The organism is Nonomuraea rosea (assembly GCF_039539705.1).
GTDB lineage: Bacteria > Actinomycetota > Actinomycetes > Streptosporangiales > Streptosporangiaceae > Nonomuraea > Nonomuraea rosea.
In genome coordinates, this window is record NZ_BAABDQ010000004.1 from 111,935 (window position 1) to 338,207 (window position 226,273).

Annotated in this window: 212 protein-coding genes, 2 tRNA genes, 3 pseudogenes and 2 riboswitches (2 of these 219 cut by a window edge); of the genes and pseudogenes, 128 read left to right on the plus strand and 89 right to left on the minus strand. The window is 69.5% G+C overall.

From position 1 onward, the window contains the following. Together ABEA43_RS11520 and ABEA43_RS11525 are read left to right on the plus strand one after the other, a co-directional pair. Nucleotides 1-52, plus strand: the final stretch of a protein-coding gene (locus ABEA43_RS11520; RefSeq protein ID WP_345560995.1) for an amidase. 1,367 nt of this gene lie to the left of the window's left edge; 52 of the gene's 1,419 nt are visible here — the last part of the coding sequence; its start codon lies off the left edge, out of view; the stop codon is at nt 50-52. A 65-nt stretch (nt 53-117) separates the two neighbouring features. After that, entirely contained in the window at nt 118-474 is a 357-nt protein-coding gene (locus tag ABEA43_RS11525) for a YkvA family protein (RefSeq protein WP_345560996.1), read from the plus strand. A 31-nt stretch (nt 475-505) separates the two neighbouring features. Here ABEA43_RS11525 and ABEA43_RS11530 read toward each other — a convergent pair whose 3' ends face one another. The 4 genes from ABEA43_RS11530 to ABEA43_RS11545 form a co-directional block, all read right to left on the minus strand. Beyond that, entirely contained in the window at nt 506-1,702 is a 1,197-nt protein-coding gene (locus tag ABEA43_RS11530) for an amidohydrolase family protein (protein WP_345560997.1), read from the minus strand. Nucleotides 1,703-1,868: 166 nt separating this feature from the next. Further along, complete coding sequence (locus ABEA43_RS11535) at nt 1,869-2,621, minus strand: tyrosine-protein phosphatase (RefSeq protein ID WP_345560998.1); 753 nt, start codon at nt 2,619-2,621, stop codon at nt 1,869-1,871. Between the two features lies 1 nt (nt 2,622). Further along, nucleotides 2,623-3,453: an SURF1 family cytochrome oxidase biogenesis protein gene (locus ABEA43_RS11540; protein ID WP_345560999.1), complete on the minus strand. Its 831-nt coding sequence runs from the start codon at nt 3,451-3,453 to the stop codon at nt 2,623-2,625. Nucleotides 3,454-3,495: 42 nt separating this feature from the next. Then, nucleotides 3,496-3,963 (minus strand): winged helix-turn-helix transcriptional regulator, encoded by a 468-nt coding sequence (locus ABEA43_RS11545; RefSeq protein ID WP_345561001.1) that lies wholly within the window; start codon nt 3,961-3,963, stop codon nt 3,496-3,498. Nucleotides 3,964-4,021: 58 nt separating this feature from the next. Between ABEA43_RS11545 and ABEA43_RS11550 the strand changes: the two genes are divergently transcribed. The 3 genes from ABEA43_RS11550 (at nt 4,022) to ABEA43_RS11560 (ending at nt 6,235) form a co-directional block, all read left to right on the plus strand. Then, nucleotides 4,022-4,537 (plus strand): GNAT family N-acetyltransferase, encoded by a 516-nt coding sequence (locus ABEA43_RS11550; RefSeq protein ID WP_345561003.1) that lies wholly within the window; start codon nt 4,022-4,024, stop codon nt 4,535-4,537. Continuing rightward, nucleotides 4,534-5,130, plus strand: a complete 597-nt coding sequence (locus ABEA43_RS11555; protein WP_345561004.1) for a TetR/AcrR family transcriptional regulator — start codon at nt 4,534-4,536, stop codon at nt 5,128-5,130. Before ABEA43_RS11550 ends, ABEA43_RS11555 begins: the two co-directional genes overlap by 4 nt. A 130-nt stretch (nt 5,131-5,260) precedes the next feature. Further along, nucleotides 5,261-6,235: an NAD(P)-dependent oxidoreductase gene (locus ABEA43_RS11560; protein ID WP_345561005.1), complete on the plus strand. Its 975-nt coding sequence runs from the start codon at nt 5,261-5,263 to the stop codon at nt 6,233-6,235. 12 nt (nt 6,236-6,247) lie between these two features. On the opposite strand, the gene ABEA43_RS11565 is transcribed toward ABEA43_RS11560, so the two are convergent. Next, the gene (locus ABEA43_RS11565) at nt 6,248-6,550 is read right to left on the minus strand and encodes a hypothetical protein (RefSeq protein ID WP_345561006.1); all 303 of its coding nucleotides are present in this window, start codon (nt 6,548-6,550) and stop codon (nt 6,248-6,250) included. A 151-nt stretch (nt 6,551-6,701) separates the two neighbouring features. Here ABEA43_RS11565 and ABEA43_RS11570 point away from each other — a divergent pair, with 151 nt between their 5' ends. Then, a complete protein-coding gene (locus ABEA43_RS11570; protein WP_345561008.1) occupies nt 6,702-8,105 on the plus strand; it encodes a DUF7059 domain-containing protein in 1,404 nt (467 codons plus the stop codon). A gap of 274 nt (nt 8,106-8,379) precedes the next feature. Here ABEA43_RS11570 and ABEA43_RS11575 read toward each other — a convergent pair whose 3' ends face one another. From ABEA43_RS11575 to ABEA43_RS11585, 3 genes are all read right to left on the minus strand, one after another. Further along, nucleotides 8,380-11,427 carry an AfsR/SARP family transcriptional regulator gene (locus ABEA43_RS11575; protein WP_345561009.1) on the minus strand — a complete coding sequence of 1,016 codons (3,048 nt, stop codon included), beginning with the start codon at nt 11,425-11,427 and terminating at the stop codon, nt 8,380-8,382. A 257-nt stretch (nt 11,428-11,684) separates the two neighbouring features. Further along, on the minus strand, nt 11,685-12,329 hold the full coding sequence (locus ABEA43_RS11580; protein WP_345561010.1) for a GNAT family N-acetyltransferase: 645 nt from the start codon (nt 12,327-12,329) through the stop codon (nt 11,685-11,687). A gap of 142 nt (nt 12,330-12,471) precedes the next feature. Continuing rightward, the gene (locus tag ABEA43_RS11585) at nt 12,472-13,758 is read right to left on the minus strand and encodes a pyridoxal phosphate-dependent aminotransferase (RefSeq protein WP_345561011.1); all 1,287 of its coding nucleotides are present in this window, start codon (nt 13,756-13,758) and stop codon (nt 12,472-12,474) included. A gap of 79 nt (nt 13,759-13,837) precedes the next feature. Here ABEA43_RS11585 and ABEA43_RS11590 point away from each other — a divergent pair, with 79 nt between their 5' ends. The 3 genes from ABEA43_RS11590 to ABEA43_RS11600 are packed head-to-tail and all read left to right on the plus strand — an operon-like array spanning nt 13,838 to nt 16,493. Further along, entirely contained in the window at nt 13,838-14,773 is a 936-nt protein-coding gene (locus ABEA43_RS11590) for a LysR family transcriptional regulator (RefSeq protein ID WP_345561012.1), read from the plus strand. A gap of 11 nt (nt 14,774-14,784) precedes the next feature. Beyond that, complete coding sequence (locus tag ABEA43_RS11595) at nt 14,785-15,456, plus strand: ribonuclease HII (protein ID WP_345561014.1); 672 nt, start codon at nt 14,785-14,787, stop codon at nt 15,454-15,456. 41 nt (nt 15,457-15,497) lie between these two features. Then, a complete protein-coding gene (locus ABEA43_RS11600) occupies nt 15,498-16,493 on the plus strand; it encodes an LLM class flavin-dependent oxidoreductase (protein ID WP_345561016.1) in 996 nt (331 codons plus the stop codon). Nucleotides 16,494-16,534: 41 nt separating this feature from the next. On the opposite strand, the gene ABEA43_RS11605 is transcribed toward ABEA43_RS11600, so the two are convergent. The 3 genes from ABEA43_RS11605 to ABEA43_RS11615 all read right to left on the minus strand — a co-directional run bounded on the left by ABEA43_RS11605 (nt 16,535) and on the right by ABEA43_RS11615 (nt 19,381). Then, a complete protein-coding gene (locus tag ABEA43_RS11605; protein WP_345561017.1) occupies nt 16,535-16,921 on the minus strand; it encodes an SCO5389 family protein in 387 nt (128 codons plus the stop codon). Nucleotides 16,922-17,005: 84 nt separating this feature from the next. Next, nucleotides 17,006-17,935, minus strand: coding sequence for an ATP-binding protein (locus tag ABEA43_RS11610; RefSeq protein ID WP_345561018.1), 930 nt, complete (start codon nt 17,933-17,935; stop codon nt 17,006-17,008). 129 nt (nt 17,936-18,064) lie between these two features. Then, the gene (locus ABEA43_RS11615) at nt 18,065-19,381 is read right to left on the minus strand and encodes an LCP family protein (RefSeq protein WP_345561019.1); all 1,317 of its coding nucleotides are present in this window, start codon (nt 19,379-19,381) and stop codon (nt 18,065-18,067) included. 190 nt (nt 19,382-19,571) lie between these two features. Here ABEA43_RS11615 and ABEA43_RS11620 point away from each other — a divergent pair, with 190 nt between their 5' ends. Both ABEA43_RS11620 and ABEA43_RS11625 read left to right on the plus strand, forming a co-directional pair. Next, complete coding sequence (locus ABEA43_RS11620) at nt 19,572-20,300, plus strand: class I SAM-dependent methyltransferase (protein ID WP_345561021.1); 729 nt, start codon at nt 19,572-19,574, stop codon at nt 20,298-20,300. 41 nt (nt 20,301-20,341) lie between these two features. Beyond that, nucleotides 20,342-21,781: an MFS transporter gene (locus ABEA43_RS11625; RefSeq protein WP_345561022.1), complete on the plus strand. Its 1,440-nt coding sequence runs from the start codon at nt 20,342-20,344 to the stop codon at nt 21,779-21,781. On the opposite strand, the gene ABEA43_RS11630 is transcribed toward ABEA43_RS11625, so the two are convergent. The 3 genes from ABEA43_RS11630 to ABEA43_RS11640 form a co-directional block, all read right to left on the minus strand. Further along, on the minus strand, nt 21,750-22,316 hold the full coding sequence (locus tag ABEA43_RS11630; RefSeq protein WP_345561024.1) for a thymidylate synthase family protein: 567 nt from the start codon (nt 22,314-22,316) through the stop codon (nt 21,750-21,752). The genes ABEA43_RS11625 and ABEA43_RS11630 overlap by 32 nt on opposite strands. Before the next feature lie 51 nt (nt 22,317-22,367). Beyond that, complete coding sequence (locus ABEA43_RS11635; protein ID WP_345561025.1) at nt 22,368-23,039, minus strand: hypothetical protein; 672 nt, start codon at nt 23,037-23,039, stop codon at nt 22,368-22,370. Between the two features lie 85 nt (nt 23,040-23,124). Then, the gene (locus ABEA43_RS11640; protein WP_345561027.1) at nt 23,125-24,105 is read right to left on the minus strand and encodes a polyprenyl synthetase family protein; all 981 of its coding nucleotides are present in this window, start codon (nt 24,103-24,105) and stop codon (nt 23,125-23,127) included. A gap of 205 nt (nt 24,106-24,310) precedes the next feature. Here ABEA43_RS11640 and ABEA43_RS11645 point away from each other — a divergent pair, with 205 nt between their 5' ends. Further along, complete coding sequence (locus ABEA43_RS11645; protein WP_345561028.1) at nt 24,311-24,850, plus strand: flavoprotein; 540 nt, start codon at nt 24,311-24,313, stop codon at nt 24,848-24,850. Between the two features lie 5 nt (nt 24,851-24,855). Here ABEA43_RS11645 and ABEA43_RS11650 read toward each other — a convergent pair whose 3' ends face one another. Then, nucleotides 24,856-26,295 (minus strand): ATP-binding protein, encoded by a 1,440-nt coding sequence (locus ABEA43_RS11650; protein ID WP_345561029.1) that lies wholly within the window; start codon nt 26,293-26,295, stop codon nt 24,856-24,858. A gap of 128 nt (nt 26,296-26,423) precedes the next feature. Here ABEA43_RS11650 and ABEA43_RS11655 point away from each other — a divergent pair, with 128 nt between their 5' ends. Further along, complete coding sequence (locus ABEA43_RS11655; RefSeq protein ID WP_345561731.1) at nt 26,424-27,368, plus strand: serine hydrolase domain-containing protein; 945 nt, start codon at nt 26,424-26,426, stop codon at nt 27,366-27,368. Nucleotides 27,369-27,471: 103 nt separating this feature from the next. Here ABEA43_RS11655 and ABEA43_RS11660 read toward each other — a convergent pair whose 3' ends face one another. Beyond that, nucleotides 27,472-28,428: a quinone oxidoreductase family protein gene (locus ABEA43_RS11660; RefSeq protein WP_345561030.1), complete on the minus strand. Its 957-nt coding sequence runs from the start codon at nt 28,426-28,428 to the stop codon at nt 27,472-27,474. Nucleotides 28,429-28,508: 80 nt separating this feature from the next. Here ABEA43_RS11660 and ABEA43_RS11665 point away from each other — a divergent pair, with 80 nt between their 5' ends. Continuing rightward, entirely contained in the window at nt 28,509-29,099 is a 591-nt protein-coding gene (locus ABEA43_RS11665) for a TetR/AcrR family transcriptional regulator (RefSeq protein WP_345561031.1), read from the plus strand. A 73-nt stretch (nt 29,100-29,172) separates the two neighbouring features. Here ABEA43_RS11665 and ABEA43_RS11670 read toward each other — a convergent pair whose 3' ends face one another. Continuing rightward, nucleotides 29,173-30,042, minus strand: a complete 870-nt coding sequence (locus ABEA43_RS11670) for a LysR family transcriptional regulator (protein WP_345561032.1) — start codon at nt 30,040-30,042, stop codon at nt 29,173-29,175. Nucleotides 30,043-30,113: 71 nt separating this feature from the next. On the opposite strand from ABEA43_RS11670, the gene ABEA43_RS11675 reads away from it, so the two are divergent. Continuing rightward, on the plus strand, nt 30,114-30,980 hold the full coding sequence (locus tag ABEA43_RS11675) for a 4-hydroxy-tetrahydrodipicolinate synthase family protein (RefSeq protein ID WP_345561034.1): 867 nt from the start codon (nt 30,114-30,116) through the stop codon (nt 30,978-30,980). Between the two features lie 10 nt (nt 30,981-30,990). Here the strand turns inward: ABEA43_RS11675 and ABEA43_RS11680 are convergent, their stop codons facing one another. Continuing rightward, nucleotides 30,991-32,136 (minus strand): FAD-dependent oxidoreductase, encoded by a 1,146-nt coding sequence (locus ABEA43_RS11680; protein WP_345561035.1) that lies wholly within the window; start codon nt 32,134-32,136, stop codon nt 30,991-30,993. 51 nt (nt 32,137-32,187) lie between these two features. Here ABEA43_RS11680 and ABEA43_RS11685 point away from each other — a divergent pair, with 51 nt between their 5' ends. Then, nucleotides 32,188-32,667 (plus strand): MarR family winged helix-turn-helix transcriptional regulator, encoded by a 480-nt coding sequence (locus tag ABEA43_RS11685; RefSeq protein WP_345561037.1) that lies wholly within the window; start codon nt 32,188-32,190, stop codon nt 32,665-32,667. A gap of 63 nt (nt 32,668-32,730) precedes the next feature. Here the strand turns inward: ABEA43_RS11685 and ABEA43_RS11690 are convergent, their stop codons facing one another. Genes ABEA43_RS11690 through ABEA43_RS11700 form a run of 3 tightly spaced genes read right to left on the minus strand, consistent with a single transcriptional unit; the run spans nt 32,731 to nt 40,220 of the window. Beyond that, nucleotides 32,731-37,551 (minus strand): DNA repair ATPase, encoded by a 4,821-nt coding sequence (locus tag ABEA43_RS11690; RefSeq protein WP_345561039.1) that lies wholly within the window; start codon nt 37,549-37,551, stop codon nt 32,731-32,733. A 6-nt stretch (nt 37,552-37,557) separates the two neighbouring features. After that, the gene (locus ABEA43_RS11695; RefSeq protein WP_345561041.1) at nt 37,558-39,669 is read right to left on the minus strand and encodes a flotillin family protein; all 2,112 of its coding nucleotides are present in this window, start codon (nt 39,667-39,669) and stop codon (nt 37,558-37,560) included. Beyond that, a complete protein-coding gene (locus ABEA43_RS11700) occupies nt 39,669-40,220 on the minus strand; it encodes a hypothetical protein (RefSeq protein ID WP_345561042.1) in 552 nt (183 codons plus the stop codon). Before ABEA43_RS11700 ends, ABEA43_RS11695 begins: the two co-directional genes overlap by 1 nt. Nucleotides 40,221-40,361: 141 nt before the next feature. On the opposite strand from ABEA43_RS11700, the gene ABEA43_RS11705 reads away from it, so the two are divergent. Next, complete coding sequence (locus ABEA43_RS11705) at nt 40,362-41,285, plus strand: NADP-dependent oxidoreductase (protein WP_345561044.1); 924 nt, start codon at nt 40,362-40,364, stop codon at nt 41,283-41,285. A gap of 3 nt (nt 41,286-41,288) precedes the next feature. On the opposite strand, the gene ABEA43_RS11710 is transcribed toward ABEA43_RS11705, so the two are convergent. The 3 genes from ABEA43_RS11710 to ABEA43_RS11720 are packed head-to-tail and all read right to left on the minus strand — an operon-like array spanning nt 41,289 to nt 43,665. Then, the gene (locus ABEA43_RS11710) at nt 41,289-42,212 is read right to left on the minus strand and encodes an aminoglycoside phosphotransferase family protein (RefSeq protein WP_345561046.1); all 924 of its coding nucleotides are present in this window, start codon (nt 42,210-42,212) and stop codon (nt 41,289-41,291) included. Nucleotides 42,213-42,263: 51 nt separating this feature from the next. After that, nucleotides 42,264-43,142, minus strand: a complete 879-nt coding sequence (locus tag ABEA43_RS11715) for a 1,4-dihydroxy-2-naphthoyl-CoA synthase (protein WP_345561047.1) — start codon at nt 43,140-43,142, stop codon at nt 42,264-42,266. Between the two features lie 10 nt (nt 43,143-43,152). Continuing rightward, nucleotides 43,153-43,665 (minus strand): PadR family transcriptional regulator, encoded by a 513-nt coding sequence (locus tag ABEA43_RS11720; RefSeq protein WP_345561050.1) that lies wholly within the window; start codon nt 43,663-43,665, stop codon nt 43,153-43,155. A gap of 76 nt (nt 43,666-43,741) precedes the next feature. On the opposite strand from ABEA43_RS11720, the gene ABEA43_RS11725 reads away from it, so the two are divergent. Further along, nucleotides 43,742-44,308: a DUF3159 domain-containing protein gene (locus ABEA43_RS11725; RefSeq protein WP_345561052.1), complete on the plus strand. Its 567-nt coding sequence runs from the start codon at nt 43,742-43,744 to the stop codon at nt 44,306-44,308. On the opposite strand, the gene ABEA43_RS11730 is transcribed toward ABEA43_RS11725, so the two are convergent. Next, nucleotides 44,301-44,633, minus strand: coding sequence for an ArsR/SmtB family transcription factor (locus ABEA43_RS11730; protein ID WP_345561054.1), 333 nt, complete (start codon nt 44,631-44,633; stop codon nt 44,301-44,303). The genes ABEA43_RS11725 and ABEA43_RS11730 overlap by 8 nt on opposite strands. An 86-nt stretch (nt 44,634-44,719) precedes the next feature. Between ABEA43_RS11730 and ABEA43_RS11735 the strand changes: the two genes are divergently transcribed. Together ABEA43_RS11735 and ABEA43_RS11740 are read left to right on the plus strand one after the other, a co-directional pair. Beyond that, the gene (locus tag ABEA43_RS11735; protein ID WP_345561056.1) at nt 44,720-44,890 is read left to right on the plus strand and encodes a DUF3073 domain-containing protein; all 171 of its coding nucleotides are present in this window, start codon (nt 44,720-44,722) and stop codon (nt 44,888-44,890) included. 276 nt (nt 44,891-45,166) lie between these two features. After that, nucleotides 45,167-45,733, plus strand: a complete 567-nt coding sequence (locus tag ABEA43_RS11740) for an NADPH-dependent F420 reductase (RefSeq protein ID WP_345561058.1) — start codon at nt 45,167-45,169, stop codon at nt 45,731-45,733. A 19-nt stretch (nt 45,734-45,752) separates the two neighbouring features. On the opposite strand, the gene ABEA43_RS11745 is transcribed toward ABEA43_RS11740, so the two are convergent. The 6 genes from ABEA43_RS11745 to ABEA43_RS11770 form a co-directional block, all read right to left on the minus strand. Next, nucleotides 45,753-47,114, minus strand: a complete 1,362-nt coding sequence (locus ABEA43_RS11745; RefSeq protein WP_345561060.1) for an LCP family protein — start codon at nt 47,112-47,114, stop codon at nt 45,753-45,755. A gap of 222 nt (nt 47,115-47,336) precedes the next feature. Further along, the gene (locus ABEA43_RS11750) at nt 47,337-47,603 is read right to left on the minus strand and encodes a DUF6510 family protein (protein WP_345561062.1); all 267 of its coding nucleotides are present in this window, start codon (nt 47,601-47,603) and stop codon (nt 47,337-47,339) included. Nucleotide 47,604: 1 nt separating this feature from the next. Continuing rightward, a complete protein-coding gene (locus ABEA43_RS11755; RefSeq protein ID WP_345561064.1) occupies nt 47,605-48,330 on the minus strand; it encodes a ferredoxin reductase in 726 nt (241 codons plus the stop codon). Beyond that, complete coding sequence (locus ABEA43_RS11760) at nt 48,331-48,930, minus strand: sulfite oxidase-like oxidoreductase (RefSeq protein ID WP_345561066.1); 600 nt, start codon at nt 48,928-48,930, stop codon at nt 48,331-48,333. Nucleotides 48,931-48,983: 53 nt separating this feature from the next. Beyond that, nucleotides 48,984-49,646, minus strand: coding sequence for a response regulator (locus tag ABEA43_RS11765; RefSeq protein WP_345561067.1), 663 nt, complete (start codon nt 49,644-49,646; stop codon nt 48,984-48,986). Further along, complete coding sequence (locus tag ABEA43_RS11770; protein ID WP_345561068.1) at nt 49,643-51,148, minus strand: sensor histidine kinase; 1,506 nt, start codon at nt 51,146-51,148, stop codon at nt 49,643-49,645. The genes ABEA43_RS11765 and ABEA43_RS11770 overlap by 4 nt, the downstream gene beginning before the upstream one ends. Nucleotides 51,149-51,305: 157 nt before the next feature. On the opposite strand from ABEA43_RS11770, the gene ABEA43_RS11775 reads away from it, so the two are divergent. From ABEA43_RS11775 to ABEA43_RS11785, 3 genes are read left to right on the plus strand one after another with little or no spacing between them, the layout of a single operon-like run. Further along, nucleotides 51,306-52,613, plus strand: a complete 1,308-nt coding sequence (locus ABEA43_RS11775; protein ID WP_345561070.1) for a carboxymuconolactone decarboxylase family protein — start codon at nt 51,306-51,308, stop codon at nt 52,611-52,613. Next, nucleotides 52,610-53,014, plus strand: a complete 405-nt coding sequence (locus tag ABEA43_RS11780) for a hypothetical protein (protein ID WP_345561072.1) — start codon at nt 52,610-52,612, stop codon at nt 53,012-53,014. Before ABEA43_RS11775 ends, ABEA43_RS11780 begins: the two co-directional genes overlap by 4 nt. Further along, nucleotides 53,011-54,471, plus strand: coding sequence for a multicopper oxidase family protein (locus tag ABEA43_RS11785; RefSeq protein ID WP_345561074.1), 1,461 nt, complete (start codon nt 53,011-53,013; stop codon nt 54,469-54,471). Before ABEA43_RS11780 ends, ABEA43_RS11785 begins: the two co-directional genes overlap by 4 nt. Nucleotides 54,472-54,483: 12 nt before the next feature. Here the strand turns inward: ABEA43_RS11785 and ABEA43_RS11790 are convergent, their stop codons facing one another. After that, nucleotides 54,484-54,963 carry an MSMEG_6728 family protein gene (locus ABEA43_RS11790; RefSeq protein WP_345561075.1) on the minus strand — a complete coding sequence of 160 codons (480 nt, stop codon included), beginning with the start codon at nt 54,961-54,963 and terminating at the stop codon, nt 54,484-54,486. A 73-nt stretch (nt 54,964-55,036) separates the two neighbouring features. Between ABEA43_RS11790 and ABEA43_RS11795 the strand changes: the two genes are divergently transcribed. Beyond that, nucleotides 55,037-57,331, plus strand: coding sequence for a xanthine dehydrogenase family protein molybdopterin-binding subunit (locus ABEA43_RS11795; RefSeq protein ID WP_345561076.1), 2,295 nt, complete (start codon nt 55,037-55,039; stop codon nt 57,329-57,331). A gap of 6 nt (nt 57,332-57,337) precedes the next feature. Here the strand turns inward: ABEA43_RS11795 and ABEA43_RS11800 are convergent, their stop codons facing one another. After that, complete coding sequence (locus tag ABEA43_RS11800) at nt 57,338-57,508, minus strand: hypothetical protein (RefSeq protein ID WP_345561077.1); 171 nt, start codon at nt 57,506-57,508, stop codon at nt 57,338-57,340. Nucleotides 57,509-57,703: 195 nt separating this feature from the next. On the opposite strand from ABEA43_RS11800, the gene ABEA43_RS11805 reads away from it, so the two are divergent. From ABEA43_RS11805 to ABEA43_RS11820, 4 genes are all read left to right on the plus strand, one after another. Continuing rightward, entirely contained in the window at nt 57,704-58,174 is a 471-nt protein-coding gene (locus ABEA43_RS11805) for an ATP-binding protein (protein ID WP_345561078.1), read from the plus strand. A gap of 106 nt (nt 58,175-58,280) precedes the next feature. Continuing rightward, on the plus strand, nt 58,281-59,630 hold the full coding sequence (locus ABEA43_RS11810) for a right-handed parallel beta-helix repeat-containing protein (RefSeq protein WP_345561080.1): 1,350 nt from the start codon (nt 58,281-58,283) through the stop codon (nt 59,628-59,630). A 78-nt stretch (nt 59,631-59,708) separates the two neighbouring features. Continuing rightward, the gene (locus ABEA43_RS11815; RefSeq protein WP_345561082.1) at nt 59,709-61,130 is read left to right on the plus strand and encodes a WGR domain-containing protein; all 1,422 of its coding nucleotides are present in this window, start codon (nt 59,709-59,711) and stop codon (nt 61,128-61,130) included. A gap of 41 nt (nt 61,131-61,171) precedes the next feature. Continuing rightward, complete coding sequence (locus ABEA43_RS11820) at nt 61,172-62,248, plus strand: alpha/beta hydrolase (RefSeq protein WP_345561083.1); 1,077 nt, start codon at nt 61,172-61,174, stop codon at nt 62,246-62,248. On the opposite strand, the gene ABEA43_RS11825 is transcribed toward ABEA43_RS11820, so the two are convergent. Next, nucleotides 62,223-63,638 carry a DHA2 family efflux MFS transporter permease subunit gene (locus ABEA43_RS11825; RefSeq protein WP_345561084.1) on the minus strand — a complete coding sequence of 472 codons (1,416 nt, stop codon included), beginning with the start codon at nt 63,636-63,638 and terminating at the stop codon, nt 62,223-62,225. The two genes, ABEA43_RS11820 and ABEA43_RS11825, sit on opposite strands and share 26 nt — an antisense overlap. A gap of 82 nt (nt 63,639-63,720) precedes the next feature. Here ABEA43_RS11825 and ABEA43_RS11830 point away from each other — a divergent pair, with 82 nt between their 5' ends. The 4 genes from ABEA43_RS11830 to ABEA43_RS11845 all read left to right on the plus strand — a co-directional run bounded on the left by ABEA43_RS11830 (nt 63,721) and on the right by ABEA43_RS11845 (nt 69,128). Beyond that, nucleotides 63,721-64,704 (plus strand): AsnC family transcriptional regulator, encoded by a 984-nt coding sequence (locus ABEA43_RS11830; protein ID WP_345561085.1) that lies wholly within the window; start codon nt 63,721-63,723, stop codon nt 64,702-64,704. A 77-nt stretch (nt 64,705-64,781) separates the two neighbouring features. Next, nucleotides 64,782-66,002: a hypothetical protein gene (locus ABEA43_RS11835; RefSeq protein WP_345561086.1), complete on the plus strand. Its 1,221-nt coding sequence runs from the start codon at nt 64,782-64,784 to the stop codon at nt 66,000-66,002. Between the two features lie 33 nt (nt 66,003-66,035). Next, entirely contained in the window at nt 66,036-68,219 is a 2,184-nt protein-coding gene (locus ABEA43_RS11840) for a polysaccharide lyase 8 family protein (RefSeq protein ID WP_345561088.1), read from the plus strand. 75 nt (nt 68,220-68,294) lie between these two features. Then, nucleotides 68,295-69,128 carry a patatin-like phospholipase family protein gene (locus ABEA43_RS11845; RefSeq protein WP_345561090.1) on the plus strand — a complete coding sequence of 278 codons (834 nt, stop codon included), beginning with the start codon at nt 68,295-68,297 and terminating at the stop codon, nt 69,126-69,128. Between the two features lie 28 nt (nt 69,129-69,156). On the opposite strand, the gene ABEA43_RS11850 is transcribed toward ABEA43_RS11845, so the two are convergent. Continuing rightward, nucleotides 69,157-69,981 (minus strand): alpha/beta fold hydrolase, encoded by an 825-nt coding sequence (locus ABEA43_RS11850; RefSeq protein ID WP_345561092.1) that lies wholly within the window; start codon nt 69,979-69,981, stop codon nt 69,157-69,159. A 138-nt stretch (nt 69,982-70,119) separates the two neighbouring features. On the opposite strand from ABEA43_RS11850, the gene ABEA43_RS11855 reads away from it, so the two are divergent. Continuing rightward, nucleotides 70,120-71,355, plus strand: coding sequence for an MFS transporter (locus ABEA43_RS11855; protein WP_345561093.1), 1,236 nt, complete (start codon nt 70,120-70,122; stop codon nt 71,353-71,355). On the opposite strand, the gene ABEA43_RS11860 is transcribed toward ABEA43_RS11855, so the two are convergent. From ABEA43_RS11860 to ABEA43_RS11870, 3 genes are read right to left on the minus strand one after another with little or no spacing between them, the layout of a single operon-like run. Then, entirely contained in the window at nt 71,336-72,964 is a 1,629-nt protein-coding gene (locus ABEA43_RS11860; RefSeq protein WP_345561094.1) for a GMC oxidoreductase, read from the minus strand. The two genes, ABEA43_RS11855 and ABEA43_RS11860, sit on opposite strands and share 20 nt — an antisense overlap. Before the next feature lie 25 nt (nt 72,965-72,989). Beyond that, nucleotides 72,990-73,490, minus strand: a complete 501-nt coding sequence (locus tag ABEA43_RS11865; RefSeq protein ID WP_345561097.1) for a carboxymuconolactone decarboxylase family protein — start codon at nt 73,488-73,490, stop codon at nt 72,990-72,992. Then, complete coding sequence (locus ABEA43_RS11870) at nt 73,487-74,566, minus strand: NAD(P)H-dependent amine dehydrogenase family protein (protein WP_345561099.1); 1,080 nt, start codon at nt 74,564-74,566, stop codon at nt 73,487-73,489. The genes ABEA43_RS11865 and ABEA43_RS11870 overlap by 4 nt, the downstream gene beginning before the upstream one ends. Before the next feature lie 443 nt (nt 74,567-75,009). Here ABEA43_RS11870 and ABEA43_RS11875 point away from each other — a divergent pair, with 443 nt between their 5' ends. The 3 genes from ABEA43_RS11875 to ABEA43_RS11885 all read left to right on the plus strand — a co-directional run bounded on the left by ABEA43_RS11875 (nt 75,010) and on the right by ABEA43_RS11885 (nt 76,781). Continuing rightward, on the plus strand, nt 75,010-75,156 hold the full coding sequence (locus tag ABEA43_RS11875) for a hypothetical protein (RefSeq protein WP_345561100.1): 147 nt from the start codon (nt 75,010-75,012) through the stop codon (nt 75,154-75,156). A gap of 5 nt (nt 75,157-75,161) precedes the next feature. Beyond that, nucleotides 75,162-76,043 carry a Crp/Fnr family transcriptional regulator gene (locus tag ABEA43_RS11880; protein WP_345561101.1) on the plus strand — a complete coding sequence of 294 codons (882 nt, stop codon included), beginning with the start codon at nt 75,162-75,164 and terminating at the stop codon, nt 76,041-76,043. Nucleotides 76,044-76,115: 72 nt separating this feature from the next. Then, nucleotides 76,116-76,781: a sensor domain-containing protein gene (locus tag ABEA43_RS11885; protein ID WP_345561103.1), complete on the plus strand. Its 666-nt coding sequence runs from the start codon at nt 76,116-76,118 to the stop codon at nt 76,779-76,781. 213 nt (nt 76,782-76,994) lie between these two features. Here the strand turns inward: ABEA43_RS11885 and ABEA43_RS11890 are convergent, their stop codons facing one another. Beyond that, nucleotides 76,995-77,924, minus strand: coding sequence for a CPBP family intramembrane glutamic endopeptidase (locus ABEA43_RS11890; RefSeq protein WP_345561104.1), 930 nt, complete (start codon nt 77,922-77,924; stop codon nt 76,995-76,997). Between the two features lie 111 nt (nt 77,925-78,035). Next, nucleotides 78,036-79,238 carry a multidrug effflux MFS transporter gene (locus tag ABEA43_RS11895; RefSeq protein WP_345561106.1) on the minus strand — a complete coding sequence of 401 codons (1,203 nt, stop codon included), beginning with the start codon at nt 79,236-79,238 and terminating at the stop codon, nt 78,036-78,038. 216 nt (nt 79,239-79,454) lie between these two features. Here ABEA43_RS11895 and ABEA43_RS11900 point away from each other — a divergent pair, with 216 nt between their 5' ends. Then, nucleotides 79,455-80,486, plus strand: coding sequence for a ketoacyl-ACP synthase III family protein (locus ABEA43_RS11900; protein ID WP_345561108.1), 1,032 nt, complete (start codon nt 79,455-79,457; stop codon nt 80,484-80,486). An 89-nt stretch (nt 80,487-80,575) separates the two neighbouring features. Here ABEA43_RS11900 and ABEA43_RS11905 read toward each other — a convergent pair whose 3' ends face one another. Further along, nucleotides 80,576-80,995, minus strand: a complete 420-nt coding sequence (locus ABEA43_RS11905) for a MarR family winged helix-turn-helix transcriptional regulator (protein WP_345561110.1) — start codon at nt 80,993-80,995, stop codon at nt 80,576-80,578. A gap of 69 nt (nt 80,996-81,064) precedes the next feature. Here ABEA43_RS11905 and ABEA43_RS11910 point away from each other — a divergent pair, with 69 nt between their 5' ends. Then, nucleotides 81,065-81,892 carry an SDR family NAD(P)-dependent oxidoreductase gene (locus ABEA43_RS11910; protein WP_345561111.1) on the plus strand — a complete coding sequence of 276 codons (828 nt, stop codon included), beginning with the start codon at nt 81,065-81,067 and terminating at the stop codon, nt 81,890-81,892. A gap of 498 nt (nt 81,893-82,390) precedes the next feature. Here ABEA43_RS11910 and ABEA43_RS68160 read toward each other — a convergent pair. The 5 genes and pseudogenes from ABEA43_RS68160 to ABEA43_RS11930 all read right to left on the minus strand — a co-directional run. Beyond that, a pseudogene (locus ABEA43_RS68160) lies at nt 82,391-82,990 on the minus strand (2OG-Fe(II) oxygenase); the annotation flags it as partial. 122 nt (nt 82,991-83,112) lie between these two features. Further along, nucleotides 83,113-84,360 (minus strand): hypothetical protein, encoded by a 1,248-nt coding sequence (locus ABEA43_RS11915; RefSeq protein ID WP_345561114.1) that lies wholly within the window; start codon nt 84,358-84,360, stop codon nt 83,113-83,115. Beyond that, nucleotides 84,266-85,099, minus strand: coding sequence for a hypothetical protein (locus ABEA43_RS11920; RefSeq protein ID WP_345561115.1), 834 nt, complete (start codon nt 85,097-85,099; stop codon nt 84,266-84,268). Before ABEA43_RS11920 ends, ABEA43_RS11915 begins: the two co-directional genes overlap by 95 nt. Nucleotides 85,100-85,181: 82 nt before the next feature. Beyond that, the gene (locus tag ABEA43_RS11925; RefSeq protein WP_345561117.1) at nt 85,182-85,430 is read right to left on the minus strand and encodes a hypothetical protein; all 249 of its coding nucleotides are present in this window, start codon (nt 85,428-85,430) and stop codon (nt 85,182-85,184) included. A 95-nt stretch (nt 85,431-85,525) separates the two neighbouring features. Then, nucleotides 85,526-85,975 carry a hypothetical protein gene (locus ABEA43_RS11930; protein ID WP_345561119.1) on the minus strand — a complete coding sequence of 150 codons (450 nt, stop codon included), beginning with the start codon at nt 85,973-85,975 and terminating at the stop codon, nt 85,526-85,528. A gap of 984 nt (nt 85,976-86,959) precedes the next feature. On the opposite strand from ABEA43_RS11930, the gene ABEA43_RS11935 reads away from it, so the two are divergent. Then, a complete protein-coding gene (locus ABEA43_RS11935) occupies nt 86,960-89,071 on the plus strand; it encodes a restriction endonuclease (RefSeq protein WP_345561121.1) in 2,112 nt (703 codons plus the stop codon). A gap of 229 nt (nt 89,072-89,300) precedes the next feature. Continuing rightward, entirely contained in the window at nt 89,301-90,710 is a 1,410-nt protein-coding gene (locus ABEA43_RS11940; protein WP_345561123.1) for an IS701 family transposase, read from the plus strand. A 151-nt stretch (nt 90,711-90,861) separates the two neighbouring features. Here ABEA43_RS11940 and ABEA43_RS11945 read toward each other — a convergent pair whose 3' ends face one another. Next, nucleotides 90,862-91,647, minus strand: coding sequence for an IclR family transcriptional regulator (locus ABEA43_RS11945; RefSeq protein WP_345561125.1), 786 nt, complete (start codon nt 91,645-91,647; stop codon nt 90,862-90,864). A gap of 450 nt (nt 91,648-92,097) precedes the next feature. Here ABEA43_RS11945 and ABEA43_RS11950 point away from each other — a divergent pair, with 450 nt between their 5' ends. The 5 genes from ABEA43_RS11950 (at nt 92,098) to ABEA43_RS11970 (ending at nt 98,634) form a co-directional block, all read left to right on the plus strand. Beyond that, nucleotides 92,098-92,736 (plus strand): hypothetical protein, encoded by a 639-nt coding sequence (locus ABEA43_RS11950; RefSeq protein ID WP_345561127.1) that lies wholly within the window; start codon nt 92,098-92,100, stop codon nt 92,734-92,736. A gap of 25 nt (nt 92,737-92,761) precedes the next feature. Next, complete coding sequence (locus ABEA43_RS11955) at nt 92,762-93,967, plus strand: hypothetical protein (RefSeq protein WP_345561129.1); 1,206 nt, start codon at nt 92,762-92,764, stop codon at nt 93,965-93,967. Nucleotides 93,968-94,081: 114 nt separating this feature from the next. Further along, complete coding sequence (locus ABEA43_RS11960) at nt 94,082-95,218, plus strand: OmpA family protein (protein ID WP_345561131.1); 1,137 nt, start codon at nt 94,082-94,084, stop codon at nt 95,216-95,218. A gap of 29 nt (nt 95,219-95,247) precedes the next feature. After that, complete coding sequence (locus ABEA43_RS11965; RefSeq protein ID WP_345561133.1) at nt 95,248-97,920, plus strand: ATP-binding cassette domain-containing protein; 2,673 nt, start codon at nt 95,248-95,250, stop codon at nt 97,918-97,920. A 21-nt stretch (nt 97,921-97,941) separates the two neighbouring features. Then, nucleotides 97,942-98,634 carry a hypothetical protein gene (locus ABEA43_RS11970; protein ID WP_345561135.1) on the plus strand — a complete coding sequence of 231 codons (693 nt, stop codon included), beginning with the start codon at nt 97,942-97,944 and terminating at the stop codon, nt 98,632-98,634. A 40-nt stretch (nt 98,635-98,674) separates the two neighbouring features. Here ABEA43_RS11970 and ABEA43_RS11975 read toward each other — a convergent pair. Next, a pseudogene (locus ABEA43_RS11975) lies at nt 98,675-99,512 on the minus strand (transposase family protein). Between the two features lie 1,566 nt (nt 99,513-101,078). Between ABEA43_RS11975 and ABEA43_RS11980 the strand changes: the two are divergent. Next, entirely contained in the window at nt 101,079-101,747 is a 669-nt protein-coding gene (locus tag ABEA43_RS11980; protein WP_345561137.1) for a DUF2637 domain-containing protein, read from the plus strand. Between the two features lie 730 nt (nt 101,748-102,477). Here the strand turns inward: ABEA43_RS11980 and ABEA43_RS11985 are convergent. The 4 genes from ABEA43_RS11985 to ABEA43_RS12000 all read right to left on the minus strand — a co-directional run bounded on the left by ABEA43_RS11985 (nt 102,478) and on the right by ABEA43_RS12000 (nt 106,118). After that, complete coding sequence (locus ABEA43_RS11985; RefSeq protein WP_345561138.1) at nt 102,478-103,767, minus strand: hypothetical protein; 1,290 nt, start codon at nt 103,765-103,767, stop codon at nt 102,478-102,480. Nucleotides 103,768-103,866: 99 nt separating this feature from the next. Continuing rightward, complete coding sequence (locus tag ABEA43_RS11990; protein WP_345561139.1) at nt 103,867-104,928, minus strand: ISL3 family transposase; 1,062 nt, start codon at nt 104,926-104,928, stop codon at nt 103,867-103,869. Further along, nucleotides 104,850-105,440: a transposase family protein gene (locus tag ABEA43_RS11995; protein ID WP_345561733.1), complete on the minus strand. Its 591-nt coding sequence runs from the start codon at nt 105,438-105,440 to the stop codon at nt 104,850-104,852. The genes ABEA43_RS11990 and ABEA43_RS11995 overlap by 79 nt, the downstream gene beginning before the upstream one ends. Before the next feature lie 306 nt (nt 105,441-105,746). Further along, nucleotides 105,747-106,118, minus strand: coding sequence for a hypothetical protein (locus ABEA43_RS12000; RefSeq protein WP_345561141.1), 372 nt, complete (start codon nt 106,116-106,118; stop codon nt 105,747-105,749). Between ABEA43_RS12000 and ABEA43_RS68165 the strand changes: the two are divergent. Next, nucleotides 106,062-106,391 (plus strand): annotated as a pseudogene (locus tag ABEA43_RS68165) (recombinase zinc ribbon domain-containing protein); the annotation flags it as partial. The gene ABEA43_RS12000 and the pseudogene ABEA43_RS68165 sit on opposite strands and share 57 nt — an antisense overlap. A 468-nt stretch (nt 106,392-106,859) precedes the next feature. Here the strand turns inward: ABEA43_RS68165 and ABEA43_RS12005 are convergent. Then, nucleotides 106,860-106,945 (minus strand) — tRNA-Leu (locus ABEA43_RS12005). Between the two features lie 339 nt (nt 106,946-107,284). Between ABEA43_RS12005 and ABEA43_RS12010 the strand changes: the two genes are divergently transcribed. Together ABEA43_RS12010 and ABEA43_RS12015 are read left to right on the plus strand one after the other, a co-directional pair. Then, complete coding sequence (locus ABEA43_RS12010) at nt 107,285-107,965, plus strand: hypothetical protein (protein WP_345561142.1); 681 nt, start codon at nt 107,285-107,287, stop codon at nt 107,963-107,965. Nucleotides 107,966-108,188: 223 nt separating this feature from the next. Continuing rightward, a complete protein-coding gene (locus ABEA43_RS12015; protein ID WP_345561144.1) occupies nt 108,189-110,327 on the plus strand; it encodes a chaplin family protein in 2,139 nt (712 codons plus the stop codon). A 219-nt stretch (nt 110,328-110,546) separates the two neighbouring features. Here the strand turns inward: ABEA43_RS12015 and ABEA43_RS12020 are convergent, their stop codons facing one another. Further along, entirely contained in the window at nt 110,547-110,732 is a 186-nt protein-coding gene (locus ABEA43_RS12020; RefSeq protein WP_090772450.1) for a DUF5703 family protein, read from the minus strand. A 189-nt stretch (nt 110,733-110,921) separates the two neighbouring features. On the opposite strand from ABEA43_RS12020, the gene topA reads away from it, so the two are divergent. From topA to ABEA43_RS12075, 11 genes are all read left to right on the plus strand, one after another. Then, entirely contained in the window at nt 110,922-113,603 is a 2,682-nt protein-coding gene (topA, locus tag ABEA43_RS12025) for a type I DNA topoisomerase (protein ID WP_345561148.1), read from the plus strand. Nucleotides 113,604-113,617: 14 nt separating this feature from the next. Then, on the plus strand, nt 113,618-114,865 hold the full coding sequence (locus tag ABEA43_RS12030; RefSeq protein WP_345561150.1) for a metallophosphoesterase: 1,248 nt from the start codon (nt 113,618-113,620) through the stop codon (nt 114,863-114,865). A gap of 73 nt (nt 114,866-114,938) precedes the next feature. Further along, nucleotides 114,939-115,496 carry a helix-turn-helix transcriptional regulator gene (locus ABEA43_RS12035; RefSeq protein WP_345561152.1) on the plus strand — a complete coding sequence of 186 codons (558 nt, stop codon included), beginning with the start codon at nt 114,939-114,941 and terminating at the stop codon, nt 115,494-115,496. A 141-nt stretch (nt 115,497-115,637) separates the two neighbouring features. After that, on the plus strand, nt 115,638-117,680 hold the full coding sequence (tmk, locus tag ABEA43_RS12040) for a dTMP kinase (RefSeq protein WP_345561153.1): 2,043 nt from the start codon (nt 115,638-115,640) through the stop codon (nt 117,678-117,680). Nucleotides 117,681-117,784: 104 nt separating this feature from the next. Continuing rightward, on the plus strand, nt 117,785-118,957 hold the full coding sequence (locus ABEA43_RS12045; RefSeq protein WP_345561155.1) for a DNA polymerase III subunit delta': 1,173 nt from the start codon (nt 117,785-117,787) through the stop codon (nt 118,955-118,957). 80 nt (nt 118,958-119,037) lie between these two features. Next, complete coding sequence (locus ABEA43_RS12050) at nt 119,038-119,913, plus strand: permease-like cell division protein FtsX (RefSeq protein WP_345561157.1); 876 nt, start codon at nt 119,038-119,040, stop codon at nt 119,911-119,913. 120 nt (nt 119,914-120,033) lie between these two features. Then, a complete protein-coding gene (locus ABEA43_RS12055) occupies nt 120,034-120,561 on the plus strand; it encodes a sigma-70 family RNA polymerase sigma factor (RefSeq protein WP_345561159.1) in 528 nt (175 codons plus the stop codon). After that, a complete protein-coding gene (locus tag ABEA43_RS12060) occupies nt 120,558-121,610 on the plus strand; it encodes a permease-like cell division protein FtsX (RefSeq protein ID WP_345561161.1) in 1,053 nt (350 codons plus the stop codon). Before ABEA43_RS12055 ends, ABEA43_RS12060 begins: the two co-directional genes overlap by 4 nt. A gap of 133 nt (nt 121,611-121,743) precedes the next feature. Further along, complete coding sequence (locus ABEA43_RS12065) at nt 121,744-122,568, plus strand: PSP1 domain-containing protein (RefSeq protein WP_425570249.1); 825 nt, start codon at nt 121,744-121,746, stop codon at nt 122,566-122,568. After that, entirely contained in the window at nt 122,490-124,040 is a 1,551-nt protein-coding gene (locus ABEA43_RS12070) for an alpha/beta hydrolase (protein WP_345561162.1), read from the plus strand. The genes ABEA43_RS12065 and ABEA43_RS12070 overlap by 79 nt, the downstream gene beginning before the upstream one ends. A gap of 56 nt (nt 124,041-124,096) precedes the next feature. Then, nucleotides 124,097-124,170 (plus strand) — tRNA-Thr (locus tag ABEA43_RS12075). A 191-nt stretch (nt 124,171-124,361) separates the two neighbouring features. Here the strand turns inward: ABEA43_RS12075 and ABEA43_RS12080 are convergent. After that, nucleotides 124,362-124,526, minus strand: coding sequence for a hypothetical protein (locus tag ABEA43_RS12080; RefSeq protein ID WP_345561164.1), 165 nt, complete (start codon nt 124,524-124,526; stop codon nt 124,362-124,364). A 145-nt stretch (nt 124,527-124,671) separates the two neighbouring features. Here ABEA43_RS12080 and ABEA43_RS12085 point away from each other — a divergent pair, with 145 nt between their 5' ends. Further along, nucleotides 124,672-124,824: a hypothetical protein gene (locus ABEA43_RS12085; protein ID WP_345561166.1), complete on the plus strand. Its 153-nt coding sequence runs from the start codon at nt 124,672-124,674 to the stop codon at nt 124,822-124,824. 62 nt (nt 124,825-124,886) lie between these two features. Here the strand turns inward: ABEA43_RS12085 and ABEA43_RS12090 are convergent, their stop codons facing one another. Further along, nucleotides 124,887-125,147 carry a hypothetical protein gene (locus tag ABEA43_RS12090; RefSeq protein ID WP_345561167.1) on the minus strand — a complete coding sequence of 87 codons (261 nt, stop codon included), beginning with the start codon at nt 125,145-125,147 and terminating at the stop codon, nt 124,887-124,889. Between the two features lie 369 nt (nt 125,148-125,516). On the opposite strand from ABEA43_RS12090, the gene ABEA43_RS12095 reads away from it, so the two are divergent. Then, the gene (locus ABEA43_RS12095; protein ID WP_345561169.1) at nt 125,517-126,971 is read left to right on the plus strand and encodes a hypothetical protein; all 1,455 of its coding nucleotides are present in this window, start codon (nt 125,517-125,519) and stop codon (nt 126,969-126,971) included. A gap of 150 nt (nt 126,972-127,121) precedes the next feature. On the opposite strand, the gene ABEA43_RS12100 is transcribed toward ABEA43_RS12095, so the two are convergent. Next, the gene (locus tag ABEA43_RS12100) at nt 127,122-127,754 is read right to left on the minus strand and encodes a DsbA family oxidoreductase (protein ID WP_345561171.1); all 633 of its coding nucleotides are present in this window, start codon (nt 127,752-127,754) and stop codon (nt 127,122-127,124) included. Nucleotides 127,755-127,785: 31 nt separating this feature from the next. Next, the gene (locus tag ABEA43_RS12105) at nt 127,786-128,397 is read right to left on the minus strand and encodes an NADPH-dependent FMN reductase (RefSeq protein WP_345561173.1); all 612 of its coding nucleotides are present in this window, start codon (nt 128,395-128,397) and stop codon (nt 127,786-127,788) included. A gap of 250 nt (nt 128,398-128,647) precedes the next feature. On the opposite strand from ABEA43_RS12105, the gene ABEA43_RS12110 reads away from it, so the two are divergent. The 4 genes from ABEA43_RS12110 to ABEA43_RS12125 all read left to right on the plus strand — a co-directional run bounded on the left by ABEA43_RS12110 (nt 128,648) and on the right by ABEA43_RS12125 (nt 132,586). Beyond that, entirely contained in the window at nt 128,648-129,487 is an 840-nt protein-coding gene (locus ABEA43_RS12110; protein WP_345561175.1) for a helix-turn-helix domain-containing protein, read from the plus strand. Between the two features lie 292 nt (nt 129,488-129,779). Next, nucleotides 129,780-130,652: an NmrA/HSCARG family protein gene (locus ABEA43_RS12115; protein WP_345561176.1), complete on the plus strand. Its 873-nt coding sequence runs from the start codon at nt 129,780-129,782 to the stop codon at nt 130,650-130,652. Nucleotides 130,653-130,735: 83 nt separating this feature from the next. Next, nucleotides 130,736-131,362: a class I SAM-dependent methyltransferase gene (locus ABEA43_RS12120; protein ID WP_345561177.1), complete on the plus strand. Its 627-nt coding sequence runs from the start codon at nt 130,736-130,738 to the stop codon at nt 131,360-131,362. 69 nt (nt 131,363-131,431) lie between these two features. Further along, the gene (locus ABEA43_RS12125; protein WP_345561178.1) at nt 131,432-132,586 is read left to right on the plus strand and encodes a hypothetical protein; all 1,155 of its coding nucleotides are present in this window, start codon (nt 131,432-131,434) and stop codon (nt 132,584-132,586) included. Nucleotides 132,587-132,960: 374 nt separating this feature from the next. Here ABEA43_RS12125 and ABEA43_RS12130 read toward each other — a convergent pair whose 3' ends face one another. Continuing rightward, nucleotides 132,961-133,926: a GlxA family transcriptional regulator gene (locus ABEA43_RS12130; protein WP_425570250.1), complete on the minus strand. Its 966-nt coding sequence runs from the start codon at nt 133,924-133,926 to the stop codon at nt 132,961-132,963. A gap of 147 nt (nt 133,927-134,073) precedes the next feature. Here ABEA43_RS12130 and ABEA43_RS12135 point away from each other — a divergent pair, with 147 nt between their 5' ends. The 11 genes from ABEA43_RS12135 to ABEA43_RS12185 all read left to right on the plus strand — a co-directional run bounded on the left by ABEA43_RS12135 (nt 134,074) and on the right by ABEA43_RS12185 (nt 147,761). Then, complete coding sequence (locus ABEA43_RS12135; RefSeq protein ID WP_345561180.1) at nt 134,074-134,952, plus strand: NAD(P)-dependent oxidoreductase; 879 nt, start codon at nt 134,074-134,076, stop codon at nt 134,950-134,952. Nucleotides 134,953-135,095: 143 nt separating this feature from the next. After that, a complete protein-coding gene (locus ABEA43_RS12140; RefSeq protein ID WP_345561182.1) occupies nt 135,096-136,691 on the plus strand; it encodes a sulfatase family protein in 1,596 nt (531 codons plus the stop codon). 105 nt (nt 136,692-136,796) lie between these two features. After that, entirely contained in the window at nt 136,797-137,366 is a 570-nt protein-coding gene (locus ABEA43_RS12145; RefSeq protein ID WP_345561184.1) for a dihydrofolate reductase family protein, read from the plus strand. Nucleotides 137,367-137,441: 75 nt separating this feature from the next. After that, nucleotides 137,442-137,972: a DUF305 domain-containing protein gene (locus tag ABEA43_RS12150; protein WP_345561186.1), complete on the plus strand. Its 531-nt coding sequence runs from the start codon at nt 137,442-137,444 to the stop codon at nt 137,970-137,972. A gap of 451 nt (nt 137,973-138,423) precedes the next feature. Continuing rightward, the gene (locus ABEA43_RS12155) at nt 138,424-139,122 is read left to right on the plus strand and encodes a FadR/GntR family transcriptional regulator (RefSeq protein WP_345561188.1); all 699 of its coding nucleotides are present in this window, start codon (nt 138,424-138,426) and stop codon (nt 139,120-139,122) included. 19 nt (nt 139,123-139,141) lie between these two features. After that, a complete protein-coding gene (locus ABEA43_RS12160; protein WP_345561190.1) occupies nt 139,142-140,392 on the plus strand; it encodes an ABC transporter substrate-binding protein in 1,251 nt (416 codons plus the stop codon). 31 nt (nt 140,393-140,423) lie between these two features. Beyond that, the gene (locus tag ABEA43_RS12165; protein WP_345561192.1) at nt 140,424-141,275 is read left to right on the plus strand and encodes a carbohydrate ABC transporter permease; all 852 of its coding nucleotides are present in this window, start codon (nt 140,424-140,426) and stop codon (nt 141,273-141,275) included. Next, on the plus strand, nt 141,272-142,081 hold the full coding sequence (locus ABEA43_RS12170) for a carbohydrate ABC transporter permease (RefSeq protein ID WP_345561194.1): 810 nt from the start codon (nt 141,272-141,274) through the stop codon (nt 142,079-142,081). The genes ABEA43_RS12165 and ABEA43_RS12170 overlap by 4 nt, the downstream gene beginning before the upstream one ends. Beyond that, nucleotides 142,081-145,086, plus strand: coding sequence for a glycoside hydrolase family 38 N-terminal domain-containing protein (locus ABEA43_RS12175; RefSeq protein ID WP_345561196.1), 3,006 nt, complete (start codon nt 142,081-142,083; stop codon nt 145,084-145,086). The genes ABEA43_RS12170 and ABEA43_RS12175 overlap by 1 nt, the downstream gene beginning before the upstream one ends. Next, nucleotides 145,083-146,315: an enolase C-terminal domain-like protein gene (locus ABEA43_RS12180; RefSeq protein ID WP_345561198.1), complete on the plus strand. Its 1,233-nt coding sequence runs from the start codon at nt 145,083-145,085 to the stop codon at nt 146,313-146,315. Before ABEA43_RS12175 ends, ABEA43_RS12180 begins: the two co-directional genes overlap by 4 nt. A 9-nt stretch (nt 146,316-146,324) precedes the next feature. Beyond that, a complete protein-coding gene (locus tag ABEA43_RS12185) occupies nt 146,325-147,761 on the plus strand; it encodes a S10 family peptidase (protein ID WP_345561200.1) in 1,437 nt (478 codons plus the stop codon). On the opposite strand, the gene ABEA43_RS12190 is transcribed toward ABEA43_RS12185, so the two are convergent. The 5 genes from ABEA43_RS12190 to ABEA43_RS12210 form a co-directional block, all read right to left on the minus strand. Continuing rightward, nucleotides 147,720-148,589: a hypothetical protein gene (locus tag ABEA43_RS12190; RefSeq protein ID WP_345561201.1), complete on the minus strand. Its 870-nt coding sequence runs from the start codon at nt 148,587-148,589 to the stop codon at nt 147,720-147,722. The genes ABEA43_RS12185 and ABEA43_RS12190 overlap by 42 nt on opposite strands. 119 nt (nt 148,590-148,708) lie before the next feature. Then, the gene (locus ABEA43_RS12195) at nt 148,709-149,128 is read right to left on the minus strand and encodes a peptidase inhibitor family I36 protein (protein ID WP_345561202.1); all 420 of its coding nucleotides are present in this window, start codon (nt 149,126-149,128) and stop codon (nt 148,709-148,711) included. A 232-nt stretch (nt 149,129-149,360) separates the two neighbouring features. Continuing rightward, nucleotides 149,361-150,134: an SDR family NAD(P)-dependent oxidoreductase gene (locus ABEA43_RS12200; RefSeq protein ID WP_345561203.1), complete on the minus strand. Its 774-nt coding sequence runs from the start codon at nt 150,132-150,134 to the stop codon at nt 149,361-149,363. Beyond that, on the minus strand, nt 150,131-151,141 hold the full coding sequence (locus ABEA43_RS12205) for a DUF4432 family protein (protein WP_345561204.1): 1,011 nt from the start codon (nt 151,139-151,141) through the stop codon (nt 150,131-150,133). The genes ABEA43_RS12200 and ABEA43_RS12205 overlap by 4 nt, the downstream gene beginning before the upstream one ends. Continuing rightward, entirely contained in the window at nt 151,138-152,307 is a 1,170-nt protein-coding gene (locus ABEA43_RS12210) for a glycoside hydrolase family 183 protein (protein WP_345561206.1), read from the minus strand. Before ABEA43_RS12210 ends, ABEA43_RS12205 begins: the two co-directional genes overlap by 4 nt. A gap of 130 nt (nt 152,308-152,437) precedes the next feature. Between ABEA43_RS12210 and ABEA43_RS12215 the strand changes: the two genes are divergently transcribed. The 5 genes from ABEA43_RS12215 to ABEA43_RS12235 all read left to right on the plus strand — a co-directional run bounded on the left by ABEA43_RS12215 (nt 152,438) and on the right by ABEA43_RS12235 (nt 158,709). Beyond that, the gene (locus ABEA43_RS12215; RefSeq protein WP_345561207.1) at nt 152,438-153,403 is read left to right on the plus strand and encodes a phage baseplate protein; all 966 of its coding nucleotides are present in this window, start codon (nt 152,438-152,440) and stop codon (nt 153,401-153,403) included. Between the two features lie 73 nt (nt 153,404-153,476). Then, on the plus strand, nt 153,477-155,087 hold the full coding sequence (locus ABEA43_RS12220) for an ABC-F family ATP-binding cassette domain-containing protein (protein WP_345561209.1): 1,611 nt from the start codon (nt 153,477-153,479) through the stop codon (nt 155,085-155,087). Nucleotides 155,088-155,252: 165 nt separating this feature from the next. Then, a complete protein-coding gene (locus ABEA43_RS12225) occupies nt 155,253-155,966 on the plus strand; it encodes a hypothetical protein (protein ID WP_345561211.1) in 714 nt (237 codons plus the stop codon). 135 nt (nt 155,967-156,101) lie between these two features. Further along, a complete protein-coding gene (locus tag ABEA43_RS12230) occupies nt 156,102-157,517 on the plus strand; it encodes an RNA polymerase sigma factor (RefSeq protein ID WP_345561213.1) in 1,416 nt (471 codons plus the stop codon). An 85-nt stretch (nt 157,518-157,602) separates the two neighbouring features. Continuing rightward, nucleotides 157,603-158,709 (plus strand): C40 family peptidase, encoded by a 1,107-nt coding sequence (locus ABEA43_RS12235; protein WP_345561215.1) that lies wholly within the window; start codon nt 157,603-157,605, stop codon nt 158,707-158,709. 7 nt (nt 158,710-158,716) lie between these two features. Here ABEA43_RS12235 and ABEA43_RS12240 read toward each other — a convergent pair whose 3' ends face one another. Further along, nucleotides 158,717-159,208: an inorganic diphosphatase gene (locus ABEA43_RS12240; protein WP_103957278.1), complete on the minus strand. Its 492-nt coding sequence runs from the start codon at nt 159,206-159,208 to the stop codon at nt 158,717-158,719. A gap of 84 nt (nt 159,209-159,292) precedes the next feature. Between ABEA43_RS12240 and dacB the strand changes: the two genes are divergently transcribed. The 11 genes from dacB to ABEA43_RS12295 all read left to right on the plus strand — a co-directional run bounded on the left by dacB (nt 159,293) and on the right by ABEA43_RS12295 (nt 169,378). Then, nucleotides 159,293-160,714: a D-alanyl-D-alanine carboxypeptidase/D-alanyl-D-alanine endopeptidase gene (gene dacB / locus ABEA43_RS12245; protein ID WP_345561218.1), complete on the plus strand. Its 1,422-nt coding sequence runs from the start codon at nt 159,293-159,295 to the stop codon at nt 160,712-160,714. Nucleotides 160,715-160,852: 138 nt separating this feature from the next. Further along, a complete protein-coding gene (locus tag ABEA43_RS12250; protein WP_345561219.1) occupies nt 160,853-161,929 on the plus strand; it encodes a zinc-dependent metalloprotease in 1,077 nt (358 codons plus the stop codon). A 401-nt stretch (nt 161,930-162,330) separates the two neighbouring features. After that, nucleotides 162,331-163,332, plus strand: coding sequence for a tRNA lysidine(34) synthetase TilS (gene tilS, locus ABEA43_RS12255; protein ID WP_345561221.1), 1,002 nt, complete (start codon nt 162,331-162,333; stop codon nt 163,330-163,332). A gap of 10 nt (nt 163,333-163,342) precedes the next feature. After that, nucleotides 163,343-163,894 carry a hypoxanthine phosphoribosyltransferase gene (hpt, locus tag ABEA43_RS12260; protein WP_345561223.1) on the plus strand — a complete coding sequence of 184 codons (552 nt, stop codon included), beginning with the start codon at nt 163,343-163,345 and terminating at the stop codon, nt 163,892-163,894. A 240-nt stretch (nt 163,895-164,134) separates the two neighbouring features. Then, entirely contained in the window at nt 164,135-166,129 is a 1,995-nt protein-coding gene (gene ftsH / locus ABEA43_RS12265; protein ID WP_345561225.1) for an ATP-dependent zinc metalloprotease FtsH, read from the plus strand. Beyond that, a complete protein-coding gene (gene folE, locus ABEA43_RS12270; RefSeq protein ID WP_345561227.1) occupies nt 166,126-166,704 on the plus strand; it encodes a GTP cyclohydrolase I FolE in 579 nt (192 codons plus the stop codon). Before ftsH ends, folE begins: the two co-directional genes overlap by 4 nt. 66 nt (nt 166,705-166,770) lie before the next feature. Continuing rightward, nucleotides 166,771-167,628, plus strand: coding sequence for a dihydropteroate synthase (gene folP, locus ABEA43_RS12275; RefSeq protein WP_486348721.1), 858 nt, complete (start codon nt 166,771-166,773; stop codon nt 167,626-167,628). Further along, nucleotides 167,625-168,071: a nuclear transport factor 2 family protein gene (locus tag ABEA43_RS12280; protein ID WP_345561228.1), complete on the plus strand. Its 447-nt coding sequence runs from the start codon at nt 167,625-167,627 to the stop codon at nt 168,069-168,071. The genes folP and ABEA43_RS12280 overlap by 4 nt, the downstream gene beginning before the upstream one ends. After that, nucleotides 168,061-168,426 (plus strand): dihydroneopterin aldolase, encoded by a 366-nt coding sequence (gene folB, locus ABEA43_RS12285; RefSeq protein ID WP_345561230.1) that lies wholly within the window; start codon nt 168,061-168,063, stop codon nt 168,424-168,426. The genes ABEA43_RS12280 and folB overlap by 11 nt, the downstream gene beginning before the upstream one ends. Beyond that, nucleotides 168,423-168,926, plus strand: coding sequence for a 2-amino-4-hydroxy-6-hydroxymethyldihydropteridine diphosphokinase (gene folK / locus ABEA43_RS12290; RefSeq protein WP_345561232.1), 504 nt, complete (start codon nt 168,423-168,425; stop codon nt 168,924-168,926). Before folB ends, folK begins: the two co-directional genes overlap by 4 nt. Beyond that, nucleotides 168,923-169,378, plus strand: coding sequence for a DUF3180 domain-containing protein (locus tag ABEA43_RS12295; RefSeq protein ID WP_345561233.1), 456 nt, complete (start codon nt 168,923-168,925; stop codon nt 169,376-169,378). Before folK ends, ABEA43_RS12295 begins: the two co-directional genes overlap by 4 nt. Here the strand turns inward: ABEA43_RS12295 and ABEA43_RS12300 are convergent. From ABEA43_RS12300 to ABEA43_RS12310, 3 genes are read right to left on the minus strand one after another with little or no spacing between them, the layout of a single operon-like run. Next, entirely contained in the window at nt 169,375-169,548 is a 174-nt protein-coding gene (locus ABEA43_RS12300; protein WP_345561234.1) for a hypothetical protein, read from the minus strand. The two genes, ABEA43_RS12295 and ABEA43_RS12300, sit on opposite strands and share 4 nt — an antisense overlap. Then, entirely contained in the window at nt 169,541-170,671 is a 1,131-nt protein-coding gene (locus ABEA43_RS12305; protein WP_345561235.1) for an acyltransferase family protein, read from the minus strand. Before ABEA43_RS12305 ends, ABEA43_RS12300 begins: the two co-directional genes overlap by 8 nt. After that, on the minus strand, nt 170,668-171,813 hold the full coding sequence (locus ABEA43_RS12310) for an NADH-quinone oxidoreductase subunit D (RefSeq protein ID WP_345561236.1): 1,146 nt from the start codon (nt 171,811-171,813) through the stop codon (nt 170,668-170,670). The genes ABEA43_RS12305 and ABEA43_RS12310 overlap by 4 nt, the downstream gene beginning before the upstream one ends. A 122-nt stretch (nt 171,814-171,935) precedes the next feature. Here ABEA43_RS12310 and ABEA43_RS12315 point away from each other — a divergent pair, with 122 nt between their 5' ends. Then, nucleotides 171,936-172,604 (plus strand): DoxX family protein, encoded by a 669-nt coding sequence (locus tag ABEA43_RS12315; RefSeq protein ID WP_345561238.1) that lies wholly within the window; start codon nt 171,936-171,938, stop codon nt 172,602-172,604. Between the two features lie 31 nt (nt 172,605-172,635). Here the strand turns inward: ABEA43_RS12315 and ABEA43_RS12320 are convergent, their stop codons facing one another. Then, the gene (locus tag ABEA43_RS12320) at nt 172,636-173,931 is read right to left on the minus strand and encodes an aminotransferase class V-fold PLP-dependent enzyme (protein ID WP_345561239.1); all 1,296 of its coding nucleotides are present in this window, start codon (nt 173,929-173,931) and stop codon (nt 172,636-172,638) included. A 43-nt stretch (nt 173,932-173,974) separates the two neighbouring features. Next, nucleotides 173,975-174,090, minus strand: a riboswitch (SAM riboswitch). 136 nt (nt 174,091-174,226) lie between these two features. Between ABEA43_RS12320 and ABEA43_RS12325 the strand changes: the two genes are divergently transcribed. Then, nucleotides 174,227-175,039 carry a TerC family protein gene (locus tag ABEA43_RS12325; protein ID WP_345561240.1) on the plus strand — a complete coding sequence of 271 codons (813 nt, stop codon included), beginning with the start codon at nt 174,227-174,229 and terminating at the stop codon, nt 175,037-175,039. Next, nucleotides 175,039-176,232, plus strand: a complete 1,194-nt coding sequence (locus ABEA43_RS12330; protein WP_345561242.1) for a cytochrome P450 — start codon at nt 175,039-175,041, stop codon at nt 176,230-176,232. Before ABEA43_RS12325 ends, ABEA43_RS12330 begins: the two co-directional genes overlap by 1 nt. A 12-nt stretch (nt 176,233-176,244) precedes the next feature. Here the strand turns inward: ABEA43_RS12330 and ABEA43_RS12335 are convergent, their stop codons facing one another. Then, on the minus strand, nt 176,245-177,207 hold the full coding sequence (locus ABEA43_RS12335) for an SAM-dependent methyltransferase (RefSeq protein WP_345561243.1): 963 nt from the start codon (nt 177,205-177,207) through the stop codon (nt 176,245-176,247). A 194-nt stretch (nt 177,208-177,401) separates the two neighbouring features. Here ABEA43_RS12335 and ABEA43_RS12340 point away from each other — a divergent pair, with 194 nt between their 5' ends. The 6 genes from ABEA43_RS12340 to ABEA43_RS12365 all read left to right on the plus strand — a co-directional run bounded on the left by ABEA43_RS12340 (nt 177,402) and on the right by ABEA43_RS12365 (nt 183,675). Continuing rightward, nucleotides 177,402-177,626, plus strand: coding sequence for a chaplin family protein (locus tag ABEA43_RS12340; RefSeq protein ID WP_345561244.1), 225 nt, complete (start codon nt 177,402-177,404; stop codon nt 177,624-177,626). 385 nt (nt 177,627-178,011) lie between these two features. Continuing rightward, complete coding sequence (locus tag ABEA43_RS12345; RefSeq protein WP_345561245.1) at nt 178,012-178,902, plus strand: Rossmann-like and DUF2520 domain-containing protein; 891 nt, start codon at nt 178,012-178,014, stop codon at nt 178,900-178,902. A gap of 22 nt (nt 178,903-178,924) precedes the next feature. Continuing rightward, entirely contained in the window at nt 178,925-179,761 is an 837-nt protein-coding gene (panC, locus tag ABEA43_RS12350) for a pantoate--beta-alanine ligase (protein ID WP_345561246.1), read from the plus strand. A gap of 19 nt (nt 179,762-179,780) precedes the next feature. Beyond that, nucleotides 179,781-180,287, plus strand: coding sequence for a DUF6624 domain-containing protein (locus ABEA43_RS12355; RefSeq protein WP_345561248.1), 507 nt, complete (start codon nt 179,781-179,783; stop codon nt 180,285-180,287). Between the two features lie 76 nt (nt 180,288-180,363). Further along, nucleotides 180,364-182,889, plus strand: coding sequence for an L-aspartate oxidase (locus ABEA43_RS12360; protein ID WP_345561249.1), 2,526 nt, complete (start codon nt 180,364-180,366; stop codon nt 182,887-182,889). A 3-nt stretch (nt 182,890-182,892) separates the two neighbouring features. After that, the gene (locus tag ABEA43_RS12365) at nt 182,893-183,675 is read left to right on the plus strand and encodes a type III pantothenate kinase (RefSeq protein ID WP_345561251.1); all 783 of its coding nucleotides are present in this window, start codon (nt 182,893-182,895) and stop codon (nt 183,673-183,675) included. Nucleotides 183,676-183,725: 50 nt separating this feature from the next. On the opposite strand, the gene ABEA43_RS12370 is transcribed toward ABEA43_RS12365, so the two are convergent. Further along, nucleotides 183,726-184,205 (minus strand): hypothetical protein, encoded by a 480-nt coding sequence (locus ABEA43_RS12370; RefSeq protein ID WP_345561253.1) that lies wholly within the window; start codon nt 184,203-184,205, stop codon nt 183,726-183,728. A 145-nt stretch (nt 184,206-184,350) separates the two neighbouring features. Here ABEA43_RS12370 and lysX point away from each other — a divergent pair, with 145 nt between their 5' ends. Next, entirely contained in the window at nt 184,351-185,832 is a 1,482-nt protein-coding gene (lysX, locus tag ABEA43_RS12375) for a bifunctional lysylphosphatidylglycerol synthetase/lysine--tRNA ligase LysX (RefSeq protein WP_345561255.1), read from the plus strand. Nucleotides 185,833-185,933: 101 nt separating this feature from the next. Here lysX and ABEA43_RS12380 read toward each other — a convergent pair whose 3' ends face one another. After that, nucleotides 185,934-187,007, minus strand: coding sequence for a cytochrome P450 (locus tag ABEA43_RS12380; RefSeq protein ID WP_345561257.1), 1,074 nt, complete (start codon nt 187,005-187,007; stop codon nt 185,934-185,936). Between the two features lie 307 nt (nt 187,008-187,314). Between ABEA43_RS12380 and ABEA43_RS12385 the strand changes: the two genes are divergently transcribed. Then, nucleotides 187,315-187,527: a LuxR C-terminal-related transcriptional regulator gene (locus ABEA43_RS12385; protein ID WP_345561259.1), complete on the plus strand. Its 213-nt coding sequence runs from the start codon at nt 187,315-187,317 to the stop codon at nt 187,525-187,527. 21 nt (nt 187,528-187,548) lie between these two features. Here the strand turns inward: ABEA43_RS12385 and ABEA43_RS12390 are convergent, their stop codons facing one another. Beyond that, on the minus strand, nt 187,549-188,505 hold the full coding sequence (locus ABEA43_RS12390) for a C40 family peptidase (RefSeq protein ID WP_345561261.1): 957 nt from the start codon (nt 188,503-188,505) through the stop codon (nt 187,549-187,551). A gap of 92 nt (nt 188,506-188,597) precedes the next feature. Continuing rightward, nucleotides 188,598-188,749: riboswitch (cyclic di-AMP (ydaO/yuaA leader) on the minus strand. 273 nt (nt 188,750-189,022) lie between these two features. On the opposite strand from ABEA43_RS12390, the gene ABEA43_RS12395 reads away from it, so the two are divergent. From ABEA43_RS12395 to ABEA43_RS12425, 7 genes are all read left to right on the plus strand, one after another. Then, entirely contained in the window at nt 189,023-189,604 is a 582-nt protein-coding gene (locus ABEA43_RS12395) for an amino-acid N-acetyltransferase (RefSeq protein ID WP_345561263.1), read from the plus strand. 85 nt (nt 189,605-189,689) lie between these two features. Continuing rightward, nucleotides 189,690-191,156 carry an RDD family protein gene (locus tag ABEA43_RS12400; protein WP_345561264.1) on the plus strand — a complete coding sequence of 489 codons (1,467 nt, stop codon included), beginning with the start codon at nt 189,690-189,692 and terminating at the stop codon, nt 191,154-191,156. Between the two features lie 126 nt (nt 191,157-191,282). Beyond that, nucleotides 191,283-191,768, plus strand: coding sequence for an RDD family protein (locus tag ABEA43_RS12405; RefSeq protein WP_345561265.1), 486 nt, complete (start codon nt 191,283-191,285; stop codon nt 191,766-191,768). Between the two features lie 516 nt (nt 191,769-192,284). Beyond that, the gene (locus ABEA43_RS12410; protein ID WP_345561267.1) at nt 192,285-192,617 is read left to right on the plus strand and encodes a histone-like nucleoid-structuring protein Lsr2; all 333 of its coding nucleotides are present in this window, start codon (nt 192,285-192,287) and stop codon (nt 192,615-192,617) included. A 1,789-nt stretch (nt 192,618-194,406) separates the two neighbouring features. Next, nucleotides 194,407-196,908: an ATP-dependent Clp protease ATP-binding subunit gene (locus ABEA43_RS12415; RefSeq protein ID WP_345561269.1), complete on the plus strand. Its 2,502-nt coding sequence runs from the start codon at nt 194,407-194,409 to the stop codon at nt 196,906-196,908. A gap of 394 nt (nt 196,909-197,302) precedes the next feature. Further along, on the plus strand, nt 197,303-198,526 hold the full coding sequence (locus ABEA43_RS12420) for a sialidase family protein (protein ID WP_345561271.1): 1,224 nt from the start codon (nt 197,303-197,305) through the stop codon (nt 198,524-198,526). A gap of 629 nt (nt 198,527-199,155) precedes the next feature. After that, nucleotides 199,156-200,022 carry a TIM barrel protein gene (locus ABEA43_RS12425; RefSeq protein ID WP_345561273.1) on the plus strand — a complete coding sequence of 289 codons (867 nt, stop codon included), beginning with the start codon at nt 199,156-199,158 and terminating at the stop codon, nt 200,020-200,022. A gap of 78 nt (nt 200,023-200,100) precedes the next feature. Here ABEA43_RS12425 and ABEA43_RS12430 read toward each other — a convergent pair whose 3' ends face one another. Beyond that, nucleotides 200,101-200,571, minus strand: a complete 471-nt coding sequence (locus ABEA43_RS12430; RefSeq protein WP_345561275.1) for a MarR family winged helix-turn-helix transcriptional regulator — start codon at nt 200,569-200,571, stop codon at nt 200,101-200,103. Nucleotides 200,572-200,631: 60 nt separating this feature from the next. Here ABEA43_RS12430 and ABEA43_RS12435 point away from each other — a divergent pair, with 60 nt between their 5' ends. Both ABEA43_RS12435 and ABEA43_RS12440 read left to right on the plus strand, forming a co-directional pair. Beyond that, on the plus strand, nt 200,632-201,009 hold the full coding sequence (locus ABEA43_RS12435) for a cupin domain-containing protein (protein WP_345561277.1): 378 nt from the start codon (nt 200,632-200,634) through the stop codon (nt 201,007-201,009). A 173-nt stretch (nt 201,010-201,182) separates the two neighbouring features. Continuing rightward, nucleotides 201,183-201,602: a cupin domain-containing protein gene (locus ABEA43_RS12440; RefSeq protein WP_345561279.1), complete on the plus strand. Its 420-nt coding sequence runs from the start codon at nt 201,183-201,185 to the stop codon at nt 201,600-201,602. Between the two features lie 24 nt (nt 201,603-201,626). Here ABEA43_RS12440 and ABEA43_RS12445 read toward each other — a convergent pair whose 3' ends face one another. Then, nucleotides 201,627-202,502 (minus strand): HhH-GPD family protein, encoded by an 876-nt coding sequence (locus tag ABEA43_RS12445; protein ID WP_345561281.1) that lies wholly within the window; start codon nt 202,500-202,502, stop codon nt 201,627-201,629. A gap of 78 nt (nt 202,503-202,580) precedes the next feature. On the opposite strand from ABEA43_RS12445, the gene ABEA43_RS12450 reads away from it, so the two are divergent. Beyond that, a complete protein-coding gene (locus ABEA43_RS12450) occupies nt 202,581-203,255 on the plus strand; it encodes a hypothetical protein (RefSeq protein WP_345561283.1) in 675 nt (224 codons plus the stop codon). A 9-nt stretch (nt 203,256-203,264) separates the two neighbouring features. On the opposite strand, the gene ABEA43_RS12455 is transcribed toward ABEA43_RS12450, so the two are convergent. The 7 genes from ABEA43_RS12455 to ABEA43_RS12485 all read right to left on the minus strand — a co-directional run bounded on the left by ABEA43_RS12455 (nt 203,265) and on the right by ABEA43_RS12485 (nt 208,055). Further along, entirely contained in the window at nt 203,265-203,825 is a 561-nt protein-coding gene (locus ABEA43_RS12455; RefSeq protein WP_345561285.1) for a dihydrofolate reductase family protein, read from the minus strand. 91 nt (nt 203,826-203,916) lie between these two features. Then, nucleotides 203,917-204,993, minus strand: coding sequence for a DNA integrity scanning diadenylate cyclase DisA (gene disA / locus ABEA43_RS12460; RefSeq protein WP_345561287.1), 1,077 nt, complete (start codon nt 204,991-204,993; stop codon nt 203,917-203,919). Nucleotides 204,994-205,033: 40 nt separating this feature from the next. Then, nucleotides 205,034-206,440 carry a DNA repair protein RadA gene (gene radA, locus ABEA43_RS12465; RefSeq protein WP_345561289.1) on the minus strand — a complete coding sequence of 469 codons (1,407 nt, stop codon included), beginning with the start codon at nt 206,438-206,440 and terminating at the stop codon, nt 205,034-205,036. A 10-nt stretch (nt 206,441-206,450) separates the two neighbouring features. Then, entirely contained in the window at nt 206,451-206,585 is a 135-nt protein-coding gene (locus ABEA43_RS12470) for a hypothetical protein (protein ID WP_345561291.1), read from the minus strand. Nucleotides 206,586-206,638: 53 nt separating this feature from the next. Then, nucleotides 206,639-206,944 (minus strand): thioredoxin, encoded by a 306-nt coding sequence (trxA, locus tag ABEA43_RS12475; protein ID WP_345561292.1) that lies wholly within the window; start codon nt 206,942-206,944, stop codon nt 206,639-206,641. A 2-nt stretch (nt 206,945-206,946) separates the two neighbouring features. Beyond that, nucleotides 206,947-207,315 (minus strand): MerR family transcriptional regulator, encoded by a 369-nt coding sequence (locus tag ABEA43_RS12480; RefSeq protein WP_345561294.1) that lies wholly within the window; start codon nt 207,313-207,315, stop codon nt 206,947-206,949. A gap of 41 nt (nt 207,316-207,356) precedes the next feature. Then, nucleotides 207,357-208,055 carry a class I SAM-dependent methyltransferase gene (locus ABEA43_RS12485; RefSeq protein WP_345561296.1) on the minus strand — a complete coding sequence of 233 codons (699 nt, stop codon included), beginning with the start codon at nt 208,053-208,055 and terminating at the stop codon, nt 207,357-207,359. A 101-nt stretch (nt 208,056-208,156) separates the two neighbouring features. On the opposite strand from ABEA43_RS12485, the gene ABEA43_RS12490 reads away from it, so the two are divergent. From ABEA43_RS12490 to ABEA43_RS12520, 7 genes are all read left to right on the plus strand, one after another. Beyond that, a complete protein-coding gene (locus ABEA43_RS12490) occupies nt 208,157-208,966 on the plus strand; it encodes a sugar phosphate isomerase/epimerase family protein (RefSeq protein ID WP_345561297.1) in 810 nt (269 codons plus the stop codon). Then, nucleotides 208,963-209,784 (plus strand): class I SAM-dependent methyltransferase, encoded by an 822-nt coding sequence (locus ABEA43_RS12495; RefSeq protein WP_345561299.1) that lies wholly within the window; start codon nt 208,963-208,965, stop codon nt 209,782-209,784. The genes ABEA43_RS12490 and ABEA43_RS12495 overlap by 4 nt, the downstream gene beginning before the upstream one ends. A gap of 43 nt (nt 209,785-209,827) precedes the next feature. Then, complete coding sequence (locus tag ABEA43_RS12500) at nt 209,828-210,436, plus strand: TetR/AcrR family transcriptional regulator (RefSeq protein ID WP_345561302.1); 609 nt, start codon at nt 209,828-209,830, stop codon at nt 210,434-210,436. 137 nt (nt 210,437-210,573) lie between these two features. Further along, nucleotides 210,574-212,679: a (Fe-S)-binding protein gene (locus ABEA43_RS12505; RefSeq protein ID WP_345561304.1), complete on the plus strand. Its 2,106-nt coding sequence runs from the start codon at nt 210,574-210,576 to the stop codon at nt 212,677-212,679. Between the two features lie 148 nt (nt 212,680-212,827). Continuing rightward, nucleotides 212,828-213,622 carry a hypothetical protein gene (locus tag ABEA43_RS12510; protein ID WP_345561306.1) on the plus strand — a complete coding sequence of 265 codons (795 nt, stop codon included), beginning with the start codon at nt 212,828-212,830 and terminating at the stop codon, nt 213,620-213,622. Then, complete coding sequence (locus ABEA43_RS12515; protein ID WP_345561308.1) at nt 213,619-214,686, plus strand: glycosyltransferase; 1,068 nt, start codon at nt 213,619-213,621, stop codon at nt 214,684-214,686. Before ABEA43_RS12510 ends, ABEA43_RS12515 begins: the two co-directional genes overlap by 4 nt. A 45-nt stretch (nt 214,687-214,731) precedes the next feature. Next, nucleotides 214,732-215,013 (plus strand): metal-sensitive transcriptional regulator, encoded by a 282-nt coding sequence (locus ABEA43_RS12520; protein WP_043615428.1) that lies wholly within the window; start codon nt 214,732-214,734, stop codon nt 215,011-215,013. A gap of 113 nt (nt 215,014-215,126) precedes the next feature. Here the strand turns inward: ABEA43_RS12520 and ABEA43_RS12525 are convergent, their stop codons facing one another. Both ABEA43_RS12525 and ABEA43_RS12530 read right to left on the minus strand, forming a co-directional pair. Further along, complete coding sequence (locus tag ABEA43_RS12525; protein ID WP_020540796.1) at nt 215,127-215,288, minus strand: hypothetical protein; 162 nt, start codon at nt 215,286-215,288, stop codon at nt 215,127-215,129. Nucleotides 215,289-215,503: 215 nt separating this feature from the next. Continuing rightward, nucleotides 215,504-216,829: a hypothetical protein gene (locus tag ABEA43_RS12530; RefSeq protein WP_345561313.1), complete on the minus strand. Its 1,326-nt coding sequence runs from the start codon at nt 216,827-216,829 to the stop codon at nt 215,504-215,506. A gap of 74 nt (nt 216,830-216,903) precedes the next feature. Between ABEA43_RS12530 and ABEA43_RS12535 the strand changes: the two genes are divergently transcribed. Further along, nucleotides 216,904-217,785, plus strand: coding sequence for a DUF1349 domain-containing protein (locus ABEA43_RS12535; protein ID WP_345561315.1), 882 nt, complete (start codon nt 216,904-216,906; stop codon nt 217,783-217,785). Here the strand turns inward: ABEA43_RS12535 and ABEA43_RS12540 are convergent. Further along, a complete protein-coding gene (locus tag ABEA43_RS12540; RefSeq protein ID WP_345561316.1) occupies nt 217,757-218,278 on the minus strand; it encodes a gamma carbonic anhydrase family protein in 522 nt (173 codons plus the stop codon). The genes ABEA43_RS12535 and ABEA43_RS12540 overlap by 29 nt on opposite strands. A 159-nt stretch (nt 218,279-218,437) precedes the next feature. Here ABEA43_RS12540 and ABEA43_RS12545 point away from each other — a divergent pair, with 159 nt between their 5' ends. Further along, nucleotides 218,438-219,454, plus strand: a complete 1,017-nt coding sequence (locus ABEA43_RS12545) for a hypothetical protein (RefSeq protein WP_345561318.1) — start codon at nt 218,438-218,440, stop codon at nt 219,452-219,454. Nucleotides 219,455-219,494: 40 nt separating this feature from the next. Here ABEA43_RS12545 and ABEA43_RS12550 read toward each other — a convergent pair whose 3' ends face one another. The 4 genes from ABEA43_RS12550 to ABEA43_RS12565 all read right to left on the minus strand — a co-directional run bounded on the left by ABEA43_RS12550 (nt 219,495) and on the right by ABEA43_RS12565 (nt 222,823). Beyond that, nucleotides 219,495-220,055 (minus strand): ASCH domain-containing protein, encoded by a 561-nt coding sequence (locus ABEA43_RS12550; protein WP_345561319.1) that lies wholly within the window; start codon nt 220,053-220,055, stop codon nt 219,495-219,497. Between the two features lie 527 nt (nt 220,056-220,582). Further along, the gene (locus ABEA43_RS12555; protein ID WP_345561321.1) at nt 220,583-221,335 is read right to left on the minus strand and encodes a GntR family transcriptional regulator; all 753 of its coding nucleotides are present in this window, start codon (nt 221,333-221,335) and stop codon (nt 220,583-220,585) included. A gap of 153 nt (nt 221,336-221,488) precedes the next feature. Beyond that, nucleotides 221,489-222,031: a VanZ family protein gene (locus tag ABEA43_RS12560; RefSeq protein WP_345561323.1), complete on the minus strand. Its 543-nt coding sequence runs from the start codon at nt 222,029-222,031 to the stop codon at nt 221,489-221,491. Nucleotides 222,032-222,115: 84 nt separating this feature from the next. Further along, a complete protein-coding gene (locus tag ABEA43_RS12565; protein ID WP_345561325.1) occupies nt 222,116-222,823 on the minus strand; it encodes a dienelactone hydrolase family protein in 708 nt (235 codons plus the stop codon). 139 nt (nt 222,824-222,962) lie between these two features. Between ABEA43_RS12565 and ABEA43_RS12570 the strand changes: the two genes are divergently transcribed. The 5 genes in view from ABEA43_RS12570 to ABEA43_RS12590 are tightly spaced (each overlapping or abutting the next) and all read left to right on the plus strand, a layout consistent with a single transcriptional unit that may run on beyond the window. Beyond that, nucleotides 222,963-224,372: an aldehyde dehydrogenase family protein gene (locus ABEA43_RS12570; protein WP_345561326.1), complete on the plus strand. Its 1,410-nt coding sequence runs from the start codon at nt 222,963-222,965 to the stop codon at nt 224,370-224,372. Further along, nucleotides 224,365-225,162, plus strand: coding sequence for a 2-keto-4-pentenoate hydratase (locus ABEA43_RS12575; protein WP_345561327.1), 798 nt, complete (start codon nt 224,365-224,367; stop codon nt 225,160-225,162). Before ABEA43_RS12570 ends, ABEA43_RS12575 begins: the two co-directional genes overlap by 8 nt. Continuing rightward, nucleotides 225,159-225,590 (plus strand): RidA family protein, encoded by a 432-nt coding sequence (locus ABEA43_RS12580; protein WP_345561329.1) that lies wholly within the window; start codon nt 225,159-225,161, stop codon nt 225,588-225,590. Before ABEA43_RS12575 ends, ABEA43_RS12580 begins: the two co-directional genes overlap by 4 nt. Continuing rightward, nucleotides 225,587-226,102: a 3-hydroxyanthranilate 3,4-dioxygenase gene (locus tag ABEA43_RS12585; protein WP_345561330.1), complete on the plus strand. Its 516-nt coding sequence runs from the start codon at nt 225,587-225,589 to the stop codon at nt 226,100-226,102. Before ABEA43_RS12580 ends, ABEA43_RS12585 begins: the two co-directional genes overlap by 4 nt. Next, nucleotides 226,103-226,273, plus strand: the 5' end (the start) of a protein-coding gene (locus ABEA43_RS12590) for an amidohydrolase family protein (protein ID WP_345561331.1). 798 nt of this gene lie beyond the right edge of the window; 171 of the gene's 969 nt are visible here — the first part of the coding sequence; it begins with the start codon at nt 226,103-226,105; its stop codon lies beyond the right edge, outside the window.

Consider the following 226,273-nt stretch of genomic DNA (forward strand, 5'->3'; position numbering starts at 1 on the left):
GGCGGCGCAGATCGAGCAGGCCAGGCCGTTCGAGCACCCGGCGATGGGCTGATCGCCAGGAACTCGTGGCCGTGGTGACGCGTTATGTCGTGAGAAGTCGGGGGTAGGGGGTTTCTCATGATGGCGAAGTCAGCACGGGCAGCGGCGGCGTGGCGTACGTACCGCGAAGTGACCAAGCCTGGCACGCCTGGCTTGATGACCAGGGTGCGGGCGATCCCGCGGATGGTCGGCGCGGTCATGCGCGGACAGTACGCGGGCATGGGCAAGAGCAAGCTGGCCCTGCTCGGGCTCGGCGTGGTCTACATCCTGTCGCCGATCGACGTCGTGCCCGATTTCCTGGTGCTGATCGGCGTGGCCGACGACTTCGGGGTGTTCCTGTGGCTGGCGGCCGCGCTGCTCGGCGAGAGCGGGCGCTACGTCCAGCATGAGCGCAGCATCATCCAGGGCAGGACCGAAGGGCTGGAGCAGGCCTAGATCCTTCCCGGGGTCTCCCCGGGAAGGCGGCTCAGATCTCCTCCATCCGCAGCCAGGCGCGCGACGGCAGCGGGTGCCCGAACAGGCGGGCGGCGTTGCCGTACGCGACCCTGGCGATGTCGGCGGGCGGGAGCGTGCCGAGGTTGCGCGCCACGGACTTCTGGGTGTCCGGCCAGGTCGAGTCGGAGTGCGGGTAGCCGCTCTCCTGCAGCACGTGGTCGAGGCCGACCGCGAGCCGCACCCCCGACAGCGCGTGGTCGTCGAGCGTGCCGAAGAAGAAGTTGCGGCGCAGCACCTCGCTGGGCTTGAGCCCGCCCTCCCAGGCCGCCTCGCCGGCGACCGGGTGGTCGAGGGCGTAGTCGGCGCGCTCGGCCAGCATGGGCAGCCAGCCCACGCTGCCCTCCACGATAAGGATGCGCAGCGCCGGGAAGCGCAGCGGCAGCCCCGACCAGAGCCAGTCGGCGCAGGCGAACATGGCGCTGGTCGGCATCAGCGTGGTGATGGCCTCGATGGGCGTGTCGGGCGAGGGCACAGGGGACCAGGACGAGTCGCCGGTGTGCAGCGCGACGACCGTGCCGGTCTCCTCGCAGGCGGCGAAGAACGGGTCCCAGTGGCCCGAGTGGATCGACGGCAGCCGGAGCCGGGTCGGGAACTCGGGGAACACGACGGCCTTGAAGCCCCTGGCGGCGTTGGCGCGGATCTCCTTGGCGGCGACGTCGGGATCGGGCAGCCACGGGAGCTGCAGGCCGATGATCCGCTCCGGGTAGGTGCCCGCCCAGACGTCGATGTGCCAGTCGTTCCATGCCTTGACCAGGGCCAGGCCGAGCTCTTGGTCGCGGGTCCTGGCGAACGGCATGCCCGACTGCCCGGCCAGCATGCCGGGGAAGCAGAGCGCGGCCCAGATGCCGGCGACGTCCATGTCCTCGATGCGGGCCTCGATGTCGTGGCAGCCCGGGCGCATCTGCTCGAACCTGACCGGCTCCAGCGTCCATTGCTCGCGCGGCAGCCCCGCGCCCACGTCGATGCCGGCGCACGGGTAGGTGGCCCCGCCGTAGCGCCAGACCTGGTGACCCGCCTCCGTCTCCACGACCTTGGGCGCGACCTCGGCATATTTCTCCGGCAAGCGGCCCTCGAAAAGGTCGGGCGGCTCGATCAGGTGATCGTCGGCGGAGATGATCACGTAGTCGCGCCGCCTCGGATCCGGGTCGGGGAGCAGCGGCGTAGTCACGCGTGTAACCGTACGACGGCGGGATAACGTCGAACAAGCTGCGACGTATCCGTTGGGTATCCGAGATTTTCAGACCCGGGATCGCCGGGAGGGGGATGTGGCGATCCCGGGTATGGAACGGGCCCGCTTGTCGAGGGGTGGTACCCAACACGGGCCCGGCGACCCACTACCCCTCCGGAAGCGGTTCAGTCAGCAGATGGCGGCGAAGTTCGGCGATCGCCTCCTGCGGGAGCCTGAGCACGTGGGTGACGTACTTCTCGATGGAGCCGTGCCGCGCGGTCAGGTCGGTGAGGAAGTACCGCATGGCCTCGGCGGGGGCCAGGCCGAAGCCCGGCCACAGCGGCGCGTCGGGGTGTCTCCTGCGCCAGTCGCGGATGAAGCGGTCGGTGGCCAGCCCGGTGAGCGCGTAGTCGGCCACGATGTCGTCCTCGCCCACGCCCGTCAGCGACAGGATCAGCGCGGCGAGCACCCCGGTGCGGTCTTTGCCGGCCGCGCAGTGGATGACGACCGGCGCGTTGTCGGCCAGCGCGATGGTCTCCAGGGCGGTCCTGAGGTTCGCGACGCCGTCCTCGGTCACCTCCAGATAGCGGTCGGCCAGGTATCGGCCGATGCCCGCCTCCTCGCTGAAGGCGGCGACCTCCCAGCGGCGGCCCTCGATGGGCAGGTTCTGGTAGAGCTGTCCTTCGCTCTCGGGGACCCGTCCGCCCCTCTCCACCTCGTACGGGTGGCGCAGATCGATGACCGTGCGCACGCGCAGCGCGCGGAAGGCCGGCAGGTCGTCACCGGCCAGCCAGCCCAAGGAGTCGGCCCGATAGAGCCGCTGCCACTGGACGGTCCGCCCGTCCCTGGTGGCATATCCACCTACGTCGCGAAAATTACACAGGTTCGTGAACTCAATGTGGCGGAGCACGCTCCACACCTTAATTGGCGACGGTCCCGGCCTCCTCGGACACGACGTCGCCGGAGGAGGCATGAGGGGACTCCTGAGCCTTCCGCTCGGCCACCTCGCGCCGGATCAGCAGGATCCAGCCGCCGATCGCGATCCCGATGAACAGCCACCACTGGACCCCGTAGGCCAGGTTGAGCCCGCCCCCGGAGCCGACGTCCGGCGCGGGCACCGGCTCGGGCGCCGCAACGGGCTTGGGCTGCTGCTCGGTCAGCTCGACGTAGCCGCCCACGAGCTGGTACGGGAGCCCTTCGCCGATCGTGGCGGGGTTGATGAGGAGCACCTGGCCGGCCGGCAGCCCGGACCGCTCGCGGATGCCGCTGGACGCCTCGGTCTCGCTGGGGCGTAGCCGACCGGTGACAGTTATCTGCCCGGTGGGCGGAGGGGGCACCTCGGGCGCGGTGTCGGCCGTGGCGCCCGCCTTGACCCAGCCCCTGTTCACGATCACGGCCGTGCCGGGACCGGTGACCAAGGGGGTCAGCACGTAGTAGCCGGGCATCCCGGCCTGGGGGCGGCGGCGTACGAGGAGGGCGTGGGACGGGTCGTACGTGCCGGCCACCGTCACGGTCCTGAACCGGTCGTCCTGCCGGACCTGCCGCCCCGGGCCCGCCAGCCGCTCCAGCGGCACCGGCCCGGCCTCGATGTTGGCGGTGACCCGGTCACTGTTGGCGGAGCGCTCTTCGAACCGCCCGAACTGCCACCGCCCGAGGAACACGAAAGCGGGGATGACCAGCAGCACCACCACGTGGAGCGACAGCCATCGGGGCGTCAGCAGGAACCGGTACACGCCTTCAAGGGTAGGCACCGACCCCCGTGCTCCTTCACGCGCCTCACCCGACTTATCTACTCAGGCGCTCCTGAGCTCGGCGCCGTCGCCCGGCACCGGGGTGACCTCGCGCGGACCCGGCACGTCGTGGCCGGCCGCGCAGCGGAAGTGCTGCTCGATGGGGGCGCCGCAGTCGCGGTGGGTGAGCAGCACGGGCGCCCCCTCCTCGCCCGTCAGGTGCTTGTCGCCCCAGTGCATGAGCGCGACCAGCAGCGGATAGAGGTCACGGCCCTTCTCCGTGAGCCGGTATTCGTCGCGCTGGCGCTGCCCCGGCTCGCGATAGGGCTCCTTGCGCAGCAGCCCCTCGTCGACCAGCCGGGCCAGGCGCGCGCTGAGCACCTGGCGGGGGGCGCCGGTGATCGCCTGCATGTCCGCGAACCGCCGCACGCCGCTGAACGCCTCGCGCAGCACGAGGAAAGTCCACTTCTCCCCGACGATGTCCAGGGTGCGCTCGATCGAGCAGTTGTTCACCCGGAAGGGAAAGCTCATCCCCTCAGTATACCTGAGTTCAATTGACAGACTCAGATGTGAGGTGCACGCTGAGTCTATGCACGGAACTCAGATCCGCCCGGTCCGTCCGGAGGACGAGGAACGGATCAGACGATTCCTGACCGGGCTCTCGCTGCACACACAGACGCTGCGCTTCTTCACCGGCATCACCACCCCGGCCGCCGGCCTGGTCCGCACGCTGCTCGCGGTGGACGAGCGCCGTGACGGGCTCGTCGCGACCGCCGAGGGCGGCGAGATCGTCGGTCACGCCATGAGCTTCAAGGGCGGGTGCACGGACGTGGAGATCGCGGTGGTGGTGGCCGACCAGTGGCAGGGGTTCGGGCTCGGGCCGCGGCTGATCGACACGCTGCTGCTGCGGGCCGTCGTACGGGGTGCGAAGACCGTGGGGATGGACGTGCTGGGGGAGAACCGGCGGGTGCTCAGGCTCATCCGCAGGATCTGGCCGGACGCCGAGATGAAGGTCTCATCCGGGTCGGTGGAGGTGACCGCTATGATCGATCAGGCCGGGTTATTTGCGGAACAACGTTCTGGTGGCACACCATTGACATTGTGAAGAGTGTCAAGAACGGACGCGACGGCCGTACGCGCATCATCGAGGGCGCACTCCGCCGGTTCAGCCAGGACGGGGTGTCGGCCACCACGCTGGCCAGTCTCCGCGAGGAGAGCGGCGTCAGCGTCGGCAGCTTCTACCACCACTTCGCCAGCAAAGAGCACGTCTTCGGCGTGCTGTACGCCGAGATATTGATCGCGTACCAGAACGCGTTCCTCGCCGAGCTGGTAGGCCATGAGGAGGCGCGCGACGGGATCGAGGCGGTCGTCGCCTTCCACATGCGGTGGGCGGGCGAGCATCCGGAGCGGGCCAGACTGCTGATCAGCGAACGGCCGCCGCGCAAGCAGGAGCCGGGCGGCGCGGAGGTGGCCGAGCAGCGCCGTACCTTCTTCCGCCAGGTTTCCGACTGGTGGCGGCCGCACATGAAGAACGGCCAGCTTCAGCCGGTGCACGCGACCATGTGCTACGTGCTGTGGCTGGGGCCCGCGCAGGAGATGTGCCGGCTGTGGTTCGCGGGGGCGCACACGCCGACGGAGGAGGAGATCAAGGGGCTCGGCGAGGCGGCCTGGCAGAGCCTGCGCCAGGGCACCGAGTAGGCGGCCGGGTAGGCAACTGAGTTGGTGCCGGAGTAGGTGGCTGACCTGCCTTCCCGCAGGTCAGGGGGCGTTGCCGCACCTGTGCGGGGAGCAATGATCTGGCCACCGTCTGTGGTGTTATTGTCCACATGTGAGACGACCTCGGGCGCTGGTGCTGCCCGCCTTGCCGGAGAGCGCGCTCGCCCGTCTGGGCGAGATCGCCGAGCTGGCCGAGGTTCCCGCACGTCCAAGCCTCGGCTTCACCGACGAGCAGCTCGCCGACCTGATCATCGGGACCGGCGCGACCGTGCTCATCACCGACGGCGACCAGGTGCGCACGTCGGTGCTCGGCCTGCACCTGGACATCGTGGCCGTCATGGGGCCGCCGACGAGCGTCGACCTGGCGCTGGCCGCCGAGCGCGGGGTGACCGTCCTGCACGCCCCCGACCGTGACGCCGAGGCGGTCGCCGAGCTGACGCTGGCGCTGATGTTCGCGGTCAGCAGGAACATCGTCACCGCCGACAGGGAAGTACGCGGAGGGCGCGCCTACCACGACAGGATGCCGCCCGCGCAGCGGCATCGCGGCAGGCGGCTGACCGGCAGGACGTTCGGCATCGTGGGCCTCGGCCGCGTCGGCAGGGCCATGCGCTGGCGGTGCGAGGGGCTGGGCATGCAGGTGATCGCCTGCGACCCGTTCGTGCCCGAGGCCACGCACACCCTGCCCGCGCTGCTGGCGGAGTCGGACGTGGTGTCGTTGCACGTGCCGCTGACCGCGGAGACGCGGGGCTTCTTCGGCTACGTCGAGTTCGGGGCGATGCGGCCCGGCTCGATCTACCTCAACACCTCACGCGGGGCGCTGCACGACCTGACGGCGCTGGTCGACGCGCTGCGCTGGGGGCAGGTGGGCGGCGCGGGGCTCGACCACTTCGAGGGCGAATGGCTCGATCCGGCCCATCCCCTGACCAGCCTGCCGAACGTGGTGCTGACTCCCCGTCTGGGCGAGGCCACAGGGGAGAGCCAGGAGGAGCTGGCCGAGACGCTGGTGGCGGACATCGGGCGGCTGCTGCGCGGCGAGGAGCCGGCCCATGCGTACGTGCCGGTGATGCCGCTCGCCGGATCGGCGTAGGAGCCGAGCCGGTCAGGCCGGCTGGCGGAGGCGGGTGTGGACGTGCCAGCTCGCCCTGTCGAGGGAGATGTCCAGCCGCAGGTCGCCGCGCTGCCTGCGCAGCCCGGGCACGCGTACCCGGTCGTGCACGTCGAACCGGCCACGATGCGGATAGCCGAACCCCAGCTCGCCCGGCAGAACGCGCAGATCATCGCGGTTGCCGCAGCGCGGGCAGGTCCATGACACCAGGTCCATGCCGCGGTTGTAGTCGGAGCAGGCGCTGAAGTATTCGTCGGGCCTGAACCGGGACTCGCAGGCCAAGCAGGGGATCAGCATGGGTCCGCTCCTCGGAAGGACGTGGTGACACCCCTAGAGATACCGCTCGCCACTTGTCCACCGCTTGCAGAATGCTTGGGTACCTAAGTAACAGTATGGGCACTGTCGGTATCAGATCATGCGTGGGAGTCCGCGGTGAAAGGATGGGCTCGTGGAACGACTGCGCCAGCACCTCCTCGAAACCGGCTACACGATCGACGGCGTCAGAGAGCGCCTGGGCAGCATGGCGGCCTCCGCCCTGGCCCGCGAGGAGCTGGTGCCGGCTCTGCGCGCCACCGCCGACGGCGATCCGCTGGCACTGCTGATCAGGCTGTGGTGGCTGGGCGTGCCCGTGCCGGCCAAGACACTCCCCGCGGAGATCCTCGGCTCGGGCCTGGTCACGGCGGACGGCGACGAGGTGCGCGCGACGGTGCACCTGCAGCCCTGGGAGACCGGCGGCTACCTGGTCTCCGACCGCAAGGTGCGGCCCGGTGACCCCGCGCTGCGGCCGGATCACGTCGTCGGGGCCGGCGGCGCCTCGGCCAACCTGGCCCAGCTCGTCACCCGCCGCCCCGTCGCGCGCGCGCTCGACCTCGGCACCGGCTGCGGCGTGCAGGTGCTGCACCTGGCCGGCCGGGCGGCGGCGATCGTGGCCACCGACCTCAACCCGCGGGCCCTGGAGCTGGCCAGGCTGAGCTGGGAGCTGTCCGGCGTCTCGGGCGTCGAGGCGCGTACGGGGTCCATGTTCGAGCCGGTCGAGGACGAGCTGTTCGACCTGATCGTGAGCAATCCGCCGTTCGTGATCGCGCCCGCCCGCGACCAGAAGCTGACATATCGCGAATCGGGCGGCGACGGCGACAGCTTCTGCCGCGACCTCGTCCGCCGGACGCCCCGCCACCTCAACGCGGGCGGCCAGGCCCACTTCCTGGCCAACTGGCTGCACGTCGAGGGCGAGGACTGGCACGACCGCGTCGGCGGCTGGCTGAGCGAGACCGGCTGCGACGCCTGGGTGGTGCAGCGCGACGTGCAGGATCCGGCCGAATACGTCGAGCTCTGGCTCAAGGACGCGGCCGAGCAGGGCACCAGGAGCTACACCGAGCACTACGACCGCTGGCTGGCCTGGTTCGACGAGCGCAAGGTCGAGGGCGTCGGGTTCGGCTGGATCACGATGCACAACTCGGGCACGCTCGACCCGGTCGTCCGCGTGGAGCACCTCGCCCACCAGGTGGCGCTCCCGGTCGGCGACTACGTCGACTCCGTGATCGAGGCCATCGCCTCCGCGCACCGGGCCGGCGGGCTCGACGGAGCGCTCTTGCGTACCGCGGAAGGGTTGCTGGACGAGCGGATCGGCCTGCCGGGAGGGGAAGACCCCATCCGCATCGTCCTGCGGCAGACGCAGGGGCTGCGCCGCAGCAGGGAGGTCGGCACGGTGGAGGCCGCGCTGGCGGGCGTCTGCGACGGCGAACTGGCGCTCGGACCGCTCCTCAACGTGATCGCGGAGCTGGTCGGCGGCGGCGAGATTCCCAACTCTGACGCGGTCAGGCCCTTGATCGCCGAGGGCTACTTCCTCCTTTAATCAGCCGTTGATTGGACGTTGACACCTTGGGTGGAGTCTCTTAACACGACACGGACCTGGGGGGTTCGAGGGCCGTGTCAGGTCTGGCCGGTCGTCTTTATGTGAGGCGGCTAGCCGCTACGCGGAGCATCCGGATAACCGGGCCCCCTAGCGAAGCGTGGCGGCAAAGGACGACCGGCCGGGCTGAACCGAATCGATCACGAGGAATCGTGACTCCCTAAGGACAGCCTTGATCAACCATGTGTGGATGACACGTCTGGACGACGAGCTGTACTCAGGACTCGACGACGGACCCAGCGACAGTGCCGCCGCCGGTGAGATCGCCAGTGATGGCGTCGCCCACGGCGGCGGGGATGCCGTCGAGCAGGACCTTGAGGTCACCGGCCTCCGGCGCGCCCAGCGTGGAGAAGATGTCGAAGGCCTGCCGTAGACAGTCCGCGCTCCTCCCCGCGCTGCCGAGCCCGCGCAGCGCCTTGCCCAGCACGGTGAGCGAGAGCGCCTCGCCGTACGGGTGGCCGATCTCCCTGGAGACCACCAGCGCCTGCTCGGCGTGGCGGACGGCCTCGGGATAGCGTTCGGCGGCGATGAACGTCTCGGCCAGCCTGGAGCACACCCGCTGCTCCCAGACCCGCTGCTTGCTGGACCGGAAGAAGGCCAGGCACTCGGCGTGGTGGTGCACGGCCTCGTTGAGCCGGCCGACCCGGGACAGGACGATCCCGAGGTGATAGCGGGCACGGGCGGTGCCGGCGCCGCTGCCGATCTCGGTGAAGATGGCCAGCCCCTTCTCCGCCGCCGCGATCGCGTCCTCCGGACGGCCGAGACCCAGGTGGTCGCGGGCCGAGTAGCTGAGGACCAGCGCCTCGCCGGCCGGCACGCCGTTCTTGCGGTAGAACCGCATCCCCGCGTCGAACCAGGCCAGCGCCTCGGTGTGGCGGCGCTGGCGGCCGACGACCACGGCCAGCGCGTTGAGCACCTCACCGGTGACGACCATCTCCGAGCGGGCCTCCGACAGCTCGTGGACGATCCTGAACTGGTGCTCGGCCTCGGTCAGCCGGTTGCCGGCGAACAGCACCCGGCCGAGCACGTACCGGGCGCGCAGCTCGCCGCCCTCGTCGCCGATGTCCTGCGCGGCGGCCAGCGCGGCCCGCGTGCTCTGGTCGAACTCGCGCGTGTGCGTGCCCGACTCCAGCAGCGGCTCCATCGCCACCAGCAGGTCGGCCGCGGGCAGCAACTGCTCACCGGTACGGGCGGAGGCGGCGGCCTGGTTGATGGCCGCGAACAGCGAGTCGCCCTCGGCGATCAGCCACGCCACGGCCTCGTCGGCGGAGCCGAACGTGCGCCCGCTGCCGACCGTCACGAGGTTGTCGGAGATCATGCTGCCTTCGTAGGCCAGCCGGTGCGCCGACTGGGCCGAGGCCAGGTAGAAGCCGAGCAGCCGGCGCAGCGCCATCGTCCTGGCCTGGGGCCGCTCGGTCTTCTCCAGCGTCCGCCTGGCGAACAGCTTGAGCAGGTCATGGAAGCGGTAGCGGCCGGGACCGGGCGCTTCGAGCAGGCTCGCGTCCACGAGGGACTCCAGCATGGAGTCGGCCTCCAGCGCGCTCATCGACAGCACGGCGGCCGCGGCGCCCGAGGAGATGTCGGGCCCGTTCGGGAGCGAGAGCAGCCGGAACGCGCGGGCCTGGCCGGCTTCGAGCTGCCCGTAGCCGAGCGCGAACGTGGCCTCGACGGCCAGGTTGCCCACGCGCAGCTCGTCGAGGCGGCGCTGCTCGTCGGCCAGCTTGGGCACGAGCGAGGCGACGGTCCACGAGGGCCGCGCGGCGAGCCTGGCGGCCACGATACGTACGGCCAGCGGCAGGAACCCGCAGGCGGCCACCACGTCCATGGCCGCGCCGTGCTCGGCCGACACACGCTCGGCCCCGGCCACGGCGGCGAACAGCGACAGCGCCTCGCCCGGCTCCATCACGTCGAGGTCGATCAGCCGCGCGGAGGGGAGGTCGGCCAGCTTGACCCGGCTGGTGACGATGGCCGCGCAGCCGGCCGAGCCGGGGAGCAGCGGGATGACCTGCTCGGCGTCGCGGGCGTTGTCGAGCAGCACGAGGATGCGGCGGTCGGCGAGGATCGAGCGGAAGAGCGCGGAGCGTTCCGGCAACCCGTCGGGAATCACGTCGGGCGGGATGCCGAGCGCCCGCAGGAACGCGCCGAGCGCCGACTCCGGCGCGGTCGCCTCGCCGGTGTAGCCGCGCAGGTCCGCGTAGAGCTGGCCGTCGGGGAAGACGTCGTCGGACAGGTGGGCCACGTGCACGGCCAGCGCGGTCTTGCCCACGCCGCCGATGCCGGAGATCGCCGCCACCGGCACGCCCTCGTGCGAGGACTGCGGGGACGAATGGGCCGACAGCAGCGTGCGGAGCCGGCCGGCGATCTCCTTGCGGCCGGTGAAGTCGCTGGCCGCGGCGGGAAGCTGCGCGGGGCGCGGCAGCTCCATGGCCGGCGCCGGCTCCTCGGCCTCGACCGGCTCCTCCGCGGGCTGCTCGGCGGCGGCCAGCGTGGGGTCGGCGGCCAGGATGCGCTGGTGCAGCGCGGCCAGCTCGGCGCCGGGCTCGATGCCCAGCTCGTCGATCAGCGCCTCGCGCGTCTCGGTGAACACGTTGAGTGCGTCGCCCTGCCGCCCGCACCGGTAGAGGGCGAGCATGAGCTGGGCCCGCAGCCGCTCGCGCAGCGGGTGGTCGGCGGTGAGCGCGATCAGCTCGGACACGATCGCCGCGTGGTTGCCCAGCTCCAGGTCGAGGTCCATGAGCGTCTCGATGACGCCGATGCGGTGCTCGATCAGCCGGTCGCGCTGGTGCTCGGAGTAGGGGCCGACGGTGCCGGCCAGCGGCTCGCCCTCGAACAGCGCGAGCGCGGCCCGCAGAGCGCGCGCGGCGTCGGTCAGCCGGCCCGCCTTGCGCGCCGCCTCGGCCTGCTGGCGGCCGCGTTCGAAGCGGGCCAGGTCGAGCGCGTCGTCGGGCAGGCGCAGCGCGTAGCCCCTGCCGATGGAGGTGAGCAGCTCGGGGCGCGAGCGGGCGGGCCTGTCGGGTTCGAGCACCGTACGGAGCCTGGAGACGTACGTGCGCAGCGCGCCGAGCGCGCGTGGCGGCGCTTCCTCGCCCCAGACGGCGTCGATCATCTCGTTGGGGGTGACCGCGTGGCCCTCACGCAGCAGCAGCATGCCGAGGATGGAACGCTGCAGGGGGGTGCCCAGGTCGAGTTCGCGGCCATCGCGCCACGCGCGGACAGGACCGAGCACGGCGAACCGCAGCCCGCCTTCAACGCTCTGACCAGCCATGCCGTCTGTCTCCAAGCCAATGGAACGATTTGTTACCAAATGATAGATCCATCGTTGCTCGTCACCTAGATGTGGGCTGATCGTTAACCGAAGCGTTGATCCGCCGTCAATCAGGTGTCGAGCGCGCCCCTGGATGCTGTTGGTCGGCTGGGTCATGACACTCACCGCGGGGGCGTGTGTCATGTAGAGCGGAGACAGAGCCGGAAAAATACGGGCCCCGCCCGGAAAAGTTGGGCGGGGCCATCAGCGGACGGTGGTCAGGCGGCCTCGACCAGGCCCAGTCTCATGAGCAGCCGATCTCGTACGAGCGGCCATTCAGAGTTGAGGATCGAGTAGAACGCGGTATCTCGGACCGTGTTGTCGGCGCCTCGGCTGTCCGCTCGCCGCACCCCGTCGAAGTGTGCGCCGAGGGCCTCGATGGCGGCCCGGGATCTGGTGTTGCGTACATCTGCCTTCAGGGTGATGCGATGGACGTTCCACGTCTCGAAGGCGTGCGAGAGCAGCAGATATTTGCTCTCCCGGTTGACTCCCGTGCCCTGGGCGCCGGCGCCCAGCCAGGTGTAACCGATGTCGGCCACGGACGGAATGTCGCCCACCGCGCCACGTGTACCCGGCGGCCAGGGCATGGGGCCCTGCCAGTACTCCAGGTGCATGAGACGGGTGGCACCGACCACGCGGTCGGTGTTCAGCCACCGGATGGCGAAGGGCATCGAACGGCCCTCCGCCTGCTCAGCCAGGGCGGCCTCCACATAGGAGGCCATCTCGTCCCGAGTGCTCGGGACACGAGTGAAGGTGTAGGTGGAGCGGTCTTCACTCGCCGCGGCGACGAGGTCGTCAAGTGCCACGAGGCTGAGAGGTTCCAGGCGCACGGAGCGCCCGGCCAGGGTGACAAGAGCGGGCATGTGCACATGATGGAGCCAACGGTTGCGTGCACGTAACCAGGCAGTCAGGCTCATGTTTTGCCGGTTTTTGCAAACAGAGCATTTCAGCAGGTCAGAGGCCCCTTTTGGGGGATGGTAAACCCGCTCTTGGGGAAAGATTCGCCTAACCGTGACACGGCGTCGGAACGAGCGCCGGACGTCGTTCACGCACCGTATGGCTTCGCACCGGCGCCAGCCGGCTCAGGCCCTCGGACAGGTAGTCGAGATTGGCCGCGATCCAGGGCAGGCCGAGGGGGTCGGGGCTGGTCAGAGCGGTCAGCCGCTCCTCGGTGGTCTCTCCGTAGAGCAGGCTCACCGCGACCCGGACCCTGGCCGCCGAGGGATCGTCGCCGAAGGCGTGTCCCGGCAGGACGCCGATGCCGTGTTCCTCCAGAAGGATCTTGGTGATCTCGGCGGAGCCGCCGAGACGCAGATGGCTCAGGTCGGGATAGAGGTAGAAACCGCCTTGCGGGACGGGCACGGAGGCCCCGATCTCGGCGAACCGCTCGTGTACGGCCCGCGCGACCGTCCCGTGCAACCGCCGGCTGCGCTCGATGCGGTCGGTCAGCTCGTGCGGATCGCCGAAGGCGTACACGGCGGCCTCCTGGATGGGCGCCGCGGGCGCCGACCAGATCTCGCTGGCCACCGCGAGCAGTTGCCGGCGCAGCGCATGGGCGCCTTCGGGCAGCCTGGCCACGCCGATCCGCCAGCCGCCCAGTGCCAGGCTCTTGCTCAGCCCGGTGGTGATCACCGTGCGCTCGGGCGCGACGTCGGCAGGCGAGGTGTACGGAACCGCCGGGTCGTGCATCAGATCGCGGTAGATCTCGTCAGAGATGATCGTCAGGTCGAGCTCTCTGGCGACCTCCGCGAGCCGGCGTACGGTCTCGGGTCTGGCGAGCCGTCCCGTCGGATTGTCGGGCAGCGTCACCAGGACCGAGCTCACGGTCCTGCCGTCGGCCCTGGCATGCCGCACGGCGGCGGCGACCAGGTCCGGGTCGGGCACTCCACCCTCTCCTGGCGGTGCGGGCACCAGGATGGGACGCGAGCCCACGAGATCGGCCTGCGCGGCATAGCTGACCCAGCTGGGCATGGGCAAGACGATGTCTCCGCCGATCGCCAGGATCAGGCCGTACAGCAGCGGCTTGCTGCCAGGCCCGCAGACGACCAGCTCGGGGTCGGTGACGAGCCCCCGTCGTGTCCAGTAGCCCGCTGCCGCATCCCGGAGTCCGGACGCCCCCGCGACCGGCCCGTAGCCGTTGCGCTCTGATGCGGCTGCCAGCTTGTCGCGCAGCGCCGGGTGGACGGGCAGACCGGCCTCACCGAAGGCCAGGTGCAGCACGCGCTCCCCGGCGCGTCGTCTTCGTTCGATGTCCTCGTTGGCCGCCAAGGTGGCGGACAGGGTCACACTCATGGTTGTCACGTTCCCAGCGTGGTTGGATGAAGGCATCACGACAAGCGAGGCTTAGTGTGGGTAGGCATAAGGAAGTCTGATGCTCGAATTGCGGCGTTTGGTGCTGATCTGCGAATTTGCCCGCCGGGGCAGCATCGCGGCGGCGGCCGAGTCGCTCGGCTACAGCCCGTCGGCCGTTTCCCAGCAGCTCGTGGCGCTCGAACGCGAGACCGGCACCGCCCTGATCGACAGGACGGCGCGCAGCGCCGAATTGACCGACGCGGGGCGCCGCCTGGTCGCCCATGCGGAGCGCATCCTGTCAATGGTCGAGGAGGCCGAATCCGACCTCTCGGCCCATGCGGGGACCCCCGCGGGGCGGGTCGTGGTCACCGCCTTCCCGACGGCGGCCGTGGCGTTCGCGCCCGCGCTGGCGCGCTCGCTGCGCCGCCACACGGAGCTGACGCTGCGGCTGGGGCAGAGCCGCTCCGGGCGCGGCATGCGGGAGGTGCAGTCGGGCGAGGTGGACATCGCGCTCGTCGACGACTGGTACGGCAGGGTGCGCGACAGCGAGAGCCTGCGGGTGTTCCGGCTGCTGAAGGACCCGCTGGTGCTGGTCGTGCCGCGCAAGCACCGCCTGGCCGATCCCGAGGTGCCGCTGGACCTGCGGGAGCTGCGTGACGAGCCGTGGATGGCGACGCCCGACGGCGAGCCCTCGCGGCTCGCGGTGGACCGGCTCTTCGTGGACGTGGGCGGGACGCGGCCGACGCCGTGGGAGTTCGAGGGGCTGGGGACCATTCTGTCGCTGGTCGCCAAGGGCATCGGCATCGCCGCCGTGCCCGCGCTCGCGCTCGCGGCCGGCGTGCGCGGCCTGGCCGTGCGCCAGTTCCCCGGCGAGCCGGTCGGGCGCGAGGTGCACGCCGTCGCCCGCGGCTCCAGCGTGCACCGGCCCTCGGTCTCGGTGACGCTGCGCGCCATCCACGTGGCCGCCCGCTACATCGCCGCCGACCTGGAGCCGGTGACTCCGGCAGACCGCTAACGTGTGCGCCTATGGCGCCGACGTACGACATCGAGCACCTCCTGCTCTCCCAGCCGAGCACCAGGACGGTGGCGGGCATCGACGAGGTGGGCCGCGGCGCATGGGCGGGCCCCGTCACGGTCTGCGCCGTCGTCACCGACCTGTCGGCGCCGCCGGCCGGACTGACCGACTCCAAGCAGGTCTCCGCCGCCCGGCGCGGGCCTCTCGCCGAGGAGCTGGCCTCCTGGGTGGCGGGCGCGGGCTTCGGCGAGGCGACGCACGCGGAGATCGACGCGCTCGGCATGACCGAGGCCCTGCGCAGGGCCGCCAGGCGGGCGCTGGAGGCGCTGCCGGTACGGCCCGACGCGCTGATCCTGGACGGCAAGCACGACTACATCGGCCCCCCGTGGCCGGTCCGGCTGGAGGTCAAGGGGGACTCGGCGAGCATCTCGGTCGCGGCCGCGTCCGTCCTGGCCAAGGTGCGGCGCGACGCCTACATGGGGACGATCGGCTGCGACGACTACGGCTTCGCGGAGAACGCCGGCTATCCCTCGCCCCTGCACCAGGAGGCCCTCGCCCGGCTGGGCCCCACGCCGCATCACCGGCTCTCCTGGTCCTATCTGGACGACCTGCCGCGGTGGCGGCACCTGAAGCTGCACCGCGACCCGCTGGCGGGCGAAGGCCAGGCCAGCCTTTTCGGATGAACGGGCTCGGCGGGCGACTCCGCTCGGCCATCATCGGTTGAATGCGGATCGGCGTCTTTGTCATCGCGGCGCGTTTTCCCGGCCGGGAATCGGGACGGGTGCTCAGCGAAGCTGTTGACCTCGTCGTGGCGGCGGAGAAGGCGGGATTCGATGACGCCTGGATAGCCGAGCACCATTTCATGTCTTATGGCGTGTGCCCGTCGGCCACGACGCTGGCGGCCGTGGCCGCCGGCCGGACCACGCGCATCGGGCTGGGCACGGCGGTGAGCGTGTTGTCCACCCAGCATCCCGTGGCGCTGGCCGAGCAGGCGGCGATGCTGCACCACCTGTCCGGCGGGCGGTTCACGCTCGGGGTCGGGAGGGGCGGGCCGTGGCTGGACCTGGAGGTGTTCGGGACGGGGCTGGAGCGGTTCGAGCGGGGGTTCGGGGAGTCGCTCGACGTCCTGCTCGATGCGCTGTCCGGCGGCGGCGGGGTGGCGGCTGCGGGGGAGTTCTTCCGGTTCAGGGAGGTCCGGCTGGTGCCGGAGGCGCGGCTGCGGCCCGTGGTCGCGTGCACGTCCGGGCCGACCGTGCGGCTGGCGGCGGCGCGGGGGTTGCCGATGCTGCTCGGCATGCACGTCGGCGACGTGGAGAAGGCGGCGATGGTGGCGGCGTACCGGGGAGCGGTGTACGAGGGGTCCGGGGGACCCACCGGGCATGTGGCCGCGGGGGTTGCCTATGTGGCCGATTCGACGGCTCAGGCGGTGCGGGAGCTCAGGGAATCGATGCCCGCGTGGCTCGGGCCGGGGCTGGCCGGATATGTGCCGGTGGACGATCGGGCCCGGCCTACACGAAATATCCAGGAATATGTGGATATGTTGACCCAGATTCACCCGGTCGGGTCAGCCGAGCATTGTGCGGAAACGCTGCTGCGTACGGCGGAAATCACCGGAATTGAGCATTTTATTGTGATGGTTGAGGGGATCGGGGAGCACCAGCGCGTTTTGGAGAACATACGGCGATTTGGTGCTGAGGTGCTGCCGTTGCTGGCCAGGTGAGAGGTCCGGCGAGCCGGGCGGGCCGGCTCGCCGGACGCGGTTCAGCAGTCCACCAGCTCCGGTTTCTGGTTGAGGATCTGCGCTCTCGGCGTGACGAAGTCGCGCAGCGCTTCGGTGGCCGCCGGATCGAAGACCGCGACCCGGTGGCAGTTCTGGAAGGCCAGCCGTACCTGGTAGTGGCGCTCCAGCGCGCCGCGCATCGAGTCGCTCGCCAGGCAGCGCAGGAGCTGGCCGCGGGCCTCCTCGGAAGGCGGCGGCACGTGGTTGTCGGCGAACTCGGCTCCGCTGTGCTCGCGCTGCTTGACCAGCTCGCTGATCAGCGACCACGCGTAGGGCAGTGAGTCGCGGACGCACGCGAGGAACGCCGCGTCGTCCACGTCACCCACCCTGGCCTGGTCGAGCAGATCGTTCGGAACGGTCAGCGACATGCTGTCTCCTCTCGAAAGGGATCATTTTTGACGCTAAGTCGAGACAAAGGGACGTTCCATGGCCGAAGGGGGACAGTCATGTGGTCATGGTCCGAAGACGAACTCCGGGTCGATCTGCTCGGAGAGGTCGGAACCGGTCCGGTCGTTGCCCCACGCATGGGCGTTGCGCAGGTGGAACTCGACCGCCTGGCGGCCGAAGCGCGCCCAGTCCTTCTCCTGCTCATCGAGGGTTTTGCGGAGAACGGACAGCGCGTCGGCGTTGGCCGGCTCCAGGTCGTCGAGGGTGAAGTGGCGGCCCTGCTCCATGGCGCGCACGGCCGTCGAGTGCTCCATCCAGGTGAGCAGGTCGTCACCTACGTGCTCGCGCAGGAAGTCGACGTCCGACGGGCCGTGGACCTTGTTGCCGACCACGGCGAGCGCGACGCCGTACTTGGCGGCGTAGTCGCGGTACTGCCGGTAGACGCTGACGCCCTGCCTGGTCGGCTCGGCGACGAGGAAGGTCAGATCGAAGCGGGTGAACAGGCCGGAGGCGAAGGAGTCGGCCCCGGCGGTCATGTCCACCACGACGTATTCGGCGGGGCCGTCGATCAGGTGGTTGAGCAGCAGCTCCACCGCGCCGACCTTGGAGTGGTAGCAGGCCACGCCGAGGTCGTCCTCGCTGAACGGGCCCGTGGCCAGCAGGCGCAGGCCGTCGGGCGTGGTGAGCGCCCACGGGTCGGCGGCCAGGTCGTCGAAGCTCAGCAGGGTGGAGCCGCGGCCGGGCGGGGTGGTCTTGACCATGGACTCGGCGGAGGGGATGCGCGGATTGGACCCGCGCAGCCGGTCCTTGATCTCGGTGAGGTGCGCCCCGAGCGGCTCGGGCTGGCGGTCGAGGCCGAGCACGAGGGCCAGGTGCTGGTTGATGTCGGCGTCCATGGCGACCACCGGCCCGCCCTGGTTCGCCACGTGCCTGGCGAACAGCGCCGACATCGTCGTCTTGCCGCTGCCGCCCTTGCCGACGAATGCCACTCTCACGTGCACTCCCAGTGAGTATGAAAATCGTTTCCGTTTGGGTGGCACCATCATGCCACACTCCGTGCACAGGTGATGGCGATTCGGCGCGCGCCGGGAGCGGCCGCCGGCGCGGCCTGGTGGTGAGAGTGCTCAGCCGCAGGTGGCGTCGAGGTTGACCGGGTCGTCCGGGCTCTGCGTCTCCGCCGGGGTGTGGGCGGCGGTGGCAGGCTTGGCCGCGGACTGCTCGTCCAGGGCCTGCGAGACCTTGCGCCGGATGAGGTACCAGTCGGGGTCGGCGGTGGTGATCAGCGGCGGTACGAAGCTGAGGCTGCGGATCTTCGCGCTCTTCACCTTCTGCGACAGGTCCACGACGGCGGGCAGGAGGTTCTGCGGAAGGTCGGTGGAGATGGCGCGCTTCGTGGCGGCGGCCAGCCGTTCGAAGCTGTTGAGCACGGTCATCGGGTCGGCCTGCTTGGCGACGGCGTTGAGCAGGCACTTCTGGCGGCCCATGCGGACGTAGTCGTCGCTGTCGGTGCGGGAGCGGCCGTACCAGAGCGCTTCCTGGCCGGACAGCTTGCGGGTGCCGGCGGCGAGCAGGCCCTCGCGGTGGCGGCCGTACACGATGGGCTCCTTGATGGTGACCTTCACGCCGCCCATGGCGTCGATGATCTCCGCGAAGCCCTTCATGTCCACCATGGCGTAGTGGTCCACGGTGATGCCGAGTATGTCGCTGATGGTCTGCTTGAGCAGGGCCGGGCCGCGCTTGCCGCGTTCGACGCCGGGCACCATGTCCGGGTTGTCCTCGGCGTACTGGAAGACCTCGTTGAGCAGTCCGGGGGTGCCGGGGCCGCTGCCGGTGAACCCGTAGGGGAAGCGGGCCTTGGCGGGCCCCTCGGGGAGCTGGACCTGCTGCAGGTTGCGCGGAAGGCCGAACAGGACGGTCGCGCCGGTCTCGGTGTCCACGCTGGCCACGGTCATGCTGTCGGTACGCACCCCGGGCCGGCCCGGGGCCGCGTCCGCGCCGAGGAGCAGGAAGTTGACCCGGTCGGCGCCGTTGAACGGGTCCTGGGCCACGACGGGGCTGCTGCCGGTGGTGGCGGGGAACAGGCTGTTGACGACGTCGCGCGACAGGTAGGCGAGCCTGGTGGCGTAGGCCGTGGGGGCCAGGACGAGCGCGCAGAGCGCCACGGCCAGGGTCGTGGTCAGGAAGCGGCCGACGGTGTCGGAGCGGTCGGGGCGTACGAGGAGGAAGGACCAGACGATCACGCCGGTCCAGGCGAGCGCGATCACCACCAGCGCGACGGTCAGCACGGTGAGCCAGCGCGGCTGGACCGCGAGCGACAGGAGATTGGCGCTGAACGCGGTGAACACGGTGAGCACGCCCGCCAGCATCAGGACGTACGCGGCCATCAGCGCCAGACCGGTCTTACGGCGCTCGGCGGCCAGGTGCGCGACTCCCCACAGCATGGCCGAACACAGTGTCAGTGCGATGCTGGCGCCCAGGCCGAATCCGCGTACTTTCCCTGTCATGCCTGGTCGAACCCCCATTGCGTGCCCATCCAAGCCACCTTAGTAATGGGTGATGCGTGATTGACGGTGCGAAGGGGAAGGGTTTGGTCAATTCCCAGTCAATACCACCTTGAGATATAACGTGAGTGTGCGCAAGCGACACGGCAGCTACGGATTCGACGCACCGTGGGCCCTGACCGGTTTGCTCTTCGGAGCGCTCGTCCTGCTGGCCCTGGCGGCGGCCGCTTTCAACCTGGACATTCAGCCCGCCGGCATCGCCTTCCTGGGCGGCGCTCTCTACACGCTGGCCAGCGCGGCCAGCTACGTCTACACCACCAGACGCGGCAAGTTCGTGGTCTGGGCGGAGGAGCTCGACCGGCTGGCGGGCGACGAACGGCTGCTCGACCTCGGCTGCGGCAGGGGCGCGGTGCTGCTGCTCGCCGCCCAGAAGCTGGAGGAGGGCCGGGCGACCGGCGTGGACCTGTGGCGCTCGAAGGACCAGTCGGGCAACGGCGAGCCGGTGACCAGGGCGAACGCCGAGGCGGAAGGCGTCTCCGAGCGGGTCGAGCTGGTGACGGGCGACATGCGCGACCTGCCGCTCGACGACGACGCGTTCGACGTGGTGGTGTCCAGCCTGGCCATCCACAACATCTCCGACGACGAAGGGCGCGCGCGGGCCGTCCGTGAGGCGCACCGGGTGCTGCGGCCCGGCGGGCTGATGCTGGTCGCCGACTTCCAGCACACACCGGCGTACGAGTCGGTGTTGCGGGAGCTCGGTGTGATCGACATCAGGCGGCGCGACCTGGGCTGGCGGTTCTGGTACGGCGGCCCGTGGTTCGGCACGACGCTCCTGGAAGTCAGGAAGCCTGCCGGGTAGGCAACGTTTGCCACACGCTCGGCGGGTATCGAGATGACCTTATGAGCGACGTGGAAACCGGCACGATCACCACGAAAGTGCCGGCCCGGCTGGATCGGCTGCCGTGGTCCCGGTGGCACTGGATGATCGTCGTCGGGCTCGGCACGGTCTGGATCCTCGACGGGCTCGAGGTCACCATCGTCGGCAACCTGTCCGCGCAGCTGGCCAAGCCGGGCAGTGGCCTGGACATCACCCAGGCGCAGGTCGCGGGTGTGGCGGCGGCGCTCTACGTGGCGGGCGCGTGCACGGGGGCGCTGTTCTTCGGCTGGCTGACCGACAAGTTCGGCAGGAAGAAGCTGTTCCTCATCACGCTGGTCGTCTATCTGGCGGCGACGCTGATGACGGCCTTCTCGTTCAGCGCGTGGTGGTTCCTGCTGTTCAGGTTCATCACGGGGTTCGGGATCGGCGGCGAGTACGCGGCCATCAACTCGGCCATCGACGAGCTCATCCCGAGCCGGCACCGGGGCCGCATCGACATCATCATCAACGGCAGCTACTGGCTCGGCGCGGCCGGCGGTGCGCTGCTGACCGTGCCCCTGCTGAACGACCTGCCGGTGAACATCGGCTGGCGCGTCGCGTTCGGCCTCGGCGTGGTGCTGGGCCTGGCCATCCTGCTCGTACGCAGGCACGTGCCGGAGAGCCCGCGCTGGCTGTTCATCCACGGCAGGGAGCGGGAGGCCGAGGAGATCGTCGGCGACATCGAGCGGCAGATCGGCCAGGACCTGCCGGAGCCGTCGGGGTCGACGACCGTCCACCAGCGCAAGTCGATCGGGTTCGTCCGGATCGCGCACACGATGGTCGCGCTCTATCCCAAGCGGACGGTGCTCGGGCTGTCGCTCTTCATCGGGCAGGCGTTCCTCTACAACGCCATCACCTTCGGGTACGCGCAGATCCTGTCCACCTTCTACAACATCGACACGCACACGGGCTACTACTTCGCGGTGATCGCGGTCGGCAACTTCCTCGGCCCGCTGCTGCTCGGCCACCTCTTCGACACCGTGGGCCGGGTGCCGATGATCTCGGCCACCTACATCGGCTCGGGAGCGCTGTTGCTGGGCACGGCCTGGCTGTTCAACCAGGGCGTGCTCACCGCGGTCACGCTGACCGCCTGCTGGTGCGCGGTGCTGTTCGTGGCCTCGGCCGGGGCCAGCTCCGCCTACCTGACCGTCAGCGAGATCTTCCCGATGGAGACCAGGGCGATGGCCATCGCGTTCTTCTTCGCGATCGGCACGGGCGCGGGCGGCATCGCCGGGCCGCTCATCTTCGCCTCGCTGGTCGAGACCGGGGTGCCGGGGGACACGGCGCTGGCGTTCACCATCGGTGCGCTCGTGATGATCGCCGGTGGCCTGGTCGAGCTGTTCTTCGGGGTCAAGGCCGAGCGCAAGGGGCTGGAGGAGATCGCGGCGCCGCTCACGTCGGCCGAGGCGCCGAAGACCGCATGAGCGCGAGCGCACGGGTGCTGTCGGCCAGGTAGAGGTGCGGCACGTCCACGAACACCCGCATCGGGCCGCGGTGCAGCCGCAGGCTCCGCGCCATCCCCGCGTGCACGTCCGCGAGCGGCACGTAGTTGAGGTAGCTGGTGTAGGCGTTCTGGGAGCGGAACGTCGCCGTCATGACGAGAGCGTCCTCCCTGATCCGGAACGCCACGCCGATCAGGCAGGGCACCGCGTCGTGCGGCTCGCCCGGCGTGGTCAGCGAGATCCACGCGCTCTTGCTGTACGGCTTCGCGCGCAGCAGGTCGGCCACCCAGGCGAGCTGGCCCTTGATCCGGGCCCCGTAGCTGTACTTGAACGGCGGCACGATCACGTCCTCGCTGAACTTCCTGCCGTACAGCTCCAGCAGGGCCGCGTCGCCGTACCGCTCGATGATCGGGTCGTCCCTGCTGACCCGCGCGATCTCGAACAGCACGGACGGGCCCTCGATCACGGGACCGCGGTCGTCGAGGGCGATCACGCCCGCCGACCAGACATGACGCATCAACCAGATCCACGCCTCCCCACACGACGCCCATCGAGGTGGGCCGGGCATTCAGGTCTCCAGATCAGGGAACTCGTAGGGGTGCTGCGGGAGCCGGCGCCGTCTGGTCACGTTGCAGCGCACGTAGTAGACGGCGTAGTGGATCAGCGCGACGAGCAGGATGCCGGTCATGAGCAGAAGCAGGCTCGGCTCCCGGCTGCCGAGGCCGGTCACCCCGACGGTCAGGTACGTGGAGTTGACCAGCGAGAGCATCATGACGTTGACGCCCGGCCAGGCCAGCGGCGCGTACGTCTCGGGGAACCGCGGGTCGATCGGCAGGTTCGGGCTCCAGTCGAGCACCGTCCTGAGCCTGGTCGCGTAGAGCAGGCGGAAGTTGTTGATCGCCCGCGCGGTCCTGGCATGCGCGTTGACCGCTTCGATCAGCCGCAGGAACGGCAGGACGCTGAGCAGGCCGAACGCTGTGACCAGGGCGAACAGGTACCACGGCACCCGGTCCCACTCCGTCAGGCTCTGCGGGTCGACGACCTTGGCACTGGCCAGCGCGATCGCCGCCAGGAACGGGCCGGCGAGCAGGCTGAGCGCGAGCCTGGTCATCTTCATGCGCTCTTCCTTGGCGGCGAGGTGGACGGCGTAGATGCCGGTGAAGTCCACCGCGGCGAGCTGGAGGAACTGGCTCGACGCCAGCTCGTCCTCCCGGATCAGGCGAAGGGGCGTCTTCCGCATGAGCGTGCTCCTGGGGCGAGTAACTCCAGTATGAGCACCTTTTTCGGGAAATGAAGATGATTCCTACCAATTGTTCCAACAAATCTCAACCGACGGTGGTCAGGCGGGCCATGCCGGCTACGCGATCGATGTACGCGGCCGGGAGACCGTACAGGATGCTCGCGATCTCCTGATCGTGGATCACCGGCAGGGCGGCCAGCGCGTCGGAGGCGAGGCCGCGGCAGTACGCGATCGTGTCGTCCACCATGCTGCTCGTCCGCAGCCTGCGCAGGACCTCCGCCACCTGCTCGTCGCTCATGCCCCTGCCCAGCAGGTCGCGGACGCCGTCGCCGGCCAGCAGCAGGGGCAGGCTGTAGACGCCCTGCCGCAGGTCGTTCGCGGCCGGCTTGCCGAGCTGCGCGCTGGAGGCGGTCAGGTCGAGCAGGTCGTCGAGCACCTGGAAGATCAGCCCGAACTTCTCCCCGTACGCCGCCATCCGCGCCCGCTCCTCGGCCGAGGCCCGTGCGCAGACCGCCGCCACCAGGCAGCCGGCCCTGAACAGCGCGGCCGTCTTGCCGGTGATGGAGCGCACCGCGCTCTCCTGGGTGCGCGCGGCGTTGAACAGGTCCGTCGTCTCCAGGTACTGGCCCTCCGCCAGCTCGACCACGGTGGCCGCGAGCACCTCGGCGACCGGCCTGGACACGGCGGTGATGGCCGCCAGCCCGGCCCTGGCCAGCATGAAGTCCCCGATCACCAGCGCCTTGCCGTCGCCCAGCTCGGCGTTGAGCGTCCTGGTGCCGCGGCGCTCGGTGGCCTGGTCCATGAGGTCGTCGTGCACCAGCGAGCCGGCATGGATGAGCTCGACGCACGCGGCGGCGGTGATCACCCGGCGGTCGGGCGTCTTGCCGAGCGCGAGTGCGGTGGCCAGCGTCAGGGCGGGCCGCAGCCGTTTGCCTCCGGCCGAGACGATGCGCTCGGCCCCGGCGTTGATCCCCGGCAGCGCGGACGACCCGCTCAGGCGGCGGATCCTGGCCTCGACCCGGATCAGTCCTTGTTCGACGGCCGGGTTGCGCAGTAGTTGATCCATGTCCCCAGCCTGCTTCCGAATCGCTGTGCCACGCCTGAGAAACCCTGTGCCGCACCTGAGAAACCCTGAGGGCCTTCTCAGCCCGCGGGTCTCCCCGCTGCCGGCCCTCGCTCGGGCCTCAGCCCGCTGCCGTCCTTTGCTCAGGCGCCTGGCATGCTGGCGATCAGTGCGGGCCGCCGCCTGGCCCGCGGACGGGAGCCGTCGCGTGACCGCATCGCCGGGCAGGGTCCTCTATCTCGTCGTGTGCGCGGCCGGGCCCGCCGCGCAGGCCGGCCGCCTCGTCGCCATGGCGCAGGAGGAGGGCTGGGTCGTCCAGATAGTCGCCACGCCGTCCGCGCTCGCCTTCATCGACGTGCCGGCGCTGGAGAATCAGACCGGCAGGCCCGTACGCAGCCAGTACCGCAAGCCGTCCGAGCCCCGGCCGCCCCGGGCCGATGCGATCATCGTGGCGCCGGCGACGTACAACACGATCAACAAGTTCGCCGCGGGCATCGCCGACACCTACGCGCTCGGCGTCCTGGCCGAAGCCCCCGGGCTCGGCATCCCCGTCGTCGTGCTGCCCTTCGTCAACAGCGCCCTGGCCTTTCGCGCCCCCTTCCTGCGCAGCGTCGAGGGGCTGCGGGCGGACGGGGTACGGGTGCTGCTCGGACCGGGGGAGTTCGAGCCGCACCCGCCGAGCGACGGCCCCGACCACTACGACGACTACCCCTGGAAGCGCGCACTGGCGGAGCTCCCCGCAACGTAAGAGCGTCAGGAGCGCCAGACGTCGAGGAGGTCCTGTGGGCGCCACACCTGGTCGAGGGGCAGCCCAGGCTCGGTGCCCGCTCGGGACACGGCCACTTTCGGGGTGTCGCCGGTGACTCCGGGGACGTGGGCCGCGCCGCGGGTGAGCGCGTCGTAGTCGTGACGATCGAACGGCCGGTGGTCGAGCCACTTGATCGACCCGGCGAAGTGGACGCGGCCGGCGACCGGCCCCCTGTCCGCGCCGACCAGGTCGATCTCCGGGTTGTTCTGGCGGTTCCACCAGCCGCCGATCTCCTCGGTGTCCGGCCAGGTGCCGTCCGGCAGCGCCCTGGCGAGCGTCTGGCGGACGACGGGCTCGACCGCCCGGCCGCGCCACGCCGTCCAGGAGCGTTCGATGCGCCGCAGGGCGAGATCGGGACGGCCACGCTCGCTGTCGGCGATCGCGCGCTGGAGGAACGCCAGCCAGAAGCGCAGGTAGGGGTCGGCGACGCGATACCGCTTGTTCTTGGTGTCCTGCCTGGTGGACAGCGGCAGGTCGGTGGCGATGACCTGCTTCGCCGCCAGGGCGTTGAGTATCGGGGCGAGCGTTCCCGACGGCAGCGGAGCCGCGCCGCCCGTCCTGGCGGCGATGTTGGCGAAGGTGCGCTCGCCCGTGCCGATGGCCTCCAGCACCGTCCGGGTGTGGCCGCTGGAGGGGAATTCGGCCAGAAGAGTGAGCGCGCCGGCGGCGAGAAGCGGTGACAGCGGAGAGGCGATGCTGCGGTTCAGGAAGTCGGTGCGGGAAAGCCCTGGCTCCCAGGAATGGACGATCTCCGGGAAGCCGCCGGTGATGAGGAGCGCGTCGATGGCGTCGGCCGCGTGCAGGCCGGTCATCGCCGCGACGTCGCCGAGATGCAGTGGCTTGACGGTCATGTGCGCGGCTCGCCCGAAGAACGGCCGGCCGTACTCCTGGAGGGCCTCCATCATGGCGAGGTCGCTGCCCACGAGGATCAGCAGGATCGGTCGTGCCGACAGGAACTTGTCCCAGACCGTCTGGAGTGCTCCTTCGAACTCGTGGTCCTGCTCGACGAGCCAGGGCACCTCGTCGAGGACGATGACACAGGGGGTGTCGCCGGCCGCTATGGCCAGGGCTCTCAACGCTTCGTTCCAGTCCTGCGGCCGGGCGCCCTGGATCAGCGCGGCGTCCGGGAACCCGGCACAGGCGGCGCTCTGGACGAGGTCCTGCCGTTCGGCGGCGGGCGTCCGGCTGCGCGACGCCTGAAAGACGATGTACGGGAGCCCCGAACGGTCACAGAACTCCTGCACCAGGCGTGATTTCCCGACCCGTCGCCGGCCGGTCATGATCAGGGCTCGCCCTCTGGTCGTCAGCTTCTGCTTCAGCACCAGGTCGAGTTGCTCGTCGAGCAGCCGGAGATCGTGTGCCCGGCCGGAGAAGCCTGTCCCCATCAAGGTCACCCATCGTCTAAGTAAGATCGTATCTTACTTAGATTCTATCTTAGTTGTGTTCTTGCGCCTGACACGGTGTGAGGCGGTATGCCAGGATGTGCCGACTTTCTGGAGGAGACATCGTGGCAATGGCTGACCGCGTGGACGACGTGCTGCGCAGTGGCAAGGCCCCCAACCTGCACGGGCTCGTGGTGCTGCGGGGCGGGGACGTCGTGCTCGAACGGTATGGGGCGGGCCAGGACCATCGGCTCAACGTGCCGCTGGGGCACGTCGAGTTCGGGCGGGACACGCTGCACGATCTCCGCTCCGTCACCAAGAGCGTCGTGGGGCTGCTGTACGGCATCGCGCTGAGGGACGGGCTGGTGCCGGAGCCGGGCGAGAGGTTGATGGGGCAGTTCCCGGAATATCCGGACCTGGGGGAGGATCCGGCGCGGGCGCGGCTGACGATCGAGCATGTGCTGACCATGACGCTCGGGCTCGACTGGGACGAGAGTCTGCCGTACACGGATCCGGCCAACAGCGAGATCGCGATGGAGCTGGCGGCCGACCGCTACCGGTACGTGCTGGGGCGTCCCTTCGTTGAAGAGGCGGGCACGCGGTGGCACTACAGCGGCGGGGCCACGGCGCTGCTCGGCGGGATCATCGCGCGCGGGGCCGGGCGGCCGCTGGCGGAGTACGCCGCCGCCATGCTCTTCGAGCCTCTGGGGATCCGCGCGTTCGATTGGTTCAAGGGGAACGACGGGGTGGAGGCGGCCGCCTCTGGGCTGCGGCTGCGGCCGATCGACCTGGCCGCCGTCGGCCGGCTGGTGCTCGACGGCGGCCGGGACGTCGTGCCCGGTGGGTGGATCGAGGAGATGCTGCGGCCGCGCGTGGTGATCGACGGTGACTTCCACTACGGCTACCAGTGGTACGTGAACACCGGAGAGCACCGCTGGGCCGAATGCATCGGGAACGGCGGGCAACGGCTGCTCGTGGCGCCCGGCGAGGACCTGGTCGTGGCGGTCACGGCCGGCGAGTACGACAGCGGCCAGGACAGCGCCACCGCCGTGCTCGACGCGGTCCTCGACAGGTAGGCGGGCCTTCTTCCTGAGCGTCTCGCCCTGGTCCTCGGCAAGCCGCTTCGACTCGGCAGGCAGTCCTGCCGGGTCGGGGGTGGAGCGGGGTGCGGCCCGTGGTTCAGGGCTGGAGCAGGATGCGGCCCGTGGTCGCGCCGCTCTCCACCAGGCGGTGGGCCTCGGCGGCCTCCTCCAGGGGCAGCGTCCTGTCGATGTGCGCGGCGCTCCGGCCCGAGGCGAGCCTGGCCAGCATCTCCGGATAGTGCGTGCCGAAGACCTGCCCCGCCCAGCCGGGACCGCTGCACCCGACCAGCGTCACCCCGCGGTCCATGACATCGGCGGCGGTGATGGCGGCCGGCTCGCCGCTCAGCAGCCCGTAGTAGAGCAGCCGGCCAGAGCCCGGCGTGAGGTGGTCGAGCACACGCCTGGCCGACATCCCGCCGATGGACTCGAAGGCGACGTCCACGTCGTCGGGCAGCTCGTCCTGCCAGCCGGGCGCGCCGTGGTCGAGCACGACGTCCGCGCCCAGGGCGGCGGCGCGCTCGCGCTTGGCGGGCGAGCCCGCCGTGGCGATCACCCGCGCCGCGCCGAACTCCTTGGCGTGCCGCACCAGATAGGTCGCGACCGAGCTGGTGCCCGCTTCCACCAGGACGGTCTCGCCGCCGTCGAGGCGCGCCCGATGGAGCAGGCCGAGGGCGATCGCGCCGGGCGCCGCCACGGCCAGCGCCGCCGTCGGGGTCACCCCGTCCGGCACGGGACAGGTCATGGCGGCGGGCATGATCACATACTCGGCGTACGCCCCGAGGCCACCGGTCACGCCTACCCGCGTGCTGCCCAGCAGTTTCTCATCGACTCCTTCGCCCACCTCCACGACCTCGCCGGCCGCCTCCGCGCCGAGCACGGCGGGCAGCGGCAGCGGGAACGGCAGCTTTCCGGCCCTGATCTGCGTCTCGGCGAAGCTGACGCCGACGACCTCGGCGCGGATGAGGATCTGGCCCGCGGCCGGGCTGGGCCGCGGGAGGTCCGCCGGCTCCAGCCGCTCGGGGCCGCCCATCTCGGTCAGGACGATCGCACGCATGGTCACTCCTTAAACTGAACCAGTGGTCCAGATAATATATGGACCACTGGTCAAGTTTGTCCATGGGAAAGAATGTCCGGATGGAACGTCGAGAGCGGGCCGACGCCGCGCGCAACAGGCAGGCGATCCTGCGGGCGGCCGAAGAACTGCTGCGGCGGCATCCGCCCGAGCAGGTCTCCGTCGAGCGCGTCGCCAGCGCGGCGGGGGTGGGGAAGGGGACGGTCTTCCATCGGTTCGGCAGCCGTACGGGGCTCATGCTGGAGCTCATGTCCGAGCGGGCGCGAGGGCTGGAGCAGGCGGTGACCGACGGACCGCCGCCGCTCGGCCCGGGAGCGGATCCGGCCGAGCGGCTGGTGGCGTTCTTCGCGGCGGTGGCGGAGCTGGCCGCGCGCAACGGGAACCTCATGGCGGCGCACGAGCACGCCATGGTCACCAGGAAGTCCGCCGCCGAGCAGCCGAGAGAGGCCAATCCGATCTACCTGTTCTGGCATCGGCACGTGTCGGTGCTGATCGCCGAACGGCGGCCCGACGTGGATGCCGGGCAGATCGCGCACATGCTGCTCGGCACGCTGCACATGGAGCCGGTCGCGAGCCAGCTGCGGGCCGGCCAGTACGAAGGGCTGGCGGCCAGCTTCGCGGCACTGGTCAGGGGGCTGATGGGGGAGGAGTGACCCCGCCCGCCGGCCCGCCGGAGGTGCCCGCCCGCCGGCTCCCCCTGCCCGTCGGCTGTCCTTCGGGTGCGGGTCAGAGGGGGAGGTGGGCGACGGCGGTGTGGAAGGCGGCGACGGCCGCTCTGATCGCCGGGTGCGCGCCGTTCCCCCTCCTGAACGCCGCCAGCGTGCGGCGGCTCAGCGGCAGCCGGGTGAGCGCCACCCCCCTCGGCGGGTCGATCGCCGCCAGGCGGGGCACGATCGCGATCCCCTGACCGGCCGCGACGAAGGCCAGCACCGTGTCGAAGTCGTCGATGTGGTGCCGCACGATCGGCTCGAACCCGGCCGCCTGGCAGGCCCTGATCGCCATGGTGTGGCAGAGGGTGCCGGGCTTGTTGGTGATCCACGAGTCCCCGCGGGCGGCGGCGATGGACGGCCGGTCGGTCAGGTACATCGCCTCGCTGAACAACGCCTCCGCCTCGATGGACGCGTCCGTGACCGGCGGCACGAAGTCGTACTCGTGGACGAGCGCCACGTCCAGCTCTCCCGCGCGCAGAGCGGCCGAGACATCGGCGGGGTCGATCTCGGAGACCATCGGCTCCAGCCCGGGGTGCGCGCCGGTCAGTCCGGCGAGGGCGGGCGGCAGCAGCACGCGGGCCGCCGTCGGGAACGCGCCGATCCGCAGCGGCCCAGAAGGCCCGCCCTTGGCGGCGGCCAGCGCGGCCGAGGCGCGTTCGAGCTGCTCCAGCACAGCCTGCGCGTGCTCGACCAGCAGCTGCCCGGCGGACGTCAAGGCCACCGTCCGGCCGGTACGCTCAAGCAACGGCACGCCCGCCTCCCGCTCCAGGGCGCTGAGCTGCTGGGAGACCGCGGACGGCGTGAACGTCACCGCCTCGGCCACCGCGGCGATCGTGCCCCGCCTGGCCAGTTCGCGGAGAAGGAGAAGCTTGCGCGGATCGAGCATAAGCTCACCTTAAGCTCAAGCGTAGAAATCCGCGCTGGACCTAACGGGTTCCCCCAGGCCACGCTCTAAGCATGCTGAGAGGAATCCACGTACCGCTGATCACGCCCTTCGCCCCGTCGGGCGAGGTGGCCGCGGACGCCATAGAGAAGCTCGCCGCCCATGTGCTCGACCAGGGCGCCGCGGGCCTGGTCGCGCTGGGCACGACGGGTGAGGTGGCCGCGCTCGACCCCGGAGAGCGGGCGCGGGTGATCGAGGTGTGCGCGCGGATCTGCGCGCAGCGGCAGGCGTTGCTGACGGTGGGCGTGACGGGGAACGACACGCGTTCGACGGCCAGGGCGCTGCGGGACCTGCCTGAAGGTGTGGGGGCCGCGCTGGTGACCGTGCCCTATTTCCTGCGGCCGGGCGAGCGCGGCGTGATCGCGCACTTCGAGGCGCTGGCGGAGGAGTCGCCGGTGCCGCTGGTGGTCTACCACATCCCGTACCGGACGGGTCAGGCGGTGAGCGCCGCGACGCTGCGGCGCGTGGGGGCGCATCCGAAGATCGCCGGTGTGAAGTACGCGGCCGGCGGCATCGACCAGGACGCGATCGACCTGCTCGGGGACCTGCCGGTCGGGTTCGAGGTGGTGGCCGGCGACGACGCGTTCGTGTCGCCGCTGCTGGCGCTCGGGGCGGCCGGTGGGATCCTGGCCTCGGCGCACCTGCAGACCGCGAGCTTCGTCGAGCTGGCGGACGCCTGGCACGCGGGGGACGTGGCGCGGGCCAGGGCGCTCGGGCACCGGCTGAACAAGCTGTCCACGGCACTCTTCGCCGAGCCCAACCCCACCGTGCTGAAGGGGGTGCTGCACGCCCAGGGCCTGATCCCGACCCCGGACGTGCGCCTGCCGCTGGTGCCCGCCGGCGACGAGTCGGTGTCGCGCGCCGTGGCCCTGGCAGGGTGATCCGGCGGCTTCACAGACTCGCCTGGTAGCGGTACATCCAGGCGAGCGACTCCTGGCTCGCGCTCTTCTTGAGGAAGATCGGCAGCATCAGGTCGCGGAAGACCCGGGCCACCGGGCCCGCGGCCTTGCTGTTGCTGATGGTCCGCGAGTACGCCACCACCCGCTCCACCCGCGGCCGCCGCTCGGCCTCGAACCGCTCGAACGCCTGCCGGTGGTCCCCGCTGTCGCGCAGGCACCTGGCCAGCACGATCGCGTCCTCGATGGCCAGCGAGGCGCCCTGGCCTGAGCTGGGCGAGGTGGCGTGCGCGGCGTCGCCGGTGAGCAGGACCCGGCCGCGGTGCCACACGGGGACCGGCGGCAGGTCGTGCACGGGCAGCGCCAGCTCGACGTCGCCGTTGGCGATGAGCTCGGCGGAGAAGTTCGCGTCGTTCTCGAACGCCTTGACCAGCACCGGCTTCCAGTCCGCCGGCACGTCTCCGAGCCGCCTGGGCAGGTTCGCGAACCACCAGGTCTCGCCCGACTCGGCCACGCTGTAGCCGAAGAACGCGCGCTTGCCGAAGACCATGTTGTACACGCCGGGCTCACCGGTGACGCCGGCGTCCTTGACGATCCCGCCGAAGCTGTAGAGGCCGCTGTAGCGGGGCGCGGGCGCCTGCGGGTCGAGGAGCTGCCGGGTGCGCGAGTGCACGCCGTCGCACGCGATCAGCAGGTCGCCGGTCGCCTCCGTGCCGTCCTCGAACCTGGCCACCACGTCCGTGCCCCTGTCGTCGTACGAGATCAGGCGCTTGCCGTACGAGATCGGGATCCCGCGCTGGGCGGCCTCGTCGCGGATGGTCCGATAGAGGTCGGAGCGCAGGACGGTGTGGCTCACGGTGCCGTCGTCCAGGCGCAGGCCGTTGGCCACCTCGCCGAGCCGCTTGCCGGAGCCGCTCCACATGACCATCCGCGGGGTGGGGATGGCCGTGGCGAGCACCTTCCTGTGCGCGCCGAGCACGCGCAGGGCGGCCAGGCCGTTCGAGGCGATGTTCAGGAACGAGCCGACGTCCTCCGCGCCCTGGCCGTACGCCTCGAAGATCTCGGCGTCGATGCCCACTTCGCGCAGGGCCATCGCGGTGACGGGGCCGCCGATGCCGCACCCTATGATCAGAGCCTTCATGGTGATAACCTTTCGTTCGGTCGAACGAAATATATGGCGGCGGGAGCGGCGATGTCCAGAGATATTTCGGAGCACCGAAAGAATTTGCTGGAGGCGCTCGGCATGGCGGGCCGGGAGAACAGCAACGCCGCCGTGATGTACCACAGCGCCATGGGGGAGCGGCTGGGCCTGGGCATGACCGAGGAGAAGACCCTCGACCTGCTGCAACGCCTCGGGCCGCTGACGGCGGGGGAGATCGGGCAGCACGCGGGGCTGGCGCCCGCGACGGTCAGCGGGCTGATCGACCGGCTGGAGGCCAAGTGGCTGGTACGCCGGGTACGCGACACCAAGGACCGGCGCCGGGTCATCGTCGAGATCAACCACGAGCGGCTGGCCGGGTTCGCCGAGCTGTTCGAGCCGTTCGTGGCGGCGCTGTCGGAGCTGTACGGGCGCTACACCGATGCGGAGCTGGAGCTGATCCTCGACTTCGTCAACCGGTCGACCGCCCTGCAGCGACGGGCCACCGAGGAGCTGGTGCGGGAGACGTCCTGAGCCGGCCCAGGAGCCTCAGCCTTCCGGCCCCCTGAGCCGGCCACCCCGGCCGGCCCAGGAATCTCAGCCTTCCGACCCCCTGATCGCCGTGCCCACCTCGCGGACCCGGTCGGCCAGCAGGCCGATCGCGCCGACCGCCCTGGTCATCGGGTCGTCCTCGGCCCCGCCGAGCGCCTTGCCCCTGAGGTAGGCGGCCTTGACCACCGCCCACCGCTCGGCCTGCTCCGGGGTCAGCCGCCCGCGCAGCTCCGCGAGCTTGAGCAGGTTGGCCTCGGCGTCCGAGGTGAGGGTCTGGGCCTCGCCCGCGTAGTGGTCGTCGATCACCGCTTCGAGCTCGTCGTCGTTCATGGCCGGGACGATGCGCTCGGCCAGCTTGTTCATGTTCCGGTACGAGCCCTGCAGCCGGTACGGGGGCTCGGTGCGCGCGGCGTCGGACTGGGCGGCCGAGGCGATGTAGGCCCGGTTGTTGGCCAGCACGACCTCCTGAACCCGGACCAGCTTGCCCAGCACGCTGAGGATCTGATCCAGCTCGGGCCGGCTGAAGGGATGCTGGAGCTGGTCGGCCCTGACCGTGGTGTCGCCGCGGGCCAGCCGTACGAGCAGCTCCACGTCCGTGCGGTCGCGGCCGGACAGCGGCGCGAGCACGGGGTTGGAGGTGAGCGCGTTATCCACGTAGCTCAGGGCGAACAGGTCGTCCTTGCCCGACAGGACGTCCCCCAGGTTCCACACGTCGGCCCGGTTGGCGAGCATGTCGGGGATGCGGAACCGCCGGCCCGATTCGGTGTACGGGTTGCCCGCCATGCACACCGCGAACCGCTTGCCGCGCAGGTCGTACGTGCGGGTGCGGCCGTTCCAGACCCCCTCGATGCGGCGCTGGGCGTCGCACAGGGAGATGAACTTCTGCAGCAGCTCAGGCGAGGTGTGCTGGATGTCGTCCAGGTAGAGCAGCGTGTTGTTGCCCGTCTCCAGCGCGAACGAGATCTTCTCCACCTCCTGCCTGGCCGTCGCGTCGGGCGCGTCCGCCGGGTCCAGCGAGGTCACCTCGTGGCCCAGCGCGGGCCCGTTCACCTTGACGAACACCAGGCCGAGCCGGCTGGCCACGTACTCCATCAGGGTGGTCTTGCCGTAGCCGGGCGGCGAGATGAGCAGCAGCAGGCCCATCTGGTCGGTCCGCTTGCCCGCGCCCGCCGCGCCGAGCTGCTTGGCCAGGTTGTCGCCGATCAGCGGCAGGTACACCTCGTCGAGCAGGCGGTTGCGCACGAACGCGCTCATGACCTTGGGCTTGTACTCCTCCAGGCGCAGCCGGCGGCGCTCGGCCTCGACCAGCTCGCTCCGCCGCCGCTGGTAGGCGCGGAAGGCCGGGACCCGCTCGGCCCCGAACGCGCGCGTCCTGGTCAGCAGCTCGTCGAGCCTGATCTCCAGCCTGCGGTCGGTGATGCGCGGGTGCGCGCCGAGCAGGCCCTCCACGGTCTCCGTGGTCGCGGCGCTGGAGTCGTGCCTGGGCAGGTGGTCGCACAGCTGCAGGGCGATGACCTCGGCCACCTCGGGACCCTGGTGGTAGGCGGTGATCCAGGCCTGGGCGAGCTGCAGGCGCTCGGCCAGCGGCACGGCCTTCAGATCCTCCTCGAACTCCCGTGCCTTCACCGGCCCCAGCGCCTGGCGGAAGCCGTCGAGGACGTCACGGGCCGCCTTGCTGGTCACGAACCCCGGCCGGGCGCCGCCGAGCTCCTCGACCAGGTACTCCCCGGCGAGGCCCGCCGCCTGCGCCGGGCTCATCCGCAGGCCCGTCACGAACTCCGCGACCGCGCCGCCCAGCTCCGCGGCCAGCGCGTCGAGGGCGGGCGTACGGCCGAACACCGCCCGCGCCCGCACCAGCGACACGGCCCGGGTGGCGAATGTTTTACGTGAAACCTCGTCCGCGCCGAAAGCCCAGTACAGCTGTGCCATCGCCCGCGCCTCGGCCGGGTAACGCAGCAGCCCCGCCCCTTCGCGCAACCGCACCAGCGTGTCCAGGATGGCGGCGGCGTCGTGGTCGTGGACCCCGCGTTCGTAGCCCTCGTCGTAGCGGGACTCGGCGGCCTGACGTACCAGGTCGGCGAGGGGCGCGCCGGTCGAGACCGAGTCCAGCAGCGAGGCGGCCAGGTGCTCGGACCGATAGACCTCCGGCGTCTCCGAGACCAGGAGCTGGTCCCAGAAGGGCCGGGTGTCGGCGAACGCGTCGGGCACGGGAGCGCGGTAGTCCGTTCCCGTGATCGCGAAATGCATGGCCCCGTCGTGCGGCACCAGCGTCAGATCGATGGGCTGGGTGTTGACGGCGAAGCGGTGGTGGCCGAGCCGCAGCGTCTCGCCACCGTCGGAGAACAGGTCGAGCCGGTCCCGCAGCGCGCGCCCGGCCTCCTGCTGGGCCGACTTGACCCGCCCGTCCAGCTCCTCGGCGCGTACGGCGTCACCGAGCCCGCGCAGCTCGGCGGTGGCCGAGCGGACCTTGGCCACCATCGGGTCGGTGGCGAAGTAGGTGTTGACCTCGTCCAGCGAGCTCAGCGTGCCGAGCCGCCTGGTGATCCCGCCCAGCACGCGCTCGGCGGAGGCGAAGAGGCGGTCGGCGCGCCTGGCCAGCGCGTCGAGCTGGGTCTGCTTGCGCGACGAGAACGCCTCGTACACGTCGTCGCGCTTGGCGGCGAGCTGCGTCGCGAAGTCGTCGAACTCGCCGAACCGCGACTCCAGGCCCTCCACCTGCAGCAGCAGCCGGCCGAGCTGGTCGTCGCACTTGTCCGGCGTGTCGGCCATCGCCAGCGCACCCGTGATCGCCTGGCCCAGCAGCGCGAACTCGGCCGCGAACGCCGCCCGGCCCTCCGTGCCCAGCAGCTCGCGGCGGCGGCCGTCGAGGAGCGCCCTGGCCCGGTTCACGCCGCCGAGCACCTCGGCGATCCGGCCCAGGATGGAGGTGCGGACGGTGGCGTCGGCGATGTCCAGCGAGCCGACCACCTCCGTCACCACCTCCAGCCCTTCCGCCTGGTCGGCCAGCCGGTCCGCGACGGGGACCGCCTCGGCGACCGTGCCGATCGCGGCCGCGTCGGCGGCCAGCCGCTCGACGGCCGCGTGGTAGCCGGTGAACGCGTCGGCGCCCTCCAGGAAGGCGACCGCGCGCTTGCCGGCCGAGCCCAGCTCCTCCGTCAGGGAGGCGGCCAGCCCGTCGAGCGCGGCCAGGTCGATGTAGCGGACCTCGCGCAGCGTCACCAGGTGCCCCTGGGCCCTGCGCAGCGTGGCCAGCGTGGTGACCCAGGCGTCGGCGGTGACCGGGGTGCCGGCCCTGGCCTCGCGTACCAGGTGGGTGGTCTCTTCCGTGGCCTTCGTGAGCGTCTGCGCGGCGAGGCGGGTGAGCTGCTCGACGTTCTCGTACTCGTCGAGCACCTGCTCGGCCGTGGCGCGCACGTCGGCGAGCGGCCCGCGCAGGCCGTGCTCGCCGAGCCAGTGGTAGGAGTCGAACGCCCGCGTGCAGGCGGCGATCAGCCCTTCGAACGTCCCGGCCGACGGCGCCATCTCCTCGACCATGCGGGAGACGGACAGGCAGTCGGAGACGCCGCGCACCAGCTCCGCGTTGCCGATGCGCTCCAGCGGGCCCGTCCCGGCAGGCTGGGCGGCGGCGTAGGTGTCGGACACGTACGGGGTCTGCCACACCTGCATCGGGTGGACCCTGGTCGGCTCCTCGGAAGTGGCGCGGAAGACCACCATCGTGCCGTCGTCGAACAGCGAGTAGCCGTGACAGACGATGGGGTTGGCCACCTCCTTCCTGATCACGTTGTACGGCAGCAGCAGCGAGCGGCCGTCGCCCCTGGCGTGGAAGACGTACAGGACGTCCTCGCCGTTGGGGGAGCGGACCACCCGCTCGAACTCCAGATCCGTCACGTCCGTGTCGAACGTCTTGCTGAGCCCCGTCGTCAGGTAGAAGCCGCCGGGGAAGATCAGCCCCTGGTCCTCGGGCAGCCGCTGGCAGGCCTGCCCGATGCCGTCGAGCCGGGCCACGGTCTTCGTCCGCGTGTTGAAGACCAGGTGCCGCCAGACGGTCTCCTTGTACGGCCTGATCCGCATGAGGATGAGCGGGCCCACGCGGGTGTACTCGACGTCGGCGTCCGCCAGGCTCTGCAGCGGCTCGGCGACCGGCTCGGCGTAGATGCCCGCGCCGCTCTCCGTGTTGTCCTCGACCTTGATGGTCAGGTCGCCGCCGACGGTCTCGACGAAGACCTCGCCGCCGATGGAGATGTGCGGGTGTCGGCCGAGCACGTGGTCGTCGCGGGTGGTCGGCGTCCACTCGAAGTCGTGGGACGGGGGGAAGGTGTGGTCACGCTCCCCCCTGTTATCCAGATATTTCGGGACTCCGCCGTTGCTGATCGTCCAGCGCAGCACCCGCAGGTCCGCCTGACCCGTCTGGAACACCGCCAGCAGCTTGCCGTCCACCCGCCTGAGCTGCTGGAGCCGCGTCTCCTTGTAGTAGCGGTACAGCTCGGCGAAGTCCTTCTTGAAGGTCGCGTCGTCCAGCGTCTCCAGCTTGTCGGCGTCGAACCTGAAGGCGTCGCCGTCCCTGGAGAAGCGGTGCACCGCGAACACGTCCGCCACCGTCGTCTCCGGCTTGAGCCCGATGAAGACGTTGTAGCCGAACAACATCACGTCGCCCAGGGAGACGATGTCCCTGGGGACGCAGTTGTTCTCGGTCCGGATCCGCTCGGTGCCCAGCAGGCGCAGCTCCGCGCCGCCGAACACGCTCAGCCGCTGCCCGTTGAGCGTCCCGGCCGCCGCCGCGAGCGCCTTGGCCTGGGCCCGGAGCCGGTTCCTGAGGACCTCGTACGTCCCCGCCTCCAGCTCCGTGCCGGCTTCCAGAATGCCCACAGATCGTCAGCCCTTCGCTCCGGCCAGGCTCACCGGGCTCAGCGCGGCCACCGGGGAGTCGGCCACGCCCAGCCGGCGGGCCGTCTCCAGCAGCTCGCCGAGCGCGGACGACTGCGGGCCGCCGCTCTGGATGAGCTTCATGAGCAGGGCGGAGACGGTGAGGTTCTTCAGGTCCTCACTACGCACCCCGCCGACCACGTTCGCGAGGTCGGCGGCCAGGCTGGCGGTCCCGTTGACGTACGGACCCACCAGGGCCCCCGCGACCTGCGAGTGGTCCACGAAGCCGTCCACCACCTTGCCCGCGGTGATCGAGCCGACCACCTTGTCGAAGAACATCGTGTCGCCGCCGACGATGTCGATGTTGGCCTTGGCCAGCCCGGCGGCCAGCACACTCGCCTGGGACTCCGCCACCTGGCGGGACACGTCGATGTGCTTGAGCCGGATCTCCTTGTCGGCCTCCAGGCGCAGGCGGTACTCCTCGTGGCCCCTGCTGGCGTCGTCCAGCGCGGCCATCGCGGCCGCCTTCAGGGTCAGGCCCTCGGCCTCGGCCTTCAGCTTCTCGCCGACCGCGGTCGCGCCCGCCAGCGCCATCGCCTGCTCGCCCTCGGCCTGCGCCTTGAGCCGGTCGCCCTCGACCGTCGCCATGGCCCTGGCGCCGTCGGCCTCGGCCGCGAGCCGCTCCTTCAGCACCGCGGCCTCGGCGCGGCCCACCTTCTCGATGGCGTCGGCGTCGCGCTCCTTGACCTGGACCTGCGCCAGGCCGCTCGCGGCGGTCTCGGCCTGGATGCCCTCGGCCAGCCGGATCTTGGCGCGCGCGTCGAGCTCGGCGGCCTGCTGCCTGGCCTCGGCGAGCACGAGCTCCTCGCGGGCCCTGAACTTGGAGGCCGCCTCCGAGGCCTCGGCCGCCTTGATGTCCTTGACCAGGCTCTCCTGCGCCTCGGCCTCGGCGGCGATGATCACGCTCTGGCGGGTGCGCTCGGCCTCCTCGACCACGCGCAGCCGCTTGATGCTCTCCTCCTGCTCGGCCACCGTCTTGTCGACGGCGATGCGCTCGCGGATGACCTCGGCGATCGACCGCTTCTCGGTCTCGACCTCCTTGTCCTTCGCGATGCGCGACAGCTCGGTCTCCCGCTCGCGGGCGATGACCTCCAGCATGCGGTCCTTCTCGATGCGCTCGCTCTCGATCGCGATCACGCGCTCGCGGTTCTTCTCGGCGACCGCGATCTCGCGGGCCTGGTTCTCCTGCTGCACGCCGAGCTGCTCGTCGGTCTTGATGCTGGCGGTCACCGCGCGCAGCCGCTCCTCGGCCTGCACGCGGGCGACCTCGGCCTCCTCGCGCGCCCTGACGGTCTCGATCTCGCGGCGCTGCTTGAGCTCGGCGTCGGCCTCGCGGCGCTTGAGCTCCAGGATGGCCTCGCGGGCGTCCACGTTCTGGCGGGTGATCTCCTTCTCCTCGTTGCGCTGGAACTCGTTCGTGCGGATGTGCTCGATCGCCGTGAGCTCGGTGATCTTCCTGATGCCCTGCGCGTCGAGGATGTTGCTCTTGTCGAGCTGGTGCAGCGCGGTCTGCTCCAGGTAGTCGATGGCGGCGTCTTCGAGGCTGTAGCCGTTCAGGTCCGTGCCGATGAGCCGGACGATCTCGTCGCGGAACTCGTCGCGCTTGGTGTAGAGGTCGACGAAGTCCAGGTGTTTGCCGGCCGTCTTCAGCGCTTCGGAGAACTTCGCGCTGAACAGCTCCTGCAGCGTCGTCTCGTCGCTGGCCCTGGCGGTGCCGATGGCCTGGGCGACCTTGATGACGTCCTCGGCGGTCTTGTTCACGCGGACGAAGAACGTGATCTTGATGTCGGCCCTGATGTTGTCCCGGCAGATGAGGCCCTCGCGGCCGGTCCGCTCGATCTCGATGGTCTTGACCGAGATGTCCATGATCTCGGCCTTATGGACGACGGGGAGGACCACGGCGCCGGTGAACGTCACATCGACTCTGTTGACCTTCGACACGATCAGCGCCTTGCCTTGTTCCACCTTGCGGAAAAGGCGGCCGACGACGACCAGCAGGCCAATCACGACGATCAGGATGACGGCGAGGAATATGCCGAAGCCGGTAGAGATGACGTCCATCAGTGCTCGCTTTCGTAGGGCATGACCCAGAAAAATTCGCCGTCTTTGTGGTATTCGAAGATGAGTGCGTTGTCTCCGCGCGCGAGGCGGTCCTGTCCGGTCGTACGGACCTGCACGACCGCGGACGAGCCGTCGGTGGCGGTGACTTCGGCCTGGCCGAAGTCGGGGGTGGCCGTGCCGGTGCGGATGACGCACATCTGGCCGACGAAGTCGCCGCGCGAGTGCCGGTCCCCTTCGGGGAACAGCCTGCGCAGCGGAACCAGCAGGCCACGGATGGCAAGCCAGCTCAGGGCCGCGGCGGCGAAGGGGACGGCGATCAACGGGCCGCCACTCGCCACCTGACTGCCGATCAGGCAGAGCAGCCACGCCACCGCGATCAGCAGCGAGAGCGTGATTCCGGCGGGCACTCCCCCGAGGCCCAGCCACGTCGCGTCGTCCTCCAGCTCGAACAGGCCGGTGATGACGGTCAGCCAATAACCGACGACCACGACGAGAAGGAAGCTGAAAATGACAGTGGGAAAGCTCAATGCAGTGAGTATGAAGTTGGTCATACCGCCTCGGTGTACCCATCCCCCGGTGTTGTCCTGACGGACTCTATCTAGATAAAGCGCAACTAAAGACGAAAGTTCCCGAAACAGTCTGATAAAGCGGACAGTTGACCTCAGCCTAGGTTGAGGTACCAGGCTGGGGGCATGAGCGACGTGATGAGAGCGGCGGCCTTCGCCGAGCCAGGCGGCCCCGACGTGCTGAAGGTGATGGAGTTGCCCGCCCCGCAGGCGGGTCCCGGAGAGGTGCGGGTGCGGGTCCGGGCGGCCGGCGTGCAGCCGTTCGACGCGGCCGTACGAGCCGGGTGGCTGCCTCCCTACATGGGGGAGATCGGCTACCCGCGCATCCCCGGCAACGAGTTCGCGGGCGTGGTCGATCAGGTGGGCGCGGGCGTGACCGGGGTGGCGGCGGGGGACGAGGTGCTCGGGTTCTCCCGGCTGTTCGCCTACGCCGAGTACATCGTGGTCGCGGCGGCCGACGTGGCGGCCAAGCCCGCCGGGGTGCCCTGGGAGGTGGCCGGCGGGCTGACCGCGGGCGTGCAGACCGCCGAGCTGGCCATCGACGGCATCGGCGTGGCGGACGGCGAGACGCTGCTGGTGCACGCCGCGGCCGGGTCGGTGGGCACGGCGGCCGTGCAGATCGCCAGGAGGCGCGGCGCCACCGTGATCGGCACCGCCCGCGAGGCCAACCACGACTACCTGCGCGCCCTCGGCGCCATCCCGGTCGCGTACGGGGACGGGCTGGCGGACCGGGTACGGGCGCTCGCCCCCGGCGGTGTGGCCGCGGCGCTGGACGGCGCGGGCGGGCACGCCCTGGAGGTCTCGATCGAGCTGGTGAAGGACCGTGGGCGCATCGTCACCCTGGTCGAGCACGCCAAGGCGGCCGATCTGGGCGTCAGGCTGGTGCAGGGGGAGCGCACCGCGGAGCGGCTCGGGCGTTACGCCGCACTGTACGCCGAGGGGCAGTTCGCGTTCCCGGTGCGCAGGGCGTACGCGCTGGCGCAGGCCGCGGAGGCGCACAGGGAGATCGAGACCGGCCACGGCCAGGGCAAGATCGTCCTGTCGATCTGACCCCTACTGGCGTTGCCGCACGGCCTCGGCGACGGCGAGCTGGATCTCGATCCACTCGTCCGTGCCGTCGCCGCCGTCCGCGACGTCCCAGAGGCAGTTCTGCAGCGCCCGGCCGAGCGTCCAGCCGGCCGCCCGCCGCGGGTCGAGCCCGAGGCGCTCCACCATCAGGTCGAAGCGCTTGAGCACCGTCCGCGCCACGTCGCCCGACGCGACCACGTCGTCCCACCGGTTGTCGAGCGCGGGCATCAGGTCGAACCCCGGGTCGCCGGCCAGCGGCTTGGGGTCGATGCTCAGCCACGGCTCCCGTTCGGCGGCCAGCACGTTGTCGTAGTGCAGGTCCCAGTGCAGCAGCCGGTCGCCGGGCTCGGGGACGAGCTCGGCGACCGCCGCCGCGCACCAGCGCATCCAGTGGCGGTTGCGCTCGTGCGGCAGCTTCGCCACCGCCTGGTCCACGTCGTCGAGCATGGCCTGGGCGATGTCGCCCAGCCGGCGCATCCCCTCGGGCGCGGGATAGGCGGTCAGGCGGGCCAGCAGGTCCGCCAGGATGCCCATCGCCTCCATGTCGTCCGGCAGGCTGGACAGCGATCTGTCGGCTTCGAGCCGTTCGAGCAGCAGGGTGCCGGTCGCCGGGTCCGAGTCGAGCAGCAGCACCGACGCGTCACCCGCCCACGTGGCGAGGCCGGGGGCCTCGGTGTCGTTCTCGTCGGTGACGGGTTGCAGCTTGAGCGCGGCCTTCGTGCCGTCCTCGCGGAGCACGGGCAGGACCAGGGACACCACGCCGTGCCTGGGCTCGCCGTCGAGCCGGAGCGCCCACTCCTCCAGATAGCGCTCGGCCAGCGCGGGCAGGCCGGCCGACCAGGCGCGCCCGGCCTCCCCGTCGTACTTCACATGTGATGCGGTCAACGCCGCGGGCACCTTGATCCTCATGCCCTCAGTCTGCCCCTGGCACCAGGCCAGAGGCCTCCGGTTATCCGGCCGTCAGTAGTGCCAGGGGAACGGCGACCAGTCGGGCTCGCGCTTCTCCAGGAACGAGTCGCGCCCCTCGGCCGCCTCGTCCGTCATGTACGCCAGCCGCGTCGCCTCGCCCGCGAACACCTGCTGCCCGACCATCCCGTCGTCGATCGCGTTGAAGGCGAACTTCAGCATCCGCTGCGCCGTGGGCGACTTGCCGTTGATCTTGCGGGCCCAGTCGAGCGCGGTGGCCTCCAGCTCGGCGTGCGGGATCACGGCGTTGACCATGCCCATGCGGTGGGCGTCGGCCGCGGTGTAGGTGTCGCCGAGGAAGAAGATCTCCCTGGCGAACTTCTGCCCGACCTGCCGCGCCAGGTAGGCCGAGCCGAAGCCGCCGTCGAAGCTGGCCACGTCGGCGTCGGTCTGCTTGAAGCGGGCGTGCTCCGCGCTGGCGAGGGTGAGATCGGCCACGACGTGCAGGCTGTGGCCGCCGCCCGCGGCCCAACCGGGCACCACGCAGATCACGATCTTCGGCATGAACCGGATCAGGCGCTGCACCTCAAGGATGTGCAGCCGGCCGGTGGCCGCCGTGCCGTCGGCGTACTGGTAGCCGTCCTTGCCCCTGATGCGCTGGTCGCCGCCGGAGCAGAAGGCCCAGCCGCCGTCCTTGGGCGACGGGCCGTTGCCGGTGAGCAGCACGCAGCCCACGTCGGGGCTCTGCCGGGCGTGGTCGAGCGCGCGGTAGAGCTCGTCGACGGTCTGCGGGCGGAACGCGTTGCGCACCTCGGGCCGGTCGAACGCGATCCGCACGGCGCCCTGGTCGACCGCCCGGTGGTAGGTGATGTCGGTGAAGTCGAATCCCTCGACCGCCTGCCACGCCTTGGGATCGAACAGCTCGGAGACCATGGGCGAGAGCCTAACGGATCTGCCCTTCGGCCCATTCGGCCCACTCCTGCTGGACCTGCCCGAGGCGCAGGCCGTATTCGAGGGCGATCCTGCCGTACACCGACAGGTCGTCGGTGCCCTCCTCGACGAAGCCGCGGATGCCCTCCATGTATTCGAGCTGCTTGGCGGTCAGCTCGGCCTGGCGGCGGAAGTATGCTCTGGCCTGCTCCGGCGCGAGCTGGGCGAGGAAGAACACCCGCAGGAGCATGTCGCTGCGGGCCGGCCGGACCGGCTCCACGTCGCTGATCCAGTGACGCAGCTCGGCCAGGCCCGCCTCGGTGACCGCGTACTCCTTGCGGCCCCGCGGTCCTTCGGCCGCGACGTCCACGAGCCCGGCGTCGGCCAGCTTGCCGAGCTCGGCGTAGAGCTGGCTCTGCGTGGCCGGCCAGACGTTGGCCAGCGAGACGTCGAACAGCTTCATCAGGTCATATCCGCTGGCGGGTCCCTCGGTGAGCAGTCCCAGCACGGCGTGTCGAAGACTCATATTCCTATATTGACATATCTCCACAGGAGGTTCTAGCTTCGACATGTCACTGTAGGAACGTGAAGGGAAACACGACATGCGCGGCCTGCTGGGCTTCCTGCCCTGGATCGTCTACGCCGTCATCGCCACCGGCGACGAGTGGCGCTGGGGCGCCATCTCCGGGCTGGTCATCGCCCTGGCCCTGGTCGTCGTCGACCGCAGGGCGGGCAAGCAGTGGGACCAGATGGTGATCGAGGCGAGCGCCGCGGTGTTCTTCGCCTGTCTCACGGTGCTCTCGCTCGTGGCCCCGCACTCACCGCTCACTCCGTACGGGCCCGCGCTGGTCAACGTCTGGCTGGCGGGCACGGCCTGGGGCTCGCTGGCCATCCGCAAGCCGTTCACGCTGGGCATCGCGCGCACGATGGCGCCGGAGGAGGTCTGGCGGACCCCGCAGTTCTACCGGGTCAACGCGATCATCACCGCGGTCTGGGCGGTGGCCTTCACCGTCGCCGCCGTCTCGCTGACGCTCGTGCTCCAGGTCTCGCCCCACGCGACGACGCTGGTCATCGCCGTCAAGGTGCTCACGTTCGCCGTGCCCGCCGTCTTCACGGCCTGGTATCCCTCGTACGTTCGCCGCCGCCTCGCGGCCCGTCCCGCTAAGTGATCTCGGCTCGGAGCTCCGCCAGGAGCTCTCCCTGGTCGGCGAGCATGTCGGTGAGGATGCGGCGGGCGGCCCCGAGCAGGTCGGCCAGCTCGGGAGTGGCCAGCGTGTAGACGACGGTGCTGCCCTCGCGGAGCGCGCTCACGATCCCCGCCCTGCGCAGAACCGCGAGCTGCTGGGAGAGGCTCGACGGCTCGATGTCGATCTGGGCCAGAAGATCCCTGACGGGCAGCGGCCCTTCCTGAAGTAGCTCCAGCACTCTGATGCGAGCGGGGTGGCCGAGAGTTCGGAAGAAGTCGGCCTTGGCCTGATAGACCTCCACGTGCATATTGCAAGACTAATCCAGTGCAGTTGCATAATTCTTCAAGTCGTAACGTTGTTGGATAGCATGACAGCGGGGACTAGGGAGTAGCCATGGGCCGAGGAAGAGCCAAGGCGAAGCAGACGAAGGTCGCTCGCCAGCTGAAGTACACCAACCACAACATCGACTACGACCGGCTCCGTGAGGAGCTGGGCGCGGACGGGAGGCCAAAGGAGATCTACCCGCCTACGCCGTCCGAGCAGGAGTCCGAGCGCGGGCAATGACGCGGGCCGGCTACGCGGACGTGAGGGTGACGTTCTCCAGCCGCCTGGCCTCCGGCGCCTGATCCGGCGCCGTGAGCTCCAGGCGGTGCAGCACCCCCTTGACCAGCTTGTCGAGGCGGGTCTCGCCGTCGCGGGGACGCCGGGCAGGCGGACGACGTCCAGCCCGGTCTCCAGCACATGGCCGCCCTGTCCGGGCTCATCGCCTGGCAAAGGTCTCTCCAGCGAGGAATGTCACCGGCGGTGCTGGGCAGATCCCCGTGACGAGGTGATCAGGACATGCGCGTAGCAATCGTGGGTTCAGGAAGGCTCGGTGCGCCACTCGGACGCCTGCTCGCGGTGGCCGGACACGACGTGCTCTTCAGCGACGCCGACCTCGGACGCGCCGAGGCCGCGGCGAAGGCGGCCGACGGGCAGGCCCGCGGCGGGTCGCCGATCGAGGCCGCGCGGTTCGGCGAGGTCGTCGTCCTGGCGGTGGGGTGGGAGGCGTTCCCCCTGGTGGTGGCGGAGCTCGGCGAATCGCTCACGGGCAGGATCGTCGTCGATCCGAGCAACCCGATCGGCGAACGGGACGGCGCCGCCGTGGTGGTGGCCGTGCCCGGCGGGCTGACCAGCCCGCAGTACCAGCAGCGGGTGCTGGGCGCGGACGTCCGGCTGGTGCGCACGTTCAACACCAAGTACCCCAACGAGCTGCTGGAGCTCGGCACCGCGGGACAGCGCGGCGGGCCGCGGGCCGACATGCCCTACTGGGGCGACGACGACGAGGCCAAGAAGGCCGTGGTGCCGCTCATCGAGGACGCCGGGTTCACCGCCATCGACGGCGGCGGCCTCTCAGAATCCCTCTGACCTTCTGCGAACGGCCGGCTCAGGCGGCGCAGGAGTCGTGGGTGGCGTCGAAGCCCTTGATCGCCTCGGTGTCGTCCGCGCGCAGCGGCTTCAGCCCCGTCCAGTCGTCGCCGATCACGAGCACCAGCCGGTTCGTCCGCGCGGCGGGAACGCTCTTGGGCGCCGCCTTGAGCAGGTCGGCGGAGAGCGTGGGCACGCGGGTCTCGCCGTTGGGGCCGTACATGATCGTGGTCTGCGCCAGTGGCTTGCGCGCCGAGTCCCCGATCTTCGTGATGTGGTAGCCGCGCTGCTCCAGGAAGGCGGCCACCTGGGTGCCCAGCCCGCTGCGCCAGGTGCCGTTGCGCAGCTCGATCTGGATCTTCGACCGGCCCACCTTGGCCTGGCCGCCCTTGACGCCCTGGACGCTCTGGTCCCTGGCCACGATCTGGAACAGCTTGCCCGCCTGCGGCTGCACCCACTCGACCCGGCCCGGCTGGGTCAGCGAATAGTGCCACGGGGTGGTGATGAAGCGGATCTGCCCGGCGTTCAGGCCCTGCAGGCCGGTCGCCAGGTCCTTCATGACGCCCACCGACAGGTCCGGGTCGGTGGTCACCGCCTTGGTGCCGGCGTCGAGCAGGGCGAACATCTTGGCCGGGTTGGTGAGCGTCTCGCCACTCATGGCCTTCTTGACCATGGAGGCGATGAACATCTGCTGCCGCTGGATGCGCCCGATGTCCGAGCCGTCGCCCAGGCTGTAGCGGGCGCGCACGTAGCCGAGCGCCTGCTCGCCGTCGAGCGTCTGCCGCCCCGCGGGCAGGTGCAGCAGCGCCTTCTTGTCGTCCACCCGCTCGGGCAGGCAGACCTCCACGCCGCCGACGGCGTCCACCATGCTCTTGAAGCCGGTGAAGTCGACCTTCACGAAGTGGTCGATATGGATGCGGGTGAGCCCCTCGACGGTCTTCCAGGTGCAGGCGATGCCACCGGAGTTGAACGACTCGTTGATCATGCCGAGGTGTGGCCGCTGCCCGGGGAAGGCGCCGGTGGCGCGGCAGGCCGGGAGCTGCACCAGGGAGTCGCGCGGGAAGCTGACGACCATCGCGTTGTCGCGCTTGGACGACACGTGGACCAGCATGATCGTGTCGGTGCGCTCGCCCGCGACGCGGCCGTACTTGGCGTTCTTGCCGTTGCGCTGGTCGGAGCCGACGACCAGGATGTTCATGGCCGTGCCCGCGACCTTGGGCGGCCGGGTGGCGCCGAGGTCCTCCGCGGTGACGTCCTCGTGCTCGACGTTGCCGGTCAGCTTGGCGTAGACGCCCACGGCGACGCCGGCGACCAGGAGGACGACGGTTACCGTGACCGCCACGACCCAGCGCAGCCAGGGACGACGACGTCGTGCTGGCACGCTCGGCCCGGATGACGGCGCGTCGACAAGCCCGCTGCTCACGTGACTCCAGATGGACGGGGCCGAGGGTCGCCGTCCATGGCAAAGAGCCTCGCCGTACAGATCTCGGCCGGTTGAACGTGCCCGAGTGTACTCAGTCGGGCACGCTCATGCGGAGCGAACCCGTCCCACGGAGGCTCAGCCGGGCGCGCCCACCCGGGGCGAAACCATTGCCGGACAGGATCAGTCGGGCAGGTCCACGCGGAGTGAGACCGTGCCGCGGAGGTCGAGCCAGGCGGCGCCCGGGCCGCGTACGAGCCTGAGCACCACCTCGTCGCACCCCGGGCAGCGGGCCACCAGGCCGGGCTCCGGGCCGTAGACGCGCAGCGCGCCGACGGGGCCTGTCAGCCCGCAGCTCGCGCAGCGGCCGGTGGCGGCGGTGACGTCCACGGCGAAGATCTCGCCGAGCGGCCCGGCCAGGGCGTTGCCGTCCAGGTGTTCTGCGGTCATGTCAGCCTCCGGTCGGGCCGAAACGTTCGGTTCTGATGCGCTCGGGAGCGTGGCCGAGCGCGAGCAGCAGGTCGGCCGCCGCCTCCACGAACCCCGTCGGCCCGCACACGTAGCAGTCGGGCTCGAAGTCCGCGGGCCAGCCGCCCTCCGCCAGGTCGCCGAGCGTGATGCGGCCCAGGGGACGGCGCACGCCGGGCGGCGCGGACCTGGTGTAGAGGTAGCTGATGTCCAGCCCGGGGTCGGGCCGCCGCAGCTCCTCCGCGTAATAGCGGGAGTCCTGGTCGCGCAGCGAGTAGACCAGCCGGAACGGCACCCGGCTGCCCGCCTGCCTGCGCTCCCTGATCATGGCCATCAGCGGCACGATCCCCGACCCGCCGGCGACCAGCAGCACCGGCGCCTTGCTCGCCGGCCGCCAGACGAACCAGCCGCCGACCGGCCCGCGCACCTCGATCTGGTCGCCGACCCGCAGCTCATCGATCAGGTACGGAGAGACCTCACCGTCGGGCACGAGCTCCACGGTCAGCTCGACGTAGTCGCCGTCGGCGGGCGCGGCCATCGAGTAGCTGCGCTGCGCGCTGTAGCCGTCCTCGGCCGTCAGCCGCACGTCGAGATGCTGCCCCGCCAGGTGGCCGGGCCAGCCGGGCACCTGGAAGCCCAGCGTGCGCGCCGTGGCGGTCTCCCCTTCGATCTGGACGACCTCGGCCACCCGCCAGGTCAGCCGGCGCACCTAGTCGCCCTCATAGCGCTGCTCGCGCCACGGGTCGCCGTAGTTGTGGTAACCGGCGGTCTCCCAGAAGCCCGGCCAGTCGTCGTTCAGCAGCCGGATGCCGCGCACCCACTTCGCGGACTTCCAGAAGTACAGGTGCGGCACGATCAGCCGCGCGGGGCCGCCGTGCTGAGGCCGCAGCTCCTCGCCGTCGAAGCGGTGCACGATCCACGCCTTGCCGTCGAGCAGGTCCTCCAGCGGCAGGTTCGTGGTGTAGCCGCCGTAGGAGTGGACCAGCGCGTAGTCGGCGGAGGTCTCGACGTCGTCGAAGAACACGTCCAGCGAGACGCCCTCCCACGTGGTGTCCAGCTTCGACCACTTGGTGACGCAGTGGATGTCCACCGTGGGCGTCGTCCGGGGCAGCGCCATGAAGTCCGCCCACGACCAGCGATGCGTCTGCTCCGCCTCGGTGTCGATGGCGAACTCCCACCGGTCCTGCGGCACCCGCGGCGTCGGCCCCGCCGACAGCACCGGGAAGTCCTCGACCAGGTACTGGCCGGGTGGCAGCCGGTCGCCGTCCGCTCTCCGCCTGCCGCGGAAGCCGCGCGAAATGATGCTCACGAGCCCTCCCAGTGATTCACGTGTCATTCCACCATGAACCGCCTCCTGGCCGGTCAGCGACGCGCCCGTGGCGAGACCAGCCCCGACTCGTAGGCGAAGACCACGAGCTGGGCGCGGTCGCGGGCGTGCAGCTTGGTCATGGCCCTGCTGACGTGCGTCTTGGCGGTGGTCGGGCTGATCACCATGTGCGCGGCGATCTCGTCGTTGGACAGGCCGCGGGCGACCAGGGCGGTCACCTCGCGTTCGCGGTTGGTGAGCACGTCCAGCCTGGCGGGCTCGGACTCGGGGCGGCGGGCGACGTACTCGCCGATCAGGCGGCGGGTGATGGCGGGGGACAGCAGCGCGTCGCCGCGGGCCGCCACCCTGACGCCCTGCAGCAGGTCGGCGGGCTCGGTGTCCTTGACCAGGAAGCCGCCGGCGCCCGACCTGAGCGCGTTGAAGACGTACTCGTCGAGGCCGTAGTTGGTGAGGATCACCACGTGGACCCCGCTCAGCCGCTCGTCGGCGGCGATCCGCCTGGTCGCCTCGATGCCGTCCATCACGGGCATCTGGACGTCCATGAGCACCACGTCCGGCAGGTGCTCCAGCGCGAGGGCGACGGCCCGCTCACCGTCGGGGGCCTCGGCCACCACCTCGATGTCGTCCTCGGCCTCCAGCAGCGCGCGGAACCCGCCGCGGATGAGTGCCTGGTCGTCCACGAGCAGGACACGGATCACGATCGTTCCTCCAATGACCGGCCGAGCGGAAGCTCCGCGCGTACGGTGAAGCCTCCCTCGGGACGGGGCTCCGCGCGCAGCCGGCCGCCGAGCGCCGTGACGCGCTCCCGCATGCCGACCAGGCCCACGCCGGGCACCGGTGGCGCGTCCGCGCTGGCCAGGCCGTCGTCGTCCACCTGTATGACCAGCTCGGCGCCACCGTACTCGATGCGCACCGCGGCGGCGGCCCCGCCCGCGTGCCTGGAGACGTTGGTGAGCGCCTCCTGCACGATCCGGTACGCGGCCCGGTCCACTTCGGCGGGCAGCGCCTGCCGTACACCGGAGATGGTCACGGTGGCCGGCAGGCCGGTCGAGCGCGCCCGCCGTACCAGCTCGTCGAGCCGATCCAGCCGGCTGTCCTGCGACCCACCGCCGGCCCGGCCCCCGGAGCCTGAGCCGGAGCCGGGCGTCAGTCCGGCGCCGGGCCCGAGCCCTGGGCCGGACGACAGGGTGGCGTCTGCCCCAGAGCCTTCGCCGCCGCTGGAGCCGTTGCTGGGACCTGAGCGGGTGCCTGAGCGGGTGCTTGAACGGCCGACGGAGCGAGAGCCGGGCTCCGATCCGCCGCCTGCTCCTGGTCCGGGGCCGTCGCCTGATCCGGAGCCGTCGCCTGATCCGGAGCCGTCGCCTGATCCGGAGCCGTCGCCTGATCCGGAGCCGTCGGCGGATCCGGAGCCGTCGGCGGATCCGGGACCTGAGCCAGACTCTGTGTCGGATTCGGGGTCCGTCTCCGGGTTGCGCAGCACCTCCAGCGTGGCACGCAGCTCGCGCATGGCGTCCCCGCTGGCCTCCTGGATGGCCAGCAGCGCCGCGGGCACGTCCTCACCCCGCTTGCGCGCCAGGTGGACGGCCACCCCCGCCTGGACCTTGATGATCGAGATGCTGTGTGTGAGCGAGTCGTGCAGCTCCCTGGCGATCCGCAGCCGCTCCTCGCCCGCCCGGCGGAGCGCGGCCTCCTCACGGGTGCGCTCGGCCTCGGTGGCACGCTGCTCCGCCTGCTCCAGGTACGCCTGCCGATGCCGGGTCACCGTCGCCGTCACCCCGGCGGCCAAGAACCAGCCGAGCAGCAGCGACGTGCTCTGGACGATGTCCTGGGGGTTGTGCCCGCCGGGGGTGGCGAGGTCGGCGGCCAGGCTGACGCTCAGGAACACCGCGCTCACCAGCGCCGTCACCAGCCGGTGCCCGGCACGGACCGCGCTGAACACGGTCACCAGCACGGGGAAGGCCGCCGGCGGTCCCGGATGGGCGTGCACGGAGTAGAAGAGCATGCAGGCCGCCGTGACCAGCAGGGCTGCCAAGGGAGCCCGGCGCCACGCGACGAGCGCCAGCGAGCCGACCAGCACGGCCGCCAGATCCAGGGGGCCCGCGCCCGGGGTGACCAGCACGGTGGCCACGAGCATGGCGGCCAGCACCGCGGCGAGCGCACCGTCCATGGCGAGCGGTCGCCATCCGTGCATAATGCTCATTCCTGCACACTAAAGCCTGGTCAGGACATACTCCTCAGCGCCAGGGCGTATCTTCTCGCTACTTCCGGCGAAGTAGTCCGGTCTGTGCCGCCCGCCGGGGTGGTAGGCGCAACAGTCTCCCCGGGGCCGATGACCTGGGGCCGGGTCGGATACCACGATGTCCGGCTATGGAGACGATCCTGAACGGGGGCCGGTGATGGCCGGTCCCTTCCGTTACGTCACGCCGGTGGAGCCGCAGAACGCGACCGGGCGGACCGCCCGGGTCTACGGGCAGCTCGCCGAGGACTTCGGAATGGCGCGCATGGCGGTCTTCCTGACACTGTCGCCGTCGCCCGAGGTGCAGGCCGCGACCTGGGCCATGCTCAGGGAGTCGCTGCTGGCCGGGAGCGCGCCGCGGACGGACAAGGAGGTCGTGGCGCTCGGGGTGTCGATGGCGAACCAGTGCCCGTTCTGCGTGGCCGCGCACACGACGCTGCTGCACGCGACCGGCGACCACCGGCTCGCGGAGACCGTCGCCCGCGGCGACACTCCCGCAGACCCCACCCATGCCGCCCTCCTGACCTGGGCAAAGGCCCCCAGCGAGGGCACATGGCACCCGGTCAGCCAGGACGCCTGGGATGTGGGCGGTCAGGACGCGCGGCACGCAGGTGCTCAGGATGCTCGCCAAGCGGGCGGCCAGGATGCGGGGCCGGTCGGTGGTGCTCCTGCGGGGCCGTATCCGGTGGAGCACGCGCACGAGTACATCGGCACCGCGCTGGCCTTCCACTTCATCAACCGGATGGCCTCCGCGCTGCTCACCGACAACCTGATGCCCGCCGGCCTGCAGCGGTCGCGGCTGGTCAGGAGCGTGGGCGGGCGGGTGATGTCGCGAGCGGTGCGCAGGCGGCTGCGGGTGGGGACAAGCCTGGCGCTGGTGGCGGACCTGCCCGCGGGGCCGGAGCCGGACTGGGCGGCGGGCACCCCGGTGGGCGCCGCCTACGCCGCCTTGGAGGTGGCGGCCACGGCCGGCGGCGAACTGCTCGCTGGTGGTGCCCGTGACGGTGGCGGTGACGCTCGCGCGGTCGTGGTCGGTGTGGTCGAGGCATGGGACGGCTCGCCGCTGCCGATGGACACCGCCTGGCTGGACGGCCCGCTGGCCGCGCTGCCCGCCGATGAGCGGCCAGGCGCCAGGCTCGCGCTGCTGACCGCGCTCGCGCCGTACCGCGTGACGGACGCCGACGTGGCCGCTTGGCGCGGCTCCAAAACCGACGAGGACCTGGTACGGCTCTGCGCGTTCGGCGCCATCACGGCCACGAAGCGCGTCGAAGCCCTCATCACGGCCCAGGAACGTGCCGATGCCCCGACCACGGCGGCACGGCGTGGCGAAGCTCCGACCGCGGTCCCCGAACGTGCCGATGCCCCGACCAGGGCGGCGCGGCGCGGTGAAGACCCGAGTGTTGAAACGATCACAGGAGAGCGATCATGACCGCACAGCACACCCTGACCGCCCCGCCCGTGCAGACCGCCTGGCCCCTGCGGCTGCTCAAGGCCGTGGTGGTGCTGCATGTGGCCGCGCTGCTGTTCCAGGCGGTGACGGCGGGCCTGCTGCTCTCCTCGTCCGGCGGCCGGGCCCTGCACACGACCTCCGGCATCGCGCTGGCGATCATCGGGCTCGTCCATCTCGTCGCCGCCATCCTGGTCTGGCGGCCCGGCGGCGGGCGGGCCTCGTTCATCGCCCCGGCCGCCTCCATCCTGGTGCTCACGGTGGTGGCGGCGGTCCTGGGGGTCGCGGGGCTCAAGGTCCTGCACCTGCCGCTCGGCGTCCTGCTGTTCGGCGGCGGGGTCATGCAGCTCGGCAGGGTCATGGCCCGCCCGGCGACGGCATGATGCCGACCAGGCGCGACGCGCTGCGGCTGCTGGGCCTGGGGGCGGTGGCGGCGGCCGGTGCCCAGGGCTGCTCGCTGCTCGCCGGCACCCCGCAGCCGCAGCTCCTGACCAGCGCGGCCCCGCTGCCCCGGCAGTTCGCGGTGCCGTTGCCGGTCCCCGAAGTGGCGAAACCCGTCCGCAGCGCAGGCGGCGTCGACTTCTACGAGCTGACCGAGCGGGCGGCGGAGGCGGAGGTGCTGCCCGGACTGCGTACCCCGATCTGGGGGTACGGGGGCACGTTCCCGGGGCCGACGATCCAGGCCGAGCGCGGGCGGCGTACCGTGGTGAAGCTGATCAACCAGCTCGGCGAGCCGACGGTGCTGCACCTGCACGGCGGGCACACGCCGCCCGAGTCCGACGGCTACCCCACCGACCTGGTTGCGCCCGGGGCGGCGCGTGAATACGTGTTCCCGATGGAGCAGCGGGCCGCCACGCTCTGGTACCACGATCACCGCATGGACTACACGGGGCCGCAGGTGTGGCGCGGGCTGGCCGGGATGTTCCTGGTGCGCGACGAGCCGGAGCGGGCGCTGCCGCTGCCGGACGGGGAGCGCGACGTGCCGCTGCTGATCTGCGACCGCTCGTTCGCGGCCGACGGCACGATGCTCTATCCGGGACTCGAGAACCGGCCGGGGGTGCGGGAGGCCTACATGGGAGGCGTGCTCGGCGACGTGATCCTGGTGAACGGGGCGCCGTGGCCGGAGCTGCGGGTGGCCAGGGCCCGCTACCGGCTGCGGCTGTGCAACGCCTCCAACGCCCGCGTGTACGAGCTGACGACCGGCGGCCCGATGGTGCGGATCGGCTCCGACGGCGGGCTGCTGGCCGCGCCGCGCACGGTCAAGCAGGTCAGGCTGGCTCCAGGCGAGCGGGCCGAGGTGATCGTCGACTTCGCCGCGTACAAGCTGGGCCAGCACGTCGAGCTGCGGAACCTGGCGGGGGAGGGCGCGCAGGGCAAGGTGCTGCGTTTCGTGGTGGATCGGGACGAGGCCGACGACTCGGCGGTGCCGCCCCGGCTGGCCGTCGTCGAGGCGCTCGACCCCGCCAAGGCGACGGTGACGCGAGACTTCGACTTCAGCAGCGGCAGCATGCACGGAGGCGTCGGCTGGCTGATCAACGGCAGGCCGTTCGACCCCAAGCGGATGGAGGCCAGGCCGAAGCTCGGTGACATCGAGGTCTGGCGGCTGACCAGCGACGTCGCCCACCCGGTCCACCTGCACCTCGACGCCTTCCAGGTGCTCTCGGTGAACGGCGAGCGCCCGGACGGGCCGCCCGAGTGGAAGGACACGGTCGAGCTGCGTGACGCGCAGACCGTCGAGATCGTCACGCGGTTCACCGACTACCGGGGCCGTTACGTCCTGCACTGCCACAACCTCGAACACGAGGACATGGCGATGATGGCCGGCTTCGAGGTCGTGTGAAATCCCAGAGCCTCACGGCATACAGGCGGGAGGGCGGCCCGACCCCGGCCAGACGTAGTCCAGGTCGTCGGGCTCGTCGCCGAACACGGGCCGGTAGAAGCCGGGGTCCTTGCGCAGCAGCGCCGAGCGGTGGCTGAGGTGCAGCGCCTCGTCGCCGAGCCAGGGCGGCAGCTCCCCGGCCACGGCCAGCTCGACCTGGGGGCGTACCTTCTCCGTCCCGCAGTGAGTGGCCAGCTCGCCGGTCATCGTGGCCGCGCAGGTGTCCGGGCGGCCCGCCGCGCACCAGTGCCCGCACACCTCCAGGCCGTAGCGGACGAGCGCCTCCTCGTATCCGGCCCACATCTTCACGACGGGGTGGTGGCGCCAGCCGTACCCCGGGACGGTCAGGGCGCGCAGGATCTGCAGGGCCTCCACCCGCTGCTTGCCCAGCCGCAGCGGATCGAGGACCGCGGCCGTGGCGGCGAAGTCCGGATATGGCAGGAACGTTTGCATCAGTACCCCCGCTGACGTGCTCTTCCTCGCGGATCGTATAGACCGGCCGGTCGCCGACGCGCACAATCGGGCCATGGGAGACGCGTATGTCGGCAAGAGCACGCCCCGAAGGGAAGACGCCAGGCTGCTGACCGGCCGGAGCAGGTACGCCGCCGGCGTCCGGCTGCCGGGCATGGCGCACGCGTACGTGGTGCGCAGCCCCATCGCGCACGGCCGGCTGCTCGGCTGCGACGCCAAGGCGGCCTGGGCGGTCGAAGGCGTGCTGGACGTGATCACTCCGGCAGACGCCGCCGACCTGTTCCTGCCCTGCGTCAGCGTGGCGCCAGGCCAGCAAATCACGTCCTACCGGGTGCTGGACGACGCGATCAGGTATGCGGGCCAGCCGCTGGCCGTCGTCGTCGCCCGCACGCCAGAGGCCGCCAGGGACGCCGCCGACCTCGTCGACCTGGAGCTGGACGAGCTGCCCGCGGTGATCGGCGCGGAGCGGGCGATGCGTGACGATGCCCCGCTGCTCTACCCGGACTGGGGCACGAACGTGGTCACCGACTTCACCCTCGGCGACGCCGACTGCGCGGCCGCGATCGAGGGGGCGGAGCACGTCGTCGAGATGACGTTCAGGATGGCCAGGATCTCGCCGTACCCGTTGGAGCCGCGCGCCGTGGTGGCCTCGTACGCCGACGACGAGCTGACCGTGCACATCTCCTCCCAGGCTCCCCACCACGTGCGCGAGCACCTGGCGGACGCGTTCGGCTTCGTCCACGACCGCGTCCGCGTCGTCACCCGCGACGTGGGCGGCGGGTTCGGCGGCAAGGAGCACGTCTATCCGGACGAGGCGCTGGCCTGCCTGGCCTCGATCCGCCTGGGCCGCCCGGTGAGCTGGACGGAGTCGCCGGGCGACCGGCTGATCGCCACGCTGCCCGCGCGGGCCGCCACGCATCGGGCCCGGCTGGCACTCGACGGCGACGGGCGGTTCGTGGCGATATATGCGGACCTGATCGGCGACCTCGGCGCCCACCCGGGGAACACCGGCGCGTCCACGCTCGCGGTGACGGCCACGCTCGTGCCAGGTCCCTACCGGTTCGACCGGGTCGCGGTCCGCGTGCGCGGGGTCGCCACCACCACCACGCCGATCGGCTCCTACCGCGGCTTCGGCCAGCCCGAGGGCACGCTGACCAGGGAACGGCTGATCGACGAGGCGGCGCGCAGGCTCGGGATCGACCGGATCGAGCTGCGGCTGCGCAACCTGCTGCGGCCGGAGGAGCTGCCGTACACGACGCGGGTCTACCAGGCGTACGACTCCGGCGACTACCCGCTCGCCCTGCGCACCCTGTGCGACCTGGTCACGCCCGTCGAGCGGGACGACGGGCGCAGGCGCGGCGTCGGCTACTCCTGCCACGTGGAGACCACGGGGCTGGGGCCGTCGATGGAGATGAAGGACGCGGGCATGCTGGCGGGCGGCTACGAGACGGCGATCCTGCGCATGGAGCAGGACGCCTCGGTGGTCGTGTCGTCGGGGGTGACGGGGATCGGGCAGGGCATCGAGACGGCGCTGGCGCAGCTCGCGGCCGACCGGGTGGGGGTGCCCATCGAGCGGGTGCGGGTGGTGCTGGGCGACACGGCGGCGACGCCGTACTCGTCGCTGGGGTCGATCGCGAGCCGCTCGATGACGATCGCCGGCGGTGCGCTCACCGAGGCCGCCGCCCGGCTGCGCGCCAAGCTGCTGGCCATCGCGGCGCACCGGCTGGAGGCCGCGCCCGCCGACCTGGAGCTGGCCGAGGGCGTGGTGCGGGTGAAGGGCGACCCGCGGGCGTCGGTGCCGCTGCGTGAGCTGGCCACCTCGGCGTGGCGTGGCTGGGATCTGCCGGAGGGCGTCACGCCCGGCCTGGAGGAGCGGGTCAGCTATGATCCGGCCGGCTACACCTTCGCGTACGGGGCGCACGCCGCCGCCGTGGCCGTCGATCCCGAGACGGGGGCGGTCGAGGTGGAGGGCTACTGGGTGGTCAACGACGCCGGCGTGCTGGTCAACCCGGCCGTGGTGACCGGACAGATCCAGGGCGGCGTCGCCCAGAGCATCGGCATGGCGCTCACCGAGGAGATCGTCTACAGCGACGACGGCCAGCCGATCACCGACTACTTCCTGCCGACCACGCGGGAGGTGCCGGACATCCAGGTCGTGATGCTGCAGACGCCCTCGCCGCACACTCCTGGCGGGATGAAGGGGGTTGGGGAGGCCGGTACGATCGGCCCGCCTGCGGCCATCACCAACGCGGTCGCCGCCGCTCTGCCGGAGATCTCGGAGCGGATCACGGACGTTCCGCTGACCCCGTCCGCTCTGTGGTCCCTGCTTCAGACGAGACCCTCCGGATGAAACCGGTCACATGAGGTCTTTCAACTCCTTGCCGGATTCGAAGAGCGCCCGCTCCAGGGCCTGCCGGCCGGCGGGTTTGGGCTCGTCCGGAATCGGCACGCGCTGAGCCGGAGTCCTCACGGTTTCGGCGGGCGGCGTGGTGTCGGTCTTCTGTGCGTTCTCATCAGTACTGCTCATGGCTGTGTCCGTACCCTGACGGTTCCGGTCGTTTCGCGGCGCGCTGAAAAGAATGGCAATTTCTCGCTGAAAATTCGACCCGAATGGCTCTCTCGTACGTACACGTTTGGACAGCCGTGTACGTCAGCCCATAGGGAGTCCCTCTTGTTGAGCGAAACGCGCATCCGCTGCCCCTCCGTCCAGGAAAGAGAAGCCATGACCAGGCTGCGATCAGCTCGCCGGAGCAGGATGCAGTACGTGTGGCCCCTGCGCGAGGACGTACGGACGGTCGGTCACGCCCGCGCGATCATTCGAGATGAATTGTCGGCACTCGCCCTTTCCGAGGAGGTCGTTGACGACGCCGTGCTCATGGTGAGCGAATTGATCACCAATGCCCTCATGTACGGCGACGGCCCTTACGAACTCGTTCTCCACATAGACGCCAAAGAGATCATGTGCGTCGTCGTGGACAGCAGCCCGCTCCTGCCCGAACCCTCGCCCGACGACGTCCGCTCCGAGCACGGCCGGGGGCTGCGGATCATCGCCAGGCTCTCCGACGGCTTCTACGGCTGCCATCCCCAGCGTTACGTCACCCACCCGGACCTCGTCGGAAAGGCCACCTGGTTCGCGATCCCGCGCGGTATCGCCGCCGGTGGGAACGTGGTCCCGATCAGGGCCGGAAGTTGAGTCGTGAAAAGTCATGATTTCCGACTAAAAGGCAGTTAATGTATCAGCCGCAAGCCGGGGATGATCTTCGTCGTGTGACGAGGACCCCGGCCGTTCTGGAGGCTGAATGTCTGGCTGGAACCTGCGAATCGGCACGGCGGCGTCGGCGCTAGCCCTCACCGCCATCCCCCTCGCCACCCTTCTCACCGCGGGCCCCGCGTACGCGGCCGCCACCGTCCGCTACGTGGACTCCGTCAACGGCAACGACGCGGCGAACGGCCTCACCGAGGCCACCGCGTGGAAGACCCTCACCAAGGCCTCGGCGGCGGCCCTCGACCCCGGCTCGAAGCTGCTGCTGCGCCGCGGCAGCGCCTGGCAGGGGCAGCAGCTCGCGATCGCCGAGTCGGGCACCCCCGCGGCGCCGATCGTGGTGGACTCCTACGGCACGAGCACCGCCAGGCCGATCGTCGCGGGAGACACCGAGGCGTGCGTGAGCCTGGAGGGGTCGCACATCGAGGTGTACAACCTCCAGGTCGGCCGGGCTCAGGACGTCGGGCGCTGCACATGGGCCGGCATCAAAGTGACCGGCGACCACAACGTGATCGAACGGAATTACATCACCGGCGCCGCGGCCGGGGTCTACATCGAGCCAGAGGCGGCCTACACCGCGGTGACGGCCAACGATTTCGTCGACAACAACCACATGAGCAAGCTCACTGACGACAACGACAATGACGACTCGGGCGCGTTCGCGATGCTCGTGCAGGGTGACGACTCCAACATCAGCTGGAACGAGATCCGCGGCTCGATCGCGTTCAGCTACGACTACGGCATGGACGGCGCGGCCGTGGAGATCTTCCTCGGCTCCAGGAACCACGTCCACCACAACATCGCGGTGGACAACGACACCTTCACCGAGCTCGGCACCAGCAAGGAGACCAAGCCGGACGGCTCGCCCGCCGACCCCGACGGCACCTCGGGCAACGTCTTCGAGTACAACGTGATCGACGGGCCTGAGACGCGCACGGCCTTGATCACCCGCGGCCCGCAGGAGCCCGGCGAGGACCCCGACCCCAACGGCCCGGTGCTGGGCACCGTCTTCCGCAACAACAGCGTGCACCTGACCAACGCCGAGTCCCAGGGCGTCGTCTGCGACGCGGGCTGCACCAACGCCCACCTGTCGATGTCGCAGAACATCGTCCAGGCCGTGGTCAAGACCGCCTACGGCCCGAACGTCACCGACAGCCACCACAACGTGTTCTTCACCGACGGGCAGCACCAGATGGGCGGCTCGAACAACGTCGAGGCCGACCCGCGGTTCAACCTCACGAACACGGCGAACCCGCTGAGCCTGCGCGCCGGCAGCCCGGCCATCGACCTCGGGATCGCGAAGTTCAGCGACGACGACGTGACCGGGCGGGCGATCGACGGCAGTGACGGCGCGGTCGACGCGGGGGCGTACGAGTACGACAAGTAAAGCCCCGTCTTTTGTCGCCGCCGTGCTCTAGTCTCCCGAGCAATTGATCACGCCCGGAAAACCAGGAGATATGCGGACATGACCTACCTCGAGTTGTCTGAGGACGGCGGCGGATCGCACAAGTTCTACGAGGTGACCGTGGTGGGGACGCAGGTCACGATCACCTACGGGCGCATCGGGGAGGCCGGCCAGACGAAGGTCTCCGGCTTCCCCACCGCGGCCAAGGCCCAGGCCGCGGCCGCGAAGAAGGTCGGCGAGAAGGCGCGCAAGGGCTACGCCCCGGCCGTACGCGGGGTGCGGCAGGCCAGGGCCATCACCCGCAGGGCCATCGCCAGCACCCGCTCGACCGCCAAGCAGGCGCCGGTCCTGTGGCGCTTCGACAGCGGCGCCGCCGCGTTCGGCATCTTCGTGGACGAGGAGCGCTGCTGGGTCGGCAACCAGCGCGGCGACGTCTACACCGTCGCCCACTCCGGCACCGTGACCGGGCGCTTCCGGCTGCCCGACGGCGTCAAGTGCATCGTGGCCGACGACTTCTGGATCTACGCGGGCTGCGACGACGGCCGCGTGTACGACCTGAGCGGGAAGGTGCCGCGGGCCGCGTACGAGATCGCCGCCGACGTGGACATCTACTGGCTCGACATCCACGACGGCGTGCTCGGCGTCTCCGACAGGACCGGCCGGGTCACCACGATCGACTACGAGGATGAGTTCCAGTGGTCGCGCCCCGGCACCGGCAACTCCGCCTGGATGGTCAGGTGCGACGAGGAGTCCGTCTACCACGGCCACTCGCGCGGCGTCGCCCGCTACGACGCCGCCGACGGCCGGATCGTCTGGGAGAGCTCGGTGGCGGACCAGGTGCTGTTCGGCTGGCAGGAGGAGCACTCCGTCTACGCCGGCACCGGCCGCCGCACCGTGCACCGCCTGGCCAAGGGCGACGGCCGCGTCGAGGCCGTCTACCAGTGCGACGGCGCCGTCTACTCCTGCGCCACCTCGCCGGGCGGGCGGCACGTCTTCGCCGGCGACAACTCCTCCTCGGTCTACTGCTTCGACGCCTCCGGCGAGCGGCTGTGGAAGCTCGGCACCGGCTGCGGGTCGGCGTTCTCCATGCAGTTCCTGGACGACCGCCTCTACATCGTCACCACCGACGGCTCGCTGGCCTGCATCGACGCGAGCGAGGCGGCCATCGCCGCGGCCCGCGCGGGCAGCGTGCCGCAGCCGCTCGACGTCAAGGCGGCGGCGTCGCTGGAAGTGGTCGAGCCCTCGATCGTGGTGGAGACGGTCTCGGCCGGCGCGGACGCGGGCGACGGCGTGGTCGTCGAGTGCGTCAGGGAGGGCGAGCGGCTGCGGGTCCGCGTGGTCAGCCCCGGCTACGAGTCGTGGCACGTGCAGTTCCCCAAGGACATCAGGGAGGCGGGCGCCCGGTACATCGTGGAGGGCCTGCGCTCGGCCGGGCGCGGCGGCTTCTACCGGGCGTACGGGGAGATCAAGCGCATGCTCTGACAGCTCTTGCGCACGTGCCCGGCGCGGTCTTTCGTACAGGTATGCAGGTCGACGACGGACAGGCCACGCTCGCCGGGAACCGCTGGCGCGCCAGGAGGAGCTACGCGCGGCCGCTGCCCGGCGGCGCCGAGCTCGTCAGGGTGTGGCGGCGGCGCAAGCCGGCCGAGCTGCGGGCGCGGCTGGACGGGGGGCCGCTGGCGGTGTGGGGCGAGGACGACGTCCTGCACGTGCTCTGGCAGGGCGCCAAGGCCCGGCTGGTCACGGGCCTGCAGCTGCCGCTGTGGCCGGTGAAGGGCGCCGACGACCTGTGGGAGGTGTCGGTGCGCGTGCGGCACCTCGACACCGCCGTGATCAGCATCACCGTGCTGCCCGCCGATGACGACGAGGCGCAGGAGGTGGAGCGGATCTGGCACGGGTCACGCGCCGCCCCCGCGCCCCCGGCCGCCGACCCCCTGGCAGGGACGGTGACGACCCGGACGATCGAGAGCCGCAGCCTCGGCGGGCCGCGCGAGGTCACGATCTACCGGCCGCACGGGGCGGCCGGCCCGATGCCGCTGTGCCTGCTCGCCGACGGGCAGTCCACCACCGGCTACGCCGGCGTGCTGGAGGCGGCGATCTCCGCAGGGGTCCTGCCGCCGATCACGCTGGCCGGGCTGCACAGCGACGCCGGCGGCGAGCTGCCCGACGGCAGGACGCGGGAGTACGTGCTCCCGTTCGACCCGGTCCGCTTCGGGAGACACCTGGCGTTCGCCGTGGACGAGGTGCTGCCCGACCTGCCGGAGGCGACCTGCGTGATCACCGCGGGGTTCTCCAACGGCGCGGCGTTCGCGCTGGCGGCGGCCGACCGGCGGCCCGACAGGATCGCGGCCGCCGTGGCGCTCAGCCCGAACCTGCTGCCCGGCCAGCTCGTCGCCGGCGTGCGGACGCCCCGCTACCTCGCCGCGGGCACGATCGAGCCCGGCTTCCGCGAGTGCGCCAGGATGCTGGCGGAGCGGTTGACCGAACGGGGCGTCGAGCACGTGCACCAGGAGTGGCAGGGCGGCCACGACCCCTACTGGTGGCGGGTCCACCTCGTCGCCGGGCTCGCCTGGCTCACCCGCGGACCCCTGCTCCCGTGACGGGCTCGCGGGCTGCGGTCTGCCGGGTGACCGGGCGGACGGCCGCCAGCACCAGCAGGCCCGCGACCAGGCCGACGACCGCGCTGGTCCGGTAGACGTCGTTCAGCGCCGCGTACGGGACCAGGTCTCCCTGGTACAGGATGCCGAGCACGGCGATGCCGAGCGCGTACCCGAGCTGCCTGACCGTGTTCACGGTGCCCGCCGCCATGCCCGCGCGCTGCGGCGGGGCGTAGGCCATCGCGGCGGAGCTGAGCGACGGGATGGCCAGCCCCACGCCGATGCCCGTCACGATCAGTCCGGGTGTCAGCGCCGCCCAGGTGGAGTGCGGGCCGAGCAGGCCCTGCAGGAGCGCGCCCGCGGCGATCAGCAGCAGCCCGCCGCCGATGGCCGCCCTGGGCGACAGCCGGGGGAACAGCCGGGAGCCGGCGATCGAGACCAGCAGGGACGTGACGGCCATCGGCGACAGTGCCAGCCCGGTCATCACGGGCCCGAGCCCGAGGTCCTGCTGCAGCCAGAGCGAGGTGAAGGCCAGGCAGGCGAACGCGGCGGGCATGAGCAGCGTGGCCCCCGCCATGATCCCGCTGAACGACCGCCCGGCGAACATCCTCAGGTCCAGCATCGGGTGCGCGCTGCGCGTCTCGGCGACCAGGAAGGCCACCGCCGAGACGGCGGCCCCGGCCAGCGGCAGCAGCGTCCGCGCCGCCGTCCAGCCGTGCTGCCCGGCCTCGATGAGCCCGTACGTGAGCGCGCCCGCCGCCACCGTGAACGTGACCATGCCCGCCCAGTCGAGCCTGGACCCGCCGGGCAGGCGCGACTCCTTGACCGTGCGCAGGGTGAGCCAGGCGGCGGCCAGGCTGATGGGCAGGTTCACCAGGAAGATGGCCCGCCAGTGCAGGTGCTCGGTGAGCAGGCCGCCGAGCACGGGGGCGATGGCCGCGGCGGCCCCGTTGATGCCGCCCCACACGCCGAACGCGATCCCGCGCTGCCTGCCGTGATAGGTGGCGCTGATGAGTGCGAGCGTGGTGGCCATCATGGCGGCCCCGCCCCCGCCCTGCAGCACGCGGGCGGCCAGCAGCAGACCGCCGGAAGGGGCCAGCCCGCAGGCGAGCGAGGCCAGTGCGAACACGGCCAGCGCCGCCAGATAGACCCGGCGCCGGCCCACGTGGTCGGCGACGGAACCGGCGGCGAGCAACAAAGCGGCCAGGGCCAGCGCGTAGCCGTCCAGCAGCCACTGCGTGCCGCTGAACGACAGGTGGAGATCGGCGGTGATGCCGGGCAGCGCCACCATGACGATGGTGACGTCGACGAGCAGCATGAAGGCGCCCAGACCGGCGGCCACCAGCGGTGACCAGGGGGCCGTCCCCGTCTCGGAAGCATGAGTGTGCGTCATGGCGACTACAGTCGCGGCTGCCTGCTGGTATTCGCCAGTCATCAGCGCAGTTCTGCTGGTTTTCCGTGTCGGATACCTTGTGATGGTGGAAATCATCGATCTGGACGAGGTGGACCGAGGGCTGCTGCACGCGTTGCAGGTGGACGGGCGGGCCTCGTTCAGCCGGATCGGCGAGGTGCTCGGCGTGTCCGACCAGCGGGTGGCGCGCCGCTACCGGCGCCTGCGCTCCACCGGCATGGTCAGGGTCGTCGGCGTCGTGGACGGGCGGCGGCTCGGCTACGAGTCGTGGTCGATCAGGCTGCGCTGCACCCCCGACGCGGCCGTCCCGATCGCCGAGGCGCTGGGGCGGCGCACCGACACGTTCTGGGTGCACCTGTTGTCCGGCGGCACCGAGATCTCCTGCGGCGCGCTCCAGCGCACGGCCCAGGAGCGCGAGTCGCTGCTGCTCGGCAAGCTGGCGCGGACCAACCGCGTGCTGGGCATCTCGGCGCACAGGACGCTGCACACCTTCGTCGGCGGGCGGGTCGGCTGGGCCGGGCTGGCCGTGCTCTCGCCCGGCCAGAAGGCGCACCTGGAGGCGGGCCGGGTGCACGGCCGGGTGGGCGAGGGCGAGCGGCTGGAGCTCGGCCCGGGGGACGAGGCCATGCTGGAGATGCTGTCGCGGGACGGCCGGGCGGCCTACGCCGACCTGGCGGGCGTGACCGGCTGGTCGGAGTCGACGGTCAGGCGCCGCATGGACCAGCTCTGCGCGTCCGGTGCGCTGTTCTTCGACATGGACGTGCTGCCCACGCTGCTGGACTACCGGCTGGAGGCACAGCTGCTGATGTCGGTGCCGCCGGCCGACCTGGAGGCGACGGGGCAGGCGCTCGCCCGGCATCCCGAGGTCGCGTTCGTCGGCGTGACGACCGGCTCGGCCAACCTGACGGCCAGCGTCGTGTGCCGCGACGACACGGCGTTCTACCACTACCTGACCGGCAGCCTGGGCGCGCTGCCCGCCATCAGGCACATCGAGACCGCGCCGATCATCAGGACCATCAAGCGGGCGGGGGCTGTGCTCCCCGTCTGAGGTGAGGCAGGCACTACCACCAGGTGGGTGGCGCGCAGGCTGGGGGCCGATCGCCCTGGTTCGTAGCGTTCTGAGGCATGAGAACTCCCATGAGAACGCGGTTGCTCGCCCTGGCCTGCGCCGGGTTCGTCCTGGCCACGGCGACCGCTCCGGCGGCGCTGGCGGTCACGAACAATGCGGTCACGAACGACGTGGCGACGATCGGAAACAGGGGCTCGATCGTCTCCGCCGACCTGCTGGGGCGCTTCTCGGCCGAGCAGGTCAGGGCCCACCTCACCGAGGCGAAGTTCCCCGTGCCCGCGCGGGCCCAGGGCGCCGACCTGTACGCGGTCGTCTACCGCACCGTCGCGGTGGACGGCACGCCGACGACGGCCAGCGGCGTGGTCGCGCTGCCGCAGCGGTCGAGGAAGGGGCTGTGGACGGTCGTCTACGAGCACGGCACCCTGGCCACCAAGGACGATGCCGGATCAGTGTCCGACGGTGACGGGCGGACGACGCCGCTGATGTTCGCCGCCGCCGGGTTCGCCGGGGTGGCGCCCGACTACCTGGGGCTGGGCAAGGGGCCGGGCTTCCATCCGTACATGGACGCGGCCAGCGAGGCTTCGGCCTCCGCCGACCTGCTGCGCGCGGCGCGCGAGCTGGCCGGGCGCGAGGGGCGGACGCTCAGCGGCGACGTGCTGGTCACCGGGTTCTCGCAGGGCGGGCACGCGGCCATGGCGCTGAGCAAGGAGCTGCGGGGCGATCCCGCGACGCGGCTGCGCGGGGTGGCGCCGATCGCGGGGCCGTACGACGTCAAGGACGCCGAGCTGCCCGCGCTGCTCGACGACCGGCTCGACCCGCACAGTGCGACGTTCTACCTGGCGTACTGGACGGTCTCGATGAACCGGCTGCACGGCCTCTACGGCTCGCCGTCCGAGGTGTTCCGGGACCCGGGGGTGGAGAAGCTGTTCGACGGGGGGCACAGCTTCGAGGAGATCGTGGCCGGGCTGCCCGCCTCGCCGCGCGACCTGGTCACCGCCGCCTACCTGGAGCGGCTCGCGAAGCCGTCGGGGACGCTGCTGCGGGCGCTGGAGGCCAACGACGCGACCTGCGCGGGCTGGCGGCCTGGCGTGCGGGTCAAGCTGTTCGCCGCGCGGAGCGACGGGGACGTGGCGTTCACCAACTCCGAGAGCTGCCTGCGCGACCTGCGGGCGAGCGGGGTCAAGGCGTCGCTGACCGACGTGGGGGACGTCGATCACCGGACGTCCGCGTACCGCGCGCTGCCGAAGGTGCTCGACTGGTTCACCGCCCTGCGCTGACCTGTTGGTCCCTGGGCACGTGATAATCGGGGCGTGCACCGGCCATCGAGGCGAGCGTTCCTGCGGCTCGGCGGCGTGTCCGCGGCAGGAGCGCTGGGAGCGCTGGTTCCCGCGGAGGTCGCGTACACGCCGGACGACACGTTCATCCGATTACGCCGCCGCTGGCTGGAAGTGACCGCGGGGCCCGCTGCGCGGCCGTATCCGGAGCTGGGCCGGGCGGCCGCCCGGTATCGCGACAGCATGGCGCCCGGCCGCACGTCGCTCTGGCCGGACCAGCGCTTCCCCTCGTTCGTGGCCACGCCGCGGCGGCTGCGGACCATGGCGCACGCGTACGCGCTGGAGGGCACCGGCCTGACCGGCGACGCGAGCCTGGCGGCGGCCGTCGCCACCGGCGTGGACCACTACCGGCGGCACGTGTACGCGGCGGGCGCGGAGCCGGCCGGCAACTGGTGGCACTGGGAGATCGGCGTGCCCAAGGCGCTGCTCGACGCCGCCGTGCTGATCGGCCCCCACCTGAGCGAGCGGCGGAGCGCGGACCTGCGCGACGCGGTGGACCACTTCGTCCCCGCCCGCCGCTTCTCCGACTACAGCGGCACCAGCACCGCGGCCAACCGCGTGGACCTGTGCGTGGTGCTGCTGCTGCGCGCCATCCTCGGATCCGACCACGGCAGGGCCGAGCTGGCCGCCTCGGCGCTGTCCCCGGTGTTCCGCCTGGTCTCCGAGGGCGACGGGTTCTACCGGGACGGCTCGTTCATCCAGCACACGCACGTCCCCTACCAGGGGGCCTACGGGGTGACGCTGCTGTCGGGGCTGGCGACGCTGTTCGCGGTGCTGCGCGGCTCGCCGTGGGAGGTCGTCGACCAGAACGTCTTCGACATGGTGGAGCGGTCGTTCGCGCCTTTCGTCCGCGACGGTGCCTGCATGGACCTGGTGCGCGGCAGGGGAGTGGGCAGGAGGCCGTTCGGCGACCACGAGAAGGGACGGGAGATCGCCGCCGCGATCCTGCTGCTGGGGGAGAGCGCCTCGGCCGCGGAACGGGCCCGCTGGCAGGCCCTGGTCAAAGGGTGGGCGGCGCGGAGCACGTACCGGCCGACGGCCTTTCACGCGCGCCTGTCGGCGGTCCTGGCCGACGACGCCGTCCCGGCCGCTCCCGAGCCGTCCGGGCACCGGCTGCTGCCGATGAGCGCCAGGGCCGTGCACCGCAGGCCGGGCTGGTGCGCGGCGCTCAGCATGGCCTCGTACCGGATCGGCCACTACGAGCACGGCAACGGCGAGAACCTGCGCGGCTGGCACACCGGCTCGGGGATGCTCTACTGGTGGGCCGAAGGGCACGGCGACCAGTACTCGGACTCGTTCTGGAGCACCGTCGACCCCTACCGCCTGCCCGGCACGACCGTCTCGGCCCGGCGGCTGCCCGACGGCGCGGGCGAGGGGTGGGGCGACACCTGCCCGCCCGGCCGGTGGGTCGGGGGCGCGACCGACGGCACGTACGCGATCGCCGGCCAGCACCTGAACGGCCTGGAGAGCACGATGGAGGCGTTCAAGTCGTGGATCTTCCTGGATGACGCGATCGTCTGCCTCGGCGCGGGCATCACCGGCGCGGACGGCACGCCGGTCGAGACGATCGTGGACAACCGCAGGACCGCCGCCGCCCTCACCAGTGGCCCCGGCTGGGCGCACCTGGAGGGCCACGGCGGATACGTCCTGCGCGACGGCGGGCTCCCGCGCACGTCGCGCGAGCGGCGCACCGGCGGCGGCGCGGCCCGCGACTACGTGACCCTCTGGCTCGACCACGGTCTCGACCCCCGCGCGGCGGGCTACGTCTACCTGCTGCTGCCCGGCGCGAGCCAGGAGGCGACCCGCGCCAGGGCCGCCGATGCCGGCTGGGTGCGCGTGCTCGCCAACACCGCCCGGCTCCAGGCCGTCCACGTGCCCTCGCTGGGGATCACCGCGGCCGGGTTCTGGAACGCCGGGAGCGCCGGCGGCCTGACCGCCTCCGCTCCCTGCGCGGTCCTGGTCAGGGAGCTCGCCGGCGGCACCGCCACGCTGACCGTGTCGGACCCTCGTTGTGACCTGGACGAGCTGGCCGTGACCTGGGACCGGCCGATCGCCGCGCTCCTGGACGGCGACGCGCTGCTGGACGGCTCGACGCTCAGGTTCGGCCGCCTGGCCGATCAGGAGGGCGCGTCGAAGACCGTCACCGTACGGCTACGTTGACCTTGTCGGAAGAGAACCGGGACGCCCGGGGAGGCCGATGTTCCGGCAGAGGTCAGGGACGAGGATGATAGCCGGATGAGCGACACGAAACGGGCACTGGTGCTGGGCGGTGGCGGGGTCGCCGGGATCGCGTGGGAGACGGGCGTGCTGGCCGCGCTCGCCGACGGCGGCGTGGACGTCACCACCGCCGACCGGATCATCGGAACGTCGGCGGGCTCGACCGTCGCCGCGCAGATCACCAGCGGGCTCTCATTGTCCGAGCTGCTGGCGCGGCAGATCGATCCGGCCCGCCAGACGCCCGAGCTGGCCAGCGGAGTGCCGATGGATCAGCTGTGGGCCCAGTTCCAGCGGATCTACGAGGGCACCTCCGACCCGGCCGCGCAGCGGCGCGAGCTCGGGGCGCTGGCGCTGAACGCGGCCACGGTCAGCGAGGCCGAGCGGCGAGCGGTGATCGAGGCCCGGCTGCCCGTCCACCGGTGGCCCGAGCGTGACCTGGTGATCGTGGCCGTGGAGGCGCTCACCGGCGAGCCCAGGCTGTTCACGGCGGACTCCGGGCCCGGGCTGGTGGACGCGGTGGCGGCCAGTTGCGCGGTGCCCGGCGTGTGGCCGTGCGTGAGCATCGACGGGGTCCGCTACATGGACGGCGGCGTGCGTACGAGCACCAACGCCGACCTCGCGGCCGGGTTCGACCGCGTGCTGGTGCTGGCGCCCATGCCCGACGTGGCCGAGCCGTGGAAGGAGCTCGCGAGCCGGGCCGGGGTGCTCGTCGAGGCGATCGAGCCCGGCCCGGACTCGCTGGCCGCGTTCGGGCTGGACCCGCTCGCCCCCGAGGTGCGCACGCCGAGCGCCGAGGCCGGCTTCGCCCAGGGCCGCTCGCTGGCCGCCCGGGTCGCGGCGATGTGGTGCTGACAACAGCTTGTGGCCCCTTTCGCGTGGTTCACCCGCCGATGAGCACCTTCCGCAGGACCTCGCCGAACTCCGCCGCATGCCCGATGAAGCCGCCATGGTCGCCGGGGAACTCCACCGGCTCGGTGCCGAGCAGCCCGGCCAGCGCCTCGGAGGTCCGGTACGTGACCAGCGAGCGCGAGCCGGCCCCGATGCCCACCACGACCCGCGCGGGCCCGGCCGTCAACGCGGCCACGTCCGGCACGTAACGGGTGGTGCCCCGCAGCTCGTGGGCGAAGAACCGGGCACCGTCCGCGAGAGTCTGCTCCGACGGCTCACCGGGAGGCCCAGTAGGGGGCGCGGTGGGCGCGCCCTCGCCGCCGTCCTCGAATCCGGCGTTCGCCATGAACTTCGCGAACGCCGCCCCGACCCCGTGCCGGTGGAACGTCTCGATCATGTCGTCCACCGCGGCGTGCTGCTCGGCGGCGTCGGGCAGCAGCTCCAGGGACGGCGGCTCGTGCGCGACCAGCGTACGAACCCGGCCGGGATGCCGGGCGACCAGCGCGAGCCCGGTCACCGCGCCGCCGCTGCTGCCGAACACGTCGGCCTGCTCCGCGCCCAGCGCGTCCAGGATCGCGGCGAGGTCGTCGGCCCGCAGCTCGGGGGTGGAGTCCTGCTCCGGGTCGTCGAGCACGCTGCCCGAGATGCCCCTGGGGTCGTGCGTGACCACGGTGTGGTCGCGGGCCATCGCGTCGGCGAGCGGCGCGAAGTCGCCCGCCGCCATCGGGGCCCCCGTGACCAGCAGCAGCGGTCCCGAGCCGCGCACCTCGTAGCGCAGGCGCGCGCCGGGCACGTCGAGCGTGTGAATGGTCGCCATCGGCCGGTGCTTCCTTCCGTCCATCGTCGTCCCGCGGTCGCGGGTGACGAACGTATGACTCCGCCCGGCGGCGGAAATCATCGCTGCTCGGCGAACTTTTGCCCGGCAAGATCACCTCTTACGACACAATGCTGTGAAATGAGCTCCCCCCAACCTCCGAATCCGCACGAGCAGGCGGACTTCCGCCGGCTGTGGGGGGGATCGGTCGTCAGTCAGCTCGGGTCGGCCGTGGGCATGGTGGCTCTGCCGATCGTCGCCGTCCTCGTGGTCGAGGCCTCCGCGTTCCAGGTCGCCCTGCTGGCCGCGCTCACCGCGATCACCACCGCGCTCCTGGCCTTCCCGATGGGCAGGCACGTCGAGTTCAGGCGCAAGCGGCCCATGATGATCGCCACGGACATCGTCAGGTTCGCCGCCCTGGCCAGCATCCCGATCGCGGCGGCCGGGCACGCGCTGACCTTCACGCACCTGTGCGTGGTCGCGGTCGTGAACGCCACGTGCCTGATCGCGTTCACCGCCGCGTCCCAGGCGCACCTCAAGGCGCTGGTCTCCGCCGAGCGCCTGATCGAGGCCAACAGCCGCCTGGAGTCCACGCGCTGGCTCAGCATCACGGTCGGCCCGTCCGCCGCGGGGGCGCTCATCGGCCTGCTCAGCGCCGTGGGCGCCCTGGTCGTGGACGCCGTGTCCTTCCTGTTCAGCGCGCTGGCGATCAGGACCCTGCGCACCCCTGAGCCGGACCCGCCGGTGCGCGAGGCGGGCGCGTCGCGACGGGCGGAGCTGTTCGCCGGCTGGCGGTTCGCCTGGGGGCATCCGACCCTGCGCCGGATCCTGATCTCCTGGGTGACCTTCGCCGGCGCCAGCTCGATGGCGGCCTCGGTTTCGGCCGTCTTCTACCTGCGTGACCTGCGCTTCGAAAGCTGGCAGTACGGGCTGCTGATGGGCGTCCCCTCGCTGGGCGGCTTCATCGGCGCCCGGTTCGCCCCCCGGCTGGTGGCCAGGCTGGGCGCCGTCTCCGCCCTGTGGTGGGCCAGCATGCTGCGCGGCCCCTGGTACTTCCTGATCCCCGCCGCCGTCCCCGGCACCGCGGGCCTGCTGATGTGCGGCTTCGGGTTCGGCATGGTGCTGCTGTTCGCCGGTGCGGCGAACTCCACGATGGTGAGCTATCGCCAGCTGGAGACGCCCGACGAGCTGATGGCCCGGGTCGCCACGCTGTGGTCGTTCGCCACGACGGCCACGCAGCCGCTGTTCATCCTCCTCGGTGGTCTGGTGGCGACCTGGGCCGATGCTCGTACCGCGATGTTCGCCGCGGCCGGCCTGATGTGCGGGGCCGCGCTGCTGCTGCCGCGCGGGGGCGGCGTCACAGGTCGGTGGCGATGATCCGCTCGATGTTCCGCTCGGCCAGCGCCGTGATGGTGACGAACGGGTTGACGGTGGTGTTCCCGGGGATCAGCGAGCCGTCGATGACGTACAGGCCGGGGTAGGCGGTGAGGCGGCCGTAGTTGTCGGTGGCCTTGTTCAGCACCGCTCCGCCGAGGGGGTGGTACGTGAGATGATCGCCCCAGATCTTGTAGATGCCGAAGAGGTCGGTCCGGTAGATCGTCCCCTCCTTGGAGTTGATCTTGTCGAAGATCGTCTTGGCCATGTCGATGGACGGCTGCTTCCAGGCGGTCTGCCAGCTCAGATCGACCTTGCCCGTGGCCGCGTTCCAGGTGAACTGGGCGCGGTTGGGGTTCCTGGTGATGGACAGGTAGAACGAGGCGAAGGTCTCGATGCCGGTGGGCAGCGGCGCGACCTCGGCGAACGCCCCTCCGGCGGCCCAGTTGTCGATGCCGGAGCAGGGGATGGTCGACTGGAGGCTGCCCGTCGGGTCCCACAGGTGGTTCGCGCGCCCGCACATGACGTTGCCGTTGTCGCCCCAGCCCTTGCCGACCTCGCCGTTCAGCGCGGGCAGCGCGCCGGTCGCCTTCAGCTTGACCAGCAGCTTGCTGGTGCCGACGCTGCCCGCGGCGAAGAACACCCGCTCCGCCGTCACGGTCTTGGTGGCCGTGGTGTCGCCGTTGGTGGCGAGCTGCTCGATGACGACCGTGTACCGGCCACCGGCCGCGGGGGTGACGGAGGTGACCCTGTGCAGGGCCGAGACGGCGACCCTGCCGGTGGCCGTGGCCTGGGCGAGGTACGTCCGCTGCAGTGACTTCTTGCCGTGGTTGTTGCCGTAGAGGATCTCGCCGGCCAGCGCGGACTTGGTGACGGTGCCGGCCGCCTCCTGCTTCATGTAGTCCCAGTCGTAGACGTCGGGGACGAAGACGAACGGGAAGCCGGAGCGCTGGGCGTGCTTGCGCCCGACTCTGGAGTACTGGTAGCAGGCGGTGGTGTCGAACCAGGCCGGGTCGATGGTGCCGACCCCGAGCCCGGCGTTGGCCCGCGGGTAGTAGACGGAGTACATCTCGTCGGCGTTCACCGAGGGGAGGACGGCGCCGAAGTTCTCGCGCTTGGGCGTGACCGCCATGCCGCCGTTGACCAGCGAGCCGCCGCCGACGCCGCGGCCCTGGTAGACCGTGATGCCACCGAACTCCTCCGCGTCGAGGATCCCGGTGTAGCGGGGGATGTCCCGGTCGATCGGGAACCCGAGGAAGTAGTTGAGGGGCGCTTTGGTCCTGGTACGCAGCCAGTACGACCGATAGTCGGGCTCCCGCGTGTTGCAGAAGATCTTGCCGTCCGAGCCGGGCGTGTCCCAGGCCATGCCCATCTCGATCATGTGCACGTTCACGCCGGCCTGGGCCAGGCGCAGGGCGGCGACGGCTCCTCCGTACCCGGTGCCGATCACCAGCGCGGCGACCTGGGCTCCGTCGGCGATCGGCGGTGCGGCCACGGCGGCGGCGGCGCGGCCGCCCAGGGCCGCGGCCCCTAGGAGAGAGCCGGTTCCGGCGATGAACCCGCGGCGCGTGACGCCCCACGAACCCTGACCGGCCGAGGTGTTGTCGCTCACGAGACCCTCCTCACTTTGGACGCGGCTATCGCCTTGCGGAGGGCGATCGGCCGCTGGGCAGCCTGCACACGGTGTCGAGGCCCAGCACGTGGTTCAGCCGGCCGAAGGCCAGCCAGGAGCCGATGCTCATGCTCAGCTCGACGATCTCGAGCTGGCTGTAGCGGGCGGTCATCCGCGCCCAGAATTCTTCGTCGAGTCCGTGGTGGTCCAGGGCGTAGCGCTCGGCGTACTCGGCGGCCAGGCGGGTGCGCTCGTCGAAGGCCTCCGTGGTGCGCCACTGCTCCACCGCGTCGGCGAACTCCTCCTCGACCCGCTCCCCGTCACGTTCCGTCCGCCAGTCGAGGCAGAAGGCGCAGCCGTTGATCTGGGCGATCCGCAGCCGTGCGGCCTCGAACTCGCGCAGCCCGAGCGTCGTGTGCGTGTAGACCGACATGGAGAACTTCGCGGCGGCGATCCCGATGCCGGGGACCATCTCGCCCCATACGTACTCGATGGCGTCCTTGTCCTCGGGGATGTCGATCTTCACGGCCGTCTCCTTCCGAGCCTGCCGGTCGCGGGGCGCAGCGGCACGTCGAGCGCGTCGTAGAGCCCGGGTTTGGCGTCCGCGAGCCAGTCGATGGCGCCGACCAGGCGGCCGACGGCGGTGGCGTTCCCGCCGGCCGAGCGGTTGCCGTCCTCGTCGGTGGCCTCGACCGTGACCTCGATGCGCGGGCGGCCCTCGATGATCACCCGGTGCGCGCCGACCCCGTCGGGCGGCACCGGCCAGTCCGGCGCGCAGGACGGGTGGATGCGGGTGACGTGCTCGATGACGATGCGCGGCTCGCCCTCGACGACGCCCTGCACCTCGAACCGCACCGCGCCCTGGGTGCCCGCCTCGAACTCGCCCATCGTCCTCGTGCTCACCGTGGACTCCAGCGGGCGCCGGTCCAGAGTCTCGCGGATCTCGTCGAGCTCGACGCCGAGCGCTCTGGCCATCAGGCGTACCTGGCCGCCCCACACCATGGTCGGGACCGTCGGCGCGATCATCGGCGGCTCGTAGTCCATGGGCTGGCCCATGCCGACCAGATACCGTACGGCGTCGGGCTGGTCGTAGGTGGAGTAGTCGAAGATCTCCTGGCAGCGGACCGCGTCCACGACGGTGCCGAGGCCGCTGATCAGCAGGGGCAGCACGTCGTTGCCCCAGCCGGGATCGACGCCGGAGACGAACAGCGAGCCGCCGCCCTGCTCGATGGCCTCCAGCACCGGCTCCCGCAGCTCGGGCGGGGCGTTGCGCTGGTCGTAGAGCGCGTACAGCGAGGGTGTGACGACCACCGCGCCGGCCCTGATCGCCCTGACGATATCGGCGAGGGCCTCGTCGGGGCGGATGTCGCCGGACGCCGCGTAGATCACCGCGCGCGGGCTCGCGGCCAGGACCGCGTCGACGTCGCCCGTCGCGGCGACGCCCAGGGTGCGGCCGAGCCCGCCGAGGTCGCCCGCGTCGCGGCCGACTTTCTCCGGATCGTGTACGAGCACCGCCGCGAGCCGCAGCCCCGGATGGGCCTCGACCGCGCGGATGGCCGCTCGCCCGATGTTGCCCGTGCCCCAGACAACCGTGGTCATCATGGGCGGAGCGTAGCAAGCGCTTGGTTAGGTGTATAGAGCTGATCGTGTTGGGAGGTGGGGCTACTGGCTACCACCCCTGAGGCCCCACCTCCCGGCGGCTGACAGCCCGCGTGCTCGGCAAAGAGGCAAGTGACGTCAGCGCGGATCGAACCTTACTACGGCCCGGAGGAAAATCCTTATCCGGAGGTATGGATCTGTCCCGCTCTGGGCGAATTATTTCTTCGACAAAGACGTCCGACTGCGTAATCCGGCTGCGCCATCGCAGGTCGAGACGGGAAAAGCCGGGGAAATAAGCAAACTCCCGGTGCAGACTGGCTCGAACCGCACGCAAACCTCTAAGGTCATCCCTGTGCGGGCTCCTACCGGCCTGAGAAACATCGGCAAAGAGGCAAGACAAGCGAGCGACAATGCGAAATACTTTCAGCTTTTCCTTCGAGGAGTTGGTGGCGATCGCCATCATCTTCCTGATCGGCCTCGCCGCCGTCAGGATCGCCTACGCCGTGCCCATGACCCAGGTGCGCGCGCTGCTGGCGCTCGCCCTCGTGGCCGGCTCCTTCCTCGTCCTGCTCCACGTCATGCGCGGCTCCTAGCAGGCATGATGACCTTTCCCCTGCCTCCGAGACGGGCCGGCCAGCTCAACTTCTGGAGCCGCCTGTCCGACGTCGAACGCCGGGCGCTCACGCGCATGGGCGCCGAACGACACGTTTTCACCGGCGACACGTTGACCGCTCCCGGCGGGCCGGCCATGACCATTCTCCTGGACGGCTGCTGGGTCCGCCTGCAAGCGGGAAGCGTGCCTACCAGTCGCTGCGTCATCGATATGGCCGCGCCCGGCGACCTGGTCAACGCCTTGCACGCGACCACCCCTGAGAGCCCGCAATGGCTCGGGCAGATGGCGGACATATTCGGAGTCGTACTCACGAAAGGAAAGATTCTCGAAATCTCCGGCGCCGTCATCCAGATCGTGCTCGGGGACCTGCCGAACATCCTCAATCTCGTCGAGCAGTTGCAGAACGACCAGCTGCATTTCACCCGGCAAATGCACGCGTCCAACCGGCTCGACCTCGGCACCCGGCTGGCCCGCCTGCTGCTCAACGTGCTCTACCGGTTCGGGGAGCGTCCTGTCGGGGGCCGCAACCTCCTCGCGCCTCCGCTCTCGCAGGCCGACCTGGCCGCCTGGATCGGCGCGAGCGAGACGTCGGTCGGGCGCGTGCTCAGGGGCTGGCGGGCCGCGGGCCTGATCCACGTCGGCTACTCGTCCCTGGCCATCCTCGACCCCAGGGCCATCAGAGACCTGGCGAACTCACCCGACATGCCGTTCACGAGATTCCCCGCGACCAGGGATCGCAGGCAGGCGGGCGGTCCCTTGAGCGGTATCGGGGGCGGTACAGCCGACGGCGCCGCGCGGCCCAGGGCCGCGGCGGGCCTCGACCTCGACGCCTACCTCCCCCCTGGCCTCCGACCCGGCGGCCGGTAGGGCCAGCACTACCGTGGAAAGGGCCGTGAGCAGGGTCGAGCCGGCCCGGTTCGCGCCCGTAGCGTCGTCCCCATGAAAGCCCTCCAGCGCCTCACCGCCGACACCCGCTATGTCCTGATCGGTTTCCCGGCCGCCATCATCCTGTTCGCCGCCGTCGTCACCGGGGTCGCCGCGGGTATCGGCAGCGCCGTCGCCTTCATCGGCCTGCCGATCCTGGCCGCGACCGCCGCCCTGGCCCGCAACTTCGCCGACGTCGAGCGCGTCATGCTCCCCGGCGTCCTCGGCCACCCCGTGGCCCGGCCGCAGTACGCCGCCGTCCCCGCGGGCGCGGGCCCCCTGCGCCGGCTGCTGAACCCGCTGACCAGCGGCCAGGCCGCCATGGACCTGCTGTACGGGATCATCGCGTTCCCGTTCGCGATCGTGTCCTTCGTCCTGGTCGTCGTGTGGTGGGCGGGCGCCGTCGCCGGGCTCACCTTCCCCATCTACGGCTGGCAGATCGCCGCCATCCCCGGCTCCGAGATCACCCTGCCCTGGCAGCTCGGGCTCGGCGACAGCGACCTGCTGTTCGTCGGCTTCTACACCGTGGCCGGCGTCCTGTTCGCGCTGACGCTGCCGGTGGTGGTCCGCATCGCGGCCCTGCTCAAGGCCAGCATGGCCCAGATCATGCTCACCCACGCCGCCCAGCCCGCGCCGTCGTCGTCCCTGTACGGCGACCCCGCCTGGTCGGCGAGCCGGTAGAGCCGCCGGTGTTCCGCACACGATCCCTCGTCAGCCGGCGTGTCCCTTCTGGACACGCCGGCTCTTTCGTGGGCGGGATCATCAGGAGAGAAGGTCGCGGACGAGCCGGTCGTAGCGGGCGCGATCCACGTTCCCCGCCTCCGTGTGCTCGCCCTGCGCGAACTCCTCCAGCTGGATCCGCCAGCCGAGCCTCCTGCCCACCGCGACGAGCTTTCAGCTCCGGGGGGTGACCTCCGGCGCGGGCTCCCCGGCCGGCCGGTAACCGAGGCGGCCACGGGTCGCGACGAGCACCAGGAGCGCTGCCGTGGCGCCCGCGAGCAGGGTGACGCGGGACGCCTGCTCGGCGGTGGCGAGCGACGGGAACATGTCCGAGTAGGCGATCGACATGAAGTTGTTGACGCTGACGTGCAACAGCATGATCAGGGGCAGGCTCTGGCCGGTCCGGTTGAATACCCAGGTGACGACCACGCTGAAGACACAGGCGAAGGCGATGAACTCGCCGACCCGCATCCAGGTGAGGTCCGGCCACCCGCCCCACTCGCTCAGGAACAGCGGCAGGTGCCAGCCGCCCCACAACGGGCCGAGAATGGCGGTGGCGCCCAGCGGGCCGAACCTGCGCTGCAGGCGGGGCAGGGCGAAGTCGCGCCAGCCGGGCTCTTCCGCCAGACCGGTGGTGACCATCTGGATCAGCAACCCCGGGAGGTAGGCGGCCAGCACGGCGACGGGCGGCAGCCGGATGTCCCCGTCGGAGACCGCGAGGGCGGCGGCGATGATGGCGGCGGGAACCCCGAGAGCGGCCACCAGATACCAGACCCAGCTGACCCGCCACTTGGTCATCCGCCCGATCCACCGGCGAAGGCCCTCCCTGCCGTCCGCGACCGCGGTCACGATGAACGCGGCGAGGATCGGGCCGAGATAGGCGCCGGGAAGGACGCCGGCGAACTGCGTGGTGCCGAGCACCGAGGGAAAGGTGAAGTCCAGAACGCCCAGGCCGGTCGCCGAGAGGATGTAGGGCAGCCAGGCGACCCAGCTCATCAGGTTGGCCAGGACGAAGAAGCTGACCAGCGGGCGGCGGCTGATGAAACCCCGGAGTCCGGTCCGGCCCGGACGCTGCTCGGCCCCCGGCGGGCTGTCGACTGCCATTTCGTTTTCCCCTCGGAGGAGCGCGTGACTGACGATGATCAGCACATCAGCCGCGGGCCCTCCCGGTCGTTCCCGCGTACGGCCCAATGGGGGTACAGCTAGGGGTACCAATCACCCGGTGATCTGCGCCCGCCCCCGAGCTCCGACCACCACGATGAGGGACAGCGCGGCGAGGCCGAAGGCGGCCAGCATGATGACGGCCATCGAGACCGGGCTGCCGTCGCCGAGCAGACCCGACAGGGGCGAGGCGGCCGCGCCGAGGACGAACTGGCTGCCGCCGAGCAGGCCGGAGGCCGCTCCGGGAGCGTCGTGGCCGAGCGACTGGACGATGGTCGTGGTGGCCGGCAGCGCCGTGCCGAGGCCCGCGACGGTGACGAACAGGCAGGCCCAGGTGGCGGCGAAGGAACCGCCGGTCGTGATCAGCGACGCGACCAGGGCCGCCGTTCCGGCGCCGGCCACGGCCAGTCCCGCGACGAGCAGGAGGTCCACCCGGACGCGGGCGGACAGGCGGCCGAACAGGACGCTGGAGGCCAGCATGCCGAGGGCGTTGGCGGCGAAGACGAGGCTGTACCGCGTGGCGGAGAGGCCGTAGACGACCTGGAAGACGAACGTCGAGCCGGCGATGTAGGTGAAGAGCGCGGCCCCGGTGAAGGAGGAGGCGAGCACGTACCCCACGAGGGCGCGCCGCCCGGCGAGCATCGCGATGGCCTTGATCACGCCGGTCACCCCGCCCGATCGCCTGCGGGCGGCGGGCAGGCTCTCCGGCACCCAGGCGAGGATCCCCGCGATCAGCAGGACGCCGAAGCCCGCCAGCGCGGCGAAGACGAGTCGCCAGGAGCCGAGGCCGAGGATGGCCCCGCCGAGCACCGGCGCGGCCACCGGGGCCACGAACACGATCGCGGACAGGGTCGCGAAGCGGCGGCCCGCCTCCGGAGTGCCGTGGAAGCGGTCGGTGAGCACGGCCCGGGCGACCACCATGCCCGCCGCCCCCGCGACGCCCTGTAACAGCCGTGCCGCGTCGAAGATCTCGATGCTGGGGGAGACGGCGCAGGCCAGCGACAGCACCGTGAACAGCGCGGCGCCGGCCAGCAGGACGCGGCGGCGGCCCACGGCGTCGCTGACCGGGCCCAGGAGGAGCTGCCCCGCGGCGAGCCCGACGAGAAAGGCCGTCAGGGACAGCTGCACCGAGGAGGCCGTGGTGCCGAAGGATCGGGCCAGGCCGGGGAGGCCGGGCACGTACATGTCGACGGCCAGCGGAGCGACCGCGGTGAGGGCCGCGAGCACGAGGACGAGCCGGCCGGTGTTCTGGGACATGGGTGAGCTTAACGATCCGAAGGGTCCATGCGAGCACTAGTCATGAATGATCCCATTCGAATACCATCGGCGCTGACCGTCCCCATGCACATCTGTCAACGGTCAGGTTGCGAGACCCGCCGTACGTGTCGCCGGTCTGTGCTGGGCAACCCGACAGCTCTTCCAGCAGGCTCCACCGTGTCGTGCCGCGGCATGCCGCGCGCCGAAGGAGGACGGATGCGCACACCCGACCTGTACCTGCGCAGTATCGGCGTCCATCTGCCACCGGTGATCAGCATCGACACGGCGGTCGCCGAGGGCCGCTACCCGGCCGCCGACCGCGACTACTTCCGCCTGGGCGGCGCGGCGGTGGCCGGCGACGTACCGGCTCCGGAGCTGGCGCTGCGCGCGGCCCGGCACGCGTTCGAGCGCTCCGGCGGCCTGTCACCGCGCGACCTGGACCTCATGCTGTACGCCGACGTCTGGCACCAGGGCCCGGAGGGCTGGCAGCCGCAGTACTACCTGCAGCAGCATCTGATCGGCGGCCACGTCCTGTCCGTCGAGGTGCGGAGCGGCTGCTGCGGCATGTTCAGCGCGCTGCAGCTCGCCGCCGGATATCTGCGGCCGGGCGGCACCGCGCTGCTGGTCGGCGCCGACAACCACGGCACCCCGCTGGTCGACCGCTGGCGGATGATGGAGGGCTACGTGGTGGGCGACGCCGGATGCGCGCTCCTGCTCACCACCGACACCGGTTTCGCGCAGTTGCTGTCGGTCAACGTGACCGTGCTGCCGGAGGCCGAGGCGGTCAACGACGGCGGCGTGCCGATGTTCCCGCCGGACGCGACCGTGGGGCGCCCGCTCGACTTCGCCGCCCGCCACCGTGCCTTCCGCAAGCGCCTGCTGGACCGCGACGGCGCCGGCGTCATGCTCTCCATCCAGGCGACCCTGATGGAGCTGGTCGACCGCACCCTCAAGGAGGCGGGGATCACGGCCGACGAGGTGGCGCGCGTGGCGTTCCCGCACGGACGCTGGGACAACGTGGAGGAGCGGGCGGGCTTGTTCGGGCTGACCCTGGCAGACACCACCTGGGACTACGGCGCCGGCATCGGTCACCTCGGGGTCAGCGACCAGTTCGTCGCCCTCGACCACCTGCTGGCGAGTGGGGCGCTGGCGCCCGGCGACTACGTGCTGCTCGTCGGGGTGGGCGCCGGTAAGACCTTGGCCTGCGCCGTCCTGCGCATCCTCGACCTCCCCAGAGAGCCCGGCTGAGCGCCGCGGCGGCAACAGGCCCGGGCGATCCTCGGGATCATCCCGCTCGCCGTCTCCGGCTCGTCATCCCTCTCGCGGTCTCCGGCTCGTCAACCCGGGCTGACGACGCGGTTGAGCAGGACCATGAGCTGCCGCAGTTCGTCACGGTTCAGCACCGCCAGCGGGGTCTTCTCCAGCGCCGTCCGTACCAGTTCGTCGCGAACCTCGCGGCCCTTGGCGGTCAGCACCAGGACGCGAGAGCGGCGGTCGGCCGGATCCACGGCACGCTCCACCAGGCCCCGGTCGGCGAGCTGGTTGGTGATGAAGGTCAGGTTGGGGGCGTTGCAGTACAGGCGCTCGGCCATCACCTTCATCGAGGGGGCCGGCTCGGCCGGGTCGATGGCCCACAGCGCCTGGAACGTCGCCGGTGTCAGGGCGTGCTTCGCCAGCGCCTGCGTGATCAGGTCGTTGGTACGCATCCAGATGTCATGGGTCGCGGCGACCACCGCGGTGAGCTCGGGCGTGGTCATGCCCGCATTCTACCGATGCTTCGAGTTTCGAAGGATCGTGCTAGCGTCGATGCTTCGAGACTCGAAACAATGGAGGATGTTGTGACCGACGACTATCGCGGCGTCACCGCGCTCGTCACGGGCGCGTCCAAGGGGCTGGGGCGGGCGTACGCGCTGGAGCTGACGCGCCGGGGAGCGCGGGTGATCCTGCTGGCCCGTTCGGACGAGACCCTGCGGGAGCTCGCCACACAAATCCGGGAGCAGCACGGCAGGCCGGACGCCGAGATCATCACCGGCGACCTCGCCGCTCCTGATGGTCCGGAACGAGTCCTGCGGGAGCTGCGTGACCGCGGCCTGACCGTCGATCTGCTGCTCAACAACGCCGGCGCCGGCAGCGCGGGCCCATTCCTCGGCCGCCCGCTCGAGCCACAGCTGCGCTCCGTCGGGCTCAACGTCGTCGGCCTCATCGCGCTGACCCACGCGATCGGGTCCGAGCTGGTCGCCCGCGGCTCCGGCGGCATCATCAACGTCTCGTCCACCGCGGCCTTCCAGCCCATGCCCTACCAGGCCAGCTATGCCGCGACCAAGGCGTTCGTGCTCTCTTTCACCGAGGCGCTGGCGGAGGAACTGCGCGGCACCGGCGTCCATGTCATGGCCGCGCACCCCGGCGCGATCGCGACCGGCTTCTTCGACGGCACCTCGGCCACGATCGACTCCCGGGTCGCCGACGCGCCGGCCACGGTCGCGGCTCGTACGCTGAACGACTACGCCCGGCGACGCGCGGTCTCCTACCCGGGCCGGGCCGTGAACCGGGCGATGACCTGGCCCGCGCGCCTGCTGCCGCGCACCGTCGTGGCGCGGCTCACCGGCGAGTTCAACCGCCGGCTGCGCCTGCACGAAGTCGTCGACCTTGCCTAGCACGCCAGCGACTGGGCTGTCCCTCGGTGGCGGCGATGCGGCTTCACTGTGAGCGCGGCCGGTAAGCGGCGGATCCCGGGCAGGGTCAGCCCGATGTGCTGGAAGCTTCGGGCGCTTTATACGGCCCTTGTCGTCGGGGTTCTCCTCCTCATACTCGCCGTACCACCCGTCCTCCTCATCGGGATCGCAGGCGTCCCAGGTCTCCTGGATCTCCGCCAAGGCAAGAGTGATCTCGCAACCCGCTCGCTCCGCCGCAGCCCGCAGGAGGGCGCCTCGCGCGGCGTCGGAGCCCTTCAACCGTGACCGGCTCAGCCCGCGGGCGGTGTACTCATGGTCGAGGAGATAGGCCAGCCGCGCCGGCGGATCCCCCTTGCGAGAGCCGTACGGGAGGACGACCGGGGTGGCGAAGTGAGCGAGAAGACCGGTCGTGAGCTCGCTGACCAGCGGATTCTCGGCCACTGCCCGGCTGTCTCCTGCCAGGAGCAGGTTGTAGGTGAGGGTGACACGGTTGCCTGTTTTGATGGGAAGAACCTGGTGCCGGCAGTCGGCGTAGAAGGCCACCAGCGAGGCCGCGGTCTTCAGCCCACGATATTTCCTGGACCGGGCCTGGTGCTCGACGACGAGCTCACCGCCGGTGTGCGCGGACGGCAGCGTCACCACCAAGGTCGCGACCATGGCGTCGTCCTTCTCGGACTTCTCGGAGTCCTGGTGTGCGAGGAAGAACTGCCCGGTCTCGTACAGGAGCATGGAGTGCAGCTCCGGCGTGAGCTCGCAGTGCGGCGGCAGCCCCAGTTCCGCGCGCATCCCGTCGAGGACGGCTGTGAACGCTCCCGTCCACTCGATGCTCACCAGCTCCTTGGGGATCTCCCAGGTGTCGCGCACCTCCGGGTCGATCAGGGTTTGCTCGCCCCGCCCGAACCGCGCACGGTGGCCGAGCCCCCGCAGCTGGACGGCCTGCTCATCGGGAATGGGAAACCGCAGCGGACCGACTCCATCGACCGCCACCGACAGATCGGTTACGGGAAGTTTTCGATAGACGCTGGACGCGGCGGGCTCCGTCGACGCATCGAGCAGTTCGGCCACTCGTTCACGAGCCATGCCGGGCACGGAATCCCCCTCGGGGCGTTCAGGAATGCCGTCCGCGGATGCCGAAGGCCACGATCGGAACCTCTACGCGTCTTACATCGGCCTGTGGGATGTCACGTAATTCCGCCAACTGATCACGGGAGGAGGCGGCGTGCGAGTTGTTCGGCGTTGAGCGCGCGGATGGCATCGTCGACGGCTTCCCGGTCGGTGAGATCGATGCCACGGTCGGTGAGGGCAGCGGCGATCTGCTTGGCGGGGCCCCAGGAGGTGTCGTCATCGAACGCCTGGCCGAACTCGCGAAGGTGGGCGTCGACGGCGTCGACTACCGGGGTGATCCAGCGGGGATCGACGCCGCGCTGGTCGAGGGCGTACGCCAACCACCGGCGCAGGACGTCGGGAAGGGCCGCGCGCTGGGCGGCATCGAGAACGGCCTTGCGCGGCAGCCAGTCGGTGAGCAGCAGCATGACCTCGTCCGGGCTCCAGGCCAGCGGGCCGGAAATCATGTAGCCCTCGCCGTAGTCCAGGAACAGCTCGGCCAGTGACCTGCTTACCTCGTCGTCCAGGTGGTTGGTGGTGGTGAACTGCTGGATCAGACGGTGGCGTTCGGCCTCGGGCAGACTGTCTCGTTCGGGCCAGCCGGGCAGGTGGTCGCGGCAGCGGGACCAGGCCAGCGCCCGGTTGTCGACGAAGTCCTCGTCGTCGTTGCGCGGCCAGGTGATGTCGGTGGTGCGCAGCGCATCGGCCAGGTCGGCGAGCACCTCGGGCGCCGGAGCCTGGCGGATCGGCATGGGAACCTCGTCGGATTCGTGTTGCTGATCCCACTGCGCGGCGGCGCCGGGCTCCAGGATCGCGATCTTGCCGATCATCAGCCCCCCGGGCTTGAGGACCTGGGCCATCAGCGTGTGGGGGTGCGGGCCGTCGTAGTCGATGAGCAGCACCTGTTCGCTGTCCCACACGTCCACCGCTCGCCACGCCGACGTCGCGGTCCATGCCGTGTCCGCGGATGTGGCGGTGTGCCAGGGCGGCAGCGGCTGGGTCTCTTCCAGGATGTCGATCGTCTCAGCCAGCATGGTGATGTCGGTGGCGGGCGCGACCCGCGCCAGCGCGGCGATCGCGGCCAAGCCGTGCGGTGAGGGCGTGGTGGATGCCCGGCCGGTCACCTCCATGCACAACCGATGCTCGGCCTCGCGTTCGCTCAGCTCCGCAGTCACCCATGCTTGGCCGAGCCAACTGCTGGCCCAGGTCTCGGCCATCAGCGGATCGGCCAGGCCGGTGAGCTGCCGGGCATCACGCAGCAGCAGGTCTGATCGGCGCGGAGGGAGGGGCGAGCGACGGACCGGTTTGCTGCTGGTGGCCTTGCGGCGGCCGCGGCTCTTGGGCATGCTCCAGTCCATCACACCCGGCGACCGCGCCGCATTCTGACCGGGCGGGCAGATAGGCCGCGTAGCCGCAGGCGGATGACCACTCGTTGCGACGACCGTGGCCTATGTCGAGCCGAACCAGTCGGGTGCAGCGCCGGTGAGCTCGGATTCCGGCAGTGCGACGCCGGCCTTGCCGAGGCGTTCGATGAGCGTTTGTGCGCTGGTGGGCGAAGTCCTCGCCGCAGAACGAGAAGAGCACCGTGCTGTCGAGCTCGGTGGGTATGGGCAGGGAGTACAGGCCTTTGATGATGTCGAGGCCCATCGTGATGCCGGTGCCGGCGGCACCGGCTTCGGCTCGTCGTACGGCATCGGCCAGGAACGCCTCGACGACCTCGTCGAGGATTTCGTCGGCGACATCGTAGGGCTCGACCCAGCCCTGCCCCGGCTGGTAGCCGGTTCGTCCGGACAGTACTTCGATGTCCAGTTGCATGATCGAGGTCCGGAGCTCTTCGGCGAGCCCTCCGGGTATGGTCTCGACCGCCTCTCGAGCGATCGTCTCGGCCTCGTCCCGCAGCTCGGGATGTGCGGCCAGGAGCTTGCCGAGGACGAGAACGGCCTCGTGGCCGGAAAGGTGAGAAAGAGCAGTCACACGACTCCAATCAAGCGGGGGAACCGTGGCCTCGCAGTCGGTGAAGCGGCCGACAGGAGTGTGCAGGAGCACGCGGACGTTTGTGGCGAAGCCCACTACCGTGCCGGTCACGCCGTGCGATGCGAGGGACGGATGCTGTGGTTCACCCGGACTCGGTCACCGGCCTCTCCCGACGTCGTCGACTCCGCGGTGCCTAGCGGTTTCGCCGTTCGGATGCCTTGGGGTGGCCGGCCGCGACCCTGGTGAGCCAGATGGTCGTTTCGGTTTCATCGATGGCGTACCAGATGCGTCCTCCGGAGGTGACCTCGTATTGCCACTGCTCCAGATTACGGTTGTCGTGCTTGACGGTGCCCAGCGATCCGGACAGTGGGTGTTGCCGGTCGTCGACCCTGCGTGGATCTTCTGTGAGGTCCAGCCAGCATCGGTCGCAGTTGCCGGGCACTTGCGAGCGTAGTTCGCGCCATGCCTTCCAAGCTTTGGCGCTGGCGGCTCGTACGATCCATCCGGTAGGTCGGCGGATCTCTTCGCCACGGCCGCTCACTCGGCGCCATCGACGGACTGCCCGCCGCTGCCGTCGAACGGATCGGCGAGGTCACGGGCGATCTCAGGATCGCTCCAGGCCAGAGCGGTGGAAGTCCATGACCGGCGGGCCCGGGCATAGGGCAGGAGCTCCCCAGTGTCCGCTCCGGCCAGCAGGTGAGCGAGGAGCTCGCGGACACACTGCAGCCGCTCGTGCTCCGGAAGCCAGGTCAGCCACGGGAGGTCCTCGGCCAGGGCCTCTTCTGCCAGGACTCGATGGGAACGAACCACGATAGTCATAGATCGGGCCAGCGTGAGGAGAGCAGCACGGGCTGCTTGGTAGCGCTCGTCGCGTACTAGCCAGACGTTTTCGGCGTCTCGACGCTCGAGTAGCACGTCGGCAACGTCGAGCTCGGGGAAGACCTCGTTGCGGTCACGAGCCAGCGCGCTGAAAGGGAACGTCTTCATGCATCTAGACTACCCATCGAGTGCATCACTAATGCAACACTAATGTTGAAGCGCGAGGTGGAGACGCATCCCCGCCCGTCCGAGCATGAGCGCGCGAGCCCGCCGCCGGCGCAGAGCGGATAGGCGGTTTGGCGCTGGCGATCGCACGCAAGGTTTGTCGTAGCAGCGCCGGTGCGGGCTCAGCTCCGCGCCCCGGACGTCCACGACATACAACCCGTCGCCCGTACGGATCGCACGGCCGAGCCGCCGCAAGCGCGCTTGCCACCTGCGCTTCCTCCCCGGCGATCCACTCGTCCAGTGCGGTGACGATCTCCTCGCGCCAGCCCACGCCCCACCCCGCCCGCCGCTGACCGCCAGGTGGCTTCTGTAGCCATCGTCGCGCTGTTGCGGTCGAACAAGGCCACTGTGTCGTTCGTCGGCCCGGCTCTTCACCGACAGCGGGCTTTAGGTTCCCCGACTTGAACCCCTCAGAGCCGAGAGAAAGCAAAAGCGCCAGGTCAAAGACCTGGTGCTTTTCATAAGACTGGTGTCCGAGGGGCGATCACCACCGGACGCACATGGCCCACTGCTATCCCCAGCCCAATACATCACATACGCGTAATTTACGCATCTATGTCCTTGAAATCCCGGTTGAGTGAACGGCCGGGCGTTCGCATACTCTGCGAACTGCAGCGGAGTCGCTGGCCAATTCGAGCGTAGACACGAGGGAGCGTTCCGCGCCAAGTGGGTAAGTACGATGGACCTTGCCCAGTATGGCACGGGCTGCGTATGGTCCCGTTCTATCCATTGGTGGCTATACGTGTGATGTCTGGGGTTGCAGGCGGCCGACGCTGCCCGGCCGCCTGCCCGAGATGCGGCACATATTTATCGTACTTACCGGCTCTCCGTGATGCGCGGTGGCCGTACCCTGTCAGAAGATTCTTTGTTCTGAGAATGGTCCCCGCTGAGCCGAGGCTGACAACTGAACATAGAGAGGTGTGTCAAATGTCCTTCGCCGAGGAGATTATGCCGATCTTCCGCGCCACTCTGGAGGTGCTGCGTGAGGCCGGGGGCCAGATGCCGCCCAGCGCCGTGCGCGAAGCGGTTTCCAGGCGCGTTGACATACCACGTGACCTGCAATCTCCTGATGCACATGGCGAGATCCGCTGGTGGACCCAGGTGAGTTTCCGCACCGGCGAGGCTGCGTCCCTGGGATGGATGGCCAAAAGGAACGGCTGGTCTATCACCAGCGTCGGAGCCAAGGCGCTGGAAGAATTTCCTGGTGACGCCCTCTATCGAGAGTTGCAACGCCAGTACCGTGATCAGCGACTCTTCAGAGCAGATGATTTTCCAGGCGCGTTCGAGCAGTATCAACGCAACCTCGGCTACGCCCGACAGCTCGTGCACGGTGGTCGCAATTTGGAAAGGTTGGGCGTCGGCGCCTTCGACGTCACCGACCTCTACCGGGCGGCATGGACTCAGGCGGTCGCGGCCCTCGACCACTGGGTTACTCAAGAGATCATCGATCGGGCAGTGGCTCTGGCGCAGCGGCCGGGAGCGCCACGTCCGAACAATTTCAGCAAGCTTTCTATGCCGGTCGAGTTGGTGGAAAAAGTACACCGTAACGCCGAACCGTTGGAAGACGCGTTCCGCGCCGCGCTGGAACGGTTCTTCGAGTTCAAGACCTTCCAGCAACCGGACAAGATCGCGGAGGGTTTCTCCCATGTCAGTAAGGTCAGGCTATGGAAGACCGTCGCCGACAAGCTGACTGGTCAAGATCCGAGCAAGCCGATTGCTGCTGATGAGATACGCACGCAGCTCACCGAGATCGCTTGGCGCCGGAACAATATCGCGCACACTGCCGACCACGACCCGAACAGCTTCCGCCGTAAGAAGAGGATCACTGTGCGGGACGCCGAGCAGACCATCGATGTACTCGAGTCGGTTGTGATCGCGATACTCCAAGCGCTCGGTGACCTGCCGCCGGCTACGGATCACAGTGTCCCACCAGCCGAGGCCGGCTCCTTGGGGGCTGCTCCAGCCCAGACTGACGCAAAGCGTAGGGGCGTGATTCGGGGCTTGTCGAAGTGGACCGAGGAGAGCCTTCTCCATGCCCTCGACGAGTATTGTCCTCCTGACGTGGCCGACACACTCCTCGCCGTGTACCGGCATGCTGAGAGCCACCCAGCCTTCCGTGGCTACATCTTCGGGGAGGGCGCCCATCCCTCAGTCACTGCCTGGTTCAGCACCGGTCAGGACGAGGCAGCGATGTGGAGCATCTATACCGGCGTAAGCAAGTCAGTACTGTCGATCAACTTCGAGTGGATGCGCAACAGGGGTGTGCCGGTAGATCGCCTGGAGCGACTCGCCCACGACCTCTCCGTACTCCCAGGCTGGGCGGGTTTGCCAGCCCAACTTTCCGCCGCCAGCTATGCGAAGAGGCCGTCCTCCACACCGGCTGCCCTGGCGAGGCCGGACACCGCCAAGGTTGTCCTCCGAGCACTGAACGACCTGCTGGCCGCAGACACGTCGCCTCGGGCATGGATGGTGCGTGGTGGTCGTGGGGGAAAACGTGAGGTGCGAGCGCTGGAAGATGGACTGATAGTCATCGGCTGGCATGAAGTGGGGGACCTCAGCCGCCATTCAAGCCGGGACGACCTGGCCGATGCCCTACGCAACGCTTATCCGACTGCCGGTTCTAATGTCATCGCCAACTGGATGGGACAGCTCTGGAGATTCACCACCGAGATCCAACCCGGAGACCTGGTGGTGATGCCGCTCAAATCACATCATGGGCACATCGCCATCGGGAAAGTCACAGGCCCCTATGAATACCTTCCGCATGAGCATGTCGACTTCCAGCAAGTGCGAAAGGTCAATTGGCTCCGTCGGGATGCACCCCTCGGAGCGTTCAAGGACGACCTGCGCGCCAGCTTGGGTACGCAGCTCACGATATGCCGACTGGCTCAAAATGAGGCCGCGCGCCGGATCGCCACGGTGGCGGCGACCGGAACCGACCCCGGCATGACAGAGGAGGACCCTATCAACGTCGATGAGTTGCTAGAAGAGGCGGTCTTGGCGCCTGACGGCGATCCGCAGCCGCCCGGCGACGGATGACAAGGAGTCGTCACTTCCGCGATATGAAGCCCTAATTTTACAGAACGGCATGTTGACACGCCTCAACCACGCTGGGACCAGCCCGATCACCTGCCGGTCGGGCAAGAAGAAAGCTGGTGATGGCTCGCCACGTCCGTAACGACCGGCTGATGGGCCAAGCGTTCGCCAGTTTTGCGCACCTCGCCCGCAGCGCGGGCCTACTGTATCCATCCCTACTCTGTTGTGATCGTTGATCGTTGTCTGGGCTCTCAAGCGGGAGCAGAGTGGAAGGACATTCCCCCCTCTGCCTGGAGGTCGAGATGGCCCAACGGCTCGCGGTCGATCCCGCACCGGGCCCGTTAGAGGCATTCCTGGCGCAATTCGACAGCCTGCTCGTCTCACGAGCGCAACGCAAGCAATCCGCGACTACGTCACCGCCCTACTCCAGCCCCGCGACCGGAACAAAACCCTGACCGCGCTGGCCGAGGCCGAACCCGGCAGGGAAGGATCGCTGCACCGCCAGGTCCAGCGACTGCAGTGGTTCCTATCGGAATCGGCCTGGGACCACGAGCCAATCAACGAGCGCCGGATCGCCCTGCTGACCACGAACAAGGACACCGCCGCCCACCCGGGCGGGGTGCTCCTGCTGGACGACTCCGGTAATCGCAAACGCGGCCACGCCACCGCCTACGTCTCCCGGCAGTACATCGGCTCGCGCGCGCAGATCGAGAACGGCATCGTCGCGGTGACCACCTGCTGGGCCGACGAGCGGATCTACTACCCGCTGCACACCCTGCCCTACCAGCCCGCCGCCACCCTGCCGCAGGGCAAACGCGATCCACAGTTCCGCACCAAGGGACAACTCGCCGGCGAACTGGTGGCCCGGGCGCAGACGGCGGGGACCGACTTCCGCGCGCTGGTGGCCGACTGCTTCTACGGTCCCAGCGAAAGCCCGCACTTCATCGCTGACCTGGAGGCCGCCGCCATCCCGTACGTGGTGGCCGTCAAGCCGAACACCCCGATCCGGATCGACACCGGCGGCACGCTGACCCCGGCCCAGCGCGTCCGGCAGGCCGGATGGACCTCACGATCCCACCCCGGCCGCTGGCGTCCGGTCCAGCGCCGCTTCCGCGACGGTCATACCGAGGCGTGGTGGGCCATCGAACTCACCCTGGGCCGCTACGGCTCCGAGCGCGCCCACCGGCTCATCGTGGCCACCGCCAGCCCCGCCACGCTGCCCAAGATCGGCACGTACTACCTGGTCACCAACATCCCCCGCCGGAACCGCCGCGGCGCTGCGCCACCGGCACCGCTCGGCGAGATCGTCCGCCTCTACGGCCTGCGCGGCTGGATCGAGCAGGACTACAAGCAGGTCAAACACGAACTGGCTGGGCCGACTTCCAAGTCCGCTCCGGACGGGCCATTCAACGCCATTGGGCCCTGGTCAACCTGGCTTTCAGCTTCTGCTGGCTGCAAGACGACCATCCAGACGACCTCAGCTGCCAACCGGCGCCGGCCCGCTCGCGGCCGGCCAGCTGGCCACAGCGGCTGCGCCGGATCCGCTCCTACCTCACCCCGCTGCGCGACCTCACCCGCCTGGCCCGCTCCGGGGCTATCAACCTCCGCGTCCGCGAACTCGCCACCCTCACCGCTGCCTTGACCAGAGGTATCGGCGTCAATCTCTACCTGCCGCCCTAACATCCAGATCAACGATCACAACAGAGTAGGGATGGATACGGCCTACTACGACGAGCAACGCGCTCGCGGCCTGGGCCATTACGCCATCCTGAGGACACTCGCCAACAGGCTCGTCAGAGGACGTCGAATGACGGGTCGAGCGGTGGTTTTCGCCATGCGCGGGAGATATCCCGCGCGGCTGGCCGCAACACATTGAGCAGCCCGTCCGCCTCTTTCGGTCCTACTCCTACCAGGACGGACACCGCCGCCGCTATGGTGTCGGTGCCGTGCTCGAAAATGGGGAATGCGTATGAGTTGATGCCGATCTGGCGCTCTTGATAACAGGTGGCGTAGCCGCGCTCCTGAATGGTGCTGAGGTCCTCGTATAAACGCTGCGGGGTGATGATGGTGTGCTGGGTATAGCGGGTAAGCGTTCTGTTCAGAACACTTTTTCTGATCTCGGGGGACGCATAAGCGAGAATGACTTTTCCTGCGCCAGTGGCGTGCAGCGGCAGGCGTCCGCCCACGCGGCCCAGGGGCTTGACCGGAAGCGTCTTGGAAAGCCTCTCCACGAGTAGGGCCTCATCACCCGCGGGCATGGCCAGTTGCACGTGCCCGCGGGTCACCCGGTAGAGGTCCTGCAGGAATGGCATGGCGACCTCACGCAGAATGGAGGCGCGCGGGCAGCGCGTGCCGATCTCCCACATGAGCTTGCTCAGACAGTAACGTCTGGCCGGTAGCCGTACCAGGGCGCCCTGGCCCACAAGATCCTGGAGCCAACGATGCGCGGTGCTCGTCGTGAGCTGCGTTCTGTCGCATATCTCCGAGAGGGATAGTTCCGTCTCGTTGCCGGCGAACGCCCTGAAGATCAACATTGCCTTGGCCGCACCCGACTGCCCAGGATCCTTGCCGTTCTCCATCGTCTGAGTCTCCAGTCAGTACGTCTCGGCCATCCCTGCAGGTAGCCACTGCGTTTCCCGCTGAGCGGGATCGTACTTCATGTGTGGCAGGCCTATCCCACATAGTGTTCCGTAAGTCGCAGATCGGGCATAGATTCTGTTCCTCATCGAGCAGCATGCGCTGTTTGGGCAGTTTGGGGTGATGTTTCGAGTCCGGTCGATCGATTATCCGAGTCTGCAGGTCTCCAATGGCCGGATATCGGATTCCCTTATGCCTGAGTTGAGTGCTCCATGTCCGGAGGTGTCGGATTGACTGAATGGGCAGGCCCTCCCGCCAGGCCGATCCGTTACGGCTTGTTACTTCGGCTGTGGGACGCGTATCAGGGTTTTCGGGACGGACGTCGCCGCATTCCCGCGGTCCCTCTCTCCACCGAATGTGAATCTGGCTCAGAAAAGACTCCGGAGGTCCACGTGATCACCCCGAAGCTCGAGTACCTGCGCCATCTCGCCCGTGACCAGATAGACCACGAGCGCAGCGCGTGCCTGTACCGTGCCGGCCCTCTGCGCGGCGAATTGGCTGGCGCCGATGAGCGACGGCAGACGGCCGAGCAAGAGGTCCGTATGGCCCGGCAGTCGTGGGAGGAAGCGCGCCTGCCTGTTCCCGAGGAGGACCTCAAGGAGAGGCGGCTGGCCGAGTCCCTCAGGGAGGACCGGCCTGACGCGCTGGTACGGGCACGTCGGCTGGCCGACCGCGACCGGAAACGAGCCACCGCCGAGTCCGCGTGGGCACAAGCGGAGCACCGCCTGGCCGCGGCGGTGGAGGCGGTTGAGGCGCTGTGGCAGGAGATCGCCCGGGAGGAGGCGGTCGGCAGGGCGCGGGCGCGGCGCGTCCACGAGTTCGCGAGCCGTCGCGCGGCCGTATACCTGCAACAACTCGTCCGCACCCACCCGCGCGGGCCCGATCTAAACGCCCGTCTCAAGTTGCTCGGGCCCGATCTCCCCGCTTGGGCCCGCGAATCGTCCGAGTCCCCTGGCGGCGAACCGAAGGCCACGCACCACGTACGCGATCGAACTAGAGGAGGAAGTCCGGATGGCATGGTGGCGCCTTAGGCGCGGAGGTTCCGGCCCGCGACGCGTGCCGGAACCCAAACGGTTCATCCCTTCAGAGGTCGATGAGGACGCCGGGCTCGCTGAAATTACGCGTCTGGTGGAAGGCCTGGCGCCAGGCGGGGTGGATGAGGCGACGGGACACTCGCTCGATAACCTCATCAACTCGACTTCGGCGCGGTGGGAGCAGGAGGTCCAGGCGGAGTACGCCCGGTACTGCGCAGAGGCAGCAACATTCATAGGCGTCACGGACGCGGCCGTGGCAGAGTGTCGGCTGGCGGAGGCCGATAGCCGCGAACGCCTCGCCGACGCCCGCATAGCCCTCGACGCGGCCCGTTCCCGCCTGGTGAGCTCGCCGGGCGCCAACGATTCGGGCGAGCCTGGCTTGGCAGGTGAGGGCGGTCTGCCGCGCTGGGGAGGACGTGGGCATGCGGATCCCATGCTGCTGGCCGGGTGGCCGCGGGCACCGCTGATACTGCACCTGGCAGCGCTGGCGGCGGCCGTCGGCGCAGACTGGGCCGCTTTCCTGCAGGTGGTGAAGCTGGTCTTGCGCGGCGAGTCCACCACCACCACGGCCATGGTCGTGGCCGGGTTCACCGGAATCGTGATCTATCTTGCGCATACCGGAGGTGTGCTGCTCCGCGACCTCAGGGCCGGATCGGCAGGGGTGAGCCGGTCTCTGACCGTTCTCTGCCTGCTGGGGTGGACCGCGTTCGGAGCCGCCGCCTTCGTGGCCCGCCTCACGACCTCCGCGCGACGCCCGGCATTTGGCACCGGAACGTCCCCGGCGTCCGACGACGCCCTTATTTTTGCCTTGTTCTTTCTTGCGTTCTTCGTCGGCACGGGCGTCGTCGCGGGCGTGGGGGCGTACCTGACACACAACCCGCTCCGGGCGGCGTACGGCAGAGCGCTGCGCGTCCACGAACACGTGCTGCGCAGGGCGATCGTGGCGGCTCGTGCCCTCGCACTTGCCGAAGCCTGCCGTTCTGCACACGCGAACGAGCTCATGGCCGCGCGCCAGAGCCTGCTGCACGAGCTCCAGGTCCGCCTGGCACTCGCCGAGCGGCTCAAGCAGATGACCCGCGTGCTGATAGCACAGCGAGCGCAGGATCCGGCCGTCACCGACGCCATCATCGAACCCGATCTGAAGCCTTACGCCTGGCCGCGCACAGCCGATAGCGGAACGCCGACGGGAGCCGCACGAGGAACCGCACCGTCGCACGCGACCCCATGACCGCACCGCAAACCCCTCACTCATCCCATCGTCCTGGAAGACACGCTGATGTATCCGTCTGCACGTTCGTCCGCAAGCCTCCTCTCCCTCGCAGCGCTCCTCAGCCTCTCGCTCATGGCCTGCTCCGAGAGCGTGGCAGGCACGCCCGACATGGCGAATGCCGCCCCCCTGGGCTGCGAGATGTCGGGCACCGGCCCGATCGCGCTCGCTGTGGGCCTGCACGCGAACGCTCCCATACCCGTCATCGATCCCGCCCTGGTGGACCTGATGAAGGAGAGCGTCAAAGCGCGGCACCCCATCTCCCTGATCCGGATTGACGGCGCGCCCAAAGGGGTCTTCGCCGAAAGGTTCACGAGCGACGCGGGAAACGATGTCGCCCTGGACGACGACATCGATAGCTACCTCACCGAGGTGGAGCAGCGGATCACCGGAAGCAAAGAGGAAAGCATCCGCGCGAAGGCGCCGGAAGTGGACGTGCTCGGCGCGTTCGCCCGGGCGGCAGACAGCGCCGGGCCCCGCGGCAACGTCGTCCTCATCGACCCAGGGCTGCAGACCATGGCGCCTCTCGACTTCCGCGACATGATCAACGCCGAGCCCGCCCAGGTGGTCACGTACCTGCGCGGCAAAAGCCTCATCCCCGACCTCAAAGGCCGCAAGGTCCTGCTCTCCGGGCTCGGTTATCCTGCGCTACCTCAGCTCGACCCGGGTAGCGCCCTGCGCAAGAACATCGTCGCCATCTGGAAGGAGATCGCGCAGGCGGGCGGCGCCGCATGCGTCGCGGTAAACGTCGTTCCCAACGACAAGAAAGCCCCTGAGAGCGCGCCCGCTGTCAGCGTTGTCCCGTTGCCGCCCATGCGGGACACGTTCGCTCCATGCGAGAAGGCGGAGCTGAGCGACGGCAACAACGTCGGGTTCGAGCAGGGCAAGTCGAGGTTTCGCGATCTCGGGGCAGCGAGGAAGACACTGGCCAAGCTCGCGGACACTATCCGTAAGCATGATCTCGACGTAAAGCTCATCGGCAGTACCTCGTCCGAGGACACGCGGGCGTTCAATCTCCGGCTCTCCAGGGAACGCGCGGAAGCGGTCAAACGGGAGCTCATCGCGCTGGGCGTTTCCACCGGAAGCATCACCGCTGAGGGCCACGGCGAGCGTTGGGAGGGCCGAGTCCACGACCTTGCCCCCGACGGCACGCTGCTGCCGGGCCTTGCGGCCCGCAACCGTAAGGTCATCGCTCAGCTGTCGTGCCCATGAGACCGATTCGGTACGGCCAACTCGCCCGTTTGACCGACTGGTATCACGGTTGGCGCGACGGGTGGGCCGAGATCCCTTCCCCCGTTCCCGGTGGTGGCCTCGACCGGCCCGTCACCACCCCGCACCGGGACGCCCTGATCCGACGCGCGCGGGATGCCTTCGAGCACGAACGGCTCCGCTATGAGGCGGACCGCATCGCGGCCTGGGCGCGCGGGGCCGCTGCGGTGGCGCTTCGGCCGCACGTCCGGAATGGGGCCGCGCGGGCCGAGGAGCGGCTGGCCGCCGTTTCCGCTCCCCTTACCCCTGAGGAGCGGACACTGCGCCGCCTGGGTGAAGAGCACCACGATGAGCGGATCGTTGTCCTCCGCCGGCTTCGCGAGCAGGGCAGGCGGGTACGCGCCGCGCAATCCGCTCTCCAAGACACCTGCGCGGAGCTCGCCTCCCTGGACGGGCGGATCGCAGCCGCGGCCCAGGAAGCCGAAGGGTCGCTGAGCGCGGCCGCGGCGCGGGTGCGGCGTATCCACGAGCACACTCATCGCAGGCTGGCCGCGTACCGCCGGCGATTGGTGCGCACGCACCCGCACGGCGCGTGGGTCAACGACGTGCTCAGCTCCCCCTCCCCAGAGATCCCGGGATGGGCGCTGCTCGGCCCGCTCACGCCCCCGCCCCGCGGCGCGCCGAGACTGCGCCCGGAGCAGGAGCCGAAACCGGTGGAGCCGCAGGAGCGGCGGCTGATCCCCCTAGGCGACATTGCGGTCTTCGGCTCCGACCCGGCCGCCGACGTCGTCCTCGACGCGGTCACTGCGGCACCGCGCCACTTCACGCTGCGCCGGGAGGGCGGGCGGTTCCGGCTGACGGACCATGGGCACGGGCACGGGCCGTACATCACCGGGCAGCCCGTCAGGTCCGCGACGCTCTCGCCAGGCGACTGCTTCGACTTCGCTGACCACCGCTACCGCATCAGTGCTGACGGTTCTGGCCTGGAGGACACGCCGCTGGGCGGCTGCGCCCTCATCGTGGCTGGCCTGTACGCGAAGAGCGGTGACAAGCCGCGCCTCACGGGCATGTCGTTCGTGCAACGGGACAACACCCTGCTGGCCATCCTCGGCCCGTCGGGCGCGGGCAAGAGCTCGCTGTTCGCGGCGCTCCTCGGCGAACTCGAATCCGATGGCGGTGAGCTGTTTTTCCGTGGTCTCGACCTCAAGATCTACGCCCGGCAGATCCGGGAGCAGCTCGGCTTCGTCCCGCAGGAGATCGAGCTCTACCAGACGCTCACCGTACGGCGCTTGCTGCAATACTCCACATGGCTGCGCAGTCCCTGGCGGCGGCCGGAGCGCAATCGGCGCGTCGAGGAGGTCTGCGCCCGACTCGGCCTTGACGATCAGATTGACCAGCTCATCTCCACGCTCTCCGGCGGGCAGCGCAGACGCGTCTCGATCGCGGTGGAGCTGCTCACGCAGCCACGCCTGCTCATGCTCGACGAGCCCACGTCCGGTCTCGACCCCGGCATGGACCGCGAGCTTATGACGCTCCTGCGCGAGTACGCCGACGATGGCAACACCGTCATCGTCGTAACTCACGCAACTGAGCACCTGGACAGGGCCGGGCAGGTGCTGGTCGTCGTTCAGGACGGCCGCCCGGTCTACTCCGGTCCGCCGGAGCTGGTCACCAGCACACTCGGCGCGGCGAGCTACGCCGACCTGATGAAGTCGCTCGCCGACGATCCCCTACCGCCAGCTCGGCGGTACGCGCGGGGCGGCGCGGCCGCCGACGCGATCGCCGAGGCGGAACGCGCAAAGAACGCGCAAGCAGCGCCGTCCCGCATGCGGCGCCGTGGCCCGGCCAGGACTTTCGCCCGCCAGCTGTGGGTGCTCATCCTGCGCCAGCTCTCTCTCCTGGCCGCGCGCGGTTCGTCCAGGAACCGCGGCGACGACGACCACAAGCTCATCGAGTGGACGCGCAGGCACGCGGTGGCGCTCATGCCCTTCCTCATTGCGGGCGCATCGGCGGCGCTGGCCGGCCTGGTGACCGGTGAGTCCGGCCTTCACGGTGACGCGGCGGCGACGGCGTTGAGCCTGCTCACCACGCTCTGCGTGCTAAGCGGCCAGGCGCTCACCTACAGCGACATCGTCGCGGACTACTCGATCATCCGCAGGGAGCGCCGCACTGGCACCCTGAGCCTGGCCGTGACGTTGTCGCGGTGGCTGGTCTACGCCATCGTCGCTGTGGCGGAGGCGCTGGTGATCACCGCGCTGTTCGTCTGGATCAGGCCGGGGCCCGTGCACTCCCTGGTGCTCGGGCCGACGGCGGAGCTCTTCGTCACCCTGGCGGCCCTGACCGTCGCCTCAATGTCGCTGGGCCTGCTCATTTCGGTGGTCGCGCGGAAACTTGAGCAGGCGGTCGCGCTGGCGACGGCCACGTCCGTGGCCCAGATCGCGCTGAACGGCGTCACGGCCGACCTGTCCGGCAACCCGGTGCTCACGGTCATGGCCGCCCTGCTGCCGGACCGGTGGGGCCTGGCCGCCGCAGCCTCCTCGCTCGGTTTGCGCGAACTCGACGTTCCCGGAACGCCGCAGGACGCGCTGTGGCGGCACGACCTTCACCAGTGGCTGTTCGACCTGGCCGCGCTCGGCGTCGTGACACTCGCCTGCTTCGCGGGAGCCACCCTGTGGCTCTCTCGGCGCCTCAACAGGAGTCAGTGATCGACACTAACGGAGACCTCCATGACATGGTTCATCGTCTGGCTGATCACCTGCGTGACAGCCGTAGCACTGATCATCGCCGTGCGGCAAGTCGGCAAGAAGCGGGTCGCTGCCGCCAGGAACGGCGGGCGAGAGACAGATGAGAACGCGTCCGCGTCACTCTGGACGTGGGTGGAGCGGGGCGGGTGGTGCGCCGGCATCGTGTCGGGGGTCGCCGCCGTCTGGACGCTGTTCTCCGCCCCTCCGGCCGCACCAGCGAAGCCCCAGTCCTCCGATTCGTCGTCCGTGGTCGCGAGCAGCGACGGCTACCGGCTGGAGCCCTGCTCGAGCCTTGACTGCAACGACCGTGACAAGGTGGATCTGGACACGGGTCACCCGGGGCACGGCAGCGCCTCCATTCAGATCGGGCCGGCCAGGAAGGGCGGGTCGGCCGAGATCATCCTCGAGGAGGACGAGATCCACGGGTCTGACACGACCCCGAGGTACGTGATCGCGCCAGCCATGACCGCCGGCGCCGCCGACTGCGTGAACCTTCTCGCGCACCAGAGCTACAGGCGGCTCGACATTGGCCTGGACGATCTGGGCCAGGGGACCAAGCTCTGCGTTGAGACAGACGAAAAGCACGTCGCGCTGGTCAGCGTCATGCGGATCTCGTACGACCCGGTCGAGCTGGAGATCGCCTTCACCACGTGGAAAACTGACAGCGCCTGGTAGTAGCGGAGGAAACAAGCGTGCCTCAGTCCATGACGTGATCTCAGCGAATTGCCGGTAGATAGTCGTGCTCGAAATGGGTGAGGACAAGTGCTGCGCGGGCGATGTCGCCGATTCTGCTGGGGCTGACGGTGATGTGCTGGAGGGTCCGCCAGCGGCCTTTGAGCAGGGCGAATCCGCGTTCACCGAGGCAGCGCAGGGCGCGTAGGAGCCGGTTGTAGGTGCGGTTGTCCGGGCTGAGGATCTGGTTGCCGTCGGGTTGCTTGATCGGCGTGTGGATGCCGATTCCGGCGCCGTCGTAGCCGCTGTCGGCGAGGGTGGGCAGGCCGCGGGCGGCTGCGGCGTACAGCGCGCCCAGCACGTGTGCGCGAGCGGCGGTGAGGTCATGGACGGAGCCGGGTTCGACCTCGGCGATCCACAACGGCAGCCCGCCGGGTGCCGACAGCGCTTGGAGGTTGCCGGCGTGCTGATGGGCCTTGCCGGAGTACCAGGCGTCGATGGGTTCGCCTTTGACGCTGAGCCTCTGCTCGCCGCAGCGGTCGATCGGGATCAGGGTGCCGTCCAGGATCACGTACGTCAGCTCTTCGGCGTGGGCGCGGTCGAGGGCTTCCGACAGATCAGGTGCTTGAGCTGCGAGAACTCCGATGCCTTCGTGGATGTAGCGGTAGGCGGTGGCCCCGGGAGACGCGGTGGTCGCGGCCGAGCTTGGGGATGTCGTGATCGCCGCGGAACCAGCACAGCACCATGACCGCCTGCCGGAACGGGCTCAAGGCTCGGCTGCCTTGCGGGGTGCCACGCAGCCGGCGTTCTTCGTGCAGGAGTCGCGCGACGTACTGAACGAGTGCGCGGGAGACGTCGAGCGTGGCACGATGAGCAATCACGTGGAGCCTTTCGGCCTTGAGCGTTCTTGTGGTGAGACCTCTTCTACCGGGGGCTCCACGTCTGTTTCCGGCCTTCGGCGACTCCTCCCAAAAGGCCCGGAACGCCACCGGCGGTGTCCAAGAAATCCCAATCGCCCGAACTATTTCGCTGAGATCACCTCAGTCCATGCGACAGCGCGTTGTCCGAATGCTCAAAGGCATAACCGCCATCGCGGGCGTGGCCGGTGACGCAGGAACCGCCGTCATCGACGCGGCACAGGCTATCGACAGCTAGCGGCTTCGGGTGCTTAATCAACGCTCCTTACCCTGCACGTCTTAAATTGGGACTTCCCACGACCAAGAGAGAAAAGACGACCCCTGAGCCTTTCGCCATTCCGCGCTGGGCCTTGCGCGGTTGGTGCAGAGAATCTCGCGCCAGCTGCAGGGCGCCGGGCCATTCGACTGACCGGCCGTCGGCGGTCAGGCCCGGGTACGCGTGCCGGTCGGCTGTAGGGCGGCGCTGTTGCTGTTCCTGTCGGCGGCGGCCCTGGGCGATCTCGGTGACCTGCCGTCGGTGCATACCTCCACGTCCCTTGCCCAACTAGAGTGCGCAGCCCTGGCCTTCACCACCGCGGCTGCCTTGAACCGGCGGCGGAGTGGCCAGGGACGAGCCCCCGCTTCTTGAGGGAGAACGCTCAGCGGATCAACGACCAGGCAGCCTCGATCGGGTGGTACCAGCGCTCGCTGAACATGAATCCGCCTTATCTGGGTGGTACCACCGGTTGCTGAGCTTGGTACCAGAACCCAGAACTCACGCGTAGACCCCACCTGCGGTGATCGGCCGGTTTCGAGGAAGACCACGGCGTCGATCTGCCGGCGGAGTACCGGTCATTTGTCGCGGAGGTGGGCAACGGCCCTGCGGCCCCTGGCTATGGGTTAATGCCGTTGACCGTCCCCCAGACCGGAGGCCGAAGAGGGATGGGCCGTGGATGATTAGTGGAAAGAGGACCGGCTGCCAGGCTGGCTCGCCGTACCGTTCCCCTCACCGAACCTCTGCCCGGCCGGATCGGCGTACCGACTGATGAACTGACCCGGGCACGCTCACGTTGGCCGAAGAGGGCTGCAGCATCTACGCGCGGCTGATCCTGACTGGCCCGTGAGCGGGCGAGGTCTGCCAGATCGACCCGGACTGGGCGGCTTCGTCCTGGTGAGTCCGGTTTTCACGCCTGGTACACGGAGTGGCTGCAAGGCCTGTGGACACACCTCGCGCCGTCCGAACCAGCCCACCGGTCTTCGACGTAGCCCTGACGAGTATGTGACCCGGGCCTCTCAACTTTCGATGGCACACGCCCAACGTTCGATGGCATGGGACAGCAGGGTTTGAAAGCCCACGATCTGGGGGTGAGCTGCCACCCGGTTCTCCAGGTCACAGCAAGCGCCAACGCAGCAAGCGGGAGAAGCCGTAACTTCTCCCGCTTTGGTGTGAAGTGTCCGATGGGGGACACACTCGATACGTACATGCCGTTCAGCGCCTCCACAACGCTTGTTCTCCCTGGTCGGGAGGGTTAAACAGCTATGGAGCAGAATATGGGGGCCGTGCGTCGCATCCGGCGTACGACGATCACGGGGGTTCTCGTTCTCGCGGGCATCGCGGCGGTCGTGTCGTTCCGGCACATGCACGAGCTGTGTCTCCGGCACGGTGAGGATCACCTGGCGGCGGTGCTCATCCCGCTCGCGGTGGACGGAGCGATCGTCGTCGCCTCGATGTCCATCCTCCTTGCCAACCGGTACGGGTCGCGCGGCGGTGCCCTGGCGTGGATCATGATGCTGATCGGCAGCCTGGCGAGCCTCGGGGCGAACATCGCCGTAGCCGAACCGAGCCTGATCGGGCGGATCATCGCAGCCTGGCCGAGCGCCGCCTTGATCGGCAGCTACGAACTGTTGATGTCCCAGATCCGCCTAGCTTCTGCCAAGAAGCACCCTGTTGCGCAGGACACAAGGGACGCGATCGATGAGTCAAACGGTGGAGATGATCACGCTTGCTCAGAGTCGGCAGATTCTCATGAGCGTGAGACGGGAGATCTACGTCGAACGGCATGGCAATGGGCGGTGGCGAATCGCCTTCCTGACGGGGCGCTTCCGCCGGGTCGGATCATCGCTGAGCAGTTCGCGCGGAGCGCGCGGTGGGGGCGCTGGATCAAGCGAATAGGCATTGAGGGAAAACTGGGGGAGCATGATCGCTCTACTGCCACATAAATGATCGAGGCGCTGGCGACGAACCGGAAGTAAGGCGAGATCATGGACCGGGTCACCCCAGGGGCGTGGGGATCGGGCTTTCCAGGGCTTTCAGGCGCCGCAGCGCGCCCGGGTCACCCTCACTGGCGTGGGGATCGGGCCCTCCACGGCCCATAAGAGGACTCGATGGACGGGTCACCCCCACGGGCGTGGGGATCGGCCCGGAGAGCTGATCGAGATGCGTCGCCATCCCGGGTCGCCCCCACGGGCGTGGGGATGGGACTCCCTGCTCACGAACCCCTCCGCACGCCTGCCGGGTCACCCCCCACGGGCGTGGGGATCGGGCCAGCCTGCGCGCCCACCACCTGCGCCGCACCGGGTCACCCCCACGTGGGGGTTAACCGGAGCGTAGGGGCTCACACCTGCGCCCCCGTACCCAGTCCCCACGCCCGTGGGGGTGAACCGCTGTACGCCGTCACGTTCTGGCGGGTGCTCGACCGGTCCCCACACCCGTGGGGGTGAACCGGTGTACGGCGAGGTCCACGCCCAGTGGCTGAATCGGTCCCCACGCCCGTGGGGGTGAACCGAGTACGCGCCGGCCAACCGCACGCAGTTCGCCCGGAGTGCTCGATGGGGCCGCTGGATCAAACGTATCGGTCTCCAAGGGGAGCTTTCGACGCACGATCATTCCCCTGCTGCATAAGGCAGACCTGCACTTGATACCCAGGGCGCGGGCGCGCCCGGGTAGAGATCAGCTCTCTCCAAGATGCTGGGTGCCGAGGGATAGGACATTGTCGCCGCCAGCACCCTCGTCCTGGGATCCCGAATCCGTGAGTAGTTCGGCGAGCTCCTCCGCAGCCCACGTGGGCAAGGTCACGGCGAAGGGCGCGGTTGGACCGTCTTGCCAGGGATAGCGAGTTTCAGCGTGAACGGCCTTTATGGTCCAGAGCAGGACGTCGTCGCTGAGCAGGTCAGGCCCGTGAGAGATGATGTCGGCAAAGCTCTTGGCGTTGTTAAAGATGTTGTGGACGCTCTCTGGAAGAGAGTTCTCAGCCGTAGCACGAGGTATGGCACGCCGAATCGCAGTCTCATACCAGCCCGAGCCCCACCACTCTCCGACCGATTCCGTTCTCGAACCGTGCAATGTGAGAAGCTGGAGCACTGCTTGAGGACCAAGCTCCTCGTCTGCTTGCTCCCATATATCGACCTCTCGGTGGATCGATGTCAGGATGGGCTGCCACCCTTCCGCAAAGAGTTGGCTCAAGGCTCGCCCGTCGGCCAGGTGCCGTTCTGGAGCGGTAAGGGCCAGGCGGACGGCAGTCCAGTCGATGCCCTCTTGATGAACGTGAGGGAGGACGGCTCGGGTGGCGGAGATGTTGGCCCGAGCCATCGTGAGATCGTCGATCTTGAAGTGCCAGTCCTCCACATCGCTCTCGCGTCGCCAGCACCACTCAGCGATGCCCCTTGCAGCGGCGCTGGGGATGGAGGCAGGAACGACCATGGGCCAAGCACGCATTGCCTGCGCGATCCTCCAGTTGAAGTCCTGGCCTAGCCGTTCTAGCGCTGGCCCTGCCGAATCACTTCCTTGGTGGGACCTGATGGCGTCATAGACCGGATCATGGAGAAGAGGCATAAGATCAGTACGAAGCGCGTCGTGCTGTGGGGGGACCAGCAGCCTGGTGGCGTCAAGGAGGCCGGCGGCGGCGAACGCCTGCCGGGCCAGTTCGGCCTGCCGGAAGCTCGGTGCATCGGTAGGAAGCTCGATGACCAGAGGCACATCCACGGGAGACAGCGGTGGCAGGAAACTTTCCCCCCATTCGAAAAGGTCCGTTCCATCGTCCACCACAAGGCCGCCAAGGGCGGCGGACCGGTTCACACTGAGGTAGAAGCCTGACCGTTCCATGTAGAGCGATGCATCGTCTTCGTCACCCTCGTCCTCCCACAGGTCGACCTTCGACCATCCAGACGCCAGAAGAGGGCGTACCAGTCGCGAGAGAAGACGCGGCTCTGCTGAACGAGCGCTTTGGCTATCGAGGTCCATCGAACGATCTCCTCGGCTGACGGCTGTAAAGGAGAAATGCTATCCAGGCCAGCCCATGTCAACGGTCGAGTGCGTGTGGGTCTGGCTCACTTTTCGTGATCAGTAGCCGTGCAGGACACGAATGCGGAGAAGGTCGGCGTTGGCTCGCCCATACATGATCCGTTTGATCATCTTGATGCGGTTCACGTTGCCTTCCACCGTCCCGGAGCTGTAGGGCAGGGTGAGCCCGGCTTTGACCGCCGCCCAGTCACGGCGCAGCCCGGTGACGAAGTCGCGCAGTTCCCGTGCGGGGCTGGTATCCGCTCGCGTTGCCCAGCCTTCCAGGTCCTGCTCGCCGCGACGGTGCACGAGCATCTCGGCGAATTGGCGAGTCAGCTCGGTGACCGAGGCGAGTTCCGGGCAGCGGGCGGTGATCTGTTCGAGCGTAGCCAGGTCTTCGGCGGCCACCTTGCTGGGTGACTGGACGATCCAGCCGGTGACCTCCCGGACCTTGGGCGCGGCAGGCGTTGCGGGTTTGACGGTCGCCGTGCGCAGTGTGGCGGTGAGGCGACGAAGGGTGCGTGCGCTGCCCAGGTAGCCGCGTTCGCGCAGCTCGGCCAGGAGCTGATCGGTGCTGCGGCAGCCCTGTTCCCAGCGTTGGTGCAGGTAGGGAAGGTAGGCGTCGAGGAGTGTCCGGCGTGGTGCGCGCTCGTCGCTGATGAGCTCCTCGGCGTCGGCTGCGGTGGCGTAGCGGCGCACGGTCTTGCGAGACAGCCGCAACTCACGGCTGATCTGGGTGATGGTCATCCCTTGAGCGCGGGCCTGGTGGACCTCAGCGTGCCGTGACCTGGTCCGGGCTGCCGAGGCTCCTTCCTCGCGAACCGGCTCCAGCGCGGCGGCAGGAGCTTCGATGACCTCGGGCGTGGCCGGCTCGCGCAGGTGCGCGCGATGCCGGGACACCGCCCGCTGGACCACGCCGGACAGGTTATGGAGCAAATGCCAGCGATCAGCCACCTGCACAGCCAGCGGCGCGCCGCGCTGCGCGCCTTCGGCATAGCAGCCGGCCCGGTCCCGGCAGATCACCTCGACGCCGCGATGAGCCTTCAGCCAGGCAGCGAAGGAGTCCGCCGACCGATCCGGCAACACCTCGACCACATGGCCGCCCTCCACATCGACCAGCACTGTTCCGTAGGTGTGGCCCTTGCGCCAGGCGAACTCATCGACCCCAGCACCCGCGGGGTCGCCAGCTGCGGATCCGGCAGGCTCCGCAACAGCCGCAGCAGCGTCGAGCGACCCACCGCACAGGCCAGGCGGGCGCTATGACGGGCACCGGGACGACCGCCCAGAGCCAGCGCCACCGTCCGCAGCATGGGCAGCAGCCCGGCCGCGCGCCGGCCGTGCCTGCTGGTCAGACCGGGCACCTGCTCGGCGAAGGTCTTCTTGTCGCAGGCGGTGTTGTCGCAGAAGAAGCGGCGCACCCGCACCTGGAGCAATACCTCCTGCCCGGCCACCGGCAGATCCGCCAGGCACCGCTCATAGCGGCTATGCACCCGCACCGACGCACATCCACACGCCGGACAAGCGCTCTTCGGCCCTGTCGTCGAGGCCTTCACCCGCACGGTCGCGCCCACCCGGTACACCCGCTCGACACGAACGGCGGCCAGGTGCGGAAACACGACCGCCAACAGCTCCATGATCGACACAGAGCAGCGTCCCGACACCGGCACCAGCTTGCACCCGGCTCAACACAATCGTGATCATGAAAGTACGGCCGATCACGGAAAGTGGGCCAGACCCACCTCAAACCCGGCCACCTGCGGCTACTTTTGCACGGCCACGGACAGAGGACAACCAGGACCCCACCTCATCCAGGAACTGGCAACTGTCACAGTCACGAGCGCTGATCGAACCTCGCGGCGGTGTGATCGTCGCGGAGTTCTTCGACATCGACAAATCACGATCCATCCCGCCGCAGCGGAGACCTGAAGCCGCGGCCCTTCTCAACGAGCTTCGCAATCCCAAACCGGGGATTCGATGCCGTTGTGGTGGGCGAGCCTCAACGGGCCTTCTACGGCAACCAGTTCGGCAACACCTTCGAGCTCTTCAACCACTACGGAGTGCCGTTGTGGGTACCCGAGGTCGGTGGGGCGATCGACCCGACCAACGAAGCGCACGAGCTGATCATGCTGATGTTCGGCGGGATCAGTAAGGGCGAACGCAACCGCATCAAGATGCGCGTCCGCACCACCATGGAAGCGCAGGCGAAGATCGAAGGACGCTTCCTGGGCGGACGCCCGCCGTACGGCTACCGCCTGATGGACGCGGGACCTCACCCCAACCCCAGCAAGGCAGCCGATGGCAAGCGCCTGCACCGCCTGGAGCCCGACCCGCTGACGGCGTCAAACGTGGCACGGATCTTCGATGAGTTCGTTCAGGGGCAGGGGCTCTACCTGATTGCCGAGGGGCTGACCAGGGAGGGCGTCCCGCGCCCTTACGTCCTACGCCACCTGCTCCACTGTGGGGTGTGCGAGCGGCGCATGGAAGGCACCTGGAACAACGGCCGTGCTAACTACCGGTGCAAGTTCCCCACCGAGTACGCCTTGGCGAACCGGATCGAGCATCCTCGCACCGTCTATGTCAGAGAGGACCACATCCTCGCCGAGCTGGACCCGTGGATCGGTCAGGTCTTCGACCCGGCCGCCCTGGAACAGACCGTCCAGGCGCTCATGGACGCCCAGAGCAACGAGATGGACCTCATCGCCATAGAGGCGGCCACAAAGACGATCGACGACTGCGACCAGCGGATGACCCGTTACAGGGCGACCCTGGACGCGGGAGGCGATCCGCAGGAGGTCGGCAAGTGGATGGCCGAAACCCGAGCCGAGCGGATGCAGGCCGAAGGGCGGCTACGCGCGATCAACAGGAAGCGCGAGATCACAGAGAAGGAGATCCAAGAGATGATCCCGACGATGGCCGAACTCCCCAAGATCCTTCGGAAGGCCGACCCGACGGACCGGAACGATCTCTACATGCAAATGGGCCTCCACCTCGTCTATGACCCCTCGATGAGGGTTGTCACAGTCGAGGCGAGGCCCCGCATGTACCAGAGTGCGTGTCCGAGGGGGGACTTGAACCCCCATGCCCATCACTGGGCACTAGCACCTCAAGCTAGCGCGTCTGCCTATTCCGCCACCCGGACTTGGTGCCTGCACGTGAGACCGTCATCCCGCGTCGGCTCAGTAAGGTTAGCAAACTCTGAGGGGTGCGTCATACCAAGAATCCACGTCCCCTCTTCCGATCCCTCCGGAGGCCCGAAATGGGCGCGGCAGGGGCTCCCGATGGGGCTTCCGTGACGTCTCCGAGAGGGCATTGCGGCAGTTGAGGTGGGTTTGGGCGGCGGGGTCTTGGCCAATTTCTGGGTCTCAGGTGAAAAGCCCTTGCGGCAACCTTGAGTGCTGTTACGGTTACGGATCGTTGAGGGGTGAGTCCACGGACCGGCCTCATGACATGAGGCCGGTTCTGGAGCGTGGGAGGTCGCGTGGTGCGCAAGACGGTGCAGCAGCCGAGGGCTATGGCCCTTGCTGCGTGCCGTCCGCCCGCGGCCGCCCAGGAACAGGACGCGAGCACCGATCGGGCGCGCCGGATGGCGCGGTTCGCGGCCGGTGCCCGTCGGCTCGTTGTGCGAGCAGCCGCCACAGGCGCCCTGGTGGCCGCCGGATGGCTGCTTGCTTTCCTGTTCGGCATGCTCACCGCCGCACCTGCGGCCGCGGATTCCACCGTGGTTACAGGAGCGACCGCGCCGACCGCGGATCCCACCGCGGCGACGCCTACGACCGCGGATTCCACTGCGGCCACAGGAGCGGGCACGGGAGCGGTCACAGCAGCCGGCGTAGCAGCCGGCACACCCCGGTCCCACGACCTGACCGGTCAGGAGCTCTCGGCGTCGGACAACGCCGAGGCGATGGCTGGGCGCACGGTCGACGGGCTCAACAGCCAGCGGGATCCTGGCCTGCCAGCACCATCCACTGCCGGGAAGATCCTGGACACCAACGGTTTGGTGCCCAACGGCGGTGGCAGCGGCCCCTTCGGGCCTGCTTCTGGGGATGTCGCGAGGTCTGTGTTCGACCCGCGGCTCCCGGTCCGGCGCGCCATCCTGGCGTCCGTACCGGCCCCCGTCGTCCGCACAGCGGCGGACGACCCCTCTTTCTCACCTGACTGATCCCGCCCAGGACACCGGCCGGCGCTCTCACGAGCCGCCGGGTCCCTCGAGCGACGAGCGGCGGAGCGCGGCAAGCATCCCCTCCGCCGGTGGGTGAAACAACGTCAGTTCAGCTGGTTCGCGAACGATCCCGTGGTCTCCGCTGTGCGCGTGACCGCGCCTGGCTTCGGGCTGCCCGCGAACCGTTCAGGTATCCCCCCAAGAACCACTAGGAGCATTCATCATGCGTACGTGGGCAAAGGCATCGACCCCCGCGGCCCTTCTCGCGGTCGCCGTCATGTCGTTCGGCGGCAGCGGCACCGCGCTGGCCGACACCTCGGGCAACGCGTCCGTCGGCGGCGGCAACCAGGTTGACCTGCCGATCTCGCTCCCCATCGACATCAGCGGCAACTCCGTCGCCGCGGCCGGCACCTCCGAGGCCACCTCGCAGGGCGGCGCCGAGGTCGTGAACAACCGTAGGGGCGGCATCCCCAACAGGACCTCCGGCAACGCGAGCGTGCTCGGCGGCAACCAGGTCAACGCGCCGATCAGCGCGCCGATCAACGCCTGTGGCAACGCCGTCTCCCTGTTCGGCAAGTCCGACGCCGGCTGCAAGGGCGGGTCCACCGTCCGTACGCAGGGCAAGGGCGGCGCGGGCGGCAACCGTACCTCTGGGAACGCGAGCGTCCTCGGCGGCAACCAGATCACCGCGCCGATCTCGGCCCCGCTGAACGCCTGCGGCAACGCGGTGGCGATCTTCGGCGACGCGACGGCGGGCTGCAAGGGCGGCTCCAGTGTCTACAACACCGGCGTGGGCGCGGGCGGCAACCGTACCGGCGGCGACGCGAGTGTGCTCGGCGGCAACCAGGTCATCGCCCCGATCAGCGCACCGGCGAACATCTGCGGCAACGCCGTCGCGGTCTTCGGGCGGGCGTTCGCGGGCTGCAAGGGCGGCTCGACCGTCACCAACGACGGGCCGGGACACGGCTACCAGAGCCGTCACATGGCCGCGGGATCGACCGGCAACGACACTGACGGGCGGTTCGGAGCGGGCAGCGGCAACCAGGTCGTCGCGCCGATCAGCCTGCCGGTGGACGCTTGCGGCAACGCCGTGGGCAACGCCTCGGCCGGCTGCACGGGCGGCGCCAAGGTCGAGAACTCCGGCGGCGGGTCAGGGGCCGGCGGCAACACCACTTCCGGCACGGCCGGGGTGCTCAGCGGCAACCAGGCGGTGGCGCCGATCACCGCGCCGATCAACATCTGCGGTAACGCGGCCGCCGTGCTCGGGCACGCGTTCGCGGGCTGCAAGGGCGGCGCCCACGTCAAGAACGGCGGGCGTGGCGCGGGTGGCAACACCACCTCGGGAGCCGCCGGCGTGCTGAGCGGCAACCAGGCGGTGGCGCCGATCACCGCGCCGATCAACATCTGCGGCAACGCCGCCGCCGTGCTGGGCGCGTCCCAGGCCCACTGCAAGGGCGGCGCGGGCGTCTGGCCGCAGCACGGTGTGGGCGCGGGCGGCAACCGTACGTCCGGCAGGGCCGGGGTGCTCGCGGGCAACCAGATCGTCGCGCCGATCACCGCTCCGGTCAACGTCTGCGGCAACGCCGTGGCCGTCCTGGGCGACGCCGCGGCCGGGTGCCTCGGCGGGGCGAACGTCGGCAGGCCCGGTTTCGAGCGGCCCTCCGCCTTCGACCGCTTCTCCGGCACCGCGCACGCCTCCGCCGCCAAGAGCGGCATGCTGCCCGCGCTGCCCGCCGTGCCGGTCCTGGGCGGCCTGCAGGACGTCGGTGGCGTCACCCAGCAGCTCCAGGGCACGAACCTGAGCACGCTGCCCGTGGTCGGCGACACCTCGGCCTCGCTGCCGGTGGTCAAGGAGGCCACCACCGCGCTGCCCGGGATCGAGGGCGCCTCGACCTCGCTGCCCGCCGTCGAGGGCGCCTCCACGGCGCTGCCCGCGGTGCGTGACGCCGCCGGTGCGGTGCCGCTGGTCCAGGACGCCTCCACGGCGTTCGGCCTGCCGCAGCTGCCCGAGCTGCCGGGCCTGCCCGGCCAGGCGCAGATCCCGGCCCAGCCGAAGAAGAGCGCCCAGTCCGCGCCGGCCCCCAAGGGTGACGGCGCCGGGCGGCGTGCCCGCCCGTCGGGCCCGGTCTCCGCGCTCGACCCCGCGACCTCGCTGGTCTCCTCCACCCCGGTCGGCGGCGCGGTGACCTCCGCCACCCACAGCCTGCCCGTCGGGGACATCGGCCTGATGAGCGCCGCCCAGCCGGCCGGTGTCACCGGGATGAACTCGGGCTCGGTGCTCGCCCTCCTGGTCGGCTCGCTGCTGGCCGCCTCGGCGACCCTGTTCGGGACGGCCCGCCGGGTCCGGTTCGGCCGCAAGTAGTCCGCCCCGCCGGATCCGATCCGGCCGGCGGCTCGCCTCACCGGTCTCCGGTTCGGCTGCGAGCAGACGGCCCCGCGGGTTCCGGTTCGGTCGGAAGTAAGGGAAACAGGTAGCACCAAAACCAAGTACGGCTACTGCTCACAGCCCGTGAGCAGTCAGCGATAGACGCTTTGCCCGTTCCGGGGGCGCGGCCCGGGGCGGGCAAAGCCATGTCCGCGTTCAGAGCGTACGTCGAACCCGCATGACCTTGCGGCGGAGCCGTACGTGCCGGCTCCCGTCCGGATGCACGCGGACGCGCGCCAGCTCCCACTGCCCGTACTCTGCGTGTTCGGTCAGCAGTTGACGTGCTGCTTCGCGAGTGAGGTCGCGTGGAATGAAGATATCCATGTAGGAGTAGTCGAGCACAACGATTAGTCTCCAGGGTGAGTCAGGGCGCCATGCCGCTCGATGGGCCTTATTCTGCGTGCTTGCGGGTGGACCCGGAAGCGAGTGGGTAGCCCGGGGGAAGGAAATTTCCGCGAGTCGGGTTACCTTTCAGTCTGTGCCGACTCCCGGCAGGGGGATTTGCAAGCGAACAGCGAGGTAGGAAGCAGCGTGCCAGCCAAGAACGGCAGCGCCGGCGGAACACGCCTGGTGATCGTCGAGTCGCCCGCCAAGGCGAAGACGATTGCCGGGTACCTCGGGCGCGGCTACATCGTCGAATCGAGCATCGGCCATATCCGCGATCTGCCGGAGAGGGCCGACGACATCCCTGAGAAGTTCAAGGGGGCGCCATGGGCGCGTCTGGGTGTCAATGTCGAGCACGAGTTCGAGCCGCTGTACGTCGTCAACGCCGACAAGAGGTCGCAGGTCAACAAGCTGCGACAACTGTTGAAGGACGCTGACGAGCTCTATCTGGCCACTGACGAGGACCGCGAGGGCGAGGCCATCGCCTGGCACCTGCGTGAGGTGCTCAAGCCCAAGGTCCCCGTGCACCGCATGGTGTTCCACGAGATCACCCCGCAGGCCATCCGCGACGCCGTGTCCAACCCGCGCGATCTCAACCTGCGCCTGGTGGACGCCCAGGAGACCAGGCGCATCCTCGACCGCCTCTACGGCTACGAGGTCAGCCCGGTCCTGTGGAAGAAGGTCAAGCCCCGTCTGTCCGCCGGCCGCGTTCAGTCGGTGGCGACCAGGCTGGTGGTGGAGCGCGAACGGGAGCGCATGGCGTTCACGTCCGCCCACTACTGGGACCTGCAGGCGCTCTTCGACACCAACAAGGCCGAAGAGCGGCCACGCGACTTCACGGGGACGCTGACGCAGGTCGACGGCAGGCGGGTGGCGCAGGGGCGCGACTTCGCCAGCACCGGCCAGCTCAAGAACGCCGACGTGCTCCACCTGTCCGAGGCCGCCGCCGGCGAGCTGGCGGGCCGGTTGCAGGGGGCGTCGTTCGCGGTCAAGTCCGTGGAGCGCAAGCCGTACACGCGTAAGCCGTACGCGCCGTTCCGGACGACCACATTGCAGCAGGAGGCCAGCCGTAAGCTGGGGTACTCCGCGAAGTACACGATGCAGGTCGCGCAGCGGCTCTACGAGAACGGCTTCATCACCTACATGCGTACCGACAGCATCACGCTGTCGGAGACGGCGGTCGCGGCCGCGCGGTCACAGGCGATCAAGCTGTACGGCGCCGCGTACGTGCCGGACAAGCCGCGCGTCTACACCAGCAAGGTCAAGAGCGCGCAGGAGGCGCACGAGGCGATCCGGCCATCCGGCGAGGAGTTCCGCACGCCGGGCGAGACCGGGCTGTCCGGCGACATGTTCCGCCTTTACGAGCTGATCTGGCAGCGTACGGTGTCCTCGCAGATGAAGGACGCGGTCGGCGAGTCGGTCACCGTGAAGGTGGGCGGCAGGTCGGCGTCGGGCGAGGACGTCGAGTTCAGCGCCTCCGGCCGGACGATCACGTTCTACGGATTCCTCAAGGCCTACGTCGAGGGGGCCGACGACCCGTCGACCGACCGTGACGACTCCGAGAAGCGGCTGCCGAACCTGGCCGAGGGCGACGCGCTGAGCTTGTCGCGCCTCGACGTGGCCGGCCACTCGACCAAGCCGCCCGCCCGCTACACCGAGGCGTCGCTGGTCAAGGAGCTGGAGGATCGCGAGATCGGGCGGCCTTCGACGTACGCCTCGATCATCGGGACCATCCTCGACCGCGGCTATGTGTTCAAGAAGGGCACGGCGCTGGTGCCGTCGTTCCTGGCGTTCGCCGTGGTCAACCTGCTTGAGCAGCATTTCGGCAACCTGGTCGACTACGACTTCACCGCCGAGATGGAGAAGGTGCTCGACGACATCGCCAACGACCGTGCGGAGCGGGTGCCCGAGCTGCAGCGCTTCTACTACGGCGCCGACGGTGACGAGGGCCTGAAGGAGATGGTCACCGACCTCGACGACATCGACGCCAAGGAGATCAGCTCGTTCTCCATCAGGGACACGGACATCATCCTGCGGGTCGGGCGATACGGCCCCTACCTGGACAGAGACGGCGCACGGGTCAACGTGCCCGAGGACATGACGCCCGACGAGCTGACGGGGGAGAAGGCCGAGGAGCTGTTCTCGCGGCCGACGGGCGACCGGGAGCTGGGGCGCGACCCGGCGAACGGGCACATGATCGTGGCCAAGGACGGCCGGTACGGGCCTTATGTGACGGAGATCCTGCCTGAGCCGCCGGAGGAGGAGACTCCCAAGCGGCGGACGAAGAAGGCCGATGCGCTGAAGCCGCGTACGAGCTCGCTGTTCAAGACGATGTCGCTCGACACGATCACGCTGGACGACGCGCTCAAGCTGCTCACCATCCCCAGGGCCGTCGGCGAGCTGGACGGCGAGGAGGTCGTGGCGCACAACGGGAAGTTCGGCCCGTACCTGAAGAAGGGCACCGACTCGCGTTCGCTGTCGTCGGAAGAAGACCTGCTGACGGTCACGATCGACCAGGCCAAGGAGCTGTTCGCGCAGCCCAAGCAGCGTGGCCGGCGCGCCGCGGCGGCGGCGCCGCTGCGCGAGCTGGGCGACGATCCCGTCTCCAAGAAGCCCGTGGTGGTGAAGGAGGGGCGGTTCGGGCCCTACGTGACCGACGGGGAGACGAACGCCTCGCTGCGCAAGGACGACACGGTGGAGGAGATCACGATCGAGCGGGCGGCCGAGCTGCTGGCCGAGCGTCGTGAGCGGGCTCCAGCGCCGAAGAAGACCACGCGGAAGGCTCCGGCGAAAAAGGCACCCGCGAAGAAGCCGGCGGCCAAATCCTAAGTAGCATCGTTTATGTGTTCGTCTTGATCTTCGTGGCCGGGGTGCTGCTGGCGCATTTCTACCTGTGGCACCGGCTGGTCCGCCAGACCACCGGCCCTGGGCGGTTACGCAAGTCGCTGACCTGGGGCCTGGCCGGTCTGCTCGCGGTGCTCGTGACGACGTTCGCAGGCACGCGGATGGGGCTGGAGAGCTGGGTGGCCTGGCCGGGCTACATCTGGCTGGCGGTGATGTTCTACCTGGTCGTCATCCTCGCTGTGCTGGAGATTCCGCGGGCGGTGGTGGCGGCGTTCCTGCGCCGGGCCGGGCGTCGTGAGCGGGCGCCGGAGGCGGCGCCCGAGCCGGTCGCGGTGCTGGCGGGCACGGCCGGTTTGGAAGAGGCCGCTTCCGTGGAGGCGGCTTTCGTGGGGGCTGGTGCCGCTTCCGGCGGTATGAGCAGGCGGCTCTTCCTCGGGCGGGCCACCGCCGCCGTCGCGGGCGTGAGTGCGCTGGGCACGGTCGGGTACGGCATGTCGAGCGCGCTCGGCGACCCCGTGATCGAACGGGTCAAGGTCGCGCTGCCGAAGCTGGATTCGCGGCTCAGCGGCCTGCGGTTCGCCGTGGTGAGCGACATCCACCTGGGGCCGCTGACGGGGATCGGGCACACCGAGCGGATCGTCCGCATGATCAACGGGCTCGAAGCCGATGTGGTGGCGATCGTGGGCGACCTGGTCGACGGGTCGGTGGCTCAGCTCGGTGCGCTGGCCAAGCCCTTGAAGAGCCTTGAGTCCCGTTACGGGGCCTTTTTCGTCACAGGCAATCACGAATACTTCGCGCCGGAAGGTCCGGGCGAGTGGGTCGAGGAGCTCGGGGAGCTCGGTGTCCGCTCGTTGCGAAACGAACGCGTGGAGATCCGGCACCAGGGCGCGGTGCTCGACCTGGCCGGGGTGAACGACGTGGGCGGCACCTCCGTCGGGGACGGCCCCGATTTCACCAAGGCTCTCGGCGGGCGTGACGCGGGCCAGTCCACTGTGCTGCTCGCGCACCAGCCGATCCAGGTTTCCGAGGCCGCGCGCCATGGGGTCGACCTGCAGTTGTCCGGCCACACGCACGGCGGGCAGATCGCGCCGTTCAACCTGGTGGTGGGGTTGCAGCAGCCGGTGGTGTCGGGTCTGGCGACGATCGACGGCGTGCAGGTCTACGTGTCCAGGGGCGCCGGGTTCTGGGGGCCGCCGGTGCGCGTCGGGGCGCCGCCGGAGATCACGATGCTGGAGCTGCACAGCTGACTTTCCGCGATCCGGTAGTCACGCCGTGCCATCCTGGCGTAGTATCCAACCGGATACCCTTCGGAGGTGCAGCATGGTCTCTTCGCCGGTGGAGGAGGCGCTTCGGCACGAGGTCGCCTTCTGGGCCAAACGCGGCGGGCTGCTGTTCAAGCAGGCCAGACATGCCGCGAGCCTCAATCAGAAGGCGCTGGCCGACGTCAGCGGCACGTCCCGGACGACGCTGTCGGCCTATGAGCACGGCAGGAAGTCGCCGACGCTGGAGACCGCGGGCCGCATTCTCGACGCCGCCGGGTTCCGGCTGGCGCTGGAGGCGAAGATCGAGTTCGCCGCCGAGGTGGGCGCGGACGGCCGGACGTTCCACGTGCCGAGCCGACTGCCACGATTGCCGGTCGCCGCCGCGCTGGGCGTGCTGCGGCTGGGTGAGCGGGTCTTCGATCTGGCCGACAGGGACGAGCGGCGGGCGGCCTACGTCGCCCTGCTGAGCGAGGGGAGCCCGCAGGAGCTGCTCGGCCATGTGGACGGGGTGCTGCTCGTGGAGCTCTGGGACGAGCTCATTCTGCCGCCGGACATCCGTGCCGGATGGTGGCCTTTGGTGGAAGAGGCCCGACATGAGGCCGGAGTTGTGAATTGATGATGTTTTTGGGGGCCTATTCGAGGTGTGTAACCTGCGCACCAGCCCTCGATCGTAATACCCTCAGCCACGAGCAGCCGGGAATATCCGGCTCATGTCTTGTCTACCCGCTTCCGGCCAACACCTGGATACGCTGAAATCATGACTGCCCCTGGCCGACGCCGCCCTACTCACGTGCTGGCCAATGCGCCGTTCCGACGGCTTTGGACGGCCATGTCGGTGTGCAGCTTGGGTGACTGGCTCAACATCCTGGCCGTGACCGCGCTCGCCGCAAATCTCACCCAGGGCGACTACCGTGTGCAGTCGCTGGCCGTGGGCGGCGTCTTCGTCGCCAAGATGCTGCCCGCCGTCCTGCTCGGGCCGCTCGCCGGGGTGTTCGCCGACCGGTTCGACCGGCGGCTGACGATGTTCGGGGCGGACCTGGCCAGGTTCGCGGTCGTGCTGTCGATCGTGTTCGTGCACAGCTACCAGTGGCTGATCGTGGCGACCATCCTGGTCGAGTGCGTCAACCTGTTCTGGGTCCCGGCCAAGGACGCCACGGTGCCCAACCTGGTGCCCAAGGAGCAGCTGGAGTCGGCCAACCAGCTCAACCTGCTGGTCACCTACGGCACCGCGCCGATCGCGGCGGCGCTGTTCGCGGCGCTGTCCGTGGTGGGCGACGTGGCGACGAGCATGGTGCCGTTTCTGTCCGGCCGGGACGCCACGGGGCTGGCGCTGATCGTCAACGCCTGCGCCTATCTCGTCTCGGCCTTCCTTATCTTCACCCTGCGCGACATCCCCAAGCGGGACGGCGCGATCTCGACGCCCTCGGTGCTCAAGCAGATCGTCGAGGGCTGGAAATACGTGGGCGGCAACCGGCTGGTGCGCGGCCTGATCATCGGCATGCTCGGGGCGTTCGCCGCGGGCGGGGCCGTGGTGGGCGTCGCCAAGGTCTACGTGGTGGCGCTCGGCGGCGGCGACGCGGCCTACGGCGTGGTGTTCGGCGCGGTCTTCGTCGGCATGGCGCTGGGCATGTTCTTCGGGCTCAGGCTGCTGCGTCAGCTCTCCAGGCGGCGGCTGTTCGGGCTGGCGATCACGGTGGCGGGGCTGGTGCTCGCCGCGATCGCGCTCGTGCACAACCTGGTCATCGTGGTCATGCTGACCGTGGTGCTGGGGGCGTGCGCGGGGATCGCGTGGATCATCGGCTACACCCTGATCGGGCTGGAGGTCGAGGACGCGCTGCGCGGCCGCACGTTCTCCTTCCTGCAGTCCACCGCCCGCGTCACGCTGCTGCTCGTGGTCGCCGTGGCCAACCCGCTGGCGGCCATCTTCGGGGTGCACGAGCTGGGGCTGGGCGAGTTCGCCTACCGGTTCGACGGGACCAACCTGGTGCTGCTGATCGGCGGGGTGCTCGCGACGGCCGTCGGCATCCTGGCCCTGCGGCACATGGACGACAGGAAGGGCGTGCCCCTCTCCGCCGATCTGCTCGCCGCGGTGCGCGGCGAGCGCTTCCCCACGGAGGCGGCCGAGCACGTGCCCGGGCTGTTCGTGGCGTTCGAGGGCGGCGAGGGGTCCGGCAAGACGACCCAGTCGCGGCTGATCGCCATCTGGCTGCGCGACCAGGGGTTCGACGTCGTGCAGACGCGCGAGCCCGGCTCCACGAAGGTCGGCATGCGGCTGCGGGCGATCCTGCTCGACGCGGCCGAGCGCGGGCTGTCGGCGCGGTCAGAGGCGCTGCTCTACGCGGCCGATCGGGCCGAGCATGTGGAGAAGGTCATCAGGCCCGCCCTCTACCGGGGCTCGCTCGTGATCACCGACCGCTATGTCGACTCCTCCCTGGCCTACCAGGGGGCGGGCCGGGCGCTCGACCCCGAGGACGTCTCCAAGATCAACGCTTGGGCGACGGGCGGACTGGTGCCGCACCTGACCGTGCTCATCGACACGCCGCCCGAGGTGGGGCTGACCCGGCTGGGCGGGGCGGCAGACCGGATCGAGGCCGAGCCGCTGGACTTCCACCAGCGGGTGCGCAAGGAGTTCCGCGCGCTGGCGGCGGCTGCGCCGGAGCGTTATCTCGTGGTGGACGGCACGCTGTCGACCAATGTGATCACCCGGCAGATCCAGGACCGGATCCACGAGATCCTGCCGGACCCGGTGCCCAGGGAGTCGGAGGACGTCACGGGCACGATGCCGGCGATCCGCGACTAGGACCTCGCCGTCTGCGGGGTGGGGCTTCGTGGGTACGGCGCTGGCTCTGGGCGGGTGGGGCTTCGTGGGTACGGCGTTCGCCATCCGCGGCTAGCCTTACCTGTGTGACAGTTTTCGATGACCTCGTCGGGCAGGCGCAGGCGACAGCCGTGCTGTCGCGGGCCGCGGCGGCGGCCGGTGAGGTCGTCAAGGGCGGGCGGGGCACGGGCATGACGCATGCCTGGCTGTTCACCGGCCCGCCGGGCTCCGGGCGCGAAGAAGCCGCACGCGCGTTCGCCGCCTCGCTGATGTGCCCCGACGGCGGTTGCGGTCACTGCGACCAGTGCCATCAGGTGCTCATCGGATCCCATCCCGACCTGGAGGCCGTACGTCCTCAGGGCCTGTCCTACAGCGTCAAGCAGACCAGGGAGCTCATCCTGCGGGCGGCCGGGGCGCCTACGCAGGGGCGGTGGCGGGTCATCCTGTTCGAGGACGCCGACCGCGCCACGGAATCAGCCGCGAACGCCCTGCTCAAGGCCATCGAGGAGCCGCCGCCCCGTACGGTGTGGCTGCTCTGCGCGCCCGCCCCGGACGACCTGATGATCACCATCAGGTCACGCTGCCGCGTGGTCAACCTGACCAACCCCGGCACGGAGGCCGTCGCGCACGTGCTGGCCACCAGGGACAACGTGCCGTGGGAGACGGCCACGTTCGCCGCGCGAGCGGCCCAGGGGCACGTCAGCAGGGCGCGGGCGCTGGCCCTGGACGAGGACGTCAGGCGGCGGCGCGAGGCCGTGCTGAGCATCCCACGCTCGCTGACCGGGGTCGGGGAGTGCGTCTTCGCCGCCGAACGGCTGGTGAAGACGGCGGAGGAGGAGGCCGCCGCCGCCACGGCCCTGCTGAACGAGAGCGAGACGTCGGATCTGCGCAAGCTGTACGGCGAGGGGTCCACCGGCAAGGGGCTCAACCGGGGGCTCGTGCGCGGTGGGGCGGGTGCCCTGAAGGAGCTGGAGGACCGGCAGAAGTCGCGGGCCACCCGGATCAAGCGGGACTCGCTGGACTCGGCGTTGCTGGAGCTGGTGTCGTTCTATCGGGATGTGCTGGCCATGCAGTTCGGGGCCGGGGTGGAGCTGGCGAACGACGATATTCGCTTCGATCTCGATCAACTGGCCAGGGCTTCCACACCGGAGGAAACGGTGCGGCGGATCGATGCGATCATGCAGTGCAGGGAACGGCTCGGGGCGAACGTCAATCCGCAGATCGCGGTCGAGGCGATGATGCTCGCGCTGCGTCCCTGACCCGACGCCGGGGTGCGGCGCGGTACGGAGTCCTGAACAGGGTGGTCGAAGGCGTGCGCGGAGCTCGGGGATTATGGCGCGTGGCGTTGGCGGTGCTCGCCTCGGTGGTGGTGGCGGGCGCTGGGCTGCCTGCTCCGGTGGGTGCCGGAGCGGCTGGGCCGGGGCCGGCGGTGAGCGATCAGTGGGAGATCGCTGTCTTCCTGTGCACGCCGTCCTCGCCGGACTGCCGTAAGCGGGGTGCCACGGAGAAGCAGAAGCGGGCGGTCCGGACGATCCTGGAGGGTCTGCCTGAGGTGACGGCTGTGCGGTTCGTCGATCGGGCCACCGCGTACGCGAGCTTCCGCCAGGACTTCGCCGGGAAGAAGACGCTGCTGGCGAAGGTACGGGCCAAGGACGTGCCGGAGTCGTTCCACGTGCAGGTGACGCAGGGAGCGGACCGGGGCCGGGTGCGGGTCGCGGTGGCCCGGCGACCGGGGGTGGGCACCGTCGTCGATCAGGCGGAGATGCACGCCTTGGAGCAGGACGAACTGGCGTCGCCGGACGTCGGCGTCTATCTATGTACGAAGGTTTCGGCCATGCCGGCCTGCGGGTCCGGTCGTGGCGCGGCGAACGGCAAGAAGACGACGTCCAAGGAGAAGAAGGCGGTCGTCGCGGCGATCAAGGGCACGCCCGGGGTGGAGTCGTACTCCTTCGTGGATCAGACCACGGCGTACCAGAACTTCGTCGAGACCTTCGCCGACCACGAGTCACTGGTCGCGGTCACCAAAGTTTCGGACATACCGGAGTTGTACTCGCTGACGATGCGGTCTGAGGCCGACTGGGGCGCGGCGGCCCGTCGGCTGGAGCGGTTGTCCGGGGTGAGCACGGTGTACAACGCGCGATGTTTCCAGACGACGGTCAAGCTGACCGGGGAATACGGGCTTTCCCACGCCGACCCTGAGAACACGGTGTGCTGAGCTGACCGGATAGAGAGCTCGCTGCCCTCCTGTGGGCTTCGGCGGCGCAGGGTGGGGCGGGCGGCGGAAGATATCCGGGTGACTGAAGCAGCAGATGAGGCTGCGAAGCGTCTCTGTTATGTGGAAGCCGAACTACTCACCCAACAAGAGGCCCTGGCGCGGCAGCGGGTCGATGTGGCGTCGATCTTCGCCGAGCATCATGTGGGCCTCGTCCGGCTGGCCCTGATCATGGTCGGTGATCAGGCGACCGCCGAAGACGTCGTGCAGGACGCGTTCGCGCGCACGCACGCCGGGCGGGCCAGGCTGCGCGATATCGACAAGGCGCTGGCCTACGTGCGTTCGGCGGTGCTCAACGGGTGCCGGTCGGTGTTGCGCAGGCGGGCGACGGTGTTCCGGCGGGTGGTGCCGTACGAGCCGCCTGTCTGGTCGGCGGAGAGCGCCGCGCTGCTGGGCGAGGAGCGCCGGGAGGTGCTGCTCGCACTGCGGCGGCTGCCGCGCAGGCAACGCGAGGCGCTGACGCTGCGCTACTACTTCGATCTCACCGATCAGGAGATCGCCGACACCATGAGGATCAGCGCCGGCACGGCCAGATCCACGATGGCGCGAGGGATCGCCGCCCTCGGCCGAGCACTTGGGGAGGATTCATGAACAGCCCGGTGGAAGAAAGACTGCGTGAGGCTCTCGCCGAGGCCGGAGCATCGATCGACACCAGCACGCTCAGACCGTTGCAGGCGCGGCGGCGCCGGCCCCGGGTGGATCTCCGGCTGGTGGCCGTGGCAGCGGTCGTGGCCATCGCGGGGGCGACGACGGCCGTGGTGCTGGGCGGGCCGGGCGACGAAGACCGTGCGGTGGCGACGAACGTGGAGCCGGTCCGCGACGACCAGGCGGAGGTGATCGTCTTCCTGTGCACCAAGTCGGAGCCGCCGTGCCAGGAGCGAGCCACCCCTGAGCAGGTGAAGACGGTCGAGCAGACCGTCAAGCGGTTGCCGGGAGTCGAGGAGGTGTTCTTCGATTCCCAGGCCACCGCTTACGACGACTTCCGGAAGACTTACGCGAGCAACAAGGCGTTGCTGGATGCCGTACGGGTCACCGACATGTCCCCGTCGTTCAGATTGAAGCTCTCCCAGGGAGCCGACCGGAATGAGATATCGCGCCGGCTGCAGGGCGTGCTCGGTATCCAGACGGTCAGCGATCTCTCTCAGCCGACCACCGCCGACCTGCCTGAGGTGGAGCCGAAGGTCTCGGTCTTCCTGTGCGCGCCGTCGTCTGCGATGCCTGCTTGTGGCGCCAAGCGGACCGACGATGCGGCGAGTGGTGTGAACGAGGTGGCGAAGGGAGGAAAGGGGGTGACGGGCGCGCAGAAGGAGGACCTCGCCCGGCTGATCGAGTCGATGCCCGAAGTAGAGTCGTTCGTCTTCGAGGATCAAGCGACGGCTTACGCGAACTTCAAGCGCTCCTTCGCCGCCAGCAACAAAGCGCTGGTCGAGGCGACCAAGGTCGAGGACATGCCCGAGTCGTTCAGGCTGACCATGAAGCCGGATGCGCGGTGGGAGAAGGCTGTCAGCAAGCTGAGACGGCAGCCCGGGGTCGGCCAGGTCAGCTACCTCTCGACGTCGTGCATCACGAAACAGAGCCGGCTGCGCGGGCAGTATCTGATCCAGCAGCCCGAGGAGAAGGTGTGCTCCAGCGCCGGCTGATGTGCCGGGCTCTGACCGAACTGCCGTGCCTGCACCCCTCACGGTCGGCGGGCGGACACACGTAGTGTGGCAGCGAAGGCGGTAAAAGACCCCGAGGCCGTCAGGAGGCGAGCGCGAGCCCATGGGAATGATCATGGCCGTGAGCTTCACCCGTTATGGGAGGCTCTACTACCTCGATCCCGGCGGGCATAGTCCCAAGGTCGGCGACAAGGTGCTCGTGCCGACCGATTCCGGGCCTGAAGTGGCGGAGTGCGTGTGGGCGCCGCAATATACGAGCGAAGACATCGACGGGCTGCCGGTGTGCGAGGGGCCGGCGGGTGAGGAGCAGCTCACTCGCGACGAGTCCAACAAACGCCGCAGGGCCGAGGCGCGCAGTGTGTCCAAGCGGCTGATCAAACGGCACACGCTGCCGATGAAGGTCGTCGGCATCGACTATCTCGACCAGGACAACGTCTATACGGTCTACTTCTCCGCGCCGCATCGGGTGGACTTCCGCGCCCTGGTGCGCGACCTGGCCCGCAACCTCCGGGCCAGGGTCGAGCTCCGGCAGATCGGGCCCAGGGACGAGGCGCGGCTCCAGGGCGGGATCGGCCCCTGTGGCCGTGACCTGTGCTGTGCCACGTTCCTGAAGGACTTCGAGCCGGTCTCGGTGCGGATGGCGAAGGATCAGGACCTGCCGGTCAACCCGCTCCGGATCGCGGGCGCGTGCGGTCGGCTCATGTGCTGCCTGAAATACGAGCATCCGCTCTACCAGGAGTTCCGGGCGTCGGCTCCGCGGGTGGGGGCGAGCGTGGAGACCCCGCAGGGGGCCGGCACCGTGGTGGGGCACAACGTACCGTCCGACTCCCTGGTGGTGCGGCTCAACGATGGCGGGCGCCGGTGCTCGTGCTCGAAGGCCAGCGTGTGCGGGCCGCGTCAGGCGTACGACTCGACGTACGGCGATTCGGATCCGGCCTGAGGGCGGTGGTGCGGCGGCCGAGCCGGGTCGCCGCCGCCGTCGTCGCTGCGACGGTGGCGCTGCTCGGCTGCGGTTGTGCCCCGGCCGAGCCGGTCGGCGGCGGGCTGGCCTGGTCCGGCTGCGGTGACGGGTTCGAGTGCGCGACGTTGCGGGTGCCGCTGGACTACGCGGTGCCGGACGGTGAGCGACTCGATCTCGCCGTGATCCGGTTGCCCGCCGGCGGCGATCGGATCGGGTCGTTGGTGGTCAATCCGGGTGGGCCGGGGAGTTCGGGGGTCGAATACGCGCGGGCGGCCCGGATCGTACTGAGTGAGGAGGTACGCGAGCGGTTCGACATCGTGGGGTTCGACCCGCGCGGGGTCGGGAAGTCGGCGCCGGTCGAGTGCCTGGACGATGTGCGGCTCGACGCGTTCGTCACGCTGGACGCGTCGCCGGACTCGGCCGAGGAGCGGCAGGCGCTGGAGGCGGGGTCCAGGGAGTTCGCGGAGGGGTGTGAGAGGCGTTCCGGGCGCCTGCTTGCGCATCTGGGCACCGTCGACGTGGCGCGGGATCTGGAGTTGCTGCGGCAGGGGCTCGGGGACCGGAAGCTGACTTATCTCGGTAAGTCGTACGGCACGTTCTTGGGCGCTGTTTATGCGGACATGTACGCCGATAAGGTGCGGGCGTTCGTGTTGGACGGGGCGCTCGACCCGGCGATCTCCCGGCTGCGCCTCAACTCGGATCAGGCGGCGGGCTTCGAGCAGGCGCTGCGCGCTTACGCCAAGGCGTGCTTGGCGGAGGAGGGGTGCCCGTTCCGCAGCCGTACCGTCGAGGGGGCGCTGGAGGAGGTGAGCGGGCTGCTCCGCCGTACGGACCGGAGGCCGTTACAGGGAGGCGGGCGGCAGGTCACGCAGGCCCTGGCCACGCTCGGCGTCCTGACCCCGCTCTATGATCGCGACTCCTGGCCGGAGCTGACCGAGACGCTGCGCCAGGCGTTCAAGGGGAACGGCACGCTGCTGCTCCACAACGCCGACCAGCTCACCGGCAGGCACGGCGACGGCACCTACTCCAACCAGACGGAGGCCAACATGGCCGTCAACTGCGTGGACGGCGCCTACCCCGCGGACACCGCCGCCTATGAGCAGGGGGCGGCCAAGGCGTCCGGGCAGGCGCCCAGATTCGGCCCGTACATCATGTGGTCGTCGCTGCCCTGCGCCCGCTGGCCCGCCGCACCCACCTTCAAGGCCCACCCCCTGAAGGCGGCGGGCGCCGCACCCATCCTCGTCCTCGGCACCAGACGCGACCCGGCCACGCCCGCTCACTGGGCGCGTGCGCTGGCGAGTGAGCTGGAGCCGGGGGTGCTGCTGGAGTGGGACGGGGACGGTCACACCGCGTACTCCAACGGGTCGGCGTGCGTGGACGAAGCCGTGGACCGATACCTGCTGACGGGCACGGCGCCGGCGGACGGCACGGTCTGTCCCGGCATCGGGTGATCGGCGGAGCGAGAACCCCTTGGGCTCCTGTAGACTCTTTCACGCTGCAGCAGCACGCCGCCTTAGCTCAGTCGGCCAGAGCACTTCACTCGTAATGAAGGGGTCTCGGGTTCGAATCCCGAAGGCGGCTCCCAGCTCAAAGGCCCTCCCGGGATGATCCGGGAGGGCCTTTTGGATCTTTGCGCAGCAGCAAAGTGCAGCAGTCGGTCATTCAGCGAGACTCTGGGCGAGCGCTGGAGCGCATTCCTCGCGGCTTCGATCGGGCGCGGGCGTGAGCGAGCCGCTCGCTGCGGCGACGCTGACGGTCTTCGCACTCCGCCATCAGCAACCGGCCAGGAAACCGCGGTAGGTGAACTGCTCGTGTCCGGCCGCATCGGCAGTGGCGGTGAACTGGCCGCGGGTGGTGGGCAGGCGCAGCATCCGACACGCCTGGTCGACGGCGGCCTCAGCCGCTGGTTCGGTCACTCCACGCTGGTGGATCGTCATGACGCATCTCCCTGGCCGGCGGCACGCCACCCGTACGGCTCACCACGCCCACGACGAAGGTGGCGAAAGCCCTCCCACTCCATGGCACCGATCAAGGGGTGAAGCGGCGAAAGTGCGTGCCGGAGAAGGATGAAAGGGAATAGAGGTGAGCGGTCTGTTCGCGCTCCTCACCCCCGAGCTGTCGATTATTCGCGGCACCTATCTGGTGTCAAGCCCGTCTGTGCAGGGGGACAACCAGTTACCGAGAAATGTCACCGCGATGCTTGGAACACGCGAAGTCGGGCTTGACCGCAGCTAGGCGGCAGTCGCGATCGTTTATCACCTATGGGGGTGGGTTAGATCGAGCGGACGCTGACACCGTCAGCGGGAACCGTCGGTGAGGCCCAGGTAGACGACCAGGGCACCGCCTATGACAAGCCCTGCGATGGCCACCGAGGAAAGCGCACTACGCTGCGCCCTGCGCGGTCTGCCGCGCCTGGTGTGTTTGCTTACGCTCTCGATTACAGACGCGAGCACGGCCCAAATGATGGCGATGAAGACCAGCGGCAGTAAAGCTGCGAATGTGTCACCCATGATGCGCCTGATCTTGCCGAAGGCGACGATGCCGAGCAAGTGCAACATCGCCTTTCATCGTACCGGCGGCACCGGGGCAAGCCGCTGTCTGCGGGCAGGGCAACCAGCGCGCGAGGAAGCTCGCCGGAAAGCATGTACACGCGAACGACGGCTTGCCGTGGCGCGGCCGACCGGCATGGCTACGCCTGCCCGACGAAGCGATGGCTCCCACCTCCGCTCGCTGAAAAGTCACGGCGCGGACCGCGTCGGTGACAATTCGACATCGAGGAGACCCGGCTGAGACAGGGGTGTCGCCACGGCACCGGCTCTGCGGTGGGGTCGTTGCCTGAGATTAGCGCTGCGGGAAGGAATCCTGACTCCGAGTCCCGATGCATGATGATCTGTGTGGGGAAGACTGGGAAGGCGAGGGCGGCGAGCGTGTTCGGTGCGTTGCTGGACCGTTCGCTTGTGCAGATGGCGGAGGCTTCGGCGGACGCCAGGACCTACGATCGCAACATCATTCACACGGTTTCCGACGTCTGGGATAACAACACCTTTCCCTTGTTCCGCGCACTGGCGGCCCGTACATCGTGGGGCCGTGAGCGGCGGGCACGTGCCGCCTTGGCATGGATGGCCGCTCTCGGTGCGGCACGGCGGACGTGGATGGCGGAGCAGTCGGCGATCGCCGGGTACAGCCTGGAGTCGTTGCTGCCGGCGCCGGTGGAGAACGACCATGACCACTGGGATTACCGGGGCATTGTGTTCGCGCCTACGGCGGCGCTGACGATGGAGGTCGCCGTAGAAATCGGCGTCGACTACGACCTTGCCACCGCCGAGGTTCGCTCGCTGGTGCTGGAACGGGTCGGCGGCACCCGGTTGACGGGCACGCTGGCGGTGGCCGCCCGACGCCGGTATGCCTCTGACCGGCCGGCCGACGACCTCGCCGAGTTATGGCTCTGGCTCGACGAGGTCACCGATACACACTTTGATTCCCGCGACTCATCCGGGATCACCATGGGTTGCGGGACGGGTCAGGTAGCGATCGGCATGGGGAAAGGCGGAATCCTGCGTGCGGCTCGCGCCACCATCCATCCGAACGACCTGGCCTGGCACCTGTCCGCGGCGGGCCGGGCTCTCGGCACGCGAACCCCGACCGGCCCGCGGCCATCACGTCGGACGACGCCGCCGCGAAGGCCGAAAGCGCTGGACGACGAGCCGTTGGCCGCTGCGACGGTCCTGCACCAAGCGATGCTGGAGATCCGTATGGTGCGCTACGCCTCCTATGCCGGTCAGATCCCGGTCCGGTCTCTGTGCCTGGCGTTCGCCGGCGCGGGGGAGTCCATCCTCGCCGCAAGCGCGCATCGCCGGGCGAGCCGGCGTGCCGAGGCATTCCGTCAGCTGGTCGAGGACTGGATGCAGATGGGAGGGCTCGACCTTGCTCCCTGGTTCGCGGGTTGCCTGCGCGATCTCGCCGGCAGGGTTTGCGGGACGACCCGAGAGTGGGTCAACTCGTTGATACCTCCGGTAGAACAGGGCGCCGAGCCGGTAAGAGGGCTGGCCTCCGACTTGCCGGCGGAGGCTGAGCTGCGGCTGGTCAAATACGTGGCTGCGCATACTCAGCATGACATCCCACGCGCCGGCTCGGCCCTGGTCCAATTGGCCGTGCCGCCTCGTCCCCAGGCTGGGCGGGGTGAAGGGTGGGACTTGTGTTGGTTGGAGCTCGAGAGCCCTGATCATTTCCAGGTCAGTGACACCGCTTTTCGCGGTGCCACCAGTCCACAGCTGATAGGAGCGCCTGAGGCGGTCCGTTTCCTCAGCCTGAGCGACGGCGACCTCACCATGGCCGCCGACGAAGCCGAGATGGGAGAGAAGCGAGCCGGCCAGCGGGAGTAGAAGGATTCCGGGTATCCCCGTCGCCACGGCTCTGAATCTCGTCCCGGACGCCGTAGCGCTCAACGCCATGATCGAACTTCGGCGTACCGTTCATGACCTGGCCTCGGCAGGTGCGCCCGGTTCTCAGGTGAACTTGGCGCCGTCGGCGACTTACCGGCCGGTGGCCTTTCTGAGGGCGTTGCCGAGTGCCTCGGTGCTGGTCACGCCGACGATCAGCTCGCCGTTCTCGAAGGCGAATCTCGGTACGGTGGTGACGCCCTCTCGCCGTGCTGCGGCTGCTTGCTCACGTACCTCGGCGTCTCCCTCTTTGGAGGCGAGGAAGTTTCGGACGCGGCCGCGGTCCAAGCCGGTCCGTTCGGCGAGCTCGGTGAGTTGTGGGTGGTCGGCGACGTTCACGCCGTCGCGGAAGTATGCGTCGAAGAGGGTGGTCGCCAGTGCGGCCTGTACGTCGGCGCCGTGCTCGTGCAGGGCGAGCCACAGCAGCCGGTGCGCGGTCAGGGTGTTGACCGCCACCGCACGGTCGAATCGGTACTCGATCCCTTCGCCGGCACCGAGGCGTGTCATCTCCGTGAGCATCGCCTCGGCTTGGTCCGGACCGAACATTTCGACCACCGTGTCCATCAGCGGCCGGGGGTCCTCGGGTGCGTCGGGAAGGAGCTGGTACGGACGATGGATGAGTTCGATGTCTGATTCTGCGTCGGCTGCGGCCACTGCGCGGTGGAACTGGTGCGTGCCGAGGCGGCACCAGGGGCAGGCGATATCGATGTGTACCTCTACATTCATCCGGATTCCTTTCTCGGGTGGAGGCAGCCGGTCATGACCGCGATGTGGCGCTCGTGGTGGGGTCTCGTAGCACTCGGAGGGCTTGGGACCAGGCGAGGACTTCGTCCAGCATGGTGATCAGGGCGGTTTCTTGGCGTTCGCCGGGGGCGCAGACGCCGGCCTTGGAGTCGGTGAAGTCGAAGTCGAAGTACGGGTTGATCGCGACTTGGGCGTGGACGTCGGCGATTTTGATCTCGCCCATGGTCTGGCGTAGTTGTTCGGCGGCGCGGGTGCCGCCGTAGACGCCGTAGCTGACGATCCCGGCTGCCTTGTCGTTCCATTCCGCGTACAGGTAGTCGATGGCGTTTTTCAGGGCGGCGGGGATGGCGCTGTTGTACTCCGGGGTGACGAACACGAATCCGTCGAACCTGGCGATCGTGGCCGCCCAGCGCTTGGTGTGTGCGTGTTGGTAGTAGCCGATGACTGCGGGGGCGGGCTCATCCAGTAACGGGAGCTCGTAGTCGGCTATGTCGACGAGTTCGAGGCCGACCTGCCCGGTTTTGACGGCGGGGTGGCGGCCGGCGGCCTCGGCGACCCACTGGGCCACGTCCGCTACGCGGCGGCCGGGGCGGGTGCTGCCCAGGATGATCGCGATCTGGATCATGGACTTCTCCTTGGGTTCTGTCTCGGTTGGGACATGAACTTTGTGCTCGCGGCCAGGTGGGTGCCGATCGGGGGGCGTGAGGCTTCTCCAACGGGGACGCTCGCGTAGTGGCCCCGGTTCAGGAATGTGCTCTCACCGTTGGTGAAGGTGTTCATGCCTGCTAGCGTCCCCGTGCTGGGCGTGTTCGGGCCAGGCTGCGGTTTTCCTAGCCCTGGTAGGGCCAGGCTCGCCGCGAATACAATCGCGGTTGATGACTGACTCAGAGCTGGGCGCGTTTCTTCGCGCGCACCGGGAGGCGGTCCCTCCGGCCGCGGTCGGGCTCCCGACCGGGAACCGGCGCCGCACCCCCGGTCTGCGCCGCGCCGAGCTGGCCACGCTCGCCGGCGTCAGCGTCGATTACCTCACCCGGCTGGAGCAGGGGCGCGACCGCAGTCCGTCCGCCCAGGTGCTCTCCGCGCTCGCGGAGATTCTGGGGCTGTCCCGTGACGAGCAAATCCACCTGCACCGGCTGGCGAAGGCCACCGGCGGCGGCGCGTGCGACGGGGCCGCCGCGATGCAGACCCGGACGGTGCGGCCGACTGTGCAGGCGCTGCTCGATCGGCTGGAGCCCGCGCCGGCGCTGGTCGCCAACCGGCCCGGTGACCTGCTCGCGTGGACGGCCGGGTTCGCACGGCTGGCCGGCCCGAGCGGGCTGCTGGAGGCCGAGCCGCCGAACCTGGTTCGGCACGTTTTCACCGACCCGCGGGCGCACGATGCCCACCCGGACTGGGACGCGGTCGCCGGCGAACGGGCCGCTGCGCTGCGGGCCGCTGCCGCGCTCGGCGACTCGCACGCGGCGCTGCTCGCCGAGGAGCTGACGATCGTCGCCGGTGCCGGCTTCCGCGACCGGTTCGAGGGCTCGGCCGCGTTGCCCGCGCGCATCGGTGTCGAGCGGTGGGCGCACCCGGAGGTGGGGGAGCTGCGGCTGGCGTACGAGAGCCTGGAGCTGCCCGACCCCGATGAGCAGCGGCTGGTCGTCTACCTCGCCTCCGACGAGGCCACTGCCGCCGCCCTCGACCGCCTCACTGATCATCACCCCGCCGCCTCCTAGCGGCGGCCTGTCCTGATAGTTGACGGGTACGTGGGCACACCTGCCTGAGGGGGATATCACCGGCCATTCCATCTGGAGCCTGCGCGCCCTGGGCTGGGATTGGCGATCCGTCGCGAGGGCTTGCATGCGGGCGTGGTGAGCTGACGGCCCACCACGACCTGGAAGGCAGCGCTGTCCGGCACTTGACCTCAATCATGGTTCAGGTCCCAGAATCGCTGATGGCGGGCGGCGTGGCCGGATGGTCCGGTCGGAACGCGCTCGCAGGTTCTGGATCGAACCCAAGGAGATGCATATGAGCAAAGTCGTCGTCATCGGCGCCACCGGCCTGCAGGGCGGCGCGGTCGCCGATCTGCTGCTGGAGCGCGGCCACGAGGTGGTGGCGTACGTGCGTTCGCCCGAGTCGCCGGCCGCCACGACGCTCTTAGCGCAGGGAGCACGGCTTGCCACCGGCGACCTCGCCGATCCCGACGCGCTCCAGCGGGCCTGCACAGGCGCCGACGCGGTTTTCGGCCTGTCGGTGCCGTTCGGGGAGGGCGGCAAGGACGAGGAGGTCGCGCAGGGACGCCTGCTCATCGACACCGCCGCTCGCCTCGACGTCCACCTGGTGTACTCCTCTGTGCGGGGCGGCGACCGGCCGGCGGCCACCAACATCGACCACGCCGACAGCAAGCAGCTCATCGAGGCGTACTTGCGCGAGCGGCCGGTGCGGGCGACGGTGCTCGGCCCGGTGTACTTCATGGAGAACGTGCTCAACCTCGGCTTCAGCCAGCTCGGTGACGGCATGCTCGCCAACCCGCTGACCCCGGGCAAACAGCTCGACCAGGTGAGCGTTCTGGACATCGCCGGCATGGCCGTACATGCCGTCGAGAACCCTGACGAGCTCGTCGGCGAGCGGATCGACATCGCCTCCGATCGCGTCACCGGGCAGGAGGCGGCCCGGATTCTGAGCGAGGTGCTCGGCCGGGAGATCCCCTACCAGCAGCTGCCGCTGGACATGGTGCGGCAGTGGGCCGGCGAGGAGGTGGCCACGATGTTCGAGAGCTTCGAGAACAACACCGATTTCCTTGATATCGAGGCTCTGCATGCCAGGTACCCCGCCGTGCGCTGGCACAGCTACGCCGAGTGGGCCAAGACGGTGGACTGGGACAGAATTCTCGCAGGCTGATCGCGGCCCGTCGCACGACCTTGGCCGGGTAGCTGAGATGGTCCGCCTGTTGGCGACGTTCTCTCGTAGGGCATCATGGCGCGATGAGCGTGCGCTATGACGATGTGGTCGGCCCTCTCCGGACGGCATATGACGGGAGTGCCAAGCGACGCGAGGTCAGCGGAAAGGCCCCGTGGAAACTCGCAGAGTGTGAGGCGTTCCTGGACCGGTTGAAGGGGCACGGTTGCAGGCGGTTGCTGGAGATCGGCGCTGGGACGGGACAGGACAGTGCCTACTTTCAGGAAAACGGTCTGGACGTCGTGGCCGTCGATCTGTCGCCTGCGATGGTGACCCTCTGCCGTGAGAAGGGCATTGAAGCCCATGTCATGGACTTTATGCGCCTCGACTTCGCGCCCGGTTCTTTCGACGCGGTGTACGCGCTGAACTGCTTGCTGCACGTGCCTGACAGCGACTTTCCTGCGGTCATGGATGCGATTTGTGCGCTGCTGCGGCCCGGCGGCCTGTTCTTTCTCGGTGTGTACGGCGGAGGCAGCCTGACGGGGGAAGGCCCTTTCGAAGAGGATGACCACGATCCTCCTCGGTTCTTCTCATTCCGTAGCGACGAGCAGCTTCAGCAGTACACTCGCAAGTCTTTCGAGATTGTGGACTTTCACGCCGTAGGAACTGCCGAGCAACGGTTTCAGTCGCTGACCCTGCAGCGTTCTGCGTGAGCCGGCGGGGCTTCTCGGCTTTCTGAGAGGCTGAGCCAGGTGACAGGCCGGATGCGTTGGGGTGTGTCAGTGCGGGCGGCGGCGGTCTTATCGCTGGTGATCGCATTGGGCGTGACCTGGGCTGCCCCAGAGGAGGAAACGCCTGAGCGACCGGCGCTCCTTCCGAAGCCGCCAAGCTTGGCATCTGTCGATGAGGTCTGGCCGGAAGCCGTCAGTGTGGTGCCCGCTGAACGCACGGACGGGACCTGGCTGTGGCCGCTCGGGGCGCTCGACGAAGACGAACTGCTCCTGAGGACTGATGAGTTGCGTCCGGCGTTCATCGGCTTCAATACGCGGACCAAGAAGCAACGGGTCATAGCGCGGGCACCCGAGTGGGCGGCGTGCGGTGGCTGCTTCGAGGTCCAGGAAACGGCGCTTGGAAGTGCTCAAGTGGCGTGGCTCGTCAAGGGGTACGCGCCCGGCGCCTCTGCCGGAGGGCGGCGTCACTACGAAGTGTGGGCCATGCCGCGAAAAGGCGGAACCATGCATAGGGTGGCGCGCTTACCAGCCACCGTCCGGGCCGATGAGACCGATGTGGACGGCTTCCAGATCAGCGGTGGGGACGCTGTGTGGTGGGGTTATGACGGCGATATCTGGCGGGTTCCACTCAGCGGTGGGATTCCTGAGCGGGTGCGGTCGGACAGGCGGCTTCGAGTGAGCTCGTGGCCGTGGGCGTTCGACGAGTACGAGCGGGTTGTGGTCAATCTTCGAACGGGTCAGGAAATCGAGATGACCGAGGCCGGCGATCTCGCCCATCGTCTGGCCTGCGGGCCTGTTTGGTGTGTCGGGGAGAACCGGCAGGAGTTGTGGAGCGTCACGCAGGCGACGGTGTTACGCGTGGACGGGACCGACCGCACAACTGTGCCGGGAGACGCACTCATGATGAGACCGTTGATTCGGGATCGGCTCGCTCTTCTCGGCGTTCCGACCGTAGTAGGAGACGACTCCATTCCCAGCACTTGGGGAGCGTCGGCTTTTGGGCATGTCGCCCAAATCTATGATCGCTGCACGCGTCAGTCCGCCTTGCTCGGATCCTATGGTTTGTGGAGGGCCGAGAATCCGTGGACGATGATCAAAAGCGGTGCATGGACGCAGGACGGACCCGTTGTGTATTGGCGGACTACTCGGGATCGGTTCGTGGTCGTTGACTTGGCCCGCGTCGCCACCTCTCCTTGCATGGCATGAGATGTCCCTCCATGGTGCGGGGGTCTAGAGCGGTGACAGGAGGCGGGTGAGGGTTGCGTGGCCTGCGGGGCCCCAGGTCGGCTTGCCGCCGGGGAGGCCGCGGTCGCCGGCTTGGCCGATGCTGATGAGGCCCAGGCCTCGCAGCACCGAGAGGGACGCCGCGGTCGGGGTTGGCCGGTGCTTCGGCGGGTGCTGTGCGGTGGAGTGCCCTGAGGAAGGCCGCCAGGGCGCCGGCCACCTCGCGCACGTCCAGCTCGGCGAGGTCGGGATGTTGCTCGCGGACCAGGGAGCGCACCAAGCTCTCATCGATCTCGAGATTGCCCATGAGCTCACTCAATCATCAGACATATCGACGGTGAGCTGGCACACCGTGGTCAGACGACGTCGAAGGTGCGCCGGTATTCGGTGGGGGTCACGCCGACTCGCTGGGTGAAGTGGCGGCGCAGGTTGGTGGCGGTCCCCAGGCCGCTGTGTTCGCTGACCTTCTCGATCGGCATGGACGTGGTTTCGAGCAGGGTCTGGGCGCGGGCGATCCGCTGGTTGAGCAGCCACTTCAGGGGTGTGGTGCCGGTGACCGACTGGAGGCGGCGGTAGAAGGTGCGGGTGCTCAGCCCGGCGCGTCTGGCCAGCTCGTCCACGGTCAGCGGCCGGTCGAGGTGTTCGGTGGCCCACTGGAGCACGGGGCCGAGGCTTTCGTCGTCGGTGACCGGGACGGACAGGTCGATGAACTGGGCCTGCCCGCCCGACCGATGGGCCGGGACCACCATCCGCCTGGCGAGCTGGTTGGCCACGTGTGCCCCGAGGTCGCAGCGGACCAGGTGGAGGCACAGGTCCAGCGCGGCCGTCATGCCTGCGCTGGTGAGCACGTCGCAGTCGTCGACGTACAGCACGGAGCCGTCCACCTGCACGTTCGGATAGCGCTTGGCCAGCTCACCGGTGTACATCCAGTGGGTGGTGGCGCGACGGCCGTCCAGCAGGCCGGCTTCGGCCAGGGCGAAGGCGCCGCAGCACAGCGACACCATGCGCGCGCCCGCGTCGGCGGCCTGGCGCAGCGCTTCGATCAGGCCCGGCGCGAAGGGCTGGCCGTAGACGACGGCTTCCGGTACGGCGGCGACGATCACGGTGCCGGCGTCGGCCAGGTCCTCGAAGCGGTGGGGGGTGCGGAGGGAGAATCCGTGATCGGGTGGCAGGGCTGATGCGGGCGGTGGTACCGGTGGGGCGGTGCATATGCGCAGGTCGTACCAGGGGTCCGCCAGGTCGGGCTGGGGCATGCCGAACACCGAGGCGGGGATGGCGATCTCGTACAGGTCCCACATGCATGCGCCGATGTCGCCGGCCATGGCGATCGCGACGGAGCTGGCTTTCATGACCGTAAGGGTATGGCAGTAAACGTTCGAAGATGGTCACCCCTGCCACTGTCGAGGTGATGTGAACCGGTGCGAACGTAGTCGGCGGAAGGACCGCTACGGGCGAAAAGGGAGAGTGTGATGCCGGAAGTCACGGTTGTCGGGTTGGGGTTGATGGGGCAGGCGCTGGCGCAGGCGTTCCTGGCGGAGGGGCACGCCACGACGGTGTGGAATCGCTCGGCGGGCAAGGCCGAACGGCTTGTCGCTCAGGGGGCGATCCTTGCGGACTCGGTGCGGGCGGCGGTCGTGGCGAGCCCGCTGGTGGTGGTCTGCGTCTCGGATCATCAGGCCGTGCGTGCCGTGCTCGACCCGCTGGCGGACGTGCTCGCCGGTCGGGTCGTGGTCAACCTGACCTCGGGTACGTCCGAGCAGGCCAGGGAGACGGCCCGGTGGGCGTCGGAGCGGGGGATCGGCTACCTCGACGGTGTGATCATGGACGTTCCCCAGGGCATCGGTACGACCGGCGCCGTGCTCTACTACAGCGGGCCACAGGCGGGCTTCGACCTGCATGAGCCCGTGCTGCGCAGCCTCGGTGGCGCCACCACCTACCTCGGCGCCGACCCCGGCCTGTCCTCGCTGTACGACATGGCGACGCTGACCATGATGTGGAGCATCCTGAACGGTTTCCTGCACGGCGCGGCGTTGCTCGGCACGGCGAACGTGCCGGCCGCGACGTTCGCCCCGGCCGTGGCCAAGGGGATGGCGACCGTGGCCGAGTGGTTGCCCGGTTATGCGGAGCAGATCGACGACGGCAAGTATCCGGCTCTCGACGCCACCATCGACACCCATCTGGCGGCGATGGAGCATCTCGTCCAGGAGAGTGAGGTTTTGGGGGTCAGCGTCGAGTTGCCCCGGTTCGTCAAGGCGCTCGCCGACCGGGCGGTGGCCGAGGGGCACGGCGGCGAGGGGTATGCGGCCTTGATCGAGCAGTTCCGCCGCCCGATCGCCACCCGCGGCTGACCCGCCCGCCGCCCGTCGCCGGTTGCCGATCGCCCGCTGGGGTTGCCAGGAATTCTGGAGGGCGGATCGATTGATGGGGTGCATCTCGGGACGTTAGCGTTCGACGCAACCCTGATCTCCCATCAGTTGTAAAAGGTGCAGTCATGTCTGTTACCAGAAATATCCGGAGAGTTCTTGCGGTCGCGTTAGCCCTCGTCCTGAGCCTGGCCATGACGTCCCAGGCAGGTGCGGGAACGACGGCCAAGCCCAAACAGCCGAACATCATCTTCTTCCTCGTGGATGACATGTCGGCCGATCTGCTCCCGTACATGGACACGGTCCGCAGTCTGGGCGAGAACGGCACCACCTTCAGCGACTACTACGTGTCCAACTCGCTCTGCTGCCCCTCCCGAGCCTCCATGTTCACCGGCCAGTTCCCGCACAACACGGGCGTGGCCACGAACAAGAACTCCGACGGCGGCGGCTACCAGGCGTTCGAACCACACGAGAGCAGGACGTACGCCGTCTCGCTCGACCAGGCCGGCTACCGGACCGGTTACCTCGGCAAGTACATCAACGAGTATCCGGTCCCCGCCGACTACAAGGTGCCGGCCGGGTGGGACGAGTGGCATGTGGCGGCGGGCGGAGGTTACAGCGAGTTCAAGTACCAGCTCACCCGCTACGTCAAGGAGGCCGGCGCGGACAAGCCGCTCGATCCGTCGGGCGGGAAGTACCTGGTGGACGAGCTGGGGCAGCGCGCGGTCGACTTCATCGCCCGCTCCCGCGAGTACGCGCCGGGCGAGCCGTTCTTCCTCCAGGTCTCTCCGTTCGCGCCGCACTCCAGGATCGGCGCCAAGCCGGGCGACAAGGAGCCGCGGTTCCCGCCGGCACGCCGGGACCGGCCCAAGACCCAGTGGCCCGCCGGTCAGTTCCCGAACGGTGACTGCGGCGGTCCTGACTGCGCCGGGATCGACGTCACCACGCTGCCCTCGTTCAACGAGGACACCGCCGACAAGCCCTCCTGGGTACGGCGGGAGCCGCTCGGCACGCCGATCACGAAGGAGCTGCGCGAGGACTTCCGCGACCGGATCCGCATGGTGCAGTCGGTCGACGACATGGTGGAACGCGTTCTGGCCACGCTCACCGACGAGGAGAAGCGGAACACGTACATCGTCTTCACCAGCGACAACGGGTTCCACCTGGGCCAGCACCGGCTGGTGCGCGGCAAGTCCACCGCCTACGACCACGACGTACGGGTGCCGCTGCTGGTCAAGCGGCCGACCGCGGGGCGGCACGGCGACCTCGCGACCGACGCCATCGCCCAGAACGTGGACCTGTTCGCCACCTTCATGGACATGGCCGGGGTCGGCGCGGCGACGCGGGACAGCCGCGACGGACGCAGCCTGCTGCCCCTCATCCAGGGGCACAAGGTCAAGGACTGGCGTAAGGCGGCGCTGATCGAGCACGTCAAGCCCGACCCGGCCGCCCCGGGCGAGCCGGACCCCGACGCCGAGACCCTCCAGGCGGGCAACTCCCAGCCGCCCTCCTACGCCGCCGCGCGTACGGCCGGCGACCTGTACGTCGAGTACGAGGGCGATCCGCAGCCGGAGTACTACGACACCGTGGCCGACCCCCGGCAGGAGTCGAACGACCCGGACAACGCCAGGACGGCCGACCTCGGCAAGCTCCTCGACGGCCTGGCGAGCTGCGGCAAACCCGGCGCACCGGACTGCTGGACCGCCGCGCGAGCGTCCCGCTAAGGCAGCCCGAGCAGCCCAAGCCCAAGCAGCCCGCTAAGGCTGCCCAAGCAGCCCGATAAACGCCTGAACCGATGAGTTCCGCCGGGCGCCCTCGTCTAATGGAGTATGCGCAAAGTCATCTACTCGATGCTCATCTCCCTCGACGGCTACGTGGAGGCGCCCGGCGCGGACATCAGCTGGAGCGAGCCCGACGAAGAAGTGCACGCCTTCATCAACGACATGGCCCGCGACATCAGCGGCGCCCTGTACGGCCGGCGGCTCTACGAGAACATGTCGGCCTACTGGCCCACCGCCGACGCCCGCCCGGACGCGCCGGCCATCGAGGTGGACTTCGCCAGGATCTGGCGGGCCATGCCGAAATACGTCTTCTCCGCCACCCTCGACAAGGTCGACTGGAACAGCACGCTCGTCACCGGCGACGTCGAGACCGAGGTTCGTGCGCTCAAGGCGCAGGAAGGCGGCCTCCTGGAGGTCGGCGGGGCCACGCTGGCGCACAGCCTGCTGCGGCTCGGCCTGATCGACGAGCTCCGGATCTTCATCCACCCGCTGCTCCTCGGCCGGGGCAAGCCGTTCTTCCCCGAGCTCGACGCCTGGGTGCGGACACGGCTGATCGAGACCCGGGCGTTCCCGTCCGGAATCGTCTACTTGCGCTACGGAGTAGAGTCCGGCACGTGACGGTGAGCCCTTGCGCGGCTCGCGGAAATCGTCAACTCTTAGGAAGGTTTCCTATCAGTTGAAGGAAGTGACCAGGTGCGCGGAACGCAAGTCGTGGCGGCCCTGCTCCTCCTGCTGACCGTGGCCTGCGGTCCCGCCGAGTCCACGCAGGCCCCGGTCAACGCCGAGGACGTGATGTTCGTGCAGATGATGGTGCAGCATCACCGTCAGGGCATCGAGATCGCCAAAGTGGGCACCGCCCGCGCCACCACGCCGCAGGTCAAGACGCTGACCGCGGCCATCGAGAGCACGCAGCAGAGCGAGGTCGAGCGGATGCTGCGCTGGCTGCACGACTGGGACCAGCCGCTCACCCCCGCCACGGGCGGGCACGACCACCACGGCGGCATGCCGGAGACCGACGTTCAGCGGATCCAGGCGCTGAAGAAGTCGAAGAACTTCGAGTACGACCTGCTCAACCTGCTCGTCGCGCACCAGGACGACGCCGTCCAGATGGCCGCGGGAGAGGTGTCGGGCGGGTCCAACCCCACGGTCCAGGAGTGGGCGGCGCAGGTGCAGTCCTCCCGCAAGGCGCAGATCGCCATGATGCTGGACCTGCTCAAGCGCTGACCCGCCCAAGGCTCAAGCGGTGACCTTCTTGACGAAGTCGCGCAGCGCCTGCGCGTAACGGAGCCGGTCGAAGTACGCGCGCACGCCGGGCGCGAGCGTGCCCAGCCGTACCTTGGTCACCTCGCGGACGACCGTGTCACCGGCGGCCGAGGCGACCGGGCCCAGCGTGGCGTTGCCGTCGCGCCAGGTCAGCCGGTACGTGCCGGGCGCCCCGTGTCCGATCCGCCCTTCAGCGTCACCTTCGACCCGTCGAAGGCCAGCACCTCCAGCGGGTACGAGCTGTCATGCGACGGATCGAGGACCATGCCCGAGTATTACCAACCGGCCCCGCCGACGCCGGCCACGGCTAAGAACAGGACGACGGCCGCGCCCCACACCATCACACGCCTCATGGGGCGAAAGCTACTCTCCTCATAGACGCCCTTGGGAATAAGTGATTAGATCACTTGATATGTCCGAGGTAACGCGGCCCACGCTGTCCGACGCTCTGACCGAGCGCATGCTGGAGCTCATCCGTACAGGGGGGCACCGGCCGGGCGACAGGCTGCCCTCGACCAGGGAGCTCTCCCAGCGTTTCGCCGTCACCACCCCGACACTGCGCGAGGCGCTACGCAGGCTTGAGGCCACCGGGGCCATCGAGATGCGGCACGGCTCCGGCATCTACGTCGGGGCCGACATCGAGCGGCTGGTCCTGCCCAACCCGAACATGCGCGAGATCCACGCCGCCCAGCTCCTGGAGCTGCTCGGCGCGCGGATCGTCATCGAGCCGCCGCTGGCCGCGCTGGCCGCGGAGCACGCCGGCGGCGAAGAGCTGTCGGCGTTGCAGCGGGTGCTCGACGAGGCGGGCAGGCATCTGCGCGGTGAGGACGCCGAGCTGCACGACGCGAACATGACCTTCCACCGGGCGACCGCCCGGATGGCGGGCAACAGCGTGCTGAACGAGGTCGTCGACTCGCTGCTCACGGTCCACGGACCCGAGCAGCGCGAGATCCTGCAGATCTTCGACGACCGGCGCCGCGATTACGAGGAGCACCTGGCGATCCTGGAGGCCATCGAAGCACGCGACGCGGCGCAGGCCGAGTCACGCATGCGGGCCCACCTGGTCGACGTGAAGACCGTTATAGAGCACAGGTTGCAATCCCCCCGATGAGAACCAAGGAGGCCGGCCCATGTTCCGGTCACGTGTGGCCACGCTCGGCGTGGCGGCGCTCGTCCTGACCGCCTGCGGTGGAAACGGCGCGGAGGCGCCGCAGAAGAAGACCGAGCTGACGCTGTACAACGACAAGGGTGCGTGGACGAAGTACTTCGATGAGATGGGTGCGCTGTCCAAGCAGAGCATCGGCCTGAACATGAAGCCGACGGGCTATACCGACTCGGCCCAGTATCAGGCGTTCATCAAGGCCTCGTTCCGCACCAACGTCAAACCGGACCTGTTCACCTGGCAGACCGGGGGGATGCTTGAGGAGATCGTCAAGCAGAAACAGGTGGCCGACACCACGGCCATCTGGCAGGAGGCCATCAAGGCCGGCGACCTGTCCCAGGATCTCGCCCCCTATTACACGATCGGCGGCAAGCAGTACTGCGTGCCGATGAACGTCGCCTACTGGGGCATGTTCTACAACAAGAAGATCTTCGACAAGTACGGCCTCCAGCCGCCGGCCACGTGGGACGACCTGATCAAGGTGGCCGACACGCTGAAGAAGAACGGCGTGAAGGCCTTCTACCACACCAGCGTGCTGTTCTCCTTCGTCTGGTTCGAGCAGCTCATGGCCGGCACCGACCCCGACCTGTACGACCGCCTGGCCACCGGCAAGGCCAAGTACACCGACCCGGGCGTGGTCCAGGTGATGGAGAAGTGGAAGTCGCTCATCGACGCCGGCTACTTCATCAACCCCGGTGACAAGACCGACCCGGGCGACGTGCTGAAGAACGGCAAGGCGGCGATGGTCTCCTTCGGCACCTGGTTCAACACCAGCATGACCTCGCGGGACATGAAGGCGGGCACCGACTACGGCTTCTTCACGATCCCCAACGTCAACGCCTCCTTGCCCAAGACCTCGATGATCTTCGAGAGCGGCCCGCTGTGCTCGCTGACCAAGGCCGCCGATCCTGACGCCAGCATGAAGTACCTCAAGTGGTGGACGACCTCGCAGGCCCAGGAGAAGTGGTCGGCGAGCAGGGGCGACGTGAGCGCCAACCCCAAGGTGAGCAGCCAGGACGAGGTGCTCGGCACGGTCACCAAGGACGCGGGTGGCGGCAAGTATCGCCTGGTCAACCGCTACTTCGAGGCCACGCCGCCGCCCGTGCTGACGGCCGCGCTCGACGGCTTCAGCAAGTTCGTGACCGAGCCTGGCACGTACAAGGAGGTCCTGGAGACCATCCAGAAGGCGGCCGACGAGTACTGGAGCACGCACCAGTGAGGCGAGGGAGCCCGCCTCGTGGAGTGAGGCCATGAACACCCGTACGCCGATGCTGGGGCGGTTCAGGTACGGATATGTCGCCCCGGCGGCGCTGCTCGTCGCCGGGTTGCTGTACGCCCCGTTCCTGTGGACGGCCTACCTGAGCCTGACCCGCTACGACGGGCTGGAGCCGCCGGTCTTCATCGGCCTGCGCAACTTCGTCAAGCTGTTCGACGACCCGGCGCTGCTCACCTCCACCCGCAACACGCTGATCTGGGTCGTCGGCACCATGGTGCTGCCGGTCGGGCTCGGCCTGCTGGTCGCGGTGCTGTCCTACGACATCAAGGGCGGCATGTGGTTCCGCGTGCCGTTCATGCTGCCGTACGCGCTGAGCGGCGCGGGCCTGGCCATGGTGTGGAGCCCGATCCTGTCCCACGACGGCATCGCGAACCTGCTGCTCGGCGTGGACACCGCGTTCTTGCAGGAGGCGCCGGCCAACACGATCGCGATGCTGCTGGTCTGGACGTGGCAGCAGCTCGGCGTCAACACGCTGCTGTTCGTGGTGGGCCTGCAGTCCATCCCGAAGGAGCCGATCGAGGCGGCCAGGCTCGACGGGGCCTCGGGGTGGGGGCTGTTCAGGCACGTCATCTGGCCCCTGATGCGCCCGCTGACCGCCGTCGTGGTCGGGCTCGCGCTGGTGGCCAGCCTGAAGACGTTCGACATCGTGTGGGTCCTGACGCAGGGCGGCCCGGGGCGCAACTCCGAGACGCTGGCGGTGACGATGTACAAGGACACCTTCGTGGCCAGCGACTACGGCTACGGCTCGGCGGTCGCGGTGATGCTGACCGTCGTCACGGGGCTGGCGTCCTACCTCTACCTCAAGAGGCAGGTGAACGCCACGTGATCAGGCGTGCCGTGCTCGTCGTGCTCGGGCTGATCTGGCTCGGGCCGACCTACCTGCTGCTCGTCAACGCCTCCAGGCCGGCGAGCTCGTACGACCCGGGCCGCGCGTGGGTGCCCTCCGGCGACTTCGCGCTCTTCGACAACTTCGCGAAGGCGCTGGAAAGCGCGAACCTGACGCAGAGCCTGGCCAGCACCGCCCTCTACAGCGTCGTCTCCCCGCTGCTCGGCGTGCTCATCGGCGCGCTGGCCGGGTACACGATCGTGGTGCTGCGGCTGCGCGGTGGTTTCTGGTGGTTCCTGCTGATCTTCGGCGGCACCATCTTCCCCTCGCAGATGCTGCTCGTGCCGCTGTTCGTCGGCTACAGCGACGCCGGCCTGTACGACAGCCGCTTCGGCATGATCCTTCTCTACACCGCGATCAACGTGCCGCTGGCCGCCTTCGTGCTGCGCAACTTCTACACCGGCGTGGCCTTCTCGATCTTCGAGGCGGCCCGGATGGACGGCGCCTCCACCTGGCGGATCTTCTGGGGGATCTACCTGCCGATCTCGCTGAGCGCGCTGACCGCCGTGTTCATCCTCGAGTTCACCTTCATCTGGAACGACCTCATCTTCGGCCTGACCCTCACGCAGACCGAGGACGTACGGCCGGTGATGACCGCCATCGCCGGCCTCATGACCGACGTCTACGCGGGGACCCCGGTGCCCGTCGGCCTGGCCGCGGGCCTCGTGGTCTCGCTGCCGACCGTCCTGTTGTTCCTCGCCACCCAGCGCCTCTTCGCCAGGGGCCTGTCTCTAGGGAGTGTTTGATGACGAGCCGGTTGCTCCAGCGGAGCCTGGGGAGCCCCGACTACGACGGGATCCGGCAGGCGCTGCGCGACGACACCTCGACGCCCGTGATCAGCGTGCGCGGCCTGGAGGTGCGGGTCGCGGTGCTGCCGCTGTTCACCCATGACGGCCGCCAGGCGGTCAGGGTGTCGAGCACCGAGCCGCTGACGCACGTGCTGGTGGGCGTGGACAGCGCCTCGGGCAGCGACGTGACGCTGCTGGTGCCCGAGGTGGACGCGCCGCGCGCGTTCACGCTGGAGTGCCGCGACGACGCGGGCGTGGTCGGCACCGCCCAGGTCACGGTGACGCCGCAGCGCAAGTGGAGCGTGTTCGTGGTGCACCACTCGCACCTGGACATCGGCTACACCGATCCGCAGGGCACGGTGCTGCGCCACCACCTCGACTACCTCGACGCGGCGCTGCGGCTGGCGGAGGAGACCGCGTCCTGGCCGGACGACGCCAAGTTCAGGTGGTCGGTCGAGTCGTCGATGCCCGCGCTGAAGTGGCTCGACGCGCGGCCGGCCGAGATGGTCGAGTCGTTCGCCGCGCGGGCCCGCGAGGGCGTGATCGAGGTGACCGCGCTGCCGTTCCAGCTGCACACCGAGGCGTGCTCGACCGAGGAGCTCTACCGTCAGCTCCGCTTCACCACCCAGCTCCAGGAGCGCTACGGCTTCGCCACCAAGTCGGCCATGCACACCGACGTGCCGGGCGCGGTCGTCGGCCTGGTGGACGCGCTCAACTCGGCGGGTGTTCGCTACCTGGCCGCGGCGCACAACTGGGCCGGGCGCTCGGTGCCCTACCTGCACGGCGGCGACAAGCTGACCAGGCCGTTCCGCTGGCGGGCGCCCAGCGGGAACGAGGTCATCGTGTGGTTCACCGACACGCCGCACGGGATGGCGTACATGGAGGGCAACACGGTCGGGCTGACCGACTCCTACGAGCTGGCCGACGACCTGCTGCCGCGTTACCTGTCGGCGCTGGCCACGCGGGGCTACCCGTACGGGCCCGGGACGTTCGGCTGGCAGGGGCCGGACGCGCCGCGGGAGCCGTACGAGCTGGATGTGCTGCACCTGCGGGTGCAGGGCGCGCACGCCGACAACGCGGGCCCCTCGATCGTGCCCGCCTCGATCGCCCGCCGGTGGAACGAGCAGTGGGCCTACCCGCGCCTGCGCTCGGCCGTGAACAGCGACTTCTTCGAGCACGTCGAGGAGCGCTACCACGACCGGCTGGCCGTGCACGAGGGCGACTGGACCGACTGGTGGGCCGACGGGCTGGGCTCGGGCGCGCGCCCGCTCGGCTACGTGCGGCGGGCGCAGTCCGCGCTGCGGATCGCCGAGACGCTGCACACGCTCGCCGGCGCGGACGCCACCGAGCAGATCGACCTGGCCTACGACAAGGTGGCGCTGTTCAACGAGCACACCTGGGGCGCGGCCAACCCGTGGGAGGACGCCGAGGAGGCGGGCGACTCCGGGGGCCTGCAGTGGACGCGCAAGTCGTCAGGGGCCTACTCCGCCCAGGACGACGCGGCCGACCTGCTGCACGCCGCGACCCGCAGGTTCGCCGCCGCGCTGTCGGAGTCCGGCACCGAGGGCGGGGCGCTGGCCTCGTTCGCCGTCTTCAACCCGGGCACCTGGGCGCGGACCGACATCGTGCGGGCCTTCCTGCCGCGGGACGTGGTGGGCGTGGACGTGCCGATCGCGCTGGTCGACTCGCGCAGCGGGGAGACGATCCCGCACCACGAGGAGTTCGTGGACCCGGTGGACTGGCCGACCCGGCCGATCGGGCGGCACATCCACGCGATCGTCCAGGACCTTCCCGGCTTCGCCTACGCGCGCGTCGACGTCGTCCCCGGCCAGAGCCAGGCCCCGGAGCCGGTCGAGCTCGATCTGGGCGGCGTGATCGAGAACGAGTTCTACCGCGTGGCGTACGACGTCCGCGAGGGCTACATCAGCTCCGTCTTCGACAAGAAGGCGGGCAGGGAGCTGGTCAACGGCGAGGCCGCCGCGGGCTTCGGCCAGTACGTCTACGACCAGTACGCCACCGCGCCCCACTTCAACCACCTGTCGGGACACGTGGGCGCGCACGACCGCACGCTGCTCGGCGACCGGGCCATCGGCAAGCACGCGACCATCGTCAAGGCCCAGCGCACGGCCGTCGGCGAGAAGCTGGTCGTGGAGCTGCAGGGCAAGGGCGTCGACTGGCTGCGCACGACGATCGAGCTGCACCACGGCGTGCCCAGGGTGGACCTGACCTACCAGCTCGCCAAGCAGGGGACCCCGGCCAAGGAGGCGGTCTTCCTGGCCTTCCCGTTCGCCGCGGGCGCGGCCACCGCCTGGGAGCTGACCGGCGGCGTCGGCGGCCCCGGCGTGGCCAGGGTGCCGGGCTCGGCCGAGTACATGCTGCCGATCAGGCACTGGATCGCGTTCGAGGACCCGGAGCTGACCATCGCGTGGGCCACGCTGGAGGCGCCGCTGGTCCAGCTCGGCACCATCCACATGCCGTACGCGCCGTTCCCGCCCACGCTGGAGCAGGAGGACGGCACGGTCTACTCGTGGGCGCTCAACAACATCTGGGACACCAACTTCCCCGCGCAGCAGCAGGGCGAGACCACCTTCCGGTACTCGGTCGTCTCGGAGGCGGGCGCGCAGGGCAGGCGCCTGGGCGCGGCGGCGGCCGCCGGGCTGACCGAGCCGTTCGTCGGCGCCCTGATCAGCGACAGCCCCGCGGTCACCGAGTCGTACGTGTCCGTCGATCACCCCGACGTGCTCGTCACGTCGATCGGGCAGGCCGGCGGCGAGCGGGTCGTGCGGCTGCAGTCGCTGGCCGCCGAGCCGGTCGAGGCGACCGTGCGGCTGCCCGGGCTGCGCTCGGCCAGGGTGAGCGCCGGGCTGGCGCGCGGCCTGGAGCCGCTGGAGGTCACCGGGGAATCGGTCAAGGTCCGGCTGCCCGCCTGTGGCGTGGCCGCCGTTTGGGGGACGTGCTCGTGAAGATCGTTGACATCCGGGCCACGACGGTCGCGGTCCCGCTCGAAGCGCCGCTGCGGCACAGCAACGGCGCTCACTGGGGCAGGTTCGTCCGCACGATCGTCGAGGTCGAGGCCGACAACGGGCTGGTCGGCCTGGGGGAGATGGGAGGAGGGGGAGAGAGCGCGGAGTCGGCGTTCCGCGCGCTGATGCCGTACCTGAAGGATCATGATCCTTTCCAGCTGGAGTCGCTGCGCTTCAAGATCGCGAACCCGACGGCCTCGCTCTACAACAACAGGACCCAGCTCCTGGCGGCCATCGAGTTCGCCTGCATCGACCTCATCGGGCAGCACCTGGGCGTGTCCGCGAGCGATCTGCTCGGCGGGCGGGTGCGCGACGCCGTGCCGTTCGCCTCGTACCTGTTCTTCCGCTACGCGGCCGAGGGGTACGCCGAGATCCGCACGCCCGATCAGCTCGTCGAGCACACCGCGCGGCTCAAGGCGGCGCACGGGTTCACCGTGCACAAGCTCAAGGGCGGGGTCTTCCCGCCGGACTACGAGCTGGAGTGCTACCGGGCGCTGGCCGAGGCGTTCCCGGACGACCGGCTCAGGTACGACCCGAACGCCGTCCTGTCGGTCGCCGAGGGGCTGCGCTTCGGCCGGGCCATCGAAGGGCTGAACAACGACTACCTGGAGGACCCCGTCTGGGGGCTCGAAGGGCTCAGGATCGTCCGCGAGCAGGTCAAGGTGCCGCTGGCGACGAACACGGTCGTGGTCAACTTCGAGCAGCTCGCCTCGAACGTGCTGCGCAGGGGCGCCGACGTGGTGCTGCTGGACACGACGTTCTGGGGCGGCATCAGGCCGTGCATCAAGGCGGCGGGGGTGTGCGAGACGTTCCAGCTCGGGGTGGCCGTGCACTCGTCGGGCGAGCTCGGCATCCAGCTCGCGACCATGCTGCACCTGGGCGCGGTGCTGCCGAACCTCACCTACTCCGCCGACGCGCACTACCACCAGCTCCGCGACGACGTGATCGAGGGCGGCAAGCTGGCCTACAAGGACGGCGCCATCGCCGTCCCGGAGGGGCCAGGGCTGGGCGTGCGGCTGGACCGGGAGAAGGTCGCCCGCTACGCCGAGCTCTATCGCGAGATGGGCGGCTATCCCTACGATCGCGACCCCGGGCGGCCCGGCTGGTACGCCACCGTCCCGAACGAGCGCTTCGCCGACCCGACCGTGTCCTTGGAAATCGCACCATAATTGGGCGATATGTCTGAAGCAACACAACCTGCCCCGCCCGCGGACAACCTCGTCACCACGTCGCACACCCTGCCGTCCGGCCAGGCGTACACCGCGACGACCGGCACCATGGTGCTGCGCGAGGAGGTCATCACCGACGGCAAGTTCGACGGCCTGCGCCCCAAGGCCGAGATGTTCATCACGGCGTACACGCTCGACGGGGCCGAGCCGCTGAGCAGGCCGGTGACGTTCGCGTTCAACGGCGGGCCCGGCTCGTCGAGCGTGTGGCTGCACCTGGGCGTGCTCGGCCCGCGCCGGGTCGTCATGGGGGACGCGGGCTCGCTCCTGCCTCCCCCTTACGGGCTGGCCGACAACGAGGAGAGCCTGCTGAGCGTGAGCGACCTGGTCTTCATCGACCCGGTCTCCACGGGCTTCTCGCGGGCGGCCGAGGGGGAGAAGGCGGAGCCGTACCACGGCTTCACCGGCGACCTGGAGTCCGTCGGAGAGGTCATCAGGTTGTGGACCACCAGGAACGGGCGGTGGATGTCGCCGAAGTTCCTGGCGGGGGAGTCGTACGGGACCGTCAGGGCGGCCGGGCTGGCCGACCACCTGCAGTCGCGCTACGGCATGTTCCTCAACGGCGTGATGCTGATCTCCTCGATCCTCGACTTCGGGACCGTGCGGTTCAACCAGGGCAACGACCTGTCCTACTCCCTCTATTTGCCGACTTATGCGGCTATCGCGCACTATCACGGGCTGCACGGCGACCGGCCGCTGGCCGACGTGCTGCGCGAGGCCGAGGCGTACGCCGAGCGCGACTACCCGTGGGCGCTGGCCCGCGGCACCCGCCTCACCCCCGAGGAGCGCTCGGCCGCGGTGGCCAGGGTGGCCGGGCTGACGGGGCTCGGCGAGGACTACGTGGACCGGGTGAACCTGCGGATCGAGCACCAGCGCTTCTTCACCGAGGTGCTGCGCCCGCGCCGCCAGACGGTCGGGCGCCTGGACGGCCGCTTCACCGGCTGGGAGCCCGACGCGGCAGGCGAGCGCCTCTCCGCCGACCCCAGCATGAACGCGATCATGGGGCCCTACAGCGCCGCGCTCAACCACTATCTGCGCACGGAGCTGGGCTACGCCAACGACCTGCCCTACGAGGTGCTCACCTCGCGGGTGCAGCCGTGGTCGTACAAGGAGTTCGAGGGCGCGCACGTGACCGTGGTCGGCAAGCTGGGCAACGCCATGCGCGCCAACCGGCACCTGCGCGTGCACGTCGCCTGCGGCTACCACGACGGCGCGACGCCGTACTACGCGGCGGAGCACGCCTTCGCGCACCTGCCGGTGCCCGCGGAGCTGGCGGCCAACGTCGAGTTCAAGTACTACGAGGCCGGCCACATGATGTACGTCCACGAGCCCAGCAGGCTGCGCCAGTCAGCGGATCTTGCCGCCTTCGTCGCCGGCCGCGAGGCGTGACAGCTCCTCGTCCTCGGCCGAGAGGTGTGAGGCACGGCTCAGGCGCTGCTTGAGGTTCGCGCGGAGCGCGGCGAAGCGGTCGGGGTTGTCGCGGATGACGGCCCGCTGCAACGCCGCGTCGGCCGCGTACCAGGTGGCCACCAGGCCCGACGACCACTTGCACGTCGTGTCGGCGAGCGCGGTCTGCTTCTCCTCCTCGCTCACCGCCGGCTTGTCCAGATCCCAGCGGCCGTCGGCGATGGCCGCCTCGGGCGAGGGGTAGGACAGCCCGGCCTGGCTCATGCACGACTGCCAGCGCTTGACGGCCCCGGTCACGGACGAGTCCTTCGCGGCCTGTTCCAGCGTGAGCGAGTCCTGCAGGTTCAGCCACGGCCAATCGGCCTTCGGCGCACCCCTGTCCAGGAAGTGCGTCGCGCGGTCGAGGCAGCCGCGGTCGGCGGCGGTGCCGTACAGGCGGTGGCGGGTGCGCTTGGGCAGCTTGCCGGCCCAGGCGCCGGTCGTGTCAGGAGAGGGCGGCCTGGCCAGGTGGTAGCCGTAGCGCCTGGCCGCCTCGGTGTCCGCGACGCCGTAGCGGCGGGAGTTGCCGGGATCGATCGCGGCGAGGGCGTCCGGTTCCTCGGCGGGCGGTGCGAGGGTGATGCCCTGCTTGCGCATGCATCGCACGACGAGGCTGTTGTGGGCGTTGCCCAGGACGGCCCGCTGCTCGGGAGTGGTCTTGTAGGCGTCGAACGGCAGCACCAGCTCCGACACCGAGGCGACGCCCTTCGCGGGCGTCCGGGGTGCGGGGTCTGCCGTGGCGCAGGCCGTGCACATCAGCAGGACGGACACCAGCCCGGGAATGAGCGGGGCTGACGTCGGCCGGGCGGGCGGCACGGATGCGCCTGTGCTGTGCCCGCGCCAGCCGGTTTCCGGCGGCCAAGCCCGGAAACCGGCACTACCGGTAGTGCTCAGCGGCACCAGATGTCGATCGCGCTGGTGCGGTTGTTACCGATGGCGTTGTTCGCCAGGAAACCGTCGTTCGAGTTGTGCGTGAACGTGCTGTGGGCGCCCGTGTAGCCCGCGTGCTGCCACAGGGTGGCGCTGCAGCCGACCCGGTTCCTGACCGAGCTGGTCTCGTTGTTCATGCTGTGCCAGCTGTTGCTGAAGTCCCAGTTCAGCCAGTTGTTGTCCTCCAGGTTGGAGTCGTCCTGGACGAAGTCGCGCCAGTGGTCGACCTGGCCGCGGTTGTAGTCGAAGCCGGCGTACAGACAGACTCGACCTCCGTAGCAGGTCGAGCGGGGGCTGGCCACCGCGGCGGTGGCGGGGGCGACCACGGTGAACATCGCGGCAGCGGCGATGAAACCGGCGGCCTTTCTGGATAGCCTCACAGGTCTCTCCTCGATCGGTTCGTCGTTTCGACCTCGTAACTTAGCGTGCCGAATCGAATACGAGTCGTCATGACTCGCCGATCCCATAAGGGCTTCCCGCCCGGGAAGAGGGTCGCGTGCCCCGGCTCGCAGATACACTCGTATCAGCCCTGTGACCTGGGTGTTCGCCGCGTTGACGCAACTGTTGCCAGCTCGGGTGGGCGGGAGGAGGAACCCGTGGGGTGCGCTCGACCTACTCGGGGAGCGCCGCCGGATTCTGCGCGAGCAGACCGCCGTCCACGCGGTGCTCGGCTCCGGTGATGAACGACGAGCGCGGCCCCGCCAGGAATGCCACCAGTTCGGCCACTTCTTCTGGGCGGCCGACCCGGCCCAGCGGATGCGAGCGGCCCCACTGCTGGATCTGCTCCTCCTGCGACAGGTCGCCCCGCCACAGGTCCGCCGCCCAGCGCAGCATGGGGGTGTCCACCGAGCCCGGGCAGACCACGTTCACCCGGATGCCGTCGGAGGCGTGGTCGAGCGCCATGGCCCTGGTCAGGCCGTTGAGCGCGGCCTTGCTCGCGGTGTAGGCCGCCACCTGCGCCTGCGAGGAGAATGCCTGCACCGACGACATGATCACGATCGAGCCGCCGCCGCGGGCCCTGAGCCTGGGCACGGCCGCCTTGCAGGCGAGGAAGACGCCCTTGAGGTTGACGTCGAGCACCTCGTCCCAGACCTCTTCAGGCGTGTCCTCGACCGTGCCGTAGCGCTGCACGCCCGCGCAGGTCACCACGATGTCGAGCCCGCCGTACCTGGTCACGGCCAGGTCCACCAGGTCGCGCATGTCGCCCGCGCGGCGTACGTCGGCGATCACGCCGGTGACGTGCTCGCTGTCGAGCTCCGCCGCCTTATCGACGCCGCAGAACACCACGGACGCGCCGCCGGCGGCCAGCCGGTCGACCACCGCCCGCCCGATGCCCATCGAGCCACCCGTGACCAGCGCCACCTTGCCTGCGAACTCGCCACTCACGCCATAACCTCCGCGCGCAACTTCAACACCTTCGTCTCGTGCGGGCCCAATGTCAGAGCCGTCCCGTTGGCCACCGCGGCGGCCAGACCGTCGGTCGGCATGCTGGAGAACGGTTCGAGCCCCACCGTGTAAGCCCGTCCCCACCAGGGATAATCTGTGGACGCGCCGAGCTCCTGCCACATCCACAGGTACGGCAGCACGGTCGCGTCCCACATCACCCGAATACCGATATCCCCCGAAATTTCGTACCAACCCTCGTTAAAGCCGGTCAGGTAGACGATGTCGCTCGGCGACCCCGGCTCCTGCACCACGCTCAGATCCGTCTCGCCGCCGCCGTCCGCGGGCACGACCGGCCACGACCAGGGGCCGCCGGCCGCGACCCGGCGCCCGGCCGGGTTGATCGCGCTCTCGTGCGGGACCACGGTGACGCCGTCCGGCAGCCGGATCGTGGCCCCAGGGCGCAGGAACGGGCGCCCGTACACGATGTGCTGGCCCCACATGGCGTGCAGCGGGACGGGGGAGTCGTTCGTGGCCCGCCCCTCGATCTCCAGCGCCGCCGTGCCGGACCTCAGCCTGAAGACCTTCTCCATCCGGTACGGCAGCCGCCGCGTCCGCACGCTCAGCCGGATCGCGACCTCCGACTCGGAGTCCGCCACGACCTCGTACTCCCACGGCAGGCCGGCGACCTCCCCGTGCTGGGCCAGCCGCGCGCCGCGATATTCGCTCGGCGCGCCGCCGCTCGGGAAGATCTCCTGCCAGCCGCCCTCGTAGTGGTCGATGAACTGGGCGACGTCGTCGGCCGCGCCCTGGAGGTGGTCGTGCGGGTCGCGCAGGCCCTGCGGGGAGAGCCAGACGAAGTCCGTGTCGGTGGGCTTGTACAGGAACTCCACCACGTCGCCGCCCTTGTCCGGCACGACGGTCACGCGCAGCCGCTCGTTCTCCAGGACGACCGCCCGCAGCCCGCCGATCGTGACGTGCCGCAGGCGCGCCGCCCAGTTACGCCTCACCCGAAGGTCACATCCAGGAATCGGGGCCGGTAGATGGACACGTCGCGGTAGTGGTCGGTGTTCACGAAACTGTTGACGTTGTATGAGACGACCAGCCCGTTGCCCGCGACCTCAGGATGCGCGTGGGCGTTGTAGGTGAAGATGTTCCCGCTGGTCTCGGGGGTCGTGTAGACGTGCTGCTTGCCGGTGAACGGGCCGAAGGGCGAGCAGGAGGAGTAGGCCACGATGTTCGGGCTCAGCACCTCGGTCGTGTCATGCGTGATCAGGACATATCCGGATCCGACGCGGCTCACGCTGTACTCGTTCGCGACCCCGCTCATCACCCGGACCGAGTCCGTCTCGGTCGGCGACCAGGTGCCGTCGGCCTTGAGGTACTCCCACTTGCCCAGCAGGCTCTGCCCCTTGACCCTGGCGATGTGCATGTACTTGGGGGAGCCGAGGTCCTCGACGCCGTAGACGTAGGTGTAGGCGCCGTCCTTGAGCGTTCCCGAGGCCCAGGCGATGCCGGCCCCCGACGGCAGGTCGTGCACGCTGATCGGCCGTTCGAGCCGGCCGGGCGCGAACCTGGCCACCACGTTCCGGTGCCAGCGCCAGTCCCAGGCGCCGGTGCCGTAGCGCTCGTACTCCTGGTAGGTCACCTCGACGATCCCGCCGGCCAGCGTCGCGTCGCCGGCCCAGTACCAGTGGGTCGAGTCGCGCGGCGGCATGACGGCGGTCGGCTTCGCGGTCGTGCCGTCGTGGATCGTGGACAGCCGGCCGTCGCGCTCGACGGCGAAGGAGTTGTTCAGGAAGACCGTCGTCCCGCCCTCCTCGACCACGGGGGGCCGCGAGCCGTCGGAGTTCACCTGGCCGAGGAAGGTGTCGGAGAACACCCACAGCTCCTTGCCGCTGGGCAGCTTGAGCGAGTAGGTGCCGTCGGCGCCCGTCCAGTCGTCCAGGCGGCTGTTGTCGTTGCCGTAGTTGGTGAACAGGCTGGTCAGGCGGGCGTCGGTGGTGGTGCTCTTGACGGTCGGGGCGCACGCGGCGGCGGCCGTGGCCGGTGACTGCTGCTGCTGGGCCACCGAGGGCACCGGTTTGGGCGGTGCCGCCCAGGCCTGCTGCGGCACGGCCGTCAGGCCGGCCAGCGCGATGGCCAAGGGTGCTAGGGCGGAGCGGAATCGCGTCATCACTGTGTCCTAGGGGTGGGGGGTTCCCTACAGTTCTAGTCATTAGATCACTTGCTGTCTAGAGTTCCTGTGAGCACACGCCGCGGTTAGGGTGAAGATCGCGAACCTCGCAAAGTGGACGGATGTGGAAATGTCATCTGATGCCCCCGTTACCCGCAGAGGGCTGCTGAAGCTGGGCGCCGGAGTCGCCGCGACCGCCGCGCTGGCCGCCGCCGAGCCCGCGTCAGCCGCTGTTTCCAGAGCTGAGGGCCGGTTCGAGCTGACCGCGCCCGCGACCTCGCTGATCTGGAAGAAGGCCCTGTACGACGAGACCGTCCTGCAGTCGTTCACGATCGACAACGCGCACGGCCACATCTACACGATCCAGGTCAAGAACGGCGCCGGCTCCGACGCCGCGGGCCACCTGTGCGTGACCAAGCTCAGCCTGACCGGCACGGTCCTCGGCCACATGTACCTGATGGGCTTCGGCCACGGCGTCCAGATCGGGGTCGAGCCGTCGGGCGCCTCCGCCTACCTGTGGACGGAGACCGACGGCATCAGCGACGGCGCGACCTCGCGGGGCTCCAAGCTGGCCAGGTTCAAGTTCACCGACGGCCAGACGCTGACCACGTCGTCCTCGGCGCTCGCCAAGTATTCGCTGGTCGCGGGCGCGACCAACACCACATGCGCGATCGACCCCTCGACCAACCGGCTTGTCATGCGCTACGTCGACGGGAGCGCGTTCCGCATCGCGGCGTACGAGCTGGCCTCGGTCACGGCGGGCGCGCCCCAGAAGCTGTACGACATCGCCCAGCCGACCGGTCTGGGCACCTTCCAGGGCTACGCGGCCTATGGGAACTTCGTCTACCTCCTCACCGGCAACTCCTACGACCTCAGCCCGCCGCCGGGCAACACCTACCTCACCTGCCTGGACCTGCGTACGGGCGAGCAGGTCCAGCGGGCGCACAGCGTGGCGGGCCAGTCGCTGGACTTCCGCGAGCCCGAGGGCATGGCCGTCCAGATCGTCTCGGGCGCCCCTCGCCTGTGTCTCGGCCTGGCCTCGGGCGTCGCGGGAGCGCGCAAGGCCAGCATCTTCTACAAGTCCGAGCTCGTCTGAGACGGGGAAATCCGAGTGACCCGGCCCCGGCCGGGCGGATACCCTGCGAGCCGGGGTGGCGGAGGGATGAGTCGTGGGACATGTGGAGATCGGGCACCTGACATACGTGCTGCCCGACGGTCGGCCGTTGCTCAACGACGTGTCCTTCAGGATCGGTGAGGGCGTCAAGGCCGCGCTCGTCGGCCCCAACGGCGCGGGCAAGACCACCCTCATGCGGCTGGTCGCCGGTGACCTGCAGCCGGTCGAGGGCAGTGTGGCCAGCTCCGGCGGGCTGGGCGTGATGCGCCAGTTCATCGGCAGCGTGCGCGACGGGAGCAACCTGCGCGACCTGCTGCTCGGCGTCGCCCCTCCCGCGGTGCGGCAGGCGGCGGCCCGGCTCGACGACGCCGAGCTGGTCATGATGGAGCGCGACGACGAGAAGGCGCAGATGCGCTACGCGCAGGCCATCAGCGACTACACCGACGCCGGCGGCTACGACATCGAGGTGCTCTGGGACACCTGTACGGTCTCCGCGCTCGGCGTGCCGTACGAGAGCGTGAAATATCGCGACGTGTCCACGCTGTCGGGCGGCGAGCAGAAACGGCTGGTCCTGGAGGCCCTGCTGCGCGGCCCCGACCAGACGCTGCTGCTCGACGAGCCCGACAACTACCTCGACGTCCCCGGCAAGGAGTGGCTGGAGCAGCAGCTCAGAGAGACGCCCAAGACCGTCCTGCTGGTCAGCCACGACCGCCAGCTCCTGGCCAACGCCGCCGACCGGATCGTCACCGTCGAGTCGGGCAACATCTGGATCCACGGCGGCGGCTTCACCACCTACGCCGACGCCCGCAGGGCCCGCAACGAGCGGCTCGACGAGCTGCGCAGGCGCTGGGACGAGGAGCACGCCAAGATCAAGGCCCTGGTCAACATGCTGAAGAACAAGGCGCGCTACAACGACGGCATGGCCGCCGCCTACCACGCGGCCCAGACGCGGCTGCGCAAGTTCGAGGAGGCGGGGCCGCCCGAGGTGGCCCCGAGCGAGCAGAACATCAAGATGCGGCTCAAGGGCGGCCGCACCGGCAAGCGCGCGGTCATCTGCGAGGGCCTGGAGCTGACCGGGCTGATGCGGCCGTTCGACCTGGAGGTCTGGTACGCCGAGCGGGTCGCCGTGCTCGGCTCCAACGGCTCGGGCAAGTCCCACTTCCTGCGCCTGCTGGCCGGCGAGCAGATCGCGCACGCCGGCGTCGCCCGGCTGGGCGCCCGCGTGGTCGCCGGTCACTTCGCCCAGACCCACGCCCGGCCCGACCTGCTCGGGCGCACGCCGGTCGAGATCGTCATGACCGAGCACGCCAGGCTGAAGAACGAAGCCATGAAGACGCTGGCCCGCTACGAGCTGGCCGGGCTGGTCGCCGAGCAGCGCTTCGACACGCTCTCCGGCGGTCAGCAGGCGCGGCTGCAGATCCTCCTGCTGGAGCTGTCAGGGGCCACGTTGCTGCTGCTCGACGAGCCGACCGACAACCTTGACCTGGCCAGCGCGGAGGCGCTGCAGACCGGCCTCGACGCGTTCGACGGCACGGTCCTGGCGGTCACCCACGACCGCTGGTTCGCCGCGGACTTCGACCGCTACCTGGTCTTCGGCTCCGACGGCACGGTCTACGAGTCGCCCCAGCCGGTCTGGGACGAGGCCAGGGTCGTGCGGCCGCGTTGAGGATCATCCGTTAAAGAGTTGGTACGGCAGGCGCGTGTCACGTGCCTGCCCTGCTCATCTACGGGTTATCACGGCAAAGTGATCCCGCGTAGCCGAACCGTCAGCCTCCTCGCACTCGGGGCGATCTGCCTCGCCGGGTGCGCGAGCGAGGACCGCCCAGCCCAAGTGCTCAAGCCACTCGCTCTCAAGGAGCAGGTCTCGAACATCGTCAAGTCCTCCGACGGATACGCCGTCAACTGGGCGGGCGTGCTCAGCAACGCCAACCCGTGGCACTTCGGCGAGCACGTGGTGGCCACGATCGTCGGGCACGACGCCGCGGGCGCCGAGGTCGTCCGCATGGACCAGCCGCTCGACGCCGTGCCGCCGGGCGGCTCGCTGGCCTTCACCGGCCAGGCGAGCGCCGCCCAGAAGCCGGCCAAGGTGACGATCCAGTACCGTCCCGCGCAGTGGCGCCCGGCGGCCAGGATCGCCTCGGCCTTCCAGCGGTTCCCCATTTCACGTTCTCAGACATTGCGCCAAAAAGACGGCTCATACCTCATTACGGGATATGTCGGAAATCCGTATCAGGAAGCGGCCAGCAGCCTGGTCGTCAACGCCTTGCTGCGCGACAGCTCGGGCAAACTGCTCGGCGGCGGCAGCACGTTCGTGGACGACGTCAAGTCGGGCAGCCCGCCCAGGTTCATCCTCACGGTGACGGGATTGCCCACGGGTGCCAAGGTGGCCAAGACCGAGATCACCGCCAGGACCTGGGGATCGACCGGCCGGCCCTTCGAGGATCTGGCGCTCGGCGGCGCGATGCCGGTGCACACGGTCAAGCCCACGACCGAGCCGTTCGCGGTGGACCGGAGCACTCAGGTCGCTTCAGAACATAAACAGTAAAAGGCCGATATTTCGTGTCAACGGGGTGATTCTGGCCTTTTGTCCGTGCGGAAATCGGGCCCGCGACCCCGACAACCGATGCCATCGGCGTGAATGGGTGGAACTACTAGTTACCGATCCATTACCTTCAGTTACATGAACGACCGCGTCCTGGTAGAAGCACTCCGCGCCCGCGAGCAGGGGGCCCTCGCCGCGCTGTACGACGCGTACGCGGAGAGTGTCTACCGCTATTGCTGGTCCCTCCTGCTGAGCGCGGACGGCGCGCAGGTGGCGCTCCGCGACACGCTGATCGCCGCCGAGGCCCACGCGGGCGCGCTGTCCGACCCGGACAGGCTCCGCACCTGGCTGTACGCGCTGGCCCGCGTCGAGTGCCTGCGCCGCAGGGCCGCCGCGCCGCCGGGCGCGGCCGAGGCCCTGGCGGAGGCGCCGCCGCTGGACGACCCCGCCGACGCCGACCTGCGGACCATGGCCTGGAACGCCGTCCACGGCCTGCCCGTCGCCGAACGCGAGATCCTGGAGCTCTCCTACCGGCACGAGCTGCCCGGCCCTGAGCTCTCCCAGGTCCTCGGGATCCCGGCACGGCAGATCGAGCCCGTCCAGGACGCGGCCAGGGCGCGCCTGGCCGACGCGATCACCGCCGAGATCCTGGCCAGGAAGGGCTCCTACGACTGCCAGCCGCGGGCCCGCATCCTCGCCGGGTTCTCCGGGGAGCTGACCCAGGAGATGCGCGAGCACCTGGTCAGGCACATCGCGCGCTGCGAGACGTGCGCGCCGCACCGCAACCGCCAGGTGTCGGCCGCCAAGGTCTTCGAGCTGACGCCGGTCCCCGCGCTGCCCGACTCGCTGCGGATCAGGGTGATGAGCTGCTTCATCGACCCCGAGCTGCTGCCCTACCGCAGCTACGTCGCCCGGCGTACGGGCGCGCTCGGGGCCGCCGGGTTTCCCGTTTCATCGGACAAGGGCGCTCGGGCGTGGCCTCAGGCGCTGGCAGGCGCGCTGGCGGCGGTCGCGACCGTGGTGGCGATAGCGGTGATCTTCCAGCAGATCGGCCGCGACAACGGCGGCGCGTCGGGCATCGCGACGGCCGCGTTCCCGGCGACGGGCGAGCCGCCCGGCATCCGGCTGCCCTGGCAGGCCGAGCCGCAGGACGTCCCGCTGACCGTGGAGCCCGTCCTCGACAGCACGGCCACGCTGCCGCTCGGGGTGACCGGGTCGCCCGTCTCCGGGCCGCCCGCCGTCGTGCCCAGCCTCGCCCCCGCCGCCACGCCCGCCGGGTCCACCCCGGGCCCGCAGCCCCAGCCGACCCCACCGTCGCAGGAGCAGCCGGTGGACGACCCGCCGCACGCCGAGCCCCCGGCCGCCGAGCCTCCGCCGCCGCACAAGAAGCCCACCCACGAGAAGCCCACCCACAGGCCGCCACCCGCACCGACCCCGACGCCCACCCCCGCCCCCACTCCCACGCAGACCCCCACACCGACCACCACGCCGACCCAGACGGCCACTCCCACGCCCACGGAAGAACCCTCGGCAACCCCTACGGAGAGCGGCTAAGGGTATGACCTGCCCTGATTACGTTACGTATGGGAACTAGCGGGAATCGTGTGCATAGAGTAGCCATCCGTTTTCAGGGGGACCTATGCGCGCATTTGGGGCTGGAGTGCTCGCGTGCTGGCTGACGGTCGCCCTGTGCCCACCGGTCGAGGCGGAGCCCAGCCCGTCGGCTCGTGACGTGAAGAAGGCCCGACAGGTCGCACGGGACCGGTCGAAGGAGCTGGGCGCGACGAACGTGGAGCTGGCCACCGCGAAGTCGCGGCTGGACGAGCTGGCGGGCGAGGTGGAGCGGCTGGTCGAGGCGTACAACGGGGAGATGGTCCGGCTCCGCCACGCGGAGGAGCGCCACACGCAGGCCAGGACCCGCCTTGCGGCGGCCGACGCCCAGGCCGAGCTGGCGCGGCAGAGCGTCGCGCTGCTGGCGGCGGAGAGCTACCGCGGGCTCACGCCGATGCGGCCGGTCGTCGGGATGATGGTCGACGAGGGCGGCACCGACGGGTTCCTGCACCGGGCCGGCGTGCTCGGGCAGCTGTGGGACGAGCGCGCCGCGGTGCTCGCCAGGATGCGCGACGCCCAGGAGGTCGCCGCCATCCTGCGGGCGCAGGCCGCCAACGCCTACGCCGAGCAGCAGGCCGCCTCCGAACGGGCCAGACAGGCCAAGATCGCCGCTGAGGCCGCCGTGGCCAGGCAGCGGCGCGAGACGAGAGGGCTGCGGGCCCGTACCGAGGTCCTGGAGCGGCAGCTGGACGCGGCCCGCAGCCGCGCGGAGCGGCTGGCCAGGCAGCGGGCGGCGGCGCTGTCGCCGGCCGGCCTCACCGGCGGCTCCGCCATGGGAGACCTGGCCGCCAACTGGGCGCTCACGCAGCTCGGCAAGCCGTACGTGTGGGCGGCCGCAGGACCGGCGACCTACGACTGCTCAGGGCTCACCATGCGGGCCTGGGAGCAGGTGGGCGTGCGGCTGGACCACTGGACGGGCACCCAGTGGACCGCGGGCCCGCACGTGCCGACGGACCAGCTGCGCCGCGGCGACCTGCTGTTCTTCGGGCACGTCAGCGGCGACCCCGGGACCATCCACCACGTCGGGATCTACGTCGGACGCGGTCAGATGGTGCACGCGCCGCAGACCGGCGACGTGGTGCGGGTCGCCTCGATCTGGCGCGGGGACCTGGTGGGCGCCACCAGGCCCCGCTAGGGGCAGATCAGTGGTGGCCCTCGTCCTTCGCCCGGCGGAACGAGCGCTCGATCTCGGCCTCGGCCTCGATGCGCCCGACCCAGTTGGCGCCCTCGACGGACTTGCCGGGCTCCAGGTCCTTGTAGACCTCGAAGAAGTGCTGGATCTCCAGCCGGTCGAACTCCGACACGTGATGGATGTCCTGGATGTGATGCATCCTGGGGTCGGTGGAAGGCACGCAGAGGACCTTGTCGTCGCCGCCCTTCTCATCCGTCATCCGGAACATCCCCACCGCCCGGCACGTGATGTAGCAGCCGGGGAAGGTCGGCTCCTGCAGCAGCACGAGCGCGTCCAACGGGTCGCCGTCCTCACCGAGGGTGTGCTCGATGAATCCGTAGTCGGCGGGGTACTGCGTGGAGGTGAACAGGAGCCGGTCAAGCCTGATCTTCCCGGTCTCATGGTCCACTTCGTACTTGTTCCGTTGTCCCTTGGGAATCTCAACGACAACGTCGAACTCCACCGCGGTTCCTCCGCTCAGGCCCCCGGGCACCCCCGGTCGGGCGTTAATGTCTCGTAGGCGAACACAGCAGAGAGGGCAGGCGACGTGGCGCGGCACGACCGGTGGGTGATGCTGACCACTCTCGCCGTGCTCCAAGTCCTGACGATCGTCACCGGCATATACGCGATGACCACCGACTTCAGCCTCAGCGCGCTGACGAGCGGGTCTTCACCGACCGAGCCGACGGCGTCCCCGGCGGAAGGGTCTTCCTCCGCCCCCGTGGTCACCTCGGGGCCTGTGCTGGCCCGGCTCTCGGTGAAGTCCGGAGACGGACCTCTCCCGACTAAGGGTACTTTGACGCGGCAGCTCACCAGCGCCCTGGGTGACAAAGCGCTGGGGAGCCACGTGGGCGCGGTGGTGCTCGACGCGGTGACCGGCGAGCGGATCTTCGACTCCGGCGCCGACACCCCCATCACCCCGGCCTCCACCACGAAGATCGTCATCTGCGCCGCCGCCCTGGCCGCGCTCGGCCCGGACGCGCGCCTGTCCACCAGGGTCGTCCAGGGCGCCAAGCCCGGCGCCATCGTCCTGGTCGGCGGCGGCGACCCGCTGCTCGCGGGCCCGTCGGCCAAGCCGGGCTACCCCAAGCAGGCCTCGCTCGCCACGCTGGCCGCCCGCACCGCGGCCACGCTCAAGGCGCAAGGCGTGAAGAAAGTCACCCTTTCCTACGACACTTCGCTCTTCACGGGCTCACCGTCCGCGCCGGGCTGGAAGACGAACTACATCCCCGACGGCGAGGTCGCCCCGGTCTACGCCCTCACCATGGACGAGGGCCGCCAGAACCCGCGCTTCCACATGCCGCGCGTCTCCAACCCGCCCCAGTACGCCGCCACCGCCTTCGCCGGCCTCCTGGCCAAGCAGGGCATCGGGGTGTCCAAGTCCGTCCGCCCGGCCAAGGCCCCCGCAGGCGCCGCCGAGCTCGGCAAGGTGGACTCCGCGCCCCTCTACGCCCTGGTCGAGCACACGCTGACCCGGAGCGACAACGACATGGCGGAGGCGCTGGCCAGGCACGTCGCGATCAAGGAGGGCCAGGAGGCGTCGTTCCCCGGCGGGTCCGCGTCAGTCCTCGCCGTGCTCCAGCGGCTCGGCGCCGCGCAGGGCATCGCGCTCTCCGACGGCAGCGGGCTGTCGATCCGCAACCGCATCAGCCCGAACGCCCTCGCCAAGATCATCGCCATGGCCGGCTCCCCGAGCTACCCCGATCTGCACGCCATCGCCTCCGGCATGCCGATCGCCGGCTTCTCCGGCACCCTCGGCAACGGCCGCCGCTTCGTCGCGAGCGACAGCAAGGGCCAGGTGGGCCTGGTACGCGCCAAGACCGGGACGCTCAACAACATCAACACGCTGGCGGGGATGGCGACGACGAAGGACGGGCGGCTGGTGACGTTCGCCTTCATGGCCGACCGCGTACCCGCGACGGCCGAGCCCGTACTCGACCGCCTCGCCGCCATCGTCGCCCGCTCCTGACGGCCAGCCACCCCGCTCAGCCACCCCGCCCAGCCACCCGCTCGGCCTCCGCCGCCGTCCACCCACGGGCACCGGCTTTCCCGCCCCGGACACGACGGTCCTTCGCAGCCTCGACCAGAACCACGTACGGTGGACGTTATGCAGGTGATCGACTGGGATCTGGCCGTCACGACCGGCACGCGCCTGGTGCGCCCCGGTCCTCAGGTGAGCCGGGAGGAGGCCAGGCAGGCCGTCACCGAGCTCCGCACCCTGTCACGTGAGGCCGAGGGCCACGTGCGCGAGTTCACCAAAATCCACACAGACGCCGCACCACAACCCGCGACCATCGTCGACCGCCCCGGCTGGATCAAGGCGAACGTCGAGGGCTTCCGCGTGGTTCTGGAGCCGCTGACGCAGCGCATGACCAGCGGCGCCAACCCGCCGCCCGCGATCGTCACCGCCGTCGGCTCCCGCATCACCGGCGTCGAGGTCGGGGCGGTCCTGGCCTTCCTCGCCTCGCGGGTGCTCGGCCAGTACGAGCTGTTCCTCCCGCCCGACCCGACAGGCCAGGAGCCGACGGGCCGCCTGACGCTCGTCGCCCCGAACATCGTGCACGCCGAGCGCGAGATGGGCGTCGACCCGCACGACTTCCGCCTGTGGGTGTGCCTCCACGAGGAGACCCACCGCGTCCAGTTCACCGGCGTGACCTGGCTGCGCGAATACGTCCGCTCGCAGATGACCGAGTTCCTGCTCGCCTCCGACCTCGACCTGCCCACGCTCCTGGAGCGCCTGCGCAACGCCGCCGACACGGTGGCCGACGTGGTGCGCGGCGGCGAGGGCAACCTGATCGACGCCATCCAGTCGCCGGGCCAGAAGGAGATCCTCGACCGTCTGACGGCCGTGATGACCCTGGTCGAAGGCCACGGCGACTACGTCATGGACGCGGTGGGCCCGTCCGTGGTGCCGTCGGTGTCCGACATCCGCGCCAAGTTCGCCCATCGCAGGGAGGGCGGCTCCCGCCTCGACCGCACGGTGCGGCGCCTGCTGGGCATCGAGGTCAAGATGAAGCAGTACGCGGAGGGGTCGGCGTTCGTCCGCAAGGTGGTGGACCGGGCGGGGATGGACGGCTTCAACAAGGTCTGGACGTCCCCGGAAACGCTGCCCACCACCCCGGAGATCGCGGACCCGGACGCCTGGATCAGCCGCGTCATCGGCACCCCGGCCCTCCCCGCCTAACCCACAGGCCCCAGCCGGAGGCCGCCGCCCCGGCGCCTCCGGCCGCGCACGCCTTGGGCACGCCCAGGACGTGTCTTCGGCCGGACGGCTCGGGCGCGGTACGGCGCAGCCCGCCGTCCCGGCGCCTCCGGCCGCACGCCCGGCTGTGCACGCCTCGGGCATGAGCTCAGGACGCGTCTTCGGCCCGACCAGGCGGCTCGGGCGGCTGGGCGCCGGCCGCTCCGTCCCGGCGGACCCTGCTGTCGCTTGGCCGGGTGCGCCTCAGACAGACCCCCGACGGGTCGCAGGACGTGTGCCCGCGGCGGGTCCTCCGAGCGGACTCGGGATGCCGCACAGCGGGCGGTGCCGCGTTTGGGCGTGAGCCGGCCGGGATGGCGTCGTGTGGGTGGCGACCCGGGACAATGGCACCTGTGGGTCCACATCCAGCCGTAGCCGACGTCCGCAGAGCAGTGCGGGAGGCGCTGGCCGACCTGCCCAAGGGCGCGCTGGTGCTGACCGCGTGCAGCGGCGGAGCCGACTCCCTGGCGCTCGCGGCCGCCCTGGCGTTCGCCGCCCCCCGCATGGGCCTGCGCGCCGGCCTGCTGACCGTGGACCACCAGCTCCAGCCAGGCTCGGCCGAGCGGGCTCAGACGGTCGCGACGATCGCCCGCCGGCTCGGCCTCGACCCCGTCGACGTGCTCACCGTCACCGTCGGCGCGGAGGGCGGACCGGAGGCGGCGGCCAGGGAGGCACGGTACGCGGCGCTGGCGCACGCGGCAGACCGGCTGGGGGCCGCGACGGTCCTCCTGGGACACACCAGGGACGACCAGGCGGAGACGGTCCTCCTGGGCCTGGCCAGAGGCAGCGGGCCCCGCTCGCTCTCCGGCATGGCCGCCGTGACCGGCCGCTACCGCAGGCCCCTGCTGGCCCTCGCCAGAGCCACCACCGTGACCGCCTGCCGGGCCCAGGACCTGACCCCCTGGGACGACCCGCACAACGACGACCCCCGCTACACCCGGGTACGCGTAAGAAAGCGCATCCTCCCCCTCCTTGAGGACGAACTCGGCCCAGGAGTGGCCGAAGCGCTCGCGCGGACGGCGAGGATGGCCCGCGAGGACTCCGACGCGCTCGACCAATGGGCTGAATCGGCGTTCCAGAATTGCGCTCTAAGCGATATTGACCAGCAGATAACGCTCGCCGTACCGGAGCTGGAGAAGCTGCCCGACGCCGTCAGGCGGAGGGTGCTGCGGCGGGCGGCCATCGCCGCCGGAGCGCCGTCCGGCGCCCTGTCCGCCACCCACGTGCTGGCGGTGGACCGGCTGGTCACGCGGTGGCACGGGCAGAAGGCGGTGGATCTGCCCGGAGGTCTGTCCGCCGCCCGGCGGTATGGCACCCTGATACTCGCCATCAGTCCCATCCCGTAAGGAACCACAGGTGGACGCTGCCGACATGGGCAATGACCTGGAGAAGGTCCTCATCCCCGAGGACGAGCTCCAGGCCAAGATCAAAGAGCTTGCCGGGCGGATCGACGCGGATTATGCGGGCAAGGACGTGTTGCTCGTGGGCGTGCTGAAGGGCGCCGTCATGGTCATGGCCGACCTGGCCAGAGCCCTGCACGTGCCCGTGCAGATGGACTGGATGGCGGTGTCGTCCTACGGGGCGGGCACCAAGTCCTCCGGTGTCGTCCGCGTGCTGAAAGACCTCGACACCGACATCTTGAACCGCCACGTGCTGATCGTCGAGGACATCATCGACTCCGGCCTGACCCTGCACTGGCTGCTGGAAAACCTGAAATCACGCAATCCGGCCTCGTTGGAGATCTGCGCGGCGCTGCGGAAACCCGACGCGGTGAAGGTGCCGATCGAAGTGAAATACGTCGGGTTCGACATTCCCAGCGAGTTCGTCATCGGTTATGGGCTCGACTACGCGGAGCGATACCGGAACCTGCCGTTCATCGGCACTCTCGCGCCGCACGTCTATAAGTAGCAATCGCTGCCGTGGCCGGGAACATCGCGCAACGTGACGTACGTTGATAGGGCAAGACCGGTGTAGCGGGCGGGTCCCTCCGCACGCTGTGCCGGTGTACCTTCAGACTCCGGGAGGGTGACCTAGCGTCCCCTTCGGGTAGTCAGAAGTCGCGGTGTCGGATGCCGCGGCCCCGGGTGCCAGCCCGGGGTTCCAGGCCATGGTCAGGAAGGGACGGGCCCGCAAGGGGTTCCGCATCGGATGGATCTCAAGCGATTTACACGTGGGCCACTGCTGTGGATCCTGGGCATCGTCGTGCTGCTCCTGCTCGTCACCCAGCTTTGGAGTGGTGGCGGCAATTACAAGGCGGCCGACACGTCCCTGGTTCTCCAGCAGATTCGCGCCGGAAACGTCAGCAACGCCAAGATCGTCGACAAGGACAACCGGATCGAGGTGACTCTGATCCGGGCGGTCGCGGCGAAGCCCGGCGACCAGCCGACGAAGCTGATCCAGGCAGACTGGGTCACCGGCTACGGCAGCAAGCTGACCGACGAGCTCCAGGCTCAGGTCGACGCCGGCAAGACCAAGAGCTTCACCACCGAGGTGCCGCAGGAGAACTTCCTGATCAGCATCCTCGTGAGTTTCCTGCCGATCGTCATCATCGTGCTGATCTTCCTGTTCATCATGAACCAGATGCAGGGCGGCGGCTCGCGCGTGATGAACTTCGGCAAGTCCAAGGCCAAGCTCATCACCAAGGACACCCCCAAGACCACCTTCGCCGACGTCGCGGGCGCTGACGAGGCCATCGAGGAGCTCCAGGAGATCAAGGAGTTCTTGCAGGCCCCGGCCAAGTTCCAGGCGATCGGCGCCAAGATCCCCAAGGGCGTCCTGCTGTACGGCCCGCCCGGCACCGGTAAGACGCTGCTGGCCCGCGCCGTCGCAGGCGAGGCCGGCGTGCCGTTCTACTCGATCTCCGGCTCCGACTTCGTCGAGATGTTCGTGGGTGTCGGCGCCTCGCGTGTCCGTGACCTGTTCGAGCAGGCGAAGGCCAACGCTCCGGCGATCATCTTCATCGACGAGATCGACGCCGTCGGCCGCCACCGCGGCGCCGGCCTGGGCGGCGGTCACGACGAGCGCGAGCAGACGCTCAACCAGCTGCTCGTCGAGATGGACGGCTTCGACGTCAAGGGCGGCGTGATCCTCATCGCCGCGACCAACCGGCCCGACATCCTCGACCCGGCGCTGCTGCGTCCTGGCCGGTTCGACCGGCAGGTCACCGTCGACCGTCCCGACCTCGAGGGCCGTAGGGGCATCCTCAAGGTCCACGGCCGCGGCAAGCCGTTCGCGCCCGACGTCGACCTTGACGTCATCGCGCGCCGCACGCCCGGGTTCACCGGCGCCGACCTGGCCAACGTGATCAACGAAGCGGCCCTGCTCACCGCGCGGGCCGACCAGAAGCTGATCACGATGGAGCTCCTCGAAGAGGCGATCGACCGTGTCATGGCAGGGCCCGAGCGCAAGACGCGGGTCATGTCCGACAGGGAAAAGAAGATGATCGCCTACCACGAGGGCGGTCACGCGCTGGTGGCGCACGCGCTGCCCAACTCCGACCCGGTGCACAAGATCACGATCTTGTCCCGCGGCCGCGCCCTCGGTTACACGATGACGCTGCCGATGGAGGACAAGTTCCTGGCCACCAGGTCCGAGATGATGGACCAGCTCGCGATGCTGCTCGGCGGCCGCGCGGCGGAGGAGCTCGTCTTCCACGAGCCCACCACCGGCGCCTCCAACGACATCGAGAAGGCCACGGCCGTCGCCCGCCGCATGGTGGTCGAATACGGCATGAGCGAGCAGCTCGGCGCCCGTAAGTTCGGCAGCGGCAACGCCGAGGTGTTCCTCGGCCGCGAGATGGGCCACGAGCGCGACTACTCCGAGAAGATCGCCTCCAGCATCGACGAGGAGGTCCGCCGGATGATCGAGACGGCGCACGACCAGGCATGGGACATCCTGGTCGAATACCGCGACGTGCTCGACAACCTGGTGCTGGAGCTCATGGAGAAGGAGACCCTCTCCCGCGACATGGTGCTCCAGGCCTTCGCTCCGGTGGTCGTCAAGGAGCACCGCCCGTCCTACGCGGGCTACGGCAAGCGGCTCCCCTCGGATCGCCCGCCGATCCTGACCCCGAAGGAGCAGTCGGCCAACGGCTCGCTCACCTCGGGCCACCAGGACGCGCTTCCCTCCGGGGACTCTGCGTGACTCAGTACGACGTCGACCTGGGGCGGATCGAGAAGGCCGTTCGCGAGATCCTCTACGCCATCGGCGAGGATCCCGATCGCGACGGCCTGATCGAGACGCCCTCCCGGGTCGCCCGCGCGATGGCCGAGCAGTATTCGGGGCTCGGCCTGAAGCCGGAAGACGTGCTCAACAAGGTCTTCGACGTCGATCACGACGAGATGGTGCTCGTGCGTGACATCGAGGTCTACTCGACCTGTGAGCACCACCTGGTCCCGTTCCACGGGCAGGCCCACGTGGGCTACATCCCCAACGAGCGCGGCCAGGTGACGGGGTTGTCGAAGCTGGCCCGTCTGGTGGACGTGTTCGCGCGCCGTCCGCAGGTGCAGGAGCGGATGACGTCCCAGATCGCCGACGCGCTCATGCGGGTGCTGGATCCGCGCGGGGTCATCGTGGTGGTCGAGGCGGAGCATCTGTGCATGACGATGCGCGGCGTACGCAAGCCGGGCGCCAAGACCGTCACCTCCGCCGTCCGCGGCGACTTCCGCACCAGCGACAAGACCCGCTCCGAGGCGATGGCGCTGATCATCGGCAGATGAGGATCGTTATCCACTACTGGGGACCCGCGATGTCAGCAGGGGTGGTACAACGCCTAGGCTTGGCCCATGACTAGCGTGCCCATCAACGTGCCGGAAGGTACGCAGCGGTGCCTCGTCATGGGCGTGGTCAATGTGACGCCGGATTCATTCTCCGACGGCGGCCTGTGGTTCGACGAGGCGGCGGCCATCCAGCACGGCTTTCAGCTGGTCCAGGACGGCGCCGACATCGTCGACGTGGGCGGTGAGTCCACCCGCCCGGGCGCGGCCAGGGTGTCGCTGGAGGAGGAGCTGGCCAGGGTCGTGCCCGTGATCAGAGCGCTCGACGCGGAGGGGATCGCGGTCAGCGTCGACACGATGCGGGCCGAGGTCGCCAAGGCGGCGGTCGAGGCCGGCGCGCGGCTCGTCAACGACGTGAGCGGTGGTCTCGCCGACCCCGAGATGCCACGGGTCGTGGCCGCGACCGGCGTCTCCTACGTCGTGATGCACTGGCGCGGCCACAGCCATGACATGTACAGCAGAGCCGTCTACGCCGACGTCGTCACCGAGGTGCGCGAGGAGCTGAGCAAACGGGTCGATCTGGTGCTGGCCGAGGGGGTGTCGGAGGAGCAGATCGTGCTCGATCCCGGCCTCGGCTTCGCCAAGAACGCCGAGCACAACTGGGCGCTGCTGGCCGGGATCCCGCAGCTGGCCGAGCTGGGCTATCCGTTGCTGGTGGGGGCGTCGCGCAAGCGGTTCCTCGGCCGGCTGCTGGCCGATCCCGACGGGACGCCCCGGCCGTTCAGCCGCAGCGACGACGCCACGCTGGCCGTGACGGCGCTGGCTGCGCAGGCGGGCGCGTGGTGCGTACGCGTGCACGAGGTAGGTCCCAATGCCGATGCCGTGCGCGTGGCGGCCGCATGGAAGAGAGCCGGAGCCAATACATGAGCGTCGACACTGCCGCGATCGAGACGGTGAACCAGGAGTTCTACACCGCCATCGAAAACGCGGATCTCGACAAGATGACCGAGATCTGGGCGGAGGACTCCGCCGACGAGCAGGTCAGCTGCGTACACCCGGGCTGGACCCTGCTGACGGGCCGGTCGGAGGTGCTGCGCTCGTGGGCGCTGATCATGGCCAACACGACCTACATCCAGTTCGTGCTGACCGACGTCAGCACCACGGTGCTGGGTGACGTGGCCGTGCTCACGTGCGTCGAGAACATCCTCACCGCCGGCGAGGAGGGTGAATCCAGCTTCGCCGCGGGCAAGGTAGTGGCCAGCAACGTCTACATCCGTACCGCGCAGGGCTGGCGGCTGTGGATGCACCACGGCTCACCGGTGCTCCAGGGCGACGACGACGAGGAGGAGGAAGGCGAGCTTGAGCGCTGATCGCATCGCTCTCAAGGGCCTGCGGGCCAGGGGGAGACACGGCGTGCTCGCTGCCGAGCGGGAGCTCGGGCAGGAGTTCGTGGTCGACGCGACGCTGTTCCTCGACACGGCGCCCGCCGCGGCCGGTGACGACCTCACCAAGACCGTCCACTACGGCGAGCTGGCCCAGGCGCTGACCGACGTCGTCGAGGGCGAGCCGGTCGAGCTCATCGAGACGCTCGCGCAGCGGCTGGCCGAGGTGTGTCTGGCCAGCGAGCTGGTGCACAAGGTAGAAGTGAGCGTGCACAAACCGGCGGCGCCGATCCCGCTGCCGTTCGACGACGTGGTCGTGACGATCGAGCGGAGGCGCGCATGAAGGTCGTCCTGGCTTTCGGCAGCAATCTGGGCCGCCGCTTCGACACCTTGCAGGGGGCCCTGGACACCCTGTTCGACGCGCCCGGGCTGGAGTTCGTCCGGGCGTCGCCGGTCTACGAGACCGAGCCCGTCGGGGGTCCGGCCGGGCAGAAGCCCTATCTCAACGCGATCGTGATCGCCGAGACCACGCTTGAGCCGCACACGCTGCTGGAGCGGGCGCTCAACGTCGAGGACGCCTTCGGGCGGGTCCGCGCGGAGCGCTGGGGGCCGCGTACGCTCGACATCGACCTGATCGTCGTCGGCGACGTCGTGTGCGAAGACCCCGACCTGACACTGCCGCATCCACGCGCCCACGAGCGTGCGTTCGTGCTCGTGCCCTGGTCGAAGGCCGATCCCGAGGGTGAGGTGCCCGGGCACGGCCCGGTGTCCGGCCTGCTGGAGGGGCTCGACCGGCAGGGCGTGCACCTGCGCCACGACCTGAAGCTGCAGAGGCCGGATTGACGCCGACCCGCCCGGGCCCCCTGGTCCTCATCGTCGCCCTCGTCGCGCTGCTCACGTGGGCGGTGATCAGGCCGTTCTACTCAGAGCTGCCCCTGATGCCGTGGACCGCGATCCCGACGGTGCTGCTGCTGGCGATCGGCGAGGCCTACACCGGCTGGGCGACCAAGGCCAGGATCGCCCGCAAGCCCGACACCAAGCCGGTGGAGCCGCTGGCCGTGGCCCGGCTGGCGGCGCTGGCGAAGGCGTCGGCGTACGCGGGGGCGGTGTTCGGAGGGCTGTTCGCGGGCTTCGCCCTCTACACGGTGCAGATCCTCGACCGGGAGACGCCGCGCTCGGAGTTCTTCGTCGCGACCGGGTCGTTCCTCTCGTGCGTCGCGCTGATCTGCGCGGCCCTCTACCTGGAGCACTGCTGCCGCATCCCGAAGGAGCCGGACGATCTGAAGCGCGACTAGGAGAGGTCTTCGACGGCGGGGCGCGCGGCGCTCAGCCTGTCCTGCCACATCTGCCGCTGCAGCAGGCGTAGCGCGCGGCGGATCACGTCGCTCGGCCGCTCGCCTTCCCGCATGGCGAGACGGATGATCCGCTCGTCCTCGGCGTTGGGGGCGAAGTCGATGTCAGCCATGGTCAGAGCCTACGGAACCGTCGATCCCCTCGTCCTGCTTTTGCGGGACAGGGGCGGTCCGGCGGCGGCCGAAGAGGTAGATGACCGGCAGCGTGCAGATCAGCGGTCCCAGGATGGCGATGGGCCGCTCCAGCCACCATTTGAGGTCCGGCGGGATCTTGGTGCCCAGGTTGCCGAACAGCCACCACGACAGCCCCAGGGCGATGGCCATCCCGGTCGTGTGGAACAGGAACAGCGGCAGCGCGTACCGGTTGATGAAGTCGTTGGCGCGCCGCCAGCGCGGCCGCTCCAGGACGCGTTCCATGGCCGGCCGCAGCACCTCGACCAGGCCGATCTGGAACAGCAGCAGGGCGACGATCACGAACGTGGGAGGCGCCATGTTCGACCACTTGTCACCGGGCACGCCCACCATCGAGCCGGGGTAGATGCCCGAATAGACCAGGCCGAACAGGGCGAACAACCCCGTCCACAGCAGGCCCATGTCGTAGCGCCTGGGCAGGATGACGACCCGGTCGTAGAAGAACCCGGCCTGGTGCGCCAGCCCCCAGATGATGATCATGTTGAGCCAGCCCGCCCACTCGATCCCGTAGCGGAAGCGCACCACGTCCACCACCAGGGACGCGCCGCCGAGCCAGATCAGCGCCAGCACGTCGTAGCGGCGGTGCAGCCAGAGCGCGACGGGCAGCAGCGCGATCAGCACCAGGTAGACGCCGAGGAACCACAGCGGGCTGAGCACCAGCAGCACCACCCGCCACATCCAGTCGATGTGGAGGACGGCCGTGACGACCGCTCCGATGGCGACCCAGGCTCCGGACAGGAGCAGCGCGGGTAAGGCCAGCGCACGGATGCGCCGCCAGACGAACGCGCCGATGCCGGTGCCGCGTGCCTTGGCCCGGTGCCAGGACAGCAGGTGCACGTGGCCGCCGACGTAGAAGAACAGCGGCAGGACCTGGAGCAGCCAGGTGAGTATCCACAGCCCGGAGGTGAAGCCGAGCGGGCTGGTGGGCTCGGGGCCGCTCGGCTTCCACTGCAGGATCGTGAACGCCCAGTGCCAGACCACCACCACGATCAGGCTGAGGGCGCGGAGCCAGTCGACGTACTTGTCGCGTTCGGGAGTGCTCACTTGTCGATGTCACCCACGACGAAGAACATGGAGCCGAGGATGGCCACCATGTCCGCGACCAGGTGGCCGGGCAGCATCTCCCGCAGCACCTGGATGTTGTTGTACGAGGCCGAGCGCAGCTTGAGCCGCCACGGGGTCTTGTCGCCCTTGGAGACCAGGTAGTAGCCGTTGATGCCGAGCGGGTTCTCGGTCCACGCGTACGTGTGGCCCTCCGGGACCTTGAGCACCTTCGGCAGCCGCTGGTTGATCGGCCCCTGCGGCAGCGAGCGCAGCCGCTCGGCGCAGGCCTCGGCCAGGTCGAGCGAGACCTTGAGCTGTTCGAGCAGCAGCTCGAACCGGCTGTGGCAGTCGCCCGCGCTCCGGGTGACGACCTTGACGGGCAGCTCGGGATAGGCGAGGTACGGGTCGTCGCGCCGCAGGTCGAAGTCGACGCCCGAGGCGCGGGCGATGGGGCCGCTCACGCCGTACTGCATGATCTGCTCCTGGGAGAGCACGCCGACACCCTTGGTACGGGCGACGAAGATCTCGTTGTTCAGGATGAGGTTCTCGATGTCGGGCACCCGGCGCCGGGTCTCCGCGACGGCCTCCGACACGCGGTCGAGCCAGCCGAGCGGCAGATCCTCCTTGAGCCCGCCGACGCGGTTGAACATGTAGTGCATGCGCCCGCCGGAGATCTCCTCCATCACGGCCTGGATGCGCTCGCGCTCGTTGAAGGAGTAGAACAGCGGCGTGATCGCGCCCAGCTCCAGGGGGTAGGAGCCGAGGAACATCAGGTGGTTGAGCACCCGGTTGAGCTCGGCCAGCAGCGTACGGGCCCATACGGCGCGCACCGGCGGCTCCATGCCGAGCAGCCGCTCGGCGGCCAGGACCACGCCGAGCTCGTTCGCGAACCCCGACAGCCAGTCGTGCCTGTTGGCCAGCATGATGATCTGGCGATAGTCACGCACCTCGAACAGCTTCTCCGCGCCCCGGTGCATGTAGCCGACGATCGGCTCGGCGGTGGCGATGCGCTCGCCGTCGAGCGTGAGCCGGAGCCGCAGGACCCCGTGGGTCGACGGGTGCTGCGGGCCGATGTTGAGGATCATGTCCTCGGTGGCCAGCTCTTTCGCGCCGGCTCCGATCCCGACCACGCGTTCCGTCATACGGCCATGCTGCCACCCTCACTGGTGTTGATCCAGCGCGGGGGATGGTCAAGAAATGGTGTGGAAACGCATCCCGAAGTCGGACATGGGGAGGAATATCGGGAACGGGGGGAGAAATCACCATGAAGAGAGTTGTGTTTGACATCGCGGCTCTGATCGCGCGGATCGTGACAGGCGTGATCTTCGTGACGCACGGCTGGCAGAAGTGGCAGGGTGGCCTCGGAGCCACGACGCAGCAGTTCAGGGACATGGGGATCCCGATGCCGGAGCTGGCAGCCGGGTTCTCCAGCATCGTCGAGACCGTCGGCGGCATCTTCCTCATCCTCGGACTGCTGGTGCGGCCCGTCGCCTTGCTGCTGCTGCTCAACATGCTCGGTGCGATCGCGTTCGTGCACGGTGGCAACGGGGTGCTGACCTCAAGCAACGGCTGGGAGCTGCCCGGCGCGCTGGGTGCGCTCAGCCTGTTGTTCCTGGCCCTGGGCGGGGGACGGATCGGGTTGGACGGCATCTTCCACTCGATGTTCCGCAGGCGCTCCGAACGCCGTGCGGCCGAGGACGATCTCGCGCCCTACGCTCCGAGCTCGGCGGCCGGCCGGGTCGAGCCCTCGAACGTGCGCACGACCGGGGGGCCGACGACACCCGCGGCGTCCACCGAGCCGGCCGAGCGGCCCGAGGTGCCGAGGCAGCCGTCGGATCCCAAGGCGGGCAGGCTCAACGACGAGGACATGCGGGACATCGACGCCCTGGTCGCCGACGAGCCGCCCGAGCACCGCAAACCGCCGAACCGCTGACCCGGCCGGGCCGGCGGCCTGTTTCGCGTGCTCAGCGGGAGACCAGGTCCCGGAGGGCTTCGACCAGCCGGTCCACGTGCTCCTGCGTGGTCCCGATGCCGATCGAGGCCCGGATCGCGGAGGTGGTGTCGTCGTCGCATCCGCCGTCGGCGTCCTGGGCGCCCAGCAGGTGCCGCAGGAACGGGTGGGCGCAGAACTTCCCGTCACGGACGCCGATGCCGTACTCGCTGGACAGCACCTCGGCCACCTCGCGGGCCGAGTAGCCGGCCACGGTGAACGACACGATGCCCACGCGCGGGTGATCGTCCCCCCACAGCGACAGCTCCCGCACGCCCTCGACCGAGGCCAGCCCCGACCGCAGGCGGGCGATCAGCCGCTCCTCCTCGCGGACGAGCTCGGTCCAGCCGGTGGCGCTGAGCGCGTCGCAGGCGGCGGCCAGCGCGATGGCGCCCAGCACGTTCGGGGTGCCCGCCTCGTGCCGCGGCTCGGGGTCGTCGTGCCACTCGGCGGTCTCACCCACCGACCGCACCGCGCCGCCGCCCTTGAGGTACGGCTCGCCCTCGGCCAGCCAGTCGCGGCGGCCGACCAGCACGCCGGCCCCGAACGGGGCATACAGCTTGTGCCCGGAGAAGGCCACGTAGTCCAGGCCGAGCGCGGTCAGGTTGAGCCGCCGATGCGGTACGAGCTGCGCGGCGTCCACCAGGATGCGGGCCCCATGCCGGTGCGCGATGTGGGCCAGGGCGGCGATGGGCCACAGCTCGCCGGTGACGTTCGAGGCGGCGGTGACGACCAGCAGCTTCGGCCCGTCGATCGCGGCCAGCGCCTCGTCGGCGGCGCGCACGGCCTCGCCGGGGAAGGCGGGCGCGGCCAGCCGTACGGACGCGGGCCAGGGCAGGAGCGAGGCGTGGTGCTCGGTGTCGAAGACCACGGTGGTGGTGCCCTCGGGCAGGCAGCCGGCCAGCAGGTTCGTGGCGTCGGTGGTGTTGCGGGTGAAGATCACGGCGTCGTCGGGACGCGCTCCGACGAAGGCTCTGACCGTGTGGCGTGCCTGCTCGTACCTGGCGGTGGTGAGCTGGGAGGCGTAACCCGCGCCGCGGTGGACGCTGGAGTAGGCCGGGAGCGCGGCGGCGACGGCGGCGCTGACCGGCTCCAGACAGGGGGCGCTGGCCGCGTAGTCGAGGTTGGCGTAGCCGACCAGCCTGCCGCCCTTGACCGGCACTTCGAGGTCGGCGCCGAGCACGGCGGGAATCGACCGGCCGCTCGCGGCGGGCGCGTTCGCGGGGGCCTCGGCGGCGGGCACGGAGTTGAAGATCGTCAGCGTGGACACGGCAAATCTCCTCGGGTCATCGGACCCGTGGGAGCAGCCACAGAGCCCGCGCTTGCCCGTCACACCTCGTGACGGACCAGGTCTTCACCCGGGGCACCCCGCCGCGGACGCGAGGGTTGCCGGCCAGCTAGCCGGGGCTTGTCGCTGGCACTCATGACCTACGCCAGGACTATACCAATAAGAAGCCTGTTCATCACACTGCCGCCTCAATGTCCGAAGCAAGTCCGCGAACTTATGTGCCGACTGACTCGTTGCTACCGGGAAACCCCGCCCAACCCGTCATGGAGGTGCGCAGATGCTTGACTGGGTGACCGACCCGAATATCTGGATCGGCTTCTTCACCCTTGTCGCCCTGGAGATCGTCCTGGGGATTGACAACATCATCTTCATCTCCATCCTGGCGGGCAAGCTGCCACCGGAGCAGCGGGACCGGGCGCGCGTCCTGGGCCTGGGCGCCGCGCTGATCAGCCGGTTACTCCTGCTGCTGGGGCTGTCGTGGGTGGTGCGGCTCACCGAGCCGCTCTTCGAGATCTTCAGTCACGAGATATCGGGACGTGACCTGATCCTGCTGCTCGGCGGCCTGTTCCTGCTGGCCAAGAGCGTCACCGAGATCGGCCACAGCATGGACGCGCCGGCGGACAAGGACGGCAAGCAGCAGGCCGTGACCTCCTTCACCTCCGTGATTCTGCAGATCATGGTGCTCGACGTCGTGTTCTCGCTCGACTCCGTGATCACCGCCGTCGGCATGGTCGACGAACTCGGCGTGATGGTCGCGGCCGTCGTGGTGGCGGTGCTGGTGATGTTGTTCGCCTCCGGGCCCATCAGCCGGTTCGTGGACCAGCATCCGAGCATCAAGATGCTGGCGCTGGCGTTCCTCGTGCTCATCGGCGTGGTGCTCGTCGCCGAGGGTCTCGACCAGCACATCCCCAAGGGCTACATCTATTTCGCGATGGCCTTCTCGGTCATCGTGGAGCTGCTGAACATCCGGATGCGCGGCAGGCACACCAAGCAGCCGGCGGCGGCCCCTAAACAGGACACTGAGCAGGTCCCTGAGCAGGTCTCTGAGCGGGACCCTGAGCGGGACACTTCCCCTCCTAAGATGGACTAGTGCGCTTTGATCCTTGGAATCCCGATTTCGTGGCTCACCCGTACCGGGTCTACGAGGAGCTGAGGCGCGACGCGCCCGTCAGCTACTTCGAGCCGACGGGCCAGTGGCTGATCTCCCGGCACGCCGACGTGAACGCCCTGCTCAGGGACCGCCGCCTGGGCCGGTCCTATCTGCACGTGGCCACGGACGAGGAGTTCGGCAGGGAGCCGGAGCCGGAGTTCCAGGAGCCGTTCTGGCGGGTGATCAGGGCGGGCATGCTCGACGTGGAGCCGCCGGTGCACACCAGGCTGCGCCGGCTGGTCTCCAGGGCGTTCACGCCGCGCATGGTCGAGTCGCTGCGCCCCCGGGTGCGGGCCATTGCCGGCGGCCTGGTGGACGCGTACGTGGAGCGGGGCGGCGGCGACCTGATCGCCGACGTCGCCGAGCCGCTCCCGGTGACGGTGATCGCGGAGATGCTCGGGATCCCCGAGCCCGACCGCCCCCTGCTGCGCCCCTGGTCCGCCGACATCTGCGGCATGTACGAGCTCAACCCCGCCCCCGAGGCCCAGCACACCGCGGTGCGGGCGGCGTCGGAGTTCGCCGGCTACCTCAAGTCCCTGGCCCGCGACCGCCGCGCGAACCCCGGCGACGACCTGGTCAGCGCCCTCGCCCAGATCGACGAGCTGACCGAGGACGAGCTGGTCGGCACGTGTGTCCTGCTGCTCAACGCCGGCCACGAGGCCACGGTGAACGTGACGGGCAACGGCTGGTGGTCCCTGTTCAGGAATCCGGCCGAGCTGGCCCGGCTGCGCGAGGACCGCTCGCTGCTGCCCACGGCCGTCGAGGAGCTGATGCGCTGGGACACGCCGCTGCAGATGTTCGAGCGCTGGGTGCTGGAGGACATCGAGGTCCACGGCGTGCGGATCCCGCGCGGCACGGAGGTGGCGCTGCTGTTCGGCTCGGCGAACAGGGACGAGACCGTGTTCGACGACCCGGACCGGCTCGACGTGGGCCGCGCCGACAACCCGCACATCTCCTTCGGGGCCGGGATCCACTTCTGCCTGGGCGCGCCGCTGGCCCGCATCGAGCTCATCGAGTCGTTCGGCGCGTTGCTGGACCGGGCGGCCAAGCTGGAGCTGCGGCGCGAGCCCGAATGGAAGCCCGGCTACGTCATCCGCGGCCTGCACTCCCTTGAGCTCAACGCCACAGGCTGAGCCGGCCGAGCCTCAGCAGGTCTGGCTGAGCCAGCCGAAGCCGCCGAACCCGGACGGATCGATCAGCTCGCCCTCCTCCGACGCCCTCGACAACGCCCGGACATATCCCCGCGGATCCGACCTCGCCAGCTCGACCGGAGGCCGGGTGCCGGTGATGCCCAACTCCCTCAGCGCATCACGCTGTGTGGACAAGGCTGTGGATATCGCACCGGCCCGCCGCCCGGCCTCCGCGCACGCGTCAAGTGCGACATGAGCCGTGATATCGCAGGTCCCATCGGGTATGGGGGCAACGACCGCGCCATCGCGGTAACCGGTCAGCGTGCCACAGAGCGGTCGGTTATCCACAGGGTGTGCATAATCCACGGCAATCGCACGGCCCTTGTTGAGGCGTGCCAGGACCGAGGCCCAGGCCTCGTCGCGGGGCCGGCCGATCTCCGCTCGCGCGCCCACGCGGGACAGCGGCCACCACCGGTCGAGCCACTCCCGGTCGGCCGGCCGCAGCGGGCCGCCGAGCCGCTCCTCGCCGGTGTGCGCGTCCACCATGACGAGCCGCGGCCCGTCGGCGGTCTGCTCGGCGATGTCGAGCGGCACGTTGTCGAGCCATTCGTTGGCGATGGCCAGGCCCGTGATGCCGGTGGGCAGGCTCCTGCGCCACTCGATCTCCGCGGGCAGGCCGTCCGGCCTGGGGGAGAGATCGACGGCCGTGACGCGCAGCCGCTTGCGCAGCGCGGGCTCGGCGGCGGACAGTACCCGCGTGACGAGCACGCCCTCGCCCGCGCCGATGTCCACCAGGTCGAGCACGTCGGGGGCGCCGAGCTCGGCATCGACGCCGAGGAGCAGCGCCAGGACCGCGTCCGCGAACGCGGCGGAGGCGCTGACCGAGGTCCTGAAGTGGCCTGACGGGCGTTCGCGGAGGTAGAAACCCTCATCGCCGTACAGTGCTCGTTCGGTCGCGGCGCGCCAGGTGAGCCACATGCCAGGACTATCTCATGACTTCCACTCGACACGCACGGTCATCACATGACTACTCTTTGTCGCTAACTTGCGGTAGCGTTGACTTATTGTCATCGAGCGACTGCGTTCTGCCAACCCCCAATTGGCAGGGAGTTCGTCACTCAGGACCCGAGCACTCCGCGGCCTGCCGGCCGCTGAACTGAGAGGAGCCCCTCATGCTGAAGAAGACCCTGGTCGTGGCCGGTGCTGTCGCCATGATGTCGCTGGCCGTCCCGGCCCACGCCGACATCACCAGCGGCAACGGCAGCATTCTCGGCGGCAACCAGCTGCACATCCCGATCACGGCCCCGATCAACGTCTGTGGCAACTCGGTGGGCGTCGGCGTCCTCATCGCCGGCTGCAAGGGCGGCGCCGCGGCCTACGCGCCCAGCCACCACTGACCTACGGAAAGAGCCCGGACCGGCGTGAGCCGGCCCGGGCCCGGACCCCGGCTGGTCAGTCGGCGTTGACCGCCGGCGCACCTCCAAGGGGTCGCATCCCATGCGGGCGTCGCGTCCTGGCGAAGGACTCGGCGCCCGCTGCCATGCGGTGACCCCTCTCCTCATCTCTTCCGACAGGGGGTGCACCTTTTGAATGCCCTTGTCGTTTTTGTCATAACTCAACGCCTGGCAAAACAGTGGTCACGCTGCTGTGCTGCCGGTCCTGGCCTACCGTAGGTGCGCGCCTCGCTACCTGTGGTGGGCCGCTGGAGTGGCTGCCGTGCGCAACCCCGCGAGGCCGTTACGCTGGTCGGCAGTGCCATCAGGTCGACAGGGGTGTGACGTCATGGACGCAGGTGATCGCCCGGCACGGCTGACTGTCGGCGTGCTCGGGTCCGGCAAGGTCGGCTCCGCGCTCGGCGCCGCGCTGGCGCAGGCAGGGCATCGGGTCGTCGCCGCGAGCGGCGTGTCGGACAACTCGCAGCGCTGGGCCGCCGACCGGCTCGGCGTGCAGCCGTCGCGGCCGGACGAGGTCGTGGCCGCCGCTCAGCTCATCCTGCTGACGGTGCCGGACGACGCGCTGCCCGATCTGGTCAACGGGCTGGCGACCACGGGGGCCGACCTCCACGGCAAGCTGCTGGCGCACACCAGCGGGGCGTACGGGCTGTCCGTCCTCGACCCGGCCGCCAAGGCCGGCGCGCTGCCGCTGGCGCTGCATCCGGTGATGACGTTCACCGGCAGGGACGACGACCTCAACAAGCTCACCGGCATCTCCTACGGGGTGACCGCGCCCGACGTGCTGCGTCCCATCGCCGAGGCCCTGGTGATCGAGATGGGCGGCGAGCCGGTCTGGATCGCCGACGCCGACCGCGCGCTCTATCATGCGGCCCTGGCCGGGGCGGCCAACCACATGGTCACGCTCATCGCGGAGTCGTCCGACCTGCTGGAGGGCATCGGCGTGGAGCATCCTGGGCGGATGCTGGGCCCGCTGCTCGGCGCCGCGCTCGACAACGTGCTGCGGCTCGGCATCGCCGGTCTCACCGGCCCGGTCGTCCGCGGTGACGCGGGCACCGTGCGAAAACACGTGGACGCGCTGATCCTGGCGGCGCCCGAGGCGGCCGACGCCTACATCGCGCTGGCCAGGCTCACGGCCGACCGGGCGATGGCGGCCGGGCTGCTCAAACCTGAGGAGGCGGAGCGGCTGCTCGACGCGCTGGGGGGCAATATATGGACCTGACCGTCGCGTTCGGAGGGCTGTTATGGAGTTGATCGTCGCCAGGAGCCGGGAAGACCTGGTCAAGGCGCGCCGTGGTGGCGATGTCGCCCTGGTGCCGACCATGGGGGCGCTGCACGAGGGGCACAGGACCCTGATCAGGGAGGCCCGCGTACGGGCCGATCAGGTGGTGGTCAGCATCTTCGTCAATCCTCTGCAATTCGGTCCTAACGAGGATTTTTCACGATATCCCCGTACATTTGGCGCTGACTTGGATGTCTGCCGGGCCGAGGGCGTGGACGTCGTGTTCCATCCGGCCGCCGAGGACATGTACGCGCCGGACCGCCAGGTCAGCGTGCACGCGGGCCGGATGGGCGAGGTCGTCGAGGGAGCCGTGCGGCCGGGCCACTTCGACGGCATGCTCACGGTGGTGCTCAAGCTGTTCAACCTGGTGCACCCCGACCTGGCGGTCTTCGGGCAGAAGGACGCCCAGCAGCTCGCCCTGATCCGCCGTATGGTCGCCGACCTCGACCTGCCGATCGAGATCCTGGGCGCGCCCACCGTGCGCGAGTCCGACGGCCTGGCCCTGTCGAGCCGCAACCGCTTCCTGTCCGACGACGACCGTGAGACGGCGGTGGCGCTCTCCCGCGCGCTGCGGGCGGGCGCGGCCGAGCTCACCCCGTCCGGGATCCGCGCGGCGGCGCAGGAGATGCTCGACGCGGCCGGTCCCCGGCTCGACGTGGATTATCTCGCGCTGGTGGATCCGGCCACGTTCGCCGAGGTGAGCGAGTCGTACGAGGGCATGGCGGTGCTCGCGGTGGCCGCCAGGGTCGGGAGCACCAGGTTGATCGACAACGTCACCCTCACCTTGAATCCCGCCTGAGGCGGATTACCGTCGGGTCATGACCGACGAGGAGTTACGAGAGGAGCTGCTCCGCCGGTTGGAGGTCGATCAGGCGCTGCGCGACCCGGCCAAGGGCTTTCCCGGCGACCGGCGGCTGGCCCGGCTCCAGCGCTTCGACGAGGGCAACACCGCCTGGCTCTACTCCGTGGTGGCCAACCGGGGGTGGCCGCTGGTCTCGCAGGTCGGGGCGCGGGCGGCGCGGGCCGCCTGGCTCCTGGCGCAGCACGCCACGCTCCCCGAGGTCCAGCGGCTGTTCCACGGGGCGATGGCGGACGCCGTGGAGTCGGACGAGGCCTCGCCACGTGACTTCGCGTACCTGGAGGACCGCGTACGCGTGCGGTCGGGCCGGCACCAGCTCTACGGCACCCAGTTCCACCACGGGACGGAAGGTCTCGAACCCATGCCGATCGAGGAGCCGGACCTCCTGGACGAGCGCCGCGCCGCTGTGGGGCTGGAGCCGTTCGCCGACTACGAGGCCTTCATCCGCAAGTCCGAGGGGATCTGAGACCCCCGGGGATTTCCTGGCACACGGCAGGCGTTATCGTCATATTGACGAAATCACCTCAGTGAGGGAGATCCCCATGAGTGCACCGGCGATTCCCCTGCGTCTGACCGCCCCCGCCCCCGGCTGGACCGTTGAGGCGGACGTGGTCGTCGTGGGCTCGGGCATCGCGGGTCTGACGGTGGCCCTGCGCTACGCCGAGCTGGCACCGGCCGCCAAGGTCCTGGTGGTCACCAAGGACGTGCTGTCGGCCGGCTCGACCCGGTGGGCCCAGGGCGGCATCGCGGCCGTCCTCGACCCCCGTGACACCCCAGACGAGCACCTGAGCGACACGCTGCTGGCCGGGGTCGGCCTGTGCGACGTGCGAGCCGTGCGGACACTGGTGACCGAGGGGCCGGGCGCGCTGCACCGGCTCATGGAACGCGGCGCGCGGTTCGATCGCACCCCCGACGGCGAGCTCCAGCTCACCAGGGAAGGCGGGCACCGGCGGCGCAGGATCGTGCACGCGGGCGGCGACGCCACCGGGGCGGAGGTGCAGCGGGCGCTCGTCGAGGCGATCCGCGCGGCCTCGATCGAGGTGATCGAGCACGCGCTGGTCCTCGACCTGCTCAAGGACGCCAAGGGCCGGACCGCGGGCGTGACGCTGCACGTCATGGACGAGGGCGCGCGCGACGGCGTGGGCGCGGTGCGCGCCAGGGCGGTGGTGCTGGCCACCGGCGGCATGGGTCAGGTCTACGCCGCCACCACGAACCCCGCCGTCTCCACCGGCGACGGCGTCGCGCTCGCCCTGCGGGCGGGGGCGGTGGTGCGCGACATCGAGTTCGTCCAGTTCCATCCGACCGTGCTCTGGCTGGGCGCGGGATCGACGGGCCAGCAGCCGCTGATCTCCGAGGCGGTCAGGGGCGAGGGCGCGTTCCTGATCGACCACGCGGGCGAACGGTTCATGACCGGGGCGCACGAGCTGGCCGACCTCGCGCCGCGCGACGTCGTGGCCAAGGCGATCATGCGGTCGATGAGCGAGAGCGGCCGCGACCACGTCCATCTCGACGGCCGCCACTTCGGCAGGGAGAAGTGGGAGTCGCGCTTCCCGACGATCTACGCCGTCTGCCGCGAGCACGGCATCGACCCGGCGACCGAGCCGATCCCGGTGTCGCCCGCGGCCCACTACGCCAGCGGCGGTGTCCGTACGGACCTGCTCGGGCGCACCTCGATCGACGGCCTGTACGCGTGCGGCGAGGTCGCCTGCACCGGCGTGCACGGCGCGAACAGGCTGGCCTCCAACTCCCTGCTCGAAGGGCTCGTCTTCGCCGAGCGCATCGCCGAGGACATCCACCGCGTACGCCCGCGGCCCGGCGAACCGGTCGCGAACCCGGCGGAGGCGGGGCTGGCCGACCCCAGGATCAGGCCGCGGATCCAGGCCCACATGAGCACGGGCGCGAGCGTCCTGCGCAGCCGCGAGTCGCTGCTGGCCACGGCCAAGGCGCTGCGCGAGGCCCGCTGGACGCCCGTACGCGTGGCCGCCTGCACCGAGTCCTGGGAGACCACGAACCTGCTCACCGTCGCCACCGTGCTCACCGGCGCGGCGGCGGCCAGGCTGGAGACCCGTGGCTCACACTGGCGCGAGGACTTCGGCGCCCGCGACGACAACGAATGGCTGGGCCACCTGGACGTGACCCTGACGGAGGAGGGCCCCCGCATGACCTACACGCCGCACGAAGACGCGATGCCGCCGCGCCTGGCGCAGGAGCTGGCCGCCGCCGGGCTCGACCCGGCCGAGGTGAACGCCCTGATCGACCGGGCGCTGGCCGAGGACCTGCAAGAGGCCGGCGACGTGACGAGCCTGGCCACCGTCCCGGCCGGGCAGCGGTCGGTCGGCGACGTGGTGGCCCGCAAGGACGGCGTGGTGGCCGGGCTGGCGGTGGCGGAGGCGGTGTTCGTCCGGCTGGGCGCGGCCCGTACCGAGCGGCTGGCCAAGGACGGCGAGCGCGTCCGGGCGGGAGACGTGCTGATGACCGTCGAGGGGCCCGCGCGGGGCGTGCTGACCGCCGAGCGCACCGCGCTCAACCTGCTCACGCACCTGTCCGGGGTGGCGACGCTGACCGGCAGGTGGGCCGAGGCGATCAGCGGCACGACGGCCCGGGTGCGTGACAGCCGCAAGACGCTGCCGGGGCTGCGGGCACTGGAGAAGTACGCGGTGCGCTGCGGCGGCGGCGTGAATCACCGGATGTCGCTGTCGGACGCCGCGCTGATCAAGGACAATCACGTGGTGGCCGCGGGTGGCGTGGCCGAGGCGTTCATGGCGGTGCGGGAGCGCTACCCCGACCTGCCGATCGAGGTGGAGATCGACCGGCTGGACCAGCTGGAGCCCGTGCTGGAACAGGGGGCCGAGGAGATCCTGCTGGACAACTTCACCATCGAGGACACAGCTCGTGCCGTACAAATCACGAAGAATCGGGCTAAAAACAGGGTTGCGCTTGAAGCGAGCGGGGGATTGACCTTGGAATCGGCTCGTGATGTGGCCGAAACTGGCGTTGACTACCTTGCGGTGGGAGCGCTAACGCACTCAGCGCCGGCCCTTGACATCGCACTGGATCTGCGGGGGTAATTAATGCTGCTCACGATCGACGTCGGAAATACGCACACGGTGCTGGGGCTGTTCGAGGGCGAGGATGTCATCGAGCACTGGAGGCTGGCCACCGACGCCCGCCGCACCGCCGACGAGATCGCGGTCGTTCTCCAGGGGCTGCTGACCCAGTCGCCGCTGCTCAAGGGGACCGACATCGACGGCATCGCCATTTGCTCCACCGTGCCGAGCGTGCTGAACGAGATGCGCGAGATGTGCCGCCGCTACTACGGCGACGTGAACGCGGTGATCGTGGAGCCCGGCATCCGCACCGGCGTGCCCGTGCGCATGGACAACCCCAAGGAGGTCGGCAGCGACCGCATCGTGAACTCGCTGGCCGCCATCGACCAGTACGGCGGCCCGTGCATCGTGGTGGACTTCGGGACGGCGACGTCGTTCGACGCGGTGTCCGCGAAGGGCGAATACGTCGGCGCGGTGACCGCCCCCGGCATCGAGATCTCGGTGGACGCCCTGGCCGCCGCGGGAGCGCAGCTGCACAAGGTCGAGCTCGTCAGGCCGCGCTCGGTGATCGCGAAGAACACCGTCGAGGCGCTGCAGGCCGGCATCATCTACGGATTCGCCGGCCAGGTGGACGGCATCGTCGAGCGGATGGCGGCGGAGCTGGCCGACGACCCCGACGAGGTGACCGTGGTGGCCACCGGCGGGCACGCGGCGCTGGTCGTGGGCGAGTCGCGCTCGATCGACGTGCACGAGCCGTGGCTGACCCTCATCGGGCTGCGGCTGATCTACAACAGGAACGTGACATGAACAAGCGGCCCCCCGCTCGGATGGAGGGCCGCTTGCGCAGATAGGCGCCGTTACTCGCTTTCGGCGGTGTAGAGGTACTCCCAGCGGCCGCACTTCGTCGGGTAGTTGCTGTGCTGGCCGATCTGGCAGACCTTCACGCGGATGCTGAAGACGTCGTTCTCCTGGAAGGAGAACTTCTTGTAGCCGGGGAAGCCGCAGTACTTCTTGCTGTAGACCTGCGACCAGTCCTCGTCGAAGTCGCTGGCCTCGAACTTCACGAATGCGCACTTGCCGCCCTCGTCGTAGCTGCGGTTGTCCAGGTCGTAGAGCCGGCCGCGGACCGTGACCTCGTTCGACTCGCCGTCGTGGTCCCAGTTGACGCCGACCCAGCCCTGGGCCTTGGCCTGGTGGTGCTTGGCGAAGACGGGGCCCCAGTAGTCGGAGTAGTCGTCGTAGTGGGGCTCGCTGGCGTAGGCCGCGGCAGGAAGCGACATGGCCACTGCGCTGGTCGCGGCGACGGCGAGGATGCCTGTCGCGATCTTCTTGAACATTTCTCTCCTAGAGCTCCCCATGGGCCGGTTCCCTACCGGCTCCCCCCTGAGCTCGTAAGAAATTAGTAAGCGAGGGCGATTGCAGCGCTGTTGCAGGAGACCGACCAGCCCTTGCAGTTCGCCATATCCCCTACTCTTTGATGTTGTGAGCGACGAACTTCCCGAGCAGATGCGCATCCGGAGGGAGAAGCTCGACCGCCTTCGCAGTGAGGGCGTCGATCCTTACCCGGTGAATTTCCCCCGTACGGCCACCAACACCGAGGTCAGGGAGAAATACCAGGGCCTGGAGCCCGACACCGCCACCGGCGACACGGTCGCGGTCGCGGGCCGCGTCATGCTCAACCGCGTGGGCGGCAAGCTCTGCTTCGCCAGCCTGCGCGACGGCGGTGCCGACCTGCAGGTCATGATCTCCCTCGACAAGGTCGGCGAGGAGTCGCTGGCGAGCTGGAAGCGCGACGTCGACCTGGGCGACCACGTCGGCGTGACCGGTGAGGTCATCACCTCGCGCAGGGGCGAGCTGTCGATCCTGGCCGACAGCTGGCAGATCACCGCCAAGTGCCTGCGCCCGCTGCCGGAGAAGCACGTCGGTCTCACCGACCCCGAGGCGCGGGTCCGCCAGCGCTACGTCGACCTCATCGTCAACGACGAGGCCAGGAAGATGGCCCGCGTCCGCAGCGCCACCGTGCGCGCGGTGCGCGACTTCTGGCACGAGGAGGGCTACCTCGAGGTCGAGACGCCGATGCTGCAGCCGATTCACGGCGGCGCCACGGCCAGGCCCTTCAAGACCCACATCAACGCCTACGACATGGACCTCTACCTCCGCATCGCGATCGAGCTCTACCTCAAGCGGCTCGTGGTCGGCGGCATCGAGAAGGTCTTCGAGATCAACCGCAACTTCCGCAACGAAGGCGCGGACTCCACGCACAACCCCGAGTTCACCATGGTCGAGGCCTACGGCACCTATCTCGACTACAGCGACATGGCCGACCTGACCCAGCGGATGTACCAGAAGGCGGTCGTGGCCGCCCTCGACACCTCCGTGGTCGTCCACGACGGCGTGGAGGTCGATCTCGGCATCCCCGAGTGGCCGCGCATCACGCTCTACGGCGCGGTGTCCGAGGCCGTCGGCGAGGAGATCACGACCGCGACCTCGCTGGAGGAGCTGCGTAAGATCGCCGATCGCCGCGAGATCCACTGGGACCCGAAGTGGGGATCCGGCAAGGTCGTGCAGGAGATCTTCGAGGCGCTCGTCGAGCACACGCTCGTCCAGCCCACGTTCGTCATGGACTACCCGCTGGAGACCTCGCCGCTGACCCGCCAGCACCGCGACAACCCGCTGCTGACGGAGAAGTGGGACCTGATCGGGTTCGGCACGGAGCTGGGCACCGCCTACTCCGAGCTGGTCGACCCGATCGAGCAGCGCCGCCGGCTGGTCGAGCAGTCATTGCTCGCCGCGGGTGGCGACCTGGAGGCCATGCAGCTCGACGAGGACTTCCTGCAGGCGCTCGAATACGCCATGCCGCCCACGGGTGGCATGGGGGCCGGCATCGACCGGATGATCATGGCGTTCACCGGCAAGAACATCCGGGAGACGATCTTGTTCCCGCTGGTCAAGCCGACGCACTGACGCGTTCAGGAAGCCCGCCGCACGCGCGTGCGGCGGGCTTCCGCGTGCTTTCGCGTGTGCTCTACCGGTTGAGCCGCACGGGGAGGGCTTTCGCGTGTGCCCTACCGCCTGAGCCGCACGGGGAGGGTGGCCAGCCCGCGCAGCACCATGTTCGCCTTGTACGGCGGCGCCGGGTCGGCGAGCTCCAGGCCGGGCGCCGCGGCGGCCAGCGCGGACAGCGCGATCTCGCCCTCCATCCTGGCCAGCGTCGCCCCCAGGCAGAAGTGGATCCCGAGGCCGAAGGCGAGGTGCCGGCCGGGATCGCGGGTCACGTCGAAGCGTGCGGGATCGGGGAAGACCGCCGGGTCGCGATTGGCCGCGCCTATCAGCGCGAGCACGGGCGTGCCCTTCGGCAGCGGTACGCCGCCCAGCTCCGTGTCCTCCAGCGCGTTCCTGGACGTGAGCTGCACCGGCGGGTCGTACCTGAGCACCTCCTCGACCACCTGCCGTGGCCGTTCCGCGGCCTGGGCCAGCAGGCCGTGCCCGGCCAGATGGAGCACGCCGTTGCCGATGAGGTTGACGGTCGTCTCGTGTCCGGCCACGAGCAGCAGCACGCATGTGGCGAGCAACTCGGCCTCGGTGAGCTCCCCGACTTGCCCGAGGGCGCTCAGGAGGTCGTCGCCGGGACGCTCACGCCGGAGCTCCAGGAGGTCACGGAAGTAGTCGCGAAATTCCCTTCTGGCCCGCCCGGTTTCCGATATGAGCTCATCTGTAAGCATGGGGTCAAGGCTGCGGGCGAGCGTCTCGCTCCATCCGCGGAAGCGCTCATGGTCCTCCTTGGGGACGCCGAGCAACTCGCTGATCACCATGACGGGCAACGGGTAGGCGAAACCGGAAACCAGGTCGGCCTCGTCCGGCAGCTCCGCGATCAGCTCGGCGGTGATCGCCTCGACGCGCGGGCGGAGGCGTTCGAGCATGCGCGGGGTGAAGGCCCTGCTGACCAGCGCCCGCAGCCTGGTGTGGTCGGGCGGGTCCATCCATAGGAACGATTCCACCGGCTGACCTGCGGATTCCGTGTCCAGCGGATCGGTTCCTCGGCCGAATCGCGGGTCGCGCAGCAGCACCGTGCAGAGCTCGTGAGTGGTCGCGACGAACAGTCCGCCGCGCGTTTTGAAGATCGCGCCGAGTGCGCTCATCTCGCTATATCGGGCGTATGGTTCGCGCAGAAAATCCGGATCGAACGGATCAAAACCCAGAACGTCCGCCGGGCTCATTGCTGATGGATCGGGAACGCCGGGAGGATCAATGGGATCGCTCATGGCTTACCAAGGTGTCCCGACATATGGCGAGTACGTCATATATAGCGGATCATGTCAATAGCGATCGTCAAGAGCAGCGATTGTCACGCTTGACGACCTTTCCAGGATGCGTTTACCGTCTGCGAGGAGCGGCCTTGGCCCATCTGTGCGGTCCGAGTTCTGCTGTTGGGGGGGAGGGCTCCCGATGGATTTGCTCACTGAAGGCGTTGAGCTGAGCCATGCCGATTTGGCGTTGCTGGCGGAGCTGGCTAAGGGAGTCACGGTTGATCGGGTGGGCAGACGTCTGGATATCAGCGGGCGCACTGTACGCCGGAGGTTACGGGGCATCTGCGATCGCATCGGGGTGTCCACGGCGATCGAGGCGGTCGCATGGGCGGCCCGCCGCCAGCTGATCTAGCGACGGGTTTCGAGACGGGGCTCAGTCGGCGATGCGTACCGCGCCGGCGAACGGGCGCCGCTCGATCGAGGCGATCCGTACCACGTCGCCTGTCTGGGGGGCGTGCACCATCATGCCGCCACCCAGGTAGATACCGACGTGGTGCAGGTCGCTGTAGAAGAACACGAGGTCGCCGGCACGCAGCTCGGAGCGCGAGATGTGCCTGCCCGCCGTCCACTGGTCGCCCGTGTAGTGCGGGAGCGAGATGCCGACCCGCTGGAAGGCGGCCATGACCAGGCCGGAGCAGTCGAACGAGTTCGGGCCTTCCGCGCCCCAGACGTAGGGCTTGAGCTGCTGGCCGAGCGCCCAGCGCGCGGCCTGCGCGGCCTTGCCGCCGCCGACGATCGGCAGGTTGACGCGCACGGCGCGGGTGCCGGGACGGCCCGCCTCGCCCAGTGCCCGCTTGAACAGGTTGCTCTCGACCTTGGTGACCAGCGTGGTGATCTTGTCGCGCTTGGTCTCGAGCTCGGTGACGATCTTCTGGACCTCGTCGATGCGCGTCTTGGCGCCGGCCCTGGCGCGCGTGGCGGCGTCCATGGCCTTGGTGAGCTGGTTGAGCTCCTGGCCCTGCTGCTGTTCGAGCGCGTACGTGGTGGCGGCCTGGTCGAGGAAGGCATCGGGGTCGTCGGCGCCGGTGAACGCGAGCGCCTTGCCCATGCCGCCGGTGATGTAGGCGTTCTGGGCGAGCATGACGGCCTTGGCCCGCTTGGCGGTCACCTCGGCCTCGCTGGTGGTCAGCGTCTTCTGCGCGGACTCCGAGGCCTTCTTCGCGGTCTTGAGCCGCTCCCGCTGGCCGTTGTACTGCTCGGTCAGCGTCTCGATCTCGGTGTGCAGCTTCTCGACCTGCTTGGCCATGTCGTTGAGCGACGGCTTGGGGTCCGCGGACGCCGAACCGACGGGGATGGCGAACAGCAGCGCGGCGATTGTGAGACTTACCACACCTAGGCGATGTGGGTGCCGGGCGCGTTCTGGCGGGCGGGCGTGTTTGCCCGCCGACTTCCCCCCGCGATCGAGCGTGCGCTTCACCAACCAGCTCCTCTCGTAAGACGCCTACCGGGTTAGCTGACGGGTTCGGGCCGGAGCAGCCCTACCGAGAGACTCGGATTCACCCCAATGGTGGCGATTGGAGGGCGCCACCGGCGGGTCCCCGGCTCCCCTTGCGGGAATTGGGCGTGTTCCCGGGCGATAGACAGGGAACATCGTCGCTGGACACTAATGCACTCCGGGTTCCTGCTCAACCAGAACTGCCAAGTCTGTAGAGGTTTCGCAACTGAAGGGTCACAAGGTGATCTCGTGCGCTCCCGTACGGAACCGACTTTATGTCCTCTTTGCCCTTGCATCTGCCGAACGCAGGAACGCGCTGCCTCCGTGCCCAACTGGCCACGTGATGTAACAGGATGGGCCGAGACGTGGGTGTTAGGGCTGAGCCGTAATGAGATCTGTACTCTGGAGAGCCATGGAGCAGGTGGCCGAACTGACGGAGCCCGGACCTGGGCCGGAGAGCGCGGTGGTGGTCCGGCGTGCCCGCACGCCCGATGTGCGGACGGTCAGGCGCCTGGTGGACACCTACGCGGGCGCGGGACCGCGGCTCCTGGAGAAGGCCACGGTGACGCTGTACGAGGACGTACAGGAGTTCTGGGTGGCCGAGCTGGACGGGCAGGTCGTCGGCTGCGGCGCGCTCCACGTGCTCTGGGAGGACCTCGCCGAGGTCCGCACGGTCGCGGTGGATCCCGCGTGCCGCAAGCTGGGCGTCGGCCGCCGGATCGTCGCGGCGCTGATACAGCAGGCGAAGGATCTGGGGCTGCGACGTGTATTCTGTCTGACTTTTGAGGTCGATTTCTTCGCGAGACACGGTTTCCGTCCCATCCAGGGCACGCCGGTCTCGCCCGAGGTCTACGCCGAACTGCTGGCCTCGTACGACGAGGGTGTGGCTGAGTTCCTCGACTTGGAGCACGTGAAGCCGAACACCCTGGGCAACACCCGCATGCTGCTGCATCTGACATCGGGTGACGCGGACCTTGACCACATGGAAAGGTGATTGTTGATACCTATGTCGATACGTTGGGCAGCACAGGCATGTGTCCTGACACGTGCCACATGCGCACTCGAAGCGAGGTGACACGGTGAGCACCGGACAGCCGCCGTATCCACAGGACGAATCCGGCGAGAACCCAGCGCCTGGCACGGGCCGCCGCCCCGGCGAGCCCGACCCCGACGTCACTGTGGTCGGCTACCGGGCGGACGATGCCTACGGGCAGCAGCCCCCATACGGTCAGCAGGGCTATGGCCAGCAGCAGCCTGGATACGGGCAGCAGCAGCAGCAAGGTCAGCAGCCTCAATACGGTCAGCAGGGCTATGGCCAGCAGCAGCCCGGATACGGGCAGCAGCAGTACGGCCAGCAGGCCCAGTCGCAGCCTGACTACGGTCAGCAGCAATACGGGCAACAGCCGCAGTCCCAGCCGGACTACGGACAGCAGCAATATGGCCAGCAGCAGCCCCAGCCGGGCCAGCAGGGCTACGGCCAGCAGGCTCAGTCCCAGCCCGGCTACGGCCAGCCGGACTACGGTCAGCAGGCCCAGTCCCAGCCTGGCTACGGCCAGCAGCAGGACTACGGCCAGCAGGGCTATGGCCAGCAGGGGCAGCAGGGTTACGGCCAGCAGCCGCAGTCGGGGCAGCAGGGTTACACCCAGCCCGGCTACGGCCAGCAGCAGGCGTCCGGTCAGCAGTACGGCGACCAGCAGTACGGCCAGCAGCCGCAGTCCCAGCCGGACTACGGCCAGCAGCAGGGCTACGGGCAGCAGCAGTCCCAGCCCGGCTACGGCCAGCAGCCCCAGTCGGGGCAGCAGGGCTACGGGCAGCAGCAGGGCTACGGACAGCAGGCTCAGTCCCAGCCCGGCTACGGCCAGCAGCCTCAGTCGGGGCAGCAGGGCTACGCCCAGCCCGGCTACGGTCAGCAGTACGGCGACCAGCAGTACGGCCAGGGCCAGGCCTACGGGCAGCCGCAGCAACAGCAGCCGTACGGCCAGCCCGGCTACGGGCAGCCCTACGGCCAGCCGGTCGGCGTGCAGCCGCCCGGTGCGCCCGCGCCGCTGGCCGAGTGGTGGCAGCGACTGGTGGCCAGGATCATCGACTTCGTCATCCTGTTCATCGTGAACATCGTCATCGGGCTCATCCTCGGCACGCTGTTCGTGGTCAGCTACTCCTCGCTCGACGGGAGCAGCAGCGGGTTCATGTCGGTGGCCCTGGTGGGGATCGTGACGTCCATCGTCGTGACGGCCCTGTGGGTCGCCTACGACTTCTTCCTGCTGAAGGCGACCGGGCAGACCGTCGGCAAGATGGTGATGGGCATCAAGGTCGTCCCGGTGGGTCAGGGCATGCCTCCGAAGGGCCTCCCGACCAACCTGGCGCTCAAGCGCGCCGGGGTCACCTGGGGCGGCTGGGTGCTCAACGCCATTCCGCTGGGCTTCCTCAGCTCGCTGCTCGCTTACGCCGTCGTCGGCGTGAACGGCGCGTCGCAGCTCTGGGACAAGCCGCTGCAGCAGACGTTCGCGGACAAGTTCGCGGGCACCGTGGTGGTGAAGATCAAGTAGCCGCGCGCTACGTCGTAAAACAGGGGCCGGCTTCCCGCCGGCCTCTGTTTTGTGTGTGCGGGCCGTACCAAAATAGGGGGACCTGGACTCCCGATTGTGGCCGCCGATGACGCGAGGTGGGGGCTTATGGCCGCGATGCCGCCCCGGGCGGAGCCGCCCGCTGAATGGTGGGAACGCCTTGCCGCCCGGCTGATTGAAGCACTCGTCTTCGGGGTCTTCTATTACATTCTGTTCCTTGCGCTGTGGGGCATCTTCCGAACTGTCGGGATGTCCGAGGTGTTCGGCGGGCGGCTGCCCGGCGTGCTCGCGTGGCTGACGGCGGGACTGGGTTATGCCGGCTACGACTGGTGGGCGCATTCCAGGGACGGCAGGACGTTCGGCAAGGCGATCATGAAGATACGCCTGGCGCCTGGAGACGTTCCGTCACGGGCGTTGCTCAAACGAGCACTGGTCTATCCGGCGCCGGTCATGCTGATGGGGATTCCGGTCGTCAATCTCCTGGCCGGAATGCTGCTGTTCGGAGTCGGGTTGCTCATCCTGATCGACAAGCCGCTGGAGCGCGGGCCACACGACAGGCTGGCGGGAACGCGCGTCGTTAAAGATCTTCGCTGAGCCTTCTGTACCTGGGCGGATGCCTTTTCGCAAAATTTTCGCTTGATCCGGTAAGGAGCCTGGAGAGACTGGCATTAGGCTATGGGACGTCCGGGTTGCCGGATGTTGGCGCCCCTGCGACACGCAGGGCATCTGTGTGCCGCTATGGTCGGGTGCGGGTGGTTGCGCTCTTGCGCGTGATGAGGGGGGCTCGTGCTCCTGCCGGTCGCGCTGCATGCGCAAAATGCGCCCCCGAAACCCCGTCAGCCGTGGAGGCGAGGCCGAATGGAAGCCGTAACAGACGTATTGTCAGCGCTCATCCCCCCGCTCGTGGTCGCCGGCGCCTTCATCTTTGGCGTAGTGAAGTTGGTCCGCTCCGAGGGGGCTGGACGGCGTCCAAACCCTCAGGATCAGGCTGAGAACCAGAACTGATCAGCCACTCAGCCGAATCCCCGCTGAGCTGAATTGTCTCCGCGCCTTTCCGGGTATATGTTTGGGCAGGCGAATGAAACAATGCTCCGGGAAAGGATTGCGTAGATGGCCAAGCAGATCCAGGAGATTCTCATCGATGACCTCGATGGGGGCGAGGCCAATGAGACGGTCAGCTTCGCTATTGACGGCTCCTCCTATGAGATTGACCTCAGCGACCTTAACGCGAAGAAGCTGAGGGACGCGCTCACACCTTTCGTGCAGCATGCACGCAGGGCGGGTGCGGTGGCCGCGCGTCGTCGTGGCCGCGGCGGCAACCGTGCGATGAGCCGCGAGAAGAGCTCGGAGATCCGGCAGTGGGCCAAGGCTCACGGCCTGCCGGTCAGCGAGCGCGGCCGTATCGCCTCCACCGTCGTGGAGAAGTACGAAGCGGCTCACTGAGAGAGCCATCAGTCGACCATGCGCTTATGCCGTTCGCCTAGGACCCCGGCGGCCGCCATAAGCGCATGATCGTTTTACCGGGTGTCATGAATGCGGGACGCTTCGGACAATGATCTTCTAATTCAGACATATGTGGGCGTTTTGGTCGCGCGTTCCGGTCTGTCCCGGGGCTGTTTCACTGGCCGGGGGCGCGCATATGTGAGGGCGTCCCGTTCCCGCTTCGCCGAATGCTCGCCGGGCGGTGATACCTCATTGAACGTACGTTCCGGGTGCGCGGATGGGCGCGAGCGGGCTTCCCTTTTGGCCACCGGATACCCGTCGCGGGCGAGTGGGTTTTAGCCGGGGGGCGGCGCATCCCCGGCACCGGTTTTGCTGAGAGGCTGCTCCGGTTTTGCTGAGAGTTGCGGGCATCGGTGGCGCCGGTTTCCCTGAGAGTCGCTCGCATCCGTGGCGCCGGTTTTCCTGAGATGCGCACGTGCCGGCCGTGCCGGTTTTCCTGAGAGGCGCGTGCGTCGGCCGCGCGGATTTGGGCGAGAGGCGCGTGGGCCGGCCGTGCTGGTTTTGCTGAGAGTCGCTCGCGTCCGTGATGGCGGTTTTGCTGCGAGGGCGCGCATCGGTGGCGGCGGGTTTCGCTGAGAGTCGCTCGCATCTGGTGGTGCTGGTTTTGCGCCCGCTCGGCCATCCTGTGGCCTGCTCGATCCCCGGACGCGCCTTTCGCGGGCTTGCTCGTCTCTTGGGAGCGCTTTCTCGGTCGGACGCGCATCCCGCACGGGCGGGTTTTGCGGGGCTCCGGCCCCGGCCGAGATCACGCTTAAGCGCGGCAACACCCATAGATCGCCGCCAGGCTTACCTCGCCGAGTTGTTTCCGATGGCCCGTTCCATCCCGGGTCGGCGGCTCCATAGACGTGAACCGATGCCGGCGCCCGGCATGGCGATGCTCTCCCTCGCCCATCCGTGCGTGCGCGCCTTTAAGGTCCGCCGTGCCATCCCTCGATCCCGGCGCGCGTTATGGTCGCCGCGCACATCTTCGCGAACGCGGGTTATGCCGCGTGCCCATCTCCACCGCCGCCAGGGAGAGGGGTGTACGGAATGCCGTGTCCCCGGGCGCGTTCGCACAATGCCGGGCACCCGCTAGTGCGTCCAGTGTGCGAATGCCGTGCACGTGCAAGTGAGCGAATGCCGTGCGCCTCTTGGACGACAGTGGTGTCACTCACGGGGATGCCGATGTAGCGGGCAGGCTGCGGGACGGCAGTAGGGATAGGGCGGGGATCGCAGCGGGCGGGGCGATTGGCCCGCGGGATGCGGACGGGCGGCGCCCGGTAACCTGGCTGACCGGATGGCGGATTACGCGTGGTGACGGTGTGGCGGTGTGTGCCGCGTTGTGCTCAGGGCGTAGCGCGTGCGCTTGGCCAAGCATTGCATCGGGACATAGGATGATTACGTAACAGATACGGACGCGGCATCTGAGATGCGCGGGCGAGGGTGTGCTCCCAACACCGGCTCGCCCCAAGCGTTCGGATGGCCGATCCGTGTTGATCTGCGTACGCCCGGGTGGCAATTTTCAGCCGCTTCCGTGAAGCGCGTTAAACATCGTTCGCTTGCGGCGTATCGGGAACATGGCACCCCCGAACAGTAGTTGGATGGAGGGTGAACGCCCTGCTCTCGGGGAACGTCTCTGCTATAGAGCGTGTCAGCGGCAGTGGGCACGGTTCGCCGAGCCAGGGCTAGCATGCGGGATGACGGGACCGGATTTACCGGCCTGACTGACCGCTCTGTGAGGAGCGACGAGATGTTCGAGAGGTTCACCGACCGAGCGAGGCGTGTTGTCGTCTTGGCCCAAGAAGAGGCCAGGATGCTCAACCACAACTACATCGGCACTGAGCACATTCTTCTTGGTTTGATCCATGAAGGTGAAGGCGTAGCCGCCAAGGCTCTGGAGAGCCTCGGCATCAGCCTTGAGGGTGTGCGCCAGCAGGTCGAGGAGATCATCGGCCAGGGCCAGTCGGCTCCGTCGGGGCACATTCCGTTCACCCCGCGGGCCAAGAAGGTCCTCGAGCTGTCGCTCCGTGAGGCTTTGCAACTGGGTCACAACTACATCGGCACCGAGCACATCCTGCTCGGGCTCATCCGTGAGGGTGAAGGTGTGGCCGCCCAGGTGCTGGTCAAGCTTGGAGCTGATCTCAACCGTGTCAGGCAGCAGGTCATCCAGTTGCTCCACGGTTACCAGGGCAAGGAGCCGGCCGCGGCGGGCGGCCCGCAGGAGTCGGCCCCGTCGACGTCCCTGGTGCTCGACCAGTTCGGCCGTAACCTGACCCAGGCAGCCCGTGAGGGCAAGCTGGATCCGGTCATCGGCCGTGAGAAGGAGATCGAGCGGGTCATGCAGGTCCTCTCCAGGAGGACCAAGAACAACCCGGTTCTGATCGGCGAGCCCGGCGTCGGCAAGACCGCCGTCGTGGAAGGCCTGTCGCAGAAGATCGTCAGGGGCGAGGTGCCCGAGACGCTGAAGGACAAGCAGCTCTACACGCTTGACCTCGGCGCCCTGGTCGCCGGCTCCCGCTACCGCGGTGACTTCGAAGAGCGCCTGAAGAAGGTCCTCAAGGAGATCCGCACGCGCGGCGACATCATCCTGTTCATCGACGAGCTGCACACGCTCGTGGGTGCGGGCGCCGCCGAGGGCGCGATCGACGCGGCCAGCATCCTCAAGCCGATGCTGGCGCGTGGTGAGCTGCAGACGATCGGCGCGACCACGCTCGACGAATACCGGAAATACCTCGAGAAGGACGCCGCGCTGGAGCGCCGTTTCCAGCCGATCCAGGTGGCCGAGCCCTCGCTCAGCCACACGATCGAGATCCTCAAGGGTCTGCGCGACCGCTACGAGGCACACCACCGCGTGTCCATCACCGACGACGCGCTGGTGGCCGCCGCACAGCTGGCCGACCGCTACATCAGCGACCGCTACCTGCCCGACAAGGCGATCGACCTCATCGACGAGGCCGGGTCCCGGATGCGCATCCGCAGGATGACCGCTCCGCCGGACCTGCGCGAATACGACGAGAAGATCGCCAACGTCCGTCGCGACAAGGAGTCCGCGATCGACGCGCAGGACTTCGAGAAGGCGGCTGCCCTCCGTGACCAGGAGAAGCAGCTCCAGCTCAAGCGCGAGCGGCGGGAGAAGGAGTGGAAGGCCGGCGACATGGACGTCGTGGCCGAGGTCACTTCGGAGCTCATCGCCGAGGTCCTGGCCACCGCCACCGGCATCCCGGTCTTCAAGCTGACCGAGGAGGAGTCGCAGCGCCTGCTCCGCATGGAGGACGAGCTCCACAAGCGGATCATCGGCCAGGACGACGCCATCAAGGGTCTGTCGCGGTCCATCCGGCGCACGCGCGCCGGTCTGAAGGACCCGCGCCGTCCCGGCGGCTCGTTCATCTTCGCGGGTCCCTCCGGCGTCGGTAAGACCGAGCTGTCCAAGGCTCTGGCGGAGTTCCTCTTCGGCGACGAAGACTCTCTGATCAGCCTGGACATGTCGGAGTTCATGGAGAAGCACACCGTCTCCAGGCTGTTCGGCTCGCCTCCCGGCTACGTCGGCTACGAGGAGGGCGGCCAGCTCACCGAGAAGGTGCGGCGCAAGCCGTTCTCCGTGGTCCTGTTCGACGAGATCGAGAAGGCCCACCCCGACATCTTCAACTCGCTGCTGCAGATCCTGGAAGACGGTCGCCTGACCGACGCCCAGGGTCGCGTGGTCGACTTCAAGAACACGGTCATCATCATGACCACCAACCTCGGCACCCGCGACATCTCCAAGGGCATCGGGGTCGGGTTCGCGAAGTCCAACGACGCCGACTCCAACTACGACCGGATGAAGTCCAAGGTGCAGGAAGAGCTCAAGCAGCACTTCCGGCCCGAGTTCCTCAACCGTGTCGACGACATCGTGGTCTTCCACCAGCTCACGCCCGCCGAGATCATCCTGATCGTCGATCTGATGCTCGCTCAGGTGGACTCCAGGCTGAAGGACCGCGACATGGGGCTCGACGTCTCGCAGGACGCCAAGCAGCTGCTCGCCGACCGTGGTTACGACCCGGTCATGGGCGCTCGGCCGCTGCGCCGTACGATCCAGCGCGAGCTCGAAGACTCCCTGTCGGAGAAGATCCTTTACGGTGAGCTCCGGCCGGGGCAGGTCGTGAAGGTGACGATCGAGGGCGAAGGCGACAACGCCAAGTTCCTCTTCCGGGGCGAGTCCGCCTCGGAGGTCCCGGACTCGGCGGCCGCGATCGCCGCGCCGATCCAGAACTGACGGGGCACACACCGCCTCAGGTTCGAACGGAAGCCCCCGCGTGAACTGCCACGCGGGGGCTTCCGTCTGTCCGGCCCGTGCGGGATCTCCGGCCGTCTGCCTCGTGGGGCCTCCGGTTCTTCGGCCTGTGCGGGCTTGCGGTCGCCGGCCCCTTGGGGCTTCGCCGGTCCGATCCGTGCGGGTCGACGGTCGTTGGCCTTGCGACGGCTGCTTACGTGTCCCGGGGGACGACGGCCCCGATCCGGAGTTGCCGCCGTAGAGCGTCTTGCGGGCTTGTCGCCGGGCTCGGTCTGCGGGGCGTTCGCCCGCGGTTGGTGCGCGGGTGATTTGGCGCTAGATCGCGGGGGCGGGCGGTGAGATCATGATGGCCGCGGACGCGAAATGGGGGCCATGCATGCGTTTATCCCGGACGTTCGGCGCCGCCCTGGGGGCGGTCATCGCGGTGGCGATCACCGCGACGCCCGTGGCGGCGGTGGCGCAGGCGCCCACGTACGCCTTTCACAAGCAGACGCTGTGGAAGCAGTACACGACGACGGACCCGGCCACCGGATCGACGGTGACGACCTGTTTCCGGCTTCCCGCGGTCGTGAAGACCAGCAGGGACGTGCTGCTCGCCTTCGCCGAGCGGCGGAACAAGAACGACTGTGCCGACCACGGCGCGTTCGACGTCGTCATGCGGCGTTCCATCGACAACGGCGTCACCTGGCAGGCGAGCAAGACGGTCCTGGCCGGCGCCGCCGGGGCCGCCCTCCAGGGGAACGCCACGGTGGTCGCCGACTCGGCCGGGCCCGTGTTCCTGTTCACGACGGCCGAGCCGACGGCCGGCCAGGCCACACCGCGTACCCCGAAGGTGCAGGTCAGCCAGGACGACGGTCAGACGTGGTCGGCGCCCAAGGACCTGTCGGGTGTCATCAAGGCGCCGGCGGGCGCCGGCGACTGGTTCGCGACCGGGCCGGGGCACGGGATCCAGCTGACGCGGGGCGACCACGCGGGACGGCTCGTGGTGCCCGTCTACTTCGCGGTCGGTGACCAGCAGAGCGTACGGCTGATCTACAGCGACGATCACGGCGCCGGCTGGAACATCGGCGCGACCGCCACCTACGACAAATCGGTGCTGAAGCTCGGCGAGCAGACGCTGGTCGAGCGCACCGACGGCAGCATCCTCGTGATCGCCCGCAACGGCGCGGTCCCGGACCAGACGTCCGTGCACGGCCTCGCCCGGGCCACCAGCACGGACGGCGGCCTGACCTTCAGCGGCGCCTTCCAGGCCGACACCGCCGTCATCGCGCCGCCCACCCATCCGGCGCTGCTCCGCCAGCGCTGGGACGGCGGTCCCTACACCCGGATCCTGTTGTCGGCGCCCGCCACACCGAAGACGAACAACAACCCGGTGGGCCTGAACGTCCGCTCGTCGTTCGACGAGGGTGCGACCTGGCGCAACTACGACAACAGCACCGGGAACGCCGGTATCCGGATCGACGGCGACCACGCCGGATACTCGGACATGGCGCTCATCGGCAACGGCGCGATCGGCGTGCTGTACGAGGCGGGGACGGCCCGGTTCAGGGATGAGATCCGCTGGAACTGGTTCTGGGAGAGTGCCATCGGCCTGCGCTGACGGGTGCGTCGCCAGGCTGGAGTCTGGGCGTGCCGTGGCGCGCCTGAGCACGTCGTCTGGGGCCGTGAGGTGTGCCGTCCGGGGTCTGAGTGGCTTTACGGGTGGTATGAGACGCCGGACGGTGTTTCTGGCGCGAGCAGCCGATATGGGGTCCGAGCGCCGCCTGCTCGATCGCCGTGCAGCGGATTCGGTAGGTCTCGAGATCGTCAATCCGCTCCGGTGTGACAGGTTTCACTTCTAACATGACCTTCGCCGTAAGATCCGCTCGCGCGTGATGTGGCGACGTGGGCGAAGTGGGGCCGGATGCGGCCGTTGCGTAATTGTTGGGCGATCGGGTATCGCACCACCGCGAGTAGTACTACACTGCGTAGAGCTTCGCCAAGTCTCATCCAAGTGAGCCACAAGATCGTGTTCCTAGGCTGAGGGCTGCTCCCTGGGGAGTAGTAAGAAATCAACTCAGGGCGGACGCGTGCGTCACCCGCAAGCAGGCATGCTCACAGGGTTCGCACGTCCGAGGCGGGCGACGGGAACACTAAAGCAAGCCGTGGAGGAAACCGATGCGCCTGCGTCACGCTGACGGAACGCTCGTTCACCTCGCCTATAACGCAGGCGTCCACCCCGCTGAAGACTTGGAGAACTTGATCGCCCATCTCACCCGTTACGCGGTCCCGGTGCGCAAGCGGCTGGGCGTGGAGCGGATGGGCATCGGCTTGTGGCTCGCACCCAGCGTCGCCGACCACCTCACAGCCGACCGCATCGAGCTGGTACGGCTGCGCCGCTCCCTGGAGGAGCGCGGCCTGGAGGTCGTGAGCCTCAACGGCACCGGCGGCCGCAACCAGGAGGTCCCCGGCCCCGACTGGGCCAAGCCCGAGCGCTACCGCTACACCATGGCGCTCGCCAAGATCCTGGCGTTCCTGCTGCCGGAGGACGTGCGGTTCGGGAGCATCTCCACGATTCCGATCGGCTGGCGGCGTGACTGGCCCGCCGACCTGCACTCCATCGCCACCCGCCGGCTGGAGCGGCTGGCCCGCGAGCTGCGCGGCATCTACAGCGTGACGGGCAAGACGATCAGGGTCGGGTTCGAGCCGTGGCCCGGGTGCGTGCTGGAGACGACCGAGCAGGCGCTTGAGCGGGTGTGCGGCATCGACTCCGAGCACCTCGGAGTGTGCCTGGACGCCTGCAATCTCACCTGCGGCGCCGAGGAGCCGGGCGCGGCACTCAGAGGACTGGCCGCGGCCGGTGCGCCGGTGGTCAAGCTCGGGCACGTGCACAACCACACAGGCGAGACGCCCAGCACGGGCGCGGTGCTGCACGACACGATGACGGCCATGCTTTCGGGGGCGGTCAGCGGGAATGCGCACATCGAGGTCGAGACGCACAACCTGATGGTGCCCGGCCGGGCCAAGGGGCCCGGGGCGTTGGTTTCGCTGCTGGCGGAGGAGCTGGCGTGGGCCCGTACCAACCTGACGAGCCTGGGTCTCCAGCTCGCCGCCTGACCGTCCGCTTCTTCGGCTGGAAACCTCTTTCCGCCGTCCAACGGCTCCTCGCGGGGCCGTTGGGCGGCTTTGGGCTGTTCAGAGGCTGCCGAACCAGCCGGGGGTGTCGAGGCGCCACAGGTTGGCCGGGGTCATTTTGCGCAGGTCCGATTCCAGCGCCCGTAGCCGGTCCTCGCCCAGTTCGCTTGCCCAGCGCGCGCGGAGGGTGTCGAAGATGCGGGCCGAGCGGTACAGGGCATCCAGTCCGTACGGGGTGAGCCGGGTGATCTTGCGTCTCGTGTCGCCGGGATCGGCGGTGCGTTCCACGTAGCCGAGGCGTTCGAGGGTGTCGATCGTCTTGCCCGCGGCCTGCTTGGAGACGCCGAGCGTACGGCCCAGCTCGACGGCCGTGGTGCCGCCCGGGCCGATGGCCTGCATGACGAACCCGTACATGGGCCGGATATCCGGATGCCCCTGCCGGGCCAGCTCGGCGTGCAACTCGTCGATCAGCATCCTGAACGCGAGCAGCAGGCGCAACGGTAGCTCGAAGCCGGGGACGTCACTTGACACGATAGACAACCTGGTTAACTATATGGACAACGTGGTTGCCTATCTTAGGGGGTTGGACGCGTGACTGTCATACGTGACGCGCAGGCTCGGCGGTCCGAGACGCCTGGCGGGGTCATGACGACCTTCGCCTCGCCGACGCAGGGAGGGGCCTCGCGGTCGCTCTGGAAGGTGGAGGCCAAGCCGGGGGCTGTCGGGCCGGTGCACGATTTCGACAGCGAGCAGGTATGGAGCTGGATCGAAGGGGCGGCGACCGTCGAGCTGGGCGGCGAGACGTTCGCCGTGGCGGCCGGAGACGTCGTCGTCATGCCTGCCCGCACGGTGCGGCGGGTGCTGGCCGACGCGGACGGCGGCTACACGGCCGTCGTCACGGCTCCGGCCGGCGCCAGGGCCATGACTGCGGACGGAGCCGATTACGGCGTCCCGCCGTGGATCGCGTGAAGGTCGGTAAAGGCCCGCGAACGGCCGCCAATGGCCGTCAAGGGCCGCGAATGGCCAGGCAATGGCCGTGCAGGGCCGCGAATGGTGCAGGCCGCGAATGGCCGCGCAAGGGTCGTGGAGGGTCTCGCGTGGCCGTGAAGGGTGTCAGGGAACGTGCAGGAAGGGGATCGTTGATGAAGTCTGTTGTTCAGTCGGCTGATCGGCGCAGGGTCGAGACGCCCAACGGGGTCATGACCACGCTGGCCTCGCCCACGCAGGGGATGGCCGGGCAGGCCGTGTGGCGGGTGGATGCCAAGCCCGGCATGGTGGGGCCGGTGCACGCGTTCGACGCCGAGCTGGTGTGGACGTGGCTCGACGGGGCCGCCGTCGTCGAGCTGGGCGGAGAGCGGTTCGAGGTCGCCGCGGGGGACACCATGGTGCTGCCCGCGGACGTGAGCCGGCAGCTGTTCGCCGACTCGGCGGCCGGGTTCGCCGCGATCGTGGTCGCGCCGCCCGGGGCCGAGGTCTACAACCCGGGCGGCGTCTCGGAGCCCGACGCGTGCGATCTGGCCCCCAAGGACGCCGAACGCATCGTCCCGCCCTGGATTCGGTAAGGGCGGCCGGCGTCCCGGCGGTGGTCAGGCGTGGGGGAGGCGGTAGGTGCCGTCGTCGAGGTGCTCGGCCAGGCCGTCGGTGATGAGGCCGTCGAGGGCGCGCTCACGTTGCACCGCGTCGTCCCACACGACGTCGAGCGCCGCCTTGGGCACCGGGCCATGCGCCGAGCGCAGCACCTCCAGGAGCCGGCCGCGACACTGGCGGTCGGTCCCCGCGTACGTCTGGCCCTTGCGCGCGGGCCCGGCGTGCGGCGGCTTGCCGGCCAGGCGCCAGGCGCACAGGTGGGTGATCGGGCAGTCGGCGCAGCGCGGTGAGCGGGCCGTGCAGACCAGGGCGCCCAGCTCCATCACCGCCACACCCCAGCGGGCCGCTCCCAGCTCGGGCAGCAGGGTGTCGGCCAGCCGCCGCTCGGCCGCCGAGGTGGCCGTGGGCGGGTATTCCTCCGCGCTCACCGCCCTGGCGAACACCCTGCGGACGTTCGTGTCCAGCACGGCATGGCGGCCGCCGTAGGCGAAGCTGGCGACCGCGGCGGCGGTGTACTCGCCGATGCCCGGCAGGGCCAGCAGGGTCGCGTGGTCGGACGGCACCTCGCCGCCGTGCTCCTCGGTGATGGCCTTCGCGCAGGCGTGCAGGCGCAGCGCGCGGCGGGGATAGCCGAGCCTGCCCCAGTGCCGTACGGCTTCACCGGGCTGCTCGGCGGCCAGCGCCTCGGGCGTGGGCCAGCGGGCCATCCATTCGTGCCAGATCGGCAGGACGCGCACGACCGGGGTCTGCTGGAGCATGATCTCGCTGACCAGCACGCCCCACGGGGTCGCGTCGGAGGCACGCCACGGGAGGTCTCGGGCGTTGTCCTCGTACCAGTCCAGAACGGGGGCGTGCAGGAGGTTCGACTCAACCACAGGGTCAAGGGTATGCCTAGTTGATTGGGCTCGGCGTGTCGTCACTCCTCGCAGCTTCGCGATTACCATGCTGAGCGTATGGATCCGGATACGATGCGTGCGGACGGCGGTGACGTCTACTGGCGGCGGCGGATGAGCGTGCTGGTGGCGGTGCTCGTCGTGGTGGCCGTGGTGGCGTGGGCGTGCTCAAGCGGGAGCAGCGGGCCGGAGCGCACGTCCAGCGCACAGGCGTCACCCAGCGTCACTCCCAACACTGATCCGCTGCTCGCGGGCCTGCGCACCCTCGCCATGGGCACCACGAGCCCGACGCCCACTCCCACAGCACCCAAGACGTCCCCGGCCGCCCGGCCGAAGCGGCCCGGTGAGGTGTGTGCCGAGGAGGACCTGGTGCTCAGCATGCAGGGCGGCCAGGAGCAGATCTACGCGGCAGGCGCCAAGCCCAGCTTCCTGGTCACGCTGGTGAACACCGGGCCCGTCATGTGCACGGCCGACGTGGGCCCGCGCGCCATGGAGATCCGCATCACCTCGGGGGCGGACCGGATCTGGTCCACCGCCGACTGCGTGAGCGGGCCGGGCGCGGAGGTGCAGCAGCTCCAGCGCGGAGTGCCGTACGTCAGGTCGCTCGACTGGGACCGCCGCCGCTCCAGCACCGACTGCCGCAGCACGCCGGCCATGGCGCTGCCCGGCACGTACGTGGCCACGGTCCGGATGGGCAAGCTGCGCAGCACCAAGGGCGTCTTCCACCTCCGTTAGCCCAAGACCCTAGGCGCGGTCGTAGCGCATGATCACGATCTGTGCGTCGCAGGTGCGTGACTCGACCAGCCGCAGGCCGAGCCGTTCCGCGCCGACGGCGAACAGCGGCCGGCCGCCGCCGAGCACGACCGGGTGCACCGCGATGTGGTACTCGTCGATCAGGCCGTGCTCGGTGAGCGCGGCGGCCAGGGCCGAGCCGCCGGTCAGCAGCAGATCCTTGCCGGGCTGCCGCTTGAGCTCGGCCACTTCCTCGGCGAGGTTCTGGCCGAGGACCGTGGCGCCCCAGCCGGCGTCCTTCAGCGTGGTCGAGAAGACGATCTTCGGCATGTCACGCCAGATCGGGGCGAACTTCAGCACGTGCGGATGATCCGAGACCGACTCGGCGGTGGGCCAGAAGGCCGCCATGCCTTCCCATACGCCCCGCCCGTACAGGAAGGTGTCGACCCGCTCGGTCAGCGCCTCCGAGTACGCCGACAGCTCATCGCCCATCACCGGCCAGTCGAACTCGCCCTGCGGCCCGTCGATGTGCCCGTCGATCGACGTGTGCACCCAGAAGACGATCTTACGCATGTCCGGCTCCTTCGCCTGGTCCCGCTTCGCTTGCGTACGGAGGTCGGAGCCGGAAGCCGGTTCTCTACATCCGGCCCGGAGATTTTTCCGCTCAGACGTAGCGTTCGAGGATGGAGGACTCGGCGAGGCGAGACAGGCCCTCCCGGACGCTGCGCGCTCTGGACTCCCCGACTCCGCCCACGGCTTGCAGGTCGTCGATGCTGGCCGCCAGCAGCTTCTGCAGGCCGCCGAAGTGGTTGACCAGGCGGTCGACCACGGAGGCGGGCAGCCGGGGGACCTTGGCCAGGAGGCGGAAGCCGCGCGGGCTCACCGGGCTGTCGAGCTTTTCCGTGCCGTTGTGGCCGAGCACGTGGGCCACGGTCGACAGGTCGAGGAGCTCGCCGCCCGACAGCTTGTCGAGCTCGTGGATGGCCTCGACGAGGCGGCGCTGGCGGCGGCCGGAGGGAGCCGGCAGGTAGTCGCGGATCACCAGCTCGCGCTCCGAGTCGACCCCGGCGACCAGCTCGTCGAGCTGGAGGGACAGCAGCCGGCCGTCCGTGCCCAGCTCCACCACGTAGCCCTTGATCTCGTCGGAGATGCGGCGGACCATCTCCAGGCGCTGCGCGACGGCGGACACGTCGCGAACCGTGACCAGGTCCTCGATCTCCAGGGCCGACAGCGTGCCGGAGACCTCGTCAAGACGGTGTTTGTAGCGTTCGAGCGTGGCCAGGGCCTGGTTGGCCTTGGACAGGATCGCCGCGGACTCCTCCAGGACGTAGCGGATGCCGTCGAGGTAGAGGGCGATGATCCGCATCGACTTGCTGATCGCGATGATGGGCAGGCTGGTCTGCCTGGCGACGCGCTGGGCGGTGCGGTGGCGGGTGCCGGACTCGTCGGTGGGGATGGAGGGGTCGGGCACGAGATGCACGGCGGCGCGCACGATCTTCTGGTCGCCGCTCACCACGATGGCGCCGTCCATCTTGGCCAGCTCGCGCAGCCTGGTGGCGGAGAACTCGACGTCGAGCTCGAAACCGCCGCTGCAGACCTCTTCGACGACCCTGTTGTAGCCGAGCACGATGAGCCCGCCGGTCTGCCCGCGCAGGATCCGCTCCAGGCCGTCGCGCAATGGTGTGCCCGGCGCCACAGCGGCCAGGGCTTCGCGACGGCGGTCGTCAAGACTCCTATCCACCTGACCCCCGTGTCGATCGGTCAAGCTCAGCTTAGCCGTGCTATGTGACGTGTGTGAGAGCGTCCCAGACGTTCTCTGCCTGGACGACCTCGAACCCGGGCGCGAACGCGACCGGCCCGACCGGCACCAGCGACCGCTGCCCGGCGTGTTTACGGGTGCCCTCTTCAAGGGATCCGGCCGGCACGAGGGCGCGCTTGAAGCCCAGCCTGGCCGCCTCCATCAGTCGCCTGCGCACGTCCTTGACCGGGCGCAGCTCGCCCGCGAGGCCCACCTCGCCGAGCGCGACCAGCCCGGCGGGCAGCGGCTTGTCCCCTGCGGCGCTGGCGACGGCCAGCATGACCGACAGATCCACGGCGGGATCGGCCAGCTTGATGCCGCCGACGGTCGCGGTGAACACGTCGCAGCCGCTGAGCCGGGCGTTGAGCCTGCGCTCCAGGACGGCCAGGATCATCTGCACGCGGTAGGTGTCGAGCCCCGACGAGGTGCGCCTGGGCTGCTGCGCATCCGTGCGCGCGACCAGAGCCTGGACCTCCGCCGGGAGCGGGCGGGTGCCCTCGACCGTGACGGTGACGCAGGTGCCGGGCACCGGCTCGCTGCGCCGCGAGACGAACAGGCCGCTCGGGTCGGTGATGCCCTCGATGCCCCCCTCGTGCAGGTCGAAGCAGCCGACCTCGTCGGTGGCGCCGAACCGGTTCTTGATCGCGCGGACCATGCGCAGCCTGGAGTGGCGGTCGCCCTCGAAGTTGAGGACGACGTCGACCAGGTGCTCCAGCGTGCGCGGGCCCGCGATGGTGCCGTCCTTGGTGACGTGGCCGACGAGCACGGTGGCCATGTTGCGCTCCTTGGCCAGGCGCACCAGGTTGGCCGCCACCTCGCGGACCTGCGTCACCCCGCCGGGCACGCCCGTGGTCTGCGCGGAGCCGACCGTCTGCACCGAGTCGACCACCAGCAGCGTCGGCTGCACCTTCTCCACATGGGTGACCAGGGCCGACAGGTCGGTTTCTGCCGCGAGGTAGAGGCGGTCCTGGATCGCGCCGATGCGGTCGGCGCGCAGGCGCACCTGGGCCGCGGACTCCTCGCCCGTCACGTAGAGGACCGTCTCGCGCTCGGCGATGCGGGCCGCGGCCTGCAGCAGCAGCGTGGACTTGCCGATGCCGGGCTCGCCGGCCAGCAGGATGACCGCGCCGGCCACCAGGCCGCCGCCGAGCACCCGGTCGAGCTCGGCCACGCCGGTCGAGCGCGCCGCCGCCAGCTCGGCCTTGACCTGGCCGATCGGCAGCGCGGGCGCGGTGGTGGCGCCCGCCTGGACGACGCTGACCCCGCCGCGGGCGCCCTCCTCGTCGACCGTGCCCCAGGCCTGGCACTCACCGCACCTGCCCACCCATTTGGTGGTGCGCCAGCCGCATTCGGCGCAGCGGTATCCGGGCTTCTGGGCAGTCTTGGCCATGCGGAGCAGGCTAGCGGTATGTACTGACAATCTTCGAGCCCCACGCGTACGGCGCGGGCCGGACCGTCACCGTGACCTCCAGCGGCCCGGTCAGCGCGTGATAGGCGAACCCGTTCGCGGTCTGCAGCTCCCGCCCGTCCACCACGAGCGGCTCACCTCCGCCCGGGCGAAGGGCGCGCGCCACCCCGGGCGGAGGGTTTACGCCAGGCCCAGCTCCGAGACGAGCATGCGCTTGGGCTTGGCCCCGATGATCTGCTTGACCGGCTCGCCGTTCTCGAACAACAGCATCGTCGGCACGGCCATGACGCCGTAGCGGGCCATGATCTCGGGGTTCTCGTCGGTGTTGAGCTTGCCGATGGTCAGGCCGTGCTCGGCCTCGATCTGCTCCAGCACAGGACCCACCATCCGGCACGGCCCGCACCATTCGGCCCAGAACTCGACCAGCACCGGCTTGTCGCTCTTGAGCACCTGCTCCTCGTAGTTGTCCGTGGTCAGTGTGATCATCTTCATCCCCTTACGAAGCAACCTGGGCACGATTGGGCGAGCTGGGCGGCCACCTCCGCGCGGCGGGCGAGCAGGACGCGGATCTCCTCGTCGATCTGGGTCAGCTTGCGCTCGTAGACCTCGACGGACTCCGCGCACGAGCCGCCCGTGCTGTGCCCACGCCGCAGGCAGTCCACGAACGGCCGGGTGTCCTCCAGCGTGAACCCGACGTTCAGCAGGGCCCTGATCTCGGACACCAGCCGGACGTCGTCCTCGCTGTAGTCGCGGTAGCCGTTGGACCCACGGCGGGCGCTGAGCAGCCCGTGCTGCTCGTAGTAGCGGAGCGAGCGGGTGCTCACTCCGGTGCGTTCCGCCAGCTCACCGATGCGCATGCCCTCACCGTAAACGTTGACACCGACGTCAATGTCAAGCCTCAGAAGTAGCGCCAGCGCAGAACGTTCGGATAGGGGAGCTCCAGACCAGGCGTTTCGGCGATGGCCTGCTCGGCCACCTCGGGCGTGAACTCGATGCGCAGCACCGCCTCCAGGTCCGCCCGCCGCTCGAAGGCCATCCGGAGGTCCAGCGGGCGTCGCTGCCAGCCCTGGCGGTCCCAGAACGACTCGACCTCGCGGACGGAGTAGGCCGGCACGGTACGGGAGAACCACCGGCCGAACGACCCCCGCCCGGCGTCCAGGTCGACGACGAAGGCCGCGCCGCCGCGGCGTACCACCCGTGACAGCTCGCGCAGCCCCGGCTCGCAGCCGGGCCCGAAGAAGTACGCCCACCGCGCGACGGCGACGTCCACGCTCGCGTCGGGCAGCGGCAGGTCCTGGGCCGTGGCCGCGTGCACCGTCACGTTGGCCAGCCCGGCGCAGCGGCGGCGGGCCAGGCCGGCCAGATCGCCGTGCGGCTCGACGCCGACCACCTGAGCCGCCTCGGCGGCCAGGACCGGCAGGTGATAACCCGTGCCGCAGCCGATGTCGAGCACGGTCGCGCCGTCCCATGGCCGCAGCGCGCGCATGGCCGCGTCGGCCGCGCAGTCCGGGTCGACGGCGCGATTCTCCAGCTCGTAGACCTGGGGCGTATTCCAGATATTCGGGCTCGGGATCGCACCTTTCGCTATCCGTGGCATGTCTCAACGGTAGGTGCTCTGTTACCTCTGGTGAGCCGTCTCACGTGGCCCACCAGAGGGGCTCGCGCGCCAGATCGCCTCCACCGGCTTAGGCTGGCAACGTGGCTGATGTCATCCGCGTGCCCAATGCGAAGATCGCATTGTCCACCGCTTCGGTATATCCGGAACGCACTCCTGACGCGTTCGAGCTGGCCGCGCGCCTGGGCTACGACGGCGTGGAGATCATGGTCGGCGCCGACCCGGTGAGCCAGGACATCGACGTGATCGAGCGGCTCTCGGAGCATTACGAGGTGCCCGTCCTGGCCATCCACGCGCCCTGCCTGCTCGTGACGCAGCGGGTCTGGGGGCGTGATCCGTGGGCCAAGCTGGTCAAGGCGCAGAAGGCGGCAGAGCGCCTGGGCGCCTCGACGGTCGTGGTCCATCCTCCGTTCCGATGGCAGCGCGACTATGCCCGCGACTTCGAGACCGGGCTGGCCAGGATGCGCGACGAGACAGGCGTCGCGTTCGCGGTCGAGAACATGTTCCCGCTCAAGGCCAGGGGCAACGACGTGGTTCCCTATTCACCCGACTGGAATCCCATCGACTACGACTTCCCGCAGGTCACCCTGGACCTGTCGCACACGGCCGTGTCGGGCTCCGACGCCATGGAGATGGCCGTCAAGCTCGGCGACCGGCTGGCCCACCTGCACCTGGCCGACGGGCTGGGTGTGTCCAACAAGGACGAGCACCTGGTGCCGGGCAGGGGCAACCAGCCGTGCGCCCAGATGCTGGAGCGCCTGGCCAACAACGGCTACTCGGGGCTGGTGGTGCTGGAGATCAACACGCGCAAGGCGGCCAGCCGTACCGAGCGGATCGACGACCTGGCCGAGGCGCTGGCCTTCGCCCGGCTGTATCTGGCGGCGTCCCGATGAGCGCGGGGCCGATCAAGGATCTGGGCCGGGTGTTCGACAGCGTGGCGGACGCGTACGACGCGGGCCGGCCCGCCTATCCCGACGAGATGTACCGCGCGCTGAGTGAGCTGTCCGGCGTCGATCTCGACGGCGCCACCACCGTGGACGTCGGGGCGGGCACGGGCATACTCACCCGCGCGCTCAGGGCGCGCGGCGCGCAGGTGATCGCCGTCGACCCGGGCGCCGAGATGCTCGCGCGGCTGGTGTCGCGGGCGGACGGCGAGGACGCCGGGGCCGGCGGGCGGGAGAAGAGCAGGGCGGACGAGCGGCTTGATCCCCCGCCCGTCGCGGCCGTGCTGGCCGACGGGAACGCGCTGCCGCTCGCCGACGGCGTGGCCGACCTGGTGACCTACGCGCAGTCGTGGCACTGGCTGGACCCGGTGGTCTCGATCGCGGAGGCCAGGCGGGTGCTGCGGCCCGACGGCGCGATCGTGGGCTGCTGGAACCTCAACCACGCCGCCCAGGCCGACTGGCTGGCGGCCTACGAGGCCCGGCTGGCCGAGGCGGTCCCCACCTACTGGGGGCCGGCCGTCGAGGAGTGGTCGGTGCCGCCGATCGCCTCGGCCTTCGAGGTGATCGAGGAGCGCTGGATCCCCTGGACGCGGCTGGTCGGCATCGAGGACTTCCTGCTCGGCCTGCGCTCCCACTCCTACATGGCGGCCATGTCGCCGCAGACCGCCGACGAGCTGGTCGAGCGCCAGCGCGTGGAGCTCCGCAAGGCGTTCCCCGAGGGCGTGCTCTCCGTCCCCATGCGCGTCTACCTGGCGGTAGGCCGGTGAGGCGACCGAGCCCGCCTCCCGCATCGAGGCCAGTAGGTGCAGCATGAGTACGCTCGACGGGGAAGGTGGCAGCGCCACCAGGCGGCGGCCCGGGCGGAGGCCGGGGTCGGCCGACACGCGGGGCGAGATCCTCGCCGCCGCCCGCCGGGTGTTCGCCGAGAAGGGGTTCGACAAGGCCACCGTGCGCGGCATCGCCAGGGAGGCCAAGGTCGATCCGGCCCTCGTGCACCACTACTTCGACACCAAAGAGGGCATGTTCGCGGCGGCCATGCAGCTGCCGATCACGCCTGACGAGATCATCCCGGTCCTGCTCGACGGCCCGCGCGAGGAGATCGGCGAGCGGCTCGTACGCCTGATCCTGCACGTCACCGCCGCGCCCGAGACGCGCGAGCCGCTGGTGGCGCTGATCCGCTCGGCCATGACGAACGAGCAGGCCGCCGGGATGTTCAGGGAGTTCATCACGAACGCGCTGCTCTACCAGGTGGCCGACCGGCTGGGCGTGCCGCACCTGCGGGTCGAGGCCGGGTTCGCGCAGATGTTCGGCGTGATCATGGGCCGTTACGTGCTCAAGCTGGAGCCGCTGGCGAGCGCCGACCACGAGGAGCTCGTCGAGCTGCTCGGGCCGACCATCCAGCGGTACTTCACCGGCTAGAGCATTGTTCTGGAGTGGCCGATGACCTTAGGGTATGTCGCGTACACCGGAAATGTTACCCGTGGGTAGGATCAGGGGAGAGGTCTGCGATGCGGGTGAGCGTACGCTGACAGCCAAAGTCGTCCTGGGAGGACCCCGTGCTCTGGGTAGCCGTCATCGGGCTTGTCATGACCGTCGCGGCGGTCGCCGTCGCCGGCCGCAGGGCGTTGTTCCTGTACAAGCTCGCCACCGTGGGCCCACCTGCGCCCGAGCGGATCGAATACGCCAAGGCCCACGCGGGCGATGAGGCCAAGGCGCAGCTCGTCGAGGTGTTCGGGCAGAAGAAGCTGCTCAAGTGGACCCCTTCGGGCGTCGCCCACTTCTTCGTCATGTGGGCGTTCTTCATCCTGCTGACCGTCTACATCGAGGCGTACGGCGCGATCGTCCAGGGCGCGATCACCGGCACGCCCGACTTCCACATCCCGCTCATCGGCACCTGGGGCGCGCTCGGCTTCCTCCAGGACTTCATCGCGGTCGCCTGCCTGCTCGGCCTGGTCGCCTTCGCGATCATCCGGATCAAGAACTCACCCGACAAGCTCGGCCGCCGCTCCCGCTTCTCCGGCTCGCACCTCGGCGGCGCGTGGCTCGTCCTGTTCATGATCTTCAACATCATCTGGACGCTCTTCCTCGCCCGTGGCGCCGCCGCCGCCAACGGCAACTTCCCCTACTCCTCCGGGGCGTTCGTCTCGCTGGCGCTCGGCGACGTGCTGCCGCAGACCGCGCTGCTGGAGGAGATCGCGCTGCTCCTGCACATCGGCTTCATGCTGGTGTTCCTGGTCATCGTGGTGCACTCCAAGCACCTGCACATCTTCACCGCCCCGCTCAACGTGCTCTTCTCGCGCCGTCCTGACGGTCTCGGCGCCGCGCCCGAGATGCGCGTGGACGGCAAGCTGGTCGACTTCGAGGACGAGGACCTCGACCCCGAGCGGCTCGGCCGCGGCAAGATCGGCGACACCACCTGGAAGGGCTTCCTCGACTTCTACTCCTGTACGGAGTGCGGCCGCTGCCAGTCGCAGTGCCCGGCCTGGAACACCGACAAGCCGCTCTCCCCGAAGATGCTGATCCTCGACCAGCGCGACCACGCCTTCAAGGTGGCCCCCTACCTCATGGCCGCCGCGAACGGCGTCGAGCACACGGACACCGACGTGCTGGCGTTGCTGGAGAAGCCGCTCGTCGGCGAGGACGGCGTGATCCACCCCGACGTGCTCTGGTCGTGCACCAACTGCGGCGCCTGCGTCGAGCAGTGCCCGGTGGACATCGAGCACATCGACCACATCCTCGACATGCGCCGCTACCAGGTCATGGTGGAGTCGTCGTTCCCGTCCGAGGCGGGGGTGATGGTGAAGAACCTGGAGAACAAGGGCAACCCGTGGGGCATGTCCGAGACGAAGCGCGCCGACTGGATCGAGGAGCTCGACTTCGAGGTCGAGCTGGTGGACGAGAAGATGCCCGAGGACACGGAATACCTGTTCTGGGTCGGATGCGCGGGCGCGCTGGAGGACCGGGCGAAGAAGACCACCAAGGCGGTCGCGGAGCTGCTGCACATCGCGGGCGTGAAGTTCGCCGTGCTCGGCCCGATGGAGGCGTGCACCGGTGACCCGGCCCGCCGCCTGGGCATGGAATACCTGTTCAACATGCTCGCCCAGCAGAACATCGAGACGCTCAACGAGGCGGGCGTCAAGAAGATCGTCGCCACCTGCCCCCACTGCTTCAACACGCTGGCCAACGAATATCCGCAGCTCGGCGGCACGTACGAGGTCGTGCACCACACCCAGCTGCTGGCCAAGCTGGTCGACGAGGGGCTGCTCACCCCGATCACGCCGATCGAGGAGAAGATCACCTACCACGACCCGTGCTTCCTCGGCCGCCACAACAAGGTCTACTCCCAGCCCCGCGACATCATGTCGAAGGTCCCCGGCGTGCAGACCCAGGAGATGCACCGCCACAAGGACCGCGGCTTCTGCTGCGGCGCCGGCGGCGCGCGCATGTGGATGGAGGAGCGCATCGGCAAGCGCATCAACACCGAGCGCGTGGACGAGGCGCTGACCACCAACCCCGACACCGTCTCCACCGCCTGCCCCTTCTGCATGGTGATGCTCGGCGACGCGATCAACGAGAAGAAGAACACCGGCGAGGCCAAGGAATCGCTGGAAGTCGTGGACGTGGCCCAGCTCTTGATCAAATCGGTCAAAGCACCTTCCTGACCACGGAAAGTCGGACTCCTCCACAGCCCATGTGGAGGAGTTCCGCACGTCAGTGGGGCCCAGTGCAAGAAATCTGCCATCCACATAACGGGAAAATCACGGTAACCTCAACGTCGCATGGCTCTATTCGACGGGGAGGGGGCTTGTGATGCGCGTCGTGGTCACGGACGCCGAAGTCACCCTGGCCGACGTGCTCTCCCTCCGACTCGCCATCGACGAACCACTGGAAGACGGCACCGAACTCGTGCTCAGGCATCGCACCACAGGAGTCGAACGCGACGTGCGGCTCGGCACGCCGGGTGCGCGGGCCCGTGAGGCGTCGCTGGCGGTCTCCCTGGCGCCGCTGGACCTCAGCGCCGGGCGCTGGGACGCCTACCTGCGCCACGACGGCAAACGCAGCAGGCTGACGAGCGTCGATCCGGGCTTCTCGCTCGACCACCTCGACGCGTACGCGCTGTGCAAGCGGACCCTCGCCTACCGCTCCTACCGCACCCGCAACGGCTTCCTGGCGCTGAAGATCGCCGAGGCCGAGCCGGTGGCCGAGGTGCGCGCCATCTGGTTCAGGGAGGGCCGCTTCGAGGTGACGGGCCTGCTGGCCTACACCGGCCTGGAGGACGACGACTTCCGCCACGAGGCCAGGCTGACCCTGGACCGCCGCCAGACGAGCGCACGGGTGTCGTCCACGGCCACCGTGCAGGGCGTGCGCTTCCACGCGGCCGTGTCGCTCGTGGACGTGCTGGCCGCCGACCCCGAGTCGGCGGGAATCTGGGAGCCGGCGCTGGAGGTCGAGGGCGTTCCTGCGCCGCTGCGCCTGGGCGCGCGGCTCGACGACGTGGACGGCAAGAGACGCCGGCTGCACTATCCCGCGGCCAAGGTGGACGGCGTGCCCATCAGGCCCTGCTACACCGCCGACGACGAGCTGCGGATCGAGGTGGGCGGATGAAGGTCAGCCTGGTCCTCGCCTCCGCGTACGCCATGCGCGGCGACGTGCGCGCCACGCTCAACCTGGCCACCGCCCTGGCCGAGCGGCACGACGTCGAAGTGATCAGCATCAGGCGGCAGAAGGAGAAGCCGTTCTTCCCCGTCGGCCCCAACGTGACCATGCGCAGCGTGGTCGACGTCAGGCCGGGCGTCCGGCACCTGCTCCCGCGCGGCCAGGTACGCACCGAGGTGGCGTTCTGGCGGCTGCTGCGCAACCTCAAGTCCGACGTCCTGATCACCACCAGGCCGGGGCTCGGCGTCCAGGCCGCCAGGCACGCTCCACGTGAAACCTTGAAGATCGCCAGGGAGTGGGGCAGGCCGGCCGTGCCGGGGCCCGTCAAACGCTTCTACCCGCGCCTGAACGCTGTCGTGACGGCCACGGACTCGGCCCAGGAGGAGTGGACCAAGCTCCTCACCGACGGGCCTGTCGTGCACTCCGTGCTGGACGCGCTGCCGAGCGGCCCCTGGCCGCGCTCGCGGATGGACAACAGGATCGTGGCCGCCGGTGGGCGCTGGGTGCCCGTCAAGGCGTACGACCGGCTGATCAGGGCGTTCGCGATCGTGGCGGACAAGCGGCCGGACTGGCGGCTGAGGCTGTACGGCGGCGGTCCGGAGGAGCGGCAGCTGCGCGCGCTGGTCCGCGACCTCGACCTGCACAACCACGTCTACTTCATGGGCACGACGCCGGACCTGGCGGGCGAGTTCGCCAAGGCGTCGATCGTGGCCAACACCTCGCGCAACGGCGATCTCGGCATGACCGTGCTGGAGGCCATGGGCTGCGGCGTGCCCGTGGTGGCCTTCGACGGGGCCAGGGGGACGACGGAGTTCGTGGCGACCGGCTACAACGGGGTGCTGGTGCCCGAGTCGGAGGGCGAGCTGCAGCTCTACGCGGCGGCGCTGCTGGCGTTGATCGACGACGAGCGCAGGCGGCGCTCTCTCGCGGCGGGCGCGCTGGACACGGCCGTACGGCACTCCGCGGACGAGGTGGCCGAGCAGTGGGAGAAGCTGATCGCCGATCTCCGTTGAGCGAGAGCCGCCGACGGCTATACGGGTTACGGGTACCGTAGAAGCATGCATGGGTACAGCGGAGACAAGCAGGCATACTTGACGCGCCTCAGGCGAATCGAGGGGCAGATCCGGGGCCTGCAGCGCATGGTCGACGACGATGCTTACTGCATCGATGTGCTCACCCAGGTCTCCGCCGCGACGCGGGCGCTGCAGGCGGTGGCGCTCGGGCTGCTGGAGGAGCACATTTCGCACTGTGTGGCCGACGCGATCAACAGCGGCGGGCCGGAGGCGGAGGCGAAGGTGAAAGAGGCGTCCGCGGCGATCGCCAGACTCGTCCGTTCGTAGGATCCGGCGCTGGCGATTGACTAGTTATGTGAAACCCCGGAAACCATGGTCCCGGTCCTCTTTTGAGTTCCAGAACTAGGTCCCCGGGGCTAGTTAGTAATCGTGATGGTCCTTCAGCGGCTCGCCGAAGTCCGCAATCCGAGCGCGTCGTCGAGTTCGTCCAAGGTCAGCCGCCGCTCGCTGACTGCCACGGCGGTGAGCACCTCGGCGTAGAGCGCAATCTCGTCCAACGCGACACGGTCGTGGACCCGAGAGTCCAGGTCGTCGTGCCCCACCGCGTCGTCCTTTCCTTCCGCAGCCCACACCCTCTACGAGGTTACGGCGGAGGCCCTTCAGGCGACATGGCCCATCGGAGTCATTCCTTTCCGCGCCGCGGGGGCCCCGGTGGGATCATTTCCCGAATCCGAGATCACAATTCAGCGAATTTCCTGTTCGCACAAGTGATAAGACGATACGGGCGGAGTTAGAGTGAAATAACGATAATAGTGGGTTACGTGTGGCGATCGTCGCGTTCATGGATCAACCTGCGTACGAGTGCCGTCTGCCCGGCCAGTCCGCGCGCCGGCATTCTGGCTCCGGTCAGCCTGCCCCACGCCAGCCCCGTGGCGTACGCGGCCCCCAGCACCGCCGCCGCGCTGCCCCTGTCGGGCGGCGCCACCTCCAGCAGCGGAGCGGGCTTGGTCGTGACCCCGCCTGACTGAGCGGGGATGGGGAAGCCGTCCGGCTCGGTCGAGTCGCCGGCGGACGTGCCGGTGAGCCCGGCGCGTTCCAGCTCCTCGTAGGCGAGCCTGAGCCGGTGGTCCAGCCGCGACGGCAGCATCCCCTTGGAGTCGGACAGATCCGCGAGGAACGCCGCGGTGGCCCCGGCCGGGTCGGGCGCGAACCGCAGCGCCTCCGCCAGGTCGTACACGGCGTGCCGGAAGTGCGCCTCCGGGTCGGTCTCCCAGAACAGCGCCCGCCCCAGCCGCGCCGGGCAGCGCCGCAGCCACGCCGCGCGCACCGCCTCGTCGTCCGGCAGGTCGTCGTCGAGCCCAGGACGGCGCAGCACGGGCTCGACCATCGTGAGCAGCGCCAGCGCCCGCGGCCTGAAACGGGTGTCGGACAGCAGGAGCTGGGCGGTGTCGGCCATCACCGCGGCGAGCCTGAGCGCGGCCCGCGAGCGGCCGGCCCGCAGGCGCTCGGCGACGAGCGTGACCAGGTCGATCAGCGGCGGCGCGGGCAGCCAGCGCACCCACTCGTCGCCGGGCAGCGAGCGGCGCAGGTATTCGCCGAAGACGGTGATCAGCCGCTCGTTGCCGTCGAAGGCCGGCGCGTACGCGCACCACATGATCGTGCCCCAGATGGCCGCCACCGTGCTCGGCACGTCGGAGGCGAGGATCTCGCCGAAGGCCGTGAGCGGATAGTCCAGCTCGGACTTGCGCCCGCTGGCCCGCAGCAGCACCCTGAGCTGCTCGGTGAGGTGCTCGGAGACGTCGGGTCCGATGAACGCCTGGGTGGAGCCCGGCTCGGCGTGGAAGTCGGGGCCGAGCGGGACCACCTCGTCGGGCAGCACCGCGGCCGGATGCTGCACCTGGCGCGGCCGCGTGCCCCTGGGCGGCGGCGCGAGATGCCAGCGGCCGTCGCCGGGATCGTGCAGGTGCCAGCGCGCGTGCGCGCCGAAGAGCCACCTGTCGCCATCGGGAGTCACAAGAATTCTGGCGGCCAGGACGTGGGCCCGGTCGGGAACGGAAAGCCCCTGCCAGCGGGGGTCTGCGACCATCGCACGGACCTCCGCCTCGGCGGAGGTGAACGCATCCCAAGGTCGCACGGCCGTCATCGTACTGGGAGTACTCGGATCATCCATCGGCATTTCACGGCAGAATGTCCGCTATGAGGGTGAAGGTAGCAGGGATGTTGGCAGTCGTGAGCGCGCTCGCCGGTTGCGGGACGACCACGGCAGTGCAGCCGACACCCTCAGGACCGGGCGTGCTCACGCTGAGCAACGCCTCACCGCCGGCGCCCGGTGGTGAGGTGGGCGAGGCCTCGACGGAGTTCACCGACGTGGCGGACCTGTCGATGTGGACCAAGCTCAGCGAGACGGAGAAGGACGTCGACAGGATCGCCAAGTACGACGTGAACAAGACCGTGAAGGGCTCCCTGTACCTGGAGCCCAAGACCTCGGCCTGGTTCGACGGCTTCCGCGGCCCCTTCGTCTACCAGGAGCTGGCCGGGGACATCGTCATGCACGCCAGGGTCAAGGTCGAGGGCAAGAAGGGCGGCCAGCCCAAGCGCAAGTTCTCCCTCGGCGGCCTGATGGCCCGCCAGCCCGGCTCGTACGCCAAGCCCAACTGGGTGTCGGTCACCACGGGCACCGGCGAGAAGAGCGGCCAGGTCGAGGTGAAGTACACCCAGGACGGCAGCTCCAAACCGCAGGAGCTGGCCGTCAAGGCGGGCTGGGTGGACCTGGCGCTGGCCAGGGTCGGCCGCGTCTTCGTCGCCCTCTACAAGGAGGACGGCGGCAAGTGGAAGGTCGGCCGCCGTTGGCCCTCCAACCTGCCCGACGTGCTGCAGTGGGGCGTCACCGCCTACAGCGACTGGGACAGCTACAACCTGCTCAAGAAGGACGCCGCCAAGGCCAACGCCAAGCAGGTCAAGGGCACGCCCGACCTGAAGCTGACCGTCGACTTCGTCCGGTTCCTGCGGCCGGAGCTGCCCGAGTACGCCGACCCGCTCAACACCGCTTCGGTGTCGGACGAGGTCCTGATCAAAGCGATGACGCCTGCCGGTGCCTGAGCGCCTTGGCCTGATAGTTGTCCGGCGTACGGGCGAAAGACGCCCGGTCGTCGTCGGTGAGCTCGCGCACGATCTTTCCGGGCACGCCGGCGACCAGCACGCCGGACGGGATCTTCTTGCCCGGCCCCACGAGCGCTCCCGCCGCCACCAGCGTCCCCGCTCCCACGTGGGCGCCGCCCAGCACGATCGCGCCGATCCCGATCAGGGCTCCCGATTCCACGTGCGCACCGTGCACCATGGCCTTGTGGCCCAGGCTGACCCGGTCCTCCAGGATGGCCGGCTCACCCGGGTCGGAGTGCAGGCAGCACAGATCCTGTACGTTGCACTCTTCGCCGATCTCGATCCGCTCGTCGTCCCCACGGAGAACGGAGCCGTACCAGATGCTGGACGCCCGGCCCACTCGTACGCGACCGACAACGACGGCACCAGGCGCGATGTACGCCTCAGGGTGTATGTCTGGAACTGCTCCGTTATCCAACGCTGCTATGTACATCCGACACATCGTAATTCCCGAGCTCCGCGGCCCGTGTATGGCGTTCCGGTTGCGGAAGTGGGCAGATGGCAGGAAAGTCGTTTCCTGACGTCTCGTCGTCAGACCCTCACAAGCCGCAGTTTTCCCCCGCCTCACGCAAACCACCCTTAGGTAACCCCCATGACAAACCAGCACGAGAGCATCCCCGATCTGATGCAAGAGGACACCTTCGAAGTCGTGATGCGCGGTTACAACCGCCGTCAGGTCCACGACTACATGATCCGCACCCGCAACCAGGTCAGGGATCTGGAAGAGCGGCTGGCGCGGGCGATCGACCAGGCCGAACAGGGCCGGATCGAGCTGGCAGAGGCCAGACGGCGGATGGTCGAGGCGCCGCAGAGTTACGACGATCTGAGCCCCAGGCTCGCGCAGATCCTCCGGCTCGGCGAGGAGGAGGCCGCGGCCAAGCGGGAGGACGCCGAGGCCGAGGCCGCGAGCGTGCGTGACGCGTCCAAGTCGGAGGCCGAGCGTCTCGTGACGTCGTCCCGCGAGACCGCCGACAAGATCCTCACCTCCGCCCAGGCGGAGGCCGAGCGCCGGGTGAGCGAGGCGACGGCGGCGGCCGAGCGGATGCTGGCCCAGGCGGGCGCGGACGCGGAGGAGCAGCTCACCGCGGCCCGCAACGAGTCGGAGGAGGCCCTGCGCGAGTCGCGGGCCGAGGCCGAGCGGGTGCTGTCAGCTGCCCAGTCGGAGGCGGAGCAGCTGCTGCAGTCCGCGAACGCGCAGGCCGAGCAGCTCGTCAGGAGCGCGCGCGACGACGCCGAGTCGATGCTCGCGGACGCGCAGCAGCGCACCGCCTCCATCGACGAGCAGGCGGGACGCCGGGTCGACTACCTGACCAACACGCACACCGAGGTCGTGCGGCGGCTGACGGAGATCAGCTCGGTCCTGGGCGACCTCATGCACACCGAGTCGGCCGCGGGCACGCTGATCCCCGAGTCCGTCACGGCGCCGCCGGTCCAGCCGTCGCTGCCGGCGGCCCAGGAGCCGCAGGACGGGCCGTCGCCGCAGGAGGACGTGCGGGTCATCATCGAGGAGGACGACGAGCCCCAGGGCGAGGACGCTCCTCAGGCGAAGACCGTCGTCTCCGACGACACGGACGTGAACATCATCCGCCTGTCCGAGGCGCACAAGTAACCACGGCAAACGGGCCCCGCCGACGTACGGCGGGGCCCTTTCATGTCGTGGCCCGCAGGTAAGCCTGGCCGCGCGGTGAGACGCGGTAACCGGTCTCCAGGCTGATCGTCAGCCCGAGGTTCTTGAGCTTGCGGACGTTGACCTTGAACGCGGCGACCTCCTGGCCCGCCTCCGGCGCCAGGTCCGCGGCCCGCACCCCCGGCCGCCGGGCGATGAGCTCCAGCACGGGCCGCGTCCAGGGGCCCATCCTGGCCAGCCGCGCGCTCAGGGCGGCCACGTCCGCGGGCGTCAGCTCGTCCGTGGCGGCCAGCACGTCACGCGGGTCGGGCCCGGCCACCAGGCGCAGGGCGAGGCGGTGGACGGGGTCTGAGCCGCGCGCGGCGAGGTCGGCCAGCAGCGTCGCGCGGTCGGCATAACCCGCTGCCTTGGCCTCCTCTTCCGTGAGGTCCTCGACGACCTCGACCGAGATGACCTCGGCCAGCAGGCCGTCGCCCATGCGGTAGCGGCCGCCCGCCGTGACCTGGGGGCGCTTCCATCGTCTGAAGGCCAGCGTGATCGACCCGTCCAGGACGCCCTCGCGCAACCGCCGTTCGAACAGCATGCTCCGACTGTACGGAGCGGAAGCCCCCGCCCCCGATAGGGTCGGAGGCTTCCGCGTTCGTGGCCCCTCCTGATTGGAGGCCCGGTACCGGGGCCGCCGAGACGCTGGACCCGGCACCGGGCTGTTCGTGGGCGCGGACCGCGGAACGCTCCACGGCCCGCGTCATGAGGGCGCGGGGCCGGCTCGCCACCGATGCTGCTCGCCGGCCCGCCTCTCCTGGTCTCTGAGGAGGTCGCGCAGGGCCTCCGGGTCGTCCGCGTCGATGGTCATCGCACATCCGGCATCGCGCTGCGCCGCGCTGAGCGGATGGTGCCTCGTGGCCCACCAGCGGCCCGCATCGCTCCGCCAGATGGTCCACTGGGGGTTTTCCCGGGCGATTTCGGCAAGGTGCCGATCAAAGGACATCGCTGTCCGCCTTTCCCGGCCCCCAAGCGAGGTTCCATCTCCCTAAACGGTGCGGCACATCTCTAGAGATATCAATGATCGTGATGGACAGGTCAACCTATCGCTTGACAGATCACCTTGAACTACGCGTCGAAGTCGTACTGGAGTACGTATGCGGCGGAGTCGAGGACCATCTCGTTGAGCTCGACGGGAAGCCCGCCCGACGTGTACGCGGTGCGGGAGATGACGATGATGGGCGTGCCTCCCGGCAGGTCGAGCAGCCCGGTCTCGCGCGGTCCCGGCATCCGGGCCCGTACCTCCTCGGTGAAGTGGGCGGGTGGCATGCCGAGATCGCCGAGCCTGGCGTAGACGCCGCCGGGCCCGGTGTCGGGAAGGGTGATCGCGCTGCCCTCGACCAGGCGCGCGGGGAAGTAGGAGGTGGCCAGTTGCACGGGTCTGGAGTCGACCGAGTAGCGGCGGCGGCGCACCCATACCTCGCCGCTCTCCAGAACGCCGGCCACTTCCTCCGTGGCGCGCTCCAGAACCACCTCGACCCGGTCCACGGTGAAAGGGCGGCCGCGGGCGTCGGCGTCCCAGATGGCCCGGCCCTGACCCCACTGCTCTCGGGACAGGCGACGGGAGCCGTGCCTGCGAATCGGTTTGAAGAGCCGCACGTAGACCCCCGAGCCTCGTCTGGGCACCGCCAGCCCTTCGTTGATGAGTACCGCAAGCGCCTGCCTGGCGGTGGCTCGTGCGATTGCGTGTTCGGCCATCAGCGCGTTCTCGCCCGGTAGCCGGTCCCCGTCGCGCAGTTCGCCGGACAGGATCCGGGCACGGAGGCCATCGGCGATGCGTCGGTAAATAGGAGGCTCATGAGGTACCGGGGATTCAGACACGTTATGATCACCCTCTGTCACCAACCAGGTTCTGGCGTCTCCAGAGAACTTGCCCCGTCTTGTCCACGATCGCACAGATACAGAGGTTGGTCGCGAGCTTCTTTTGAGCGGATCGTGCCTATGTGGTGAATTCGGCAGTGTTTTCGCGGGCCGTTACCCTGGAACGGTCCTAGCCGCTATTCGACCGGCCCACCAGCGGCGAGTAACCAACGCGGCCATCGCCGCCCCCGCCGTGTTGAGTATGACGTCGTCGACGGAGGAGAATCTGCCGAGCCTGAGCACGTACTGAAGCAGCTCGGCCAGGACCGAAAAGGCCGCGGAGAGGGCCGCAACGCGGGCCGCGGAGGACATGCGGCGGCTGCGCACCGGGAGCAGCGCGCCGAGCGCCGCGAACACCAGCAAATTGCCTCCCACCTGCACGAACGCCGCTTCCCATGGCGCGGCGGCGAGGTCGGCGAGATCCTTGAACGGGACGAGACTGACTCCGGTCTGACCGCTCGACGGGGTGAGGATCATCCAGATCCAGGGAGCGGTCCCGACCACGATGCCGACGTCGGCGATCGACGTGCGCAGGGGCGCCGGATGGCCGGCGCGAGCGCGGTGGCGGGAGAGGAGCAAGATTGCTAGCAAGGCCAGGGGGAGCGCAAAAGTACCAGCAATAATGACCTTTCCCCACAATTCCCACGTCCGCGCCATCCGACCATGATGGCGATTGATCTAGGGGTACCGGAAGATGTCCATTCGGACAGGTCTCCGGGAGTGCGGCCAGAGTGCGGACGGTCACGGACGCGCGGGCAGATGCTCGTCCAGGAAGGCCAGCGCGATCTGCCAGGTGCGCCCGGCCGCCTCGGGGTGATGGAACATCGGGGCCTCGCTGTTGTGGAAGGCGTGCCCGGCCTCCTCCTCGACGTGGACGACGACGTTCGGCCGGCCCTCGGCGGCCTGCTCGACGACGGCCACCCGGTCACGCCGGATGTAGGGGTCGCTGCCGCCGAAGACCAGCAGGAGCGGCGCGTCGATGCGGTCCATGAGCCCGGTCGCGTCGGGCACGGCCGAGCCGTAGAAGGACAGCACGGCGGCCGGCTCGACCTGGGTGGCCAGCATGTAGCCGATCGAGCCGCCCAGGCAGAAGCCGAGCGTGCCGATCCCGCCGCGCACCTCGGGCAGCGCGTTCAGGTGGGCGACGGTGAGCGCGCAGTCGGCCACGCCCTGCGCGAAGTCGAAGTCCGCGGCCAGGCCGAGGGCGGCCTGCGTGCCCTCGGGGGTGTGCTCGCCCTGCCAGTTCGGCCGCAGCCGCCAGAACAGGTCGGGCGCGCCCACCACGTAGCCGCGGGCGGCCAGGTCCAGCGCGACCTTCTCGATGTAGGGGCCGACGCCGTAGATCTCCTGCACCAGCAGGATCCCGGGGCCGCTGCCCGCGTCGGGCAGCCACAGGCGGACGTCGAAGGAGCCGTCGTGGGCGGTGACTCTGTCAGTGCGGGTCGTCATTGCAACAGCATCGCTCATAGCGCGGGCCGCGCCGGGGCGAGACGATGCGAACGAAGGTTCCGTGTCCCGGGATGCCCCGTTGTCCATCGGCCGCAGGCGATCTATACCAGGGGAGTGAGGGAGAGATGAGGAGAGTGTGGTGCTGACGCATTTCATCGGTGGCCAGCCGGTGGCGGCCGGCAAGTCGTTCCCGATCCACGATCCGGTGACGGGCACGGTGGTCAGGCACGCCCAGGAGGCCGATCCGGAGGTGGTCGACAGGGCGGTCCGCGCGGCGCGGGAGGCGGCCAGGGACTGGGCGGCGCTGCCCGTCGCGGAGCGCGCCGGGTGGATGCGGCGCCTGGCCGAGGGCATCGAGGCCCGTTTCGACGACCTGGTGGCGGCGGAGATCGCCGACACGGGCAAGTCGCTCGACCAGACCAGGACGCTCGACATCCCCCGCGGCATCGCGAACTTCCGCGCCTTCGCCGAGATCGCCGCCCAGCGCCCGGACGACGCCTTCCACCTGTCCGGGCTGCTCAGCTACACCGTGCGCAGGCCGCTCGGCGTGGTCGCGGTGATCGTCCCGTGGAACCTGCCGTTCCTGCTGATGACCTGGAAGCTCGCGCCCGCGCTGGTCGCGGGGAACACGGTGGTGGTCAAGCCGTCGGAGCACACGCCGGGCTCGGCCGCGGTGTTCGCCGAGATCTGCGCCGACGCCGGGCTCCCGGCCGGCGTCGTCAACATCATCTTCGGGTACGGCTCCGCCGGCCAGCTCCTGGTCGAGCATCCCGGGGTGGACGCCGTGACGTTCACCGGCTCCACCGCCACGGGCACGGCGATCATGAACGCGGTGGCCGACCGGGTCAAGCCGATCTCGTTCGAGCTGGGCGGGAAGAACGCCGGGCTGGTCTTCGAGGACTGCGATCTCGAGCGGGCGATCGAGGGCAGCGTGAAGTCGGTCTTCACCAACGGCGGCCAGGTGTGCCTGTGCACCGAGCGGCTCTACGTGCAGCGGTCGATCTTCGAGGAGTTCTGCGCCCGGCTCGCCAGTCGCGCGCAGGAGCTGGAACCCCAGCCGATGATCTCCGCGGAGCATCGCGAGAAGGTTCTGTCCTACTACGCCTTGGCCCGCTCGGAGGGAGCCAAGGTGCTCACAGGGGGCAGTGTCCCCACGTTCGGTGATCATCGCGATTCTGGTTATTTCGTGGAGCCGACGGTGGTGACAGGCTTGTCGGAATGGTCCAGGTTCAACAGAGAGGAGATCTTCGGTCCCGTCTGCCACGTCGCGCTCTTCGACAGCGAGGCCGAGGCGATCGACCTGGCGAACGGCAGCGACTACGGCCTGGCGGCCACGCTGTGGACGGCCAACCTCGACCGCGCCCACCGCGTGGCGCAGCGGCTGGAGGCCGGGCTCGTCTGGGTCAACACGTGGTATCAGCGCGACCTGCGCACCCCGTTCGGCGGAGTGAAGCTGTCGGGGATCGGCAGGGAGGGCGGCACCCAGTCACTCGACTTCTACTCCGAACCCACCACCATCACCATCAGACTGGAGCAGCCCGATGCATGACGAATGGTCCCAGGCCGTGGACGCACGCGGCCACGCGGCCGACCGGCTGGTCGAAGCCGCGCGTACGGGGAAGCCGTGCGCTCCGATCAGGGACCTGGTGGCCACGGCGGCCGACGGCTACACCGTGCAGGAGATCAACACCAGGCGGGCGCTCGACGAGGGGCGGCGGCTGGTCGGCAAGAAGATCGGGATGACGAACGCGCAGGTGCGGCAGCACTTCGGCATCGATCAGCCGGACTACGGCATGCTCTTCGCGGACATGGCGTACTCCGACGGCCTTCCCGTGCCCCTGGACAGGTTCCTGCAGCCGCGGGCGGAGGCCGAGATCGCGCTCGTGTTCGGCAAGGATCTGGAGGGCGGCCCCTTCACGGTGGCCGACGTGCTGAGGGCGGTGGAGTTCGCGCTGCCCGCCATCGAGATCGCCGACTCGCGGATCGCCGACTGGGACATCACGCCGGCCGACACGATCGCGGACAACGCCTCGGCCGGCGCGTTCGTGCTGGGCAGCACGCCGGCCTCGCTGATGGGGCTCGACCTGGGCGCGGCGGGGATGACGATGACCAGGGCCGGGCAGGAGGTCTCGTCGGGCTCCGGCGCGGCGTGCCTGGGCCATCCGCTCAACGCCGCCGTCTGGCTGGCCACGGCGCTCGGCCGCACCGAGCGCGCGCTGCGGGCCGGAGACGTGGTGCTGACCGGCGCGCTCGGCCCGGTGGTCCCGGTGGGTCCCGAGGACGTGTTCGAGGCCCGCATCGAGGGGCTCGGCTCCGTACGGGCGGTGTTCTCGCGGTGAAGGAGCAAGGCCGGGCGCTCCGCGTCCCGGGCAAGGCGACTCCCCGGGGGCGCTTCCCGCACGTCAAGCGGGCCGGCGACTTCCTGTACGTGTCAGGCACGAGCTCCAGGCGCCCCGACGACTCGTTCGTGGGCGTCCAGGTGGACAAGTTCGGGGTGACGGACCTGGACATCCGCGCGCAGACCAGGGCGGTCATCGAGAACATCGGCGACATTCTCAAGGCGGCGGGCGGGTCGCTCGCGGATCTCGTGCAGATCACCACGTACCTGGTAAACATGAACGACTTCAAGGGCTACAACGAGGTCTACGCCGAATTCTTCGACGAGGAAGGGCCCACCAGGACCACCGTCGCGGTGCACCAGCTCCCGCACCCGCACCTCCTCATCGAGATGCAGGCCGTCGCCTACCATCCACAGGAGCGATCATGATCCCCCCTATTGACTTCACCAAGTGGATCGACGAGCACGCCCACCTGCTCAAGCCGCCGGTCGGCAACAAGGTGATCTTCGAGGGGGCGAACGATTTCATCGTGATGGTGGTGGGCGGGCCCAACTCCAGGACCGACTTCCACGTGGACCCGTACGAGGAGCTGTTCTACCAAGTACGCGGCAACATGCACGTCAACGTCGTGACCGAGCACGGCCCGGAGACCGTGCACATCCGCGAGGGCCAGATGTGGCTGCTGCCGCCGGGCGTGCCGCACTCGCCGCAGCGGCCGGAGGACGGCTCCGTCGGGCTGGTGGTGGAACGGATCCGGCCGGAGGGCGAGCTGGAGAGGTTCCAGTGGTACTGCGCCGGGTGCGGCGGCCTGGTGCACGAGATCGAGCTCCAGGTACGCGACATCGTCAAGGACCTGCCGCCGGTGTTCCAGGCGTTCTACGCCGATGAGAAGGCCCGCACCTGCGGGCAGTGCGGTGCACTACATCCTGGCAAGGGCTAGATGGTCATCGACGTCCACACGCACCACGTGCCCAAGGGCTGGCCCGAGCTGGGCTGGCCGGGGGCGCCGAGGCTGAGGGTCGATTCGGAGCGCGAAGCGACGATCCTCGTCAACGACCGAAGTTTCCGGAAAATTCAGGATGACTGCTGGGATCCGCAGGTCCGGCTGGAA

Bases quoted from the DNA above. Each gene is read 5' to 3' on its own strand.
- ABEA43_RS11525 (WP_345560996.1), top strand. From the start codon at position 118: ATGATGGCGAAGTCAGCACGGGCAGCGGCGGCGTGGCGTACGTACCGC.
- ABEA43_RS11545 (WP_345561001.1), bottom strand. From the start codon at position 3,963: ATGAGCTTTCCCTTCCGGGTGAACAACTGCTCGATCGAGCGCACCCTG.
- ABEA43_RS11550 (WP_345561003.1), top strand. From the start codon at position 4,022: ATGCACGGAACTCAGATCCGCCCGGTCCGTCCGGAGGACGAGGAACGG.
- ABEA43_RS11565 (WP_345561006.1), bottom strand. From the start codon at position 6,550: ATGCTGATCCCCTGCTTGGCCTGCGAGTCCCGGTTCAGGCCCGACGAA.
- ABEA43_RS11575 (WP_345561009.1), bottom strand. From the start codon at position 11,427: ATGGCTGGTCAGAGCGTTGAAGGCGGGCTGCGGTTCGCCGTGCTCGGT.
- ABEA43_RS11580 (WP_345561010.1), bottom strand. From the start codon at position 12,329: ATGCCCGCTCTTGTCACCCTGGCCGGGCGCTCCGTGCGCCTGGAACCT.
- ABEA43_RS11585 (WP_345561011.1), bottom strand. From the start codon at position 13,758: ATGAGTGTGACCCTGTCCGCCACCTTGGCGGCCAACGAGGACATCGAA.
- ABEA43_RS11590 (WP_345561012.1), top strand. From the start codon at position 13,838: ATGCTCGAATTGCGGCGTTTGGTGCTGATCTGCGAATTTGCCCGCCGG.
- ABEA43_RS11595 (WP_345561014.1), top strand. From the start codon at position 14,785: ATGGCGCCGACGTACGACATCGAGCACCTCCTGCTCTCCCAGCCGAGC.
- ABEA43_RS11600 (WP_345561016.1), top strand. From the start codon at position 15,498: ATGCGGATCGGCGTCTTTGTCATCGCGGCGCGTTTTCCCGGCCGGGAA.
- ABEA43_RS11605 (WP_345561017.1), bottom strand. From the start codon at position 16,921: ATGTCGCTGACCGTTCCGAACGATCTGCTCGACCAGGCCAGGGTGGGT.
- ABEA43_RS11615 (WP_345561019.1), bottom strand. From the start codon at position 19,381: ATGCTGTGGGGAGTCGCGCACCTGGCCGCCGAGCGCCGTAAGACCGGT.
- ABEA43_RS11625 (WP_345561022.1), top strand. From the start codon at position 20,342: ATGAGCGACGTGGAAACCGGCACGATCACCACGAAAGTGCCGGCCCGG.
- ABEA43_RS11630 (WP_345561024.1), bottom strand. From the start codon at position 22,316: ATGCGTCATGTCTGGTCGGCGGGCGTGATCGCCCTCGACGACCGCGGT.
- ABEA43_RS11635 (WP_345561025.1), bottom strand. From the start codon at position 23,039: ATGCGGAAGACGCCCCTTCGCCTGATCCGGGAGGACGAGCTGGCGTCG.
- ABEA43_RS11640 (WP_345561027.1), bottom strand. From the start codon at position 24,105: ATGGATCAACTACTGCGCAACCCGGCCGTCGAACAAGGACTGATCCGG.
- ABEA43_RS11650 (WP_345561029.1), bottom strand. From the start codon at position 26,295: ATGGGGACAGGCTTCTCCGGCCGGGCACACGATCTCCGGCTGCTCGAC.
- ABEA43_RS11655 (WP_345561731.1), top strand. From the start codon at position 26,424: ATGGCTGACCGCGTGGACGACGTGCTGCGCAGTGGCAAGGCCCCCAAC.
- ABEA43_RS11660 (WP_345561030.1), bottom strand. From the start codon at position 28,428: ATGCGTGCGATCGTCCTGACCGAGATGGGCGGCCCCGAGCGGCTGGAG.
- ABEA43_RS11665 (WP_345561031.1), top strand. From the start codon at position 28,509: ATGGAACGTCGAGAGCGGGCCGACGCCGCGCGCAACAGGCAGGCGATC.
- ABEA43_RS11670 (WP_345561032.1), bottom strand. From the start codon at position 30,042: ATGCTCGATCCGCGCAAGCTTCTCCTTCTCCGCGAACTGGCCAGGCGG.
- ABEA43_RS11675 (WP_345561034.1), top strand. From the start codon at position 30,114: ATGCTGAGAGGAATCCACGTACCGCTGATCACGCCCTTCGCCCCGTCG.
- ABEA43_RS11680 (WP_345561035.1), bottom strand. From the start codon at position 32,136: ATGAAGGCTCTGATCATAGGGTGCGGCATCGGCGGCCCCGTCACCGCG.
- ABEA43_RS11685 (WP_345561037.1), top strand. From the start codon at position 32,188: ATGTCCAGAGATATTTCGGAGCACCGAAAGAATTTGCTGGAGGCGCTC.
- ABEA43_RS11695 (WP_345561041.1), bottom strand. From the start codon at position 39,669: ATGGACGTCATCTCTACCGGCTTCGGCATATTCCTCGCCGTCATCCTG.
- ABEA43_RS11700 (WP_345561042.1), bottom strand. From the start codon at position 40,220: ATGACCAACTTCATACTCACTGCATTGAGCTTTCCCACTGTCATTTTC.
- ABEA43_RS11705 (WP_345561044.1), top strand. From the start codon at position 40,362: ATGAGCGACGTGATGAGAGCGGCGGCCTTCGCCGAGCCAGGCGGCCCC.
- ABEA43_RS11710 (WP_345561046.1), bottom strand. From the start codon at position 42,212: ATGAGGATCAAGGTGCCCGCGGCGTTGACCGCATCACATGTGAAGTAC.
- ABEA43_RS11715 (WP_345561047.1), bottom strand. From the start codon at position 43,142: ATGGTCTCCGAGCTGTTCGATCCCAAGGCGTGGCAGGCGGTCGAGGGA.
- ABEA43_RS11720 (WP_345561050.1), bottom strand. From the start codon at position 43,665: ATGAGTCTTCGACACGCCGTGCTGGGACTGCTCACCGAGGGACCCGCC.
- ABEA43_RS11725 (WP_345561052.1), top strand. From the start codon at position 43,742: ATGCGCGGCCTGCTGGGCTTCCTGCCCTGGATCGTCTACGCCGTCATC.
- ABEA43_RS11730 (WP_345561054.1), bottom strand. From the start codon at position 44,633: ATGCACGTGGAGGTCTATCAGGCCAAGGCCGACTTCTTCCGAACTCTC.
- ABEA43_RS11735 (WP_345561056.1), top strand. From the start codon at position 44,720: ATGGGCCGAGGAAGAGCCAAGGCGAAGCAGACGAAGGTCGCTCGCCAG.
- ABEA43_RS11740 (WP_345561058.1), top strand. From the start codon at position 45,167: ATGCGCGTAGCAATCGTGGGTTCAGGAAGGCTCGGTGCGCCACTCGGA.
- ABEA43_RS11750 (WP_345561062.1), bottom strand. From the start codon at position 47,603: ATGACCGCAGAACACCTGGACGGCAACGCCCTGGCCGGGCCGCTCGGC.
- ABEA43_RS11770 (WP_345561068.1), bottom strand. From the start codon at position 51,148: ATGAGCATTATGCACGGATGGCGACCGCTCGCCATGGACGGTGCGCTC.
- ABEA43_RS11775 (WP_345561070.1), top strand. From the start codon at position 51,306: ATGTCCGGCTATGGAGACGATCCTGAACGGGGGCCGGTGATGGCCGGT.
- ABEA43_RS11780 (WP_345561072.1), top strand. From the start codon at position 52,610: ATGACCGCACAGCACACCCTGACCGCCCCGCCCGTGCAGACCGCCTGG.
- ABEA43_RS11785 (WP_345561074.1), top strand. From the start codon at position 53,011: ATGATGCCGACCAGGCGCGACGCGCTGCGGCTGCTGGGCCTGGGGGCG.
- ABEA43_RS11790 (WP_345561075.1), bottom strand. From the start codon at position 54,963: ATGCAAACGTTCCTGCCATATCCGGACTTCGCCGCCACGGCCGCGGTC.
- ABEA43_RS11795 (WP_345561076.1), top strand. From the start codon at position 55,037: ATGGGAGACGCGTATGTCGGCAAGAGCACGCCCCGAAGGGAAGACGCC.
- ABEA43_RS11800 (WP_345561077.1), bottom strand. From the start codon at position 57,508: ATGAGCAGTACTGATGAGAACGCACAGAAGACCGACACCACGCCGCCC.
- ABEA43_RS11805 (WP_345561078.1), top strand. From the start codon at position 57,704: ATGACCAGGCTGCGATCAGCTCGCCGGAGCAGGATGCAGTACGTGTGG.
- ABEA43_RS11810 (WP_345561080.1), top strand. From the start codon at position 58,281: ATGTCTGGCTGGAACCTGCGAATCGGCACGGCGGCGTCGGCGCTAGCC.
- ABEA43_RS11815 (WP_345561082.1), top strand. From the start codon at position 59,709: ATGACCTACCTCGAGTTGTCTGAGGACGGCGGCGGATCGCACAAGTTC.
- ABEA43_RS11820 (WP_345561083.1), top strand. From the start codon at position 61,172: ATGCAGGTCGACGACGGACAGGCCACGCTCGCCGGGAACCGCTGGCGC.
- ABEA43_RS11825 (WP_345561084.1), bottom strand. From the start codon at position 63,638: ATGACGCACACTCATGCTTCCGAGACGGGGACGGCCCCCTGGTCACCG.
- ABEA43_RS11830 (WP_345561085.1), top strand. From the start codon at position 63,721: ATGGTGGAAATCATCGATCTGGACGAGGTGGACCGAGGGCTGCTGCAC.
- ABEA43_RS11835 (WP_345561086.1), top strand. From the start codon at position 64,782: ATGAGAACTCCCATGAGAACGCGGTTGCTCGCCCTGGCCTGCGCCGGG.
- ABEA43_RS11845 (WP_345561090.1), top strand. From the start codon at position 68,295: ATGAGCGACACGAAACGGGCACTGGTGCTGGGCGGTGGCGGGGTCGCC.
- ABEA43_RS11850 (WP_345561092.1), bottom strand. From the start codon at position 69,981: ATGGCGACCATTCACACGCTCGACGTGCCCGGCGCGCGCCTGCGCTAC.
- ABEA43_RS11855 (WP_345561093.1), top strand. From the start codon at position 70,120: ATGAGCTCCCCCCAACCTCCGAATCCGCACGAGCAGGCGGACTTCCGC.
- ABEA43_RS11870 (WP_345561099.1), bottom strand. From the start codon at position 74,566: ATGATGACCACGGTTGTCTGGGGCACGGGCAACATCGGGCGAGCGGCC.
- ABEA43_RS11880 (WP_345561101.1), top strand. From the start codon at position 75,162: ATGATGACCTTTCCCCTGCCTCCGAGACGGGCCGGCCAGCTCAACTTC.
- ABEA43_RS11885 (WP_345561103.1), top strand. From the start codon at position 76,116: ATGAAAGCCCTCCAGCGCCTCACCGCCGACACCCGCTATGTCCTGATC.
- ABEA43_RS11890 (WP_345561104.1), bottom strand. From the start codon at position 77,924: ATGGCAGTCGACAGCCCGCCGGGGGCCGAGCAGCGTCCGGGCCGGACC.
- ABEA43_RS11895 (WP_345561106.1), bottom strand. From the start codon at position 79,238: ATGTCCCAGAACACCGGCCGGCTCGTCCTCGTGCTCGCGGCCCTCACC.
- ABEA43_RS11900 (WP_345561108.1), top strand. From the start codon at position 79,455: ATGCGCACACCCGACCTGTACCTGCGCAGTATCGGCGTCCATCTGCCA.
- ABEA43_RS11905 (WP_345561110.1), bottom strand. From the start codon at position 80,995: ATGACCACGCCCGAGCTCACCGCGGTGGTCGCCGCGACCCATGACATC.
- ABEA43_RS11910 (WP_345561111.1), top strand. From the start codon at position 81,065: ATGGAGGATGTTGTGACCGACGACTATCGCGGCGTCACCGCGCTCGTC.
- ABEA43_RS11915 (WP_345561114.1), bottom strand. From the start codon at position 84,360: ATGCCCAAGAGCCGCGGCCGCCGCAAGGCCACCAGCAGCAAACCGGTC.
- ABEA43_RS11930 (WP_345561119.1), bottom strand. From the start codon at position 85,975: ATGAAGACGTTCCCTTTCAGCGCGCTGGCTCGTGACCGCAACGAGGTC.
- ABEA43_RS11935 (WP_345561121.1), top strand. From the start codon at position 86,960: ATGTCCTTCGCCGAGGAGATTATGCCGATCTTCCGCGCCACTCTGGAG.
- ABEA43_RS11945 (WP_345561125.1), bottom strand. From the start codon at position 91,647: ATGGAGAACGGCAAGGATCCTGGGCAGTCGGGTGCGGCCAAGGCAATG.
- ABEA43_RS11960 (WP_345561131.1), top strand. From the start codon at position 94,082: ATGGCCTGCTCCGAGAGCGTGGCAGGCACGCCCGACATGGCGAATGCC.
- ABEA43_RS11970 (WP_345561135.1), top strand. From the start codon at position 97,942: ATGACATGGTTCATCGTCTGGCTGATCACCTGCGTGACAGCCGTAGCA.
- ABEA43_RS11980 (WP_345561137.1), top strand. From the start codon at position 101,079: ATGGGGGCCGTGCGTCGCATCCGGCGTACGACGATCACGGGGGTTCTC.
- ABEA43_RS11985 (WP_345561138.1), bottom strand. From the start codon at position 103,767: ATGGACCTCGATAGCCAAAGCGCTCGTTCAGCAGAGCCGCGTCTTCTC.
- ABEA43_RS11995 (WP_345561733.1), bottom strand. From the start codon at position 105,440: ATGGAGCTGTTGGCGGTCGTGTTTCCGCACCTGGCCGCCGTTCGTGTC.
- ABEA43_RS12015 (WP_345561144.1), top strand. From the start codon at position 108,189: ATGCGTACGTGGGCAAAGGCATCGACCCCCGCGGCCCTTCTCGCGGTC.
- ABEA43_RS12035 (WP_345561152.1), top strand. From the start codon at position 114,939: ATGGTCTCTTCGCCGGTGGAGGAGGCGCTTCGGCACGAGGTCGCCTTC.
- tmk (WP_345561153.1), top strand. From the start codon at position 115,638: ATGACTGCCCCTGGCCGACGCCGCCCTACTCACGTGCTGGCCAATGCG.
- ABEA43_RS12060 (WP_345561161.1), top strand. From the start codon at position 120,558: ATGAACAGCCCGGTGGAAGAAAGACTGCGTGAGGCTCTCGCCGAGGCC.
- ABEA43_RS12065 (WP_425570249.1), top strand. From the start codon at position 121,744: ATGGCCGTGAGCTTCACCCGTTATGGGAGGCTCTACTACCTCGATCCC.
- ABEA43_RS12080 (WP_345561164.1), bottom strand. From the start codon at position 124,526: ATGACGATCCACCAGCGTGGAGTGACCGAACCAGCGGCTGAGGCCGCC.
- ABEA43_RS12090 (WP_345561167.1), bottom strand. From the start codon at position 125,147: ATGTTGCACTTGCTCGGCATCGTCGCCTTCGGCAAGATCAGGCGCATC.
- ABEA43_RS12100 (WP_345561171.1), bottom strand. From the start codon at position 127,754: ATGAATGTAGAGGTACACATCGATATCGCCTGCCCCTGGTGCCGCCTC.
- ABEA43_RS12105 (WP_345561173.1), bottom strand. From the start codon at position 128,397: ATGATCCAGATCGCGATCATCCTGGGCAGCACCCGCCCCGGCCGCCGC.
- ABEA43_RS12110 (WP_345561175.1), top strand. From the start codon at position 128,648: ATGACTGACTCAGAGCTGGGCGCGTTTCTTCGCGCGCACCGGGAGGCG.
- ABEA43_RS12115 (WP_345561176.1), top strand. From the start codon at position 129,780: ATGAGCAAAGTCGTCGTCATCGGCGCCACCGGCCTGCAGGGCGGCGCG.
- ABEA43_RS12120 (WP_345561177.1), top strand. From the start codon at position 130,736: ATGAGCGTGCGCTATGACGATGTGGTCGGCCCTCTCCGGACGGCATAT.
- ABEA43_RS12130 (WP_425570250.1), bottom strand. From the start codon at position 133,926: ATGGCCGGCGACATCGGCGCATGCATGTGGGACCTGTACGAGATCGCC.
- ABEA43_RS12135 (WP_345561180.1), top strand. From the start codon at position 134,074: ATGCCGGAAGTCACGGTTGTCGGGTTGGGGTTGATGGGGCAGGCGCTG.
- ABEA43_RS12140 (WP_345561182.1), top strand. From the start codon at position 135,096: ATGTCTGTTACCAGAAATATCCGGAGAGTTCTTGCGGTCGCGTTAGCC.
- ABEA43_RS12145 (WP_345561184.1), top strand. From the start codon at position 136,797: ATGCGCAAAGTCATCTACTCGATGCTCATCTCCCTCGACGGCTACGTG.
- ABEA43_RS12155 (WP_345561188.1), top strand. From the start codon at position 138,424: ATGTCCGAGGTAACGCGGCCCACGCTGTCCGACGCTCTGACCGAGCGC.
- ABEA43_RS12160 (WP_345561190.1), top strand. From the start codon at position 139,142: ATGTTCCGGTCACGTGTGGCCACGCTCGGCGTGGCGGCGCTCGTCCTG.
- ABEA43_RS12165 (WP_345561192.1), top strand. From the start codon at position 140,424: ATGAACACCCGTACGCCGATGCTGGGGCGGTTCAGGTACGGATATGTC.
- ABEA43_RS12175 (WP_345561196.1), top strand. From the start codon at position 142,081: ATGACGAGCCGGTTGCTCCAGCGGAGCCTGGGGAGCCCCGACTACGAC.
- ABEA43_RS12185 (WP_345561200.1), top strand. From the start codon at position 146,325: ATGTCTGAAGCAACACAACCTGCCCCGCCCGCGGACAACCTCGTCACC.
- ABEA43_RS12210 (WP_345561206.1), bottom strand. From the start codon at position 152,307: ATGACGCGATTCCGCTCCGCCCTAGCACCCTTGGCCATCGCGCTGGCC.
- ABEA43_RS12215 (WP_345561207.1), top strand. From the start codon at position 152,438: ATGTCATCTGATGCCCCCGTTACCCGCAGAGGGCTGCTGAAGCTGGGC.
- ABEA43_RS12230 (WP_345561213.1), top strand. From the start codon at position 156,102: ATGAACGACCGCGTCCTGGTAGAAGCACTCCGCGCCCGCGAGCAGGGG.
- ABEA43_RS12235 (WP_345561215.1), top strand. From the start codon at position 157,603: ATGCGCGCATTTGGGGCTGGAGTGCTCGCGTGCTGGCTGACGGTCGCC.
- ABEA43_RS12250 (WP_345561219.1), top strand. From the start codon at position 160,853: ATGCAGGTGATCGACTGGGATCTGGCCGTCACGACCGGCACGCGCCTG.
- tilS (WP_345561221.1), top strand. From the start codon at position 162,331: ATGGCACCTGTGGGTCCACATCCAGCCGTAGCCGACGTCCGCAGAGCA.
- ftsH (WP_345561225.1), top strand. From the start codon at position 164,135: ATGGATCTCAAGCGATTTACACGTGGGCCACTGCTGTGGATCCTGGGC.
- folP (WP_486348721.1), top strand. From the start codon at position 166,771: ATGACTAGCGTGCCCATCAACGTGCCGGAAGGTACGCAGCGGTGCCTC.
- ABEA43_RS12280 (WP_345561228.1), top strand. From the start codon at position 167,625: ATGAGCGTCGACACTGCCGCGATCGAGACGGTGAACCAGGAGTTCTAC.
- folK (WP_345561232.1), top strand. From the start codon at position 168,423: ATGAAGGTCGTCCTGGCTTTCGGCAGCAATCTGGGCCGCCGCTTCGAC.
- ABEA43_RS12300 (WP_345561234.1), bottom strand. From the start codon at position 169,548: ATGGCTGACATCGACTTCGCCCCCAACGCCGAGGACGAGCGGATCATC.
- ABEA43_RS12310 (WP_345561236.1), bottom strand. From the start codon at position 171,813: ATGACGGAACGCGTGGTCGGGATCGGAGCCGGCGCGAAAGAGCTGGCC.
- ABEA43_RS12315 (WP_345561238.1), top strand. From the start codon at position 171,936: ATGAAGAGAGTTGTGTTTGACATCGCGGCTCTGATCGCGCGGATCGTG.
- ABEA43_RS12325 (WP_345561240.1), top strand. From the start codon at position 174,227: ATGCTTGACTGGGTGACCGACCCGAATATCTGGATCGGCTTCTTCACC.
- ABEA43_RS12335 (WP_345561243.1), bottom strand. From the start codon at position 177,207: ATGTGGCTCACCTGGCGCGCCGCGACCGAACGAGCACTGTACGGCGAT.
- ABEA43_RS12340 (WP_345561244.1), top strand. From the start codon at position 177,402: ATGCTGAAGAAGACCCTGGTCGTGGCCGGTGCTGTCGCCATGATGTCG.
- ABEA43_RS12345 (WP_345561245.1), top strand. From the start codon at position 178,012: ATGGACGCAGGTGATCGCCCGGCACGGCTGACTGTCGGCGTGCTCGGG.
- panC (WP_345561246.1), top strand. From the start codon at position 178,925: ATGGAGTTGATCGTCGCCAGGAGCCGGGAAGACCTGGTCAAGGCGCGC.
- ABEA43_RS12355 (WP_345561248.1), top strand. From the start codon at position 179,781: ATGACCGACGAGGAGTTACGAGAGGAGCTGCTCCGCCGGTTGGAGGTC.
- ABEA43_RS12360 (WP_345561249.1), top strand. From the start codon at position 180,364: ATGAGTGCACCGGCGATTCCCCTGCGTCTGACCGCCCCCGCCCCCGGC.
- ABEA43_RS12365 (WP_345561251.1), top strand. From the start codon at position 182,893: ATGCTGCTCACGATCGACGTCGGAAATACGCACACGGTGCTGGGGCTG.
- ABEA43_RS12370 (WP_345561253.1), bottom strand. From the start codon at position 184,205: ATGTTCAAGAAGATCGCGACAGGCATCCTCGCCGTCGCCGCGACCAGC.
- ABEA43_RS12380 (WP_345561257.1), bottom strand. From the start codon at position 187,007: ATGAGCGCACTCGGCGCGATCTTCAAAACGCGCGGCGGACTGTTCGTC.
- ABEA43_RS12385 (WP_345561259.1), top strand. From the start codon at position 187,315: ATGGATTTGCTCACTGAAGGCGTTGAGCTGAGCCATGCCGATTTGGCG.
- ABEA43_RS12395 (WP_345561263.1), top strand. From the start codon at position 189,023: ATGGAGCAGGTGGCCGAACTGACGGAGCCCGGACCTGGGCCGGAGAGC.
- ABEA43_RS12405 (WP_345561265.1), top strand. From the start codon at position 191,283: ATGGCCGCGATGCCGCCCCGGGCGGAGCCGCCCGCTGAATGGTGGGAA.
- ABEA43_RS12410 (WP_345561267.1), top strand. From the start codon at position 192,285: ATGGCCAAGCAGATCCAGGAGATTCTCATCGATGACCTCGATGGGGGC.
- ABEA43_RS12415 (WP_345561269.1), top strand. From the start codon at position 194,407: ATGTTCGAGAGGTTCACCGACCGAGCGAGGCGTGTTGTCGTCTTGGCC.
- ABEA43_RS12420 (WP_345561271.1), top strand. From the start codon at position 197,303: ATGCGTTTATCCCGGACGTTCGGCGCCGCCCTGGGGGCGGTCATCGCG.
- ABEA43_RS12440 (WP_345561279.1), top strand. From the start codon at position 201,183: ATGAAGTCTGTTGTTCAGTCGGCTGATCGGCGCAGGGTCGAGACGCCC.
- ABEA43_RS12450 (WP_345561283.1), top strand. From the start codon at position 202,581: ATGGATCCGGATACGATGCGTGCGGACGGCGGTGACGTCTACTGGCGG.
- ABEA43_RS12455 (WP_345561285.1), bottom strand. From the start codon at position 203,825: ATGCGTAAGATCGTCTTCTGGGTGCACACGTCGATCGACGGGCACATC.
- radA (WP_345561289.1), bottom strand. From the start codon at position 206,440: ATGGCCAAGACTGCCCAGAAGCCCGGATACCGCTGCGCCGAATGCGGC.
- trxA (WP_345561292.1), bottom strand. From the start codon at position 206,944: ATGATCACACTGACCACGGACAACTACGAGGAGCAGGTGCTCAAGAGC.
- ABEA43_RS12480 (WP_345561294.1), bottom strand. From the start codon at position 207,315: ATGCGCATCGGTGAGCTGGCGGAACGCACCGGAGTGAGCACCCGCTCG.
- ABEA43_RS12485 (WP_345561296.1), bottom strand. From the start codon at position 208,055: ATGCCACGGATAGCGAAAGGTGCGATCCCGAGCCCGAATATCTGGAAT.
- ABEA43_RS12495 (WP_345561299.1), top strand. From the start codon at position 208,963: ATGAGCGCGGGGCCGATCAAGGATCTGGGCCGGGTGTTCGACAGCGTG.
- ABEA43_RS12500 (WP_345561302.1), top strand. From the start codon at position 209,828: ATGAGTACGCTCGACGGGGAAGGTGGCAGCGCCACCAGGCGGCGGCCC.
- ABEA43_RS12510 (WP_345561306.1), top strand. From the start codon at position 212,828: ATGCGCGTCGTGGTCACGGACGCCGAAGTCACCCTGGCCGACGTGCTC.
- ABEA43_RS12515 (WP_345561308.1), top strand. From the start codon at position 213,619: ATGAAGGTCAGCCTGGTCCTCGCCTCCGCGTACGCCATGCGCGGCGAC.
- ABEA43_RS12520 (WP_043615428.1), top strand. From the start codon at position 214,732: ATGCATGGGTACAGCGGAGACAAGCAGGCATACTTGACGCGCCTCAGG.
- ABEA43_RS12530 (WP_345561313.1), bottom strand. From the start codon at position 216,829: ATGACGGCCGTGCGACCTTGGGATGCGTTCACCTCCGCCGAGGCGGAG.
- ABEA43_RS12535 (WP_345561315.1), top strand. From the start codon at position 216,904: ATGTTGGCAGTCGTGAGCGCGCTCGCCGGTTGCGGGACGACCACGGCA.
- ABEA43_RS12540 (WP_345561316.1), bottom strand. From the start codon at position 218,278: ATGTACATAGCAGCGTTGGATAACGGAGCAGTTCCAGACATACACCCT.
- ABEA43_RS12545 (WP_345561318.1), top strand. From the start codon at position 218,438: ATGACAAACCAGCACGAGAGCATCCCCGATCTGATGCAAGAGGACACC.
- ABEA43_RS12550 (WP_345561319.1), bottom strand. From the start codon at position 220,055: ATGCTGTTCGAACGGCGGTTGCGCGAGGGCGTCCTGGACGGGTCGATC.
- ABEA43_RS12560 (WP_345561323.1), bottom strand. From the start codon at position 222,031: ATGGCGCGGACGTGGGAATTGTGGGGAAAGGTCATTATTGCTGGTACT.
- ABEA43_RS12565 (WP_345561325.1), bottom strand. From the start codon at position 222,823: ATGACGACCCGCACTGACAGAGTCACCGCCCACGACGGCTCCTTCGAC.
- ABEA43_RS12575 (WP_345561327.1), top strand. From the start codon at position 224,365: ATGCATGACGAATGGTCCCAGGCCGTGGACGCACGCGGCCACGCGGCC.
- ABEA43_RS12585 (WP_345561330.1), top strand. From the start codon at position 225,587: ATGATCCCCCCTATTGACTTCACCAAGTGGATCGACGAGCACGCCCAC.